Source organism: Novosphingobium resinovorum (assembly GCF_001742225.1).
Lineage (GTDB): Bacteria > Pseudomonadota > Alphaproteobacteria > Sphingomonadales > Sphingomonadaceae > Novosphingobium > Novosphingobium resinovorum_A.
The window spans coordinates 2,210,115-2,432,541 of sequence record NZ_CP017075.1 but is presented as its reverse complement, the minus strand read 5'-3'; the positions used below and the strand labels follow the sequence as shown (position 1 = coordinate 2,432,541).

Below are 222,427 nucleotides of genomic sequence, written 5' to 3'. Positions count from 1 at the left end.
GTTGCTTGGCGTACTTGCCGAGATAGGGCACCGCCTGAACCGAGGTCGCGCCGGTGCCGACGATGGCGACGCGCTTGTCACGCAGCTTTTCCAGCTCGGGTGCGGTCCACGATCCGCCGCTGTAGTCATGCTCCCAGCGGCTGGTGTGGAACATCTTGCCCTTGAAGTCGTGGATGCCGGGGATGCCGGGCAGCTTGGGCATGTTCATCACGCCGCCCGCCATGACCACGAAACGCGCGCGGATGTCGTCGCCGCGATTGGTCCTGACGTGCCAGCGCTTGATGGATTCGTCCCAGACGATCCCTTCCACCAGCGTGTGGAACAGCGCCTTGTCGGCCAGCTCGAAATCCTCGGCCATCTTCTGGCAATAGGCCTGGATTTCCCAGCCGTCGGAGAACTTCTTCGACGGCATGTAGCCCGTCTCTTCGAGCAGCGGCAGGTAGCAGTAGGCGTCGTTGTCGCACTGCACGCCGGGATAGCGGTTCCAGTACCAGACGCCGCCGAAACCGCCCGCATGGTCGATGTTGCGCACGTTGGTCACGCCCTGCTTGCGCAAGTGATAGCCCGCAAGGATGCCGGAGAACCCGGCGCCCAGGATCGCCACGTCGATGTCCTCGACCAGCGGCGCGCGCTCGGCAACGGGCGTGAAGGGATCATGGGCATAGTTGTCCGAGAAGTCCCCGGTCGGGCGCACGTACTGCTCGCCGCCCTCGCGGCGCAGGCGCTTGTCACGCTCGGCGAGGTACTTCGCCTTGAGCGCCGGAATGTCGAGTTCGTCCGGCGCGGGCACGTCGGTTTTAAGGCAGGTCATGTCCAATCCCACTTCGTTCGAGGGCGCTGATCTGTGAGTGGCGGTGGCTCGCACGGCAGTATAAGTCAACAGTGGTGTTGATTATTGCGCCTCGGCGATTTCGGAACGCGCCATGGCGAAGCTGTAGCCGAGGTGTTCGATGTATCCGTGCAGGCCGAGATCGAGCAGGCCGTCCTTGTCGTGCCATGCCTCGGTCGCGCTGCCGACGTCCTCGATCGTCCAGTGCGGGCGGTAGGTGCCGACGGTCTCGGCGATGAACATGCGCGAGATGCGACCCGCCATCGAAGACACCATCTCCCCCGAAACCGAGCAGCTTTCATGGCACAGCCAGCCCACCACCGGGGCGACCAGTTCCGGTCCCATCGGCGGATACTGCGAGATGTCGAGGCCGTCGGCCATGCGGGTGACTGCGCCGGGAGCGATGATGTTGCATTTCACCCCGTGCGCCTCGCCCTCCAGCGCGGCGATGTTGTTGAGGCCGATCATGCCCGACTTCGAAACGCCGTAGTTGACGCAGTTGACGTTGCCGTAGGCGCCGCCGATCGAGCTGGTCAGCACGATGCGCCCGTAGCCCGCGTCGCACATCGGTCCGAACGCCGCCTGCACGACGTGGAAGGCGCCGAGCAGGTGGACGTCCACCACCGCGCGGAAGTCCTCGTAGGGGATGTCGCGGATCGATCCGTAGCGCACGTTGCCCGCATTGTGGATCAGCACGTCGATGCGGCCCCAGGTGTCGAGCGCGGCCTGGACGATGGCGCGGCCGCCTTCCGGCGTAGCGACGGTATCGGCGTTGGCGATCGCCTCGCCGCCCGCCGCGACGATCTCATCCACCACGCTTTGCGCGACGCTTGTATCCGGTCCATCCCCACGGATCGCTCCGCCCAGATCGTTGACGACGACCTTGCAGCCGCGCTCGGCGAGCAGCAGGGCATAGGAGCGGCCGAGGCCACGGCCACCGCCAGTGACTACCGCGACGCGGCCGTCGAAACGCAGTTCAGGGGTAGGCATGGGGACTGTCCTCTCTCGGGGCGAGCGCGTCCGCCGGGAAAACCGGCGGCGTTCGGGGCTCGGCGTTCCGGTCGGGGCGCGTCTCAATGGGTTATTCGGTCTGGTGGACGAATATCTGCACGCAGCCGCGCTTGGCAACGACGGGCACGTCGCTCAGGCGATGCTGTGTCTGAAGCCTGACGGAGACAGGCACATCGCGTTGCGCGCATTCGCGCCCGCCTATACCGTCCGGCCAAAGATCTGGCGACGCGCCAGAGGAGAGGGATGTATACATGCTGGAAGCCGCTGGCCGTAATGCCAATGCGATAACCGCGAAGCCTGGCGAGGGCTGGGGCCTGCACCGCATGACCCCGGCGAGCCGCCTCAACGGCGCCAACGGCATCCGCGCCGGTGGCGATGGGCGCATCTACGTGGCGCAAGTGGCGGGCAGCAAGGTCAGCGCGATCGACGTCGACAGCGGCGCGATCGAGACGATCAGTGCCAATGGTGGCGGCATCGTCGGTCCGGACGACCTCGCCTTCGACGAGGCGGGCAACCTGTATTGCACCGAGATCACCGAGGGCCGCGTCTCGATGATGACGCCCTCGGGGCAATACCGGGTGATCCACGGCGACATGCCGGTGGCGAACCCGATCACGTACCATCAGGGCCGCCTGATCGCGGGCGAACTGCGCATCGGCGGGCGCATCATGGAACTCGACCGCGACGGCGGCGCACCGCGCGTCATCTTCGAGGGGGTGCCGATGGCCAATGCCTTCGAGGTGGGCCCGGACGGCAAGCTCTACTTCCCGGCTCAGGGCGCGAACGAGATCTGGCGCATCGGCCTCGACGGCGGCGAGCCGGAAGTCGTAGCGAGGGACCTCGGCGTGCCGGATTCGGTGAAGTTCCACCCCGACGGCTCCATCATCTCCACGCAGGTCTATTCGGGGCAAGTGCTCAAGATCGACCCGCGCACCGGCACCAAGACGGTGCTGGCCGACATCGGGCCGGGGCTCGACAACGTGGCCTTCGTGAACGGGCGCACGTTCGTCAGCCACATCAACGGCTCGATCACCGAGATCACCGCGCCGGGGCAGACCCGGCCGCTGGTGGAGAAAGGGCTGCAGTGGCCGCTCGGCCTCGCGGTCGATGCCAACGGGCACGTTTTGGTGGCGGACGGCGGGTTCACCTACCTGCTGCGCACCGGCGAGCCGTTGCAACTGGCGGGCATGCTGTTCTCGCCCGGCTTCCCCGGCTGGGTGCGCGACGTCGCGGCGAGCGGCCCCGACGAATGGATCGTCACCACCGCCAACGGCGACGTCGCCCGCTGGAACCCGGCGGCGGCGACCAGCGAGGTGCTGACGAGCGGCCACGACCTGCTGATGGGCGTTGCCGTCACCCCCGGCGGCGTCGTCTTCGCCGAGTTCGGCACCGGCAAGGTCCATGCGATCGAGGGCGGCAACGTCGCCGAACTGGCCAGCGGCCTCGACCGGCCGATGGGCGTCGCGGTGTCCGGCGACAGCACCGTCTACGTCGCCGAAAGCGGCGCGGGCCGCGTGGTGAAGCTGGTCGGCGGGCGCAAGGAAGTGGTGCTCGACGGTCTCGCCCGGCCCGAGGGGCTGGCCATCGCGGGCGGCACGCTGTTTGTCGCCGATCCGGGCGGGAATGCGCTTGTCGCCAGTGATCTGGCGGGCGGCGCGCGCGAGGTCGTCGCCAGTGACTTGCCGATGGGCGGGCCGGGCGGGTTGCAGCCGGTACAGCTTGGCGGCGTGGGCGACATGTGCGGGCCGATGAACACATTTACCGGCGTCGCCGTGGCGCCCGACGGCACCGTCTACCTCTCCGCCGATGCCGAGGGCAGCGTCCTCGCCCTTCGCCGTCTCTAAGGGGGCCTTCCGATGCTCAAGCAGATCTGCTTCTTCCGCAAGCGCTCGGACATGACCATGGACGAATTCATGGACTACTACGAGAACCAGCACTCGCAGCTGGCGAAGAAGTCCGGCGCCAAGCCCGCGATCCCCAATGCGGTGCGCTATGTGCGGCGCTATCTGGTGCCGGAGAAGAACCCCATCACCGGGCAAATCCACGATCCGGGCTACGACTGCATCATGGAAATCTGGTGGAACAGCCGCGAGGATTTCGAGCGCTCGCAGGCGATCATCGCCTCGCCCGAACGCCTGCCGATGACCAGGGCGGATGAGGAAAAGCTCTTCGCGAGCCACGACAACCCGGTCGTGACCTGCATCGAGTACGATTCGCCGATGGGTCCGAACGGCGAGGCGACGCATGTGGACTTGCGCTATGAGGGGTGACCCCGCTCGTCGTCCCGGACTTGATCCAGGACCGGTGGCTGTCTCTAGCCGCGCGCCATCGGCAAGGCGCCCCCACGCGAGGCTGCGCCTCACGACCGGCCCGCGGTCCCGGGTCGAGCCCCGGACGACGTGAGCATGCACGCCCCCACATCTCCAACCGCTCGCGACGAATGGCGCGCGCATCCGCTGCTGCCGGTGGCGGCGGGACTGGGCTATGCCACCAGCGTCATCCACATCTACGGCATCGGCCCGTTCTACGGCCCTGTCGCGACCGAGTTCGGCTGGAGCCGCACCGAAGTCACCTTCGGCCTGACGCTGGCGACGCTGGTGCAGGCGGTGGGCGGTGTGTTCATCGGCCTCGCGGTCGACCGCTTCGGCCCGCGCCGGTTCGGGGTGATCGGGCTGGTGCTGCTGGGCATCGCCTTCGCCCTGCTAGGCACCGCCGACGGATCGCTGCTCAATTGGTATCTGCTATGGGGTCTGGTCGCGCTGGCGGCACTGCCGGTCCAGGCATCGGTATGGACGAGCGCTGTCGCCTCGCGATTCACGGTATCGCGTGGGATGGCCTTTGCGGTGACCTTGTGTGGAGCCTCCATCGCCGCAGGGGTGTTCCCGCCAATGGCGACCTGGCTGATCAGCGCGCTCGGCTGGCGCGGGGCCTTCCCGGTGCAGGCGGCGATCTGGCTGGGCGTTGCGTTTCCTGTGATCTTCGTTTTCTTCCACGGCCGCTATGACAAAGGCCGCAAGCAGAAGGCACAGGACGCTGCGGCTCGCCCCGCAGACCTGCCCGGCGCCAGCTTGCGCGATGGGATGACCTCCAGCGTCTACCACCGCCTGTTCATCGCCTGTCTGCTGTTCACCTTCACGGTGATCGCGCTGGTGGTTCACTTCACCGCGATTCTCGGCGATGCCGGGGCAAGCCCGATGATGGCCGCCGCGATCGCCTCGTTCGTAGGCTGGTTCTCGCTGGCCGGGCGGCTGGGGACCGGAGCGCTGCTCGACCGGCTCCCCGCCTCGCTGGTGGGCGCGGCGGTGTTTATGCTGCCGGTCCTAGGCTGCCTGCTGCTCCTGCTCGGCGGCGGATCGCTGTGGGCGATGGGTGTGGCCTCGGCGCTGATCGGGCTGACGCTGGGGGCGGAGATCGACGTTGTCGTCTACCTGCTCACCCGGCATTTCGGGCTGCGCAACTTCGGGGGGCTCTATGGCGGGCTGCTGGCGGCGCTGTCGATCGGCACGGCCACCGGGCCGCTCGCCGCCGCGCAGTTCTACGACCGGACCGGCAGTTACGCGGGCTTTCTGTGGCTGGCGCTCGCCTTCATGGCCGCGAGCAGCGTGGCGATCGGCACGCTGCCAAGGGGCAAGGCCGCCTATGCCGCACATTGAAGGAACGCCCGGGCGGTTTGCCCCGCCATGCCGATAATGAGATAACGGCCGCAAACCCGAACAAGCAGGAACGAGGATATCCATGGGCGAAATCGGCAAGATCGTTCAGGCGCCCGAAGAACTGGTCGCGCCGGTCAACGTGCCCGCCGAGGCTTACGTCTCCCCCGAATACGCGCGTGCCGAAGTGGACAAGCTGTGGCGCAAGGTCTGGCTGCAGGCCGGGCGGGTGGAGGACATCCCCGAGGTGGGCGACTTCATCACCTTCGATATCGTCCACGACTCGGTCGTCATCGTGCGTGCTTCGGCGGACGACATTCACGCCTTCCACAACGTCTGCCCGCACAGGGGCCGCAGGCTGGTCGATACGCCTCCCGGCCAACGCAACGCGCGCGGCAATCGCAAAACGTTGATCTGCGGCTATCATGGCTGGACCTTCGGCCTCGACGGCGCAAACTCCTATGTCGAGCATCAGGACGACTGGCAGGGACATCTTTGCGCGGGCCGCGCCGATCTGGGCAAAGTGCGGGTGGAGACGTGGGGCGGCTGGCTGTGGATCACGCTCGACCCCGAGGCGATGCCGCTGGCGGAATACCTTAGCCCGGCCGCGACGATGCTCGATCCTTACGGCCTCCAGAACATGCGCCCGCGCTGGCGCAAGTGGGTGGTGTTCGAATGCAACTGGAAGGTGGCGATGGAGGCCTTCTGCGAGACTTACCACGTCTCCACTACACATCCCGAATTCATGGAGTTTGGCCAGTTCCGGGGCTGGGCGCGCAATCAGGGCCTGCATTCCAACATCGGCTACGAGGCGCCGAAAGGTCAGGAGGAGGACTCCGGCAAGCTGCGCCTCGGTGCCGGCGAAGACCCGCGCCTGACCACGGCGGATATGCAGAACTTCACCTGGGCCAATGCCAATACCAACACCACGATGACGCTGGTGGGCGTGGCCAACCGGCTCCGGGACGAGCTGCCCGAAGGCACCCCGGCGGCGGAGGTTTCCAAATACTGGATCCAGACCGCCAAGGCCGAGGACGCGGCGCGCGGCGTCGTCTGGGCGCAGGTCGATCCGCTCCATACCGCACAGGCGGGGACGGCCTGGCAGATTTTCCCGAACTTCCAGATCGGCCATGCGGTCAACAACATGCTGTGCTACCAGGCGCGGCCCTATGGCACCGATCCGGACAAGTGCATTTTCGAGGCGGCCGTTTACGAACTCTGGCCTGAGGGGCAGGCCCCGCAGACCGACTGGGAATACACCGAGCCGGCCGACTGGCCGCCGGTGCTGCAGCAGGACTTTGCCAACATGGCGGCGGTGCAGCAGGGGATGAAGAACGTCGGCTTCCGGGGGGCGCAGCCCAATCCCTACATGGAACGCTCGGTCGCCTCGCTGCACATGAACCTCGCGAAGTTCATGGGGACAGGCGCGCCCAAGACGTACTGAGGTGTAACCCGAGCGGGCTTCGACAAACTCAGGGGAGCGGGGGTAATCTAAAGCCCTCAACCCGCTCAGGCTGAGCTTGTCGAAGCCCGTGCGCGCGAGACGCGGCAAAGGGAGGAAACAGGCCATGCAATTCCCTCTCGTCCACGTCAGCTGGGCGTTGGCCGATAACGCGCAGCGCCCGGCTTGCGACGCCTTCTTCCGCGAGGTGTTCGGCGCGCAGACCGCCTACGAGATTCGCGTCACGCCCGAGACGGAAAAGCTGGGCCTCGACCGCGAGGAATCGCTGCTGATGATCGGCGATACCATGGTCATCCCGATCGCGCCCGCGGGCCGGGGCGCCGAGAAGGGCAACCCGCTGGGCGAAATGCTGCGCCGCTCGGCCGCGCCGGGCCGCTGGATCGGGCTGGCGCTCAAGGTCGGTGATCTGGCGCAGGCGGACGCCTGGTTCGCCGCGCGCGGTTTCAAGCGGTTCTACGATCCGGGAATGGAAGCGCACTATTTCCTCGTGCCCAAGGGGCAGATGCTGGGGATGCGGCTGGAAATCGTGAAGCAGGACATGCCGAACGATCCGCGCCGTGATCCGGCATGGTTTCCGGCGAAGGACGATCCGCTCGGCATCGAGGGCCTGCAGGCGGTGGGCGTCAGCACGCCCACGCTGGCAGAGGCGCAGGCGCTGTTCGCGGATAAGCTGGGATGCAAGGACCTCGGCGGACGCGATCTTCCCGAAGCGCGCTGCGCAGCTTTTGCCATTGGTGACACTGTGCTGGAAACGCTGGAAGGCACACCCGGCTCCGCCGCTGCACACCACGCTGCGGAGGTGAAGGGGATCTGCCACCTTGTGTTCAAGCTGCGCGATGCGGCGGCCGCGGCCGCTAGGCTGCGCGGTCAGGGTCTGCCGCTGATCGGTGAGGTGGAAGACCGCTTCGCCATTCATCCCGACGCCGCGCACGGGCGCCTGATCTGGCTGACCGGAGTGACGCCGCCGGGCTATCCCCCGCCCGGCTCGCGGCTCGGAACGGGTATCGCCTTGCCGCGTTGATGGCCGCAGGCGGCAATGGGCCGTCATGACTCGGAGATGAAGGGCGATGAAGTCCGGAAAGTCAGTCTGCCTGATGGCGGCAGCGGTGCTGGGTGCGGGAGTTATGCCGGTCCCGGCCGAGGCCAGCTTCTATTCCGGCGAGGAGCTTCTCAAAGTCTGCACCGCGCAGCGCGGCAGCGCGGCCTATGTCGAGAACACCTACGAATGCATCGCCTACATCACGGGTAGCGTCGATGCCTTCAACACGTATCGTCGCACCATCAGCATGAAGAGCTGCATCCCCGAGGACGTGACGATCGCCCAGCTTCGCAGGGTGACGGTGGCTTATCTGCAGGATAATCCGGGCAAGCGCGAGGAGGCCGGATCGGCACTGGTCTTCGCCGCGACGCGTCAGGCTTGGCCCTGTGCCAAAAAGGCAAGGTAGCGGGCGCGCCGATCGATTTGCTTCGTCCGGGATCAGCCCCCAGTATTCGCGAAGGACTGCAGGCGGATGCGCGGGAACACCTCTTCCAGCGGCTTCACGTCGGGGGTGACGTAAACGTAGCCGCCTTTCTTGCGGAATAGCGGGCTGATCGTCTTCGTGTAGAACGCGATCGGCACGTTGATGCAGCCGAAGGTGATGCGGTTGTCATCGCTGGTGGGAGAGAGCATCCGTTCGCGGCGCTTTTCCTTGGGCTTGCCGGGGCGGGGAATGGGATGAAGCGCCACCGAGGTGGCGTAATCTACCCACAGGACCCGCGTGTTGCCCGCCGCCACGCCGAACCGAGCAAGAAACCTCCCGGCAGGCGTCGTCTTTTCGGCGGGACCGATTTCCGACAGGTTCTTGCTGCCGATGCCCGGACTCGCATCGTCTCCCGGCGCTATGCCGAGCAGGACGGGAACCTGCCCGAGCTTCTTGCCCTTCGCGTCGAACAGCAGCAGCGCTGCCGCCTTCTTGTCGACGATCGCGTAGGGCAGGGCGTTGTTATCTCCCGACGCGGCGATCCAGTCGGCGACGCGGGTGGCGTCTTGCGGCTGGATCGCCGGGCTCGGTTCGGCAGTTTCTTGCGTCTGCGATGTCTTCGGCCCCGCGGACCGGGAAACCTGTGCCGCCCACGCAGGAGCGGAGCCTGTCAGCGCCGCGCCGGTCAGAAATAGTCCGGCGAGCGCCCTGGAAACCGTGCTCATCGCTGTCAAAGTACTCGAATCAAGCCGGGAAGATCAGGCCAGAAAGCTCGGGCAGTCGGCGTCAGTTGCGGGCGCGCTTGCGCTGGGCTTCGGCCATGCGCTGTTCGACGCTGTCGACGCGGGCGCCGAGCTGGTCGATGCGCTGGCTGTTCTGCTGGGCCTGGCCGGATGCGGCCTGCGCTTCGGAGCGGGCGGCCTGCGCGGTGGCGTCGGTCTGCTGCAGCTTGCTGTCGAGCGCATCGACGCGCTGGTTCACGACGGCGACCTGTTCGCGCACGAAACCCTTGGTGGCGCAGCCGCCGAGACCCATGGAGCCGGCCAGGATGACCACGGCCGGAGCGATTTTCTTGAAGGTGGGCGACATTGTTTTTCTCCTAACGGTCAACAGACCGGAATCGTCCAAGCCCAGCCTTCGGGGTTCGACAATTCGATTCTGGCCGGTCGTGCTTCCGCTCCGATGAACGGAAATCCTTAGGTTAGCGAACGCCTGAGACGGGAAAAGTTCCAAAAGGACCATTGGAATTTTCGCCGACGAGCTCTCCGTCCCGCACCGTTACATCGTATTTCACGGTGATCGGCATGGGCATCGAGGCACGTCCCTGGAACTTCGCGCGGCCGTCCCTGATCCCCCCGGCGACATCGACAGTGCCTTGTTCCGCCGAGACTTTCCCGGTCACGACGCTGCCTTTGACGATGAGGTCCATGACCGCCTTCTGCGGGCCGATCGGCGACTGGATGATCACGTTCCAGCGCCCTGCGAAGTCCTGCGGTTTTGCATTGCTGATTTTCGAGGCCTTCGCCTTTTCTAGCAGCGCCTTTCGTTCGGCCGGAGCGGCCTGGGCGCGGGCGCGCAGATAGAATCGCAGGGTTTCCAGTTCCGCGTCGGTGAACTCCGGGAAGGGCGGCATGCCGTTCAGCTTGAGGCCGCCTTCCTTGACGATCGTGCGGAAGGTCGCCGCGTCGGTGATGACCGGCGAATAGCGCAAGTCCGGCGCCGCTCCGCCCGCAACCGCATTCCATCCGTGGCATACGATGCACGAACGGGTGCCGAACAGCATCGCCCCAGCTTGTGCCCGCGCGAGGTCTGGGCTGAAGTCGAGATCGGAAACCGGCTCCAGCGGCGGCACCGCGAAAGGCGGGATCGTGTCCTTGCCGTCCAGCGCGAACGTCAGCACGCGGCGCGGCAGGCGGTAGTCGGTGCGATAGGCGGCATTGCCCAGCGTCTGCATGCCTGCGCCTTGCCCGCCCGCGCCGGTGAGCACGGTGACGTACTGCCGTCCGTTCACGCGGTAGGAGATCGGTGCGCCGATGATCGGGCTCTCGGTCTTGTACGACCATAGTGCCTTGCCGGTCTTCGCATCGCGGGCGATGAACTTGCCGTCGATCTGGCCCTGCCACACCAGCCCGCCGGCCGAGGCCATGACCCCGCCCGGCCAGGTTCCGGGCAGGTCGATCCGCCATGCCTCGGTCTGCGTGACCGGGTTCCATGCCTTGAGGTAGCTGCGGTGGCCGCCGGGCAGTTCGACTTCGGGGATGAGCGTAACGCCCATGCCTGCGGCGAGTTCGCCGCCGCCCTTCTGGCCGTCGCCGATCAGGGCGGGCATGTCCATCACCGGCACGTAGACGAGGCCGGTCTGCGGGCTGTAGGCCTGCGGCTGCCAGGAATGCGCGCCGGTCGGCCCCGGCCACATCTCGAACAGCCCGGGCTTGCCGTTGTAACGGATGCCGGGATTTTCGACAGGACGTCCGGTCTTCGCATCGATGCGCTCGGCCCAAGTGACCTTGGCGATCTTCTGCGCGGAGATGAACTGGCCGGTCGCGCGGTCGATCACGTAGAAGAAGCCATTCTTGGGCGCCTGCATCAGCACCTTGCGATCCTTGCCGTCGATCGACAGCGTGGCGAGCGTCATGTCGGACGTCGCCGTGCAGTCCCACTGCTCCGCCGGGCATAGCTGGTAGTGCCACTTATATTCGCCGGTATCGACGTTCACCGCCACCACAGAGGCGAGGAACAGGTTGTCTCCGCCGCCGGGGCTGCGCAGCTTCTGGTTGTAGGGAAAGCCGTTGCCGACGCCGAGATAGACCAGCCGCAGCTGCGCATCATAGGCAAAGGCGTTCCACGCCGTTCCGCCGCCACCGCGCCGGGTGCCGTCGGGGTTCTTCCACCCGCCCGGCCATGTCCCCCGCATGACCTCTTCTGCCTTGCGGTTGGCGGGCGTCACCTCGTCGCCGGGCGTGGTGTAGAAGCGCCACGACAGCTTGCCGGTCTTCGCGTCGTAGGCGCTGACGAAGCCGCGCGCCGGGCTGATGTCGCCGCCACCGAAGCCGGTAATCACCTTGCCGCCGAATACGCGCGGCGGACCATTGGCATTGCGCGGGGCATTGTCGGGGAAGTCCATCGTCTTCCAGGTCTCCCGGCCGGTCTTCGCATCGAGCGAGACCACATAGCCGTCCGTCGTGACGAGGAAGACATGTCCCGCATCATAGGCGATGCCCTTGCTGCCCCACGACATCTGCAGCGCCGTCTTCGCCCGCTCGCGCGTGCCGCCGTCGTATTCCCACAGCTGTTTGCCAGTGACGGCGTCGAGTGCGCGGATGTGCGAATGGCCGGTGGTGATGAAGACCTTCCCCTCCGCCATCAGCGGCGTCGTGGGCGTGTAGCCCGGCTCGAGGTCGAAGTGCCAGGCCAGCTTCAGGCCGGAGACATTGCCGGTATCGATCTCCTCGAGCGGCGAATAATGCGTCTCGGTTCCCGTCCGACCCCAACTCGGCCATTCGTCCGGGTCAACGACGGTCTGTTCCTCTATCGGCTGAGCGGGGCGATTGCATGAAGACAGCGCAAATAGCATCGACGTCAACGCTAGTGGTACAGCGATCTTTCCCAGGCCAGAGACCACGCCGTCCTCCCCTTGCATCCGTTTTTTGTTGATGTTCCGACTATCAGCTGTGCCGGAAGCTGGGAAGAGATGCTATTCACTATGGATCATAACGGGCAAGGCATCGCCGAGGGGATGTGCTGCGCCGGATTGTCCGAATAGGAAAACCCCGGCCTTCCGTCAGGAAAGCCGGGGTCTCGCAAGGCAGTGCGCGAGGGGGTACGCACTGCCGGCTCGGTGGTCTTGGATCAGTTGGCGCCGACGCCCATCGGGATCGGCGTACCTTGCTTGAGGTAAACGCGATTATCCTCGATCTTGTCGACGTTCTCGAACGCGATGTAGTGATGTGCACCATCGGAACTGTCCGAACGGGTCAGCTTGATCTGGTCGTCCTTCACCTCGTCGATAGTCCCGACGTGCTGACCGGTGCTGGTCGTAACTTCCATGTGCTCACGCACGCGCAGCTTCTCGAACATGGTGTATCTCCATCATCTCGGGGGGTATGATGGGGAAACGGCGCAAGCTGGAAAGTCGTTCCGGTCGTTCGTCCCGGCCCGGAAACGGCTCGTCAATTCGGGTCGTTCAGGGGGTGGCACCGAGGCCGAAGGTGGCGTCGCCCCGGTCGGACAGGAGCACCGCGTCGGCGCTTATCCCGTCGATCTGCGTGATCGCGACGAAATCGTGAGAGCCGCCCTCCAGCATCAGTTCCTCGCCTTCCAGCGCGGCGACGGTACCTATGACGACCCCGTCCGCTGCGATCACCTTCATGCCCTTGCGGATCGTGCCCTGCTGCGTCGTCCAGGCGGTGTCGGTGGTAGTCATGGCGCGTGCTCCTCTCGCTGCGGGGCGGGGGTCGCCCCGGAGGCATAGACACAAAACCCCGCCTGCCTGAGGGTTCCGGCCGGCAGGGTCTTGGCGAGCGCGAATCGAAGCTCGTTGGTCAGGCGTTCGCAGTCTTGGCGCCGAAGCGACCGTGCTTGCGGAAACGCACCATCCAGCGGTCGAGGAACAGGCCGAGAGGCCGCGGCGTGACGCCGAGTCCGCCGATGCCCGGAGCCGAGCCGCTTGCCACGCTGCCGGCCTGGAGCAGCTTGAACTGGTCGGTGGTGATCGGGGCGCCGGGCAGCCAGCCGGTCGCCGCCGCTATGAGGCCGGACACTGCATCCGGCAACTGGGCGAAGCCTCGCGAGCGGCCCTGTGCCTTGGCGATACGCTCGTTAAGTTCGAGCATGGTGACGACTTCCGGCCCGGCGAGCTCGAACGTCTTGCCCTGTGCGTCCGCGCGGCCCAGCGCATTGGCGATTGCCACGGCCACGTCATCGACGAAAACGGGCTGCAGCTTCGCCTCCGGGGCGAAGACCGGCAGGGCGGGCAACCGCGAGATCAGTTCTCCGAACATGTTGACGAAATTATCGTCCGGCCCGAACATCAGCGAGGGGCGCACGATCGTCGCGGTTGGGAATGCGGCCAGCACGGCGGCTTCGCCTTCGGCCTTGGTACGGGCATATGCGACTTCCGACCCGGCATCCGCGCCTATTGCCGAGACATGCACGAAGGCGGCAGCGCCCGCAGCCTTGGCTGCAGCAGCGATGTCGCCCGCGCCCTTGCCCTGCAGGGCATCGAGGTTCCCCGCAAAAGCACCCACGAGGTTCACCACCGCATCCGACCCGGCAAGTACGGTGGCAACCGTGTCGGCCTTGGTCACATCGACGCCGGCGAACTGCACCTGGCCCAGGTTGCCCAGCGGCTTGATGGCGAAGGCCTTCTTGGGGTGACGGCTGGCGATACGCAGCCGCGCGCCGCGCGCGAGCAGTTCCTGCGCGAGGTGGCGGCCGACGAAGCCGCTGCCCCCCAGAATGGTGACGATCTTGCCGGAGAGAGGGTCGGTGGTCATGGTCTGGCTCGGTCCTTCAGGTCGCGCTGCGCTCGACGTGTCCCGCGCTGCAGCACATGCATCTGCGCCCCTGCCACAAGCCCGGGAACGGGGCAACCGGGCAGTTGGCCTGAGCTGTCCGGCGGCCGCTGTGAATATATAAATTCCCGAAATGAAAAATGTTGCATCGGATGGTGTTGACAAGACTTCGACGGCCCCTTAGAGGCGCCCTCCTACCCAGCGGGGACGGCGCTTCGCCCCCTCGCTAAAGTGCCCAGATGGCGGAATTGGTAGACGCACCAGCTTCAGGTGCTGGCGCTCGCAAGGGCGTGGAGGTTCGAGTCCTCTTCTGGGCACCATTTGTTCTCCTCCGGACGTCCACGGACGTCCGGAGAGGGGCTGAAATCCGCCACTTTTCGTGTTATGATCGTCCGCTCAAATCCGGGCGAATTCGGCACCAATCGGGAACAATTCGGGTATATCCGAGGGTATCGATTTTCGTCCTTTGCTAGGACGATACCTTCATGGCCACCCTTTTTGCCACGACCGTCGCCAGCGCCAAACCGCGCGAGCGGGATTATAAGCTATCCGACGGCGGTGGTCTCTATCTTCTTGTCCGACCCAACGGCACGAAGCTGTGGCGTCTCAATTATCGCTATCTCGAAAAGCATCGCACCCTTGCGTTCGGCGCTTGGCCAGAGGTCAGTCTCGCCGATGCGCGGGATCGGCGAGACGATGCCCGACGCCTGCTCGCGGCCGGGACTGACCCTTCGCATCAGCAGAAGGTCGATGCCGCCCGCGCCCGCGTCGAGGAGAACGACACTTTCAAGCTCGTGGCCGAGGAATGGGTAGCGAAGAACGAGCGCGAAGGGATGGCGGAGATCACGCTCAGCAAGCTTCGCTGGTTGCTCGACAAGGCGTATCCCAAGATCGGCAATCGCCCGGTGGCCAAGGTCACAGCACAGGACGTTTTAGCCGTCCTGCGCGCCATCGAGGCAACAAGTCGGCATGAAAGCGCGCGGCGGATGCGCAGCGTGCTCAGCCGGGTCTTCCGTTATGCTATCGCGACGACGCGCGCCGAGCGCGACCCGGCAAGCGATCTCCGGGGCGCTTTGACGGTTCCAAAGGCCAAGCACCTTGCTGCGATCACCACCGAGGATCGGGCCGGAGACCTCATGCGCGCGATCGAGGGTTATTCCGGCCACACGATCACGCTGTTCGCCTTGAAGCTGTCGGCGCACCTCTTCGTACGCCCTGGTGAACTACGGCAGGCGGAGTGGGCAGAGTTCGACTTTGATCGCAGCGTCTGGAACATCCCGGCTGAGAAAATGAAGATGCGCCGGCCGCATCGCGTGCCTCTCTCGGCACAGGTCGTAGGGCTGTTCGAGGAGCTATGGGACCTCACAGGGAGCGGCCGCTATTGCTTTCCTTCTTTCCGGTCAGGCCAGCGCCCTATGTCTGAGAATACCGTCAACGCGGCACTGAGGGCTCTTGGCTTTGGTCAAGAAGAGATGACCGCACATGGATTTCGGGCGATGGCAGCGACGCTTCTCAATGAGACCGGGCAGTTCAATCCCGATGCGATTGAGCGCCAGCTGGCGCACATGGAGAACAATGGCGTGCGCCGCGCGTATACGCGCGGCGAATACTGGAATGAACGTGTGGCGCTGATGCAGTTTTGGTCCGACGAGCTGGAGCGTTTGCGTGATGGCGCCCGCGTCCTAAAACCCAATTTCGCTAGACGAGCCCATTCGGACGCGGCGTGAGCTTCGTTCGAAGGGTTTTCGAATCAGGACAGCTTAACGCGCCACTATGTTTTGGTTGGCAGTGCGCGTCCGGTAATGCAGCTTTGCGCCCATACAGCCGTTCGACCGAGATCATGGCAAACCAATGAGCCGACATTCTGCTAATGACCGGGGCGTAGGACCTTCCGCTCGGTCCGCTTCGGACCGTTCCGGATCGGATAGCGGACATACCTGAATCAGGGTATTGAAGTCAGTTCCCGCCGAAAAAGCGGCCATCGGGGATCACTTTTTAAAAGTCAGAAAGACCCCATCCGTTCATATGCAATGACGAGGACTTTTGACATCCGTCATTTATGATAACTGCAATGTCGGCTAACGTTTGTAAACCGTCGAAACTGGAGCTACCAAACGCTTCTAGTTGAAGAGGCGAATTGCCTTGTATCTATCTTTGCACGCATCCATCGCAGGTCGGATTGGTCGGCCAGACGTGCGACGAAGGCCCGAACGCGCTCAAATGCGCCTGCTTGCTTGCGCATGCTGCGGCGCATAGTCGGCCCCGTGTCTGGCCGCAACCAGCCGAGCAGTTTGGGCGCCGATCGATGAGGCAAAGGTCTGGCCCGATTACTTGAATTCCTGCGCCGCGCGGTCGTAGCGCTTGTTGTCGAACCACTGCGCCATCGCCTTGATTTCGGTCACGCTGCGCCGGCTGCGCTCCTCGCGCCAATCGGTGTCGATCGTAGCGAAGGCGGCGAGCGGATCGGTCTGCGTCAGGGCCCAGAAGATTGACTGGAGGTTGCTTTGGCCCATGTCGCGGTTCCTCCGTCCATGGTGCTTCACGTCCATCGCGGCCTGGACCAGCGCCATCGCTACGCCGTCGAGACCCTTGGGATAGCGCGGATGCCCCCGTGACAAAACGTATTGATGGACGTCACGCACGGTTCGCTTCGCGCCTTCCACTGCATTGCTCACGCAGACTTCGCGAGCTTGGGGGGAGGCGTTCAGCCACGCCAGCCACCGCGCGGCGGCGTGGAGTTCTTCCTGATCGACCTGACCGCGATGCGGATTGAAAAAGCGCATGAACCGGCCGCGGTACCATTTCTCGGCAGGCAGGCCGTCGCTCGGCGCGGCCTCGACATCGAGGTCGAGCCGCTGCGTGCCGTTGACAGCGTAGATATGGTCGAAGCCTCCTTGCTCGGGCAAGCCGATCTGACTGCCGAGCTTGAGCTCGGGGAAGTAGGTGTCGGCCTCGCCAGGCAAGGTCTTGAGCAAATCGCGGAACAGTGAGGCAAGATGCTCGCCGGTGTGTGCCGCCATCTGGAAAAAGCCGAGCGTCATCGCCGCTGCGTCCCAGGCATTGACCACGAAGAAGCTTCCTTCGCTCTCGCATCGGCCCGTCGGTTGCACGAAAGAAGCCCATTCACCGAACTTTGGGCGATAGGCGAGATGGTCGTAGAACAGGTTTCCGGTCTTAGTCGAGCCGGTGCGCGCCAAGCCTAGATAGGGATCAAAGGCAAATCGGTAGCCGAGATAGAAGTTCGTCTGCCCGTTAAAGTCCAGGAACCACTGCTGCTTGCCAGTGCCGGTCGTGGCCAAGCGAATACGCCAGTCGGGATAGGGCTTGTACGTCAGGTCAAGAAGCCCCGTGTCTGGGCGCACGGTCTGGATCTGCGCGCGTTCGACCGGTTCTTCCTCGCCCATGTAGTCCGGCCAGTCCAACGGCTCGTCGATCCCGGCCGAAGACCCGCGTGCCGGCAGAGGCTTGGCATCGAGCGCATCGGCGGTAATCTCCAAGCCGCGATCGCAGATCCATTCGGCGAAGCGAACCCAATCTGCCACTGAGGCTGTCACGTCGCCTATCCCGAGGCGGTCAAGGGCGTCCCGCAGCGCCGTGGCCGTGTCTTCGCCAAACTCGCCGTCGATCTTGAGCGCGTGGCCTAAAAACGTGTTGAGCGCCTGTTGCACGAACAGGGTGACCGACTGGGTTTCGCGAAACCGCACGGGGCGGCCGGTATCGACGTGCAGGTGGTCGCGATGCTTGGCATTGTAATCGTAACCCAAGACGGTTCCACAGTGCTTGAGGCATAGAGCTTGAACCGCGAGGTATAGCGGCTTTTGGGCCGGTTGGTTCAAGGCAACAAGCGCGGTACGCTCCCAGTGGATGGCGTCGAGATCGAAGGCCCTGCCTTCACCGTGCTGACCGGGCTTGCTGACCCAGGCGCCTGCCGACAGGATCCGCAAAGGGGCTCCGAGCCTCGTGCTGCGTTCGAAGATATCCTGGAACAACAATTCGAGCGTTGCCTGGGTCTCGGCCGTACAGTGGAATTGGTAAGGAATGCCTGTCTTGCCGTAATGATCGTGCAACCGGTCATAAAGCACAGGCTTGCCCGCTAGACTCTCAAAGTAGTTCTTGGGCTGGCCCGACATGCTACCCCCCCTTTTTTGCCAGAAGATTTTTACGCCCCGACAGTCGAGACGAAGCCTAACATAATGATTCTAGTCAATCGAGATTAAATACCTCCATACCCTAAACGGCCAATGGCAAACTAATGCTGGAGATTGGTCTGCGTCTATGGGATGTTTGCAGAAATCGACTCGTTCATTTTAATAGATTCGCGCCATTGGCGCGGATTTTTCATCATGTCTGTTCGTGATGGGGGGATGGCATGGCATTGATCGGGCTTTGTTTTCCTTATTCGACGATAATCTCGAAAATTTTTAATAAAGCCTATTGCAATTGCAGTAGAGTGCGAGGCGCTCGATGAGCCGTCTCCTCATCACGACATTTCAAAACCCGAGCCGCAATCTACTCGAAGCGCAGCTATTCAAGAAAGGCGCCCTTGGCTCCAAGCTGCTGACCGACGATCGCACAAACGAGCTATGGCCGATCCCCGCCGAGCTTGCCAAGACGGCCACACAGAGCGGTATCGGGCAGGTGGGCACCGGCGCGACCGATAGGCTGTTCGCCTTCTTCGATCTCTCAGTCACCCAAGGCGCGGGCTGGGCGCGCGTCACCCAGATCAAGAACGATCCGTTCACCGCCTTCCTCAACAGCCTCTATGCCCAGCCGATCGATTGCTGGATGATCGGCGGGCATCATCACCTGACAGATGCCTATCGTGCGATGTCTTGGGGAACCGAGTACAAGACAGCCGGATATTACCGGCCCTACGTCGGTCTTGGCCTCGATCAGGCCACGAACGTACTCGAATGGTTCAGCTACCGCACCAATGCGAAAGTGCCGCGCGACATAGCGCTGCCCGCGGCGATGGCCGGGCTCAAGGCCGTCTCGTTGATGATGATAATGGGTTGCAATGGCGTGCCCCGGTTGCTGGGCGGCGTGCCGCAATTCGCCGATCTTGCCACGGCCTGGCGAAGCATCACCAAGCCGGCGCTTTTACTCGGCTGGTTCGGGGTCCACGGTCTGCCGCTCGACAATCTGAAGCGGTCTGCGGCCGAGCCCTTCTGGGTCAAGATGGAAGCGCTCAAAGCCAAGTATGGCATCGCCGACGGCGGGTTGGCAAAGTTGGTCGACGATCATGCCGACGATGTGATCCAGGCATGGGGCGAGGCTTGCTACGAAGGGTTCAGCGGCCGGGCGCAATCGGACCTCTGGTTCGCCACGGTGGCCGGCGACGATCAGCGCGGCGCCGGCGCGGTGCGGCCCGACGGCGCCGTGTTTCATGCCGACCCCGCCTATGCCGGCGTCGGCAACGCCTTTAAGAAAATCAAGGGGTTGATCGTGCCATGACCCTGAAATCCATCCATGTCGCCGTCAACGGCGGTGCACAAAAGATCACTCTCGAGGGTCCGAATCTCGACTGGGGCCAGCCCGGCCAGTGGAAATGGAAAGGCTTCGATCGCATCAAGCTGCAGTTTACCAGCGGTGATGTTCTGGTCATCGAGGCGACCCAGCAGCCGGCTATCGTCAAGCCCAGGGATATCAGAACGCCAGAACCCCTGATGTTCGTCGACAATACGAGCTACCTGTCCGGGACCGGCGCGACGCGAACCTTGCGCAATGGCTACGCGCTCACCATCGCATTCCATTGGGCCAACCCTCTTACCCCCGCTGGAGCCGGCATCTGGTTCGAGTTGGTCATCGGCGCGGTTTCCGGTGAATTGCGGGTAATGACCACGACCCGGTTCCATTACGCGGTCCAACGGCGGCGCGACAAGCCCGGCTGGGTCAGCTTCTCGCCCAAAAACGAGCATTCGCTCGACGAATTCGCCGACCGCGAAGAAATCCGCCTGCTGTCGAACAAGGACGTCGATGAGCTTGGACGCCTGCTCGGCGGAGGAACGAAGCAGGCAGAGTCATGGCTCGTCGATATCCTTCAGTTCGATACTCTGCCTCAGCCGCCAGCCTACTATCTGGCGAAGATCGACCGGACGAAGCGCGGCGAGCAGCAGCTTGCCGCCAAACTGTTCATCAATGCCGACTTCCACAATATGGCCCCCGTGAGCTCGCGCGCACTGGGCGGGGCAGGAGACGTGGTTGGCCGATCGCTCCTCGCCGCCGGTGATCTTCACTTGCTGTGCGCCCGGCATGTTCATCCCGATGGCAAAGCCGTACGGCGGACCGACAGTTGGATCGTCGATTGGAAGGACGTGCCGGCAGCGACGCCCAGCGACGAGCGCGACGTCCTCAGCCTACCGACCCTGTATCGGCACATCGCTAGCCATTATCCGCTCGGACTTGCAGCAGCGCGCGCGCGGGGGCGCTTCACCACGGTCCCCACGCGTCTTGAAGGATCGGCCACCGACCGCGTCGATCTTCGCTTCCGCGTAACGGGCGACCTCTATGGCGACGCGAGCGCGGTGATGCTGCAGCAGGTCGTGATCAATCCCTCCGGTGCGCCCGGCGGGACCGAGCTGCGTCACGAGCTTGGCGGCGCCGGGTCGGTCGACGGGCAGGCGACACGGCTGGCTTTCGCCGCCGAAGACGCCTTCTTCTACCGTGACGACAGCGATAATCCGACCTCTCCCGAAAGTGCATGGTCGCTGGCCGAAGCGAGCGGCAAGCGCAACCCGTTCGCGCTGGACTGTCTCTCCTACGCCTTGGTGCCTGGGTCCGCGGCGCCTGTTCTGACCGCGGCCGACTGGCTGCTGGGCGGCGTGCGGACCCAGGCGAAGCGGCTGACCTCGGCACAGTTCCAGTTCAGTCTCGAAAGTCGCGGCGAATTGCTGGAGCGACGGCCGCTGGGCTGCGAAATCATGCTCGAATTCGCCGAAGGCACGCTCGGCGCCGTGGGGCAGGACCCCGAGCCGGGCTTCGAATTCCTGTCCGCTTGGCTGGATCGGCCGCGGCCGATCTCGGTCGATCTGTCGGATCCGTCTTCACGCGTCGACCTGACCTTCACGCTTCGCGAATTCGCCAACGACCGCCAGAGCCGCGTTCTGCGCCTGAGCGCCGATCGCACCAACGGCGCCGGCGACTTCGGCTCCGACGTCGTCGTGATCGACCCGGCGCCGCTGACCATCGCCCGCGTGCGCGACACGCTGGCGTTCGATGGCGATCTCCACGTCGCCGAATACAGCGACGACAGCGAAGCGCCGGCGGGCTGGGAATTCCGCGTCGGCAAGGGCGACATGGAGATCGTCCTGCCGCCGCAGGCGATCGGCGAGGAGATGATCAAGGGACGCCTCGCGCTCCCAGGCACGTCACCTGCGGTGGAAGTGCCGGTCGCGGGCGAGCCGGTCCAGTACCGCTTCAGTCCCAACGCCTTGCTGACCGTCGATCGCACCGACATCGACACCGCGCGTGCGCCGCCGCCCTGGATGCTGCGCCGACTCATGGCGCGGCGAACCGGCGTCACCGGCCTCAAGGTTGAGAGCGCCGAGCTCGAACTCGTCTACGGGCTCACCACGAGTATCGCCGCCGGCGGCCTGCGCGTCGCCGAACTCGACGCCCTGATCGGCCGCGTGCCGTTTGCCGACGCCATGGTCGGGCTGGTCCGCCGCGGCAGGACGCGCGAGCCGGAGACGCTTCACCTCGCCGCCGCAAATGGGGCGCTCGACCAGCTGCGAATTGGTTACGCCACGCAGCGCGCCCAATGGGTTCTGGACCTCCACCATCGACCGAGCTGGTGGCCGCTGTTTCGCAGTGTCGGCGATCGCGGCCTGCTCAAGATCAGCGAAGGCGTAGTGGTCGAGCAACGCGAGACCCGCAACACCGCCCATCCGTTCCGCATTGCCGATTATGCGAACGGGAAGCCCCAGGCCGGGCGCGACCCACTGCGCGGCGGGGTCGACTGGCTGTTCCAGTCGCCGGGCATCTACGAGGAGTTTCTCGAGAAGCCGAAATCGGTGTCGGCCGCGCTCGAAGGCGTTGCTTTTGGTCCCTTCGGGGCCGATGGCAGCCAGGTCGCGAGCTACGCCAACGGCAAGACAGTCATCATCTCCAAGACCAAGCAGGGCCACCTGGAATCCCTGGTCCTGATGCGGATCGGGCGCATCGCCCGCTATTGGAACCAGGCTCGTCACGTCATCGTCTACCAGCGCAGCACCCGGCGCGCGCCGCGCTACGCGAGCGGCGCTCCCGCCTATCCCGGATACGATACCTACGACGAGCAGCGCCCCGACAAGGAAGGGTTCGAGGGCTTCATGGGCCTGCGAAAGGTCCGCGAATATGTCGAAGTGACCCAGCCGCGCCGACAGCTCGACGAGAGCCGCACCGGGATCCCGCTCGCCGGGCCGATCCGTCAAAGCACGTTCGAGACGACGATCATGCCGGTGAAGGCGAACTGGGCGCGCGACGTCACGCAGGGCCAGATGATCTCACTATGGGGACCCTTAAGCGCGGACGAAGAACACTTCTTCCCGCGCCCCCGGATTTTCGTCGAGGGCGCTCGCGCGCCGGAGAAGGGCGGCGGACTCGTGGCCAACGAGGCCGATCCGAGCGGCTATCAGTTCTTCACCTCGACCCGGCGCGAGGACGGCGCCGACACCGACCTCTGGCCGGCGTGGCCGGAAGTGGACGGGCCGTTGTGGCTGCCTGATCCCGAGCCTGAAGGCGACTACCGGCCCAGCTTTCGCGCCGCTCGGCGCCAGCCCGGCGCGCGCCGGGCAACGATCGGGCTCTCCCGGTTCACGACGAACGTCGTGCCGAACGCCGAGGCGGTCGATCTCATGCATGGCCGGCAGCCCAACGCGATCGAGGCCCGCCTGCACACTGTGACGGCCGTTCGCGCGCTGCCGGCGGTGGTGCCGGCCGAGCAATCGCTCGCCCGCGTCGTCGGTAAGCCTCTGGCGAAGGCCGATGCCCTCATCTCCGACAAGCTGGCGGAGTTGCGCGATTATGCCCGCGAGCACGCCGGTCAGTTCGATGATGTCGGATCGGCCGAGCACAAGCAGTTCCTGAAGGACGCCAATGCGCTGATCGGCCGCTTGAAGCAGCCGGTCAAAGATCTCGTCGACGGAATTACTGCAAAGGAGACCAGTCTTGGGGATCTCGCCGGGACCTGGTCGCGGCGCGCCGAGGCCGCGACCGCGAGTTTTATCGACAACGCGCGGCGAGAACTTGCTGATCTTGGCACCATGCTGGGCGATGCGGCTGCCATGCTTGGCGACAAATCTCTCGAAGAAGCGCGGCGCAGCGCTATCGCCGCGCTGCAGACGGCGATGTTGCAGGCGCATCAACGGGTCGGCCAGATCGAATTCCTGGCCGACCAAGCGCTTGCCAACCTGCGCCACACTATCGCCGACTTCGAGCGGCAAGTCGTCGGAGGTTTGCGCGCGATAGGCGCTACGTTCGCGCGCGCCATCGTCGATGTCCGCACGCTGTATGAGGAGAACAGCGAGCGCGCTGAGGATATCGACCGCCAGTTTCGCGCCGAAGCCGACAAAGCCCTGGCGGCGGTGCAGCGGCTCGGTGTCGGTCTGACCGGCCGGGTCTCGGAGCTGCTGGGCGAGCTGTTCGGAGGCCCTGCCGCTGCGGCCGCCGTGACGAAGCTTCCCGATGCGGCGACCGCGCAGCTCAGCGAGACTCTGAGCATCGCGCAGCTCACGCTCGAGGAAGTGCCGCCTTTCGAGTTCGGTGAACCCGACTGGGCGGAGTTGATGGGAATCGCAGCGGGCCTGCTGCCTGCCGAAGACTGGCTTCGCATGCGGCTAGGCACTTGGCTTCCCGATCTCGCGGCCGAGTTGAGCGGGATCAAATGGCGCGAAGAGGTCGACAAGGTCCAGGCCGAGTTGAAGGCGCTGCAATACGCCAAGATCCAGGCGCTACGCGACGCCGGTGACATCGTGGCGCTCGAAGCAACGCTCCAATCCGCGCGCCAGGACATCGAAAGCAAGGCCGCGGGGTGGACCGCTGGCATAGGCATGAGCATCTCCGCGAAGCTGACAGACTTGCAGAAGCTTGGGGACTGGCCGCAGGTCGCGGGCACATTTACCGCGGCGCTCGACTTCAAGAAAGCGGCTGCCGGTCAGATCGCGAAACTGGAAGCCGCGCTCAAACTCGGATCGGTCGAAGATGTCGTCGATGCCTTGGAAGCGGCGGGGGCTGGGCTCGCCGATTCTTTCGATCAGGCTATCAAGCATGCCGAGCAGGCGATCGTTGCCGACATCAAGGCGGACCTCGCGAAAATCCACCGCGACCTTCTGGCCGAGGCGACACCCACCGCCTTCGAAGTGACCCGGCTTCTGGCGAGCGGCATCGAAACCGACACGCTGCAGTGTACCCGCGACACGCTCGGCTACTACTACGAGCGCGGAAAGCAGGTTCTCGACGTCACCCGCGCCAGCGCTCTCATCAACGACTTGGGCGCCGCCTCGCTCAACGCGCTGAGCGCGATGGTGCCGTTCGATCGCTTGCGCGAACGGTTGCTGCCGCAGCTCGCGAACATCGAACTGTCGGACTTGCTTCCCGATCTCGCCGGGATGAAACTCGAATACCTCTTCCCCGAACTGCGCCTCGCGAACGACAGGCTCGAGGAATACGACTGGCTTAAGGTCAAGCACGGGTTCGACAAGGATCGCCTGAGGGCCTGGTCGGACGTCGATATCGACAAGCAGTTCGAAGGTGACATCGATCTCCTGTCTCTGCCGCCGGTGGCGATCGCTCTGCAGCAGGCGCGGCTGCGCGCGCATATCCGAGTCGAGGTCGGTGCGCAGCAGCAGCGCGTCCAAGACGTCTACGCTTCTATCAAGGCGAACTGGAAGCTGGGCCTCGGCGGTACCGCGATCGTCACAATCCGCGGCGGCGAGCTCGTCTTCGGCAACGACGGCCGGTTCGACTTCAAGTTCGAGGCAGAAGACGTCATCCTTGCCGACGAGCTCAGCTTCGTCACCGACGCCCTGAAGGCGTTGCTGCCGCAAGACGAGGGCCTGACGATCATGCCGCTGCTGCCTGCCGGTATCAGCGCAACGCTTTCGCTTCCGCTCCCCGACATCGGCACCGGTGCGTTCACGCTGACCGGTGTCACCTTCCATTACAATCTGGCCCTTGCGGTCACCGACGGGTTCGAGATCCGGACCGGCTTCTGGCTGAGCAAGCCCGATCGCCCGTTCGGGCTTGCAGTGCTCTTTCTCGGCGGCGGCGGCTGGGCCGGTATCGAAATCGCCTATCGCCCACCCGACGTGTTCAGCACTCGCGTCAGCATCGGCATCTCCGCCGGCGCTTTCGCCGCGCTCAACTTCGCTTTCGCGCGTGGCAGCGCCGGTCTCTTGTTCACCGCGGGTGTCGAATTCCGCCGCGTAAGCGGAGCGGGCGGTTCGGGAAGCACCTCGGTCTCGCTCGGTTTGCTGATCTGGGGCGAGTTCTCGATCCTCTCTATCGCTTCGGCCTATCTCCGGCTGACGGCGACGATCACTTACACCAGCCAGGGTGGAATGATTGCGCGCGGGCGGGTCGAAGTCCGCATACGCATCTCGTTTTTCTACACGCTCCGGCTCGATCGTGCCTTCGAGCGCCTCTTCTCGGGAGGCGGCGGATCAACGCTTCGCCTGACCCATGAGCTGACCGAGTTCGAGACGATCCAATTCCACTATCAGACCCTGGACCTGCCATGAGCAATCCCGACCTGCGCCTGGCGCTCGATCTGCATCCGGTGGGCCCGCGCGTGGCGGACAACGCACCCGAGACCTGGGTGGCCCTCAATGCCGCCGCCGCCTACGATGCGCTCGCGCACGGGCCGGGCAGCCTCGTCTCCGCCTTGATGCCGGACACGCTGTTCGATGAGGCGGCGGGCTCGGACAAACACTTCGAACTGTTCCTCTTCTCCGCCGTCATCGACCAGTCGTGGACCATAACTGCCGTTGCCCCCGCGGCCACGGCCTTCTCGGCCCTGCTCGACGCGAGCATCGAGGCCGACGCGGTCGCCATGGCGGATAAGAAACAGCTCGTCTTCGGTTGGGACGGCGATCACATGGCGGAAGAAGGGGACGTCGAAACGCCCGATCCGACGGACCCTGACGCACCTGCGATCCTGCAACCACACCCCTGGTTCGGCATCGCTTCGGCCATGGCTGCGCTGCCGGCCTCGCTCGCGGTCCCACTGCGCGCGCGCTGGTACCTGCAGATCGACCTCGACCCGGTCCGCGCTGCTGCGGCAGCCGATCCGAGGCCTTTGCTGGCCGTGATCGCGCCACATAGAGTCTATGATGCCAATCGGAAGGTGCATTTCGCGCTGGACCTCAAATCGCGCGTCGTTGATCCGGACGGCCGGGTCACGCTTAGCTACGACGCTCCGGGCGAGCCGACGCTTCTTGCTTATAGCTTGCCCTTGGCGGCAAGAGAGCTGTTCAAGGGCGGTGCCGGTGACCTCAAGACCTATTGGCTGGCGGTGGCCGACAGCCGGGCCAACAGCCTCGCCGAAATCGACGAGTTGCTGCGCAAGAACGGCGACCCAAAAGCCCTGGCCGCACTGCCTTCCGTCGATGTCATGCGCGCCGCTCTGCGCCCGGCAAATCCTGGTTCGCCTATTACGGCGGCCATGGCCGACGCCTTTCGGTTGGCAGCCGCCCATGTCGCGGCGCGCCTGAGCGACGACGCGCGCAGGAACCAGGCTTACGAATTTGCCGCCAAGGTGCTCGCCACGCCGAAGATCGTCGGCGTCGACGATCTCTTCGAGCCGGCGGCCCAGGCCATCGCCGAATGGTGGTCGATCAACTGGGCGCAGCTGGAAGCCGCAATCGTCGATGGGCGCGTTGCCTACGCCGATGCGCCGCCAATCGAGATCGGGCACTTCGCGCTCGACAGCGCCGTTCTGGCGACGGCCATGCTGCCGGCGGTTCACGCCTTCCTGAAGCTCGACGGCGAGGCTGGACCGGTAAAGCCTGGCGAGGGCATTGATTTCGTGGTCGGGCCGCCGGAGCACCGGCTCATGGGCTACGATCCCGCGGCGAATCAGACCCGCAGCACCGATACCGAGATGGCGCAGATCGGCCTCTTGGTGCGGCGTTCGAGCGATGGCGATTTCACGAACGCACCCTGGCGGATCGTCACTGCCGGCCAACCGGTGCTTGACGAGAGCCATATCCTGCACAAAACGCCTTGGGGCAGTCCGGCGACCATGGTCCTGCCGGCCGACGATACTATCGCGATCAACGGGATCGCGCTGGCATTCAAGGACGGGGTGTTGCGCAACGACGACACCTATCGCGGCCAACTGATGGTGGGGCCGAGCGCCTTGTCGTTCCTTCACGCCGATCAGGGAACGGGCGCCGACAATCCCATCGGCTGGGTCGATCCTGGCGAGGTCGTATACGCGTCCGCCGGGATCCACAAAATCTCCGGTTGGGAACAAGCCCGTGCACCGGCCTTGCGCTATGCCGATACCTATCAGCTCGCGGCCTTTGTCAAGGATCGCGGCGGCGGGCTGCCGCGCGAGATCGCGCCGGTGCAGCCTTGGCAGCCGGACCTGGCCGGCTTGTCGGCGCCGGCTGCCACCACTGCGACGATCCATTTCAAGCGGCGGGTGCCGCTTGGCGCACTCAATCTCAAGCCCGGCGAACGCGTCAAAGGCTGGCCAGCGCTCGCGGCCGACGTAGTCTTGCTTGCCGGCGAGTGGTGGGAAGCCCAGCACGGCAAAGGGCAAAGCCCGCCGGTCTTGTTGTTCAGCGAACCGACGGCTCCGGGCAGCACGATACCGAGCCTTGATGGCACACTGGCGCGCTACCGGTTTGTCGTCGAGCCGCCACGGATCGATGAGCATACGCTGCAGTGCTGGGCCATGCCGCCGGTAAACTCGGCGACGGCGAACCAAGACATCGCACGGCTCATGACGGAGTACGCGCGCATCGCTCGCGAGCGTGAAGCGCTGCAAGCTGATCCTCAGGCTCTGGCGGACCGGGTCGAGGATCTCCTGCCGCACGATCCCGCCGCGAGTGCGGTCCTGATCGACACCCAGATGTTTGGGCCCGACGGCAATCCCACCGGTCAGGTCGCTCGCAAATTTCACCGGTTCGTGGTCCCGGACATGCAGAAGCCTTTCAGCAAGGCGCCGCTGGAAATCGAGATGGCGGATACGCCGCCGACGGCGGGCCTTCATATAACACCGCCGGCCAAGGGGCACTTCGCTACCGTGACGATCTCGCTGCTGTGCGAAAAGAACGATCACGATCGCTTCGATGCCGATGCGCTCGCCTATAAAGGGATGCCCACCCACGACGAGGGCGGTGTCATCTATGTCGTCCATCCGGGCGAAACGATCCTCGTCGAGACCGCGACCATGGACCTGCCGCGTCCTGCGGACCTCTATGCCGCGCTCAGTCTGGCTCCCGAACCCGATGGCCTAGTCGCCGTTGACTATGCCGGGGCGGTCTCAAATCTCGCCTATGTCGATCGCTTCGAGCTCCGACGGCAGCGCTGGGTCTGGCGCAATCTGCCTTACGTCACCGAAGGCGACCCGGCCGACCTCGAACGCCGGCTCGCCAGCGGCCTGCCCATCGAGCTGGCGGCGACCGACCAGGACACGCGCGACAGTGCGGACGAAGTCATCAAGTTCGATCTCCTGACCGAAATAGATCGCGGGTTCGTCGAGCGGCCGCGTCACCGCGCGCGTTGGCCGCGCGACACGTCGGGTCATTCCTTGGCGACGGCCCGCCTGCTGTCCGATCCACGCGATGCGCAATCCCTCGCCGACTACTTGCGGTATTCGCTGAGCGTCACGTCGCGTTATGCCGGTGTTCTGCCTCTCGATCGCCGGTCGGTCATCGCAGAGCCGCCTAAGACGAATGACGCGGTGGCCGACAGTCGTGGACCCTGGCGGCGTGTGGCGGTTCGCAACAGCAGTGCGTCCGAGCTCAGGCCGGTCAATATCCTTGCCGTGCTGCCGCTGACGGCATCGCTGCTCAAGGATCCCGTTCCGAACTTGCCCGGCATCTCGCCGGACGCGACGCCGCACCTGGTCATCGTCGATGAAATCTGGTTCCGCGAATATGGTCCCGGTGAAGTACTGCGCGCCCGCCTGGCACTCGAAGACATCGAGATCGGCGACGATCTGGCGAACGACAACCCGCGGCCGGTTCGTTATGGGCCGCTCCCACACAAGCATATCGAACCGCGGCTGAAAAGAAAGGACATGACCGACGAGGCGGCCGACAAGGACATGTCGCTGTGCCTGACGCTGTTCGGTCCCTTCGGCTACAGCCTGGATCGCTCGGGCAATCAGGCTCTCGCCAACGCCAGCGCATTCGTGATGTATCTGCCTGCCGATGTCGGACCCTACTGGAGCGCGGCGATCCAGTTTCGGCGCGTACTTCGCGGTATCGGCAGCGATGGATCGCACGAGGAGCGTGTGGGACCGCTCTCGAGCCCGCATCTCGTCTACTCGGTCGCGGACAGTCGCAAGCTTGCCCGATCCCTTGATGGCAATGCCCGTCTCGAGATCACGATCAACGCCGCCCACAAGCCCGCTGGACCCATCGCATTCCATTCCGTCGACGCGGACCTATGCCCGTACCAGCGCGACGGAAAGCCGGCGGACATTCGCGTGCGGAAGCATTACCGCTACGTTCTCATTATTGGCCGTACGATCAGCGACGGCGGCCACGGTATCGACGCCTTCATTCCCGAGCAGGCGCTATGGCTGCGCAACGAAACCTCCTCGAAGCCGATCGGCTCGGTCGTCCTCGATCCCGGCTCACCGTGCGCCGGTTACATTCTCGAGGTCGAACTCGACCACCCCTTCGACGAGTTCGCGAGCCCTCTAGAAGTAGGGGCCACGACACTGGCCGAACTGTTCAGGGGCCTGCTGCAGACCCGGCATGAGCGAGCAGGCCGCTTCGGCATCGACGGGCTCGGCCGGATTGGCCGCGTGTCAGATCCTTTCACGGTGGTTTCGGTCGGGCCCTGAGCGGGAGCCCCGCGGCGGTACTTGACCGGCGGCATGCTCGGCGCAGCGGGCAGACACATCGCGGGCGCGCAGCGCATCTGCTTCGATCCCGTTACGGTCGACCCGCGATTTCGCAATACCGGCGAGATTAGCCCTGGGGTGAAGGCCTGACGTTGATCCCTCCTTTGAAGACGCTCAGCATCCGATCTTCGATCCTCAGGAGCCGAAGGTCCGGTATTCCGGGAGGTGTTGACCAAAGGCCGCCGTTCCCTCGCTTGACCTTTAACGACAGCTTCTCCCGGAAACTGCCATCCACACTGTTATCAGCCTACTGACAGTAACGCGCCCGATAGCGGTCATCTAAAGTAAACGTTATCCACCCTAGAACTCGCCGGCAGTTCATGAACCGCGGCATGGCATCTCATAGAGGCTACCGTTGATCCGCCCATATCGCCATCTCCATTTCCTTCGCCGCCGGTATCGGGAGGCGTCGTCGAAGCGGCTGAAGTTCATGACCTAATCTACAGGCATCGTAATTGCAGCTTGCCTGAACCTAATCCAAGTGTAAGTCTTGGTGCCTTGGGAATAGCTGGTAGGGGGCAGTATGAATTTTCTCAGATATGTATCCGCTGTTGGTCTGCTCACGTTGTGCGCCACCGCCAACGCGCAACAGTGGAATGTTGACGCTCCAGTACCCTCCGTTCTGTCAAAGAGAACTTTTGCAGATCCGACTTCAGTGGCAATTTATAAAGATAAAGCCGAGGAGTTGGTAGGTCGTTGGGGTATACTTCGGCCGGATGGAGTCGTTGAGATCATGGCTGATCGTCCAGCCTCTTTTGGTAGCACAAACGTACCGGTTGTTAAGGTGACGCTGGAAAGCACCAAGCCTGTTTATCGGTCCGTGATTTCGAAGACGTCGGGACTGAAGGCTGTGATACCGATTATCGATCTCAATTTATCAAACGACGAAAAGGCGTCTATTCAGGTCTCGGATGTGGCACAATTCATCGTCTCGACAATGCCTCAGAGTTCTGATTGGGGGAAAAATTCAGAAGATCCGGGAGTAGGAAAGCCTCGCTTGGTTTATATTGGTGCAGCTCTTCTTTCGGTTGCCGAGGTATCGATTCTTAAAAAGAAGAGCGGTGGGATTACAGCGTTTTTCAGCGGAATTAATTTGGGTGCTGCCGGAAGTTTCGATCAAGATACATCGAGCATCACGAATGTGCTTTCAATTGCCATCTACGAACCCACGTGCCGCAAGCTCGCAAATTGCAATGTCCCTTCCGTCGGTAATGCTAACCTCGCCCCCTTAGCCGGAGCCGTGAAGGGTTTCCTGAGCTCGACGAAGACCGCTTCAGAAGGGTTGAAGTGAGTACTGATAGGCGCGCCTTCGGAAGGCGCGCCCACTAATCCGTCGTCGGTACCGCGGGCATTATAATCGTGGGGCAGGTTTCAAGCGCTCCGAATCCGTAAAATGCTAGTCTACTCCCCGCCCAAAATCTGTCACTTACACTCGTAGAAGCAACGACAATATGCTGCCAACAATCACTTGCGCTCAGGACACAAGTCCTGCGTCTGCGATCAGGTAGGTTGAACCGCGTTGGGATTGCCGGAGGCCAGTTTTTGTCAAATTAGGCAGCCAGTGGGACGTCGTCTAGCATGGCATAGTAGCGTTGCTCGGCTTCGACCGGCGGAATGTTTCCGATCGGCTCCGGCAGGTGCCTGTTGTTGAACCAATCAACCCACTCCAAGGTAGCGTATTCGATGGCTTCGAACGAGCGCCAGGGTCCTCGACGATGGATCACCTCGGCGACCGTTTGTCGTTTCGGCCAAAGCGTTCTCGTAGTTGTCGCCGACGCTATCGACGAACGGCTCGATGCTAGCTTCAGCGAGGCGCTCAGTGTATTTGATGGACGCGTATTGTGATCCGCGGTCGCTATGATGTACTAGGCCGCCGCGATGAACGAGCCATCGGTCGTGGATAGCCTGCTCCAGTGCATCCAGCACAAAGCTAGGGTGGGCTATCCGGCTGACACGCCAACCCACGATATAGCGGGCGTATACATCTATCACGAATGCAATGTAGACGAACCCCGCTCAGGTCGCGACATACGTGAAGTCGGAGACCCAAGGCATGTTCGGCGCCGGAGGACGCCCGCCTATCGGCCCAAGTGCAGACTATTCGCGGACGTCGGGCGCTTGCCTGGCTACTCGGCGCAGGGCTGCGAATGCGGTCCTGCCGAAGGTGTCGGGACCAATATCATCTCCGGCGAGCCAAGCCTGAGTTGATAGTTTCAGAATACCGATCGCGGCCGTTGCAGTGACGCGGCAGTCGATGTCGATCTCGGGGAGTCCCTTTCTCTCAGCAAGTGCCTGAGCGAGGACACGCTCGACCTTCTCGTACTTGGCCTGGTCGCCAGCGCTGAGCGCGGGGGTGTCCTGGATGAGCCTGGCAAGGTTGCGCGCCGGTTCCGAGAGGTGACTTTCCGCCAGTTCCAGAAACGCATTCTCGACCATGTCCAACAGAGGCTCTTCGACTGGTCGCCGCCCTATCGCCGCGGCAACGAGCGCCGGAAAATCGGCCTTGGTGGAGAAGACGATCTCCTCCTTAGACCCGAAATAATGGAACAGACTGCGCCGCGAGACGTCTGCAGCTGCAGCGATGTCGTCGAGCGTCGTCGCCTCGAACCCGTGCTCAAGGAAAAGGCGCATGGCTTCCTCCTGGATACGGGCGCGGGTCTGCGACCGCTTGCGCTCACGCAAGCCGACCGGAACAGGTGAGATTGTTTCTTGCACGTCTTGTATATTTGCACTGAGTGCACAATATCGCGCCCAGCGCCCTCCTGTGGCTGATCGATGCGAAGGATAGCAAATATGGCGAGCTGGACCACCAAGGATATTCCCGACCAATCCGGCAGGCTGGCGATCGTCACCGGAGCGACCGGTGGACTGGGCCTGGAGACAGCCCTTGCTCTGGCAGGAGCCGGGGCGGAGGTAATCGTTGCGGCCCGCAACCTTGACAAGGGGCGCGCTGCCGAAACCCTGATCCGCAGCCGCCACCCCGGGGCCCGGGTGCGCTTCGATCTCGTCGATCTCGCCAGCCTTGGTTCGGTTCGCGATTTTGCCGAACGGCAACTGACGAGTGGACGCCCGATCGATATCCTCGTCAACAATGCCGGCATCATGGCGCTGCCGCAGCGCGAAGCCACGATCGACGGCCATGAGATGCAGTTCGCCACTAACTATCTCTCGCATTTCGCGTTGACCGGGCGGCTGCTGCCCATTCTGATCGCGGGCAGGGCGCGCGTGGTCGAGGTCGCCAGCATTGCCCATCGCAGTGGCAGCATCCGGCTCGATGACCTCGAGTATGTGCAAGGTTACAAGCCCTGGCCGGTCTATGCGCAGTCCAAGCTTGCGATGCTGATGTTCGCGCTCGAGCTTGACCGGCGCAGCAAGGCCAAGGGCTGGGGGCTCACCAGCGTCGCGGCGCACCCGGGCGCAGCTGCCACCGACCTCATCGCAAACGGCCCCGGTCCGGGCAGTCGGTTGATGGCTTGGGGCGGCTCGATTGCGCTCAAGCTGATCGGCCATTCTGCCGCTGAAGGCGCATTGCCGCAAGTGATGGCAGCGACCATGCCAAGCATCAGCGGCGGCCAGTATTTCGGGCCTCAGGGTCTGCGCGAACTGAAGGGGCCGCCGGGCCCCGGCAAGATCGAACCGCAGGCGCTGGATGCCGACGTGGCCGCGCAGCTCTGGTCCCGGTCCGAGGCGATGACCGGCGTGACCTTCGGTTGAACCCCAGGCAATGTTCCACCTGATCTTCGCACTACCGTGGGCCTACGTCGTGGCGCGCACGCTGTTGCCGCTGCCCTGGGCGGACGGCATCAAACTGACAGTCGCTTTGGTCCTGCTCATCGGCTCACAGTCCCATCTGTGGAGCCGTCTCTCGTCGGGATCGGTCTTCAGCCCGGAGTTCCCGCGCCCGCTTATCATCCTGCTCAATTGGCTGTTCGGAGGCATCGCCTTGCTGGCTGTCTTCCAGATCGCGCTCGACGCGTTGAGGCTGGCTGCGACGATAGCCGGGATCGGCGGCGCGGCGCCTTGGGTCGAAGCGCGCTATGCCATTGCCGGGGTGGCCTTCGTGCTGGCGGCGATCGGCGTGTGGCAAGCCATCGGCGTGCCGCGCCTGCGTAAAGTCTCGATAGCGATCCGGAACCTTCCGGAAGCCTTCGACGGCTATACCCTCGTTCACCTCACTGACTTGCATATCAGCAGGCTCTTTCCCGCGAGCTGGACCCGCGCCGTGGTCGAGGCGGCCAATCGTCTGGAGCCTGACCTGATCCTGATAACGGGGGACGTGATCGACGGCAGCGTCGAGAACCGGCGTGCAGGCGTCGAAGCCTTGCGCGGACTGAGTGCGCGCGATGGGGTCTGGCTCAGCCCCGGTAATCACGAATACCTCTCCGGTTACGATGCGTGGATGGCGCACCTTGCCTCGCTGGGCATGCGGGTGCTGGCGAATGCTCACGCTGTGATTGAGCGCAGCGATGCCGCGCTGGTCGTCGCCGGCCTCACCGATCCGTCGGCGCGTAGTGTTGGCAAGCCGCTCCCGGACCTCGGGAAGGCGCTCGATGGTTCGCCGTTAGGCGCACCGATCGTCCTGCTCGATCACGAGCCCGGGCAGGCGCGCGAAGCGGCGGAGCGCGGTGTTGCGCTGCAACTATCAGGGCACACTCATGGTGGCATGATCGTCGGGCTCGACCGTCTGGTCGCGCGAGGCAATGGCGGCTTCGTCTCGGGATGCTACGCTGTTGGCGACATGGCCCTCTACGTCAACAACGGCACCGGCATCTGGCCGGGGTTCGCTCTGAGGTTGGGCAAGCCTTCCGAACTGACCTTGATCACCTTGCATCGCGCGATCGGCTGAGCGCGCTGCCACTGAGCGTGTGGTGTGAGGTCGATCGGTTTCCATGCGCTTTGGCAGCTCCGAAGGTTCACGTCTGATCGCGCAGCAGTCCGACTTTCGCTTGGCTGTTGCTGAAGCTAGAGAGCCGGACATGGTGACCGTCTCGCCCGATGCCTATAATCGAGCCGCTTCGCTGCTGGCCGAAAATCCCGAATACCGTGTGCTGCGCAAGCTTCGTCCGGTGGCGGGGTTTCATCGCCCGGTGCCTGGCGCTCGCAATCGGATCGGCGTTGCGATTGATGTCGAGACCACCGGACTGGACTACGAATCCGACCGGATCATCGAACTCGCCCTGCAGCGATTTCGCTACGACGATGCCGGGCGCATCGTGCAGGTCGGTCAGGCCCGCGTGTGGCGTGAAGATCCGGGCGTGCCCCTCGATCCCAGGATAACGAAACTGACCGGCCTGACCGATGAGGTCGTGGCGGACCAGGTGATCGACGATACCCTTGCGCTCGAAATCCTGACCTCCGCCGATCTGATCGTCGCCCACAATGCGCGTTTCGATCGGCCATTCGTCGATCGCAGACTACCCGCGCTTGCCGGCAAGGCCTGGGCCTGCTCGATGTCCGAACTGGACTGGCTCGAACTCGGCTTCGACGGGCGTGCGCTTGCCCATCTCGTCTCGCAGTGCGGCTGGTTCTATGAAGGTCACCGGGCCGAAAACGACATCCTAGCGCTCATATACCTGCTCGCGCATGACTTGCCGGACGGTGAGACCGTGATGGCCAGGCTGATCGCATGTTCGGAGCGGTCGTCTTTCCAGGTGAATGCGGTCGACGCTCCCTTCGATTCCAAGGACCGTCTGAAGGCGCGGGGCTATCGCTGGAATCCTGCGTTGCGTTTCTGGACCACCGAGATCGCGGAAGCGGATCACGACGCGGAGCGAGCCTGGCTGATGAGCGAGGTCTATTACCGGGCATGGTGAGCCGGCATTCATTCCTGTCAGCGCCTGCGAACGGCATTCCCGGGCAGTGTGAATCCGCCAGTCTGAGGAATGCGCTGATCGATGCTTTCCTCGGCATCTTGCGTTTGGGTTGTGGACACGGCCGTCGGATGGGTGAGTTTCTTCCCTGATCCTTTTCGTGTCGCAGAATCGGGGTAGCTTGAAGGGCAGGATAGGTGCTGCCCCGCGCCTTTGGCGCGGCCGCGCTCTATCACCTTTTCGAAGGTGATCGTAAGTAGTCGAAAGCCACGGGAAACCGGGGTTTTTTGCTTTTCTGGTGATCGCGGGTTGCGGCTAGAAGAATCCGCCGTAACCGCATCGAGGCGCTTCTAGGGCTTTCGTTCGGCCAGCTCCCGCCTTGGATGGATCCAGGCGTCCGCTTCGCCAAACCGATATGTTTTTAGACGGGAAGGTCGATCCTGGCGGAATCGCCAAATTCAACGGGGTCAGGCGTGGCGCCGGATCACCTCGACGAACGCGTCGCCATAGGCTTCCAGCTTGCGTGTTCCGACGCCCCCGACCAAGCCGAGTTCCGCCAGTGAGGATGGGCGTGAGCCGGCCATTTCGCGCAAGGTCGAATCGTGGAAGATGACGTAGGGCGGGACGCCTGCCTCCTTTGCCAGCTCGCGGCGCAACTCGCGCAGCGCCTCGAACAAAGGGTCGCCGACGGGATTGGCTCCGGCATCTCCCCCGCGCGAGCGGCGTTTGCGGTCCTGTTTGGGTGGCACGACGATCGCTACAGCAGCCTCCCCCTTCAGGATCGCGCGAGCGTCTCCTCCCAGCGCAAGACCGCCGTGCTCGGTCGCGGTCAGGCTGCCACGCGCCTGCAGAGCGCGGGCAAGCGCTTTCAGCAGCGGCTTTTCGTCTTCGGTGAGGATGCCGAACACCGACAGCCTGTCATGCCCGCGCTGCAGCACGCGGTCATCGGAAACGCCGGTCAGCACCTTTTCCAGATGACCCAGGCCATAGGACTGCCCAGTGCGATAGACGGCCGATAGCAGCTTGCGCGCGACATCGGTGACATCGACCACGCCGACAGGCTGGAGGCAGTTGTCGCAGTTGCCGCAAGTCTGCGCCGGGGTTTCGCCGAAGTGACGCAGCAACACGGCGCGGCGGCATTCGGCGGTTTCGACCAGACCGGCCAGCGAATCGAGGCGCTGGCGTTCGCTCTGCTGGCGGTGAGGCTCGATCTCGGACAGGCGCTGGCGCGCTCGCGCGAAGTCGTCGGCGCCCCAGAACATGATGGCCACCGAAGGATCGCCATCGCGCCCGGCGCGGCCGGTTTCCTGGTAGTAGCCCTCGATCGACTTGGGGATGCCCGCATGGGCGACGAAGCGCACGTCGGGCTTGTCGATGCCCATGCCGAAGGCGACCGTGGCGACCATCACCATGTCCTCGCTCGCCACGAATGCGGCCTGGTTGCGCGCGCGGACTTCGGGCGGGAGGCCTGCGTGATAGGGCAGCACGCGGCGGCCGGTGTCGCGGGCAAGGCTCTCGGCCAGCTGCTCTACGCGTGCGCGGGTGGGGGCGTAGATAATCCCCGGACCGGGATTCTCCTCGACCACCGCCTTGAGCTGACGGCCTACGCTCTCGCGCGGGCGAATGGCATAACGGATGTTCGGCCGGTCGAACCCGGCGACGATCAGCCCCTCGTCGGGAATACCGAGTTGTGCGAGGATATCGCTGCGGGTGTGGTTGTCCGCAGTCGCCGTCAGCGCCAGCCGTGGGACTTGCGGGAACGCATCGAGCAAAGGGCGCAGCAGGCGGTAATCGGGACGGAAATCGTGGCCCCATTCGGAGACGCAGTGCGCCTCGTCGATCGCAAAGAGACCGACCCGGGCCGATAGCAGCAGTTCGCGGAAGTGCGGCTGGCTGGCGCGTTCCGGGGCGATGTAGAGCAGGTCCAGCTCGCCGGCGCGAAAGGCGTCCATGGTCGCCCCGCGATCGGTGTCGGCGCTGGTCAGGGTGGCGGCGCGGATGCCGTTGGCGCGGGCGGAGCGCAACTGGTCGTGCATCAGCGCGATCAGCGGCGAGACGACCACGCACGTGCCCTGCAGCAGCACGGCGGGCAACTGGTAGGTCAACGACTTGCCCGCACCGGTGGGCATGATCGCCAGCGTCGACTGGCCGTGGATAACGCGATCGACCACCAAATCCTGTACGCCGCGAAAGCCCGAGAAACCGAAGACGTCGTGCAGCGCTTTCGACACCGCCTCGCCGGAGGGTGGCGGCGCGGGGGTCCAGTCAACCTCGGGTGCATAAGGGTCGATCATGTCGGCGTCGGGTTCGCCGTAGAAGGTCGTCTCGAAAGGCCAGTCGTCGTCGTTCACGGTGCGCGTTATGGCAGATCAGGACGGCGAGGGGAAACCATCGGCAGGCAAGTTTCCGGTAATTTAACGACGATCGGCCCACAATTGCGGGTGCTTCAGCAGCAACGCCTGCGCGAGGATCAGCGTCTTTGCGTCTGACAGTTCTCCGCAGAGCGCCATGTCGCGCAAGGCGTCGAGCCCGATCTCGTGGACGGTGATGTTCTCATCCTCGTCGTGCGCACCGCCGCCCGCAGCGATGCGGTCTTCGTGTGCATACTGCGCGAGATAGAGCTGTACTCGCTCGGTCGAGGCGGGGCACAGCGACCACATGTTGGTCACCGGTTCGAGATCGGAAATGCGCAGGCCGCCTTCTTCGAAGGCTTCTTCGACGATGCGCGCCTCTGGCGAAGTGCCGTCGAGGTTACCGGCAATGGCCTCCAGCAGTGGCGGTTCGCCCGCATCGAGCACGCCCGCGCGCGGCTGGTCGATCAGCATGCACACCCGGCGCACCGGATCGTATGGCAGCACCGCCACGGCCGAGCCATTGTCAAGCAAATGGCGCTCCACCACGACACCGTCGGGCATTTCCACTTCGAGGCGATAGAACTTGTACCATCCGTCGTAGACGAGCGTTCGACTGATGATGCGGGAAGAAATGGTGCGTGCTGCGGTCATGGGATCAGGGTGGTGGCGCAGTGTTCATGTTGCAAGTGCGAATAAGCCTTTTGGGCAGTTGTGGCATATCCCTAGCCGGGCGGTAGCGATGGCTTTGCCGGGAGCCTGATAATTCTCCGAGTGCTGCAAACGATTGAATGTGAATCGGCCCAAGGGGTGGGAGGCAGCCGTCAGAATCGGGAAGAGACAAAGATGGGTTGCCATGCACACGACGCGTCCGCGAAAAACGAGGATTACCGGCTGTCCTGGTTGAGCGAGATCGAGTTCGCCGAAAAGGCGCATGTGCTCAAGATGCTGGCGCGCGAAGTAGGGCAGGATCATGCGGCGGCAATCGACGAGTTGGCTTGCCGGGGGCTCGACGCTGCCCTGGCGGTGCTCACAGTAGCCGTGGGCGAGAACGTGGCCGATGCCTACCTGCGCCACCGCGCGCTGTGGCGGGCGGGGCAGGCGGGCTGAAAGTGGCGCCGTCCCGCAGCAAGTCGGGGACGGCGCATCGCTTTAATCCAGATTGGGCCGCAGCCAGCGTTCGGCGGTAGGAAGATCCACATCGCGGCGCACGGCGTAGTCCTCCAACTGGTCGCGGCCGATACGGGCGACGCCGAAGTACTGGCTTTCCGGGTGCGCGAAGTAGAAGCCCGAAACCGCCGCCGTCGGCAGCATCGCCTGGCTTTCGGTCAGGACGATGCCGGCGTTGTCCTGCGCCTTGAGCAGATCGAACAGGATGGGCTTGAGCGAATGGTCCGGGCAGGCGGGATAGCCCGGCGCCGGGCGAATGCCGCGATATTCCTCGCGGATCAGCGCTTCGTTGGTGAACTGCTCGTCCGGCGCATAGCCCCACAGGGTCGTACGGACATGGGCGTGGAGGCGTTCGGCGAAGGCTTCGGCGAAGCGGTCGGCCAGGGCCTTGAGCAGGATGTCCGAGTAGTCATCGTGGGCGGCCTTGAAGCGTTCCAGATGCGGCTCGATGCCGTGAATGCCCACCGCGAAACCGCCGAGCCAGTCGCCCGCTGGATCGATGAAGTCCGACAGGCAGAAGTTTGCGCGGCCGCGCGACTTCTTGAACTGCTGGCGCAGCATTGGCAGGCGGGTTGCCCCGGAATCGCCGGCATCGAGGAGAACGTCGTCACCGTCCGAGCGGGCTGGCCAGAAGGCGCAGACGCCGCGCGCAGTCAGCCATTTCTCGTCGATGATCTTTGCCAGCATCGCCTGCGCATCGGCAAAGAGGCTGGTGGCGCTTTCGCCGACGACCTCGTCTGTCAGGATTGCGGGGTAATTGCCCGCCAGCTCCCAGGCGCGGAAGAACGGGGTCCAGTCGAAGGTCTCGACCAGATCCTTGAGGTCCCATTCCTCGAAGACATGCAGACCCGGCTGCGCGGGCGCGGCGGGTTTCTGGGTGAAGTCGGTGGGGAAGGCGTTGGCGCGCGCCTCGGCGAGCGGCAGCAGGTCGCTCTGGCCCTTGTTGGCGCGGGCCTCGCGCACCTTCTCGTAGTCGATCGCGACCGAGGACTTGAAGCCCTCCGCCTGCGTGTCGGACAAGAGCTGCGAGGCGACGCCCACCGCGCGGCTGGCGTCGAGCACGTGGACCACGGTGCCGGTATAGGCCGGGTCGATGCGCAGCGCTGTGTGGACCTTGGACGTCGTCGCGCCGCCGATCAGCAGCGGGATGTTCATCTCGGCGCGCTGCATTTCCTCGGCCACGGTCACCATCTCGTCCAATGAGGGGGTGATGAGGCCGGACAGGCCGATGATGTCGGCCTCGTTCTCGTTCGCCGATTCGAGGATCTTCGACCACGGCACCATGACGCCAAGGTCGATCACTTCGTAGCCGTTGCACTGGAGCACGACGCCGACGATGTTCTTGCCGATATCATGCACGTCACCCTTGACGGTGGCCATGATGATGCGGCCCTTCGCCTTGGACTTGGCGTCCTTCTCCGCCTCGATGAAGGGGATGAGGTGCGCGACCGCCTTCTTCATCACGCGCGCGGATTTCACGACTTGCGGGAGGAACATCTTGCCGCTGCCGAACAAGTCGCCGACCACGTTCATGCCGCCCATCAGCGGGCCTTCGATCACCTCGATCGGGCGGCCACCGGCAGCGGCGATCGCGGCGCGGGCCTCCTCGGTGTCTTCCACCACGTAGGCGTCGATGCCGCGCACCAGGGCGTGTTCGATGCGCTTGGTGACGTCCCAGCCGCGCCATTCCTCGGCGGCCTTTTCGGCGACGGTGTCCTTGCCCTTGTAGCTCTCGGCCAGTTCGATGAGGCGTTCGGTGGAGGTCTTGCCGTCCTCGCCCACGCCGGGGCGGCGCATCATGATGACGTCTTCGCAGGCCTCGCGCAGCGCCGGGTCGATCTGGTCGTAGACGTCGAGCTGCCCCGCGTTGACGATCGCCATGTCCAGCCCCGCCGGGATCGCGTGGTACAGGAATATCGAGTGCATCGCGCGGCGCACCGTCTCGTTGCCGCGGAAGCTGAATGAGAGGTTCGACAGGCCGCCCGAGAAGTGGACGTGCGGGCAGCGCGCGCGGATTTCCGCCACCGCCTCGATGAAGTCGAGCCCGTAGCGGTCATGCTCCTCGATGCCAGTGGCGACGGCGAAGACGTTGGGGTCGAAGATGATGTCCTCCGGCGGGAAACCGATGCCGACGAGCAGCTTGTAGGCGCGCTCGCAGATTTCGATCTTGCGCTCCTTGGTGTCGGCCTGCCCGGTCTCGTCGAAGGCCATGACGACCACGGCGGCGCCATAGGCCATGCACTTGCGCGCATGTTCCAGGAACGGCTCGACGCCTTCCTTCATCGAGATGGAATTGACGATCGGCTTGCCCGACACGCACTTCAGCCCCGCCTCGATCACGTCCCACTTGGAGCTGTCGACCATCACCGGCACGCGGGCGATGTCCGGCTCAGCGGCGATCAGCTTGAGGTAGGTGGTCATCGCCTCGACGGCATCGAGCAGGCCCTCGTCCATGTTGACGTCGATGACCTGCGCGCCGTTCTCCACCTGCTGGCGGGCGACTTCGATGGCAGCGGGATAGTCGCCGGCCATGACCAGCTTCTTGAACTTCGCGGAGCCGGTGACGTTGGTGCGCTCGCCGATGTTGACGAAACGGGAGCCGGAAGGGGTGGCGGTCATGGGTGTTGTTCTCGGTTCAGGAGGTGCGTTTGATCAATGGTGCGTGCTGGCCCACCCCCAGCCCCTCCCGCAAGCGGGAGGGGAGAGGAACAGTAACTTCCCTCCCGCTTGCGGGAGGGGCTGGGGGTGGGCAAAGCGGCATGGCGCTACAGCACCCGCGCCAGCACGAAGTCGTCGTAAGTCTTGCCGCCGACGTCGAACCGGCGGGTGCCGATCGTCTCGAAGCCGTGCTTGGCATAGAAGGAGAATGCGCGGTGGTTATCGTCCTTGACGCCCAGAAGCAGCCGCGAACGGCCTGCCGACTCCGCAACGACCGCCTGCATCAACGAACTGGCGATCGTCGATCCCTGAAAGCGCGAGAGGATGTAGATGCGCTTCAGCTCGATGTCCCCTTGCTGCGGATGCTCGATCTCGGGCTCGCACAGCAGCGCATAGCCCACCGGCGCGCCGCCGGGCTCAATCTCCGCCAGCCACGCCTTCGCGCCCTTGGCGAAATAGGCGCGGTAGGTCTCGGCCGAATGCTGCTTCGCGCAGTGCGCGACGAGACCCACGCCGTCGATCACGCCTGCGAAGCTCTCGAGGAAGGTTGCCGCACCCACTAGAGCGAGCGCGTCGGCATCGTCCGGCCCGGCCGGACGTAGGCGCCAGATCGGCAGCGAATCCATCAGCCGGCCATCGTGAAGGGTTCGAGGCCCGCCAAGCGCGTCACCGGCTGCAGTTCGGGCAGATGGCGCGGCGCCATGCCGGTCACCTTGTCGGCGATGGCCTTGATGTGCGCCGGGGTCGAACCGCAGCAGCCGCCCAGCACGTTGACCTGACCCGCGATCGCCCATTCGCCGACGAAGGCTGCCGTAGTGTCCGGCATCTCGTCGTAGGCGCCCAGTTCGTTGGGAAGCCCGGCGTTGGGGTAGATCATGATGAGTGTGTCGGCGATCTCCGACAGCGTCTTCACGTGCGGACGCAGCTGGGTGGCGCCGAACGAGCAGTTCAGGCCTATGGTCACCGGCTTGGCATGACGAACCGCATGCCAGAACGCCTCGACCGTGTGGCCCGAGAGGTTGCGGCCCGACAAGTCGGTCAACGTCATCGACAGCATGATCGGCACTTCACGGCCGAGTTCCTGTTCGAGATAGCGCACCGCCATCACGCCCGCCTTGGCGTTGAGCGTATCGAACACCGTCTCGATCAGGATGAAGTCCGCTCCGCCTTCGACCAGGGCCGCGGCCTGTTCCTTGTAGACGTCGACCAGCGTGTCCCAGTCGATCTCGCGGTAGCCCGGATCGTTGACGTCGGGGCTGAGCGAGAGCGTCTTGTTGGTCGGCCCGATTGCGCCCGCCACGAAGCGCGGGCGGCCATCCTTCGCCTGATATTCGTCGGCGAGGCGGCGGGCCAGCTTTGCCGATTCAACGTTGATCTCGCGAACCAGATGCTCGGCGCCGTAGTCGGCCTGGCTGATGCGGTTAGCGGAGAAGGTGTTAGTCTCGGCAATGTCCGCGCCGGCTTCGAAGTAGGCACGGTGGATGGACTCCGGCACCTCGGGCTTGGTCAGCGCGAGGATGTCGTTGTTGCCCTTCTGGTCGTGGGACAGGCCGAGGTCGCCCGCGTAGTCGGCTTCCGAGAGCTTCCAGTTCTGGATCTCGGTGCCGAACGCGCCGTCGGTGATGAGGATGCGCTTGGCCGCCTCGGCGAGGAAGGTTTCACGGACGCTCATGCGACAAGTTCCTTGACGGGACGCAGGCCGAGAAGCTGGCAGATCGCGTAAGCCTGCTCGGCACGGTTGAGGGTGTAGAAGTGGAAATCGCGGGACCCGCCTTCATACAGGCGCTTGCAGAGGTCCGCCGCCGCGACGGCGGCAACCAGCGCGCGCGGGCCGGGGCGATCGTCGAGGCCGTCGAACATCGTCTCCAGCCAGCCGGGGATCTCGGTGTTGCCGGACATGCGCCGGATCGCGGCGAAGCTGGTGACCGGCATGATGCCCGGCAGGATCGGTACGGTAATGCCTGCCGCCAGCGCCTTGTCCATGAAGCGGAAGTAGGCGTCGGTCGAGAAGAAGAACTGCGTGATCGCGCGGGTGGCGCCGGCGTCGATCTTGCGCTTCAGGTTGTCGAGGTCGGCCTCGGCGCTCACCGCTTCGGGGTGGACTTCGGGATAGGCCGCGACCGAGACTTCGAAATCGTGGCGCTTGCGGATGCCTTCGACCAGCTGCGCGGCGCTGGCATAGCCTTCGGGATGCGGCACGAAGCGGCCGCCGTCCGCCGGCAGCGGATCGCCGCGGAGCGCGACGATGTGGCGCACGCCCGCTTCCCAGTACTGATCGACCACTTCGTCGATCTCGCCCTTGCTGGCGGCGACGCAGGTAAGGTGCGCGGCGGGAACCAGCGCGGTCTCCTTCACGATCCGTGAGACGGTGGCGTGGGTGCGCTCACGGGTGGAGCCGCCCGCGCCATAGGTTACCGACACGAAGGCCGGGTCGAGCGGGGCAAGCTGGGTGATTGCGTCCCACAGCTGCTCCTCCATCTTCTCCGACTTGGGCGGGAAGAATTCGAAGGAGACGGAAATGTCGCCGGGCAACCCTGCGAAAATCGGGGTTTCTGCGGCGCGTGGGGAAGCGGTCATCAAACGGTCTCTCGGTTTTCAGGGCGCGCGGTTACACCATCGCGCCGCGCAGTCCAGATTTTAACGGTGAGCGGGTCGCCCGGCAGAGCGACGGGCTCGGCCGGGGTGAGGCCCGCGGAAGCGAGATGGGCGAGCATCTGCTCGTCCGAAAAGCCGAGACGGGCGTGCGCATGGCGCTCGCGCATTTCCTCGCGCTCGTGCGCGGCAAGGTCGACGACGGCGATGCGCCCGCCCGGCCGCAGCACGCGCGCGGCTTCGGTCAGCACGACGGAGGGGTCCTGCGCGAAGTGGAGCACCTGATGGAAGAGCACGGTGTCGAAGGCGTCGGGCGCGAAGGGCAGGGCGGTGAAGTCGCCCTGCACCAGATCGACCTTGTCGGCGGGCAGGTCCTGCAATCGGGCGCGGGCGATGCGCAGCATCTCGGGGCTCTTGTCGAGCGCCGTCACCCGTCCCGCGCGCGCGGACAGAAGCTGTGCCATGCGCCCTGTGCCGGTGCCGACATCGAGCAACCCGCCGATCGTCTCCTCGCCCAGCGCGCGAAGCAGCGCGGCCTCGACCGGTTCGTCGGCGCCGTGGAGGCGGCGCAGCGTGTCCCATTCGGCGGCGTGGCGGGCGAAGTAGGCTTCGGCGCTCGCCTCGCGCCCGGCGCGGATCGCGGCGAGGTGGCGGCGGTCCTCGGCGCAGCGGGCGGCGAACTGGCTGTCGTCACGCTCGGCGACGTTGAGGAGATTCGCGGCCGCCGTGCCGAGCGATGATTCGCCCTGTTCGGATACGGCGATTCTCAGGAAGACCCAGCTGCCTTCCTTGCGCCGCTCGGCCAATCCGGCGTCGCACAGAATCTTTATATGGCGCGAAACGCGCGGCTGGCTCTGGCCGAGGACTTGCGCAAGCTCCCCCACGGCAAGCTCCATATGCGCGAGCAGACGCAGCATACGCAGGCGCGTCGGCTCCGAAAGAGCGCGCAGAAGAGGGTCGATCCGCATGCCGGATCATATAAAGATATCTTTATATGTGTGCAAGCCCTAGGAATTCTGCGGATTTCCGCCTGTCGTATTCCTATTTGCGTTGCACCATTGTCTCGTCTAAAGAATGCCACTGCAGGCTTGCCTGCAAGCGTTGGCCTATGCGCCAAACAATGCAAGGGGATTCGCATGAAGAAGATTGCTTTCGCCGCGTTCGCGTCGGTTGCCGCACTGTCGCTCGCTGCTTGCGGTGGTGAGCCCGCCGCCGAAGCTACCACGGATTCGGTCGAGACCGCTCCCGAGGAGCTGATGACCGGTGACGCCACCGACGTTCCGACCGAGGCTGCGTCCGAGGCGATGTAATCGGCTCGGGGGTTCGGCGCTACCTTTCGGTGCACTGACCCCCGCCGCTTTCCGCTTCCGGGTCCAACCGGCTTGTGGAAAGTCCGTCTCACGACGGACAGAAGCCCTCCCCGATGGGAGGGTTTTTTGTTTCTGCATTACGCGTTTACGCGGATGTGGAGCAGCAAGACCCGCTCTTCACTGAAGGGCGGGTTTTTGTTTGCACTGCCTCCGGGGGCGGGGCATCAACCGGGCCATGCCCGATACGCTGAAGATCACGCTCGCGCAGCTCAACCAGTCGGTCGGGGACATTCCCGCCAATGCCGCCGGCATTTTGGCAGCGCGCGAGGCAGCGAAGGGCAGCGACCTTGTCGTCTTCCCGGAACTTCACCTTGTAGGCTATCCGCCAGAAGACCTGATCCTCAAGCCCGCACTGATCGAGCGCGCGGCGGCCCAGCTTCAGCAGCTCGCCGAATCGACTGCCGGCGACGGTCCGGCGATGCTGGTCGGGTCGGCCTTCGTGCTCGATGGTGCGCTGCACAATGGAGTGGCTTTGCTGGATCAGGGCAAAGTCGCGGCAGTTCGCCTGAAGCACGAACTGCCCAATTACGGCACTTTCGACGAGATGCGCCTGTTTCAGCCTGGGCCGTTGCCCGAGCCGATTATCCTGCGCGGCACGATGATCGGGGTGCCGGTGGGCGAGGACATCTGGCGTTACGAGGTCTGCCGACATCTCGCCGATTTCGGAGCGGAAATCCTCATCTCGATCAACGGCAGTCCTTACGAGATCAACAAGGAGGCCCTGCGCATCGAAGGCGTGGCCAAGCGCCGCGCGGTCGATACCGGGCTGCCGCTGGCCTATCTCAACCGCGTCGGCGGGCAGGACGAACTGGTGTTCGACGGGGGCAGCTTCGCGGTGAACGGCGACGGTGCGCTGGCGGTACAGCTGCGCGACTGGGAGGAGCAGGTCGTGGAGACCCGCTGGACCAAGACCGCCAAGGGCTGGCGCTGCGATCGCGGCGCCTTGGAGCCGCTCGCGCAGCATCCGGAGGACATCTATAGTGCGATGGTCCTCGCTTTACGCGACTACGTGAAGCGAAACGGCTTTCCGGGCGTGGTTCTGGGCCTGTCGGGCGGTATCGATTCCGCGACTTGCGCGGCGATAGCCGTCGATGCGCTGGGAGCAGACCGGGTCTGGGGGGTGATGATGCCCTCGCGCTTCACCAGCGGGCAGAGCCTCGACGACGGGGCGGCCTGCGCCGAGGCGCTGGGGATTCGCTATACCGAGATGCCGATCGGCGCTGCCGTCGATGGATTCGATGCCATGCTGGGCGAGGCCTTCGAAGGTACGCAGCGTGATCTTGCGGAAGAAAACCTCCAGTCGCGGGTTCGCGGGGCGGGCTTGATGGCGCTGTCCAACAAGTTCGGCCCCATGCTCATCGCCACCGCCAACAAGAGCGAACTGAGCGTCGGTTATGCGGCGATTTATGGCGCCATGGCGGGTGGCTACGCGCCGCTCAAGGATGCGTACAAGAGCACGGTCTATGCACTGGCGCGCTGGCGGAACGGGCAAGTTCCGCGCATCGGCCTCGGCCCGGGCGGTCCGCTGGTTCCTGACGGCGTGCTGACCCGTGATCCCACCGCCGAACTGTACGACGGCCAGCGCGACTGTGACAGCCTGCCGCCCTACGACGTGCTTGATCCGATCCTCGTGGGTCTGGTGGAGCACGACAAGAGCGTGGCGCAACTGGTCAACGAAGGCTTCGAGCACGGCGTCGTGCGTCACGTGGAGTTCCTGCTCCACCGTGCCGAGTACAAGCGCCGGCAGTCGCCGCCGGGCGTCAAGTTGACCGCGCGCAACTTCGGGCGCGACCGGCGCTATCCGATTACGCACGCGTTTCGGAGCGGGTGAGGGGGCGGGAAGTTTCCCGGCTTTGACACCATCCGTCATTGCGAGCGCAGCGAAGCAATCCAGGGCAGTTCCACGCCGCCCTGGATTGCTTCGCTGCGCTCGCAATGACGAACTGAGGGCGCGAGGCGGGCAAAATAGAGATGCCCGCTTCGCTTTCGCTCTCAGTACTCGACGCTCAGCGTAACCACCGCGCTGCGCGGGGCGCCGTAGAAGGCCTGGCCCCACTTGAGGCTGTTGAGGTACTTCACGTTCGTGACGTTGCGCACGTTGACGCTGGCGCGCACGTGCTCGACCACGCGCACCCCGGCCATGAGATCGAGGATCGCGTAGCCCTTCTGCTTCAGCGTCACGTCGCCTTCGACGCCGCCATAGGCGGACAAGTCGCTGACCACGGCCGTCGTCGCATTCTGCACGCGCAGTTGTGCGCCCAGCTTGAGGTCGTTCAGTTCAGGCACCGAATAGGTGCTCGCCAGCTTGAGGGACTTGGTCGGGATCCAGGTACGGGTATCGTCGCCGTCGGCGTTCTCGATGTCGAGGTACGTGAAGCCGCCCGATAGAGTCCAGTTGTGCGTGACCTGGCCTGAAAGCTCCACCTCGAAGCCGGTCGAGGTGGTGTCCTGCGGGTCGTAGTAGCTGCCGCCCGCCTTGCCGTTGCAGGCGACGCCGTCGACGCCGACGGGGCAGCCGTCCTCATCGAAGTAGCCGGCATATTCGGCGAGGCCCTTCTGCTTGGCCTTGAATACGGCGGCGGTTGCATAGAGCTTGCCGTCCAGCCAGGTGCTCTTGATGCCGCCTTCAAGGCTGGTGCCCTTGGCGGGATCGAGGCGCGCGCCGTCGATGCCGACTTCGACCTGCGGGTTATAGATGTCGGTGTAGCTGGCGTAGAACGAGACGTTCGGCGTCAGTTCATAGACCGCGCCGACATAGGGGCTGACCTTGCTGTCCTTGCGTGCCTGATCCGCGCCGTAGGAAAAGCCGGTCGACTTGATCCACATCGCGCTGGCGCCGACTACGGCCTTGACCCGGTCGGTCAGGACGAGGTGCGCGGCGCCGTATACGCGGGTCAGGCGGTCGCTGTAGTCGGCGGCAAGGTAACTGCCGGGATAGCTGGGCTCGGGGATGCCGGTCTCGCCCCATTCGGAAGGGCTTGGGTAGACGACCGTGTCCTCGGAAAAGTTCTCGTACTCCTTGGCGTCGGACTTCGAGACCGAGACACCGAAGGCCAGCTTGTGCTCGCGTCCGAAAAGCCGGAACGGGCCGGAGACGTAGACGTCGCCAAGGTACTGCTTGTAGTCCGAAGGATAGATACCGGCCATGCCGTAGACGCCCTCGCCGGTCTCACGGTCAGGGTAGCCGTATGCATAGAGCAGCTTGGCGTTCTCCTGGAAACGGCGGTAGGTCGCGATGCCGGTGGCCGACCAGCCTCCGCCGAAATCATAGACCAGTTCGCCGAATACGCTCTGGTCCTTGGTATTCCAGTAGGTCCAGTCGGCCGAGGTCGTAGCCGAGCGCTTGAGGTCGATGCGGGTGCCGTCGGTGTAGACCAGCGGGATCGCGCCCCACAGCACGCCGTCGGCATCGTTTTCCTGCCGCGTGTAGCCCACCGTCGCGCGCAGCGACGGAGTGGCCTGCCAGCGCAGGATGGCGCCGTAGACGTCGCGGTTGACGTGGTTGTACGAAAGGTAGCCGTCGCGGTCCTCATGCGCGTAGATCGCCCGCACGGCCAGCGTGTCGGTGAGAGGAATGTTGGCATCGCCCTCGGCGCGCCAGTAGTCGCGCGTGCCCAGTTGCGCCGATCCGGTGAACTTCAATTCGTCGGTCGGCCGCTTGCGCACATAGTTGACGGTGGCCGAGGGGTTGCCGATTCCGGTCATGATAGCGTTGGCGCCGCGCACGATCTCGACGTTCTCGAACAGAGCGGTGTCGAGGTCGCCGAACTGGATGCCCCAGGCGAGCGGCAGGCCGATGCCGTCGACCTGGAAGTTCGACACGTCGAACCCGCGCGAGGAGAAATAGGTACGGTCGGTCTCGACCCGCTCGACATTCACGCCCACGGCCTGTTCGAGCAGGTCGTTGACGTTGGTGATCGCGAAATCCTCGATGCGCTTGCGGTCGATGATGGTGACCGACTGCGGCGTCTCCTTGACCGGCAGCGCCAGCGCGGTGGCCGAACTGGATTGTTCGAGGCCCGCGGTGACGACGATGGTGTCGGAATTGGTCGCAGTTTCCGCCTCGTTGGCATGAGCCGTGCCATGAAGGGCGGGCGCGATCAGGAGCGTGCTGGCGAGCAGGGAATGCCGGACGGGCAGGCGCATTGGGACCCTCATCATTGTTGCTGGATTTTTGCGCGCACTTATTTGTAGTGCAAATGCGAGTCAATCGCAATAATGTAGCGCTCATGTTTCGGATGGTCGCAGCAGCGGTTGGGAGCGGTTGGCGGCCCCGGGTTTCTTCGGCGAAGAAACATGGCATACGGTCGAAATGCCTTTGCGTTCTTCGATATCCGCCGCTCCGCCGCTCGCAGCCTGGACTTCCGCTTTCATTGCCGCTCTGGTGGGCTTCGGGGGCACGGTCCCGCTTATCGTCCAGGCGATGCGCGGACTGGGCGCGGACGCGGGGCAGGTCGGCTCCGCGGTGACCGCCTTGTGCCTGGGCATCGCCGTATGCGGCGGGCTGCTGTCGCTTCGCCTGCGGATACCGGTCGTGCTGGCATGGTCGACGCCGGGCGCCGCATTGCTGGTGGCCAGCGCCGGAGCGGTAAGCTGGCCCGTCGCGATCGGTGCGTTTCTTGCGGCGGCCGCGATGATGTGCGTGCTGGCGGTAGTACCCGTGCTGGAGCGGGCGGCGCAGCGGATCCCCGCCTCGGTCGCCTCGGCGATGCTGGCGGGCGTGCTGTTGCCGTTCTGCCTGCAGCTGTTCCGGACCTTGGAAAGCGACGCCCTGCTGGTCTGCGTACTGCTGGTGGTTTTCGTCATCGCTCGCCAGCGGCTGCCGCTCTATGCCCTGTTGCTGGTGCTGGGCGCCGGTATCGCGGTCCTGCTGCTGCGCGGCGATCTCGCCGGTCATCACGGCGGGTCCTTGCTGGGGAGCCTGCGGCCGGTCGCTCCCCGGTTCGACTGGCGCGCGGTGACCTCCATCGGGGTGCCGCTGTTCCTGGTGACGCTGGTGTCGCAGAACCTGCCTGGCCTCGTGGTATTGCGTTCGGCCGGCTATGCGCCGGCGCCGCGGCCCTTGCTTCTGAGTACGGGCCTGGCGACGCTCCTGCTGGCACCGTTCGGCGCGCATGGCGTGAACCTTGCGGCGATCACGGCCGCGATCTGTACGGGGTCAGACGCGCATCCCGATGCTGCAGGCCGCTGGGTGGTCGGCGTGATCTATGCCGGTTTCTATCTGCTTCTGGCGCTGTTCTCGACGCCGCTGGTGCTGTTCTTCCTCGCGATGCCCTCATCCGCGATCGCCGCGCTGACCGGGATTGCGCTGATCGCCCCGCTTTCGGGTGCGGTGGAGCAGATGCTGGTCGAGAAGTCCGAGCGCGATGCTGCGATCCTGACGTTCGCAGCCACCGCTTCGGGTGTCTCGCTGCTGGGCGTCGGCTCGGCGTTCTGGGGGCTGCTGGCGGGATTCGCGGCACTGGCGGCAAAGTGGGCGTTTGCGCGCCGAAATTGACCTGACGGCCAGCGCCCCGTAATTGCGGGCGCCATGACCGTTACCCGCTTCGCTCCTTCGCCCACCGGGCACCTTCACGTCGGCAACATCCGCACGGCGCTGCACAACTTCCTGCTGACCAAGCAGGCGGGCGGGCGCTTCCTGCTGCGCATCGACGATACCGACGCGGCGCGTTCGAAAGAGGAATATGTCGAGGCGATCCGTGCCGATCTGGCCTGGCTGGGCCTCCATCCCGAAGGTGAGGAGCGCCAGTCCGCGCGCTTTGCCGTCTACGAGGAAGCCTTCGCGAAGCTGGAAGCAGCGAGCCGCGTCTATCCGTGCTGGGAGACGCCGCAGGAACTGGATTTGCGCCGCAAGGTGCTGCTGGGGCGCGGTCTTCCGCCGATTTACGACCGCGCGGCGCTGAAGCTTTCGGCCGAGGAAAAGGCCGCGAAGATCGCGGCGGGCGACCTGCCGCACTGGCGCTTCCTGCTCGATCATGCCGAGCCGATCGGCTGGGACGACGGCGTGCGCGGGGCGCAGAAATTCGACGCCGCGCAGATGAGCGATCCCGTCGTGCGCCGCGCCGACGGTTCGTGGCTCTATATGCTGCCCTCGGTGATCGACGACATCGCCATGGGCGTGACCAGCATCCTGCGCGGCGAGGACCATGTGTCCAATACGGCGGCGCAGGTGCAGATGTTCACCGCGCTCGGCGCTCCGGTGCCCGCGTTCGCGCATGAGGCGCTACTGGTGGGGACCGAGGGCAAGCTGTCGAAGCGTCTCGGCTCGCTGGGCGTCGCGCATCTGCGGGAAGTCGGGATCGAGCCGCAAGCGCTGGTGGCGCTGCTCGGACGGCTGGGGACGAGCGATCCGGTCGATCCGCTGCTGGGGCTGGAGGAGTTGGCGGGGGCCTTTGATCTTTCGCACTTCGGCCGCGCGCCTGCGCGGTTTGACGAGGCGGAACTGGAGCGCGTGAACGCCGCCGTGGTCCATGCGCTTAGCTTCGATGCCGTGGCCGCGCGGCTGCCCGAGGGGATGGACGCGGCGGCTTGGGAAGCGATTCGCCCGAACCTCGCCAAAGTGGGCGAGGCGGCCGACTGGTGGGCTGTCGTGACGGGGCCGGTGGCGACGGCGGAATTGTCCGACGAGGACCGGGCCTTCTGCACGCAGGCTGCCGAGGTGCTGGCCGGGCTGGAGTGGGGCGAGGGAATTTGGAAGGCGCTGACGGGGGCGCTCAAGGACGCCACCGGGCGCAAGGGCAAGGCGCTGTTTCTGCCTTTGCGTCAGGCGCTTACGGGCATGGAGCATGGGCCGGACATGGGTGCGCTGCTGCCGCTGATCGGGCGCGATGCGGCGTTGGAGCGGCTGCGGGCGGTGGGATAAAACGCGGGGACTTCGACAGGCTCAGCCTGAGCGGAATTCTAAATTGGTCTATCAACCCCGCTCAGGCTGAGCCTGTCGAAGTCCAAGCTGCACGCGCAACATAAATTCCATTTACACCGCCCGCGCTTGCCGCTAGTGGCGCGGTCATGTTCGTGAAGCCGATCATTATTACCACCCCGAAACCGACCGCGTCCGCGCGGTGGGCGTCGGTGTGCTGGTACTGAACGGCACAGAGCGACACTCACCCCGCACTTAACGGCACGCGGGGCTCTCCAAACGAAGACACCAGACCCTCGCGCTGCTCCACTACCAAGTAGGAGACGCATAGGTCATGGCAGCTAAGTTTACCCCCGGTCAGAAGCTCAACGTCGGCGTCGTCGGCGCGACCGGGCTCGTCGGTTCGATGATCCGCGAGATCCTCGCCGAGCGCAATTTCCCCGTCGCCCAGCTTCGCCTCTTCGCCTCGGCCCGTTCGGCGGGCAAGGCAATCGACGGCGTAGTCGTCGAGGATGCGGCGACCGCCGATTTCTCGGGGCTCGACGTCGTGCTGTTCTCGGCCGGTGGCTCGACCGCCAGGGAACTCGCGCCCAAGGCCGCTGCGGCGGGGGCGATCGTGATCGACAATTCCTCGGCCTTCCGTTCGGATCCGGAGGTGCCGCTGGTCGTCGCCGAAGTGAACCCGCATGCGCTGGCGAACCTGCCCAAGGGCATCGTCGCCAACCCGAACTGCACGACCATGGCGGCGATGCCGGTGCTGCGTCCGCTGCATGACGAGGCGGGGCTCAAGCGCCTGATCGTCTCGACCTATCAGGCGGTGTCGGGCGGTGGTCTCGAAGGCATCGAGGTGCTGGCCAGCCAGATCGAGCACGTCGGCGATCGCACCCGCGAACTCGCCGCCGGTGACACCGCGCCGCTGCTGCCCGAGGCGAAGAAGTGGGCGGTGCCGATGGCGCACAACGTCGTCCCGCTGAACTACGTCTATGCCGAGGAGGGCTACACCGAGGAAGAGATCAAGCTGCGCGACGAGAGCCGCAAGATCCTCGAAATCCCGGGCCTGCCGGTTTCGGGTACCTGCGTGCGCGTGCCGGTGTTCACCGGCCACTCGCTGTCGATCAATGCCGAGTTCGAGCGTCCCGTCAGCGTCGAGCGTGCGCTCGAACTGCTGCGCAGCGCGCCGGGCGTAGTGGTGACCGAAGTGCCCAACCCGCTGGAAGCCACCGGCAAGGACCCCGTGTTCGTCGGCCGCGTGCGCAAGGACCCGGGCGTGGAGAACGGCCTCGCGCTGTTCCTATCGAACGACAACTTGCGCAAGGGCGCGGCGCTGAATGCGGTGCAGATCGCCGAAGCGCTGATCGGGTAAAGAGCAGGCCTATCCCCACGCTCGTCACCCGCGAGCGTACCGAAGCAATCCAGGGCGGCCTGAAACGCCCTGGATTGCTTCAGCGGCTTTGCCGCTTCGCAATGACGAAGGTTGGGGGCGAAGGTGTGGGGCCTTCCCTTCACCTCACTCCATGAACCAGCCGTGGCTTGCCACCAGCGACTGGCCGGTCAGCGCGTTGGTCGGGAAGCTTGCGAAGAACAGCGCCACTTGTGCGATGTCGTCCACGGTGGTGAACTCACTGTCCACGGTGCCGCCCAGCATTACCCGGCTGATGACTTCCTCCTCGGAGATGCCCAGTTCCTTCGCCTGCTCCGGGATCTGCTTGTCCACCAGCGGGGTGCGTACGAAGCCGGGGCAGATCACGTTGGTGCGCACGCCCTTCTTGCCGCCTTCCTTGGCGATCACGCGGGAGAGGCCCAGCAGACCGTGCTTGGCGGTGACATAGGCGCTCTTGAGCGGGCTCGCTTCCTTGGAGTGCACCGAACCCATGAAGATCACCGAGCCCGACCCAGCTGCGTACATGTGCGGCAGCACCGCCTTCGAGGTCAGGAAGGCACCGTCGAGGTGGATCGCCAGCATCTTCTTCCAGTCGGAATAGGCGTAGTTCTCGACCGGGTTGACGATCTGGATGCCCGCGTTGGAGACCAGCACGTCCACCGTGCCCCAGGCGGCGATGACTTTGGCGACGCCGTCGTTCACCTGCTCCTCGCTGGTGACGTCCATCGCCACGGCCATGGCCTGCCCGCCGCTGGCGACGATATCGTCGGCGGCCTTCTGCGCGGCTTCGAGGTTGAGGTCGGCGATCACCACCTTGCCGCCTTCACCCGCGTAGATGTCGGCGATGGCCTTGCCGATGCCGCTGGCGGCGCCGGTGACGATGCAGACCTTGTCCTTGAGCTTCATGCTGCTGCTCCATTTGAAGAATTCGAGGCGAGGGGATGTTTCAGGCGGACGCCCGCGCGGTCTCCGGCAAGGTCGAAAGTCACGATTTCATCGGGGTCGATGTCGCGGTTCACCCAGTCCGGATGGCGCAGCGAATGCTCGGCATCGACATGTCCGCAATGCCAGTGCTCGTCGATGGTCAGGCGCGAAAACTCGTAGTCCTTGGAGTTCGTCTCGTAACCGTGCGCGCGGTTGATGAGGTGCATCACCGCGACCGCGCCTGCCGGGCGGCAGTCGAGCAGGCGGGCGAGATCGGGGTCGTCCTGGAATTCCTCGGGCAGTCTGCGGGCGAGGCGCTTAGCGGCGGCGCGCAGTTTCTGGAGGGCTTTCGAGGTGTCGGTATTGAGCCGGGTGCGGCTGGAAAAGCGGATGTCCTTCTCGCGCTGGGCGATGTCGGCCATCGAGGTCGGGATGATCCCGCGCGAGGAGAACAGGTCAACCTGGTAGACGTTCATCTCCTGCATCGAGCGGTTGTCGAGCACGTATTGCAGCGGCGTGTTGGAGACGAGGCCGCCGTCCCAGTACCATTCGCCGTCGATTTCCACCGGCGGGAAGCCGGGGGGCAGGGCGCCGCTGGCCATGATGTGCTCGGGGCCGATGGTGCGCTCGGTATTGTCGAAGTAGGCGAAGTTGCCCTTGAGCATGTTGACGGCGCCGACGCTGAAGCGGGTTTCCGCACTGTTGAGGCGTTCGAAATCGACGAGGTCGAGGAGCGTCTGGCGCAGCGGCGCGGTGTCGTAATAGCTCAGGCGCGAGAGGTGGTTCGGCCACTCGGGCAAGGGCATTGGCCAGCGCGGGGTGAAGAAGCCGGGCAGGCCCATGGTGGCGGCATATTGCGCCGAAGCCTCGTTGAAGGCGCGGCGGGCGAAGCCGATCGGTTCGTCGAGGCGGTACTGCAGTTCGCGCGAGATGCCGTGCCAGAACTTTTTGAGTGCGGGGATGCGGTCCTGAGGGGCGTTTCCGGCGATCAGGGCGGCGTTGATCGCGCCGATGGATATGCCCGCGACCCAGTCGGGAGCGATGTCACGTGTCGCCAGCGCTTCGTAGACGCCGGCCTGATAAGCGCCGAGGGCTCCGCCGCCCTGCAGTACGAGTACGGATTGGGGATCGGGATCAGGTGCGTTCACGGCGCCGTCCTGTTTGAGAGGAACCTGTTGCGGTGCAACATGTGGGGCAGTGTGCGGTTCCTTTCAATGTGCATTTGCGAGAGGTTGTCTCCTCCACACTTCGTCATTGCTTCGCTGCGCTCGCAATGACGATGGAGGATCACGCCACCGCTTCCTCCAGGCTGGGCTCGCTGGTGGCCTCCAGCAGGCGCCGCTCGATCGCCTTGATGCGCGGGGCGGCGGTGATCTTCTCGCCCAGCAGGTCCGTCACGTAGAAGGTGTCCGCCGCGCGTTCGCCATACGTCGCGATATGGGCCGAGTGGACCATCAGCTTGGATTCGAACAGCGCATGCGCCAGCCGGTTGAGCAGCGCCGGGCGGTCGCGCGCGTTGATCTCGACCACGGTGAAGCGGTTCGACGCCTTGTTGTCGAACAGGACGCGCGGGCGCACGTCGAAGGCGTCGGCGCGCGGGCGCGCATCGGGCTTGGCGACCAGCTGCGGCAGAATCTTGATGCGGTTGGCGAGCGCGTTCTCGATGGTGAGTTCGAGGCGGCGTAGCTGCCCGTACTCCATGAACGGGCGGCCGAGCGGGTCCTGCACGAGGAAGTTGTCGACCGCGCGGCCGGTGCGGGTGGTGTGGATGCGCGCGTCGATGATGTTGCCGCCCGCCAGATGGATGCCCCCGGCGATGCGGTAGAACAGGCCGGGGTGGTCCGAGGCGATCACCGTCACCAGCGTCGCCCCGCGGGCCGGGTAGTATTCGGTCGAGATCGACAGCGGTTCGTCGTCCGAAGCATCGAGCTGGATGAGGTTGCGGGCGATGACGTCTTCGGGTTCGGCGATCCAGTAGGCGTCGCCGAGGATCGCGCCGACCTTCTCGACCAGCGCGGCATAGGCGCCGCCCATCGCCTCGACCTGCGCCTTCTTGGCCTCGACCCGCTTAGGACGGCCGAATTCGGCATGGCCCAGACGCAGGCGTTCCTCGGCTGCGCCGTAGAGCGTGGCGATCAGCTGGCGTTTCCACGAATTCCAGGTGCCCGGCCCGACCGCGCGGATGTCGACGATGGTGAGCACCGTCAGCTGGCGCAGGCGATCGACCGACTGCACCACCTCGACGAAGTCGGCGATGGTCTTGCCGTCCGACAGATCGCGCTTCATCGCGGTGGCGGAGAGCAGCAGGTGATGGCGCACCAGCCAGGAGACCAGTTCGGTCTCCTCCTCGTCCAGCCCGAAGCGCGGGCACAGCTTCAGCGCGATCTCGGCGCCCAGCACCGAGTGGTCGCCCTTGCGGCCCTTGGCGATATCGTGGAGCAGCACCGAGACGTAGAGCGCCCGGCGCGAGCGGACCTTGTGGATCACTTCATGCGCGAGGGGGTGGTCGTCCTTCAGCTCGCCCTTCTCGATGCGCGAGACGAGGCCGATGGCGCGGATGGTGTGCTCGTCCACCGTGTAGTGGTGGTACATGTCGAACTGCATCTGCGCGTTGACGCGCCCGAACTCGGTGACGAAGCGGCCGAACACCCCCGCCTCGTTGAAGCTGCGCAGCGCGACTTCGGGGTTCCGGCGGCTGGTGAGCAGTTCCATGAACAGCTCGTTGGCGCGCTTGTCGCTCCGCACGTCGTCCTTGATCAGCGCGGCATCGCGGGAGATCAGGCGCAGTGTTTCGGGGTGGATTTCCAGGCCCTCGCGCTCGGCGAGGACGAAGATCTCGATCATCCGGACGGGGTCGCTCTCGAACCAGTCGTCCGAGGGCGCGCGCAGACGGCCGCCGAACACCTTGTAGCCCTTGAGCAGCCGTTCGCGGGCGCGGAAACCCGCCAGCAGCCCGCGCGGCTGGCGCTTGGCGAACTGCTCGTCGAGCTGCGCGAGGAACACGCCGGTCAGGCTGCCGACCACCTTGGCCTGCAGGAAGAACATCTGCATGAATCGTTCGACCGCGCTCTTGCCGGGCCGGTCGGAGAAGTTCATGCGCGCCGCCACCTCGCGCTGGAGGTCGAAGGTCAGGCGGTCCTCGGCGCGGCGGGTGATGGTGTGAAGGTGGCAGCGCACCGCCCAGAAGAAGTTCTCGGCGCGGCGGAAACTGCGGTATTCCTTGGCCGTCAGCAGCCCCACGTCGACCAGTTCGGCGGGCGAGCGGACCTTGTGGATATACTTGCCGATCCAGTAGAGCGCGTGGAGATCGCGCAAGGAGCCCTTGCCCTCCTTGACGTTAGGCTCGACGACGTAGCGGCTGTCGCCCATGCGCTTGTGGCGTTCTTCGCGCTCGGCCAGCTTCTCGACCACGAACTGGCGCTCTGTGCCCGAGACGACGTCCTTGAAGAAGCGGGCGCGGGCCTCCTCGTAGAGGTCCTGGTCGCCCCAGACGTAGCGGCCCTCCAGCATCGCGGTGCGGATCGTCAGGTCCGACTTCGACATGCGCACCATGTCGTCGAGCGAGCGGCTCGAATGGCCGATCTTCAGCGACAGGTCCCATAAGAAGTATAGCATCGCCTCGATCACCTGCTCGCACCACGGCGTCTGCTTGATCGGGGTGAGGAACGCGATGTCCACGTCGGAATGCGGCGCCATCTCGCCCCGGCCATAGCCGCCGACCGCCATGATCGTCAGCCGCTCGCCCTTGGAGCGGTTTCCGGCCGGGTAGACGTTGGTGACGATGTGATCGTGGATGACGCGGATCAGCTGGTCGGTGAGGAATGCCTGCGCCTCGGCGACCTCGTGCCCGGCCGAGGGCTTGGCGTCGAGGCGGCGGGCGATTTCCTCGCGCCCGTCGGCAAGGGCAGTGCGCAGCGTTTCGACGATGTAGCGCCGTCCCTTGGCGGCGCCATAGGCGTCCACCAGCTTCTCGATCGTCTGCACAAGTTCGCGCCGGTCGATCACGGAACGGGGGGAGGGGATTCGGATCACGCTGCTCATGCGTCCTGACTTAGAGACTGCCTTGGAATTGGGGAAGTATTCGTCGTCCCGGACTTTTGTGCCGGATGGGGCTTCGACAGGCTCAGCCTGAGCGGATTGGAGAGGTTTACCCCAAACGCCGCTCACCCTGAGCTTGTCGAAGGGTCACAGCACAGCCTGTCGAAGCCCCATCCGCATACGGACCTTACCGCGCGAAAGTGAAAAGCCCGCTACCATCGCGCATCGCCCTATGCCAGAAGGCCGCGAAATGAAGCATACGAGGTCCGCCACTTGTCCCTGACACTGCTTGCCGCCGCCGCCCAGGCGCCAAAGCCCATCTACTGGGTCGAACTCGGCCTCACGAACTACCTGTTCCGCATCGGCAGTTTCGAGCTGCGCTGGTACTCGCTAGCCTATCTGGCGGGGATCGTGCTGGGTTACTGGCACCTCAGCCGCATGATCCGCGAGCCCGGCGCCCCGCTGGCGCAGCGCCATGCCGACGATCTGTTCTTCTACTGCACCGTCGGCATCATCCTTGGCGGACGGCTCGGCTATGCAACCTTCTACACCGGCGGCGGCTCCGATATCCCGAGCCTATGGCTGCACCCGGCCGAACTGGTGAAGCTGTGGCACGGCGGCATGAGCTTCCATGGGGGCCTCATCGGCGTGATGCTGGCGATGGCCTGGGTTTCCTGGCGCAACCAGCTGAGCCTGATCCGCGTGGCGGATTTCGTGTCGGTCTGCGTGCCCTTCGGCATGCTGTTCGGCCGCCTCGCCAACTTCGTGAACGGCGAACTGTGGGGCCGCGTCGTCTCCGGGCCGCTGCCCTGGGCGATGGTCTTCCCCGACGCCGGACCGCTGCCGCGCCATCCGAGCCAGCTTTACGAAGCCGGGCTCGAGGGCCTGCTGATGATCATCGTCATGCTCACGCTCTACTGGAAGACCCGCGCGCGCTTCCGGCCCGGCCTGCTGGTCGGCGTCTTCACCACCGGCATCGCCTCGGCCCGGTTCATCGTCGAGTTCTTCCGCGAGCCTGACGCCCAGCTCCAGCGCTTCGCGCAGGTCACCGGCCTGTCGATGGGCCAGTGGCTGACGATCCCGCTGATCCTGCTCGGCCTGTTCCTGATCGCCCGCGCGCTGACCAAGCCCGAACTGTCCACCCGGCGTCCTATCGAGATAACCTGATGAGCGACGAAGCCGGGGGCGAAGACTCTCTGGCAGCCGTCTTCCGGCGGCTGATCGCCAATTACGGGCCGATTTCGCTCCAGCAGTACATGGGCGAATCGAACGCCCGCTATTACTCCGGCAAGGACCCGCTCGGCGGCGCGGGCGATTTCGTCACCGCGCCCGAAATCAGCCAGATGTTCGGCGAACTGATCGGCCTGTGGTTGACCGATATCTGGATGCGCGCGGGCGCTCCGGCGACGGTGCACTACGTCGAGCTGGGCCCCGGTCGTGGCACTCTCGCGCGCGATGCGCTGCGGGTTATGCGCAAGCAGGGACTGAGCCCCGAGGTCCATCTCGTCGAAGGCTCTGGGGCCCTGCGCGCCGAGCAGCGCAAGGCAGTGCCTGATGCGCAGTGGCACGCCGACATGGACAGCCTGCCCACTGACGGCCCGCTGCTGCTGGTCGGCAACGAGTTCCTCGATGCCCTCCCGGTGCGCCAGATGGTGAAGACGGCGGCAGGCTGGCGCGAGCGCATGGTCGGCCTCGAAGGCCACCGCTTCGTGCCGGTCGCCAGCGATCGTCCGATGGACGCCGCCGTGCCCGAGGCATGGCTCGAAGCGTCCGAGCAGACCCTGATCGAGACTTGCCCCGGCGCGGCCGCCGTGATCGACGAGATCGCCCGTCGCCTTCAGGGGCAGGGCGGGGCGGCGCTGCTGATCGACTACGGCTACGCCGAAAAGCGTACCGGTTCGACTCTGCAGGCGATCCGCGCGCATACGAAGGTCGATCCCTTCGCGCATCCGGGCGAAGCGGACCTTACCTGCCTCGTCGATTTCGCGACGATGGCCGAAGTCGCCGTCGCGGGCGGTGCGCGCCATCTCGGCACGGTGACGCAAGGAGCATTCCTGCGCGCGCTCGGCATCGAAACGCGCGCCGCGCAACTTTGCGCTGTTGCACCGCAACAATCTTCTGCCATAAACTCCGACAAGGATCGACTGATCGACGAGGGGCAGATGGGGCAATTGTTCAAGGTCATGGGGCTGGCCGCGCAGAGTTGGCCAAACGGCGCAGGCTTCTGATGAGTATGTCAGAACTGCACGGCGGCGCGAAATTCGCGCTCGAACGGATCGTGTTCTTTTCGGATGCGGTCTTTGCCATCGCCATCACCTTGCTGGTGCTCGAGATCGAGGTGCCGCATCTTCCCCCCGACGCACCGGTTCATGAATATTGGGCGGAATTGGGTAGGCTCATCCCCAATTTCCTGGCGTTCGTGCTCAGTTTCCTGGTGATCGGACGGTTCTGGCTGTCGCATCACCAGATATTCAGCCGGGTGACGCATTTCGACGTGGCGCTGGTCTGGCCGAACCTGCTCTACCTGCTGGCGATCGGCGTGATGCCCTTCACCACCGCATTCGTGGCGGCGGGGCACAATACCTTCGTCCCGGCGCTGTGCTACAACCTGAATCTGCTGCTGACCGGGATTCTGGCCTGGTTCCTGATGTTCTGGATCGAGCACAAGGGGCTGGCGGTGCCCGGTCCCGATAATCGCTACAGCGGTTCGCCCGGCGTGATCGCCGCTGCGGCGCTTGCGGTCGCGCTTGCTTTCGTCATTCCGCAGATCAGCCAGTTCGCGATGGTCACGCTGCCGCTGTGGCGCCTGGTATTTCACCGCAAGGGTGCCGCATGAGCAGTACCGTCAAGTCCATCGCGCCCGATCGGCTGGAGAAGCTGCTAGGGGCACTGGCGCTCGTCATGCTGGGTTTCGTCGGGGTCGCGGTGCTCAAGGGCATGTCCGAATGGGCGAACATTCCCGGCGTCATCTGGCTGCACTTGCTCACGATCGTCGTAGCTCTGGCGCTGACCCCGGTGCTGTTGTGGAAGCGGCGGGGGACGCCCGGCCATCGCGCGCTCGGTTATGCCTGGGCGGGGGCGATGTTCCTCACCGCCGTCGACAGCCTGTTCGTGACGACCAAGCCCGGCCATTTCAGCCTGATCCATATCCTTTCGGTCTTCACCATCGTGATGGTGCCGGTGCTGGTGCTCGCCGCGCGCAAGGGCAACGTCGCCCGCCATCGTCGCACGGTGCGCGGGCTGATCATCGGTGCGCTGCTGATCGCGGGTTTCTTCACCTTCCCGTTCGACCGGCTGCTGGGGCACTGGTTGTTCGGTTGAGGGGGAGCCACCCCGCCAGGGATTGCTCCGGTGAAAATTCTGTAATCGCAAGTCGTTCGTCGATGACGAATGTCGCTTGTCGATTGCAAACCGGCCGCTCACGGATAGTCTGGCATTGCCAAGCGGTTGCGCAGTCGGCTTCTCCTGCCGGGGCGTATCAACAGGGACACATCCGGGAGCACCATCGCCATGAGATTCGGCACCGTTCGTCGCGCCGTTCTGCTAGCCGCCGCCTCGCTGGCGCCGCTTTCCGTTTCGCCCGTGCTGGCGGCTCCCAAGGCCTCCGCTGCTCCGGCGCCCGCGAAGGGGCAAGTGCCGGTCGAATACCACAAGCTCGCCAACGGTCTGAAGGTAGTGATCTCGCCTGATCATTCGGTGCCTACCGCTACCGTCGGCGTGTATTACGGTATCGGCTTCCGTATCGAGCCGAAAGACCGCACCGGCTTCGCGCACCTGTTCGAGCACATGATGTTCCAGGGCTCGAAGAACCTGGGCAAGGCGGAATTCATCGGCCTCGTCAACGCCAACGGCGGCGTGCTCAACGGCTCCACCCGGTTCGATTTCACGAACTACTACGAGGCGATCCCCAGCAACACGACCGAGACGTTCCTGTGGGCCGAGGCAGACCGGATGAAGGGCCTCGACATCACGCAGGACAACCTGACCAACCAGCAGGGCGTGGTGAAGAACGAGGTCAAGGTCAACGTCATCAACCAGCCCTATGGCGGCTTCCCGTGGCTCGACCTGCCGCAGCTGGCGAATACGAACTGGTACAACGCGCATAATTTCTACGGCGATCTCAAGGAGATCGACGCAGCGACGCTGACCGACGTGCAGCAGTTCTTCAAGGATTACTACGCGCCCAACAACGCCGTGCTGGTCGTCGCGGGCGACGTCGATCCGAGGCAGGTCATGGCCTGGACCGAGAAGTATTTCGGGCCGATCCCGGCCTCGGGCGCGCTCAAGTTCCCCGATATTTCCGAGCCGCGCCAGACGGCGGAAAAGCGCTCCGAAAAGACCGACCCGCTCGCGCCGCAACCGGCGCTGGCATGGGCCTATCACGTCCCGCCCAAGAACACACCCGAGTGGGCGGCGATGCGGCTGATCGACCTCATGCTGATCCAGGGTGCGGACAGCCGGCTGACCCGGGTGCTGGTGAACCAGAAGGGCTATGCGGGCAATGTCTCGGGCGGCATCAACTGGCCGCTCGGCAGCGCCTACGACTACAACGGGCCGATGCTGTGGTCGGCGTTCCTGATTCACGGGCCGGAAGTGACTGACGACGCCATTCTCGCCGACATCGACGCGGTGGTGAAGGACTTGCAGGACACCCTCGTCACTCCGGCCGAGCTTGCCCGTGCCAAGACCAAGGCCCGCTCCGAGATCTACGATACCGTGGGCGATGGCTACCGCTTCGGGCTGGTCAACCTGCTCGCCAGCTTCGCGCTGTTCGACGACGATCCGGGGCGGATCAACCGGATGGAGGCGGAGATCGAGAAGGTCACGCCCGAACTGATCCGCAAGACCGCGCGCGAATACCTGCGTTCGACCAACCGTACCGTGATCAGCCTGAAGCCCGGCGCCGTCGCCGCGGCTCCGGCGGCCGCGAAGTGAGGGAGGGCATCATGATCCGGAATCTTCTCCTCTGCACCGCCGCGCTGGCGCTGACCGCCGCTCCTGCTTTGGCAAAGGAAGCGCCGCCCGCCCCGGCCGCGCCCAAACCCTTCGCTCTGCCGCCGCTGACCGAGTTCACGCTTGCCAACGGCATGAAGGTGACCATGGCGCAGCACGGCAACGTGCCGAAGGTCACGATCGTTGCCAGCGTACGCACCGGCAATATCGATGACGGCCAGAACGTTTGGCTCGCCGACCTCACCGGCGCCTTGATGCAGAAGGGCGCAGGGGGGCGCGACGCCTCGCAGTTGGCCGAGGCCGCCGCCGGGATGGGCGGTTCGCTGGCGCTTTCGACCGGCCTCGATTCCAGTTCGGCGATGATCGACGTGCTGGGGGAATCGACGCCTGATGCCGTCGCCCTCGTCGCCGACCTGCTCCAGCGCCCCGACTTCAAGGCCGAGGAACTGGAGAAGGTGCGCGCCGACATGCTGCGCAACCTGATGGTGGCCAAGTCCACCCCCGGCTCCATCGCGTCCGAGGCATTCTCGGCGGCGCTCTATCCCGAGCATCCCTATGGGCGCACGTTCCCGACGCCGCAGCAGCTGTCGGGCTACACGCTGGAGCAGATCAAGGCGTTCCATGCCGGCAACTTCGGCGCGGCGCGCACGCATCTCTATATCGTCGGCCGCTTCGACCCTACCACGGTGCGCGCGGCGGTCGAGAAAGCGTTCGGCGGCTGGGCGGCAGGCGCTGCACCCACCGCATTGCCCGTGCCCGCCGAGCCCGCGCCCAAGGTCGTGCTGATCGACCGGCCGGGCGCGCCGCAGTCGACCGTATGGATCGGCAAGCGGGTTGCCAAGCCCGGCTACGACATGGATTTCCGCGCCACCAACACGCTGCTGGGCGGCTATTTCTCCTCGCGCATTACCCGCAACATCCGCGAGGACAAGGGCTACACCTACTCGCCCAGCGCGTCGCTCTCGCAGCGGGTGCAGGGGGCGTTCTGGGTGGAGGACGCAGATATCACAGCCGAATCGACCGGGCCTGCGATCACCGAGATCTACAAGGAGATCCGGCGCATGCAGGACACTCTCCCCACCGATGCCGAAGTGCAGGGCATCCGCAATTACATGAACGGGACCTTCGTGCTGGGCCTGTCCTCGCGCGATGGGCTGGCGGGATCGCTGGCCAACCTCGATGTGCAAGGGCTGGGGGTGGACTACCTCAATGGCTACGTCGGCCGGGCGAGCGCGCTCAAGGCGGCGGATTTCCAGACCGCCGCGAAGCGCGAACTGTCGGTGGACAAGCTGAGCGTTGTGATCGTCGGACCGCTGGAGAGCGTGCGCCCGCAGCTTGAGAAAGTGCCGGAGATCGCGGCGAAGCTGCCGAAGAAGTAAGCGTCATGGCACACCGTCGTCCCGGGCTTGATCCGGGACCGGTGGCTGTCTTTAGGTGGGCGCTGCTGTGCCGGGCGCCCTGAACCTATGTGGGCTGGTCACGGCCAGCGGTCCCGGATCAAGTCCGGGACGACGTCATCTTGCCTTTTCCTCCAGCAGTGCGGGCGTGAGCACCTGAGGCAGCGTTTCGGCCCGGCCGTCGCGGCCGTACCAGACGTATAGGGGAACCCCCGCCGCGCCCTGTTCGGTGAGGTAGCGGGTGATCGCGGGATCGCGCCGGGTCCAGTCGCCGCGCAGCACCACGACTCCGGCCTTTTCGAAGGCGACGCGGGTGTCCTCGCGCTCGATCGCGGCGGCTTCGTTGACCTTGCAGGTGAGGCACCAGTCAGCGGTCATCCATACGAAGACCGGTTTGCCGCTGGCGCGTGCCTCTGCCAGTGCTTCGGGCGAGAAGGGTCTGGCCTTGATGATCGAGGCTTCCTCCTGCGCCTGCGGGCGCGGCTCGGGCATCGTCAGCACGCCGACCGCCAGTACTGCCAGCGTCGCGAAAGCGGGCATGAGCGCGCGTTTCCCAGAGCGTTGCGCGCGTCCAACGAGGCCGAGCAGGGCGAGCACCAACGCGGCCAGCGCGGCGACGTAGGCGAGCGACGCCGAGCCGCCGAGGCGCCAGATCAGCCACGCCAGCGCCAGTGCGGTCAACCCCATCGGCACTGCCATGACCCGCCGGAACGTCACCATCCATCGGCCCGGCCGGGGCAGGCGCGCGCGCAGGGCGGGCACGAAGGCGACGGCGAGGAACGGCAATGCGATGCCGAGGCCGAGCGCTGCGAACAGCGTCATCGCGGGCACGACCGGCAACAGCAGCGCCGCGCCCATCGCGCTCGCCATGAACGGGCCGGTGCAAGGCGTCGCGACGAATGCGGCGAGCAGGCCGGTCGCGAAGGCTCCCTGCGGAGAGCCTGCCGAGGCGAAGCCCGGGACGGAAAATTCGAACAGACCCAGCAGGTTGGCGGTGATGGCGACCGCCAGCGCGAAGAGCGCGACGACGACGACCGGCTCCTGCAGTTGGAACGCCCAGCCGACCTGCTCGCCGCCAGCCCGCAGCGCCAGCAGCGCCGCGCCGAGGCCGAGGCAGGCGAGGATCACGCCCGCCGCATAAGCCAGTCCCTCGATCCGCGCATGGGCTTCGCTCTCACCCGCGCGGGCGAGGCTGAGGGCTTTGAGCGAAAGGATCGGGAAGACGCAAGGCATCACGTTGAGCAGCAGTCCGCCCGCCAGAGCCGCCAGCAGCAGCCAGGGCAGGGCGGGGAGCTTGGGCGCTTCGCTTCCCGCCAGCATGGTGCCGCCGCTCGGCACCGGGCCGGGTCTGGCGGTGAGGGCGATGCCGTTGCCTGCGGCGTCGAGGCGCAGAACGGCGTCGATTCCTGCGGCATTCTGCGGGGCGAAGCGGGCGCGGGGGATCGTTACCAGCAGCATGTCGCCCTTGCGTGCGAAGGCTTGCGGAGCAGCATAGTCGATCAGTTTGTCCTGGCCGACGAAGAGGTGCGGGGCCTCCAGCGGCACCGACGCCGGGAGCGGGATGGCAAGGCGCAACGTCTTGTCATTCAACGCAAAAGCGGCCGGCGTATCGAGCGGCGCGGGCAGGCGCTGGGTCCACGTGTCGAAGCGCGGATCATGCGGCGCACCGGCCGCGATCTCGGCCGCGAGTTCGGCGCGTTCGGGGACGCAGATCTGTTCGGTGCAGGCCAGCCACTGGGCCTTCACGTGCACGGGAATCCGCCCTTTTCCGGCAGGAACCGTGACTGGGACCAGCACCGCGTACTCGCTTTCGTAGACGTGGTTCATCAGGCCCTGAACCACCAGCGTCTGCGGCACCGGATAGCGCGGCTGCCCCGTCTTCACGCCCTCGGGCACGTCCCACGACAGCTGCATCCCTAGGCCTGCATCGCCCGGATTGAGCCAGTATCCGTGCCACCCCGCCTCGGGCGTCATGCGGATGGCGAGGGTGGCTTTCCCGTCTTTCACCGGCCCGGCGAGCAGCTCCGCCGCGATATGCGTAGGGGCATGGGGGGGCGCCGCGCGGGCGGGCACCGAAGCGGCACCCAACAGGACCATAAAGGCACCCAGCAGCACCATGAGGTGACACAGAACTGTCACAGGCAGTCGGTAGCGGCGCTTTTGCATGGTGCTCCGTGAGGTTAGGCGAGTCTTGCGCCTGATCGACGATCGCGTCATCGCTGCATCTGCATCCAACGCTCGGACATTTCAAGGAACCTCCCCCGATGCGCCTCCCGCTCTCCTCGCTCGTTGTCGCTCTTGCGCTCGGCGCTTCCGCTCCCGTCTTCGCGCAGGAGGCCGCTCCGGCCCCGGCGGCACAGGCCGCTCCGCAGACCCCGCCCAGGCTGATTGTCGCGATCTCGGTCGACCAGTTCTCGGCCGACTTGTTCCAGCAGTATCGCGAGCGCTATTCGCAGGGCCTTAACCGCCTGCTGCAGGGCGCGGTGTTCCCCTCGGGCTTCCAATCGCATGCCGCGACCGAGACCTGCCCCGGCCACTCAACGTTGCTGACCGGTGTGCACCCCAACCGCACCGGCATCGTCGCCAACGACTGGTACGTTCCGGGCATCGCCCGCGCCGACAAGAAGGTCTATTGTTCCGAGGACGAGACCGACCCGAAGAGCAGCTCGGAAGATTCGGTCATCAAGCCGGACCACCTGATGGTGCCGACGCTGGGCGATCTGCTCAAGGCGAAGAACCCCAGGTCCCTCAACGCCGCCGTCTCGTTCAAGGACCGCGCGGTGGTGATGATGGGCGGCCACACCACCGATGCCGCCTACTGGATCAAGGGCAAGGGCTTCGTCACCTACGAGGATCGCAAGGTCTCCCCCGCCGTTGTCGCGGAAAACCAGGCGATCGCCGCCGCGGTCAATGCGGGCGCGCCCGAACTGCCGGTGCCGGGCTGGTGCGGCGGCGTCGACCATGCGATCCAGATGGGCGGCTTCACCATCGGCACGTATCGCTTCCCGCTGAAGGCCGGCGATTTCAAGGGCTTCTTCAACAGCCCGCGCACTGACGAGATGACCACCGACATGGCCATCCGCCTGCTCGACGAGATGCCGCTGGGCAAGGACGATGTGCCCGACGTGCTCTCGGTCAGCTATTCGGCCACCGACAAGGTCGGCCACGCCTACGGCAACGAGGGCGTCGAGATGTGCATCCAGATGAACGTTCTGGACCAGACCATCGGCAAGCTGCTGGGGGCGCTGGATGCGCGCGGGATCGACTATGCGGTCGTGCTCAGCGCTGACCATGGCGGCGCCGACGCGCCCGAGCGCATGAAGCTGCAGGGCGTGCCCGAGGCCAGCCGCCTCGACCCCTCGCTGACCGATGACGCGCTCTCCGCCTCGGTAGGCAAGGCGACCGGGATCACCGTGAAGGAAGGCCCGCTGCTCTACGGTGCGGGCGCTTCGGGCGACATCTGGCTGAACGCCGGGCTCACCGCAAAGCAGCGGCAGAAGGTCATCGCCGAACTGGTGTCGCAGCTGAAGGCCAACCCGCAGATCTCGGGCGTCTATACCGCCGAGGAACTGAAGAAGGTCAAGGTGCCCGCCGGTCACCCGCAGGACTGGACCGAGATCGAGCGCGTCGCCGCCTCGTTCTACCCCGGCCGCTCGGGCGAAGTGCTGATGATGACGAAGCGCGCCGTCGTGCCGGGCACCAAGCCCGTCCCCGGCTACACCGCCACCCACGGCAGCCCGTGGGACTACGACCGCCGCGTGCCGATGCTGTTCTGGCGGGGGGGGATGCCCTCCATGGAGCAGGCGCAGCCGGTCGAGACGGTGGACATCGCCCCGACCCTCGCCGCGCTGGTGGGCCTGAGCGAACCGGCGGGTACATGGGATGGAAGGTGCCTCGACATCTACGCCGGGGAGGCCGATAGCTGCTCGCGATGAGCGACTCGAATACGACTGGCACGGCGCCCGAAAGGCGCGATCTTATCATCCTGGGCGGCGGTCTCGTCGGCATGACGCTGGCGCTTGCCGCCGCCCGGGCGGGCATCACCGCCCACGTGGTCGACCGCGCCGATCCGGCCGATCTGGTGGCCGAGGGCGCGGACGGCCGCGCCTCGGCGATCTCGACCGCGAGCTGGAACCTGTTCACCAACATCGGCCTCGCGCCGGCGCTGGAGAAGCTGGGTTGCCCGATCGCCTCGATCGCGGTGACCGATGGCATGAAGCCCGGCCGCATCGACTTCACGCCCAAGGCCGAGGAAGGCACTTTGGGCCGCATGTTCGCCAACCGCGACTTGCGCATCGCGCTGTTCGATGCGGCGCGGCAGGAACCGAACATCGCCTGGCACGTGCGCACCGAAGCCGTGCGCAAGGATCGCGGCGCTCACGGCGTCGAGGTGGAACTCTCTGACGGCCAGGTTATCCGGGGCTCGCTGCTGATCGCGGCGGAAGGGCGCCAGTCGCCGACGCGCGACGAGGCTGGTTTCGCGCTGGCGAAGTGGGAATACCACCACCGCGCCTTCGTCACCGGGCTGTTCCACGAAAAGCCGCATGACGGCACCGCCTGGGAAATCTTCTACCCGGCCGGGCCGTTCGCGCTGCTGCCGCTGCTCGACGATGCACAGGGCCGCCACCGCAGCGCGCTGGTCTGGACCGTCGCGGAAAAGGATGCGGCGGGCGTCAGCGCCATGCCGGATGCGATGTTCGTGAACGAAGTGTTCGAGCGCATGCACGGCGTGTTCGGCAAGATCGAGCTGTCGGCCCCGCGCATGAGCTATCCCTTGCGCTTCCACCACGCCGGGCGCGTGGTCGAGGAGCGCCTCGCGGTGATCGGCGATGCTGCTCACGGCATGCACCCGATCGCCGGGCAGGGCCTGAACCTGGGCCTGCGCGATGTCGGCGCGCTGGTGGAAGTGCTGACAGACGGCATGCGCCTCGGCCTCGAACCCGGCGACGCGCAGATGCTGGCGCGCTATGAGAAGTGGCGCAGCCTCGACAGCCTGATGGTCATGGCCGCGACCGACGGGCTGACCCGCCTGTTCGGCATTCCCGGCCGCACGGCCAGCGCCGTGCGCCGCCTCGGAATGGGCGCGGTGCAGCGCACGCCGCTGCTCAAGCGCTTCTTCATGGACGAGGCGCGGGGCATGTCGGGCAAGCTGCCGGAGCTGCTGCAGGCGTAAGCGCGGCGATGCGCCACGTGCTGCCGCTCCCTTCATCATCCCCTTGAACCCCTTTCCGTCATTCCCGCCTTCGCGGGAATGACCAAGGTGTGGCGCAGCTCATTTGCGCTCGCACTTCTGCTTTCGCGCGCGGGCGGCGGGTGCGGTGACTTGTTCTCTTAGTCTATTCGGTCTAGTTGATAATCATTCGCAACTGGGAGTGATCATGACGAAACCGGCGGTCTATCAGGTCAGCGACTGGAGCGGCAGCAGCGGTGATCGCTGGGCAAGCAACCAGCGCCGCCTCGATGCGATGCTCGAGGTTTTCGGGGAGGCGGCAATCGCGGCAGCCGATCCTCGGGCTGGCGAGCATGTGCTCGACATCGGGTGCGGAGCGGGGGCGTCCAGCTTCGTATTGGCGAACCGCGTGGGCGCCGATGGCCGGGTGCTGGGCCTCGACATATCGCCGCAACTGATCGAGCGCGCGCGTGAACTGGGTGAGGGCGCGGTGGACTTCGCGCTGGACGACGCGGCCACGGCGGAGCTTGCCGTGCAGGCCTACGACCTGCTGTTTTCGCGCTTCGGAGTGATGTTCTTCGCCGATCCCGCCGCCGCCTTCACGCATATGCGAGCGGCCTTGAAAACCGGCGGAAGGCTGGCTTTCGTGTGCTGGCGCGGCGCGGCCGAGAACGACTGGGTGCGGCTGCCGATGGGCGCCATCCGGGACATTCTGCCGCCGCCGCCCGCGCCCGACCCGGAAGCGCCCGGTCCGTTCTCCTTCGGCGATGCGGCACGGGTGGAGCGTCTGCTGGTCGAGGCAGGCTTCACCGGCATTGCGATAGCCCCCTTCGACGCCGAAATCCCCTTCGGCGAAGGTCCCTCTCGCGAGGCTGCGATCGACGATGCGGTGCAGATGGCCTTCGAGGTCGGCCCGCTTTCGCGCGCGCTGGCCGATCAGGACGAAACCGTGCGCGCCCGCTGCGCATCCGCCGTCCACGCCGCCTTCGCCGCGCGCCCCGGCGAGCGCTCGGTCATGATCGACGGCGCGGCATGGATCGTCACCGCGCGCAATCCGGGCTAGCCTGCGGGAAGTGGATACTGCCGTGGCTGTCCGGGCCGGCGCCGCTTCGCGCGCTCGGCAAGCCGGGAATCCCGCGTCGAACCACGCATTTGGGCCGCCCGGACCCGCAAAGCAGAATCCACCGCGCCGCGATCGCAAAACGGGATAAGTCGCGGTCGTTCCCTACGCAATCGGCCATTATCGCGAACGCCTGCACCTAGAACACAAGGGGTCAAAGCAGGAGAACGCAATGAACATGCAATCGCTGCTGGGGCAGGATGCGCCGCAGGATCTGCTGGGCACGCAAGTCTGCTGCGTCGTCAACTTCGCGGCGCGAAATATCGCGGGCTTCTGCTCCGAAGTGCTGATCCTCGGCGCGCCGGGAGAGGGGCGGGACGTGATCGTCGTCACTCCGCGTTCGGTGGTCGAAAACGGCGCGGCGCTGTTCTGAGGGTATGGGCCGGTGCCGCGAAATTTGCCTCCAGCGAATTTCCAAACGATCTCGGACTGCAAAAAAATGGCCCGGAACGCTGGGGGTTCCGGGCCGAGTGGGAGGGTTTCCGCTGAGGCGGTCTCCCGCCGTCAGAACTCGAAGTTGAGCCGGGCGTAGTAGTAGCCGCCCTGCCAGGGCACGACGCCATCGACGTAAGTGCGGCCGTTGGTGTCGTCGATGCGGTTGACGTCCGGATAGTTGTCGAAGATGTCGCGCGCGCCCAGCGTCAGGGTCAGGCGCTCCATTAGCGGCATCGAGACTTCGGCGTCGAACAGGGTCTCGGTGCCGTACTTCTGGATCGCATGGCTCGCCGCCGTCGTCTGGCGCGACCACGGCCCGAAGAAGTTGGCGCGCAGCATGACGGAGACGGGGCCGATCTGCTGGTTGATCGTGGCATTGGCCCGCCACTTCGGATCGTTGTGCTCGAAGTTGTAGAGCGTCGTGGAATCGAAGCTGACGGTCGAAACCAGAACCTTGTCCACCTTTTAGGAATTGGTGTTGAAGGCCGCCGTCAGGTTGGTGGAGCCGATGTCCAGCCAGTCGGCGCGGTAGGAGGCCACCACGTCGAGGCCCTCGGTCGTGGAATCGATGGCGTTCTGGTAGAACTGGATGCGGTCGATCGAATCCGCGCCGACGATCCCGGCATCGACCATCGCCTGCTTGATCGCGCTCGTCACCACGATCTGCGAGCAGGTGTAGAGCTGGTCGTAGAGCTTGATGCGATAGGCATCGACCGTCAGCGTGAAGTTCGGCGCCGGGGTCAGCGTGAAGCCCACGGAGTGGTTCTTCGACCGCTCGGGCTTCAGGGGATTGGCGCCCAGATACTGCGCCACCGCGTTCGAGGTCGGGTAGAGGCCGACGTTGAGCTGGACGCCGCCGACGGTCTGGATCGAGGTCTGCGTCATGTTGATCTGCCCGGCTGTGGGGGCGCGGAAGCCGGTGCCGATCGACCCGCGCAGGCCCAGCCAGTCAGTCAGGTTGTAGCGCGTCGCCGCCTTCCAAACGAGCTTGCTGCCGAACATCCGGTAGTTCTCGAAGCGGGTGGCGAGGTCGAGGAACCAACGGTCGGTGATGTCACTGGTAACTTCGCCGTAAAGCGACTTGTTGTTCGTCGTCCAGCGTCCGGAAGCGGCGGGCGAGATGCCGGTGATGCCGTTCGAGCCGGGCTGGAGCACGTTATACACCGGGTCGCTGGCGCTGGTGCAGTTGATGCCCTGGTTCGTGGGCGCATTGGCGGTCAGCGTACCTGCGCGCCGCCGTGGCGACATGGGCGAGGTCGGACACGATCTATGACCTACGCGCAAGGGGGCAGCGGCACTCCGCAGTTGGAGTCCTGATGCTGAACCGACCGGGCCGCGCACAGACGAAGAAGCACCGCCCGACGCTCCCCGTTGCGCGCCAGTTCGCGCCCTGGCTCGACGAGGCGATGGAGCGCGAGAACTACCTGCCAGTCTCCACGATCAAGCATGGATGGAACGCCATGCGCCTGCACCTCGGGTTGCCGGGCGATGCCGAGGCTGGCGAGAAGCTGGTGTGTCGCAGCGTCGCGACGATCTGCCGCCGCACCATTGGTGAGGCGAATTGGGTTCAGGGCAAGATGATGCTCGGGCACAACAAGTCTGAGATTTCGGACATCTACGCGGTGCCAGACCCGGCCAACCTCGGCCTAGCGTTGGCAGCGACAGAATCGCTGATAGACGAGATTGAAAAGCGTGTTCCGGGAGCGTTTTACCGCGCCGTTACCGCGCTAAAGAGCTATGCGCCCCGCATTGAAGGTGGTATAAAACGTGAGATTTCTGCCGATTTAAAGGCTGGAGCGGGTGAAGGGAATCGAACCCTCGTATTCAGCTTGGGAAGCTGCTGCTCTACCATTGAGCTACACCCGCAAACCGGCGAAATTCCGTCAGTTCGGTTGATCGGCTGATTCCGGTTTTACAACTAGTCCGTTCAACCGTTTCGCCCCTGCCACAAGCCGCTCGGTCCGGTCAACATAATGATGCCGAATACGTTTGACCGGAACCGGTCGAAGGACCGCCTCTTCACCCAGAGGGCCGAGTGCCAGACGGTTGTGATCGACGCGACCTATCTCAAGGCCCACCGCACGGCTTGCGGCTTGCGGCTTTCGGGTAAAGGGGGATTTGGGCGCCTGATCGGACGGGCCAGGGGGCATGAATATCAAGTTTCACGCCCTTACCGATGCCAATGATCGCTCCTTGAGCTTTCTCATCACGGCCTGCCCGACGACTTGCCGAAGCCTTTACGAAGGTGGTGCGCTTACGTGACGGAAAAAGTGGTGCCGCTTACGTGACTCGAACACGTGACCCCATCATTACGAATGATGTGCTCTACCAACTGAGCTAAAGCGGCATGCCTTGCAGGCAGGCGCGGCGTTTACATGCGGACGGCGCTCCGTGCAATCGCATTTCGCGCATTTTTTTCACCAATCCGGAAACCGCTGATTTGCCGGATAAATGGTGGGCGGTGAGGGGCTCGAACCCCCGACCCTCTCGGTGTAAACGAGAGGAAGCCACTATTTACCCGCGATTTCCGTCCTTTTCTAGAAGAACGGAGCGTGATTCAATGGAGAACGAACGAGCACAGAGTGTCCATTCTGTGTCCACCGCCTCGGCCGGTCAGCTGCATCAGTGCGCCAAGTGCGATGACACTGGGTACAAGGATCACGCGGGCTTCTCTGTAGACCCATGCCCTCACGATGACCAGCCGACGGCGCTGGAGCGGGCGATCATCGACGCCATGGCAGGCAAGCACCTCGTGACCGCTGGTGAGATCGCCGCGGCCATCGTGGCGGCTGAGACGGCTATCGCGGGGGATGGTGGCGCCACCACAGCCGAGCACCCGAACGCGCAGGACTACCGCAACCGGGCCGAGCGCGCCGAGGCTGAGTGCGCGGAGTTGCGGGCGGCACTGGCCACGGTCGACCGGGATGCGCGTCCCGACAACTGGGATGACGAGCCGGGCGCGCATGCCGATGCGTGGCGCTTGCTCGATAAGGCGCTGGGCAAGTGAAGCTCGGCGCCAAGACGGCGGGCATCGTGATCGATGCGTGGAAGCTGGAGATCTTTCGCCGCCATCTCGACGGCGCCAACTTCTCGCACACCCAGCATCCCGGCCTGTCCGAAGGCACGCTCATCCTCAAGGTCAAGGCCGATCGCGTCGCCCGCCTGCAGCGGGTCGTCGAGAGGGCGCAGTTGGAGTGCAGGTCCACCCCACCCACCACCAAACGAGAGGAGAGTTGAGGATGGATGAGAACCCCTACCGCATTCAAGGCCCGGCGGTCATCTCCGTCTCGTTCGGACGCACCTCGGCCTACATGCTCAAGCAGATCATCGACGCGCATGGCGGAAAGCTGCCCGATGACGTACATGTGGTGTTCTGCAACACCGGCGCTGAACTGGAGGAGACGCTTCGCTTCGGCTACGAATGCGGCGTCCGCTGGGGCGTCAATATCCGATGGCTCGAATGGCGAGACCGCCGGAAGCGTACTCCTGTAGAGCAGCGTTTCGAGGAAGTCGGTTTCAACAGTGCGGCCCGTCATGGCGAGCCCTTCGAAGCACTCATCCGCTCCAAGAAATCGGTGCCCAACATGAACTCGCGGTGGTGTACGCAGCACCTCAAAGTTCAGGTGTGCGCGGATTTCATGACGAGCCTCGGTTACACGCACTGGCTTAACGTGATTGGCCTCCGCGCCGACGAACTCCGGCGCGTGGTCAAGAAGGACAGGCAGAACGAGGAGGCGAAAGACCCTTGGGCCAACGTCATGCCCATGGTCCAAGCGCGGGATACCAAGGCGGACGTTCGCCGGTTCTGGTTCGGCAACATGAAGCCGATCGATGCCGTTCAAATTCAGCGTGACTTCGGGCCTACTGCCGCCGCCACGTTGCCGCAGGGTTTCGATCTTGGCTTGGACGAATGGGAGGGCAACTGCACCTTCTGCTTCGCGCTGGGCTACAACGTGCTCTTGCACCGCATCCGCCGCAGGCCGGAAATCACGTTGTGGCCATCGAAGATGGAACGCCTCGTCGGAGGCACCTTCACCACCGAATACAGCTACGCCGACCTCGAGAAAGCGGCGCTGACCAGCCCGCTCCTCGACCTTGGCGACAACTTCAACAGCGACGCCGAGTGCGGCGTCGGCGGGTCGGACAGTTCGATCCGATGCGGAAGGAGGGCGGCATGAACCGCGATGAGTTCGCAGCGAAGATCACTGAACTTGCGGAACAGGCGTACCGTCAAGTGGCTACCGCGCCTCAGGAAAGTGAGGAAAGGGCGGTCTGGTCGCGCGTCTTCATGGCGCTCAACCAAGCTGAGAGGGAGTTATCGGAATGACTGCCGCCACACCGAGCGAGGCGGGCTTCTGGATTTGCCGCCTCGATCCCGCCCTCAACCCCGCCGACGCAGAGGGAGGGAGAGCGACACGCCTCGCATAGAGGCGTAGCATCGGGTTCCGACTCAGGAGCCTGCCATGGACTCGATCGAACACCTCCGCCACGCCACCGAAGAAGACGCCAGCGCGGCTGTTGCTGCTGCTGGTGTTTCCCTCCCGATTGAGCAAGTCGCGACGCTGGCCACAGTGCTTACCGGAATGGTGGGCGGCCCCGTTACCGGTGACGACATTGAGCGGGCACTTGAAGGTTCGTACGTCGCGCTTCCGCTCGATAGTCCCGCCGCGGTGCTCGAAGCGTTGCAGCGCGTCCTCGACATCTGGATGGGCGAGAACGAGGACACCTAGACGGGCGGTGCGGCGGCCTGGCGCAACACCCGCAACGACGCGCGAGCATGGTTGAGCATGATGTTACGCCAATAGGGCGTTGCTTTCTCCCACGGGTCCCATTCAGTGTGCGTGTCGCTGGTTTCGTACGTCTGCCACATCGCCTCGGCCATCTGCTCGATCAGCGCCTCTTCGTCATTCGCAGTGCAGATCCGGCAGGTCATCGTGATCGATCCTGGAATATGCTCCCGACTGCAGCGGGGCTGCGCACCTGCAGATTGTCGAAGCGCGCATGGATGACGGCAACCGCTGCCTCTTGGGCGCGCCGGGCTTTGTCCTGGTCCTTCACGAGCATGTCGCGCTGCACTGATCGCGGGATCTGCTGGACGCCCCGCACGATCTCGAATCGGACCTGATCGGCGCTCAAGATCTGCGGGAACGGATCGCTGGGAGTGCCCATCGCACAAACTCCATATGAGAACAAATATGGAACATGCTATGATCCAGCGATGATGATTCGCACAGAGGATTTTTCGATGACCAGCTTACCCAAGCTCGATGATGTCAGGATCAACGTCCAAGACGCACCGGCGGAGCCAGCGGCGTTCGGACGCTGGGTGCTGGAGCAGACTGAGCGCGGCGGCTTCCTCGGCGCGCTGGCGAAGGCCGCGAAGGCCGATCGCGGGTTTCCGAAGGATGGAGATCCGGAAGCGGTGCGGAAGCGCCTGAGCGCCCAAGGCGCCGACCCTGACATGCATGAGGCGCTCGATGACGCGGAACTGGACTGGGCGGCGCTGTGAGCGCCGAGCTTCACTCCTTCCCTCGCGAGGGCTTCCTACTGGGCTCGAACCATTGCGGCATCCCGAGCGAGGACAAGCGCTCGCTGTGCCTGCGCCCGCGCGGACATGCGGGCGAGCATAAGATGGTACCTTGGGAGGGGTTTAGAGTCCGGTCGCCGTGGAACGATGGCACGAGCATCCCTTTCCGCGGCTTTGCCAGCTGATGCGCGGCTACTGTTTGGCGGGATCGCTTGAGACCGCTCGCGCCTCCGCATCGTGCGCGCGGATCGCTTCGACCTTCGCCGCGCACTTCTCGAATCCATCCTTGTAGGCGTTGCGGCTGGTGACGATGTCGCCGGTCGTGACCAGGTCCACATCCTTCACCGTGCACCGCTCCATCAACCCGGCCGGAATACCATCGTAAGCGAGCGGCGGCGCAGACGCGACTTCACTTCTTGTCGAGCAAGCGGCGCAGGTCAGCAGGGATAGGGCGAGACAGATATTCGCGGACTTCGGCATTTTCATCCCTCAACTTCTGGAGTTGCGCGGCGTTCGCGGCGTTCTGGCCCTCGATCAGCGTCAGCTTGTCCTGCAGCAACAGCGTGTTGCGCTGCTCCGCGTCGCGCAGCTGGTCGCGACGCTTCATGTAGATGACCCACCCTTTGTTCGCATCGGCGAGGGCAGTGATCTGCGTGGCCTGCGTGGAGATCTGGTCGTCCTGCCGCTGGATATGCAGCCAGGCGACGATGAGGGCGCCGACGCCGCAGACAGCGAGCACCCCGATCATCCCGAAGATCTCGGATCGGAACTTTGCGAACAGCACACTCACGGCTGGTCTCCTTGGTTTCCGTTGCCCCCGGTGATGCGCTCCTCGGTATTGGCGCGCAGCTTGATCCCCAGCTTCTCGTACACCAGCCGCTCCAGCAGCCGGATCGACACGTTTGCGCCGAGCCAGCCGAAGATGCCCACGGCCGGAGCCGACCACAGCGGATCGAGCCCGATCGCGCGGCAGATCAGCATGACGATGAACCCGACGAATCCGGACGATGCCGCCTCGACGAAGGCGCGACGCCCGCTCAGCTCGTTGCCCTTGTCGTGCTCGCGCATGGTGTAACCCAGCAGGCCGCCGATAGCCGCCAGCGCCGTATAGCCGAGCGCGGTGAGCCAGTCGGACAGGGAGAAGTTTTCCACCTGGTTACTTGCTCCCGTAGAGCGCAGCCTCGTCGGCGCGCCGGTTCTTGAGGCCGGTCATCGGCTTGCCGTCATTGTAGATCCACTTGCCGAACTGGCCCTGCGCCCCGGCGAAGTCGCCGGCCTTGTGGAGCTTGCCGAGCGTCGAGGACGTGATCTTGCCCGTGTTGTAGTGGAACGAGACGAGCGCATCGAACTGGTTCTGGGTCGTGGGCGAGCTGCCGAGGAAGGCGGCGACCTCATTGACGTAGCTGACGATGTCCACGTCGAATCGGGCGTCGCACTGAGCTTGCGTCCACACGACGCCCTTTTTGACGTCCGTGCCGGTCGAGCCCCAGCCAATCGTCCATGGTTTCCCGTCCGCGCTGCCGGGGTCGGGATAGGCGGCGTAAGTGCCGTCGGCGAGGCGCTTGGCACACCCCTCCCACTTCTTGATGAGGGCGCTGCCGGGCACGCCGAGCTTGCGGGCGGTCGACGGAGCCGCCGGGGCGGGAGCAACGGGCTCCGGCGCCACCTCGCCGCGCAGGCCGCCGGTCGACAGGTCGATCGCCGTGTCGAGCTTATCGACCTCCGCCTGTGTGAAGGATCGGCCGAGCATGATTCGGACGGCGTCGAAGATGGGCTTGCGGATCAGCGTCGACATTTCCCGAGCCTTTCTTTCTGTATTTCGGAGACGAAAGCGCAGGCGATGCCGAGCAGCAGAGGCAGCCATGCTGGAACAGCCATGCACAGGTCAGTGGTCACGCCGCGTACCCCGCGTAACCGGCGACGAGGCAAAAGACCTTGTCTATGCCGAAGCGGTTGCGGTGCAGCCCATCCATGAAGTCGTTGCCAAGGTTGTTCACCTTGTCCGTCACGCCGGGATAGTAGGGCTCAAGGCTCATGTCCGTGGGCAGCATCGCATAAAGGTCGATGAATTCGACCCGGCGGAACCGCGCGACCTCCAGTTCCGCTTGCCGCTTGCGCTCGTGGTTCGCCGGCAGAGAGAAGGCATTGGCCGCGTCAATGCGCTGCTGCTGGTCGCCGCAGAGCATGATGATCTTGGGCACGATCACCGCGCCCATCTTGGCATCGCGCTCGGCCTCCGTTTCGGAGCCGGTGAGGTTTGCCCGCGCGCGGCGATTGTTCCACTGCGCCAGCATCTTCTGAATGACCAGATCGATGTACTGGATATACTTCAAACCCGCTTCCGGCGTTGCCGTGTTTACCGCAAGCGGACTAACGACGGCTTCTCCACCAACCCCGTTAATGCTTCCCGCCGAGAAGGTACCGACCGATCCGGAACCACCCGTGTCGTTGCCGCCGGGGTAAAACCACGCCCCATGCGGAACCGGGCTCAGGGCAAAGAGCGAGGCGAGATCGGCATCACTGGCCAGCTGCTGCGCAGTGTGGCCCGACTTGCCCTGCAGGGACACCGTGCAGCCAAGCCTACTTTCTCCGGCCGCCTTGATGAATGCGTAATCCGAAGACGAACGGCTATCGCCATACGTGGCGAATACGCCTGTCGGCGGGATGATCGCATCAGCTGTGAACGGCAGGCTGATTTCATAGCGGACCGTCGCAGGGTAATTGCGGGCATAGCAGATATGGAACGAAGCGGTGTTCGCCGGCAGCTGGTAGGCACCGCGCATGCGGGCATAGTTGCCCGTCCCATCGACCTTGCCGACCACCACGCCGCTGGCATCGTAAGCGGTGATGACGTTCATGCCCGTGCTGGCGTAAGCGTCATAGATCACGAACCTTCCAGCCACCGCACCGCGAAGGGGCGTGGAGGCGCGATACCAGTTGCTGTCGCTATTAGGGGTCGTTCCCGCCGTGGTCACGAAACCAAAGGTCGTCGCGTAAGGCGTAAGATTGCCCGATGCGAGGTCGGTGTTTGCGGGCGGCGTGACCGCTGCCGGAGACACCACCACGCGACTGCCCGCTGCACGGGCAGCGCTGAATACCCTGGGATTGCCCCCGCTGAACTGGAAGAAGGCTGCAGCAGGCGATGTCATCGGCCCCGAGGCCACCGTCTGGGAAATGCTGATGGTGTAGGTTCCCAGCGCACCAGTCGCGGTCCCGTATGCAGTGACGATCGTACCGGCTGTCACGCCAGAACCCTGAATTTCATCACCGATGGCGAGAGACTGTCCGGCCGCCATGACCGTCACGTTCATTGTCGTGCCACTGATGTCGGCCGTGAACGATGCGCCCGGCGGCACGGTCACCGCGCCAACAACGCGCCCGGCAGCACCCGCGACGCGCTTGCTCTGGATGACATTCAGGTTGGCATCGAGGAAGAACAGGGGCGAGATGGCGGCGGCTGCCCACAGATCGTAATCGACCTTGAGACCACCAACCGAGCCGGGATACACGCGGATCGGCGCGGAATACCGGTAGTTCGCGTCATTATTCAGGACCGGCGCGGTCGCGCTCGTCCAGTATCCGCGCCGGGTATTACCCCAGAACAGATTGCCATCGCTCAAGAGGTCGCCATTCGCGGCGCCACGCAGGTAGCTGGGGTTCTTCTCCGTCGGGATGAAGCGCTGGGCGCCCACTGGAGTACGCGCAGAGTATCGGACCCACGCAGCGTCCGCCGGACGGGCGGGCGCTGCGGTAACCACGCCGCCGGCCGCAGCGGCCGCGACGCTCCCGGCCGGTATCACCGTCCAATCCTCGGTGAAGCATGCCACCGAGTAAGCGCCGGGATCGCCGATCAGGCTGATGTCGGCTGTAAAGAACAGGCTGGCGTCGAGAAAGTCCGTGCAGACCCATCCGGCGTTCGCCATCACCTGCCCGCCTGACGAGGAGATGTAGCCCGAGTTCGTGAAATACGTCCCGATACCGGCAGTCGCGACAGCCGCCGTCGCGGTCTGCGCCGTGGCAGCGGCGGCAACTGCCTGATCGCGAGCAGCGCCGGCCGCAGCGGCATCGACGTCGTAAAGCCGCTGCCAGCCCGCGCTTTCCTTCTTGAACACGCCGCTGTTGTTGACCACACCGCCCACCACCGGATCCGTGTGCGTGCCGGTGTCAGTGATCGGCACTTCGGCGACGGTGCCATACACCGCCGTCGTATTCGCGTTGAGCTGGCTCCAGAGCGAATAGGCGAGGCGGCCGGACGTGATGGTTCCCTCAGCGAGGGAGAGGCGGGCGGCCAGCGGAACGAGATCCGATACAAGCGCGCCGACCTGGCCGCCAGGAGTGACGCCGTCACCGGCGCGCAGCCGACCGGACCCGTCATCAACCGCGATCTCGCCCAGCATGAGCACGGTGGGATCAAGAACAACAGCAGGTGCATGCGGCAGAATACGACGGGTCATCAGCCCCAAACTCCATCAGAAGTGAAAGGACCACCCCACACGCCATCGTCGACCAAATCGGTCGCCTCCTGGAGGATGTTGAAGAGTGGTTGTACGGAAAACTGGCCGCCGAAAATGCCGACGATGCCGCGGTCAGAAGTCGTGAAAGAATGGCCGTCGCTGCCGATTGGAGCTTTCATGGCCCGGTCGACATCGCGCTTGAGCGCCTGATCGCGCTGGGCCGCACGGTCGTAGCCTTCGTTGACCGGCTCAGCGAGCCAAGCCGAACCGTTCTGAAACTGCAAATCCTGCGTGAACGACGGCTCAAGGATGGGTGTAACGGTCAGGCCGTCAGCTGGCGCAACATCGAAGACGACGTTGCCGCGCTTATCCTGCGCCTGCTGGACGGTGTACGACCCGGGATCGACCTCGACCCCGATGCCGTTGCGAACAAGCACGCCCACTTCCGCAGCGCTAGGCGCCTGGAAGGTGAAGGGGAAAACCACCGTCACGCCGTTGGCCAGATACGGCCCCGAAAATGCATTGTCGGTGGAAACAGCCATCGCAACCCTGCCTGAGAAACTCTCAGGGGGTTACGGGACCAGACGCCGCCGTTGAATCGCGCGGGCTATTCCTTGATCTTGCCCGTGGAGAGGCCCTCCAGCCATTCCCCGAAGCCGTCCGGATCTGCGTCACCGCGTCCGACATCGACTAGGAACTGCGTGGCGCTGGCCATCTGGCCAGGCACAAGGCCGGTCAGGTAGCCGGTCGTCTCCAGCACATCCTTGGTCGCATGCTTCGTCTCTTCGCCCCGCGCGATCTTGCCGACGTCGCCCGCGCTGCGCACAAAGCTCTCCAGCGAACGCTGCAGCGGCGAAATCGAGGTGCCGGAGAACCCGCCCCCGCGCGCCGCGTTCCACGCGGGTTCGAACACGTCGCGCACGAGGGGGATGGGGCCTAGCGAGTTGGCGAGAAGTTTGCGCGAGAGCCACTGCGCCCACCACTCATCATCTTCTGGCCCGGTAGGCGCGCCGACAGCGCCGCGCAGGATCTCGGTAAGAAGCGGCGGCAGGACGAGAAGGAAGAACGCGCGCGCTGCCAGCCGCGGCATATTGCGGGGTTTACGCGCATCCTCGCCCATGACGTCGCGGGCGAGTGTGCGCTGGCGCTGGTACTGCGCTGAGAAGTAGCTGTAGAACATTGTCATCAGCTTGAGGGCTTCACCCCACTTGCCGGTGCCGCGCTGGATCGCCGCCAAATCCTTCGCGCCGCCCGCGCCCTGCGACTGGCGCACAGCCTTGTCGCCAGCATAGACGGCATCTTGCTCAGTCATCCCGGCGGCGAGCGCGTTGTCATAGGCCGCCATCCACGTCGGCACGCTGACCATCAGGTCCATGAGTCCGATGCCGTGGAAGAAGAATTTGCGCCCGTCCATCACCAAGGCCCCCGCCTTCGACGCCGGGTTCGTCAGCGACAAGCGGGCGATCTCGGTGCGAATATCACGGTCCAGCGTCCCCATGCGGTGACGTACCTCACCCGATCGCTCCATTACATAAGCAACCATGGGGGGCATCTCGATGCCCTGGAAGGTTACGGCCTTGGCCGCTTTTCCGACGAGCTGCGCCTGAAATCGCGTGATGGCCTTCACCATGGCCGCCTCGCCCACGACCTCGATCGAATTCGAATAGCCTGCGATCTGGGTAATCATCGTGGTCGCGCGCAGGCCCATGCCCACTGCCGTCGCGTTGGCGCGCAGCTTGCCCAGCCACCGGCCGATGCCTTCGTTCCCCGCGCGCTCGAGCGCCCAGCTATTCGCCACGAACTTGACCCACGGGCGGAACTGGTTGCCGATCTCCTGCCCCAGCGCGGCGTCCACGGCGCGGCGAACGCGCTCGCTCGAAAGGAAGCGGTTCGCGGTGATCACGGCCTCGCGGTGCGTGATGTCATGGATCACCTCGCCGAGGTGACGGTTGATCACGCCGAGGTCGAGCAGGATCGGGCGCTTGACCTGCTCGTCGCGCGCCTTGGTGGACGAGGCCCGCGTGGTGGCCTTGGTATAGCCGCCCTCCAGGATGTCGCGCTCCTTGCCCGCATTCTCCTGCGCTCGGTAATCCCGGCTCGTGTCGTAGACGGCAGGGTAGTAACCGCCGCGCATCTGGCCGTTGCTGTTCGTGTCGAACTTGCGGGCGCGCACCTTGTCCGGTGCCACGCCGTTGACCTTCTTCTCGATTTCCTTGATCGACGGCCACAAAGTGTCGATCTCGTCCCAGACCGACTGGACGAACTGCCACTCCTCCTTAGTCAGCGTCTCGTCGAGATATCCGACAAGCGCGCCGCCATTGAGGCGATAGCCGTCGGCAAGGCGCTGCAGGTTACCTTCGTTGCCCACGTTCAGCGCCATCGCAACGAGCTGCTGCCGATTGAGCACCATGTGCCGTCCGGTCTCGAAGTCGATGAACGGCAGCACCATGCGATCCTGCCACCGCGCGGCGATCTCCTTGGGCACCGCCTCGAACAGCTTTTTGATCCGGCCCTGGTAGTCCTTGACCATGTCGGCCTCGCGCGCCTGCGCGTCGGCGATGGGGCGGAACACGATGCGGTTGAAAACGCCGTTGGAATTGCCACCGTCGAGCCAGTCGAACACGGTCTCCATCTTGAGGAGCGAGGCGTCGATACCCGCGATGCGGCGGCCAAGGCTCTCCCACCAGCGCGGCTCCGCCAGATCAGCGGGGAGCTTGCCCTTGATGCTCGCGGCCGCGTCGATGGCCTCCTGCTCGATCGCCTCCCACTCGCGTTCCTGCTGGCCGTCGAGAAGCGACTGCTTCAGGCGGCCGAGGTGCATGATCTGCTTGATGGCCTCGTCGAGCATCAGGATGTCGTCGATCGACATCTTGCTCCAGTTGGTCAGGCCCAGCGTCGCCTCGAAGGTCTCGGGCACGACGACGTCAAACCCCTCCGCTTCGCGCGCGGCGGCCCACGCCGCGAAGCTGCCCTTCCGGCGCTCGTAGATCTGGGACCGGCGCTTGAGGTCCACCGCCTCCAGCAGCATCTGCGCCTGTTCCAGATAGTCCTGGTCAACGGCCTTGCGGGTCTTTGCCTCCGCGATGTCCTGCATGCGCTTGCGCGCCGTCTCCACTTCGTCGGCCGCCGCGTATGCTTCCGCCGCCATGGCGTTGTTGAGCATCTGGAACTGCTTCTGCCGGTACGCCTCGGTATGGTCCCCAGATAGCAGCGCGGCTTCCGCAGCCTTCGCCGCGCGGGAAGCGTTGCGGCCGTGACGCACAAGCGCGCCGGGAGACGCGACATCGATCCACTTCCCAACCCGGACCTTGCCCCGCGCCCAGTCGCGGGCAACCTGGTACGGCAGCGGACCCTGACCTGTGCGCTTACCGAGTGCGCGGATCTCGGAAGAGATGACCTCGCCCAGCATCTCCGACTGGACGGCGGCCAGTGCCTCCTGTTCAATAGAGCCGTCGTTCAGCGGGTCGCCGTACCGGCGGTTCATCTCCACATCGGTGGCGGTCTCGATCGCGCGCTCGCGCATGGACCGCTTGTCGCCGTTCTCGCGCTCCTGCCGGTGGACGCGCTCCGCGCCGATCAGGGCCTCCAGCATTTCGGTGGCCGACGAATAGCCTGCGATCTCGGCGATGCTTTCCGGGTTCACGCCGCCATCGACGTGGAGCGGCGGCACACGGCGAGGCAATAGGTCGAGCGCATCAAGGCCCAGGCGATCAGCGATCCATTCCCGGCTGATGCGGTTTCCGCCCTTCTTCGTGTCCATGGCTGCAATGGCGCGAAACAGCGGGCTGGCGTCGATGCGCTCCTCCTCTTCGGCGCGCACACCCTTGCGGGCCTCGCGGTATCGCTCCGTTTCGCGGCGCCGGATCGTCGACATCACCCGGTCGAGCAGCTTGGCATGCGCCGCGGCATTCGCGTCCAGCGCCTTCTCCTGGTACGCGGCGAACTCAGCCTGCGTCATGCCTGCCTCGGCGGCATCCTTGAACAGATCCTCGATGCCCTGCCGGTCCCGCGCCGCCGCGATCTCCTCGTCGCTGGCGAGCATGCGGTCGAACACCTCGCGGATCTCAGGCGTGATCTCGCTGCGCAGCTGCGACACCGACCGATAGATCGACATCATCCACTGTCGCACGTTCTCGAAGATTCGGTTCAGCGCCGTGGTGGGCGCCTTGCCCTCCATGAAGTAGCGCTCGATTCCGCGCGCGAACAGCTCGTGCGCCTCTACCGGGATCGTGCCGTCCTCGGCGATGGCGTGGCCGGAGTGCGCGAACCAGGAGCGCACCGCGTCCCAGTCGGCGCGCAGCTGGTCAGGGGCATTGTCGAGCGCGGCGTCTGCGGCCAGCTCCTCAAGCCAGACGTGGCCCAGCTCGTGGATCGGCGTCGACAAATCTCGAGACTTGAATAGCTCGATGACGCGGCGGTTCTCCTCGAAGACGGTGCGCCCACGCGCCTCCTGTTCGTACGCTTGACCCTCCTGGCTCGGCTGCGACATGGCCTCGACCGCGTCGCGGATCTCGTCGTCGGTCATGTTCGACGGCGAATAGCCCGCATCCTCCAGCGTCTGGCGCAGGTCGTCGGCCGATGCGCGCACGTCGTCAGTGCGCCACTCAGTATAGGAGGGGTTGCCCGCCAGTTCATCGCCGATCGCATCGAGCAGGCGCTGGGTATCAAGCGTGGATGGCCCCTGTTCGTTCTCGACGTTGGCGAGGTCAGGGAAGTAGCCGGCGGTGATCGCCGCCTGCAGGGTGTTGTCGATGCCGAGATCGCCCATGCCCGAAACGCCGCCGACCATGTCGCCCTGCCGGGGATCATATCCGGTCAGGAAGCGGCTCGGCACCCCCATTGAAGCGAGATCGCCGCCGACGTCATTGATGCCGCCACGCTCGCGAATGAACTCCAGCAGCGTCGGGCCGATGCCATAACGCGGATTGGCGCCAGTGCGCAGCGCGTTGATGACGAGGTCGAGGCGATCGGCGCTGACCGCCTCCGCAACGCCTTCGGGCAGGATCTGGCGCACCTGCAGGTCGCCAAGGTCCTCGGGCGATAGCTCCATACCCAGCCGCTGGGCGCGGGTCTGGGCGCGCTGCACCGCGATCTCCGCGTACTGGCGGGCCACGGGCGACGTGAAACTCTGGCCGAACATCCCCGCTACGCGGTCGACGAGCTGGTCACGGGTCGAGCGAGAGGCGCGGTCCTCGCGGTCCCGGCGAGCCAGTTCGTCGGCGGCATGCGCAACGACGTCGTCCATGGCCTCCTCGAAGGTCTGGGCCTCGCGGGTCGACATGCCGCCCTGCGTCAGGCGCACATCGTCCTTGATGGCTTCCCACGCCGGAGTGCCGACCACATCCGTGAGGAAGTCCTCGATCGGCATGACGACATCGCCGCCACTGACCGCCGCCTCTTCCGCATCGGTGGCGCGCAGCGGGTCGTTGTCCGGGTCGTAGGCTTCCGACTGGTTGTAGGTGCGGATCGCCTCGCCGGGGATGAACACCGACGTCGCGCCCGCGTCGGCCGCCTGTTCGCGCACCAGCGTGCGGAAGGACTCGGGGTCGCGCTGCTTGAGCTTCGATGCGCCAGCCGCCTTGGCCGCCTGGTCAAGGAACGAGCGCTCGCGCTTCGCCTGACGGGCATCGCTGACGCGGCCTGCGACAGAAGCGGTCGCATCGGTGGCGCGGTGCAGGGCGCCGACGATGCTCGCATTGCCCGCGACGCCGCCGATGGTCGCGAGGGTGGTATCGAGCGCAGCTTGCGGCCGCTCTTCCAGATACTGCCCGACCGTCTTGTCGCGGTTTTCCGGCAGGTACTGCCAATCGGCGAGATCCTGTAGGATGGTGGCAACGTTCTCGCCCGCAACTTCCTGACCAAGCTCGCGGATGAACGCTTTGCCCAGCGGCGTCTTGCGGGAGATCATGTCGACGAGAGTGCTGGCAGGCAGGCGCTCGGTCACATATTCCGTGCCGCCCTGCGCAATGCCATACCGGATCGCCGTCGGCGCATCGAGGCCCGCCTTTCGGGCATCGTAGTAGGCAGGGCCGCCCACCGACGTTGCCATCAAGCCCGTGGCGAGAGCGGGACTGCGGGTCAACGCGCCGATGGAGCCAGCACTAAGGGAGGGAACGAGCGATTCCAGACCCTGTCCGATGATGGTCTGCTCGAAATACCCGCTGTACTGCTGTCGGCGGCCTTCGGTCTTCGAGGTGGCGCGCTGCACACCGGTATCCCAGTATCCTGAGCGCGCGGCGGCGCGGCGCTGCATCTCGCCGACCGTGATGTTGCCGGGCTGCGCCAGCGCTTCCAGCTGCTCGTAGGCCGAGTTGAAGGTGTCAGCGATGGCGGCGTTTACCTTTGCGCCTTGGACGCCGAGCGTATCGAAGGACGTGCGCACGGCGCCGGGAACCATGGTGATAGCGTGCCACGCCTTCCCGAGAAGGCTCAGGTTGTCGTAGTCGTCCTGCGCCATGGCGGCGCTACGAGGATTGTTTGCCGCCCATCGCCCCGTCGCAGGGTTTCGCCCAGCAAGGTCAACCATCTTGCGAACCTGTAGGCCGCGCTCCGCGGTGTCCTCATTCCCCTGCACGTCCGCGACGCTGGTACCGGTATCGCGGGCCAGCCGCTCAGTGCGCGCCACCGCATCAGGGGACGGGGCGGAGAGAAGGCCGTCGCGGATCTGCGCATCGCGCTGCCGCTCCATCTCGCGGTCAAGCCAAGTGCTCGACGGCTTCGAAGTGGATGGAAGGCGGGGCTGGCGCGCCCCCGGAAGATAGGATTCCAGTTCGGGGAATGGCGTCGACATAGGACCTCGCTTGACGAGGCGACCCTATGGGCGGCATGCAGCGGGTTGAATCGGGGTCACATGCTCACTTCATTGCTGCATTTCATCGGGGCATACATCGGTGCCGTCATCATCTGGAGCATCGTTGTGGTGGTGCTCAATTTGATGATGCCCGAACATAAAGGCCCAGAACGTCGTGCTGGCTGTTTTCTTTATGGCGTCTTAGCAATCTCGGGGCTCGCCGCACTTTCAGGAAATTATGCGATGGCGGCCCTTGGATGGCTGACGGGCGGCGTTACAATTTGGTATGTTTACCGCGCCATCTTGCGACGCAGGGCGTCGCGATCAACGCGAACACCGTTCGATGAGTAAAATGCGCCCGGAATGGGATGGAAATAGTTATCAGTTCTGGTGCCGGGCTTGCATTGTTTGCGGTACGATCGGGGTATCGTTCTGCATCGATGACTGGAACGTCGCCGCTATTTTCGTTTTATTTTTAATATTGGCGGTGCTTTTAGTTCCAGAAGGCCCGCAACCCCCAAAAAGTCACTGACTACCCGGCTTCCCCATTGCCTCCCAAGCCGTAACGATCTCGTCCTCGCTTGGATCACGCCCGTTCGCACGGCGGAAGCTGGACACGATGACAGACCGGTAGTTCGGCGATAGCGCCTCGCTCGACCGCTTCGTGCCCTTGCTGGTACCGATGCCGAGGAACGTGTTCTGCCAAGCGAAGTCGCGCGTCGCGTCACGGAACAGCCGGTCATAATCGGCATCGCTCAGCGTCTTGCCGCCAACCGCCTCATCGGCCGCACGCGATTCCATGTAGCGCCGGACGCGAAAGCCCTCGGTCGGGTTTTTGTCGACCTCGACGCCCACCCACTTCTTGGCGCGTGTGATTGCGCCGTCAATCTTGCCACGCGTGTCCTGCGCCTTCGGGTTGCGCAGATCCTGCTGCGCCTTGACCTGTGCGGTAGCGATCTCGTCGTACTCGCCCGGCGTCATGTACGCTCGATACTTGGCCAGGTTGAGACCCGCGAACTTGGCCTGATCGCCAAGGCCGCCCGCCGCCATGCGGTGCAACGCGACAACCGCCTCGCCGTTCGCCGTAGGCGCCTCCGCCTTGGTCAGTTGCTTCTCGATGTTCTGGAACTGGATCTTCTGGTCGGGGCTCAGCTGCGACCAGGTGGCTGGCGGGATCATCGAGGTGCGGAACTTGTCTCCCGCACCAGCAAGCAAGGTGGTGGCCGCTTCGTCGGCCGAGCGCCGCTGTTCGGACAGCAAGCCCTCGTCGGTCGACATGCGACGCGCCCAGACGTTGCGCACCCGCTTGGTCTGCTCCGGGGACCATTCTTCCTTGGCTGCATATTCATCAATCTGTGCGAATTTCGCCGCCTTGTCCCACTGCCGGGGCGCGTTGCTGTAGACGCCCGCCCCGCCCAGCCAGCCCTTGGCCTTCTCCTTGTGGGCTCCAAGAATTTCGGTGACGTGGCTGGTCACCGTGCCGTTGCCGTCGCTGGCATTGTACCGGCCGGGCTGGCCCGCGTTGATGGTGGAGTAGAGGTCCATCATGCCCATGCCGCGCTTGAACCCGCGATCCTCCAGGTAATCGCCGACGGCCTTCGTCCACTTGGCCGGGTCGGACGTCTTGTCGATCCCGTACTTCTTGCGTTCCGCCGGGCCGAACTGGATCAGCCCCATGTACTGACCGCCCTTGCCGCCCATGATGGTCGGGGAGAAGGTGCCGCCGGTCTCGTAAGACATGACGGCGGCGACGTCGGAGGGATCGAGACCGAAGCGTTTGGCCACATCGACGGCAACGCCCTGCCATGGCCCCGGGGCGGAACCGGCGGGAGCCGTGCCCTCGACCGGCCCCCCGGGGATTAGATCCGCGCGGTAGTCGTCGACACGCTCCTGCAGCGGCCCCTGCAGGCGGGCGAGCGTCTTGGTGTAGAGATCGCTGGTGATCTCGTCGCGGTAGGCGCCAAGGTACTGACCGACCTCGTCAATATCAGGATCGGCCTGCGCGAACATGCGATCGAGCACGCCCGCGTGCATCTTCGACATCGCCGCCTTCTCCGCGACGGCGTAAGCGTCTGGCATCGCAGCCTCGTCGAAGCCATCGAACTGCAGCTGGCGGCGCACGCTGTCACGCAACTGGAGCCCGGATTGGTCGCGGAACTGCGGGCTATCTGACGAGACCGCTGCATCAATCAGCGAATCCTGCTCGATCTGGAAGCTCGCGGACGTCTCCGCCCGGCTCTCGCCCAGGGCATGGCTGGCCCCCATGCGGCGCGCGGTGCCGTCGATGTCGAGCAAACCCTCCTCGATCATGCGGCGCATGCGGGGAGAGGTGGCAGATTTGAGCGCGCCCTCGCGGATCTGGTCTAGGCCCTTGTCGAAGCCCTCCTGCCCGGCGCGGGCAGCGCCCAGCTTGGTCCCCTTGTATTGGTCGACGGCGCTGGCGTACTGGTTCCGGGCCTGCGCGAGCGCGAGACGCGACTGGGTCTCGTCGTTCTCGGCGTTGATTTGGTCCTGCTGACTGAAGATCCGCGATGCGCCAGCCAGACCCTCCGCGAGGATGCCAGCCGCGCCGGGGCCGCTCGGTGCCTGAAAGCGCTCGCCCGTGGTGCGAACGGGGCCGACCTGCCCAGGCTGATAGTTAGGGACGCGGGGCAATTACTGGCTCCCTGCCTTCATCTTGCTGTACTGGTTGGCGGCGCTGAGAAGCGAGGAGCCCGCGTCGAACGCACCTTTGACCAAGGCCGCCTTACCTGCCTGGCGCGACGCAGCGGCCTGCCCCTTGTAGTTCGAGCCGGCGATGTCATGACCGCGCAGGTTCTCCGCGCCTTGGCGGTAGATACGGCCGACGTCCTCGCGGCTCAGCATCTCGGTATCGGCAACCACGTCGGCGGCCGTCCCGAAATCCACACCGACACCGGCGGCAGCGGCCCGCGCGCGCTGGGCACCCTTGAGCTGGCCGACCTTGCGATAGTGGTCGAGCGCGGCCTCGCGGGTGTTCTGCAGCTCCTGTTGACCCGCCTCGCGTTCCATGGCCGCGTTGCGATCGGCGATCTTCGCCTGAAACCGCGCCTGCGCGTTGGCCGCGAGCGCGCCGGTCGCAGCGCTGGCGGCAGCGAGGCCAGCCGCAATGATTGGTGCTGCGGGCCCGCACATCAGGCGCTCACCTTCTCGAAATGACGGAATGCCACGCCGCGCACGACCACCTCGTTCTCCTCGACCGTGAAACCCCAGCGCTCCAGAAGGCGGATCGCCTGGCGGTTGCGGGCCGACACTAGGTTGCGCAGCGTCGGCGATGAATCGCTCAGTCGCGAGACGAACCCCGGCCCCCACATCAGCAGCTCGCGCCCGTGGCGATAGACCTCGTCGGTGCCGAGAAACCACGGCGTGCCGATTCCGCTGATCAGATCTTCGACGACGACGCCGAACATCGCCTCGGGGCGCCCATCGACGATCGCGGTCCACGCCTTCGCGCTGGTCGTGTGCGCCAGCCGCAAGGCCGCCTTGGCGGTGCGGCCCATGGCAGCGCATTCCTCCTGGTCGATGTCACGCAGGCGGTTGGCGATCGTGGTGATGTGGCGGCGCTCCGCCGGGACCACCGTGACGCGGCTATCCACCGTGGAGCACCACGTCGGGCGCGATACCAAGGACGGTGAGCGGAAGCGGCGCGGTGGAGCGGATCAGCACGTTGATGCCATCCGTCGTGATGTTCTCCATCGTCGCGATGTAGTCCCCAGTCATCAGGTCATCAGGCGCGCCGTATGCCTCGTCGACCCGGCTCTTGATGAGGTTGAGGTGCTGCTCGCTGATCCCGGCCATGACCGATCGGCTATCGCGCAGCGTAAGCACCACGTCGCCGGGCTGCTGGATGCGACCTACGTTCCAGCCGCTGCCCGGCACGTTCATGCGCAGCGGCAGGGTCTGGATATCCGCGGTGAACGGGATGCCGAAGGTGACCTTGCTGGCAGTGGGCTTGATCGACGGCAGCGTGACCGAGCCGTTCGCAACGACCAGGTTGAACACCGCGACGCCGTCGGCGAGCCCGGCGATCGTGCGGCCCTCCAGATGCCACAGACCGGTGAAGGTGGCGCGCGGCTCCTCAAACTGAGCCGAGACGGCGCAGTCGAGAAACACGCAGTCGGACACGTCGGACCACAGGTGCGGCGCCAGCCGCTCGACGAAGCGCTTGGTCGTGCCCTGCACGTCTCGCTCGACGATGAAATACACCCGGTCCTCGCCGTCCTCGGAGATCGAGATGCAGTCGAGGAACTTCCCGTCGGTCTCGCACAGGGTCCAGCCCCACACGTTCTGCTCCTGCTCCCAGGTGAAGCACAGCAGCGCGCCGTCGGAGCGGCAGGCCCAGATCATCGACCGGGGCTCCTGCGCATAGCACCACGACACGATGGAGAAGCCCTCGAAGAAGTGAGGGGAGAAGATCGACACGTCGTTCGACTTCTGGCCGTCAACATCGAACGAGTAGAAGATGGTGCGCACGGTGTTGCCGACCGACGGGCAGTAGAACACCACGTTGTCGACGACGATCGCCGGGAGCCGCGAGGCGCCGCGCCCGATCTGCCGCTTCGGCGACGGCGGCGAGTTGCCGACGAGGATGCCGCCCTGGCCGTCGCCATCGATCGTGAAGATGGAATCGGACGAAAGCGCGAGCAGACCGGTGGTGCTGACCAGCTGGTTGATCGAGTTCACGCGCCCCGCGACGATGGTGAACGAGAGGCTGTCATTCTCGCGCAGCGGCTGCGAGCGATCCATGTTCTCCAGCTCGGCCGATCGCGAGGTGTAGACCGCGTTGGGGGCGTTGCGGGTGCGTGCCCACATCGAGCGCTGCTCGAACAGCGTCACGGTCGAGGGGTAGTCGGACGCGGTCTCGCCGAACGGGTTGTAGGCTTCCGGCGGGGCCTGATCGAGCGCGGGTCCGATGTTGTCGTCGCGGAACGTCAGGCTCTCGGTCGTGCCGATGTATCCGAAGAACTGCGAGTTTTCCGCCTTGTAGACCTTGTAGCGATCCCCGCCGCTGGCAGGCGCGGTGAAGGTGATCGTGTTGTAGTTACGCTTGAGCGTCAGATCGTTGGTCGCGGCGGCCACGTTGGAAGCGCGGCTTTCCAGCCCGTTCTCGTCGATGGTCGTCACGCAGTACCGCGCCGGCTGCGGGAAGTAGTTTTCGCCGTCGTTCTCGTCGTCGACGTTGGGCGTGGTGGCGACGGCCGCGCAGCCAGTCGGCGGGTCCAGCGCCGGGCCGAACGTCACGTCGATGAACTCCCACTGCGTATGACCCTCGCGAACCAGCTTGGCCGGGGCATGATCGATGTGGGCGAGGTACATCGTATCGGCGGTCTGCTCGTAATCGAGATCCGCCAGCTCGCTGCCGTTATAGGCCGAGCCCACCTGATAGACGCGCGCGACACCCATCAGAGCGGATCCGGTTCGGCGTAGTAGTCGCGCTTCCAGCTGCCACCGGGCGCGATGACCGGCGGGGTAGGAGGCGGAACGACCGGCGGAACAACGGGATCGACCGGATCGGGGTCGGGCGCCTCGGTGCGGGTGACGCCACCCTCCGCCGTTGTGAAGGCTGCAAGGCCGGTCGTGTTCGCGTTGATGGTGAAGCTCCCCGCATCGATCACGCTGGTCACCTTCCACACGCGGCCATTGAGGAAATCGCCCAGCGCGCCCGCAATGCCGGTCAGGAAGACGCGGTTGCCGACAGTGTAGCCGTGAAACGCGGCGGAAACCCGGGCCTGCGCCGCGTTTGTGATCGCGGTGATGGTCAGTTCCGTCTCGATGAGGCGGCCGCCGAAGGCGCAGGGGCTCATGTACCCGTGCCCCATCTCAAGGGCATAGGTCTGGGTCAGGGAGAACTGGAACGGGAGGAGGCGGTTCGGCATGCTGTAGTCCAACACCTCCGCAACCAGGTGCGTGCCGGGCCGCTTGGTCAGGCCGCCGTACTTGAGCACCATGACGTTGCGGGCACGCTTGACCGCCGAGGTGTAGGCGTCGACATCGAACCGTCCGTGGAGGTGCGGAGCAAGCTCGCCCTTGCTGAAATTCGGCTGAGCGCTGCGGAAATTCGCCATCAGAGCATGCCCATGCGGGCCAGTTCCGCCTCGGACACATAGGTCACCTGGCGCTGCGGCATCTTGTTCTCTTCGTGGGCGATGGCATTGCCGCGCGATTCGCGGGCGAGCGGGATAAGAGCCTGCTTGACCTTGGGGTCCTTGGTCAGCGGCATGGAAATCCGCACCGACAACTCGTTGACGAATGCCTCCTGCATCAACCCGCCCAGCTCGGATGCCTGCAGGCTGTTCGCCGTGTAGATGAGCGTAGCGGTGGCGACGTTGCTGTAGAGCTTGTCGCCCTCCAGCATGAAGCGCAGGGCCTGACCGTCCTGCAGTGGGAAGTTGTATGGCCCGCCCTCCGGCAGGCACGTGGCCGGGTCGTCCTGTCGGCGGATCGCGAGAGGCGTCTCCATGTCCGACGGCTTGGCGTAGGCGTAAAGCCATTCGGACGGGCGATCGTTCACCAGCTCGGCGAGAACCACGCGGCGGCGGCCGAGTGGCATGTTGTCCGACCACGCGATCATCTCGTTGAGGAGCGGCTGCGCGAAGCGGACGCACTGCTTCGATTCGGGCGTTGCCTCGTTGAGGCTGGCGATCTCGCCCTTGGCGATGTTCGCGAGCGCCCGGTTGCAGAGTTCGATCAGGCTGGCCATGGGGCGGGTGTATGGCGCAGGGCGGGGACGTTGAATCGCGACGCCCATACGAAAAGGGCGGCCATCGCTGACCGCCCTCCCTCAAGCTGTAGGCTGGCCCTCAGGCCAAGCCGGCGCGCCGGGTCTCGAAGATCGAGCGGGGGTGCGAGTTGGCGAAGCGGAATTCATCGCCGGTGGCGAAAGCCGGGACAAGGTCGACCAGAGCGGCGACGGCGCTGAGAACCACTCTCGAGATATCGGATGCGACGACCGCCACGAAATCGATCGAAGCTCTTGCGAGGGCGCAGACCCCGAGGGCGGCGGCGGCGATGTGGGTGAAGATGCGATGCATGACGTTCTCCGGGACCATTGGTGAAAGATGCCAGTGCGGCGGATGTACGGCGATGCCCGCGCCCGTTGAATCGCTCAGGTGGCCGCCACGTCCGAGCGGGCGACGGCAATAACGGATACCGTCGCGCCGACGGCCGGGCCGCCGAAGACGTTGTAGCCGGTCAGGGCGGTAACGATGGAGTTCACGCCGGTGATGACGGCGGTCAGAATTCCGGACACAACCGAGAGCTGGGGCAGCGCGCGGGCGCGCATGCCCTCGACGGTGACGCCGTAGTACTTGCCGTTGGCATCCTGCTGCCAGGTCAGGCCGCGCAACGATAGCGGCTGCGAACCCGCCGCTGCATCGGTCTCGGTGAGGTTGAGCCCCGGCTTGTTGGTGAAGCTGCGCGAGAACAGGGCAAATGCCTGCCCGTTGCTGCCGAGCGTCACATAGGTGGTGCTGGTCAGGCGCGGATGGGCGTGGCCCTCCTGCGAAAAGCGCATGGGCGCGCTACCGGCTGCACCGCCGATCTGCTCCGTCGCCGGGGTCGCGGTCGATGCCTGCGGGATTGCGCTGATGGAGGCGGCATCCGGCTTGAAGGTCATACGATCCACCACGTAGCGCCGTCGCACATCACGGTGAGACTGGCGTACTGCGGGGTGATCGCCTTGGAGGCAGCGCCGTCGATGTTCGCAGCGGCCGCTATCGACACCGTGTTCGCGCTGGCATCGATGCGCTTGACGCACAGCTGCCGACCATTCTGCGGCGCGGGCATGGTGACGGTGACGTTTCCGGCCGTGGCATCGACGAGGATGAGGTAGTCGGTGGCATTGACTGCCGTGTTGGCGGTGACGGCGCGGACACTGAGGGTCAGGTGCCCATCATGCGCGGCCACCATGGCGGCCTGCAGCGCATCGATGTCGGCCTCCGCCGTGTCGAGCCTGCCGTCGAGGGCAACGACCCCGGCTTCAAGCGCATCGGCGCGGCTGTCCAGCGCGGTGATGCTGGCCTCGGCCGCGTCAACTCGCTCCGAGAGTGCGTTAACCTGCTTCACCGATGCCGCTCGAACCGGCCCTGGTGTGACCTGCTCGCGCCGCACCGGCTGGCTGGACTGGTTGAGGGGGTTGCTTTGACGCTGCTGCATAGCGAAGTCGGCCCGGGCGGGAGAGGGTCGCCCGGGCCTTCCCTCGTCAGCCTTCCGCGTCGGCTTCGCGGAGGGCCTTGATGATCGCTTCGTCGTCGAGACCGTCGGCCGCGATCTTGCGCTTCACAGCTTCGGCCTTCAGTTCCTCGGGCTTGAGCTTGCTGTACGCGTCAACCGGTTCCGACGGCGCAGGAGCAGCGGGCGACTTGCCTGCCTTCCCGGACTTTTTCTTGTCCGGAACCGGCTTGCCGTCCTTGTCCAGCTCCTGCATCCATGCGCCCTTGGGGCCGTCGTCGTTGAAGACTTCGCCCGCCTGGCGCCACCGGCCGTCCGAGGACTGGCCACGGGTGATTGCGCGATACTGGGTCATCAGACTGCTCCCGGACGCGAGGCAACGATGCCGGCGAAGACCTTACCGGCCGTCGCGGGGCCACCGGCCACGACATAGTTGAGGCTGGCGTAGCGCTCCAGCGCACCCTCGGGGATCTGGGCGGGCACGCGGAACTTGTAGCCTACCTTCAGGTTGGCGACCGGAACCGGCTGGCTGGTGATGAGCGTCGTGGGCGAGCCGAACGCAACGTCATCGTCGAACTGGATCGCGACCGCGAGCGAGGTCAGCCCCACGAAAGCCTCGGTGACCTGCACCAGGATCTCGATCTCGGACAGCCCAAGGTCGCCGACGACCGGGCCAACGTTGCCGATGGGGGTTTCCGGCGCGCCGAAGTCGATGATGTTGGTCGAGCGCGCCGTTACGGTGATGGCCTGATCTTCGCTGAACAGGCCGGCTTCGTCGAAAAGAGCCATTGTCTTGTCTCCCTAGAGGGCTCCGGGGCGGCGAACCACACCCGGAGTAATCGGCCTGGCTTACGCCGCGGCCAGCGGCGCCTCGGCATTGGTGATGCCGTCGGTGACCCGAATCGGACAGCCGCGGAACATGGTCACTTCCTCGCCCTGGATCTCACGAATGGTGAGCTGCAGGGCAGGGTTGAGCGTCACGTTGCGCGACTGCTTGTCGAGGATCTCGAACATGGTGCTGTTCATGTACCAGCACGCCTTGGAACCAAGGAACGCAGAGTCCTTCACGTCCCAGTTATGCTTGGGCATGCGGGCGCGGTGGTAGGCGCTGACCATGTATTCCATGACGTCAACGGTGCCGTCCATCGCAGCCGACACGTCGATGTTGGCGACGCGCGAATTCGCACGCCAGTCCTTGACCGCGACGCCCGAGTGCAGCGTGAACTGCTCCTCCTGCACGTAGCGGATGCCGCCATCGCCGTCCTCGTCGCGCTGCTGGCCCTTGTCCTCGCGCTGGATGCCCATCGGAATGTTCTTGGGAACGAGCAGCGAGGTCTGCTGTTCGCCGTGACGCACGAGCCAGATCGAAGTGTTGTCAGCGCCGACGCCACCGGCACCGATCACCTGGTTCGAGGCGTTCTTGGTCGCTACCGGCAGCGAGTTGTAATACGCGGCGAGGCCGTCGAAGCCCTTGGGGTTCGTGCCCGTGTTCCCGTTGAAGAACATGAACTCGAATTCCTGGGCCATCGCCTCCAGATGCGTGCTGGCCTCGGAAAGGCGCAGCGCCGCCTCGTCGTCGGCGAGGTCGAGGATATCCTGAGGAACCTGCGACATCGAACGCGCGAAGCCGGTGGCGAACTTCTGCGGACGGGTCGCGCTCTTGGAGGGCGTGACGTAGCCGCCGATCGTCATCCATGCGACGTTGGGCAGGCCGGTGCGCACGAGGGTTTCGTGCTCGGTGCCCTTGTTGCAGGTGACGAAAGCGCCATCGCGCATGATGACGTTGTGCTGGTTGAGCACTTCGGCGACGGGTGCAATCTTGCCGTCGGCGCCCTGCTTGGTCAGCAGGTCCGCCCACGTCAGCGCAGTGGATGCGAGAAGAGCCATAGCTACTTGCTCCTACGGTTGTTGGGGTACATTTGAGTGAGCGGATCGCTCTTGGCTTCTCCCGCACCGGAGCGCGGGAATCCGTCTTCCGACAGCATCTCGCCGACGCCGCGCATGATGCGCACCATCTCGGGATGATTGCCGAAGCCGGTTTCGGTGAGCAGCTTGCGGAAGTCCGACCCGGCCTCGATGCCGAAGTGATCGAACGCCTTCCCCGCAAGGTGCAGCGTCTGTTCGAGGTTCGCCCCGCCGATGTCGGGGTGATCCTTGGTTTCCTTGAGCCAGCCAGCCTTCTGCACCGCGCCCGCGTCGACGAGCTGCTGCAGCGTGGCGGTTTCGACCCGCTCCTTGAACTTCGCGGCGGCGGGCATCAGCTTCACCGCCTCGTCGTTGGTCAGGCCTACTTCCTTGAAGACTTCGCTGGCCTCATCGAGCGCGGCCTGGTCGAGGTCCATGCCCTCGATCGCGATCTCGTACTTCTCGGGCACGATGCGCTCGGCCGGGGCCTCTTCGTCTCCTTTGGCGCCTTCACCGCCCTTATCGCCGCCTTCCGTCAGATCTCCGCCGAGGAGCGAGGTGTCGGTTTCGGTGCCGGTCTTGTCCTGCGCTGCTTCGCCGGGCGCTGCGTCGGTCTGGGCCGGCTGTTCGGTGGTCGCTGCATCGCCGCCATCTCCCTGCGCTTCTCCGCCTTCGCCGCCCGACTGGCCTGCGTCACCGCCGCCGGTGGACGAATCGTGATCGGGTGCGCGGAGCAGGCGGCCGCGAGCACGCTCCATCGCCGTCGGACGGATGCCGCCGAAGGGCGTAGCGAGCGAGGCGGCGCTAGCCATCCTCGTTGAGCTCATCAAATCTGCGAGTGTCGTTGTTGCGTTTGCCACGGGCCTTCTCCTTGGAAATGTTCACAGCTGCGAGGATCGCTGCATTGAGGGTCACGAGCGCACCGGGATCGGAGGCGCGGACCTCTTCAGGCTGGCCGCGATGGGCCAGCTGCAGAATGTCGAACCCCAGGCTGCGACGTCCCTCGGCAAAGCTGAGATCACGCGGTGTGTGCCCATGAGCAGGACCCTCATGGCCGAGGATTCCAGCGCTTTGAATCGCGGCGAAAAGAAAGCGGCGAAACTCAGGGAGCTTGAGCAGGACAGCCATGTCCTCGTGGGTGGCGTCGCTCATTTGCTGTAGGAATTCGGATAGAGCTGCGCAGCAGCGGGGAGGTCTAGCTCGGCGTCAGGCTCGCGCTCCTGGAAGTATCGGGAGAGGCCGTCGACGCCCATGTTCTTCAGGTTCGTCGAGCTGGGCACGAATGCCCACTTGCCGCTTTTCTTCTCAACCCAGCGCCCGCCCTGCAGCTCGTGAGTGCTGTATTTGCTCTCCTGCGAGAACGTGGGGTGGTTCGGCTTCTTGTAGGTGTCGGGAAGGTGGCCGTTAGCTGCCTCCTGAGCATTGTCCTTCCATGCACCTCGCAGGTCATAGTCGAACGTGTCACGCTCGCGGCCGCTGGCCTTCGCCCACGCCTGAAACTTCGCTTCATCTTCGGGTGAAAGCTGGGTGTTATAATCGCCCGATAGATCCTGCGGTTCGCGCAAGTCAGGCTCCAAGCATGGTATCGAGCACCGGCACGCCGCCCGCGCGGGTCTCGGAAAGGAGGCGAGCCGCATCGGCGCCGTCCTTCGCTGCGGGCATCATCGCGGCGGCCTGCTCCATCTGCTGCTGCTGGGCGCGCTGGGCGCGGATCTCGTCGACCGCGTTCTTGTCGCGCAGGGCCTTGCCGGTGACGCCCAGGCGCTCGAAGTATTCGCGGGTGATCTCGTCCTCGTCGATGTTGTCGAGCACCTGCGGCTTGGCGCCCGCGACGTTGCCGACGAACCCGACGGCGCGTTCGAGCTGGCCGATGCCGACGGCGCGCTGCATCTGGGCGAGGATGGGGACGAACTCGACGCCGATCTCGGCGCCAGGCATCTCGGCGAGCGAATCGGGTGCCGGCGGCAGGAGCCGGCCGCGCGACATGATGCCGAAAGTGCGGTCGATCACGACCTGCAGCTTTTCGTTGCTGGCGCGCTCGACTACGGGGCCGAGCTGGGTCAGCTTCTCCTCGTTGCGGCTCGCGATCTCTTCCATGTTGCGCGGCTGGATGCCGCGCATGTTGGTGATGGCGTTGAACAGGTCAGCGAACGAGAGGCCGTCGATCTGCAGGCGGCACTTCTCGATCTCCTGGCTGATGGCATCGACCGCCTGATAAGGCATCTGGTACGCGGGCATCGCCGAGTACTGATCCATCGCCTGACCAACGCTGATGACGTTGCCGGGCTGGCCTGTGAGGCGAACGCCCTGCTTCGCCAGCATCTCCGGCTTCACCAAGCGGTCGATGGCCTCGTTGCGGCGCTTGGCCTGCATCTGCAGCTCGCGCAGCGCGGGCAGGCATTCCATGCCGGGCGACACACCATAGGTATCGCCGCCGACGACGTCCCAGCGCGGCGCCCAAAACGGCTGTTCGTCATAGCCGCGCACGTCGATGATGGCGTCGGCCGCATCGCCGTCCCACCAGTAGACAGATCGCCACGCCTTCGAACCGATTCGCATGGGATTGTGCGACGGGTTCGGCTCGATGAGGTTGAAGTACGTGAACGTCTCGTCGCCGCGATTACCCTTGTAGGCATCCATGATCAGCTGCGGCGTCTTCGACTTGAACGTCTGGACGATCTGCCGCGCCGTCATGGTGCATTCGCGGGCGAGCGTATCCGGCACCAGCGCGTCGGACAGGGCGATCCAGTATTCGCCAGCGGTCAGACTGTGGCACACGGCGCCGTGGAACCAGTGCTCCACCATGACGCACGCCTCAGTGCCGAACAGGCCCATCTCGCCGTAACCGGCTTTGGCCGCGCCGTAGAAGTTTGTGCGAGCGAGGAAGGCGTCGATCGCCTTGTCGCACTCCGCGAGCCAGGTGCGCACGCCGGGGAGCGCATTCAGCTCCTCGTTCGCCATCTTGAGCACCTTCCACGGCCGCGAGGCCGAGGTCAGGCCCGACGTCATGCCGTTGGTCAGCGTGCGGAAAGCCTCGATGCCGTGCGGATCGAACAGCTTGTTGTTGCGGATGCGCCGCTTGGTGCCCTTGTTCTGGTCACTGCCGAGGAAGCGCGAGCGCGCCGGCTGCGCAAAGCGGGCGATGTCGTTCCACTCCGCCACGTAATCGGCGCGGACTGACTTCATCGCCCTCAGGCGTTGGTCGCAATGCTCGCGCAGCTTCTCCATCAGCCGAGCGTCGGCGTCCCGACCGACGGCGAGCCGATGGTGCCCTGCGGCGACGTCATCAGCCCAGCGATGATCGCGCGGCGCTGGCGGCTGTTGTCGGTCGAGCCCTCAGGCGCGCCGTTGTCCGGCAGCTTCATCGCCTGCCGCTCAGGGACAGACGCGATGTCGGGTGTGCTGGTGCACATCAGCGTGCTCCCATGATGAGCCCGGCGAAGCCAAGGGCGAGGATGAAGCAGATGCCGAGGTGGAAGGCCTGGCGCTCGAACTCGATTAGGTCGGCGCGCGAGAGCCTGGCGCGGTCCTGGATCATCACGACGACGATCCAGAGCCACATGCCGCCGCTGTAAAGGGCGGCCAGCAGCAGCGCTGCGATGAGCAGGGCGGCGAACACTAGTCCACCAGCTCCCAGTCTTCCGCGAGCACATCGCTCTGCGACGCGAGCCAGGGCACGACAGTGTCCTGCGCCGTTTTCATGTCGATGTGCGGCTGATAGCTGATGGTCGTGCCCTCGGGGTAGATCCCGAGGAGAGGTGCGCGGTTTACCTGAAACTGCGAACCGGGGACGAGGAAGAGGAACATCCCCTTGCCGTTCCAGCCCTCGCGGGCGACACGGCGGCCCGCCTTGAGGGCCATGATAGCTGCGCCGAAGTCCATGAATGCCTCCTGTGGTCAGGAGGCGGTATGCGTCGGGTCAGCTGGGCGTTGAATCGCCGCGAGAATTGCCGCGCGGAATATACAGGCGCATCTCTTCGCCCATTATCTGAGATAGCCCGGGAAGTTCGTCACGCAACGCATTTGCTAGATTCGCTATCTTCTCCTTTTGTTGATAATACTTCGATGACGGCATCAATCTTTTAGCCTCCGAGCTGGCAAGCTGAAGGAGAATAATCCGTTCTTTTACAATTGCGTCAGCGCGCTTCGAAACTTCTCGTATTTCATTTCTGACATCACCGGCAAACAAGAACTCCGCTTCTTCAAGCCGGTCACTTATTTCCTGAGCGGTCTCGAAAGATGCCTCAAAATCGAATGGCACGGATGTCGTTTCACGAACGTATGCTTGGCACGCCTTAAACACCGCGAGGCGGCGATCATACAAGTCAGCTCGAAGTTTCGCTCGCTCGACTTCCACCTGATGATCCATAATGTCCGCTTGCCTGCCGGTAATTCGCGCCTGCTCCTCCGTGACTTTAACCTGGCGGCGACCGATCACGACCGCTCCTGTCACGGCAGAGACGCCGGTCGTTAGTGTGGCGAACGCTTCCCAAGTGAATGAAGACCATAAAACCGAACAAACCACACGACCCCCGCGTCAAAGCCCCTAGTAAGGTTCATATGCGGGCCGCAAAGGCGCCGGGCAAGGCGGTACCTAAAGCTCCTCATACCGATCACGGATACGCGGCACTGGCGGCATGGGCATGAGCTGCATCTCGATGCCCGCCTCCCAGCGGCGGCGCAGCAGATCCATGTTTCGCCCGATCCACTCGTCGTCGTAGCCCTTGGGCGCGAGCTGGGCGAGCCAGGACTCGAACGGCAGCCTAGTCGAGTTCATCATAGCGTCCGTCGCTTCCGCCTCGTCCGTAGTTCGCAGGATTGAGATAGCCCGGCACGTTGCGGGGTGCGACAGGCTCCGCGAAGGTGCAGGCGATCGCGTCGCCATCGTCCGGGGACGACAGGCCGCGCTTCTTCATGTCCTTCTTGCGCTCCAGCATGATGGAGACGTCATCACCGCCAAAGCTGTAGAGCGGGCCGGTGAGATCGTCCTCAAGCACCTGGTCATCGGGGATGCACCCGGTGCGCAGCCAGTCGCGCAGGTTCGTCCAGATCTCGGTGCGCTTGTTGTAGACGTTGGTGGGCGAGCCGTTGAACATGGCCTGGCGGACTTTCGTGGAGCCGAACCACACCTCGAACACCGGGATGTCGGGCAGTAGCTGGCGCAGGCGGTCGATGATAGCCGCGCCGATGTTGCCAGCATCCACCATGATCGCATCGGGGTGCTCGGACTGTGCTTGGAGCGCGACGTCGGCCGCGATCGTCATGCTGTCCATGTGATGCCACCGCTTCCACGGCCGCGTGCGCGCGTCGCGGCCGCAGCGCTTGGCGAGCACGCTGGTGTCGTCGCCGAAGCGGGCGCAGTCGAGGCCATAGATCAGCGGTTCGGTGCCCAGCATGACCGGGATCGGGCGGCGCTGGGCTTCCTGCACCAGCTCGGAGCCGATGAACTGCATCGAGGACGCGGACGGGAACATGCCGCGCACGCGCACCTTGGCGATGTCGCTGTTCTCGCCGTAGGTGTCGACGATCTCCTGCAGGTACTTCTTGTTCGTGCCCTCGACCGTGCGGCTGTCGATCTGCTTCGTCTTCCAGAGCTTCCGGTTCTTGCCGAAGCACTCGCGGAAGTCGCCGGTGTTCTGGGTCGGGTTCCCGAAGGCGAGCCAGATGATCTCGGTGTTGGCGTCGGTGAGCGCGCCGAGGGCGACCTCCCACACGGCCGGCGGGATACCGGACGCCTCGTCAAAGATCAGGATGATCCGCTTGCCCTCGTTGTGAAGGCCCGCGAATGCTTCGGTGTTGTGCTCCGACCAGGTGGCGAGGTCGAGGCGCCAGCCCTTGTCGTGCCCGACCATGGTGGACGCGATCGACGTCGCGTTGACCTTGAACCAGTCGTTGTTGATGGCGAGGCGGAACCACTTGGCGATTTCCGGCCCCGTCTTGGTGAGGAGCTGGCCTTCGGTGTTGGCCGTCACCACGATGCGCGTATCAACGCAGGTATCCATGCCCCACTTGGCGAGCATGGAGATGAGCGCCGACTTGCCGATACCGTGGCCCGAGGCGATGCCGATGCGCAGGGGATCGAACCGCGTCTCGGGATTGCTCAGGTGGTCGCGGATCTCGCCCATGACCCAGCGCTGCCACTCGCGCGGGCCCTCCTTGTCGGCCAGCTCGGTCCCCGCCTTGCCCCACGGATAGGCGTACATCGCGTGGCCGAGCGGGTCGTGCGTGAACGCGCCGATGTCCTCGGCGACCTGACGCTTGAAATCAGCCTTCTGCAGTTTAGCCGCGGTTGCCAATGGCACGCTCCCGTGCGGCCGCAAGGACGGCGGCAAGGTCGTCGGTTACCTCCAGCTCCAGCTTGTCCTTGAACATGCCGAGGTGGCGCGCGACGTTCTCCAGCGCCTTGTCCTGATTGCGCATCTGGATCTCGAAGCCTGACTGCGTGAGCTTCACCCCGGCGTAGAGCAGGCGCGCAGCACCCTTGAGGTGGCGCGTATCCTTCCCATGCACCTCCGCCTTGCCCTCGCCGAAGCATTGCGGGCAACCGGGATGCGGGTCAGCCTTGTTGTCGTAGCCGAAGCCGCCGTCGTCCTTGGGGATGGCCTTCGGGCCGTCGTCTGCGGCCGTCGACATAGCCAGGCGCACCGAGGCGGTGAACTCCTCGACGTCGATCCATTGGAACTGGTGGCCCTCGCCATGGCAGTACCGGCAGCACGTGCGGCGGAACTGCACCACGTCGTTCGGATCGGCGGTGGCGATCATCCACCACCGTTCCAGCACCATGTCCTGCGTGATCTCGGTGCGTTCGCTCAACGCCTCCCGCGCCGCCGCGATAGCCGCTTGAACCTTGGGATTTCTTAGCAATTTCGAGGCGCTGGCCTCGGCGCTGTTGCCCCGCGCGCGATATCCCGCGCGGATGTAGGCCGCCGTCGCGTTCAGATCGACAAGGAACTCCTCGACGAACCGCTCCTGTTTTGGCTGGAGTTTCACCGAGGAGCGCCCTCCGGTAGCGGCGGGAGATGTCCCGCGTCACGTAGGCGCGCGATCTCAGCCGACACGACTTCGTTCGCCCAGCGCTGCAGATCATAAACGCACCGGCGGTGCCAGTGCTCGATGAGCTCGCCCGTCAGCGGCTCCGGTGCCACGAACGGCTCCATATCAGATCGCCCCTCGGCTCACGCGCACCTTGCCACCCGCGCGAGAGCCCGCGCCGCAGCCGCGCGGCACGTGGGCACTGGTCGTCTTCTGGTTCGGCGCCTTCATGGTCCAATGGCCCGTAGCGCAGATCTTCACCTGCCTGAATCGCTGGAACCGGATCACCGTGATAAGCCCGCGATCCTCAAGCCGCTTCACGATGCTGGGCGACGTCGACGACGACTCGGCGCCGATCAGCTCGTTGAGGTCGAGATAGTTCGGGCACGCCTCGCCCGCCTCTGCCACGCGGCAAAGCTCGTCATAGATGATGGTCTCGTTCGGCGTCATTTCCGTGCCGGTGCGCGGATTGATGGAGCGCATGGTCATTCCCCCTCGTAGTATCTGCTGGATTCGCTGCCCCGACCGTATCGACCAAGGCCATGCCGCCGGATCTGGCGACGGTATTGCTCAACCGGCATCACGGTCACGACGACACCGGCGTTGATCAGGATGCGATGGCCCGTTCCGAGCCGGACATACCGCGCGCCGAACGCGGCAGCGGCCTCGATCAGCGGGGTTGATAGGGCGGCGCGCGCCTCCTCGTAGCTGACCATACGGACCCGCTCGCGATAGCGGTCCAGCGCGTGGGCGCTGACGCGGATCATGCCCGTACCCGCGATGTGTACCGGCCATCCTCTTCCCGCCGAAGGTGCGAGCGCGTCTCAGCGATCTTCAGCCAGCTGACCGGCAGCGTATCGATCTCCGCCTGCTCGACCTCACCGGCCGCGAGGCGAGCCATCATCTCATCGAACCGGGCTTGCCGCTCATGGCGTACGGCGGCCGATGCCTCGCGCCGCACGCGCACCGCCTCGTCACTACGCTCCCAACGCGACAGGATCGCGATGCACTCGGCCGTGCTCGGGTAGAACCGGCAGGTGCGCAGAGCTTCTGCGACCATGAACTCGATGGCGTCCTTGGGGCGCACTCCGATCGCGATCTGGTAGGCGCGGACTCGAAGCTTGCCGCCTAGCTCGTCGTCCCGGCGGCGAGGGAGAACATCCAGCATCAGAAGAGACTGTGCGAGGAACTGGGCATCGGCCTGGGCAATGGCGGGCAACGGCGCGAACGCAACGGCCTGTGCGGTAGCCAGCTGGCTATTTGTGAGCCGGGCGACCAGTGCCGAAGGCGAGTTGCTCAAGCTCGGTTCGAAAACCGTCCGCGGGCGGGGAAGAACGGCTGGCAGAACCTCGCCAAGCGTCCGGGTCTGCGTTGGGTGATTGGCCATGTCTGTCATTGCGGGTTTCCCTCGGGTCGTATGCTCCAGCCCATCCACGGGCGACGATTTCCTGCAGCAGGCGGCCAGGCGGCCACTCGTCGTCGACCAACACCTCGACGGCCTGCACGAATTTGCGGTGCGCCGTCGCGGTGTTGGTCAGGCCCCGCGTCTTCCGGTTCTTGAGCAGATCGGCCCAGACGCTCGGCTCCGCCCAGTCGGGGCACGGAAAATCCTTCGGAAATCGGTGGGCCTTACGCGGGCGCGGAGATTCCCCCTCCGGGTGGGTATGGGTGGGTGGGGTTTGTTGGGGGGTCTGGGGGGAAGAAAGGGGAGGGAGGGAAAGGGAGGTGTTGTCCGGGATGTCCTGTGACGTCCCGTGACAGGGCGTGACGTCACGTGACGTCACGTGACATGCTTCCGAAGCCTTCTCATCGGCGCGCTGCTTTGCCTTACGGCGGCGCTCGCCATCCCGGCGCTGCTCCAGCACCTTCTGTTCGGCGAGCAGCATCGCCACCTCGCCAACGAGGTCGGCGGGCGTTCCTGCATGGATGAGGCGGGCGAGAAGATCGCTCAAAACGAGACCTCCACCCGCCCCGGCTTCACCGGATCGGCGTATTTGTAGACCGGCACAAAGCGACGGTCGTTGACCTTGAGAGCCTCGGCGATCCCGTCGAAGATCGGCTTCATGCGGTTGGCGAAGTTGGTGCGATCACTGCGCCTGTTGGGCGGGTAGAACGTAACGGTGATTACGATATCGCCGTCGGCTGGAAGGCCTGACACCTTGGCAACGAGCGTCGCGGCGAACGCCCATGCGCGCCACTTCTTCGTGAGCTTCGCCTTGCTGGCCCAGTGTACGCCTTCGGCGTGTCCTGAGAGCGACGACGGCGGGAAGGGGAGGGTGATCACCCGCGCACCCCCATGAGCATGTCCAGCTCCTGGGGCGAGCGCGCGAACTTGGTGACACAGGGCGCCTCCGCCATCCAAGCCGTGACGAACGCGGGATCGCGCATGTTCACGAAGAAGGTTGCGCGCACGGCATGGATCACGGTGCTGTGATCCATGTCATTGAGATAGCGGCCAACCTGCGGATAGCTGTTGCCCCGGGCGCGAAGCACTGCCGCCGTGAACTGGCGGACACGAGCGATGGGACGCTTACGTGACCCTCCCAGCAGCGCCTCTGCAGTGAGATCGAACCTCCGCGCGCAGCGCTCAATCACCTCGCGATGGTTGCGCGCCGACGTGTTGATGGGCTCGTCGTCCATGCTCCGGCCGGGCGGAGCGAACTCCGCAGCCGGGGCTGGCGCGGCTGGCACAGGAAGCGTGAACGGATCGACGACGATATGCGCGGCAAGCTGGGCAAAGACCTCGTCAGGATCTTCATCCGGGATGTCGGAGGAAAGGCCCGCCTCTTCCTGAAACTCCTCCGGCGCGCGCATGGATTTGCGATGCTCGACCAGGCGCTCCCAGTCGCTGCGCCACTGGCGGATGTTCTCGATCGGCGGTGCCGAGGAGAACCGATCCATGACGCGGGCGCGCACGGTCGATGGATCTCGAATATACCGGATCAGCCGCTGCGCGTAGCCGTTGGCCGTCGACGGTTCCTCGTCGGTGAACCCGCTGCTCGCGAACCATTCGGTCGTGGTGTAGACCTGCGGAGTGTAAGCTGTAGCCATAGTCGCCTCAGAACATCATCATCTGGGGATCGCGGCTGTTGGCGATCCATTCGGTGCGCGCGGCGACGGCGCGCTCGTGGGCGGCATCGGCGGCGATGATCTCCGCCTCCAGGGCGGCCATCTTCTTGCGCGCGCGGCGGCGACGCTTCTCGGCAAGCGCGACGACCTGCTCCAGCCCCTCCAGCGTCGGGGCCGGCGTCGGAATCTCGGAAAGGCGATCATCCCCCACCATCGTCCTACTCCCCGACGTAGCTTTGAAGCATGGTGATGGTCTCGCGCGCCTCGTCCTTGCTCTCGGCATCGTCGCGGTGACAGAACTCGCCATCCTCAAGGCGCCGCGCCACTCCAGCCGCGAACGTCGCGGTGGCGGCCATGGCCCGCACCGCACATGCGGTCTCCGCTCCATCCCTCTCGACCAGCCGCAAGCTCGTGCCGCCGATCAGGAAGTCAGCATAGTGGCGGGGTAGCTCGTCCAGCAGTGCCACCAGCACGTGACCGGGCAAGGTCGTGCCTCGTGCCCAGCGCCGAATATCCCGAGCCTCTTCATCCACCTTGCGGGCGAGATCGTGGACAGCCTCAGAGCCGCCCGCCCGCTCGATCTTGCGAACGACCTCGGCGAGCCTGTCAGCCAAATTTTGCTGCGATGCAGAAATGCCAGCCATGTTTTTGATGCACCTGCGAAGTAGAGGGAGCCCATGAGGGCGAACGAAACGAAAACCTGTGATCGGCCGGCAGTCAGCCGGAGCGGCGTCGGCGCGCAGCCAGCCGCACCAGCAGCGGCCCCGCGACGACATCGAGCACGAGCCAGAGAAGGATGGCGGCCCCGGCCCACTTCATGCGCCAGCCGCCCAGCGGTATCCGCGCCCACGCACGAAGGTGACGGGGCAGCGCTCGCCGAGCGCCTTGCGGATCATGCGGTAGCGGTACGCCAGCTCACCCTCGCCCACGCCGGGCATATCGTGATGGGTGACGTACTCGCCGTTGCCGCGGGCGATGGCGTAGAGCGCGAGCGAAGGCCCGCCCCGGAGCGGCTGGCACTCGCCGTCGTGGTAGATCATGCCAGGCAGCAGCGCCCAGCGGCCGCGCTCAATCAGGGCACCGTCGCTGATGTCGCGCTTGCAGTGGGGGCAGAGCGCCGTCATGCGCCCATTCCTCGCGATGCGGAGGAAATCCGAAACCGATCCCAGTCAGCCGTGATCCAGCCACGAATACGCTCGCGCATCACTTCGGAAGCGCCGCCTTGCATCACAGCGAAGTCGATGATCTCCTCACGGATCATCTCGCGAATGCGCTGGTCGGACTCCGCGCTCGCCGCCCCCCGGGACGGACGCAGCATCTCGGGCTTCATCATGTCGGCGGCGGCGCCTCTATGATCGACCTCCTCGATTTCCGACGTCTTGCATCCTCGCATCGCAGTAATTGCGTCGAAGAGGGGAGAGACCTGCACGTCAGCGAGCAGCGCGGCCGAAGCGAGCCACCGATCGTGCCTGAGTGCGTCACGTTTCATCGCGCGGCGATCCACGAAAGTCTCGAGACCGGTAGCGCGGCGGGGTTTGCGGCGGCGCGTCACGCGTCTTCCCCTTCGCGCCTGATGCCGAACTCGGGATCGATCACCACGCGCCAGCCGCTCACCGGCCGCTCGATGCGGATCTGCCCGCTCGCTTCCAGGCGCTTGAGGCAGGCCGCACCAGCCGCAGCCCCGCGCGCGCCGATGGCGGCGGCGATAGCGTCGTTCGACGGGCAGGCCGTGCGCCGGAAGATCAGCTGCAGCGCCGCATGGTCCGTCGCGTCTCGGGTGCGAGGTCTCATGCAGTCTGCCTCGGCCGGACCGTGTTCATCAACCAATCGCTGCTGATCGACGAAAGGTCTTTCGCGTGAGCCATCCGAATGATGTCGGGCCAGTATTCAACGGGAATGCGGTTCCCGATCTTCCATTGCCCGACGCGCACTGCTGTGCAGCCCTCGATCCCGTTGGCGACGGCAGTGTTCCCGCCGAGGGCGTCGATAAGCGCCCGGTGAGTGCTAGGTTTCATAGCCACGAACTACCACTCGCTAGTTTTTCTAGCAATAGGATTTCTAGCGTCGAGGTGGGCTATGCCGTGGAAATGACAGACGACGATTTATCGAGCCCTGGCAGGCGCCTCGCATGGGCTCGAACGCAGGCCGGATTTAAGAGCAAGGCGGCGGCAGCCAAAGCCGTTAAAATGAACGAGGTGAGCTATCGGGCGTTGGAGAACGATCAACACGGCTTCACGAAGCACGCGGCCCAGCTCGCCCAAGCCTTCAACGTTCCTGTCTTGTGGCTACTTGAGGGCGGCCATAACCAATCACCTGCAGACAAGTGGGCTCAAAAAGCACAACTCCTCCCGCAAGGAATTGAAAGCGTAGGCGACGAGAACGTCGTCACCCTACGCTCGTTCGACCTCAGCTACGCGATGGGGCCAGGCACCAACATCGACGACTATGTCGAGGAGGGGACGTACAAGTTCGACCCGGACATGCTCTCCCGCCTTACCCGCGCGCCCCACGAGAAGCTTTTCGTGGCCCGGGGCGACGGCGACAGCATGTTCCCGACGCTCATGAACGACGACACCGTAGTCATCGACACGACTCAGCGCGTGGTGAACCTGCGGGATCGTATATGGGCGTGCTCCATCCACGGCGCCGGGGCGATCAAACGTCTTCGTCCAGCCGCCGATGGCAAGGTGGAAATCATTTCCGATAACCCTGCGGTGAAAGATGATTTGGTCGATGCGACGGACATTCACATTGTTGGCCGCGTCATTTGGCTTGGTCGCCGGGTTTAAGGTTTGCTGAAAAATACGGAAACATTCCATTCGGCCAACGTTAACCCTTCGTACGGCATACGATTATCGCAAAGGTGCTTGTGACATAGGCACCGGTAACCTATACCCAGTACGTGCAGAGGGAGATTGACATGCGCATCCGTGAAGGCGTTGGCGGCTAACCCGCTAATGAGCGTAATCACCACCAGTTATCAGTTTTGGCATACCTACGGCTCCGACATTCAAAACGGGGCCGTAGTTTTGTCCGCCATCGCCGCATTTGCGGTGATCAACGATAACCGCGCGCTGGCGAAGCGTCGCGGAACGATGGACCTCATACTTCACCAGGAGTCCGATCGCGAACTCGTTGATGCGCGCACCGAGTTCAACAAGATCAAGGCTGGTGACGTGCGGCCATCAACGTACGGCAAATCGGACCGAATCAACGACAAGGAGGCGCAGTACATCAGGCGCGTCCTGAACGTTCACGAATTGACCGCCGTGGCGATCCAGCAGGGCGTCATCGACGAGTGCGTGTACCGTACCTGGTTCAACACCACGTACATCAAGGACTATGAGGCGATGAAAGATTACATCGTCCAGGCCCGCATAACGTACGGCAACCCCTGCGCATTTTCCGAATTCGAAGCGACCGCAATACGCTGGAAAGAGGATCGCGCATGGGGAGCGCCGCCGTCCATCATCAAGCGGAAATGGAAGGCGCTCAAAGGCATCTTCACTGCCTGATGCCGCCCCAGCAATCCCTCGCCGTCGTCGGCATGGCGTTCCCGAACAAGGGGCGCGGGCCGACGCGGCAGTTTGAGATCGCCATGTGCGATCCAGGCGATCCGGTCGAGCTGCGACCCGAGCCCAAAAACCCCGCCGACGAACGCGCGATCGCCGTCTACTCCGAACGTGGGGTCCAGATGGGATACCTGCGCGCCGAGCACGCCTATCGCATGGGTAAGCACATGGCGGCCGGGCACACGATCACAGCCATTTTCCAGGAGGCGACGAAGTACGGGGCGGCGATCCGCGTCGCCTTCGATGACGAGGAGCCCGCGCTCCCGACACCACGGCGCGAAGTTACTTCCGAATCAGTGGTAGAGAATGACGACGGTTTCTGGCCGGACCCCGTCTGGGACGACTGATAGGTACGATAGAAAAGCTATTGACGCGCTAGAAAACCTAGCGTAGCATTCTCTCCATCAGGGCACACCGCCCTTGTGGAGACAGCCGATGCAGTGCGCATCCTCACTCACCGTCACCCGTGGCACCGCGACCGGCAGCGAGACTGCTGTGTTTGTCGAGCGCCGGGCCGCCGATAACGACCGCGTCGACGCGGCGCGGGTTATCGCGAACCTTCTGAGCGCACTCGAACTGCAGGGCGTGAAGCCCGAGTACGCGCTCGATTACGCCATCATCGCGGCGGAGATGACGCTCGAAGACTGGGGCTTCGACGTTCCCAGCGCGATCAAGGCCCGGATGGCGTCGTGAAGATCCCGCGCCTCCGCACCCGCAACGGCCGGTTCCTGCGCAAGCTGGTTCCGACCCCGGCCGATCAGCACTGCTGGCTCATCTGGTCGATCAAGTGGCACATGTGGCACCGGCGCGGCTCGACGGGTGGCGCCAGCGGATACACCCGCGACATCGCCGAGGCCGGACTGTTCCCGTTCTCGAAGGCCAGCGCCTACCACGACGGCATCGTGAACGAGGCTTTCCACGCCTCGGAGAAGGTCGACCTCGTGTCGATGCGCATGGAAGACGTGCGCCGACTGCTGACCGGCCTCGAACAGAAGCGCGACGCCGCGCAGGCGGTGGCGGCGTGATCCGCCTTACTCTCACCAACGGCCGCACCGAGATCTTCGACAACGCCTTCGACATGATGATGTTCGTGGCTAGCCGGATGGGAGTGCTGTGATGCGCTGGCTTTACGCTCTCGTGCTCACCGTCGGCCTCGCGATGCTGTTCGGTATCGACGCCTGGTCGCATCAGCTGACCGAGGAGAACGAGCGGGCGCGCGCGTTCATCCTGTCGGATGCCTTCTGGCTGACGCTCGGCGGCGGGATCGCTGCGGCCGTCGCGTCGATGGGCTCCCTCTTCCTCCTTTGCCTTTTTGTCCCGAGCCGATCGGGTCGCAACGTGCCGGAGCGCGGCGAATGATCGCGCCCGGCACGCCTCTCTCCCAAAGCGCCGGCCGGAACTCCCCCACCCCCCGCGTTCCGGAAGTCCCCACCTTGCCCGCGGCCTCCGGTGCTGCCGCGGGCACCCTTCATCTGACCCAGGCCGAGGAGGAGCGCGTCGCCGCGCATGTCCGCCGCGTCTGGAAGGGGGTGACCGGCCTGCCGGAGGTGCCCAGCTCCGAACAGCTTGCCGCCCTGATTTCCATCGCTCTGCGCAAGGCCCGCGACGAGATCGCCGGGCGCGCCCACTGACACCCAGCCGAGAGGTATCCCTGTCATGATCCAAGTTGACCGCAAGCAGTTCTCCCGCGCCCTCGATCTGGCGGCGGCCGTCGTTGCCAGCCGCTGGACCATCCCCATCCTTGGCAATCTCAAGGTCAGCGCAAACGGCGTGCTCCGCCTCGAAGGCACCGACCTCGACAACTGGACCTGCGCCGAGATGCCTTACACCGGCGATGCGGGCGACTTCACGTTGCCCCAGCCGCGCCTGGTCCGCAGCGCCATCAATACGGCGGGCGGGGACACCGTGTCGCTCAAGCCTGACGAGGGCGCGGCGGTGCGACTGGAGGCCGGAAAGCTGGCGAGTGATCTGGGCACCTTGCCCGCCGACGACTTCCCGTTCCCCGATCGCGTCGGGATCGAGGAGTTCGGCGCGACGCTGGGTGCGGGCGAACTCAAGCAGCTCAAGCGCGTGATGGCGGCCATCAGCACCGAGGAGACGCGCTACTACCTCAACGGCGTGTGCGTCCGTCACCTGTCGGACTGGACCTATCGCTTCGCCGCGACCGACGGCCACCGCCTGCTCGTCGTCGATATTCCCCTGCCGGATGCAGACGGGGTAATCCCGAACGATACGATCATCCCCCGCGCCTGGCTCAATCTGGTCATGGCCCGGTTCGCCCGCACCAAGGACGGCGTGCGCTTCTCCTACGGCCGCACGATGGTGCCGAACAAGGAAGGCCCCACGCTTCCCCTGCAGGCTGGCGGCACGCGTATCGCCATGCGCGGCGATCTCGACGGCATCGGCTTCTCGGTCACGGGCAAGCTGGTTGACGGCAAGTACCCGGACTATCATCGGATCATCCCCACCGACCTCAAATACTTCGCACGCTTTCGCCGCGCCGACTTGGTGCAGGCCGTCCACGCGGTGGCCGCGCTGAACATCGGCAAGTACCGCGCGGTGAAGCTGACGTTCCCCAAGGGGAAGATCTGCTGCGAGCTAGTCAGTGCCGATCTCGGCAAGAGCGTCTTCGACATCGAGGCCGAGCACGACGTGCCCAAGGACGTCGAGCACATCGGGTTCAACGGCCGCTACCTGATTGACACTCTGCAGGCACTGCAGGGCGAGGAGGTCGTGCTCCAGCTCAATGACAGCGCCGGGCCGGCATTGCTGACCGATCCGACCGACACCGCCTTCAAGGCGGTCCTCATGCCGACGAGGGTTTGAGGCGATGGCCGCCGACACCAAGATCGAATGGTGCGACCACACCTTCAACCCGTGGATCGGGTGCACGAAGGTCTCGCCGGGTTGCGATCACTGCTATGCGCAGACCCTCATGGAAGTGCGCCACAAGCGCGCCGTGTGGGGCCGCCGCCCGGTCCTGACGGGTGATGGCACGTGGTCCCAGCCGCGCAAGTGGCAGCGTCGTGCGGCGGAGTTCCGCGCCAAGCACGGCCGTCACCAGCGCGTGTTCTGCTCGTCGCTTGCCGACGTGTTCGACAACAAGGCGGATGACTCCTGGCGCGGTCGCCTCGCGGCTACCATCCTCCAAGCGCCGGATCTGGAATGGCTGCTGCTGACCAAGCGAATCGGCAACGCCGTCGACATGCTGGCGAACATGTTCTCCTACGACGTGCCCGGCAACGTCCGCATCGGCGCGACGATCGTGAACCAGGACGAGGCCGCGCGCGATCTACGCAAGGTCCGCGACGCGGCGGCGGTCACGAAGCTCAAGCCCTTCCTGTCCATGGAGCCGCTGCTCGGGCCGGTGCGCCTCGCGGATGCGGACCCGGACTGGCACCGGTACGTCGGGTGGGTGATCGTGGGCGGCGAGAGCGGTCCCGGCGCGCGTGCGATGCATCCTGACTGGGTTCGTGCCCTGCGCGATGAATGCGCCGAGGCAGGCGTGCCCTTCCTGTTCAAGCAGTGGGGCGAATTCCTGACGGTCTTCGACCGCGACGTCGAGGACCCGGACTGGCGCAACTGCGGGAGGTGGGGGCGAGCCCACCCCAAGGGGCACTGGTGGAATCTGGCTGGCGGAACTGGCTTCCACGGCGAGCGCGTCGTCTACGTTGATCTGGTCGGCAAGAAGGCCGCTGGTCGCCTGCTCGACGGCATCGAACACAACGGCTTCCCTGAGGCGATGGCCGCATGACCGACATCGAAACCCTCCACCGCTGGACTGCCCACATCACCTATCGCCGGGATGCGGGCGACGAGACGCGGCAGCACTCATTCGAGGAGATCGAACAGCTGCACGACATCGTCGAACGCGGCCCCAATTTCTACGCGATCAAGAGCATCGTCATCGTGCCGAACGGCCGGTGCGAGCCCATGACCATCGAACAGGCAGAACGCGCATGAGCTACGCGACCATGGACCACGCCGGATGGGTCGAGGAGAACAACGGCTACTGGAACGAGGGGAACAAGGCCAAGCGCGGCTTCACGCCTCGCCCCGCGAAGCTGTCGACGTTTCAGGCGAAGGTGATCGACATCTGCGGGATGGTCGGCGACGGGATCTACAACGCGCCGATCAACTGGGATCGTGTGAAATGGGGCAACCCTGACAGCGCTTGGTCCGGAATGTGGGTGCCGTGGCGCGATGGCCGCATGTCGACGTTCGACGGCAACCAGCTGACGAAGCTCGTCTTGCTCGCGCACGAGGCCCGCATCCGCGTCGAGATCCAGGCGCGGGCGAACGGGCATTTCGTTCTGTCGTTCTTCCCGCGTAGCCACGATGGCGGCTGCACGGGGCGGCATCCGAACATCGAAGACGCAGTTGCCGCCTTCCGGCGCTGGCTACCCGACGATCACCGCATTTCCTATCAGCTTCCAGCCGCCGAGGCCGCAGCATGAGCAAGCCCGCATCCTTCTTCATCGTCTGGAACCCGGAGGGCCATCGCCCGCCGCGATACCGCCACGAGGAGTTTGCCCGCGCAGAGCGTGAGGCTAAGCGCCTCGCAGCCGAGCAGCCCGGCCAGCAGTTCTTCGTCATGGAGGCGCGCGTCATGGCGACCCGGCCCGATCCTGTCGTGCTCCAGGAGTTCGAAAACTACGAAGACGGGATTCCCTTCTGATGGATCGCCAGTCCGACGAAGCCCTCCTGCGCCACGCGGTGAAGATCGCCTTGCCCCGCCGCTCGCGCGGATACCAGCCGCGCTGGGTTGCGGTGATGGACACGTTCGCCGTTGGCAGCACCGTCGCGCACGAGCTGTGCGTGCGGTTCGACCTCAACCCTGATGAAATGGTGCGCCAATGACGACCAAGGGTATCATCTTCTCCGCGCCTATGGTGCGAGCTCTGCTCGACGGCCGGAAGACGCAGACGCGACGGCTAATCAAACTGCCGCCTGCGCCTGAGCATCTTGGCGAGTGGCAGGCATCGACCGTTGGCGGGCCTGGCATCCTCGACCGGCATGGAAACGAGACGCCGGAATATCCCTGCGTTTGGCACACCCGCACCGGCGCGACGATCGTGCCGCCCTATGCCGTCGGCGACCGCCTCTATGTGCGCGAAGCATTCCGGGGACCGTATGCTTATGAGGCACACGGCTACAAACTGAAGGACTGGGGAAACAAGCCGTGTTGGTACACCGCCGACGGCGAACCTGCAGGGCGCGGTGCAGCTTTCTACTGGCCCAAGGGGCGCCCCTCCATCCACATGCCGCGCTGGGCCAGCCGCCTCTGGCTTGAGGTGACCGCCGTCCGCGTGCAGCGCCTGCAGGACATCAGCGAGGATGATGCCGAGGCCGAAGGGGCCGAACGCCTCGTGTTCGACGGAGAGGCTTTCTACGCCGGGTCCCCCGAGGGCACATACCGGTGCGGCTTCGCGGGCATCTGGTCCCACCTCCACACCGCTGAGGGGGAGCACTGGGACGATAACCCGTGGATCGTCGCCGTCACCTTCGACGTGCACCGTGGCAACATCGACCAGGTGCAGGCATGAAGCGCGCGAAGTCCGAAAAGCCCATGCTCGCCTATGCCGTTCTGGAAGAGGGCGAGAGCACCGGAGGTGTGATCTACGCGCGCTCGGCCATCGCGGCGCGGCGCGAGGGTGCCAACGAGTATGCGGACGGCGATTTCAGCTATGTCACGTGTCACCGTGCTCCATGGGCTGACGCGTACCACGGCAAAGCGCTCGACGTCGGGCTGATGATCTTGCACGGCTGGCACTTCGAGTGCTCCGGCTGCGGCGGGCGCATCGACGAGGATATGCTCGACGAGAAGCAGATCGAGCCGGACGACGTGATCGGGCACCAGCATAGCGCGGCTTATTGCGATGCCCGCTGCGAGGCAGGCGCCGCGCTGGAGAAGGCGCAAGCAGAGCATGTGCAAAAGCGCTGGCTTCGCCGGTTCGCCAAGATCGTAAAGCGCCGTTTCCCTGACGCCGTGCCCGAACTGAAGCACGCATATGCGATCCTGCGCGATGGGCGACACGTCATCGAGCAGGTGACAGTTTCGTTCGACTTCCCCGGCCGCCAGCATTGGCCCGCCGAACTGACGTGGCGGCGCAGAAGGGACTATGCGGGCGGTTACCGGCGGCGCGCCCCCCAGCCGCACGCATCAAACAAGCCGACCTGGCAGTGCGCCAGCGGCGATCGCGAGGCGTTCGAAGCCTACGCCGCAGCCACGAAGGTCCAGCCGCAGGAGCAGCCTTTATGACCGGGCGCGTCATAGTTCGCGGCGAAACCACTATCGGGGAGGGCGGGACGATCCACCACGATGACCAGCCGCTGACGTGGGGGGAGGCCGACGCCCGCGCGGGCCGTCGGCTGGACCGACGCCGAAACTGGGCATTCGTTGAGGGCAAGCTCTGTGTCACCGTTTCATGGACACAGCCGTGCTCCGGTTGCTCGTGCCCTTACGGTACGAACGAAGGCTGCGACGAGTGCGGCTATCACGGCAAGGTGCGCAGGGCCTGCTGGGCTCCCGCATCGGCTTTGGAGATCGAGGCATGACGCACGAGCGACGCGGCAAGTCAGACGAGTGGTATACTCCAAAGTATGTCTTTGACGCACTCGGGGTAGTGTTCGATCTAGATGTCGCCCATCCGCGCGACCACTCGTACACTAGCGTTCCGGCGCGCCGCTTTCTTTACGAATACGGTCTGGAAGCGGAGTGGTCCGGCTTCATCTGGATGAATCCACCTTTCGGGAACGGCGACCGGGCGAAGTTGCTCTGGATGGAGCGATTCTTCGACAATGGGGACGGTGTCGCACTCACGCCTGATCGCACGTCGGCAGGCTGGTTTCAGCAGTGCTGGCAGCGTGCGGACATGGTGATGTTCGTCTCCCCCAAGATCAAGTTCGTCGCCCCGGACGGCTCCCGCGGCGAGCAGCCCGGCAACGGAACGGTCCTTTGGGCAGCCGGGGAGCGAGGCGTGCAGGCTCTGTGCGCGGCGCACGAGCGAGGATTGGGGCAGATCGCGAGGCCCATCAGAACGGAGGCAGCATGACCGCCCAGACCATCGCCAAGAAATTCCGCAGCGCCCTGCGCACCGGGCGCGGCGCCACCTTTACCCTCACCCAGCTGCAGGAGATGGCCGGATACGGCTTTCTCAAGCGCATTGCCGAGATCGAAGCAGAAGAACTATGTCCCGTGACACCTCCCCCTTCATCGTCGGCGACTACTGGCTCGACAAGCGCCGGGACGGCAAGGCCCCGGACGTCTGGCAAATCGCCGGTCGTGAGCAGGGGCGACTTGTCTATCGAAGCACTAAGTGCCGGGATGTAGCGAAGGCCAAGGAGGCGCTGCGCACCTTCGACGCGAACCTGCGCTCGAAGACAAAGCAGGACGTCGAGGACGCGGAGCTGCTGCCCCACCTGTTCCTCTACCTCAAGGAGCACGGCCCCGACGTCCATCGGCTGGATACGGTGAAGTCGTCGTTCCGCGCGTGGATCGGGTTCTTTCGTCAGGACGAACTGGGCACGGGCGTGAAGGTGGCCGACATCTCCAAGAGCACCGTGGCTCGGTTCCGCCGCTGGCGCATGGGGCCGCACGAGTGGGACGTGCCATGGGGCGGCCGCCAGTTCCGACACATCAGCACGGGCGTGTCGGGCGAGGCGGTGCAGAGGAACATCGACGACCTGCGCGCCGCTCTGCGCCACGCCGAGGACGAGAAGCGAATCGCCGCCGCGCCGCGCATCCCGTCGGTCGACAAGACGCTGCGCTCCAAGCCGCGCAAGCTGACGCTCACCCCGGCGGAGCTGGGCGCGATCGTCGCCTATGCGGATCACGAGCCCGACGTGCAGGCCTGGCTATGGCTGTTGATCGGCACCGGCGTGCGCCCCGACGCGGGCCTCGCCTTCAATCCAGCCGCCCAGTGGCACGGCGCGGTCGCGGATATGCACCCCGTCGGCTGGCCGGAGACGAACAAGCGCAACCCGGTCGTGCCCGTGATCGAGCCCCTGCAGAAGCTGATGGCCGCATGGCCGGGCGGGAAGCCGGTGAAGTCGCGAAAGATCTGGTGGCGCACCATGCGGGCGAAACTGGGCCACCCAGTCAGCGTGATCCCCAAGACGATTCGCCACACCGTCGCGACTCACCTGCGCAGCAGCGGGGTGCCCGGCGAGCAGATCAGCGCCTTGCTCGGTCACAAGGACGAGGGCGACACGTTGGAGACGACGACCACGCGCTACGCCCACGTCGACCCGAACAAGATGAAGGCGGCGATTCGTGCGCTGGGCAAACTGTGGGATCAGGTAGAGCGCGAGGCCACCAAGTGGAGGCGTGTCCACATCGTGTCCATCACCGGAGATAACAACAAGGTGGTGGAGCGCAGGAGCAGTGAAAAACCCAAGGAGGTCGTGGGTTCGAATGGTGGGCGGTGAGGGGCTCGAACCCCCGACCCTCTCGGTGTAAACGAGATGCTCTACCAACTGAGCTAACCGCCCGCGCCTTGCGCTGGAGGCGCTATTGGCGCTTCGCGGGCTCGGCGTCAATGGTGCAACGTGGCCTGGCTGGCACCGAGGCGCTTCCCGCGCATTTCTTCCACGCACTCCCGCCTGCTTCCGAGGCCCGATGACCTTTCAGCAATATCTGTCTATCGCCCTGCTTTGCAGTATGATGGCCCTCTTCATCTGGGGCCGCTTCCGCTACGACGTTACTGCAGTCATCGCCCTGTTGGCCGGCTTGGCTCTGGGGCTCGTCAGCCCCGAGAAGGCGTTCGCCGGTTTTGCCGACGATATCGTCATCATCGTCGGTTCGGCGCTCGTGCTTTCGGCTGCGGTGCAGCGGTCGGGGCTGATCGAGAAAGCCGTGGCATGGGCGGGCCGGTGGCTGGGGCGCACGGGATCGCAACTGCTGGTGCTCACGGCGTCAGTGGGCCTCGCCTCGGGGCTCATCAAGAATATCGGCGCGCTGGCGATGCTGATGCCTGCCGCCGGGCAACTCGGCCGCAAAAGCGGAACCAACCCCTCGCGTTTTCTCATGCCGATGTCGTTCGCCGCCCTGCTGGGCGGGCTGACAACGCTCGTCGGGACCTCGCCCAACATCATCGTCAGCCGGGTACGCGAGCAGATGACAGGCGAGCCGTTCGCGATGTTCGACTACCTGCCGACCGGGCTCGGCCTGCTGGCCATCGGGCTGGTCTTCCTGCGCCTGTGCTACCGCCTGCTCCCGGCCGACCGGCGCGCGGTGGCGACGATGGGCGAGGCGCTCGACATCGCCGACTACACGATCGAGGCCCGGGTCCGCGAGGATGCCCCGGTGGTGGGGAACACTGTTGCGGCTTTCCTGAGAGAGCATGACGGCGAGGTCGATGTGACGGCGGTGCTGCGTCATGGCCTCTCCGGTGAGGTTCGGCCGGACCTCGTGCTGGTGGAGGACGACGTGCTGATCCTTGCAGGCGAGCCCGATGCGCTGGAGCGCGCGGTCGCGGCGGGTGGCCTGGATCCCAGCGGCCGTGACGCGGACGACGACGGGGCCGAGAGCGAGCATACGGCGCGCGCCCGCGACGACGTGGGCGTGATCGAGGGTGTCGTCACCGCGCGCTCCGCGCTGGCGGGAAGTTCGGCAAGCCGGTTGATGCTGCGCGAGCGCATGGGGCTGCGCCTCGTCGCCATCTCGCGAGAGGGGGAGAGCCTGCGCGCCAAGCCGGCCAGCATCCTGATGCAGCCCGGCGACGTGATCGTGCTGCAAGGAGCGCTTTCCGCCATGCCGGGAAGGCTGCGGCAGCTTGGCGTACTGCCGCTGGCGCAGCGTCAGATCGCGCTGGGAGCGACGCGCAAGGGCTGGCTGGCGGTTGGAATTCTTGCCGCCGCGATGCTGGCAACGGCGACCGGGCTGGTGCCGGTGGCCGCAGCCTTTTTCGCCGGAGCGGGCCTCGTGGTCATCACCGGAGCCCTGTCTGTCGACGACGCCTACGAGGCCGTGGAATGGCCGATCCTCATCATGCTGGGGGCGCTGATCCCGGTGAGCGGGACGCTTCAATCGACCGGGGCTTCCGATGTCATGGCGACGGGGCTGGCGGCACTCGCGCGCGACATGCCGCCATGGGGCGCGGTGGCGCTGGTGCTGGCGGCGTCGATGGCGGTGACGCCGTTCCTCAACAATGCCGCGACGGTGCTGGTCATGGCGCCGATCTCGGCCGTGTTCGCCGGCGATCTCGGCTATCGGCCCGATGCGTTTCTGATGGCGACCGCGATCGGCGCGGGATGCGATTTCCTGACGCCGATCGGGCACCAGTGCAATACGCTGGTCATGGGGCCGGGGGGCTATCGTTTCGGCGACTATGCGCGGCTTGGGGCACCGCTCTCGCTGCTGGTGCTGGTGCTGGGCACGCCGCTGATCATTCACTTCTGGCCGCTGCGGTAAGTCCGCAGCGGCAAGGCCCATCGACTTTACCAGTCGAACCAGCGGCGGTTGCGCCAGCCTGTACGGCGCACTTCGGGCACGCCGTCGTGGTTGACGTCGGTGACAACGGTGCGCGGTTCATGCGCCGTCTGTCCCTGCGCCAGCACATCGGCGCGGGCTTCGGCACGGGCGGCACGCAATTCGGCGTCGCGCACGCGCGCATCCGCGTCGCGCGCGGCGATCTCGCCCCGGCGCTCGCGGGCGATGGCGTAGTAGTGGCTCCACATCTGGCTATGCGCGAAGGCCAGCGCGAGGCCGCCGATGATCGCAAGGTTCTTGAGCGCCATGACCCGCTGCATCGGGTCGCCGAACTGCGCGTGGAAGAACAGGATCGTCAGCGCGGTGAATCCGGCCAGCAGCACCGCCACCAGCCGCACCATGAACCCGGCGGCAAGGCACAGCCCCGCCAGCAGTTCGAACAGCCCGGTGGGAATGGCAAGGCCCGAGGGCAGACCGGCGGCGACGATCATCGTCTCGGTCGCGGATATGTCGGCGAGCTTGCCCGCCCCGGAAAATATGAAGATGAGGGCGATCAGAATCCGCCCGATTATCGCGGCAATCTTCGACACGGCTTTTCTCCCGGCCTGTTTTATGCCGGGAGAAGCGGGCGTGCGCGGGGTTTGTTCCCTCTCAGAGCCGGGGCAGCGTCACTCCGCGCTGGCCCATGTACTTGCCCGCGCGGTCGGCATAGCTCGTCTCACACGGTTCGTTGCCCTTGAGGAACAGGAACTGGCAGGCGCCCTCGTTGGCGTAGATCTTCGCGGGCAGGGGGGTGGTGTTCGAGAATTCGAGCGTCACGTGGCCTTCCCAGCCCGGTTCCAGCGGCGTGACGTTCACGATGATGCCGCAGCGCGCATAGGTGCTCTTGCCCAGGCAGATGACCAGAACGTCGCGTGGGACGCGGAAGTATTCGACCGTGCGGGCCAGCGCGAAGGAGTTGGGCGGGATCACGCAGACGTCGGTGGTACGGTCCACGAAGGAGTTCGCCGCAAAGTCCTTGGGATCGACCACCGCCGAATCGACGTTGGTGAAGATCTTGAACTCCGGCGCGACGCGGGCGTCGTAGCCATAGGAAGACAGGCCGTAGGAAATGCACCCGTCGCGGCGCTGCGCCTCCACGAACGGCTCGATCATGCCGTGTTCCTGGGCCTGCTGGCGGATCCACTTGTCGCTGAGGATAGACATGGCGCGGGTGTTACCCAAGCGGTGCGGGCGGGCAAGAGCCTCGTGCGGGGTTGTCCACGTGGAAAGGCGGGGATAGGCTGAGCCCCGTGACGATGCTTCCCCGCCGCTTTGCCCTGACGCTGGTTTCGCTGGCTGCTCCATTGCTCGCTTTGACCGCGTGCAATCCCGAATCGGATGCGAGCGCCGAGCCGCCGGCCGCCGCGAAGATCGACCCGAGCCCGCAGGCCAAAACCAAGGCAGCCGAACTGGCCAAGCGGGAGGACGCGCAACTCGCCTGGCTGAAGACAACACTCGACAAGCCCGAGCATGCGCAGGTCTATTCGGCCGCCATCGGCCAAGCACGCGGCCGCGCCGAACATTGCCAAGACCAGCACTGCATCAACCGCGCCCTGAAGCGCCGCGAAAGCCGTCTGAACTTTGCCGAGGGCAAGCACGCGCGTATCCCTTTCCTGCCGTTCCCGTCGGGGCAATTCGCGCGGGGAGAAGCGGGCTATTCCGGCCCCGTGCGGATCGTCCCGCTGATCGACGGCAAGGCGATGCTGGTCATCTCGCTTGCCTTCAAGGGCCGCCGGTCCTGCACGCTGGACGGCGTCATGAGCCGCGACGACGACAAGCAGACCTGGACCGTCGCCTCACTCGAAGAAGGACTGCCGATGCTGGTCTTCACCCCCAGCGGCAAGGACGCCTTCCAGCTGTCCTATGCCGAAGCCGGGCACCAGCCGCACACGGATGATTATTGCACGGCGGGCACGAGTATCGACGGACGCTATACTCTGGCGAAATGAAACGGCTTTAGTCTCCATTTAACACACGGCTGCTAAGCCCGCCGCATGACCGCACGCATCCTCGTCGTTTTCGGCACGCGCCCGGAAGCCATCAAGCTGTTCCCCGTCGTCCATGCGCTCAAGGACGATCCCCGGTTCGAGTGCGTGGTCTGCGTCTCCGCGCAACACCGCCAGATGCTCGATCAGGTGCTGGAGATCGCCGGGATCGTGCCTGATCACGACCTCGACGTGATGCAGCCCGACCAGACGCTCGACGCGCTGACGGCGAACCTGCTCACCGGGCTGGGCAAGGTGATGGACGAGGTGAAGCCAACCCGCGTGATCGTGCAGGGCGACACCGCCACCGCCATGTCGGGCGCTCTCGCGGCCTATTACCGCAAGCTGCCGGTCGATCACGTCGAGGCAGGGCTGCGCAGCTACAACATCTACCATCCGTGGCCCGAGGAGGTGAATCGCAAGATCATCGGCGCCATGGCGAGCCTGCACTTCGCGCCCACCACCACCAGCGAGGCTGCCCTGCTGCGCGAGAATGTGGCGGCCGACCGCGTCCACGTCACCGGCAATACCGTGATCGACGCGCTGCATTGGGTCACCGCCGAGATTGAGCGTAATCCCGCTCTCGCGTCAGGCCTCGCCGACCTCGAAACCCGCTTCGCAGGAAAGCGCATCATCGGTGTCACCAGCCACCGCCGCGAGAACTTCGGGGAGGGCATGGAGCAGATCGCGCAGGCCATCCGCGAAATCGCATCGCGCCCCGACACGGCGGTGATCTTCCCCGTCCACCTGAACCCCAACGTGCGCAAGGTGATGAACAAGCGTCTTTCCGGCCTCGACAACGTCGCGCTGATCGAGCCGCTCGACTACCCGCACTTCGCCCGGCTGCTGGCGATCAGCGAGATCATGCTCACCGATTCGGGCGGCGTGCAGGAGGAAGCCCCGGCCCTCGGCAAGCCGGTACTGGTGATGCGCGAGACCACCGAGCGGCCCGAAGGCGTCGAGGCGGGCACCGCGAAACTCGTCGGCACCGATGCGCGCCGGATCGTTACCGAATTATCAACCCTGCTCGACGATAAGACCGCCTACGAGGCCATGGCGCGCGCCCACAATCCATTCGGAGACGGGCAGACCTCGCGCCGCATCCTGGAGCTGCTTGCGAATGAAATCTGACAAGAGAGCTTGTCCTGCTCATTACGATGCTCCGGGACGGAGTCGATTTTGGCCCAGCGCAAGGCGCGAGGAGGGCGCAATGCCGGCACATTGTGCCCGACGAGCAACGCAGCGATGGGCCAAAAGCGGCCCGCCCCTTCGGGGTTTTGCTGGGAAGCCTGCTGGCGTCGTCATGACGCTTGCACGGGGCAACCAGCCCGGGCTGCGCGCCATTCCTAGCCAGCAGGCTTCCCAGCAAAATCACGGAGCATCGTAATGAGCAGGACAAGCTCTTCACCCTCGGTCTGCGTCGTCGGCCTCGGCTACATCGGACTTCCCACCGCCGCCGTGATCGCCCGTTCGGGCAGCAAGGTGCTGGGCCTCGACGTGTCGCAGAAGGTGGTCGACACCATCAATCGCGGCGAGATCCATATCGAGGAAGTCGATCTCGACGGTCTCGTGCAGGGTGTGGTTTCGCGCGGGCTGCTGTCGGCCTCGCTGGAGGTGGCGCCCGCCGACGTCTTCGTGATCGCGGTGCCCACGCCCTTCGAGAAGGACGAGAAGGGCGACCACGCTCCTGACATCTCGTATGTCCTTGCGGCGGGCCGCACGATCGCGCCGGTGCTCAAGGCGGGCGACGTGGTGATCCTGGAATCGACCTCGCCGGTCGGCACCACCGAGAAGATGCGCGACATGATCGCGCAGATGCGGCCGGACCTGAAGATTCCGGGCCTCACCCGCGAGACCCCGGACATCTCGATCGCCTATTGCCCCGAGCGCGTCCTGCCCGGCCGCATCCTTGAGGAACTGACCAACAACGACCGGTCGATCGGCGGCATCACCCCGCGCTGCGCGCGCAAGGCGCTGGCGTTCTACAAGCGCTTCGTGCGCGGCGAATGCGTCACCACCGACGCGCGCTCGGCCGAGATGACCAAGCTGGTCGAGAACGCCTACCGCGACGTCAACATCGCCTTCGCCAACGAACTGTCGATCGTCTCGGACCGCATGGGGCTGGACGTGTGGGAGGTGATCCGCCTCGCCAACCGCCACCCGCGCGTCAACATCCTCTCGCCGGGCCCGGGCGTCGGCGGCCACTGCATCGCGGTGGACCCCTGGTTCATCGTCCACGGCGCGCCCGAGGAAACCCCGCTGATCCGCACCGCCCGCGGCGTCAACGACGGCAAGATGCACCACGTCATCGCCAAGGCCGAAGCCCTGATCGAAGCTCATCCGGACGCACGCATCGCCTGCCTCGGCCTCGCCTTCAAGGCCAACATCGACGACTTCCGCGAGAGTCCGGCCCGCTTCGTCGCCAGCCGCATCGCGCGCAAGTTCGGGGAGCGCGTCTCGATCGTCGAGCCCTATGCCGCCGAACTGCCGATCGAGTTCACCGACACCGGCGTCACCCAGATCGACATCGACGAAGCGCTGGAGACTTGCGAGATCCTGATCGTGCTGGTGGACCACGACGTCTTCCGCGTCGTGCCGCTGGCCGAACGCGCGACCAAGCTGGTCTACGATACGCGCGGCATCTGGGCCGACCAGCCCCGCGTCGTGCGCGAGGAAGCGGCGAAGCTGGCTCTGGCGAACTGAGGCGGCCCAACCTGCGTCACCCGCGAACGAAGAAGGCCGGGGCAGCACTACGCTGCCCCGGCCTTCTTCGTTTCGCTGATGGATAAGGCCGATTCGGCGCCACCCGGCAAAATTTGCCTAGCTGTTCCAGAATCTTGCGACCAAACACTTCATCGCATTTCGTCGCTTGTGGACAGTGCGACGAACCGTGCGAGAGGGACGGTGACCGCCTGCCCCCTTCGCTATCGCAGCAAGAGTTGCGCGTTATAACTCCTGTCCATGAAATTCGTTCCCGCACTCGCTCTGGCCGCTGTCGCTCTGTTCACCCAGCCGGCCATGGCCCGTCCGCTCCAGTGCGCACCTTATGCGCGGGAACATTCGGCCATCGATCTGCACGGCAACGCTGCAACGTGGTGGGGTCAGGCCGAAGGCACGTATGCGCGCGGCAAGACCCCGATGACCGGCTCGGTCCTGGTGTTCAAGGCGACCGGCGCGATGCCGGTGGGCCACGTGGCCGTCGTCAGCAAGATCGTCGATGAGCGCCATGTGGTGCTCAACCACGCCAACTGGTCGCGCCCTGGCATGATCGAGAAGTCGGCCATGGCCGAAGACGTCTCGGCCAACGGCGACTGGAGCAGTGTTCGCGTGTGGTACGCCCCGACTCAGTCGCTGGGCCTGCGCACCAGCCCGACCTTCGGCTTCATCTACGCGCCTGGCGCCGCTGCCGCCGATCAGAAGCCCGGCCTGCCCAGCGACACCTTCCAGGCCGCTTTCGCGCAGCTTCCCTCGCAGGGCTGATCTCTATTTATCGCCGCTGTTGCCGTCCCGGACTTGATCCGGGACCGTAGACGCGTGTGCGCCCGATCCTGGGTCAAGCCCGGGACGGTACAGGATGCGAAAGCGGACGCCTCCCCTGCCGAACGCAGGAGGTACTCGGTGGCGGCCCGCTTTCGCAGCCTGATTACTTGCAGACCCTGACCTTCTTGCCGCGCTGCACCTGATAGCGGCAGGTCACCTTCTTCGCGGGCTGCTTCTTGGTAACGCCAGTCTTGCGCACGGTGGTGGTCTTCTTCACCACCGGCCTGGCGGCGGTGTGCGTATCATGCTGCGCCGTCTGCGCACCGGCCACGGACGGTGCGAAAGCGCCCAGCGCAAGGGCGGCGAGGATGGTCATGCTGGTCTTGTTCACGGGTAGTCCCTGTTCTCGGATCGGCCGAATGGGCCAAGGGCGTCGCACCCGCCTTGGGACGGTGAAGACACCTGCGCGCCTGAAGTTCAGGTGAACGGGAGCGGAATTTACAAGAACTTACGTAGCATTACAGGCCGTGCAGGTCGGTCATTTGGCCGGGTCTATAAGCGCCAGCCTGCGGACCGACCGCGCGGTCTGCACCACGAACACGCCGATCAGGATCACGCCCACGCCGCCGACGAACCAGTCGAAAACGGTCATCGCCTCCATGTCGCGCTGCTTGTCGCCGAGGATCAGCATCGCGAACGTCAGGGAGATGAGGATCAGGCGCAGTTCGGTCGGCCCGGCGTTGAGGTACGACAGCCGCAACTCGCCCAGCACCCGCACCGCCAGGAAGGCGTGAATGCACAGCAGCAGGTAGCCGACCATGGCGATCAGCGAGACTTCCAGCCGCACATAGGGGCTCACGCCGATGCCGAGCAGGATCAGGAAAGTCGCGATACCGTCGCAACTGTGGTCGAGGAAATAGCCGTAGCGGGGCCGCTCGATATGGCGAAAGCGGGCGAGGCTGCCGTCCATCGAATCGCCAAACCAGTGCAGCAGGTAACCCGGCATGCACAGCCACAGCCAGTCCTCGTCGAGCAGGCTGGTGGCGTATCCGGCGAAGATCAGGACCGCGCCGACCATGCCCAGCGCCGTCAGCAGGTCGGGCTTCACCCAGGCCGGCATGCGTGCGCAGAGCCAGTTGAGCAGCCGCCGCTCCCCGATGGCAAGGAAGTTGCCCTGAATACGGACGGGGGGCGCAATACGATTTTCCTGCATGGGCCCTTATTGTGACAAGCGGATGGCTTGGCAAGGTAAACCGCCGCCGTGATGGGCCATTCCGTCGCGTCTGACGGTTATTCCCCCATCAAATGCACCGCGATCTCCCGGCAATGCGGTCGGCGCCGGTGTTCGGCCAGATAGATGCCCTGCCAGGTGCCCAGCGCCATGCGTCCGTCGATCACCGGGATCTGCAGGTTCACGCCCGTCAGCGTCGCCTTGAGATGCGCAGGCATGTCGTCCGGCCCCTCGTCGTCATGGGCATAGTGCGCACCCTCGGGCGCCAGCCGGTCGAGCCAAGCGGCGATGTCCACCCGCACCTCGCGCGCGGCGTTCTCCTGGATCAGCAGCGAGGCCGAGGTGTGGCGGCACAGCAGCGTCAACAGACCCTCCTCGATGCCGGTCTGCGCCAGCCACTCGGCCATCGCCCGTGTGATTTCGGTGAACCCGCGGCCCGGCGTATCGATGGAAAGGATGGTCGAGGCTTGTCGCATTGCGCCACGGTGCCCGCTTGCGACGCCGCTTTCAACCACGGCGCGAAAGGAAGAGGACATCCATGGACACGCAGTTCTGCAAGGTGGCGACGGACGGCCGCGTCATGACCATCACCATCGACCGCCCCGAGATGCGCAACGCCCTTCACGCCGAGGCGCATTTCGAACTGTCCGGGGTGTTCGACCGCTTCGAAGCCGACCCGGCACTCTGGGTCGCGATCCTGACGGCCTCGGGCGACAAGGCGTTCTCGGCGGGCGCGGACTTGCGCACGCCGTCGAACAAGGACGATCCGCGTGCCTTCAGGGGCATGCCGGTGCCCGAGACCGGCTTTGCGGGCCTGACCTGGCGCTTCGCCCGGCGCAAGCCGGTGATCGCGGCGGTCAACGGCCTGGCGCTGGGCGGCGGGTTCGAGGCGGCGCTGGCCTGCGACGTGATCGTCGCGGCCGAGAGCGCCGCCTTCGGTCTCACCGAACCCCGGGTGGGGCTGGCGGCGCTGGGCGGCGGCATCCAGCGCATCGTGCAGGAACTCGGCCCCAAGCGCGCCCACGCCATGCTGCTGACCGCAAGGCGCATCACCGCCGCACAGGCGCACGATTGGGGGTTGGTGGCCGAAGTCGTGCCCGCAGAGCAGCTGCTCGAGTGTGCCCGGCGCTGGGCGGAGGAGATCGCCGCCTGCTCGCCCGCGGCGATCGTCGCGACCAGGGCGGTGATCGGGTCCTATTATGCACTCGGCATGGAAGGTTCCAACCGCGAGATGTTCGCATTGCCCGAAGTCCGCGCCATGCTGACGGGGCCGGACGCGCGCGAAGGCGGCAAGGCCTTGTTCGAAAAGCGAACTCCGGCCTGGGCCGAGCCACAGTAATACCCAGGTCGCACGGCAGTAGGAATTAACTTCGATTAAAGGTGCCTGTGGCAAAGATCATCGAAAGAGTGCCCCGCCCGAGGGAATGACATGCGGCACGGATCGAGGATCATCACTGCAGCACTTCCCGTCCTGTTCCTTGCAGGGCACGCCGGCTCGCTCCTGCTAGCCGGAAGCGCGGGCACGTCGGCCTCGTTCGCATGGCTGATCGCCGCTCCGGTCCTCGCGGGTCTGGCCTGCCTGTATCGCGGCTGGAAGGACGGTTTCGAGGGCTGGCTACCCGCAGGCGCGGCGATGCTGTGCTGGGCAGGCGGCATGACATCGACGATGTTCGCCACGCTGTTCCTCGACATCGTGCGCGAAGACCGGCTGAGCATGCTGCTATACGTGCTCTACGGCGTGCCGCTGATCTTCGCGCTGGCCAGCCCTGCGGACGAGAAGTGGCAGGTCCGCCTGGTCGATGCCGCGCTGGCGACGGCGCTGGGTTATCTCTACTACATCCACGTCGGCAAGCTGATCTCGCAGTCCCGCACCCCGTTCGAGACGGTCGATGCGCTGCAGCTGATGTTCGACATCGAGAACCTGTTCATCGCAGCTTTCGCGACGATCCGCTTCCTCGTGCGCACCCGGCAGCGGGCGCCGTTCTTCCGCGCGATGACGGTCTATGCCGTGGTCTACATGCTCTGCGCGGGCTACATCAATCACTACCAGTCCGCGACGGCGTACGGCGGCTGGTCCGACCTCCTCGTCGACCTGCCGTTCATGGTGCTTGCCTGGCATGCCGTCGGCGAGCCCTACCGGCAGGGACTGGGGGCAGCCGGAGGCGCACGCGCGCCCAGGATCGTGCGCGCCGGAGGGCCGCTGCTGATCCCCGCGACACTGCTGACCGTATCGGTGCTGCTGGTATCCTACGACCCGATAATCGCGATCAGCGGCTGCGTCGCGGCTTCGCTCGGCTATGGTCTGCGCACGATGCTGGTGCAACTGCGCAACTTCGAGGAGCAGGACGAACTCGCCCGCCTCTCGCACGTCGATGCGCTGACCGGCATCGCCAACCGCCGCCGCTTCGACGAGGTGCTGGCCCGCGAATGGGCACGGCGCCGGGAAAGCCCCGAGCCGCTGGCCCTGCTGATGGTGGACATCGACCATTTCAAGCAGCTCAACGACCAGTTCGGCCACGCTGTGGGCGACCAGCACTTGCGCACCGTGGCGGCCGTCCTGTCCGGCTGCGCGCGGCGTGACAGCGACCTCGTCGCGCGCTACGGCGGCGAGGAATTCGCCGCGATCCTCACCGGCATCGACCCGCAGGACGCCGGCATGATCGCCGAACGCATGCGGGCATCGGTGGAAGCGCTCGGCCTGCCATCCGGGACGGGCGAGGGCGTCGTCACGATCAGCATCGGCGTCGCCTGCACCCAGGCGCTCGACACCGAGGTCGCCGTATTCGTCTCCGCTGCCGATACGGCGCTCTATGACGCCAAGCACAGCGGTCGCAACCGCGTGGCCCGCCGTAGCGCCGTGCGCCTGCGCGCCGTCGATACGCCTCCGGTCTCCACCACCGGCGGCCGAGCGGCCTGAAGCGCCTTCGCGTCGACGCTCGATAACTTATCCCTGGGGCCAGGCCGGAATCATTGACCCCAAACGCCGATTGCGCCCATCTCCGGCGCGAACGCGGTGTCGACGGAGGACGTGGAATTGGATCGGTGGCAAGCCATGAGGATTTTCGTCCGGGTGGCAGAGACCGCAAGCTTCGCCGAGGCGGCAAGGCAAATGCACCTGAGCCCGCCGGCCGTCACGCGCGCGATATCCTTTCTGGAAGACGAGATCGGCGTGCGGCTGCTTGCCCGCACCACCCGGTCGGTGAAGATGACCGAGGCCGGGCAACGCTATTTCGACGACTGCCGGCGCATCCTGGCCGATATCGCGGAGGCAGAGGCTTCGGCGGCGGGATCGCACGGCAACCCCGCCGGCACGCTCGTCGTCACCGCGCCGGTCATGTTCGGGCAGATGCACGTGCTTCCCGTCCTGCTGGAATATCTCGATCTCTACCCGCGCGTGACCGGCAGAAGCCTGTTCCTCGACCGCAGCGTGAACATCATCGAGGAAGGAATCGATGTGGCGATCAGGATCGGCAATCTGCCGCCGTCGGGCCTGACCGCCACGCGCGTGGGCTGGGTGCGCCGCGTAATCTGCGGCGCGCCGTCCTATTTTGCCGAGCACGGCGTGCCCCGATCCCCCGCCGATCTTGCCGAGCACCGCGTCATCATGCCGACCGGCGCCTGGGTTTCGCCCGAGTGGCATTTCGGCCCGGATTCGCGCACCAGCGTCACCGTTCACCCGCGCCTGCTGTGCAACACCAACCAGGCCGCCATAGCCGCAGCCGAACAGGGCTGGGGCATCACCCGCGTGCTGTCCTACCAGATCGATCCGGCACTGGCGCAGGGCCGTCTCCAGTCCGTGCTCGACGATCATGCGGAAAGCCCGATGCCGATACACGTGGTCCATGGCGAGGGCCGACGCGCGACCGCCAAAGTACGCGCGTTCGTCGATCTCGCCGTTGAAACGCTGCGAAACAATCCCCTTCTTCAATAGCGGCCATCGCGCGATAATTCCATTTATCGGAACAATGACTTTCAAAATTGCCGAATTATCGCTTCGATCAGTAAGAATTATATCTCCCTCCAGAAGCTGACGCAGATCGCTCAGCGGTTTCGACGAGGGTGGAAAAAATGACCAAGCAACTGATCCTGTCCCTGATGCTGGCGGGCGCGGCCATCGCCGCTCCTAGCGGTGCAATGGCGGCAACTACGCAGCAGATCACCGCGTCCAGCACGGCGCCGGCGACCGTTCACTACCGCACCGCGACCATCGAGGGCGTGAAGATGGCCTACCGCGAAGCCGGCCCGGCCGATGGCCCGGTGGTGCTGTTGCTGCACGGCTTTCCCACGTCCTCGCACATGTTCCGCAACCTGATCCCGTCGCTGGCGGATCGCTATCACGTGATCGCCCCTGACTATCCCGGCTTCGGCGAGAGCGATGCGCCCGATCACAAGCAGTTCGCTTACAGCTTCGCGCACTATGCCGACATGGTCGATGCGCTGATGGGCCAGATCGGTGCCCAGCGCTATGCGATGTACGTCATGGATTACGGCGCGCCCGTGGGCTACCGGCTGGCGCTCAAGCACCCCGAGCGGGTGAGCGGGCTGATCGTCCAGAACGGCAACGCCTATGACGAAGGGCTCGGCGCGTTCTGGGACCCGATCAAGACCTACTGGAAGAGCGGATCGGCCAAGGATCGCGCGGCGCAGGCCTGGCTGGTGACGCCGAAGGCGACCAAGTTCCAGTACACCGACGGCGTCCGTGACGTATCGCGGATCAGCCCGGACAACTGGGTCCACGACCAGGCGCTGCTCGACCGGCCGGGCAACAGCGAGATCCAGCTCGACCTGTTCTACGACTATCGCACCAATGTGCCGCTCTACCCGCAGTTCCAGCAGTTCTTCCGCGAGCGCAAGCCGCCGACGATCATCCTGTGGGGCAAGAACGACACGATCTTCCCCGAGCCCGGCGCGCACCCGTATCTGCGGGATCTGCCCGAGGCCGAACTCCACATCCTCGATACCGGGCATTTCGCGCTCGAGGACAAGCTGGACGAGATGGCGCCGCTGATCCGGGATTTCCTCGATCGCAAGGTCGCGCCGCGCTGAACGAGGGCGGGGGCAGTCGCGAACTGCCCCCGCCTCAAATCGGAAGATACGCCATGTCTTACGGATTTCTCGATATCGCCATGACCCCCAGCGTCCGCGCGGCGCAGGCGGAGATGGGCGCGGACAGGCAGTGGGCCGATTTCGAGGGGAACCGCGAATTCGACCGGTTCACCGCGAACGAGGCCGCCTTCATCGCCGCGCGCGACAGCTTCTACATAGGGTCCGTCTCGGAAGACGGCTGACCTTATGTCCAGCACCGCGGCGGCCCCGCCGGGTTCCTCAAGATGGTCGACGAGCGCACGCTGGCCTTCGCCGACTATCGCGGCAACCGCCAGTACATCAGCACCGGCAATCTGGCCGCGAACGACCGGGCCTCGCTGTTCCTGATGGACTATCCGCGCCGCATGCGGCTCAAGATCTATGCCCATGTCGACAAGCTGTCGCTTGACGAGGACCCGGCACTGACCGAACGCGTCATGGACAAGGGCTACAAGGCGCGGCCCGAGCGCATCTTCCGGTTCCGGCTGAAGGCGTTCGACTGGAATTGCCCCCAGCACATCACCCCCCGCTTCACCGAGCGGGAGATCGAACAGGCGGTGCGCCCGCTGCACGAGCGAATGGCCGAACTGGAAACGGAGAACGCAGCCCTGCGCCTCCGGCTCGAAAAACGAGGAGAAGCATGATGGAAAGTCCGCGCCCGCCTTTGCCGCCCTTCACGCTGGAGACGGCGGCCGAGAAGGTCCGCCTTGCCGAGGATGGCTGGAACAGCCGTGATCCCGAAAAGGTCGCGCTGGCTTATACGCCGGACAGCCAGTGGCGCAATCGCGGCGAATTCCTGAACGGCCGCCCCGCCATCATCGCGTTCCTGACGCGCAAGTGGCAGCGGGAGCTGGATTACCGGCTGATCAAGGAGCTGTGGGCCTTTCGGGACAACCGCATCGCCGTGCGCTTCGCATACGAATGGCATGACGACAGCGGCAACTGGTTCCGCTCGTATGGCAACGAGAACTGGGAATTCGACGAAACCGGGCTGATGCAAAGGCGCCTTGCCTGCATCAACGACACGCCGATCGCAGTGGAAGACCGGCGCTTTCACTGGCCCCTGGGCCGGCGTCCCGACGCACATACGGGTCTTGGCGATCTCGGATTTTAGAGGGTGACGGCATCGGGGCCAGTCACCGGATCGTCGGTCCGGATGACGGGACGTCGGTGGCAGGCGGCGGTGTTGGGCTGCAATCCCTTGCCATCATCCGCCCGCGAGCCCGCCGGCGAAGCCCGCGGCTCATCTCGAGGATGCTACGTCCAGAACCGCTTGGCGCCGATCAGGCTGTCATGATGGGCGGCGGCCTGCTCCAGCAGGGCTGCCTTTGCCTTCGGGTCGCCCGCGCGTCCATCCGCATCCCCGCCGGTGATGCCGAGCCGCCGCAGCGTTTCTGACGCCGCGGACAGGTCGTTGAGGTCGCCGAGGCTGTCCTGCAGGTCTTCGAGGGCCGACAGGAAGCGCTTGAACCCCCGGCGATCGCGTTTGCGGTCGTACAATGCAGCGAAGAACTCCGTGGCGTAGCGCAGCTTCTTGGCCGATTTGCGCAGTTCGTGGCGGCTCTCGTCGTCCAGCGCCTCAAGTCCGTGGCCCTGCCGCTTTACCTTCTTGCGCAGTTTGCGCAGGGTCCTCGCCGCGAAGCCGGGCACCGGTGTCGCCGCGACCTCGGCGTTGGTGTCATCGCGCAGCCACTCGCCCATGCTCAGCCATTCTACGAGATCGATCATGAGCCCTCGCGCCCGCGCCGATTGCAGGGCGATGCCCACCGCGTCGTAGGCCGCGGCCCGGGCTTCCAGCAATTGCGTCCTGATCGCACTCTGCCCGGTCCGCTTGAGCAGCACGTCGATGTCGCGTGCCTTCCCGAGTTCGGCCGCCAGCCAGCGCAGTTCCGTGTTCAGCCTCGGCACGGTACGATCGACGAACACGCTCTTGTGGATGGTGAGCGCGGACCGCAGCCGCCGGATCGCCACGCGGGCCTGATGGAGCGCTGAGGCATCCCGGTGATCCAGCACGAGCGGGAGGTTGAGGCGATAGTGGTGCAGGCAGGCGAAGCCGATGGCCTGAAGCGCACTGGCCACCGTCATGCTTTCGTCCAGCGCCACGCGGTGCGCCTTGGTGGCGGTCAGTGCGGGGCCGAGAAGCCGGTAACCGCGTTCCGCCTTGCTCATCACGCCAAGCTGGACCGGAGCCACCGCGTCGATTTTCCGGGCAAGCGCGAAGATCGCGGCCGGATCGCCGCTCTTGTGCTCCAGCTCGACCTCTGCGAACGACGTCTTGCGATCTCCGGCGATCACGCGGCCGTCGTCGAGCGAAATCTCGATGCCGCCGTCCATCCACTGGCGGCGTTCGTTCTCGACGGCGAAAACAGGCGCGATCGCTTCGGTGCCGGTGCCGATCAGGGCGCGGACCGGGCTGGTATGATCGAGCACGGGCTGGTCGTCCGCGACTTCGAATTCCCATTCCGGCCGAACGAACAGGCCCGCGGTGGCGCCGGAAGCCTTGACCGTCTGGACCCGGCGGTCGCCTTCCCGGCGGATGCGCAGCGACAGCGCGCCGCGCAGCAGGCTCTGGTCGGGCGTGTCGAAGTAGATGGCGCGCTGTGACACGGCGCCCGGCGCAGCAGCCAGCAGCTCCGACGCGCCGAGGGCATCCATGCCCGCCGCATCCAGCTCCAGCTTCAGTTCCATTTCCATGCCTCTGGACGGCTTGGGGGTCATCGGTTCGCCTCTTGTCCTGCCTTATCGGTGACCAACGGGCGAGCCGGCAAATCGTGACAGCGCGTACACCGATCGATCGCTTTTCCGGCTCATGCCGGCACGATCTCTATATTGGGATGGTCTGCGAAGACCTGCATCACGACGTCGAAGTAAGTGGTGCCCAAGCCGCTTTCCAGCGCGGCCAGTTGATCGACGATGGGAGAGCCGTTGAACATCGTTCTCGTCTTCAGCCGTTCGCGCAGGAAGGCGCAGGTCGCCTCGCGGCCCAGCGCGGCGCGCGTCGCGGCGATGTCCTTCCAGACGAAGCGGACAGGCTCGCGCCCTGCGATGGCGCCGTAGCCGCCGTAGAGCACGTCGTTCAGGGCATCGAGGCTTTCGGCCAGCGCCCACGATTCTCCGTCCATGAGCAGCCGGTTCATCTGCGCATAGAACGAGGCGATGTCGGTCATGGTGCTGCCGTCGATCTCGAACTGCCTGGGCGCCATCGTGCCGCCGTCATCCCGGTTTCGCGGCGGCTCCGGCGTCAATTCGCCCTCCTTTGCGAGAGGAAGAAGCGCATCATTTCCCGCGATGCGTTCGGCCCCAGCGGATCGGTGTAGGATGCGGAGGCGCTGCCGCCCGACCATTCATGGCCGCTTCCGTGAATGGTCCAGTCCTCGAGCAGCGTGTTCCCGCTCGACGAGCGATAGACCTTGCGCGTGAAATCCCGGCCCTTGTCGGATTTTCCATAATACGTGCGCGAAATCAGCGGGCCGGGCTGCGAGCGTTCCAGGGTGTTGAGGAAACCCGCTGCATTGGACGGATGGACGACGCGGTCCTCGTCGCCGTGGAAGACGATGGTGGGCAGGGGGCGGGTCGCCCTGCCGGTGAATCCGGCCCGCCTGTCCCCGCGCATGGCGGCGAGCGCCGAGGGCAAGGTCCGGATCGTGCCGCGTGCGACCCCGGAATGGACGCCCACCGCGATGAACAGGTCCGGATAGGCCGCCCCGACGATCGCGGCGGCCGAGCCGCCCGCCGAAATGCCCGCGATGAAGACCCGTTCCGAATTGCCCGCGGCAATCGCGAGGACATGGCGGGTCAGGGCCGCGATCAGCGCCGGCTCTCCTTCGCCGCGCGCCTGGTTCCTTGGACGGTGCCAGTTCCAGCACCGCGCCAGGTTCGCCCGCTGCGACTGCTGCGGATAGAGCACGAGGCAACCCAGTTCGTCGGCCAGTTCGTTCATGCCGGTGCCGGTCGCGAAGTCGGATGCGGTCTGCGAACAACCGTGCAGCATGACGACGAGGGGGCGGTTCCGGCGCTTCGGGCCGCGCGGCGTATATAGCCGGAAGTGAATCGCGCCGTGCCGGCAATCGAACTCGTGCGCGCCGAAAGTTCCGGGCGCCGGACGCGGCTGCCGGGCCGCTGCGGGCTTTGCCTGCTTGCGCCGGGGTGCCTTCGGCAACCTGGTTCTGGGCGCCGCCGTCGGCTTGAGCCCGTCCTGCATGGCGATCAGCGCCGACATCGGGCGGCCCTTGCGGACGAGGCGTGCTGCCTTGGAGAGTGTCTTGAACAGGTCGGCCATCACGCCTTGGTGAATCTTCGTTGCTTGCACGCAAGCGCCAGAAGCGACGAACATCGCAGAGCCGGCGCCAACTGTCACCCTCCGGCGAATGGCGCCCGCTCCCCACTCCCCGCGGCCCGCATCATCCGGATGCAGCTTTTTTCCGCCACCCCATCCACAGGTGCAGGCGCGGGGCGATGCGGCCGAGCACCGCCTCCGTAATCGCCGCCAGCCCCAGCGACAGGCCGAACAGCGGCATCGCTGCCGCCAACGCCAGTACCAGCAGGACCAGCGCCCATGAATGATGCAGCGGGGCAAGGCTCTGCGGGGCGCCGAGGCCCCCGCCGGGGCGGCGGCGCCACCACAGGACCGCGCTCGATACGCACAGCAGGACGAGCCCGGCCAGCACCGCGAGGTTGAGCAGCTGATTGGCGAGACCGGCCCAGGCGCCCTCGTGGATCGCCACGCCGTAGCCCACCGCGCGGTCGATCCAGTGGCGGTCGGCGAAGCGCTCCACGCCGACCACGCGGCCGTCGGAGGCGATCTCGGCGCTGTCGCGGCGGGGGCGGTTCTCGGCCTGGCTGCGGACCTGCCACGGGGTGCCGGGCGCTGTCGGCGGGCTGACCTCGACCGGAGCGGCGAAGTGCAGACTTGTGGCCCTCGTGATCACCGCGTTGAGGGCGGCGGGCGGCGGGGCCATGTGCGCCATCGAGCCCATAGTCATTTGGCCGTGATGCTCGGCATGTTCGGATATCATCGCGCGCATCGCGGCGTCTTCGCGGGCGCGGCGGGCGCTTTCGGTGGTGGAGCCGGCGGACCAATCCTGCCGTCCCGACGCTGTGCCGGTCACCACGCGGACCTGCCGGAAATAGTCGCCCCATGCATTCGCCCATGGCAGGCCGGAGACGATCAGGAACAGGGCGCCCAGCGATATCCAAAGGCCCGTCACGGCATGGATATCGCGCCAGAACAGCGCGCGGCCCCGGCGCAGGCGCGGGTAGAGCAGGCCAGCCAGCCTCGCCCCGCCGCGCGGCCACCACAGGAACAGGCCGGTCAGCAGCATCACCAGCGTCCAGCACGCGGCCGTCTCGACCAGCGCGGAGCCCAGGTTCCCGGCCAGCAATTCGCCGTGGAGGCGAAAGACGACCCGCATGAGGCGGTCCTCCTCGGGCACCTGATGAAGCACCGCGCCGGTCTGGGGATCGACCCAGACGCGCACGTCTCCGGCGCCCCTGCCGACGAGGATTTGCACCGCATCACGCGGGCTTTCGGGCAGGACGTACTTGTGCAGCACCGAACCCGGCACCGCCGCGACGGCGCTGGCGGCGATCGCCTCGGGCGCCAGCGACGGTCCGGAGGCGACATTGCGGTAAGGTGCGTAGATCACGGCTTCGATCTGCGGCTTGAACAAGTAGAGGCCGCCCGTCACCGAAAGCCAGAGCACGAAAGGCAGGCAGAACAGCCCCGCGTAGAAATGCCAGCGCCAGACCGCACGATACCAGCGTTCGGTGCGCGGCCCGGCAGGGATCGTCGCGGTGCTCACAGCGTCCATCCCGCTTCGAGGAGGAAGCTGCGCTGCGGGTAGGGGTGGTAGACCCAGGCCCTGTCGTTGGTGATGTTGTCGATGCCGGCGCTGACCCGAAGCTGCTGCGTCACGTCCCAGCTGACGCGGGCGTCGAGCGCGAACAGCTCGGACGTATAGCCGTAGGTATCGCCGCGCTGGAGGCCGAACAGGTCGGTGTTGGGGCGGCTGGCATAGCGCACGCCGATGGAGACGAGCACCGGCTCGGCCACCCGGTAGCGCAGGTTGCCGTTGAGGCGCCAGCGCGGGATGCGGGGGAACTGCACGCCCTCGGCCGCCCTGGCGGCGTCGTTGCGCAGGGTGACGGAATCGATCCAGGCGGCGTTGGCGTCGATGTCGAGTCCGGGGATGAGGACGTCGCGGGCTTCGGCGATCAGTTCGAAGCCGTACTGGCGAGTGACGTCGACGTTCTTGAAGTTCGAGGTGCTCACCCCGTTCTGGTTGAAGCCGTAGAACGCGAAGATCGTGTCCTTCACCCGCTGCCAGAACGCCGAGCCGGTCAGCTTCACATGGCCGAAGTCGTGCGCCACGAGGAGGTTCGCGTCGGTCGAGCGCTCGGGCCTCAGGTTCGGATCGAAGCTGTCTTCGTTGAAGGTGCCGTCGCCGTTCAGGCTGCCCTGGAACAGTTCGCCCACGGTGGGGAAGCGCACTGCTTTCGCGAGGCTCAGCTGGACGCGGGTGTCGGGATCGGCGGCCCATTCCAGCGATGCCTTGGGCTGGAAGCCGGAGGCGTGGCGGCTGGCGTAGCGGTTGGCGACAACGGAGCCTGTGAGGCCGCCGTCGAAGGCGCGCCAGTCCTCGTAGCGCGCGCCGAGGGTGAGCGTCACGGGATCGAAGGGCACGCGCACTTCGCCCCAGGCGGCGAGGTTGCGGGTCTTGCCGAAGGTGCGGGTGGAGAACGCCTTGCCCGCATCGCTGCGCCAGTTGGCCAAAGTGTAGTTGGTGAGGTCGGTCTTGTAGAGGTTGGCGCTGCCGCCGCCCGAGAGTTCGACGCCGCCGAAGTGCGCGGTGGCCGAGAGTTCTCCGGTCCACCAGTAGGTCGGCCCCTGCCGGGCAAGGCGGCCCGCGCCGTCGCTGGCGCCGTTGGTCCAGCTGCTGGAGGTGAAGCCGTCCGAGCGCAGGATCTGGTACGTCGAGATGTTCGCTTGCACCTCCACCGCATCGGACAGCGGCGCGGCCAGCTTGAGGCCCGCCAGCAGTTCGTCCCGTACGGTGCGGGACCAGTTGGCGCCGCTGGCGGTGTATGTCTTGCCGCCGCTTGAGACGAGGCCGTCGCATACCGCGTTGCCATTTGCATCGCGCAAGTAGCAGTCGGGGGCGGTCTGGCTGTCGAGGTTGTGCCAGTAGGCCAGCAGGAACTCGCCGGTCACGCCCGATGCGCCGTCGTAGCCGAGGCGCAGCTTGGCCTGATCCTGCGTGGTTTCGGCCGGGCTCTGCGCGGCGAAGATCGGGTTGGTGCTGGTGCCGGGCGACCCGGCGACGGCCTGCTTCGGATCGAGCATCGCGCCGGTCACTGCGGTCACGGCGGCGGTGCCGGTGGAGGGCGTCAGGCCGTAGAACATCTGCGGATGGCCGGTGTTGCGGAAATGGCGGCCCGAGATGCGCACGGACCACGGGCCTTCTTTCTGCCGAAAACCGAACCCGGCCTCGGCGGAATAGCCGTAGTACGTGTCGTGGGTGCCGTACTGGTCGTAGGGCTGGGCCATGGCCTGCATGGTGGCGAAGGCCTCGGTCTTTTCGGGCGAGCGGGTGGTGATGTTGACCACGCCGCCCATCGCATTGCCCGCATAGCGTGCCGAGTAAGGGCCATAGACGACGTCGAACTGCTCGACCTCGCCGGGGCCGACGACGCCCCACTTGGGCGCATAGGCGAAGGAGTTGCCGAGGAAGTTGGACACGGTGAAGCCGTCCACCATCACCACCGTCCGGGCGCTCTGGGTGGAATGGGTGCCGCGAAAGCCCGGTACGCCATTGGAGTCTCCGGCATAGCGGGTGCGCACGAAGAAGTCGGGCGCGTACTTCATGAGGTCTTCGACGTTGCGGGCGTTGACGCCCTCGAACTGTTCGTCGCCGAGACTGACCGACAACCCGCGCGCGTCGAGGCTGATGTCGCGATCACGCTGGCCGACGACGAGGATGGTGGATTCGTCCGCCTCTTCGGCGAAGGCATGGACGGGAAACAGGGCAAGCGGAGCCGCGCCGAGCGCGAGCAATCTACGGAGCATGGAAAATTCACCTGAACGGCCCGCACTGGAGGCGGGCGAGTAGCTGTAGGCCGCGAAACGGCCGGGCTTTTACGGGTTCAGATGAAGCGCGGCGGCGCCTGACTGGGCGGCCTGATCCGGGCGCCGGTCGCAGGCAGTGCGAGGTCGCGGCGCAGGATCGCGGCGACGAAGACGAAAGCCAGCGCCGCCAGCACCAGCGGCGCGAAGTCGGCGCCGGTCAGTGCCGCGCTCAGCGGGGCGAAGGCGCACGGGTGGTCGGCGGTGGTGGCGCCATTGTCCGGATGGGCGCCCTTGACGGGAATCTCCACGGTCATCGTCGTGCCCGAACAGAGCATGACGACTGTGCCGGTCTCGGACGCGGTGGGCATGTAGCCGGTGGGGACCAGCGCCTTGAGGCACAGCGCGGCGGCCAGCAGCAATGCCGCAAGCGCCGGACGGTGCCGGAAGAAGTGCCTGATGGTGCCCACGGGCGGGTTCTTAGCGGGTCGGAAGGAGGAAGGGAAGAAGTCCTGGGGCCATTGCCCCAGACCCCCATACTGTCGTCGCTGCGCGTGCAGCCACCTCAGCTCCTCATGGCGCCGCAGGCTATTTGTCTTCCGGCTCGAAGTGGGCGCGAAACGCGGCCGCGCGCATATCCTCGACAGTAAAGGGGTCTGGGGCGCCAAAGTGTTCGGGGGCCCCAGGACTTCCTCTTAGTTCCAACCGATGACCGATTTCACTTCCAGATATTCGTGGAACCCGAACTCGCCCCACTCGCGCCCGTTGCCCGAGCGCTTGTAGCCGCCGAACGGCGCGTGGAAGTCGAAGCCGCCGTTCACCCAGATCGCCCCCGTGCGCATCCGGCGCGAGACGGCGCGGCAGGTGTCCAGATCCTCGCCCGAGACGTAGCCGCCGAGGCCGAAGTTCGAATCGTTGGCGATCCGCACCGCGTCGTCGATGTCGTCGTAGGGGATGATCACCAGCACCGGGCCGAAGATTTCCTCGCGCGCGATCACCATGTCGTTGGTGCCGACGAACACGGTCGGTTTCACGTACCAGCCCTTGTCCAGACCCTCGGGTCGGCCGAGCCCCCCGGCGATCAGTTCGGCGCCTTCTTCCAGGCCCTTCTCGATGTACTGCTGGATGATGTTGTACTGGGACTTGGAGACGACCGGCCCCATTGCCACGTCGCTCTGCGGGTCGCCCACGGTGACGCCGTTCGCGGCCTCGGCGGCGGCGCGTTTCACATCGTCGAGGCGGGAGGCGGGGACCAGCAGGCGCGAACCGGCCGAGCAGGTCTGGCCGGAATTGCCCATCATGCCCGCCGTCGCGCCCGCGACGTTCGCCGCGAGAGAGGCATCGTCGAGCACGATCCACGCGCTCTTGCCGCCGAGTTCGAGGCCGACGCGCTTGACGGTGTCGGCGGCGTCCTTCTGGATCTGCACGCCCACGGGTTCCGAGCCGGTGAAGGAGATCATGTCGACGTCCTCATGCCGGGTCAGCGCCGCGCCGATCACCGAGCCCTGGCCCTGGATCATGTTGAACACGCCTGCCGGGACGCCCGCCTTGTCGAGGATCTCGGCGAGGATCTGCGCGGAATAGGGCGCGAGTTGCGGGGGCTTTAGGATCATCGTGCAGCCTGCCGCCAGCGCCGGGAAGATCTTCACGCAGGTCTGGTTCATCGGCCAGTTCCACGGCGTGATGAGGCCGCAGACGCCGATCGGTTCCTTGCGGATCAGGGTGACGCCGCGCTGTTCCTCGAACTTGAACTCCTTCAGCACCTCGATCGCGGTGCCGAGGTGGCCTTTGCCGAGCAGGGTGTGAAAGCCGTTGGCGAGGCCCTTGGGCGCGCCCATCTCGACCATGATCGCTTCGCCGAGTTCAGCTTCGCGGCGGACGTATTCGGCCTGGATCGATTCGAGGAGGTCGAGGCGATCCTTGACGCTGCTCTCGCCATAGGTGGCGAAGGCGCGGCGGGCGGCGGCGACGGCGAGGTCCACGTCGGCGGGGGAGCCCAGCGAAATTTCGCCGGAGACTTCCTCGGTGGCCGGGTTGATGACTTCGGCGGTTTTCGGGGTGACGGGGCTGGTCCAGCGGCCGTCGATGTAGAACTGCGTGTAGCTGCGCATGATGCTCTCTCCCATCCTCCCCGCGGGCGGGGAGGGGGACCGCCGCGCAGCGGGGGTGGAGGGGCACCATCGGATTACGAGACGTCACGTAAGCCGCGCGTGCCCCTCCACCATGCTTCGCATGGTCCCCCTCCCCCGCAGGGGGAGGATCTTGGTTGTTACTGCGTGCCTTCGGCGTACCAGGTGCGGAATTCCGAATAGTTCGGCATTTCCTCCGAGTTCGCCGCCGGGTCGATCGGGACGTGGATCACGGTGCAGCCGCCGCGTGCATAGGCCCGCTCGATGGCGGGGCCGATGTCGGCGGCCTTCTCGACATATTCGCCCGCCGCGCCGAAGCCCTCGGCGATCTTGTCGAAGCGGACCTTGTCGGACCAGTGGACGCCGGTTTCCTTGGTGCCGTGGCCGAAGGTGCGCTTGTAGACGCCCACTTCGAGCCCCCACTGGAAATCGACGCCGACGACGATTACCAGCGGCAGGTTCTTGCGCACTGCCACCTCCAGCTCACCGACGTGGAACAGGAACGAGCTGTCCGAAGTCAGCAGCATGCCGGGGCGCACCTTGCCGGTGGCGGCCTGGTCGGCGAGCATGGCGCCGGTGGCGTAAGGCAGGCCGGTGCCGATGTGGCCATAGTTCTGGTTCCAGATCACGTCATGCGGCTTGGCCTGCGAGTAGGTCCACTGGAAGATCACCGTGGCGCCGCCGTCGCGGATCAGGATGCCGTCCTTGGGGAAGGCCTTGGTCGCTTCGGTGACGAACTGGCTGGTGTGCATCTTGGCGGTGGAGCCATCGGACTTGGAGCCCGCGTCCTCGGCCAGTTCCTCCAGCTGCTGCGCATCGCGCTGGATATATTCGGAGAGCGAGGGCGAAGCGCTGCGGCCCCCGAGCGCCTTCAGGGCGCGCGAAAGCTGCGGCACAACGGCGCGCACGTCGCCGACCAGCGGCACGTCGATCGGACGGTTCACGCCGATCGCGGTGGGGTCCTGCTGGACGTAGATCCACTTGCGGTTGGCCTCGTTGTCGACCCAGTGGCGCCAGCGGCCGTAGTGGCTCGGCTCGCCCAGTTCGGTGGCGAGCGCCACGCAGCAGTCGCTTTCGACCACCGCGTCGATCGAGGCTTCGGAGAAACCGTAAGGAAAAGTGCGGTCCTCAAGCCCTTCGATGAACGAGGTGCCGCCCGAGGTCTGGATCACCGGGCACTGCATCAGTTCGGCCAGTTCGCGCACCGCCGCGCCCGACTTCGAGGTGTGGACGCCGTGGCCGACGAGCAGCACCGGGTTCTTGGCGTTCTTGATGATCTCGGCCGCTTCGGCGATCCGGTCGCCGTCGGCGCCCTGGTCGGTCAGGCGATAGCGGTGCGGCGGCAGCACCGGCGGCAGGTCGAGTTCTTCCAGGATGATGTGCGCGGGGAACTCGATGTAGGCTGGGCCGGGGGTGCCCGACAGGGCGACGCGGATCGCCTCGCGGACGATCTCGTCGGTCTGGTCGGCATATTCGATGGAACTGGAGAACTTCACCGAATCCTCGATCATCGGCTCCTGCCGCACGAACTGGATGCGGCCCCGGCGCACGCGGCGCTCGGTGATGCGGGCGCGCTGGCCGCCCATGATGATGATCGGATCGTTCTCCACCTTGGCGCACTGGATCGCCGGCATCAGGTTGGCCATGCCCGGCCCGAGCGTGCCGATGCACAGCGCCGGCTTGCCGGTGATACGCGCGGCGGCAGCGGCCATGTGGCCTGCGGACGCCTCGTGGTGCGGCGACACGACGGTCCAGCCGCGCGTTTCCGCTTCGAGGAAGAGGTGAACGAAGTTGGGATCGGGAATGCCGAACAGGGTGCGGATTCCCTCGGCCTCGAACAGGTCGAGGATGCGCTTGAAGACGGGCGTGCCCTTCTTCTTCGCACCGGCCGGAGCCTCGGGGGCGAGCGTGTCAGCCGCAGGCTGGTCGTCGTACATCGTGAGTGCCTTTCTTCTCGATCCGCAGGTCGCGCTCTGAGGCGCTTTGAACAGGTGGTTAGCGTAAGGTTCCTAATGCTGTCAGGTGAAATCAACAGGGGTGTTCACTGCGACTCGCCTGCTATCGCCGGGGCGACGCTCGAAGTGACTTTTGTGAGCAGTTCGGAGTTGTCCTGACCGAGCGTAGGAGCGGGGCCGCGCACTTTGCCGGGGGTCTTCGAGAACCACGTCGGCACGCCGGGGAAGCGGACGGGGCCTTGCTCGGTCTCGACTTCCTCGAAAAAGCCGATGGCATTGAGGTGTTCGTTGTCGAACAGTTCGTCGGTCGATTGCAGGCGGGCGCAGGGGATGTGCAGCGCCTGCAGGGTATCGAGCCATTCCTGTGTGGTGCGGGTAAGGAACGTCTCGCCGAGCAGGCCGTAGACGCGGCCGATCTGCTTCGCGCGCTGGGCGAGGGTGGCGAATTCCTCGCTGGCCCAGGGCGGATTCACGGCGGCGACGAAAGCGTTCCAGTGCTTGTCGTTGTAGATGAGTGCGGCGACGTGGCCGTCCTTCGTTTTATACGGCCGCCGGTTGGGCTCGACTGCGCGGTGGTAGTGCGCAGGCGTCGTCGGCGGGGCAAACATCGCGCCGTTGGCATGCTCGACCAGCATGAACGAGGACATCGCCTCGAACATCGTGACTTCGACTTCCTGCCCCTCGCCCGTCCGTTCGCGGTGAAACAGCGCCATCATCGTCGCGTAGAGCGCGTGGAGGCCCGCCACTTTGTCGGCCATGATCGTGGCGACATAGCCGGGCTCGCCGTTCATCAGCCCCTGCACATGGGGGATGCCGCACTCGGCCTGAATGGTGTCGTCGTAGGCGGGCTTGTCGGCCTCGGGCCCCCGGCGCGAATAACCGTAGCAGTTGGTGTAGACGATGTCGGGCCGGATCGCGCGGACCGACTCGTAATCGAAGCCGAGCCTGGCGATCGCCTTGCCGCGCATCGAGTGGATGAAGACGTCGGCGGTGGCGATCAGGCGGCGCAGCGATTCGCGGTCTTCCTCTTGCCGAAGGTCGAGCATGACCCCGCGCTTGCCCCGGTTCACGTTGACATAGATGCCGCCCATGCCGGGTACGGGGCCGGTGGTGATCCAGCGGGTATTGTCGCCCTCGGGCGGCTCCACCTTGATCACTTCGGCGCCCATGTCGGCCATGATCTGCGTGGCGTAGGGTCCGAACACCACGCTGGTCAGGTCGATCACCCTGAGCCCCGCCAGAGGGCCGTTAGGTGCCGTTATGGTATCGTTGAGTGCCATTGTGTCGATCTCCCGCGAGACTTGTATATCTATACGCATTACCGTTCAACGTACGCATATCGGAACAATCAGTTGTCTCGGCGGCGCGGCGCTGCTAGCCTTCTCGCAACGGTAAAATGGGCAAGAGGGCCGGAAAAGCGTGGATTTCTCCCTGAATCAGGACCAGCAGGACATTCGCGAAGCGGTCCTGAAGCACTGCTCGCAGTTCCCGGACGAGTACTGGCTCGAAAAGGATCGCTCTGGCGAATTCCCCTTCGAGTTCCACAAGTCGATGGCCGAGGCCGGCTGGCTCGGCGTCGCCATGCCCGAGGCGGTCGGCGGCGCGGGCCTCGGCATCACCGAGGCGGCGGTGATGATGCAGGCGGTGGCGGAAAGCGGTGGCGGGATGACGGCGGCCTCGGCGATTCACGGGCCGGTGTTCGGGCTTGAGCCGGTCACCCTGTTCGGCACCGAAGAACAGCAAAAGCGCATGATTCCGCCGATCCTGTCGGGCGAGGAGAAGATGTGCTTCGCGGTGACCGAGCCCAACACCGGCCTCGACACCACCAGCCTCAAGACCCGCGCCGAGAAGGTGCCGGGCGGCTACAAGGTCAATGGCGAGAAGATCTGGATCACCAACGCTCACGTCGCCGACCGCATGCTCCTCATCGCCCGCACCACGCCGCTGGAAGAGGTCAAAAAGAAGACCGAGGGGCTGACGCTATTCTATTGCAGGATAGACAGAAAATCGGTCGAGCACCGCCTGATCCCGAAGATGGGGCGGCATGCGGTGGGCTCGAACATGCTGTTCATCACCGACCTCTTCATTCCCGAGGAGGACCGCATCGGCGCGGAAGGGCAGGGGTTCAAGATCCTCCTGCAGGGACTCAATCCCGAGCGCGTCCTGCTGGGCGCCGAGGCCACCGGGCTGGGGCGCGTGGCGATAAAGAAGGCGTCCAAATATGCGCAGGAGCGCGTGGTTTTCGGCCGTCCGATCGGCCAGAATCAGGGCATCCAGCACCCGCTCGCCAAGGCCTGGATGCAGGTGGAAGCCGCCAGCCTCATGGTGTTCAAGGCCGCGACCCTGTTCGACAAGGGCCTCGAATGCGGGACCGAGGCGAACGCCGCCAAATACCTCGCCGCCGAGGCCGGTTACGAGGCGTGCCAGACGGCGGTGATGTCGATGGGCGGCATGGGCTACGCGCAGGAATACCACGTCGAGCGCTACCTGCGGGAAGTCATGATCCCGCGCATCGCTCCGGTGAGCCCACACCAGATCATGAACTACATCGCCGAGAGGGTTTTGGAACTGCCGAGAAGCTATTGAGCGTTACCGTCGTCGTCTCGGACTTGATCCGGGACCGGTGGCTGTCTTTAGATAAGGTCCCATCGGCAAGGCGCCCCGGCGCAAGCAAGGCTGGCCCCGGCCAGCGGTCCCGGCCTTCGCCGGGATGACGAATTTGGAGAGACGATGACTTTGGTTCACGCGCCCGCCACCGCCCGTTCCTGGCTGTTCGCGCCGGGCGACAGCGAAAAGAAGATGACCAAGGCGATGGAAGGCGAGGCCGACATCGTCCTGATCGACCTTGAAGACGCCGTCGCCCCTGACGCCAAGGCCGCCGCGCGTCCGCTGGTGCATGACTTCATCAAGGCCAACCCCGAGCAGCGCGCGCGCCTGTGGGTGCGGATCAACCCCTTCGACGGGCCGCACACGCTGGCGGACCTAGCGGCGGTGATGCCCGCGCATCCCGGCGGCATCATGCTGCCCAAGGTCTACGGCCGGGCGGACGTGGAGAAGCTGGACCACTGCCTCTCAGCGCTGGAAGTGGCGAACGGGATCGAGGAAGGCTCCACCCCCGTCATCGTCCTCATCACCGAGACGGCCGAGGCGATGTTCCACACCGGCAGCTACAAGGGCGCCCCGCGCGTGGTGGCGCTGACCTGGGGCGCGGAGGACCTCGCGGACTCGATCGGCGCCTCGTCCAACCGCAACGATGATGGTTCCTATTCCTTCACCTACGAACTGGCGCGCAGCCTGACGGTGCTTGGTGCGGCGACGGCCGGGGTCACCGCGATCGAGACGATCAGCGCCGACTTCCGCGACCTCGAAGCCCTGAAAGCCCGCGCCGAGAAGGTCCGCCGCGACGGCTTCCGGGGCATGATGGCGATCCACCCGGCGCAAGTGCCCGTCATCAACGCGGCCTTCACCCCCACCGAGGCCGAGATCGCCGAGGCGCAGGAGATCGTCGATGTCTTCGCCGCCAACCCCGGCGTCGGCGCGATCGGCTGGAAGGGGGGCATGCTCGACCGGCCCTATCTTGCGCGGGCCGAAAGGCTGCTGCGACAGGCAGGTAAGCCGTGAGCGCGCCTCGTTGTCCCGGACTTGATCCGGGACCGCTGGCCACGAACAGCCCAGAGCCCAGCAGGGCGTCTTGCCGAGAAGGTCCGGCCAAAGATCGCCACCGGTCCCGGATCAAGTCCGGGACGACGGCATGATCGACCTCACCCCATACTTGCGCCCCGGCGACCACATCGTCTTCGGGCAGGCTTGCGGCGAGCCGACCACGTTGGTCGAGGCACTGGCCGAACAGGGCGCGCGCATCGGCGATCTCCACGCCTTCATTGCCACCAGCTTCTCCGGGCTGTTCACGCCCGAGACCGCTGCCGCCTTCCGCCTCTCGTCGATGGGCGCGATCGGGGCGCTGCGCGTGATGGCAAAAGCGAACGCGCTCGACGTCATTCCGGTCCACGTCAGCCAGGTCGCGCCGCTCATCACCGCAGGCGTGATGCGCTGCGACGTGGCGATGATCCAGGTCAGCCCTGCCAATGCGGCGGGCGAGCACTCCTGCGGCCTCATTTCCGACTACGTGCGCGCCGCCGTGGACAAGGCCCGCGTGGTCATCGCCGAGGTCAACGAGCAGGTGCCCTTCGTTCCCGGCGAGACGATCCCGGCCAGCGCGATCGACGTGGCAGTGCCGGTCTCGCGCATGCCGGTCGAGGTCATGCCCGCAAAGATCAGTCCGACTGATGAGGCGATCGCGCGGCTCTGTGCGGAATTCATCGGCGACGGTTCGGTGATTCAAACCGGCGTGGGCGCGGTGCCCGATGCGATCCTGCGGCTGCTGCATGACCGGCGCGACCTCGGCGTCCATTCGGGGATGCTGGGTAACGGCCTCGTCGATCTGGCCGAGGCGGGGGTGCTGACCAATGCGCGCAAGGAGATCGACCGGGGCGTCTCGATCAACGGCGCGCTGATCGGCACGCGGCGGCTCTACGACTGGGCGCAAGGGAATCCGGCGATCCGCATGACGCCGACCAGTTACACCCACGATGCGGGGGTGCTGGGGCAGCTCTCTCGCCTCGTCACCATCAATTCGGCGCTGGAAGTCGATCTCACCGGGCAGGTCAATGCCGAGCAGTCCGGTGCGGCCTACATGGGAGGCACTGGCGGGCAGGTGGACTTCGTGCGGGCGGGCGCGCGCTCGCCGGGCGGTGCTTCGCTGATGGTGCTGGCGGCCACGGCAAAAGGCGGAACGATCAGCAAGATCGTGCCCGCGCTGTCCGGTCCCGTCACCAGTGCGCGCAGCGAGGTAGACGTAGTGGTCACCGAGTTCGGGGCCGCGCAGCTCAAGGGCCAGACCCTCGCCGAGCGCGCGCGTCGGCTGGTCGCAGTGGCGCATCCGGACTTCCGCGAGGGGCTGGAGCGCGAGGCTTTCGAGATCGCCAGAAGGGGTTTCTGACATGCAGGATGCGGTGCTTTTCGATGCGCGCGACGATGGCATCGCGGTCATCACCATCGATCGCTCCGAGCAGCGCAACGCGCTCACCCGGGAAGTTCGCGAGGGTCTGCGCGGCGCCTGGGAGCGCTTCGAGGCCGATGACGCCCTGCGCATCGCGATCCTTACCGGCAGCGGCGACAAGGCGTTCTGCGCCGGGGGCGATCTCAAGGAGATGGTCGAGACCGGTATGGCCGTGCCTCCGCGTGACATGTACGCATTGCCTTACGACACCATCGAACTGTCGAAGCCGACCATCGCCGCAGTGAACGGCGTCGCTTTCGCGGGCGGTTGGATGATCGCGCAGGCCTGCGACTTGTGCGTGGCCTCCACCGCTGCGAAGTTCGCGATTACCGAGGTCAAGGTCGGGCGCGGCAGTCCATGGGCGGCCCCGCTGATCCACATGATTCCGCAGCGCATTTTTATGGAGATCGTGCTGACCGGCAAGCCGATCAGCGCCCAGCGCGCTTACGAGATCGGCCTCGTCAACCGTCTTGCCGAGCCCGGCGCGGTGCTGGATGCCGCACTGGATCTTGCGCGCGAAGTGCTGGAAGGCGCGCCCCTCTCGGTGAAGGCTGCGCGTGAGACGGTGATGCTCTCGACCGAGATGGGTCGCAGCGCGGCACTGGCGGCGGCGCGGGCGGCGCATGAGCATGCCTACAACTCGCACGACGCGCAGGAAGGGCCGCGCGCCTTTGCGGAAAAGCGCAAGCCCGTTTGGCAGGGGCGCTAGCTCAGGCCGTCTATCGCTGCCCAGCGGGCGATCCGCGCGGTTCGGGCGCGGCGCCGCGTCATTCCGCCCAGTGCGATGACGGGAACCCGCGCCCGTGCGGACAGCAGTTTCAGCCCCACCGCGCCGAGTGTTTGTGCGCCGGGATGCGAAGCGGTTGGAAAGACCGGGGAAACCAGCAGCGCGTCTGCTCCGGTCCGATGCGCGATGGCCAGCTCACGCAGCGAATGGACGGTCGCCAAGCGTAGCATGCCTTGCTTGCGGCCCAGCCTTTCGGGCGAGGCATAAACCCCATCCGCCCGCCAGCGACGGGCCAGCGCAATATCTCCCGCCAGCACCGTGCGATGCCCGTATCGGCGCGCCAGCCTGAGCAGTGCGTCGAACCGCGTCTGCCGCGCCTCGGGCGAAAGATGATAGTGCCGGAACACCAGCCCGGACCCGCGCGGGAGCCGCGCCAGTGCATGCTCCAGCCGCGCATCGTTGCGGGCATCGCTGATAAGCCAGAGCTTGGGAAGGGACGGCTGGCGGTTCTTCACGAGGACGCTATAGCAGCGCGCCATGGATCAGCTACAAGACATCCGCGCCCGCATCGCCAGGTCCGCCGAGATCGCCGGACGCAAGCCCGAGGCGATCGAACTCATCGCCATCTCCAAGACCCACGACGCCGAGGCGATCGAGCCGCTGCTCGCTGCCGGCCAGCGCGTCTTCGGGGAAAACCGCGTGCAGGAAGCCGAGGCGAAGTGGCCAGCCCTGCGCACGGCCTATCCCGAGGTTAAGCTGCACCTTGTCGGCCAGCTTCAGTCGAACAAGGCGGAGGATGCCGTCGCGCTGTTCGACTGCATCCATTCCGTCGATCGCCCCTCGCTGGTCGCGGCGCTGGGCAAGGCGATGGAAAAGGCGGCCCGCAAGGTCCCGTGCTTCATCCAGGTCAACATCGGTGCGGAGGACCAGAAGGGCGGTTGCGCCATCGCCGATGTCCCCGCGCTCCTCGCTTCGGCGCGGGAAGCGGGCATTCCCGTCGTCGGCCTGATGTGCGTCCCCCCCGCCGGGATCGAGGCGGCGCCGTTCTTCGCGCTGCTGGCAAAGATCGCGGCCGACAATAACGCCGATGGGGGGCTCGACCAGCTCTCGATGGGCATGAGCGATGATTTCGAGACCGCCGTGCTGCTCGGCGCTACACAAGTGCGCGTCGGCAGCGCACTGTTCGGCAAGCGCGCGTGACAATGGAGCGCACCGAAAAGCAGAAGATGCTGGCGGGCGAGCCCTACCGAGCATCCTGCCCCGAAATCGTTGCCGACCAGCGCGCGGCAGCCGAATGGATGGCCGCGTACAACCGCACCATCGACCTTGCCGACCGCGATGCACTGCTGCGCGAACGCTTCGCCGCAGTGGGCAAAGGGGCGACCATCCGGCCGCCGTTCCATTGCGACTATGGCTACAATATCAGCCTGGGGCGCGGGGTGTTCCTGAACTTCAACTGCGTCATTCTCGACGTGGTGGAGGTGACCATCGGCGACGGAACGCAGATCGGCTCGGGCGTGCAAATCCTGACGGCGGACCACCCACGCGATCCGGTCGAACGGGCGAGCGGCCTCGAATGGGGCGTGCCCATCCGCATCGGACGCAATGTCTGGATCGGCGCCGGGGCGCTCATCATGCCGGGCGTTACGATCGGAGATGACGCGATTGTCGGTGCAGGGAGCGTAGTGACGCGCGACGTGCCGGTTGGGGCTACGGTCGTGGGAAGTCCGGCCAAAGCCAGAAGGTGAGAGAGACGCAGGGGTTTACCACCCCTGCACCCCGTATACCGTCGAGGTCGCGCGCGTAGCTTCGTTACGCACTTAGGATGCGTCGGAAGACCAAATAGCCTGCGGCGCAATATGTGCCTCACGCCGCTACACGCACGGCGACGACAGTAACGGGGTCTGGGGCGATGGCCCCAGATTCCCCTTTCTTCTTCTTACTTCGGCGTATCCAGCTCGTTGCCGGTCAGCGTCACGATATGCAGCAGGTTGGTGGAGCCCGGCACGCCGAACGGCACGCCAGCCAGCGCCACCAGCCGCGATCCGGCCGCGCCGAAGCCGTGGCGCAGGGCCATGCGCTTGCCTTTGGCGATCATCTCCTCGAAGCTGCCGATGTCGCGGGTGACGACGGCGTGTGCGCCCCACAGCAGTGCGATGCGGCGTGCGGTGGGCTGCGAGGGCGTGAGCACCAGCATCGGCGCGGCGGGGCGTTCGCGGGCCACGCGGCGGGCGGAGCCGCCCGAGCCGGTGAACACCACGATGCCTTCGATCGTCAGGGTATCGGCGATCTGCGCGCAGGCTTCCGACAGGGCGTCGGCGCTGGTCGCGTCGGGCGGGGTACGGGTGAGGTGGATGCGTTCGCGATAGGTCGTGTCGCTTTCGACCTTGGCGGCGATGCGGTCCATGATGGTCACCGCCTCGACCGGCCACTGGCCCGCTGCCGTCTCAGCCGAGAGCATGACCGCGTCGGCGCCGTCGTAGACCGCGTTCGCGACGTCGGAGACTTCGGCGCGGGTGGGCGAGGGGCTGGTGATCATCGATTCCAGCATCTGCGTGGCGACGACGACCGGCTTGCCCAGCGCGCGGGTCTTTTCGATGATGTGCTTCTGGATCGGCGGCACTTCCTCGGGCAGCAGTTCCACGCCGAGGTCGCCGCGTGCGACCATGATGCCGTCCGACAGCTCGATGATCTCGTCGAGGCTTTCGACGGCTGCGGGCTTTTCGATCTTGGCCATGATCGCGCCCTGGCCGCCCGACAGGCGGCGCGCTTCAGCGACGTCCTCGGGGCGCTGGACGAAGGAGAGACCGATCCAGTCCGCCTTCTGCTCGACCGCGAAAGCGAGGTCGCGGCGATCCTTCTCGGTCAGGGCCGGGATCGGGATCAGGGCATCGGGAATATTGACGCCCTTGCGATCGGAGATCGGGCCGCCGACTTCGGCGCTGCACAGTATCGCGTCCGGTTCGGCGCGGATGACGACGAGGCGCAGCTTGCCGTCGTCGATCAGCAGGCGCTGGCCCTTCTGGAGGATGCCGAAGAGTTCGGGATGCGGCAGGCAAACGCGTTCGTCGTTGCCCGGGGTCGGGTCACGGTCGAGCGTGAAGTGGGCGCCGTGGCGCAGGAAGGCCTTGCCGCCCTCGAACTGGCCGACGCGCAGCTTGGGGCCTTGCAGGTCGCACAGGATCGCGACGGGGCGCTCCAGGTCCTTCTCGACCGCGCGGATGTTGGCGATCGTCTCGCGGTGGGTGTCGTGGTCGCCGTGGCTCATGTTGACGCGGAAAGCGTCGGCGCCGGCCTTGAGCAGCTTGGCGATCGTCTCCTTGTCGCGGCTTGCCGGGCCCAGCGTTGCGAGGATCTTTACCTTGCGCTGGCGCTTGATGCCGCGATGGTGGGGAGAACGACGATAGGGCCCATTTGCGTTCAGGGCGCCCGAAGGAATGGTGCTGACCAAGTTTACTGCCTCTTCCGGAAACTGGGCCCCATATGGCAAAGGCGTGATGACAAACCAAGGACGATCGGTGCGATTATGAACGGCAAGGATAACATTGATACGATAGATGACGCCGTGGCCGCTGCCGCGTTCCGTCGCCTTGTGCGCCACCTCCAGCAGCGCCACGATGCCGAGAACATCGACCTGATGGGGTTGGCGGGCTTTTGCCGCAATTGCCTGGCCGACTGGATTCGCGATGCGGGGTACGAAGGCGACAAAGCTGCCGCCCGCGCGGTGATCCACGGGATGCCGTTCGACGAATGGAAGGCAAAGCACCAGAGCGAAGCCACGCCGGAACAGATCGCGCGGATGGAAGAGAGCCTGAAGAAGAACGGCGGGATGCATTGACCTTTACGTCGTCCCGGACCTGATCCGGGACCGCTGGCCGTGAACGGCCCACTTGGCTGCGCGCGCTGCGATCTCTCACCTAAAGACAGCCACCGGTCCCGGATCAGGTCCGGGACGACGAGCCTGCCTGTCAGGGCGTCGCCACCTTCATCAGCACGATCCCGCTGAGGATCAGTCCGGCGGCGAGCAGGCGCATGGCGCTCGCCGATTCGCCCATGAACGCGATCCCCGCCGCGAAAGCGCCCACCGCGCCGATGCCGGTCCACACGGCATAAGCCGTGCCCAGTGGCAGGGACCGCATCGCGGCGGCGAGCAGGCCGAAGCTCGCCAGCATCGCGGCCAGAGTCACGACGCTGGGCCACAGGCGCGTGAAGCCCTCCGACTGTTTCATGGAAAACGCCCAGACCACTTCGAGCAGGCCGGCGATGGCGAGAAGAACCCAGGGCATTCGGCAATCTCCTTATGAGGCGATTCCCGGGCCGTCCCGGACTTGAAGCTCCGTCGAAGGAGACGCACGAACGTGGTCGGCGCACTGGCCAGATAGGAAAGTGCGGCTTTGGGGGCAACCCTTTGCGCGTCCTCCACATGATTTCCACAGGGGGGCGCTTTGCCCGAATCCTGTTGTCTCGCTATCAGCGCCGCCAACCGATTCACCAGCATTTACCGGAGCACGTACCCCCATGGCCGAAACCACCGACGATCGCCTGCGCCTGCTGATCGAGCGCGTCGAGCGCCTGGAAGAGGAAAAGAAGGGCATCTCGGACGACATCCGCGACGTCTACAACGAAGCCAAGGCCGTCGGCTACGACGTCAAAATCATGCGTGCCATCGTGCGCCTGCGCAAGATGAAGCCCGACGACCGCCGCGAAATGGACATGCTGCTCGACACCTACAAGTCGGCCCTTGGCATCGACTGATCCTCATTCCTCCCCGAGCCTGCTCGGGGAGGGGGACCGCCCGCGCAGCGGGTGGTGGAGGGGGCGTCAGCTCCCTAGTTGCACCAGCACCATGGCCGCCGCATTGGCGCAGCCGTGCTGGAGCATCGAGGCCGGAAGGCCGATGCGCTGGCGCGTGAAGCCCAGCAGCACGCCTGCCCACAATTGCGGCAACACCATCGGCAGCGCGAGCGCGGATATGGTCGGGTAGTTCATCAGATGGACGCCTGCGAACAGCAGCGCCGCCAGCCAGAACACCGCCGGATAAGCCGCCGCATAAGTGGAAGACGTCGGACGCTTGCGCAGCCACAGCCACCCTCCGACAGCGGCGACCACGAGCGCCAGCAGCGATCCTGCCAACACCAGCGGCTGCAGTGATTTCGCCATGACGGCCAGCCCCGCGAACAGGCCGAAGCACGGCAGCAGCCATAGCGCGCGGGGGCGTCCGGTCTGCCAGCCGCGGAAGATCATCTCCTCCAGCACCGGTGCGATCACGATGGTGATCGGCAGCAGCCAGCCTGCCGGCAGCTTGTCGAAGGCGTCGGGCAGCGGCTGGCCCATCGTCTTCTGGTAGAGCCCGAGCAGCGGCAGGATCACCAGCAGAAGCCCGCCGATGTGCAGCACCGTCAGCAGCGCCAGCCGGGGCCATGCCTCACGCGACCGCAGGCCGATGGGCGCAAGTATGCGCGGCCGGGCGACGAAGCTCGCCAGTTCGCGCAGCAGGGCAGAGGGTACTGAGGAGCTTGTTTCGATCCGGGTCGCCATGCTTCGTTCTATCCCCGATTTCCTTGCCAATTCGTTGTCTTGCCAGCACCGTGAGACGGTGCAACCTTGGCGGTCCAGCGAAGGAGAGCGCGCCGATGATCGTCACCACCACTCCCACCGTCGAAGGCCAGCCAGTCCGTGACTATCTGGGTATCGTCACTGGCGAAGTCATCGTCGGCGCCAACCTCGTGCGCGATCTCTTCGCCGCCGTCACCGACATCGTCGGAGGTCGCTCCGGCAAGTACGAGGAAGTCCTCCAGCGCGCCCGCCGCGAGGCGTTGAAGGAAATGGAAGCGGAGGCGGAGAAGCTGGGCGGCAACGCCGTGGTCGGCGTGGACATAGACTACGAGGTGATCGGATCGCACGGTTCGATGCTGATGGTAAGCTGTTCCGGAACTGCCGTCGTCGTGTAGCAGGCCGACTCCGGTTGCCCTTTGGGGTGCCCCTGTTGTAAGGCCCGCGCCACTTCATTCATCGCAAAGACCCGTGGACTCATGGGCAGGCAACGAGCGGACCGATGGCAGGCCATTCCAAATTCAAGAACATCATGCATCGCAAGGGTGCGCAGGACAAGAAGCGCTCGGCGCAGTTCTCCAAGCTCAGCCGCGAAATTACCGTCGCGGCGAAGATGGGCATGCCCGACCCGGACATGAACCCGCGCCTGCGCGCCGCCGTCAACGCGGCCAAGGCGCAGTCGATGCCCAAGGACAACATCCAGCGCGCGATCGACAAGGCGAGCAAGGGCGACGCCGAGAACTACGAGGAAGTGCGCTACGAGGGCTACGGCCCCAGCGGCATCGCCATCATCGTCGAGGCGCTGACCGACAACCGCAACCGTACTGCTACCAACGTGCGCACCGCCTTCGCCAAGAACGGCGGCAACCTCGGTGCCTCGGGCGCGGTTTCGCACGGCTTCGAACGCCTCGGCCTGATCGAGTACCCCGGCAGCGTGGGTGACGAGGACAAGGTCCTCGAAGCCGCGATCGAAGCGGGCGCCGAAGACGTGCAGAGCGACATGGGCGACGGCGACGAGAACCCTGGCAGCCACCAGATCTGGGTTTCGGTCGATGCGCTCCACGAAGTCGCGCGCGAGCTGGAAAAGACCCTGGGCGAAGCCGAAGGCGTCAAGCTGGCATGGAAGCCCAACCTCACCGTCGATGTCGACGCGGACACCGTCAGCACGCTGATGAAGCTGGTCGACACTCTCGAAGACGACGACGACGTCCAGACCGTCTGGGGCAACTACGAGATCTCGGACGAGGTCATGGAAACGCTCGGCTGATATGCTGGCACTGATCGCCCGCGCCCTGCTTTCGGGCGTTCTCATCGTGGCGATCGCGGAAATCGGCAAGCGCCTGCCTGCTCTGGGTGCGCTTGTCGCTTCGCTGCCGCTGGTCTCAGTACTGGGCATGATCCTGCTGTGGCAGGCGCGCCCGGATGCCGAGAATATGGCGGTTCATGCCGGGGCGACGTTCTGGTACGTGCTCCCCTCGCTGCCGATGTTCCTGCTGATGCCGGTTCTGTTGCGCAATGGTCTGGGGTTCTGGGCCTCGCTGCTGGCCGGGTGCGTGCTGACCGTGGTGCTCTATTCGCTGATGATGCATTTCGGGCCGCGGCTCGGGCTGAAGGTCTGACACCATGATTATCCTCGGCATCGACCCCGGCCTGACCTGCACGGGCTGGGGCGTCGTCGCCAAGAGCGGCAGCCGCCTCAGCCACGTCGCCAATGGCCAGATCCGTACCAACGCCAAGGCCGGAATGGCCGAGCGGCTGGTCGAACTCGACGCCGCGCTGACCGATGTGATCCTCCAGCACCGGCCCGATACCGGCGCGGTGGAGGAAGTCTTCGTCAACGTGAACCCGCAGTCGACGCTCAAGCTGGGGCAGGCGCGGGGTGTCGCGATGCTGTCCGTGGCGCGCGCCGGGATTCCGGTGGCGGAATATTCGACCAAGCTGGTGAAGAAGGCGATCGTCGGCACCGGCGGAGCGGCGAAAGCGCAGATCCAGGCGATGCTGATGGTGCTGCTGCCGGGCGTGAAGCTGGCAGGTGAAGATGCCGCCGATGCTCTGGCGGTGGCGATTACCCATGCGAATATGCTGGGCAGTCACAGGTAAAAGGGAAGTCCTGGGGCCATCGCCCCAGACCCCCAAACTGTCGTCGTCGCGCGCGCAGCAGCGGCGGCCTCACATTGCGCCGCAGGCTTTTAATGTCTCCCGGCTCACCGTCTGACATGACGAAGCGGCGCGCGTGGCCTCGACAGTTCACGGGGTGCAGGGGTGGTAAACCCCAGCCTTCTTCTCTTTTCCTCTGGCGCCCCGAATCCCTTCCTGCCATAGGAACAAACCATGATCGCCAAGCTGACAGGATTGCTCGACGACACCGGCGCCGACTGGGCCATCATCGACGTCAACGGCGTGGGCTACCTCGTCCATTGTTCGGCGCGGACGCTGGACCATCTCGGTATCCGGGGTGATCGCGTCGTCGTCCATACCGAGATGCAGGTTTCGGAAACCGACCAGCGCCTGATCGGCTTCACGTCCGGGGCGGAGCGCAACTGGTTCCGCCTGCTGACGGCGGTGCAGGGTGTCGGCTCGAAGGTAGCGCTGGCGATCCTCTCCGCTCTGACGACCGAGGAACTCCAGCGCGCCTGTGCGGGCGGCGACAGCGCCATGGTGGCGCGCGCGAACGGCGTCGGGCCGAAGCTGGCGAGCCGCATCGTCAACGAACTCAAGGACAAAGCCGGCGGCATGCCCACCGCGCCGGGGGCGTCCGGCATCGCGGCGGTGGCGCCTGCGGGCTCGGCCAGCGCCGATGCGGTCTCGGCCCTGCAGAACCTCGGTTTCAAGCCTGCGGTGGCGGCGACGGCGGTTGGCAAGGCGGTCGAGGAATTGGGTGACGATGCGCCGTTGGGTGATCTCATGCGGGTGGCGTTGAAGAGGGCAGCGGGATGATTAGCCCTGAGATCGTTGCTGCAGCTATTGGTGCTTTGCTCGTTTGGATATTCCAACTGTTTGATAAACTCCGTGATCGTGGGCGGCGAAGGCAATCCACTCTCGTTGCTGTGGCATCAGAAGTACAAGCAATCTGTTTTCTGATCCGAAAGCAGGGATATCTCGAAGCATTTCATGCTCAAGCGAATGCAATACGTGCAGGTCACTGGGATGGTATGAGCTATGTGATTGACATAAGAGGGGAGTATTCGAAAGTTTTTTCGTCAAATGCAACTCACCTTAGTGACTTGCGGCCTGCTCATGTGTCGAAAATTGTAAGTTTCTATACTTTCTGTCAGTCGCTAATCGATAGCACTAGGCCTGATGGCCCAGGAGCAAATACAGAAGATCGTGATGAAAAGGCGCAGCATGTCATTGGAGTAGAGGCTGGACTGACAACTATTCTAATGCTGGGCGATGAGATTGTGCAATTTCCGAAAATCCGTTTGCCAGTGCTTGCACAATGACCGACAACCCCATTCTTTCCCCCAATCGCCAGGTCGAGGACGCCGATGCCGCGCTTCGGCCCAAGACGCTCGCCGAGTTCGTCGGGCAGGCGGCTGCCAAGGACAACCTCCACGTCTTCATCGAAAGCGCCAAGTCGCGGCGCGAGGCGATGGACCATGTGCTGTTCTTCGGGCCTCCGGGCCTTGGCAAGACGACGCTGGCGCAGATCGTTGCGCGTGAACTGGGCGTGGGTTTCCGAGCTACTTCCGGTCCGATCATCGCCAAGGCGGGCGACCTCGCCGCGCTGCTGACCAATCTGGAGCAGGGCGATGTCCTGTTCATCGACGAGATCCACCGTCTCAATCCCGTGGTCGAGGAAGTACTCTATCCGGCGATGGAGGACCGCGCGCTGGACCTCATCATCGGCGAAGGTCCGTCGGCGCGCTCGGTGCGGATCGACCTGCCGCCTTTCACGCTGATCGGCGCGACGACCCGGCAGGGCCTGCTGCAGACGCCGCTGCGGGACCGTTTCGGCATCCCGGTGCGCCTGCAGTTCTACACCGTCGAGGAACTGGAGAAGGTCGTCAGCCGCGGCGCGGGCCTGCTCGGCATCGGCATCGACAAGGGCGGAGCGACCGAGATTGCCCGCCGCGCACGCGGTACTCCGCGTGTCGCGGGGCGCCTTATGCGGCGGGTGCGCGATTTCGCGCATGTGGCGGGATCGGACACCATTACCCGTGCGATCGCCGACGATTCGCTCACCCGGCTGGAAGTGGACGCCATTGGCCTTGATGCGCAGGATCGCCGGTATCTGCGGATGATCGCGGACATCTACAAGGGCGGCCCGGTGGGCGTGGAGACGCTGGCGGCGGGACTGTCCGAACCACGCGACACGATCGAGGAAGTGATCGAGCCGTACCTCATCCAGTTGGGCCTCGTCGCCCGCACGGCACGGGGGCGCTGCCTCAATGATCGGGGCTGGAGCCACCTTGGCATGACGCCTCCTGCGGGGCCGCAGGGCGGATTGTTCGATTCGGAAGGGTAAGTGCGCCAGGCGGCACATTCGCCGCAAAAGCGTCGGTCTGCTTTACAACCCACCGAACCAACAGTCCCGTTTCGGTACACCCTCTGAGTTAGAATGATAAATTAACCCAGTTTCCCGCATCGGGACGGTGAATTGCGGGTGAATGACGTTGCCGCATTAACGTGTCTCTGCGTTGTTTCTGGCAGATGGATGCACGGTAGCCCGAAAGGGCCTTCGGGCCTCCGGTGCGAAACAAAGAGAGCAACGCGTTATGTCGGTTCGGATGGCCCTTGCTAAACTGTCTGCCTGTGCGGCGGGCTGTGCCGTGATCGGCGGCGGTGCCGTTCACGTCGCCGAGACGCAGTCGGCGAAGACCGAGTACCGCAAGGTGAAGATGGCCAAGGCCGCTCCGGTAAAGAAGCGCCCGGCCCAGCGCCTCGTCCGCAAGGACCAGCCCCGCACCACCAAGCGCGTGCGCAAGATCATCAAGCGGACCTGCTGCGACCAGCCGCAGATGGCGATGGTGCCGATGCCCGCGCCGTACATGCCGCCCGCGCCGGGGCCGTCCTACTCGGGCGGCAGCGGCGGCGCGCCGGTAGTGATCGGCGGCGGCGGTGGCGGCTTCGGCGGCTTTGGCGGCGGGTTCTTCGGCGGCTTCTTCGGAGGCAGCGGCGGTGGTGGCGGCGGCAACGTCGTGATCACCTCGACCAGCAGCGGCGGCGTGACTTCCACGACCGGCGGCGTCACGTCCACCACGGGCGGTGTGACCTCGACCAGCGGCGGCGTGACCTCGACCTCCAGTTCGAGCACCGGTGGCCTGACCTCCACGACGACCACGGGCGGGATCACCTCGACCACGTCGACCAGCTCGGGCAACGTGACCAGCACCAGCAGTTCCAGCTCGTCCTCGTCCTCGTCGTCTTCCAGCTCCAGCTCCAGTTCGTCCTCCAGTTCCTCAAGCGGCGGTGACGATCATTCTTCCGGCGGCGCGACCTCCACGGGATCGTCCAGCGGTTCATCGTCCAGCTCGTCTTCGTCGTCGGGGTCTTCCTCGACTTCGGGCGGTTCGACCGGCTCGACTTCGTCCAGCAGCTCAAGTTCGTCTTCCTCTTCGTCGTCCAGCTCGTCCTCGGGTGGTTCGACCACGAGCACGTCGGGCGGCACCGACGTACCCGCTCCGCCGATGCTGATCCTGTTCGGCGCCGCAGCGGCAGCGATCGTCGGACGGCGCCGGCTGGCGCGCGCGAAGGCGGCCTGACATCTGAACACGGGGAGGGCGACGCCAAAGGCGGTGCCCTATGTGGAAGGGCGAGGTTCGCGGACCTCGCCCTTTTCATATGTTTTGCAAGGCCAGGCGTCTTTTACGGCCGGTTAACCAGAAATGCCCGATACGGCCTCTCGAAGCACAGCCGAGTTTCGCGGGGCCGATTCATGAAGATGGAACCTATCCTGCCGTTCGCCGAACGGACCTGCCCACGCCTCTCGGTGGTGGTGCCATGCTATAACGAGGAGGCCGTTCTCCTCATGCTGGAAGCACGGCTCGCGGCCGCCTGCCGGGAACAAGTGGGCGAGGACTACGAGATCGTTCTCGTCAATGACGGCTCCACTGATCGCACCTGGCCGCTGATCTGCGTGCTGGCCGAGCGCAACCCGCGGGTTCTCGGCGTCGATCTTTCGCGCAACCATGGGCAGCAATTGGCGGTGACCGCCGGGCTTCAGATATGCCGCGGCGAACTGATCATGATGATCGACGCGGACCTGCAGGACCCTCCGGAACTTCTTGGCGCAATGATCGAGCGGATCGAGGCGGGCGCGGACGTCGCATATGGCCAGCGCGTGGCGCGGCACGGTGAAAGCGCTTTCAAGCGGGGAACCGCATCGCTTTTCTACAAGTTGCTCAACCGATTGTCGGAGCAGAACATCCCCGTCGATACCGGCGATTTCCGGCTGATGACCCGGCGCGTGGTCGATCAACTCAACGCCATGCCCGAGCGCTGTCGGTTCATGCGCGGCATGGTCAGCTGGCTGGGGTTCGAGCAGGTTGCCGTGCCCTACGAACGCGATGCGCGCAGGGCGGGTGAAACCAAGTATTCCGTGCGGCGCCTGATGAGCCTTGCCATCGACGCCATCACGAGCTTTTCGACGGTGCCCCTGCGGCTGGCCTCTCATCTCGGCGTCCTGTCGGGATTTGCGGGGTTCGCACTCCTGTTCTGGGCGATCTGGCGCTGGTCCGAGAACGGGGTGATCATCGGCTGGACCAGCACGATCGCGGTCATGCTGATCATGGGTAGTATCCAGCTGATCATCCTCGGCGTTTTCGGCGACTACCTCGGGCGGCTCTATATCGAAAGCAAAGGGCGGCCGCTGTTCATCGTGCGCGAGGTGCGCAGCCAGTCGCGGGCGAGCGAGCGCGGACCTGTGGTGATGCCGCTGACGGTCGGCGCCTTCGATCCGCGGGTCTGACGTCCTGCCGATGACCCTGACAATGGCCGCGTTGCGCTTCGGGCTGGTGGGTGTGCTGAACACGATCGTCGGCTTGGCCGTAATCTGGGCGCTGCTGCGGCTGGGGGTGGGCGACTATCCGGCCAACGCCTGCAGCTACGGAGTGGGTGTGTGCTGCTCCTTCGTGCTCAACCGGACCTGGACATTCGAGGTGCGCGGGCCGGTCGCTTCCACGGAAGTGGCGCGGTTCCTGACCGTCTTCGCGCTGTCCTACGGCGCGAACCTGGGCATGCTGACGCTGATGCGCGGGCTCGGCTTCGCGCAGAGCCTGATCGGGCAGGGCGCGGCGATGGCGGTTTATTCGGCCTGCTTCTTCCTCCTGTCCCGCCATTTCGTCTTCGCTCCGGGGCGCGCCGCGCGATGACGGGGCAGTCGGGAACGATCCCGCTGCGCTGGTGCGCGGCGCTGGTGCTGCTGGCCGCCGTGCCGCTGTTCTGGCCGGTGGTGCCGCCGCTGACCGACCTGCCCGGGCACATGTCGCGCTACATGGTGCAGATGGACGGCGGACGCAGCGCCGATCTGGCGCAGTGGTACAGCTTCCGGTGGGGCCTGCTCCCTAACCTCGGCGCCGATCTGCTCGCCTGGGTGTTCGAGCCGATCGTCGGCCTGAGGCTGGCGGTGAAGGCCATTGCGATCCTGATCGTGATGCTGCAGGTCGCGGGTTACCTTTGGCTGTCGCGCGCGGCGCATGGGCGGGTGGCGGTGACCGCGCTGTTCGCGGTGCCGCTGGCGCTGGGCAATCCGTTCCAGTTCGGGTTCCTCAACTTCACGCTGGGCATGGCGCTCGTCACGCTCGCACTGGCCTGGTGGATCAGTCCGTCGATGGCGGACAACCCGCGGCGGCGCTGGCTGGTGTTCTGCCTGGTCGCCTGCGTCATCTGGGTGTGCCATCTGGCCGCATGGGCGACTTTGTGCGTGCTGGTCGGGTGTTGTGAACTGGCCGGACGTTTCGAGCGATCCGGGCGCCTGTTGCCGGCGCTGTGGGGCGGGTTCCTTGCCAGCACCTGCCTGTTGGTGCCGCAGCTGGCGAGCATGGCGTGGCCGAACCCGGCCGGGCACCTGCCGAACGAGAACTGGTTCCGGCTGGGGCTCAAGATCTATCACTTCGCCAACGTTCTGGCGGATCGATGGGACGCCTGGGATTACCTCTGCGCGGCCGGACTGCTCGCCCTGATCGTGGCTGTCTGGCGCTCGCCGCGCTTTGCCCTGCACAAGGGGTTGGCGCTGGGCACGATCGTGCTGCTGGTGGTGTTCATGGTCATGCCGGGCACGATCTACGGGTCGGCCTATGCCGACATGCGCCTGACGCCCATGATCTATGCGCTGGCGCTGATCTGCGCGCGGCCGCTCGACCTTGGTGCGTGCAGGCAGCGGATGCTTGTGGTCGCCGGGATCGCCTTCGTGGCCTTGCGCCTCGTCGGCAACACGGTGAGCATGGCCGCCTGGGACGAGCAGATCCGCAAGGAGCAGGCCGTGGTCGAGCAAATCCCGCGCGGCTCGCAGCTGCTGACCTTCATCGCGCTGCCTTGCGTCAATTTCATCCGGCAGCAGGCGCGGGTGCGCGATGTCCACGTCGCCAGCTATGCGATGATGCGCCGCCATGCCTTTGCCAACGACCAGTGGGCGATGCCGGGCGGTCAGCTCATGAGCATCGACAACCCTGTCGCCGGTCCCTTCATCGACGCGCAGACCGGGGCGCTGGTCGGCGAGAGTTGCCAGGGGTTCAACCAGCTGCTCACGGCGATCGACCGGGTGCCTGCCGGCATTCCCCGGTTGTGGGTGGTGTGGCACGTGCCCGAACTGCCGCTCGCCGGGTGGCGGCCGGTGGCGCGCTCGGGAGATTCCGTGCTGTACCTTCGTCAGATGCCATAGCGGCGCTTGACCGCACGGTAGCGTTCAAGGCGCATCACCTCGCGCTCGGCCGGATCGACCAGGGCGGTGTCGGCGGGGAGATGCTCGATCAGCCGGTTCCTCGATACGAGCCGGGTCCGGAATCTTGCGGCGTCCTGCGTCAGCAGGTTACGATAGGTCAGGTTGCCCTCCCGGAACCGCTGCGTGTCGAGCCAGTTGTGCACGCCCGGATCGTCATGGGCGAGCACCAGCCGCACCACGCCGTCGCCGTCGACGCGGGTGCGCGCCGGGGTGTAGCTGACCGGCCGGTGCAGGAAGTCCATCGAGCCCATGAAAGCGCCGCCCATGCCGAAGATCCAGAAGCCGGAGTGCGCGTCCATCTCGACGATCAGCGCCTCGTCCGGTTCCAGCCGCCAGACCATGTGCGCCGCCATCCGCCCGCGCTTCGCGTCGGAGGCATCGTTGGCAGTCCGGTCGGGAGGGAAGGCGCCCAGCGCATGCGGGTCGCACACGCCGCGCGAGGTCAGCCACGAATGCTCCGGCCAGTCGTGCATTAGGCCGGTGACGAAGGCACCCGCCCAGTCCATCGCCTCGATCATTTTCGCAGGTGTGGGCAGCGGCTTTGCGCCTGCGGTGTCCAGTGCTTCGATGGTCAGGGAGGTGGGGGTTTCGTCCCAGCCGTCGAAGGCTTCGCGGATGAACAGCTTGCGGCTGCCCGGCGTGGTCGGGAGCCAGTTGCCCGGCCGGGGTTCACCGCCGACGAAGAGTTCGAAATCGCCTCGCGCGTCCGCCTCGATCTGTGTGCCGAGGATATTGCACTCGGGAATGTCGCCGAAGGGCTCGTGCAGGGAGGGCCAGTCGGTGCCGGGGATGGTCTCGGGGCGCGGGCCTTGCACGGTGATGTTCAGCCAGCGCGCGGTGCCCTTGCGGCCGGTCAGGCGGTACGTGCGGTTTCCGTCGATCCAGGCCTGCCGATACGTGAAGTCGGCGACGTCGCCCCCCAGCTTGCGTGTCGGCGTGACGAAGGGGTGTATCTGCGGGAACGCGGTATCGCGCGTCTCCAGCGCGAGGTCGAAGGCCTGCCCCAGATTCTGCGTCAGGAAGCGAAAGGCGTCCGCGCGCTGGAGCGGATTGGCGGGATTAGCGTCCTTGAAGGCACTGTGACCAGCGCTTTTCAGGCGGTCGCAGAATTGCTCCCATGCCATGCGCAATAGGACATCGTCGGGTCCATCGCCAAAGGCCATGTCAGGCTCCCAGTCGGTCTAGCAGGTCGGAAAGATGGCGGGCTGCCCGTATGCAGGCTTCGCGCGGGCCTTCCGCCTCGATGCGCGGGCCTACGAGTTCGAGGTCGAACAGCCCGGTGTAGCCAAGGTCGAGCACATCGCACAGGATCGCCTCGAGCGGGATCGCGCCATCTCCCGGCACCGCGCGGCAGGGCGTGCTGCGATCGCCGAGCACATAGTCGCTGACTTGCACCAGCCCCGCCAGCGGCATCGCGTCGGCCAGCTTTCCGCGCAAGTCGGCCTCGGTCCAGCATGCATGCAGTTCGACGCAGACATCGATCGCGGCCATCCGGGCGAGGCGGACGGCATCGGGCAGGGTGTGGGCCATGTGGATGTCGGCGTTGAGCGGAGAGGCGTTTTCCACCAGCAGGCGAATCCCCGCCCGCTGCGCCGCATCGCGGCAGGGGGCGAGCAGGTCGGCGAAGCGCTGTGCTGCGGCCTCCCAGGACAGTGCACCGCGTCCTCCGGTGAGGAGATAGATTGCGGGCGCGCCCACTTCAGCCGCGACCTCGATAACACCGAGCAGGTTCGCCGCCGCCTTCCCGGTGTCGCGTTCAAGGTCGGGATGGAGGGCGAAGAGGTGGTTGATGCACCCGATCTGCACCGGGCTTTCGCGTGCCGCCGAGCGGGCTTCCTTCGTTTGCAGGCACGGCGCGGCGAGTGTGCAGTGCTGCACGCCGATGCTGCGGCAGAAGTCCAGGAAGTCCGCGGTTGGCTCGGTGATCAGGGCCACCTGATGCAGGCTGACGCGCGGGTGCATCGGCGGTTACCTGCGCACTTCGATCGGCACGCCGAAGCGCTCGCGGAAAGGCGCGAACTCGGCGTTGAGATCGTCGATGCAGTAGCCGGCGTCGATGAGCACCCGCGTCGAGTAATGGAACTTGCCGTGGCGATCGCCGCGATTCTCGGCGAGGTAAGCGCGCATGGCGTCCTCCTGTCGCGGCCCGAATGCGCGGTCGGCGAATCGGTAGTAGCCGCGCACGGTGCCGATGGGATCGGCGACGAAATCGGCATAGCGCACGTGATGGATGCGCGGGTCGTCAACCAGTGGGTCGGTCATGGTATGGCCGATCGACCAGCGCACGCGTTCGACGTGCGCGCGCGCCTCTTTCACGAGGTCGATCTGACCGACGATGCCTTCCATGATGTCGGCCATCATCATCGTCGAACTGGCCGCGACCATCACCGGGTCGCGGTGCAGCCAGACCAGCGTGGCGTCGGGATAGGCGTCGAAGAACGCCGCAAGGCGCGTGGTGTGAAAGCCCTTGAGCACCCAATACTTGCCGGGGCGACGGAACTGGAAGGCCTGCAGCATGGCCTTGTGGATGCGGTACTGTGCGACTGGATCGGTAGGCAGGCCCATCGACAGGTTCTGCATCGGCACCCGCCACCAGGCGGTGGGCGTCATCACGCGAAAGTCGAAAGCCCAGGTCCGCTCGTCTTCGGGCAGGCCGTGGCCGAGCATGTCATTGTAGGGGTGGCAGTGCAGCCACTTGGCCATCTTCGCGTTGATTTCCCGCCATTCCTTGTCGGCGAGACGGTAGCGAGGGTCATCGCCCGTAACGGTCCCGGGCGGCGGCGATGGATGCATGACCTCGGCGAAGCGCAGCGCCCGCGCGTCCGGGTCCACCGACATCAGCGCATGCATCAGCGTGGTGCCAGATCGAGGCTCGCCGCTGGCGAACATCGGCCGTTCGATCACTTCGTCCGCCAAAGGAAACGCGCTGCGATCGTGGAAGAAGCGCAGGCGGTCGGTGAGCAGCCAGTGGATGTTGCGCGCTGCCGACTGCCGGCCCGCCTCGTCCATGGGGATGGTGTCGATATGCGCCACGGCAAGGGCGAAGCGTTCGGGAAAGCCTTCATCCGCCCAGTTTGTCAGACCGGTTTCGTCGATCGCATGCTGCAGCAATTGCTGCGGTTCGAGCGCAGCCATCGGATCAGCCCTCCACCAGCCGGGTGATCTCGTCCTCGGTCTCCCGTACCTTGGCGGCGGAAGTGGCGGCGAACTTCATGCCGCCCATCGCGCCGTATTCCATCAGCTTGTAGACGCGCATTCCGGCATCGGCGAAGGCCTTGATCTTCAGCGCCACTTCCTTCGGTGTGCCCACAGGGAGTATGTCGCGGATGGCCTGCGGGTTCATAGCCTCGCAGAATTTCAGCATCGCCTCGCGGCTGAGCTTGACCGGATCGAAGTCCATGATCCCGCGCCAGTCCGGACCCATCGGGTGGTCATGCCCGAACTGGGCAAGGTCCTTCGCGGTGATCATGAGCACGATCGACTTCACCATCGGCGCGCGCAGCATTTCGTCGATCTCGTCCGGCTCGCCGATCAGCGCCATCTGGGTGATCGCGGGCGTGAAATGGCTCATGTCCCGCCCGGCCGCGTCACCCGCATCGAGGATGACCTTGAGCTTGGCCGCGTAATCCTCGGGCGTCCACGCACCCGCCGGCCACCAGCCGTCCGCCTCGCGTCCGGTGATGCCCAGCATCCTTGGTCCTGCCGAGCCCAGCCAGATCGGCGGGGCCTTGCCGTCGTAAAGCTCGGTGTCCATGCGGGCGTGGTGGAGGTGAAAGAACTCCCCTTCGAAATCGACCGGGCCATCGGCATGCCACAGCAGCTTGATGACCTTGATCGCTTCTTCCAGCCGTCCCACCGGCTTGGCGAAGTCGAAGCCGTAAGGCACCGTGTTCTCCAGTTCGCCCGAGCCGAGACCGAGGATGAAGCGCCCCTTCGACAAGTGGCTGATCGTCAGCGCCGACTGCGCCAGCAGCGAGGGATGCCGCCGCACGGTATCGACCACGGTGGTCGCGAGCGGGGTGTTCTTCGTAAGCACCGCCGCCGCCGCGCTGACCGCCATGCCGTCCAGATGCCGGTGCGGGCTGGGGGAGGAGAGGGCGAGGTCGGTGAACTCCGGCGTCCAGATCGAGTCCGGCCAGAAGCTGACCATGTGGTCGGGCAGCCAGATCGAATGGTAGCGGCCCGAATCGTACTCCCCCACCATGTCGATGCCCAGCGGAAGCGTCGTGCGCAGGAAGGCGGCAGGCTGGACTTTCATCGGCTCATCTCCCTGAGGCGGCGGCTGCAGTGCATCGCAGGCACGATGGGTGCCGGACGCCTCTTTGTTCGGGGGCCATGGGTGGGCTAGGCGCCGGCCGAAGCAAATTCCCATTTGGGGATGAGGCGATGTCCTGTGAGAGCGTGTCTGTCGAAAGTCTGATCGTCCCGTTGATCGCCCCCCTGATCGAGGGTCTGGTCGAAGATCCGCCATGGCGCGGTTTCCTCGACGCTTTGCGCGCTGCGGTTGCGGGTGACTACGCCAGCCTGGTGTTCCGCCCGCTGCCGCTTGGTACGCCCGAGGCCCGCGTGATCCACCTCTATTCGGGGGCGCCGTCGCCGCCGCGGGTGTCGCGGCACTATCGCGAGAACCTCTACTTGCGCGATCCGATGCCCTATCATGAGATGACGGAAGGGCGCACGTATCGGCTAGACCAGCTGCTGCATTTCGGCGAGCCCGCCCACGACGCCTATCTGACGCAATTGCTGGTGCCATCGGGCATGAACCATATGCGGATGATCCGCTTTGCCGAGAAGTCGGGCACGAGCGGCTGGATCACCGTCACCCGGCGCGAGGGCGATTTCGGCCGGCAAGTCGACGGCCTGCTCGAAGCGCTGGTGCCATACATGCGCGTAGCGTTAGGCAGTTTCGTGGCGCTGGAGCGGGAGCGTATGACCGCTGCCGTCGCGCGCGAGGCCGTGCGGCGTCTGAACTTCGGCTGGCTCACGCTCGACGGCGAAGGGCGCGTACTCGACGCAGATGCGCAGGGTTCCCGCATGTTGCAGGCGGGCGATCGCATCGCGCGGGCGAAGGACGGCAGGCTAACCGCCCGCGACACGGCGCTGCGCCGCCAACTGCTTGCTGCGGTGCGAGAACTGGCGATCGATCCACAGGCGCGGCCGCGTGCGATCGTGCTGTCGCGTGAGCCGTGGCTCGACCTGCTGCTGGTGCCTTCGGGCCAGCGGATGGGGACGACACAAGCTGCGCCGGCGATCGTGTGCTACCTGCATGCCGACAACTGGTCGTCCGCCGATCGCTGCGAGCAGCTAGCCCAGCTTTTCGATCTTGCGCCCAGCGAGGCGCGGCTGGCGCTGGCCTTGAGCCGAGGCATGTCGATCAGCGAGGCCGCGCCGGAGCTGGGGCTGACGGTGGAATCGGCGCGCACCTATTCCAAGCGGATCTACGCCAAGACCGGCGCGCGGGGGCAGGCGGACCTCGTGCGGTTCATCCATCGTTCGGTTCTGGTGATCGCGTGATCGGATACATCATTACGGGGCCGCCTGAGCGATTATAACAGGTGTTCAGCATTTTTCGTTGACTGTACGCCCCGCGGGCTTCAGCGAATGCATACGAAACGAATGGGAGAATGCCGCCGATGACCAAGCTCCTTGCAGGAAAAGTCGCGCTCGTGACCGGGGCATCGTCTGGCATCGGCGAAGCGGCGGCGCTTTGCCTGGCAGAGGCAGGTGCGGCCGTCGCCATGTCGGCCCGGCGGGCTGAGCGGCTCTCCGGCCTCGTCGCCAGGATCGAGGCGGACGGCGGTACGGCGCTGGCCATCCCGGGCGACATGACGGTGGAGGACGATGCCCGCCGCGCGGTGGCCGAAACCGTCGAGAAGCTGGGCCGAATCGACATCCTGATCAACTCGGCCGGGATCATGGAAGCCGGGGGAATCGAGAATTGCGATACCGCGATCTACCGCCGGGTCATCGACATCAATCTGATGGGGACCGTCTACACCTGCACTGCCGCCGTGCCCCACATGCTGGAACAGGGTGGCGGTGACATCATCACCATTTCATCGCTCGCGGGCCGTAAGGGCGGTCCGATGACGAGCGCTTATTCCGCCAGCAAGCACGCGGTGAACTTCATGACCGATGCGATGCGGCAGGAACTGGGCGGCCGCAACGTGCGCGTCACCACGCTGATGCCCGGCGCGACCGAGACCGAGGTGGGCGACAACATCTCCGATCCAAACTGGCGCGCCGCGATCCAGGCGCACGTCGCCAAGGAAGGCGCGGTGAAGCCGAGGGACATCGGCGAGGCCATCGTCTTCATCGTGGCGATGCCGCGTCGCACGAACATCTCGGAAATAACGATCCGGCCGACGATCGACACGTCGGCCTGAAGGGAGAGGGAAGATGGCCGGAAGGCTTCAGGACAAGATCTGCATCATTACCGGCGCCGGGTCCGGGATGGGGCGCGCGATGGCGCGGCTGTTCCATACGGAAGGGGCGAAGCTGCTGCTCGCCGACATCTCGGGCAAGGAGGACGAAGTGGCTGCCGATCTCGGCGGCGAGGTCGTATCGATCCATTGCGACGTCTCCAGCGAGGCGCAAGTCAAGACGATGATCGCAAGGGCCGAGGAGAGCTTCGGCAGGCTCGACGTACTGTGCAACAACGCCGGTTTCGGCGGCGGGATGGCGCCGCTCCACACCCAGACGACCGAGCTGTGGGACAAGGTGCACGCCACCAACATCCGGGGCGTGTTCCTCGGCATGAAGTACGGCATCGAGTCCATGCTGAAGACCGGCGGCGGAGCGATCGTCAACACCAGTTCGGCTTCGGCGGTGATCGGGTGGAAGCACCACAGCGTCTACAGTTCCGCCAAGGCGGGCGTGCACCAGCTCACCAAGGTCGCGGCATTGGACTATTCGGACAGCAACATCCGCGTGAACGCCGTGGCGCCGGGGACGATGTGGACGGGGCTGGTCGAGGCATCGAAGACGCATGATGCGCCGCCAGAGGGTTTTCCGACGCTCGCCGGGATACCGATGGGGCGCTGGGGCCGCGCAGAGGATATCGCATTGGCCGCGCTGTTCCTCGCCAGCGACGAGGCGGCCTACATCACCGGGGTGATCCTGCCGGTGGACGGCGGCTATTCGATCGGATTTTCCGGCATGGGGGCGGAGCGGCCCGGGATCGTCAGCGCCAACAGCGACGGGTAGCTGGGCGCCGCCCTAAAGCCAGGGCGCCACCGGTATGCCCGTCAGCGAGGGATCGGCCCACAGATACTCGGTGAAATGGCCGATCCTCCTGCGCGTATCGACGTAGCAGAAGCACAGCTTTGCTTCGTCGGACGGCTTGGCCGGGAACCGCAAGGCAAGCGCCTCCCCGCTGGCGCGCACGTCCTGCAGCAGGGCCTGCCATTCAGCGTAAGGCCCCGGCACCGCGATCCCGATGTGGTGGAAGGCGAGGACCTGCGCCGACAAGTCCGCCGCGTCCGTGTAGATTTCGGTGACGCCCGAGATCGGCTCGATGATCTCGAACTGGCGCAGGCCGCCGGGGCCGCCGATATTGGCGATCGCTGACTTCACGCCCAGCCTGCGCGTTTCGCCGTAGGAGAGGACCTCGATCTCGGATTCGCTGCGGCGCAGGCCGGTGATGCCCAGTTGCGTCTCGGCGTGCATGATCGCCGCGTCCATGTCGCGCGTGGCGTAGCTCATCTGGATGAGCCGCCCGTAGCGCCTGCCGATATGCGTCATGGCGACGCCTCTCCCTGTTCTCATCGTCCCGGCGGTGATGACCGGCGGCCTTGGCGATTGCAAGATAGTGTCCGCTTCTTCAAAATTCCCACAAGGCGGCAAGGCCGCGCTGAGGAGAGGCAAAACCCATGGATTTGAGCGAAGCAGGCCACGCGTTCGTCACCGGCGGCGCAAGCGGCATCGGCCTGGGTATCGTCGATGCGATGGCCCGCAAGGGGCTCAAGGTGACGATCGCCGACATCGATGCCGAGCACCTCGCCGCAGTGCTGGCCGATCGCGGTGGGGCCGTTCGCGGCGTCGTCCTCGACACCCGCGACCGTGAGGGCTGGGCGCGCGCGAAGGCCGAGGCGGAAGGTGTCTTCGGCCCGGTCGATGTGCTGGTCAACAACGCCGGCATCGCTCCCAACGGCCGCGAATTCGCGGACATGGACCCGGCCAGCTTCGACCGCATCGTGGCGATCAACCTCACCGGCATTGCCAACGGCGTCTTCACCTTCGCCGCCGATATGCGGGCAAGGTGCAAGGGGCACGTGGTCAATACCTCCTCGCAGGCCGGTCTCACCGCGAGCGTGCCGGGCGTCGGGGCCTATGCGGTCGCCAAGTTCGGGGTAACTGCGCTCACGGAGGCGTTGAGGCAGGAGATGGCTCCTCATGGCGTGGGTGTGTCGCTGCTTTGTCCGGGTTATGTTGCCACGAACCTGGCCGAGAACACCCGCAAGGTCGGAGGCGAAATCCGCCAGTATGCGGGCGCCATGCCGCCCTCCGGCGTGACGGCCGAACATATCGCCATGATGGTGCTGGCGGGCATCGAGGCCGACGAACCGTGCATCGTCACCCATGCCCGCGTCTGGCGCAGCGTGGAACCGCGTTTCACGGCGATCCGCGCGGCCTGCGAACGCCGCGACGCAGTGCAGGGCGCCGCTGCATGACCGAGGAACGGTTCGCCCGGATCGAGGCGCAGATCGCCATCGCCGACCTCGTCCACGGCTACGCGCGGGCCGTGCGGCGCGAAGCCTATGAGAGCATCCCCGCTCTTTTCGCCCCGACCGGGACCTTCGAAGTCCGATCCGGCGCGCCCGATCGCACCGAATATGCCGTGCGCCAGCGGTTCGAGACACCCGAGGCGCTGGCCGCCTTCCTCCTCGAAGGGAAGGGCCGGCCGCATCCCGTGCCGCTGATCCATAATCTGATGGTCGAGGTCGCCGGAGACACCGCGCGGGCCAACGCCATGATGGTGGCGCCGATCACCGGCACCAACAAGCAGGTGACCGGCGAATATCACGACAGCTTCGTGCGGCTGGACGGCTGCTGGCTCTTCGCCGCGCGCATCTACACCATCTTCGCGGCCTGACGCGCATTGCATGACGCCTGCACGGCGCGTAGCAGGCGTGCATGATCGCGCACGTCGAACCCTTCCACGCCACGACCATCGGCCGTCTTGCCTACGAACTCGCCGCCGAGGGGCGCGACGTGATCCACATGGAATACGGCCAGCCCTCCACGGGCGCTCCGGCCGCGGCCATTGCCGCGGCCCATACGGTGCTCGATGCCGAGGCCGGTGGCTACTGGGAGAGCCCGGCGCTGCGCGAACGGATCGCGCGGCACTACGCCGAGGCTTATGGCGTAGTGGTCACGCCCGAGCAGGTATTCCTGACCTGCGGTGCCTCGCCTGCCTTCGTGCTGGCGCTGTCCTGCTGCTTCCGCCCCGGTGCGCGAGTGGCGCTGGCCCGGCCGGGATACGTCGCTTACCGCAATGCCATGCGCACGCTCTATATCGAGCCGGTCGAGCTGCCCTGCGGCCCGGCCGAGCGCTACCAGGTCACCGCCGCCGCCCTCGACGCGCTCGATCCGGTGCCCGAGGGGCTGATCCTTGCCAGTCCGGCCAACCCCACCGGCACCGTCATCGCGCCGAAGGAACTTGCGGCCATCGCGCAGGTCTGCGCGCGCAAGGGCATCACTGTGATCTCCGACGAGATCTATCACGGCCTGACGTACGGCATGACGGCCGACTCCCTGCTCCAGCACGTGCCCGAGGCACTGGTGGTGAACAGCTTTTCCAAGTGGTTCTCGATGGCCGGCTGGCGGCTGGGCTGGCTGGTGGTTCCTTCGCGTCTGATCGAGGCTGCGCGCGCACGGATCGCCAACCTGTTCCTGACCCCGCCGGTGCTGGCGCAGCACGCGGGGCTGGTCGCCTTCGACTGCACCGAGGAACTGGAGGGGCACCACGCCAATTACGCGCGCAATCGCGAACTGCTGCTGGCCGCGCTCCCCCGTCTCGGCCTGCAGCGCATCGCGCCGCCGGACGGGGCGTTCTACATCTGGGCCGACATCGGCCACCTGACCAACGACAGCTTCGCCTTCTGCCGCCAGCTCCTTGCCGACACCGGCGTCGCCACCGCGCCGGGCATCGACTTCGACCCGGTCGATGGCAACCGTTTCATCCGCCTCAGCTTCGCCGTCTCCACGCTGGAGATCGAGGATGCGATCGAGCGCATGGTGCCTTGGTTCGCTGCGCGCGGGAACACTGCCGGCGTTTGACATTGGTTCGCTGATACGATCCTGCATGGCTCATAGTCGAGAGAAGGGCAGTATGATCGTCACCGGCCGCGGCCTGCGCGCGCGGGGGCGAATCACTTTGCGAGCAAGCCTGCGAGACTGCCGATAGAGCGCGGCAAAGGCTGCACGAGGTCGATGGAGTGCGATTCGCGATGGCGCCGATGCCCGGCATGGCGGCATTTTTCGGAGTGATGGATTCTGTGCCGGTACCACAGTCCGGTGACCGGCCGACCACGTGCCCGCGCCCATGCTTCGCGCAGATGCGGATGCTCACCCGGGCAGCCGTCATGCGCACGATTCCAGAAAGTCATGTGATCTGCACCTGGACAATATCGGGACGCGACATGGAGTTACTGCCCCAACGCTCGCAAGGACGGGTGCGGGGCGTCGATACCGGACACGATCTGGGCCCCGCCGAACCGGCCCGGTTCGCGGATAAAATTGCCGCGACAACCCGTCCCTAGCGGCGGTTTGCCTAAGGAAATTTCCGCAAGGGGTCTGCGCAGCCGTGAATACACGGGTGTTTCACCTAGCCTCTATAAGATGTAACAAGGCGGGACAGCGAATCCGGGCTACAGGGAACTGCGTATTGACGCTGGGCCAAGTCTGGGGACTGTGGCGCACCCTTCGGACGCGAAAGACAACGATAAGGCAATGGCAAGTACTTCGTGTCGGCAGCGATCGCGTTCATGCGCGCCGTCTGCGTGACTTCCTCCACGATTGCGCGGGCAGTGCCGCCTGCGAGGAGATCGACCGTATTCGCGAAGCGCTACACCTGCTGAGCGGCAGTGGCGTCGACGGAGCCGTACCGCTCGACCGCGTACGCATCAACGCCATGCTGGACTGCGGCGCGGGGATGAGCGCCGTGCTGGAGATCATCGGTCCGGACATGCCGTTCATGCTTTCGCGGGGCGGTCACGATACTTGTCTTGCGACCGTGGTGCCTCCGGGCGGCTCCGAGGAAGCTATCGCGGAAGGTTCGACGCTCGCGCTCGCTATGCTGGCGGGCCATGTCGCGGCGGTGCTGGCGAAGGGTGAACGCGGCGCTCATGCCGCAGATGTTCCGCTGGCCTCGGCCTCCATCCGACTGCACTGACACCGCCGGCCCCAAACGATCCCGCGACAGGCCCGGTCGGGAGGGGAATACGACCGGGCCCGCATCGTCGTCCGGAGATCAGGCGACTGCGGATCAGGCGTCGGCGCCTTGGCAACGGGTGGCGCCGACAGCTTTGATGTACCGCGATCGTGGCTAACGGCTCGTTCACGCACGCCTAGGGATATTGCCGGATTGGCGTCAGTTCACGAGGGATGCCTCGATCGCGATGCGGCTCGCGTCGGACGTGTGATTGGCGCCCAGCTTGTTGAGCATGTTGGCGCGGTGGGTTTCAACCGTTCGCGGGCTGATCGAGAGTCTTTCTCCTATCAGGCGGTTGGACAGGCCGCTGGCGACGCTGCCCAGCACTTCGCGTTCCCGCCGGGTCAGGCGATGTAGTCGATCGCGCCATCGAGGATGGCCTGGACGATGCGCTGCGCGCCGGACTCCTCGAAGAAAGCGATGTTCGGAAACCATTCGCCGTGGCTGGCCATGCTTTCGATCAGATCGTCGATCGCGCCCGCCTGGTCGTGGATCTCCGGATTGGCGGCGATCGGGTCTTCTGGGCCGGCCATGGCGGCGAGGATCATCGCCAGCGACGTCTCGTTGACGGGGGCGGCGTAAGTGACGGAGGTGTGGCTCGCGCCTTCGCGCACTATCCCCGGCATGTTCCCACGCGAAAGGCTGACGCGGCGGCGGCGCGGTTTCCCGGGTGTGTGATCGGCCGCATCGCGAAAATCGATTGCAGCGGTGTCGAAAAGAGAGGCGGCAATGGCGCTCGCGCGCTGCATCACCGGGCCGTGTAGGCGGAGCTTGTCGTGGATGCCCGGCAATCCGGTCATATCGCGCTCCTTCTAGAATTAACCGTGTTCTGAAGGTGCTTATGAGGAGCGGACGGCAAAGAGAGCGGTAATTTAGGGGGGGAGATGTGCTTAATAATTACCGTCAGAAGGACGATCTAAATGGGCCGTCGTCCCGGACTTTATCCGGGACCGCTGGGGTTTCTTGGGGCAATCGCAGGCCGCGCGCGGCGATGTGGGCGGTTCACGGCCAGCGGTCCCGGATCAAGTCCGGGACGACGAGTCGAATCGCAAGCGCTTGTTGAACCCCGTACTTAAACTTCCTCGCCCCCTGCCGGTTTAGGGGCTGGCGGCGCTGGAAACCCACCCGCCGGGACCAACGGGACACTTCACGGGAACACGCACAATGTTAGTCATCAACACCAACATCAGCGCGATCCGCGCCTCGAACGCATCGAATTCGGCCAACAAGGCCCTTGGTACCGCAATGGAGCGCCTGTCGACCGGCAAGCGCATCAACTCGGCCAAGGACGACGCGGCGGGCCTCGCCATCTCGACCTCGATGACCTCGCAGATCCGCGGCATGAGCCAAGGCATCCGCAACGCCAACGACGGCATCTCGCTGGCCCAGACCGCCGAAGGCACGCTGTCGGAAGTCGGCAACATGCTGCAGCGCGTGCGCGAACTGGCGATCCAGTCGGCCTCGGGCACTTACCAGACCTCGGACCGCGCGGCGATGCAGCAGGAAGTCTCGGCGCTGACCACGCAGATCAACGACAGCTTCACGCAGGCCAAGTTCAACGGCAACACGCTGATCTCGACCACCGCCGGCGCCGACCTCACCTTCAACATCCAGACCGGTTCGCAGGGCGGCCAGCAGGTCGGGCTGACCTCCAAGGCGATCGACGGCACCAAGGTTTCGGCGACCGCCCTCGACGTGACCGACGCCACGAAGGCGGCGACCACGCTTACCAACGTCGATGCCGCGCTGTCGGACGTCAACGCCACCCGCGCCTCGCTGGGTGCCGGCCAGAACCGCCTCGAATCGGCGATCAACAACCTGACCAACACCACCACCAACTTGTCCGACGCCCGCAGCCGTATCGAGGACGCCGACTACTCGGCCGAAACCACCGCGATGGCCAAGGCGCAGATCCTCAGCCAGGCATCCACCGCGATGCTCGCACAGGCCAACCAGAGCCAGCAGAACGTCCTCTCGCTGCTGCGCTGATAACGGACTGAAATATAGAACCTTCCTATCCCGGAAGGTTCGGAAAGCCCGGTGGTTCCCCATGACCGCCGGGCTTTCTTGCGTGGTAAAAGACCCACCCCCAGCCCCTCCCGCAAGCGGGAGGGGAGCAGAAAGGGATTGCCCTCCCGCAAGCGGGAGGGGGGCGAGACTTGCTCGTTTACGCCCTAGTCGCAGCGGGGTGGGCTGGCCGCCGCCCCCACTTCCACCGTGTCCAGACCGCCCCAGCGGTACACGGCCCAGCTCAGCAACCAGCACACCACGAACAGGCCGACGATCAGGAAGCCCAGCGTGTTGAACTGCTCCGAAAGCGAGGCCGCCCCGGACCACACGCCGCCCTCCAGCCCGAATTTGTCCGACAGCAGCGCGGCGGTCTGGATCGAGCCGATCACCAGCGCCACCATGGCCGAGATCGCGGTGATGACGATGTTGTAGTAGAGCTTGCGGATCGGCTTGACGAAGGCCCATTCGTAGGCCCCCAGCATGATGACGCCGTCGGCGGTGTCGAGCAGGGCCATGCCCGCCGCGAACAGCACCGGGAACACCAGCACCGACCCCAGCGAAACGCCGTCCGCCGCATGCGCGCCCGAGAGGCCGAGGATGGCGACTTCGGTGGCGGTGTCGAAACCGAGGCCGAACAGGAAGCCGAGCGGCGCCATGTGCCAGGCATGGCGCACCAGCCGGAACACGGGGCGCAGGATTCGCGCGATCAGCCCGCGTCCGGCGAGCAGCATGTCGAGGTCTTCCTCGGCATAGGTCCCGCCGCGCCGCACCTCGACGAAGCGTTGCCAGACCCCGCGCAGGATCGCGAGATTCATGATCGCGATCAGGAACAGGAAGCAGGCGGAAATGATCGTCGCGATCACCCCGCCCGAACGGCCGAATGCCTCGAAATCATCGAGAGTGCCTGCTGCCAGCGCGATGGTGGTCGCGGCGATCAGGACGATGGCGGAATGGCCGAGCGCAAACCAAAGGCCCACGGTGATCGGGCGCTGGCCTTCCTGCATCAACTTGCGAGTGACGTTGTCGATGGCGGCGATGTGGTCGGCGTCCACCGCGTGGCGCAGGCCGAGGCTCCAGGCGAGGAGGGCGGTGCCCAGCATCACCGGGCTGGCGTGGAACAGGCTGAACGCCCAGCCCCAGACGACCAGGTTGGCGGCGACGAGCAGAAAAAAGAGCACGGTTATCCGGCTCTTGAGAGAGGTTTTCGCGGGCGACATCGGCGTTCTGATCCGTCTTCGCGTCAGCGACCTGACGGGGGCGTGCCGCGCACTCGGCGCGGTCGGCACGGGAGGCCCCGGACGGACGCGGCAGCGCCCGGCGTCCCTCGCGCCGATGCGGCCCCCGCCGCACGTTGCGTCGCTCAGACGGAAGTTACCGTGCCGCGGCCATCCCCTGGACCAAGGCAAGAGCGACCGGACGCAGGCAGGTCTCCTGGCTCGCGGGTCATCGCTTGATGCATGGCCTTCCCGTGGCCTCGCATGTCGCAGCGTCCGGCCCAGTGGCTGCCGGCGACCACCTTCGGGGCACCGGCCTATGCATCGCGCTCGCCACTTACAGTTGCAGGGACAGCCCCGGATTCGGATGAGAACATCCTCACCGCGTTCCCTTTTAAGCCCCTTGCGGGGCACCGGCGCGATCTTTCGCCGAAATGCTCAAGGTGAACGCTTCGGCGCGGCCTTCCTAATCGCGCGCCTGCTCCGCCGCAAGAGGGGGCTATTCGGCGATGTTCATCGCGTATGTGCGCCGGGCGAAGCGCCAGCGGCCGTCGTGGCGGACGAGGTCGTCGAAGTAGCGGGCGGCGAATTTCATCACCTTGCCCTCGATCCGGGCGATCTCGCGTACGTGGCAGCGGCCCTCGGCGGTGTCGCCCGAAACCTGGATCGCGCCTGGCATGGCGAAAAAGACCATCGCGTCCATCGTGGCGAACAGGTCGTCCCAAGTGCGCGAGAGGGCTTCGTGGTCCGCCGCTTCCTGCCGATGGTCAAGTGGCCGGCTTGGCACGTTCACGGCACCGGGCGTCCGGGGATCGAACTGGAGGATCTGGTGGAGGTCGGCCTCGTCGCGCTCACCGAATGCGCGCAGAAACACGATCTGCCGACCGAGGACGGCTTCGCCGCCTATGCCAAGATGCGGGTGCGGGGGGCGATGGTCGATCTTGTGCGCCGCAACGTGCAGGGCACGCGCGGCACGTCCGAGCGCCGCCGCATGCTGGCGCACAAGGAGACGCAGCTTCGGGGCTGGCTCGGCCGCGATCCCCGGCCTGACGAACTGGCGCAGGCGATGGGCATGGGCGAGGGTGAGTTGGTCTCGCTGCAGGATGCTGCCCGCCCGATGCGTTTCGAGCCGATCGATGAGGTCTATTCCGACCAGTGGATGACTTTCGCGACGGAAACGCCTGACAGCTTCGCGATGCTGGTCGACGCCGAGATGCGCGGCGCGGTCATCGCGGCGATCACCGACCTGCCGGACCGGCTCAAGCTGATCGTGCAGCTCTACTTCGTGGAGGAACTGAACCTCGCCGAGATCGCCGAGGTCTTGCAAGTTTCGATCCCGCGCGTGCATCAGCTGAAAGCGCAGGCGATCGACAAGCCGCGAGAGAGCCTGAAAGGCGTCGCCGAAGTCCTCTGACCGGCACAATCCGGGGATTCATGCGAGGGCGGCGAAATTAATCACACCCACAACCCCTTGGGGCTGCACTTTTTCCTTGCCCCCACATATTCCTGTGGGAAGATGATTCACGCACTCGATTTGCGCGCGATCTTGCCTATCTCTGGCCTTTCCGCCCAAGCGTGAAAGCGTTGTGGGCGAACGCAATTTCAGACGATCCACCGGAGCCGCCCATGTCCCTTCTCGAAGCCCGCAAGACCTACAAGCCCTTCGAATATCCCTGGGCTTACGACTACTGGAAGATCCAGCAGCAGGTCCACTGGCTGCCCGAGGAAGTGCCTCTGGGCGAGGACTGCCGCGACTGGGTGCAGAACATCTCGGATCATGAGCGCAACCTGCTCACCCAGATCTTCCGCTTCTTCACGCAGGCCGACGTGGAAGTGCAGGACTGCTACCATGAGAAGTACGCGCGCGTCTTCAAGCCGACCGAGATCAAGATGATGCTCACCGCCTTCTCCAACATGGAGACGGTGCACATCGCGGCCTATTCGCACCTGCTCGACACCATCGGCATGCCCGAGAGCGAGTACGGCGCGTTCCTTGAGTACTCGGAACTCAAGGACAAGCACGACTACCTGCAGAAATTCGGCGTCGACAACGACGAGGACATCGCCCGCACACTGGCGATGTTCGGCGGCTTCACCGAGGGCGTGCAGCTGTTCGCCAGCTTCGCGATGCTGATGAACTTCCCGCGCTTCAACAAGATGAAGGGCATGGGCCAGATCGTCTCGTGGTCGGTGCGTGACGAATCGCTGCACTGCGAAGGCATCATCAAGCTATTCCACGCCTTCTGCGAAGAGCGTGGCTGCCTCACCAAGGCGGTGAAGGACGATATCGCCGATCAGTGCCAGACCACGATCCGTCTCGAGGACAACTTCATCGACCTGGCGTTCGAGCTGGGCCCGGTGCCGGGCATGACGCCCAAGGATATCAAGAAGTACATCCGCTACATCGCCGATTGGCGCCTTGGCCAGCTGGGCATGAAGCCGATCTACCTGATCGAGGATCACCCGCTGCCCTGGTTGCAGCCGCTGCTCAACGGCGTCGAGCACGCCAACTTCTTCGAGACCCGTTCGACGGAATATTCGAAGGGCGCCACCCGCGGCGACTGGAACACCGTGTGGGCCAACTTCGACTCGCGCAAGAAGGTGCGCGCGAACGACGAGCCGCTGGTGGACGATGGTTCTGAGCCCGGCCTGTTCGGCGAAGTGGCGGCGGAGTAAGTCGTATCGGATCGGGAATGGGGGCAATTTTTCCTCCATTCCCGCCGGATTGGGGCTCATTCCTCGTATTTCGCCGGATGTTTCCGGCCTCCCGCAGCGGGTAGCTCTTGGCAACCGGCTTGCTTCATGCGCATTTCTCCTGAGAATTCTGTCCGGAGAAACGGTCTTGCCCCGTACTATGCTGCTGCTGAGCGCGCTTGCGCTCGCTCCTGCAATCACCGCCCCGCCGGCGCTCGCCCAGACGTCGGCTCCCGTCTCCGCCGACAGCAAGGCGGGCAAGCGCGCCCTGCTTGACGAGAACGCGGTCACCGTGCGCAATGTGTCCCGCGAAGAACTCGTCCACGGACTTCCGCTCGTCGATGACGACGGCTTCGCCATCGGCACCGTTGAACGCCTCGCCGGTAACGAAGTGGTCGTCTCGGACGGGACGGCCGAGTACCGTGTGCCGTTCACGCAAGTCTATGCCTTCAGTAAGGACGGCGCCGATCATTACGCCAGCCGCACCCCGAAATCCCGGCTCAAGCCCGAACCGATCGTCGCCTCCGCTCCGCCTCCGCCGCCGACCGATGCCGACGAGGACTGGGAGAAGCTGGGCCCCGAGGGTGGTCCGCTCCCGGACGAACAGGACGAACCGGAGGCCGCTGCGCCTGCGGACGTAGCGCCGGATAGGGCTGCAACGCCCAGTAACTGACCGGGCGATTCCCGCTCCCTTACGCGGAACCATCATGAAGGAGGCCGCCGCATGTCCCATAACCCGACCCTAATTTTCCTGCCGATGCTGGTGGTGGTCGCGCTGACGTTCGTGGCTTTCGTGCGCATGGCGGTCGCCCGCACCGGTATCATCAAGTCGATGGATCCCGACTACTACCGTGCGCACATCGGCCCGCCCGAGCCCGAAAGCGCCCGCGCGGCGGTGCGGCACTATGACAACCTGTTCGAACTGCCGACGCTGTTCTACGCCGCCTGCCTCACCGCTTTCGTGGTGGCGGTCGTGGGACGCTGGACGCTGATCTTCGCCTGGGGCTACGTCGCCGCGCGGGTGGTGCAGAGCTTGATCCACATGACCTACAATAACCCGGCGCACCGGGGCGGGGCCTTCGTTCTGGGCATGCTGTTCACGCTCGCCTTGTGGATCAACCTTGCGGTGTCGATCTTCGCCCGCCTGTGACCGGCCTGAATTTGACGGACGTTCTGTGGGTGCTGGCGGCGGGGCTCAACCTCGTCGCCTTCGCTGCTTTCGGCATCGACAAGGCCCGCGCGCGGCGGGGAGAACGGCGTATCCCGGAATCGCGGCTGCTGCTTCTCGCGCTCGCGGGCGGGACGCCCGGCGCTTATGCTGGGCGCCGGGCCTTCCGGCACAAGACGCGCAAGCAACCCTTCGTCGCTCAGCTCCACACCATCGCCGCGGTGCAGGCGGCGGGTCTGGCGTACCTTGCGTACGGGGCGTTCTAAACCAGCCAGCTGCCCGGATTGGGCATCGGCACCTGCTTCTGCGCGTTGAGGATACTCATCACGCAGCGCACGATCACCAGAACCGACACCGCGATCAGGATCGGGATGCCGATCAGCACGAGCGTCAGGATCGTGCCTACCACCATGCCGAGGAAGAACAGCCAGAACGTGCGGATCGCATATTCGTAGTGCGACACCTCCCATGCGGCCTTCGCGTCCCCGCGCCAGGCATAGGCGAGCACGACGCCGACGATGCCCGTCACTCCGGTCACGTAGGATGCGAGATAGAGCAGGTTTATGATCGTCGGCTGGTTGAAGTCGAAACCCGACTTGGGCGCCGAACTCGCGGGTCTTGGGTCGAAGTCGGTCATTGGTTCTTCCTCCTGTTTTCCCCTGAAGGGAGGGTGCCTCCATTGGGCCGGGCTGGCAAGTTCACTGCGACTTCTTCCGTTCGCGCGCCTTGACGCGGCGGATCTTGGCGAGGTCGCCTTCAAGGATCGTCAATGCGTCGCGCTCCGCCTCGGAGAGCCGGGCCGTGTCGAAATGGGCGATCAGCACTTCCAGGGCATCGCCGATCCGGCCCAGTTGGCGGCCGTAACTGCCGACTTCATCGAGGATCGCGCGCTCGGTCTCGGGGTACCTGGTTTCGCCGATGTTGACGTTGACCAGCCCGACCTGCGAGCCCTCGAACGTCCAGGTCCAGGGATTGATCGCCTGCCACAGCTTCTCGGGCGCGAGGCTGAAGGTGGGCTGGAGGGACATTTCGGCCATCGCGTTTCTCCGGGAATGGGGACGCGGACAAGAATGCCGCAGGCGGCGGCGCCTGTGCATGACGAATCCCGTCACATCCTTGCGGTAAAAGCGGTGGCGCAGGCGCGCCCGGCCGTTTAGAGGACTGCGCCATGAGCAGCGAAATCAGTGGCCAGGCCGGCCCCGAAACCGGCAGCGAAACCGTTTCCTTCGGCTATGAAGACGTCGCGGCCGAGGACAAGGAAAGCCGCGTCGGCGCCGTCTTCTCCTCCGTCGCGCGCAAATACGACGTGATGAACGATGCCATGTCGGTGGGCATGCACCGCTTGTGGAAGGACAAGTTCGTGCGCCGCGTGCGTCCGCGGCCCGATGAGCAGATCCTCGACATGGCGGGCGGTACGGGCGACATCGCCTTTCGCATGGAAGCCGAGGGCGCGGTGGTCACCGTCTCGGACATCAACCAGGACATGCTCGACGTCGGCATCGAGCGCGCCATGGAGCGCGGCATCGACACGCTGGTGTGGTCGCGCCAGAATGCCGAGGAACTGAGCTTCCCCGCCCACTTCTTCGACGCCTACACGATCGCCTTCGGCATCCGCAACGTCACCCACATCGACAAGGCGCTGGCCGAGGCGCACCGCGTGCTCAAGTTCGGCGGCCGCTTCTTCTGTCTCGAATTCTCGACCACGGAGTGGCCGGGCTTCAAGGAAGTCTACGACGCCTATTCGCACAAGCTGGTCCCGAAGATCGGCTCGATGATCGCCGGGGACGCGGAATCGTACCGCTACCTGATCGAATCGATCCGCCGTTTCCCGCCGATGCCCGAGTTCGAAGGCATGGTGCGCAAGGCCGGGTTCAAGCATACCAAGGTCGAGCCGATCCTCGGCGGCCTCGTCGCGATCCATTCGGGCTGGAAGGTCTGAGATGATTTTCGCAGCTTCCCCCCTCCCGCTTGCGGGAGGGGCAGTGAGACTTGGCAGCTTGCTGCCTAGTCGCAGCGGGGTGGGCGCTGGCGCCGACCTTGCGTTCGGACGCGCCCGCCCCCTCCCGCAAGCGGGAGGGGAGAAGTGACCACCACCCCCGTCCACATCGCGCGTCTCCTCAAGTGGGGCCGCGTCCTCGCGCGCCATGGGGCGCTGCGCGGGATCGAGAACGACCGCAATGCCCCGGCGCCGGTCAAGCGCCTGTGCCGGATCGCGCGCTTCGGCACGCGCCAGCCGGCCGAGCCCGACTATGCCGGCGCCTTCCAGGAGATCGGCCCCGCCGCGATCAAGCTGGGGCAGGCGCTCGCCACCCGGCCCGACCTCGTCGGCGAAGGTCCTGCGCACAACCTGCTGACCTTGCAGGACAGCTTGCCGCCCGTGCCCTTCGCGGCGATCCGCGCGCAGATCGAGAGCACCTTCGGCCGCCCGCTCGAGCGCATCTTCGCCTCGATCGAGGAAACTCCGGTAGGCGCCGCCTCGATCGCGCAGGTCCACCGCGCGGTTACGCCGGACGGGCGCGACGTCGCCGTCAAGGTGCTGCGTCCCGGCATCCGCGAGCAGTTCGCGCACGACGTCGAGACTTATGAATGGGCCGCCGCTCATCTCGAGGCGCTTGGCAACGAGGCGGCGCGGTTGCGTCCGCGTGCCGTGATCGCGAACCTCAAGCGCTGGACCCAGCGCGAGTTCGATCTTCGCCGCGAAGCCGCTTCGGCCTCCGAACTCGCCGATGCGATGAAGGGGATCGAGGATTACCGCGTCCCCGACATCGACTGGGACCGCACCAACGGTTCGGTGCTGACGGTCGAATGGATCGACGGCATCAAGATGAGCAACCTCGCGGCGCTGCGCGAGGCGGGGCACGACATGCCCAAGCTCGCGCGCAGGCTGGTACTGACTTTTCTTACGCAGGCGATCTCCTGCGGGTTTTTCCATGCCGACATGCACCAGGGCAACCTGTTCGTGCAGGGGGCGCCCAATGGCGAGAACGGCCATACCACGATCGTCGCGATCGACTTCGGCATCATGGGCCGGATCAACCGTCAGGCGCGGCTGTGGCTGGCGGAAATCCTCTACGGCCTGACCACCGGCAATTACCGCCGCGTCGCCGAAATCCACTTCGAGGCGCAGTACGTCCCCAGCTATCACACGGTCGAGGAATTCGCGACCGCGCTGCGTGCCGTGGGCGAACCGATGCGCGGCAAGCCGGTGTCGGAGCTGTCGGTCGGGCAGATGCTCGACGGGCTCTTCGCGATCACCCGCGATTTCGACATGGCGGTGCAGCCCCACCTGCTGCTGCTGCAGAAGACCATGGTGATGGTCGAGGGTCTGGCCACCGCGCTCGATCCCGAGATCAACATGTGGGACGTCGCGGCGCCTTTCGTAAAGGACTGGATCCGCGATGAACTCGGCCCCGAGGCGGTGATCGTCGACCGGGTGCGCGAGGATATCGAGACGCTGATGCGCCTGCCCGCGCTGGTTCGCCGGATCGAGGACCGCTTCCCGCCCAAGGGCGGCGCGCCGGAACAGGCCCCGCTGCCGGAGGTGGAGCTGATCTGGGAGCGCCGTAAACGCGAAAGTAACCACTGGGGTGGCTATGCTCTGGCCGCAATCCTAGGGGGCGCGGCGGCGTGGGCACTGACGTACTGGACTCTTCTGAACTGACGGACAGGGGCCGCTTCGCGCGGCTCTCGCCCGGACTTGCCCGGCTGGCGCTGGCGCTGCTGGCGCTGGTGCTGGTCGCCTCGATGATCGCGCCGACCAACAAGCCGGGCAATCGCTCGCCGTGGGAGGGTGCGGTCGAAGGGCCGGTGGACGCGGGGGGCCAGGCCGTCATCACCCCGGACAAGCCCTATGACGAGGACCTCGCGCTGTACGAGGTCGCCATCGCCCGCATCCAGAAAGGCGAGAACTACTACGACTTCATCGTGCCCGAGCAGAGGGCGCGCAATTATCCGGTCAACCCCGGCATCGCGGTGCGCCTGCCGACGCTGGCCTATATCGACGCGATGCTCGGCGAGCGCGGGCAGATGGCTGCGGCGATGGCGCTGATGTTGGCGATCATCGCGGTGTGGTGGCGCCGTCTGGGCGAAGACACGGACGATGGCGGCCGTGTGCAGCGTCTGGGTGCCGCTATGGTATTCGTGGGTGCCTCTCTGCAGCTCAACCGGCACTATTTTCCGTTGCATGAATTGTGGGCGGGGGGACTGATCGCGCTGTCCTTCGGCCTGCACCGGATCGGCCGGGAGGGACAGGGCGGGCGCTGGATCGCGGCCTTCCTCTGCGCCGCGCTGGCGCTGGCGATTCGTGAACTGACGCTGCCTTACGTGCTACTCATGGCCGCTTTCGCGCTGTGGAACCGCAACTGGCGCGAAAGCGCGGCGTGGGCCCTGCTGATCGCGGTATTCTTCGCGGGGCTCGCCTGGCACCTCTCGATCATCGCGAGGGACGTGCTGCCGAGCGACCCGCACGGCCCGGCATGGCTGGTCATGCGCGGCATGGCGGGCTGGCTGGTCAATGTGGTGCAGTCGAGCAATTTGCGCTGGCTTCCGCACTTTCTCGCGGGTCCTGCGGTGGTGCTGATGACTTTCGGCTGGCTCGGCTGGCGCAGTCGCTCGGGGCTGGTCGGGTTCCTGCTTTGCGCCGGATACGGGCTTGCGTTCATGCTCGTCGGGCGGTGGGACAACTTCTACTGGGGGGCGATGATCGCCCCGGTCATGTTCGCCGGGCTGGTCTTTGCTCCGCGCGCGGTGATGCAACTGGTCGCTGCGGCCAAAGGGCCTGTGCCAAACTGATTGCGCCCATGCTCACGCTGTTGCAGAAGCCCCAGTCATGAACGGACCGCGCATTCTGCTGATCGTGGGCGGCGGCATCGCTGCCTACAAGGCCTGCGAACTCGTGCGCATCATCCGCCGCGAAGGCGGCTCGGTGACTTGCGTGCTGACCGAGGGAGGCGCGAAGTTTGTCACTCCGATGACGCTTGCGGCGCTATCGGAAAACCCCGTCCACACGACGCTCTGGGACCTCAAGAACGAGGCCGAGATGGGCCATATCCAGCTCAGCCGCCAGGCCGACCTCGTGGTCGTCTGCCCGGCGACGGCGGACCTGCTCGCGCAGATGGCGGCGGGCCTGGCGGGGGATCTGGCCACCACACTGCTGCTGGCGACCGACAAGCCGGTGCTCGCGGTTCCCGCGATGAACGTGCGCATGTGGCTCCACGCCGCGACACAGCGCAACGTTCAGACCTTGCGCGATTCCGGCGTCGAGGTGATGGAGCCCGACGAGGGCGCGATGGCCTGCGGCGAATACGGCCCAGGCCGCCTGCCCGAACCGGCGGAAATCTGGGAGCACATCGCCCGCTGCCTCGGCCATGGCCCCGAAGGTATCGTCGGTGACGAGCCGGGCGGCCTTTCCGCCACGATGATCCCGCGCGGGCCGCGTGCCATACCCGCCAGCACTTCGCCGCTGGCGGTCAAGGGCAGTGCCCGGGCGGCGCCCGCCACTGATCCCGGCGCGCTCGAACTGATCCCGCTCTCCGACGAGCCGCTGCGGCTTTTCGGCAAGCACGTCCTCGTCACCGCCGGACCTACGCACGAGCCGATCGATCCGGTGCGCTATATCGCCAACCGTTCCTCGGGAAAGCAGGGCTTCGCCATCGCTGCCGCCGCCGCCGAGGCGGGCGCGCGGGTGACGCTGGTGGCAGGGCCAGTCCATCTGCCGACCCCGCCGGGCGTCGATCGCGTCGATGTCGAGAGCGCGCTGGAGATGGCCGAGGCCGTCGACGCCGCGCTTCCGGCTGACGTTGCGGTGATGGTTGCCGCCGTTGCCGACTGGCGGGTGGTGCGCTCGGCCGATCAGAAGCTCAAGAAGGACGGCGGCGCCATCGCGCCGCTCGAACTGACCGAAAACCCCGATATTCTCGCCGGCCTTGCCCATGGCCTGCGCCGCCCGCCGCTGGTCGTCGGCTTCGCGGCGGAGACGCAGGACGTCATCCGCTATGCCCAGGCCAAGCGCGTGCGCAAGGGGGCCGACTGGATCGTCGCCAACGACGTCTCCGGCGACGTCATGGGTGGCGATGCCAATACCGTCCACATCGTCATGGCCGACGAGGTGGTTTCCCTTCCCGAAATGCCCAAGGGGGACGTCGCGCGCGCCCTCGTCGAAAGGATTGCCGATGCACTCGCCGAATGAAGTCCCCGTCATGGTCAAGGTCCTGCCGCACGGGCAGGGGCTGGACCTGCCCGTCTACGCCACCGAAGGCGCGGCGGGCATGGACGTGGTCTCGGCCGAGGACGTGACGATCCCGTCCGGTGGGCGTCATGCGGTGGCCACCGGCCTCTCGGTGGCGATCCCGGTGGGTTACGAAATTCAGGTACGCCCGCGTTCGGGCCTTGCGCTCAAGCACGGCATTTCGGTGCCCAATTCGCCGGGGACGGTGGATTCGGACTACCGGGGCGAGGTCAAGGTCATCCTCATCAACCACGGCGCCGAAGGCTTCGACATTCGCCGCGGCGACCGCGTCGCGCAACTGGTTCTGGCGCCCGTGACGCGCGCCTCGTGGGTGGCCGTCGAGGAACTTGACGAGACGGCGCGGGGTGAGGGCGGTTTCGGCTCCACCGGCGGCGTGGTCGCGCTGGGGAGCTGATTCAGGTGGCGGAGCTGAACACTCCGCTCCACCACAGCAAGGCCCCGATCACCGCGACGAGCGACAGGATCAGCGAGGCGCATCCACCCCAGCCATAACGGTGGTGGATCGCTTCGGCGGTTGCTTCGATAAGACCTTCGAAGATCCATTCAACGAGCCAGGACAAAAGCGTCAGTCCTTGCCCTTGCCGTCCCGCTCACGCCGGGCCTTACGCCACTTCAGGCCATACCAGCCCGCACCGCCGAGGCCGCCCAGCATCATCGCGCCCTTGGCCAGCGTCTCGAACGCAGCGCTCAAGGCGCCGATGGTGACGCCCCAGAACAGCTGCGAGAGGATGGCCATGAAATTATGCATCAACAAATCCTATGGGGCGCCAGATAGCGCCTGAGGCCCCATAGCAAAAGGACGGGCCCGCAATATTTCAGCGGACCCGTCCCTCGGTGTCTCCCACTCTTCGCAGGGGGGAGCCTGTCTGATTTCGTGCTTATTTCTTCTCGGGCGCGACTGTAATGCGCACGGTCTCTCCGGAGTTCCCGGGGAAATTCGTGAACATCGCTTCCACCAGATTGGGCACGACATACTGCAGGCGATTGGAGGTCGAGACGGCTTCCGCCTTGCCTTCGAAGAGGCGCTGGCCGTCTGCGGCGCGGTCGATCTTCAGGTCGATGCCGCTGGTGTAGATGGTGTAGGACTGAATGCCGTTGTCGAAGAACGGGTCGTACCAGCCATAGCGCCACGGGCCGCCCCAGCCGAAGCCGCGACCGTAGAACCCGCGGCCGTAGAAGCCGCCGCCATAGGGACCCCAGCCGCCCCACGGGCCGAACGCGCCTGCGCCCACACCAGTGCTGCGCACGCGCTCACGGCCATTGTCGACGCCGTAGTCGAAGCGCACGATCAGCGTGGCCTTGGCCGGGTCTTCCACCGGGGTGTAGCCCAGCTTGGCCATGCGATCGCCGACCATCGAGGCATACTGGCTGAATTCAAGCCCGCCAGCGAGCTTGGGATTGTCCGCGACTATCGCGAAGCTCTGGCCCTGCGGGGCGGGGAGCTGGGTCGCGAAACGCGAAACGTCGGCCTTGAACGGCGTCGCGCACGCGGCGAGCGCCATGAGCAGCACGGCGGCAGCGGCCATTTTCAGCCTGCCGAGCTGCGATCCGGAATGGTGTGTCATCATCTTTGCTCCACGAACCCGAAGAGATCCAGACGCCCCACTCCGGCGCGGCCTTCGATTCTTTTACGATACTGTCGTGAAATCAACGCCCTGAATAGAGGTTGAATGGACTTGGACGAGCGACGGACCGTTCCGCCGGTTCATCCCGCATCCACCGCCCTCGGGCCGGCTTCACGACTTGATCGCGTTTCGTTCATGTAGGAATAAAGCCCGGTCATGACGAGTCCGTTCCCCATTCTTTCCGTACTTTGCGGCAAGGTCGCTCCGTTCCGCGCGGCCGACGAGCCGAGCGCCATCGCCAAGACGGCGGTGCAAGGTCGGGTGAAGGTCTACCGACTGGGCCTCGAAGGGGACAGCCAGGCCGATCTTTCGGTCCATGGCGGGCCGGACAAGGCCATCCACCACTACCCCCACGACCACTATGACTGGTGGCGCGAAGCGATCGGCGACCATCCGCTGCTGGCCGATTACGGCGCCTTCGGGGAGAATATCGCGACCGATGGGCTGACCGAGGAAGACATCTTCATCGGCGATCGCTGGCGCATGGGCAGCGCGCTCGTCGAGGTGAGCCAGGGGCGCCAGCCGTGCTGGAAGCTCGATCATCGTTTCGACGGGGCGAAGGTCAACGCCGGGTGCGTGAAATCGCGCCGGGCGGGCTGGTACTACCGGGTGATCGAGGACGGCGAGGTCGGTGCGGGCGATGCGCTTGAACTGATCGACCGGCCTTTCCCCGACTGGAGCGTACGCCGCGTCTTCGGCCTGCTCATAGCCGGAGAGCACAAGGGCGACCCGGAAGGCCTGGAAGCGTTGGGCGCAGTCTCCGCGCTCGCCGAACCGTGGGTCCGGCGACGCGCGAAGCTGCTGGGGCTTTAGCGCCTGTCTGCAAATCCGCCGCAGGCGGATTTGGCGGCACCGCCCCACTCCCCCACCTGACCACCCAACGATAGTACCCTATGGGTGGTCGGGTGGGGGAGTGGGCCCGGTGCCGCTACGAAAATGCCCACCGGGCATTTTCCAGACGAATTTTAACCCCGCACGAGTCCGAGGGCGTTGTAGGTCTTTTCCAGCGTCGGGATCGCCAGTTCGCGGGCCTTGGAAGCACCCTTGCACAGGATCGCGTCGAGGCGCTCGCGGTCCTCGCGCAGTTCGAGGAAGCGGGCGTTGATCGGCGCCAGCTTCTCGACCAGCAGTTCGCCGAGCGCGGGCTTGAACTTGCCGAAGCCTTCGCCGCCGAACTCGGCCAGCACCGCCTCGACCGTGGTGCCCGCCATGACCGCGTAGATCGCAACGAGGTTCTTCGCCTCGGCGCGGCCTTCGAGGCCGCCCTTTTCCGAGGGCAGCGGCTCCGGATCGGTCTTGGCCTTCTTCACCTTTTGCATGATGGCATCGGCGGTGTCGGTCATGTTGATGCGGCTCATGTCCGAGGGGTCGGACTTGCTCATCTTGGCGGTGCCGTCACGCAGGGACATGATGCGCGCGGCCTCGGGCGGGATGAACGGTGCGGGCAGGGTGAACAGCGGCGCGTCTTCCGCACAGAAGTCGTTGTTGAATTTCTGTGCGATGTCGCGGGCGAGTTCGAGGTGCTGCTTCTGGTCCTCGCCCACCGGCACGTGAGTCGCCTGGTAGAGCAGCACGTCGGCGGCCTGCAGCACCGGGTAGGTGAACAGTGCGACGCTGGCACCCTCGCGGTTCTTGCCCGCCTTGTCCTTCCACTGCGTCATGCGGTTCAGCCAGCCCATGCGCGCGGTGCCGTTGAGCAGCCACTGCATCTCGGAGTGCTGGGGCACCTGAGCCTGATTGAATAGGATCGAGCGGTCGGGATCGAGCCCGCAGGCCACCAGCGCCGCGACCATCTCGCGCGTGTTCGCGGCGAGGTCGGCGGGGGTGTGCGGCATCGAGATCGCGTGGAGGTCGGCCAGGAAGTAGAGGCACTGGCCACCCTCGGCGGTGACCTCGTCCTGCATCTTCACCCAGTTGCGGATCGCACCGAGGTAATTGCCGAGGTGCAGGTTGCCGGTGGGCTGGATACCGGAGACGATACGCATGGTCGCGTCCTTAAGTCAGTTGTCGATGGATGTGAGGGTTGCGCCCGTACAGGGCACGAATGCAGGTACGGTCAGCGGGTGACCGAACGCCATCGCCATGAACGCGGCGCAAAGGGGCGCAGCGTGGGCGGGAAAAAGATCGCACGATCCTGCATGGCCGGGGCTCATAGCACGTTCGCGCATCGATGGAACCCTTCAGGCGGCGCGCTTGCGGCGGCGCAGGAGGGCGAGGTCGGCGCGGGTGAAGGCGCCGGTCGCCACGGCAGCGATGCCGTAGACCGCGCAGCCCGCCGAAACGAGCACGACCAGCGCCAGCCCGCGTACCAGCCAGGTGCCGTGCACATAAGGCATCATCAGGTCCTGCCCGAACCACAGCGCCGCGCCCATCGCCACGGCGGCGAGCGCCAGCCTCGGTCCGCGCCGTTTCAGCCGCGCATCGACGGTGAAATGTCCGCGCTTCACCAGCGTGCGGTACAGCATCGCCACGTTGAGGGTGGAAGCCAGCGCCGTCGCCAGCGGCGGCCCCATGTGCTGCAGCGGCACGATCAGCACCAGATTGCCGACGAGGTTCGCGACCATCGAGATCGTCGCGTAGCGTACCGGCGTCCTCGTATCCTGCCGCGCATAGTAGCCGGGCGTCAGAACTTTCACGAGGATGTAGCTCGGCAGGCCGATCGAGAAGGCCGCGAGCGCCTCGGCCGTACGGGCGACGTCGCCCGCGTCGAACTTGCCGTAGCCGAACAGGGCGGCGGCGATCGGCTCTCCGCAGACGATCAGCGCGACGGCGGCGGGCAGGGTGAGCAGCAGCGCCAGTTCGAGGCCGCGGTTCTGCGTCTCCATCGCCTCGGCTTCCTGCCCCGCGCCGAGCTGGCGCGAGATCGTCGGCAGCAGGACGGTGCCGAGCCCGATGCCGATGAGGCCGAGCGGCAGCTGGTTCAGCCGGTCCGCCATGTAGATGTAGGTCACCGAGCCGTGCGCCAGCAGATAGGCGGCGAGCGCGGTGGAGATGACGAGGTTGATCTGCACCGCTCCGGCTCCGGCGGCCGCAGGCAGGATCAGGTTGAGCAGCTGCTTCACGTCGACGTTCCACACCGGCATGCGCAGCCGCATCGACACCCCGTTGGCGCGGCAGGCGAGCACCAGCCAGAGCAGCTGGAGCGCGCCGGAAACGGAAACACCGATCGCCTGGTTGCGCGCGGTGATCAGCGGGTCGTCCGAATGGAAGCCGAGGAGCGCCACGATCAGCGTCAGGTTCAGCAGGATCGGCGCGGCGGCGTTGACCCAGAACTTGTTCAGCGAATTGAGGATGCCGCCCAGCAGCGAGACGAGGCTTATCAGCGCGAGATAGGGAATCGTCAGGCGGCTGAGCATGACCGCGAAGGCGAACTGGTCGTGCGTGACGTCGTTGAACCCGCCCGAAAGCAGCAGCGTCACCGGCCAGGCCAGCACTTCGAGCAGCACGGTCATGACGATCAGGACGGGCAGCAGCACCGACAACGCCTCTTCGGCGAAAGTGATGCCGGCCGGGAGGCCGGGGCCGTCCTTGTCCGTGACCTTCTGGTTGAACATCGGGATGAAGGCCGAGGCGAAGGCCCCTTCCGCGAAGAGAGCCCGGAACATGTTGGGCAGGCGAAACGCGATCAGGAAGGCGTCGGAAGCGAAGCCCGCGCCGACGAAGCGGGCGAACAGGCTGTCGCGGGCAAGCCCGAGCACCCGGCTGGCGAGCGTCAGTCCGCCGACGCTGGCGAGGGCTTTTGCGAGGTTCATGCCGCGCTTTCCAAAAGGCAGGCGCCGTGTCTCGCATCCTTCGACAAGCTCAGGATGAGCGGAGTGGAAAACGGGCGGGAAGTGACACCGTCTGGTTTCATCACCCCCGCCCGCTCATGCTGAGCTTGTCGAAGCACCGGCGCGACGCCCCGACCCTCAGCAACTATCTCAGGCGTTGCCGACCGGCTCGCCCATGCCGGTCTCGGCCTGCTGCTGCTGCGCCTGCAGTTGCTGCACGTAGAGGCCGTTGAAGTCGATCGGCTCGAGCATGAGCGGCGCGAAACCGGCGTCGCGCACGGCGTCCGACACGATGCGGCGGGCGTAAGGGAACAGGATGCGCGGCGCCTCGGCGAAGAGGAACGCGTGCGACTGGGCCTCTTCGAGGTTGCGCATGCCGATGAGCGCGCAGTAGCTCAGCTCGACCGCGAAGGCGACGCCCAGGCTGGTGCGCGACGAGCAGGTGATCTTCAGCTCGACTTCGTGGACTTCGCCCTCGATCGCGCGCGCGCCGATGTTGAACTGCACGTCGATCTGCGGCTGTTCCTGCCACGAGAACGCTTCGGGGGCGTTCGGATTCTCGACCGAGAGATCCTTGATGTACTGCGAAATGATGCCTGCGGCGGGGGCGGTGTCTTCGCCGTTGCCGAGGTCGAGGTCGGAAATGATGTTGCCTTCGTCGGCCATCTGATCTGTGTCCCGCAATGGAATCTGAAACGTTCAGCGGGGGCGGGTAAAACATTTTGCGGGCGCGGGGAACACCCGAGCGTCGGGAAAATTGTAGAGGTTGTGTCCCGAAGTTGCGCGCACATCGCTTCGAGGGGCTCGATCCGCCGGGAAAATGCCCCGAACGAGCCACTCACGCGTTGTTCATTTGTAATGCGTACCTATCTGGGGCTATGTTCGAGTGCTAAGCCGAAGGCACGTTCGAGTCTTCGGAACTGCGCCGGAGTGCGATGGGGCTTCAGGCCGGTCTTTGATCGGTTGCGGCCACGGTGCCACAGACGGGGCGCCACAGAAGGATGGAATTAGGGACGTGACACCGGAAATAGTGATCCTGGCCATGATCGCAGCCTTCCTTGGCTTGCGGCTGTACTCCGTGCTCGGCCGCCGCGCCGAGCATGAAGAGGAGCCCATCCAGGGACGCTTCGAAGGTCGCCAGGGCCAGAAGCCGGGCGCTCCGCGCGTTTCCGCGCCGCCGCGTCCCGATCAGCGCAGCGATGACCGCGCCCGCGCCGAACAGCCCCGCCAGCGTGCGATCCCGCTCGCGCCGCCTTCGGTCGAGCGTGGCCTTGCGGAGATTTCGCAGGCTGATCGCCGTTTCGACGCCGCCGCCTTCCTCGACGGCGCGCGCAGTGCTTATCGCATGATCCTCGAAGCCTTCTGGAAGGGCGACAAGGCCGAACTGCGCCAGCTTTGCGATGATGACGTCTATGCCGGTTTCGCCGCCGCCATCGACGCCCGTATCGAGGCCGGCGAGACGCTCGACAACCGCTTGATCCGCATCGAGGAAACCGGCTTCACCGCTGCCGGCGTGGAAAACGGCTATGCCCGCATCACCCTGCGCTTCCGTGCCGATATCGCCGCCGTCACTCGCAACGCCGAGGGTCAGGTGGTCGCCGGTTCGCTCGACGACGCGATCGAGACAATCGACGTCTGGACGTTCGGTCGCGCCGTGAACTCGCCTGATCCCGACTGGGTCCTCGAAGAGACCGACGAAGGTTGATCCGGGGTTGATCCCCCCTTCTTTGGACTGCTAGCCGACAAAGCCTGATCCGCCCCGTGCCACCCCCGGCGCGGGGCGTCTGCTTTGCGGGGAGGGTTTGTTTTGGCGCTGGAGACTATGGCACCTGCGGTGGTGTCCGGGCGGTCGATCCGGGACGCCTGGCGCGCTCTTCTGATCGGCGGTCTGCTGGCCACGCTCGCGGCTTGCGGCGGCGTAATCCCGAAGACCGGCGGCCCGCGCCCCACGCTTCCGCCGACCGGGCCGACGACCCTGCCTTCATCTCCCCAGAACGCGCTGGCTGCCGGTGTGCGCCGTGGTCCTGCGCTGTCGGCGCTGCGGATGGGCGCGGCCGATGCGGCAGGCGCTCTCGCCTCGTTCCGTGAAAGCTGCCCGAAGCTCATCGTCCGCAAGGACGGCAGTGGCCTGACCCGGCCCGAGGACTGGCGGCAGGCTTGCACCGCCGCCGTGAACTGGGGCGCGGGATCGCCCGCGCTGTTCTTCTCCAGTTTTTTCGAGGCCGCCCGCATCGGCGACGGCAGTTCCTACGCTACCGGCTACTACGAACCGGAGATCGCCGGCGGGCGCACGCCGCAGCCCGGTTATACGGTGCCGGTCTACGCCTTCCCGCCCGATCTCGTGCGTGCGAAGCCGGGGGATGCGCCGCCGCTCAGCAGCGGGCGCATGCCGCTTGGCCGCTATGCGCCGGACGGCACCTTCACCAGCTATTTCGACCGCGCACAGATCGATGCCGGGGCGCTGGCGGGCAAGGGGCTGGAGATTGCCTGGGCCGCCGATCCCGTCGAGTTCTTCTTCCTTCAGGTGCAAGGCTCCGGCCGCCTCGTCGCTCCGGACGGCACGGTGACGCGCATCGGCTATGCGGGCCAGAACGGCTTGCCCTATACCGGCATCGGCGGGGTCATGCGCGATCAGGGGCTGGTCGGCTCCGGGCCGGGTCAGTACTCCGGCTCCATGCAGGGCATCATGCAATATGTCCGCGAGCATCCGGTCGAGGGGCGCGCGCTGATGGAGCGCAATCGCTCGTGGGTTTTCTTTAAAGTGTTGAACGGTGATGGACCGCTCGGTGCCCTCAATGTGCCCGTGCGAGCGGGCAATTCTGTGGCCGTAGACCCCCGCTATGTGCCGTTGGGTGCTCCTGTGTACCTCGATATGGACCGCCGCGAGGCCAACGGCCTGTGGATCGCACAGGATACCGGCGGCGCGATCAAGGGTGCGAACCGTTTCGACACCTTCTGGGGCGCCGGGTCCCAGGCCCGCCTGACCGCAGGCGGCATGAGCGGCCGGGGCAATGCCCTGATCCTCTTGCCCAAGGGCGTCCTGACCCGCCTCGGCGCCCGATGAAACGGCCGGGGCGCAGGCTTACGGAAGAGGAGAAGGCGGTCTGGGCGCAAGTCGCCCGCACCGTCAAGCCGCTTGTCGCGCCTCGCAAGCTGGTCGAGCCCGAGGCGCCTGTGATGCCGGTCCCGGTTGCTCCGCCACCACCTGTGAAAAAGGTCAAGGGCCGGGTTCCGCCGCCGTCGCTGCCTAAAGCGGCCCCGCCCAAGCCGCGCGTCGATGTGCCGGTCAATCTCGACGGATCGTGGGAGAAGCGGATCTCCAAAGGCACGTTGCTGCCCGATTTCAGCCTCGACCTGCACGGTTCCAACCTCGATCAGGCCTACATGCGTTTGATGCACGGGCTGGTGCAGGCAAAGGCGATGGGCGCACGAGTAGTGCTCATCGTGACCGGTAAGGCGCGTCCTGTGGATGCCGCAGACCGGGGCAGCGCGCGCGGTGCGATCCGCGCGAAGATCGCCGACTGGCTTGCCGCGAGCGAGCACGCATCGGACATCGTCGCCATTCGCGGCGCCCATCGGCGTCATGGCGGGCAGGGTGCGATCTATCTCGTCCTGAAGAAGCGGCGCTAGGCAAAGCGCGGCCCCGAAGGGGAAATAAGCACCAATTTTCAGAAGGATGTGGAGGCCCGAGCCGGAATCGAACCGGCGTGCAAGGATTTGCAGTCCTCTGCGTCACCACTCCGCCATCGGGCCATCCGTGTGGAGGAATGCGCGCCTAGCAACCGATCGCTGGGAGTGCAACGGGATTCGCGCAAGTGGCCGGATTTTGTTTGTGCCTCATCGCTCTCGATACCCGTTTCGTGCGCTTCTTCCCTTGCCGAAAGCGCGGACGGAGCGCTGTAATAGCCGTTTCCTTGCATGAAGGGGTTTTGGCATGATTCTTGGAGCAGTGCTTGCAGGTGGGCTGTCGAGCCGCTTCGGCAGCGACAAGGCGCTGGCCGAAATCCAAGGGCGCACGCTGATTTCGCTGGCGGTCGATACGCTGTCGGGCTGGTGCGAACATGTTGTCGTCACCGGGCGCGAGACCGCACCCGCCCCGACGCTCCCCGACTGGCCGCGCGCTGGGATGGGGCCGCTTGGCGGGCTGGCGGCTGCCTTGCATCATGCCCTGGACGAGGGTTACGAGGCTGTGTTGAGTTGCGGCGTCGATGCAGGGCCGCTACCGGATGATTTGCCCTTGCTGTTGGGGCGAGCGCCGGCCTGCCTTGCCATGCAGCCGGTCATCGGCTTGTGGCCTGCGTCGGCCGCCCCGCAACTTGAAACCTTGCTGGAGAGCACGGAGCGTCATTCTATGCGCCGGTTCGCGGAAATGATCGGCGCGCGTCTCGTCGAGATCGATACGCCGATCGCCAATATCAATACGCCCGATGACCTCGCCCGGATCGCCGACAGCCCCTTGTCCTGATCGAGGTTCGTGTTTCAGGCGACAGCCTGTTGCGGATGGGAATATGGTCCGCCGTTCGGGACGAACGTCGTCCGCGCCTCGTCCTCGGCAGTTGATCTCAGGCAATAGCCGCCTGCCGAGGCTGTGGCGATGATGCCCGCCATGCCTACGAAGCCCAGCTTGCGGCGCAGGCGGGACATGTGAACGGCAATGCTGTTGGTTTCGGGTACAAAGCCCATCCGCCAGACGTCCTGAATCAGGTCCTGCTTGCTCACCGGCTCTCCGGGCGTGTCCGCCAAGCGCCAGATAAGTGCGAATTCGCGGGGGTTGAGGTTGAGGGACTTGCCCTGCCCATAAGCCTCGCGGGCCAGCAGATCGAGTTCCAGATCGCCGAGGCGACGGTGGCGGGGTAGCCAGCGTGTCAGTTCGGCCAACCTGCAGGCACGGGCCTCGAACTCGCTGGGATCGACAGTATCGGGCACGGCTTCGCCGAAGCCGGCTTGCAAAAGTTCAGCGCGCTCACTTGCGGATGCGGGGCCGATCACCAGCACGAAACGGCGTACGTCGTTGCGGACGGCCAGCAGCCTTTCCCATCCGGCAGGATCGAGATGACCTGCGTGCATGACCCCCATGCTGTCGCTGGAGGGCTCTCCACCAAAGTCGAGTGTCCAGCCGCAAACCCTGAGATCGAAGTCGATCGGGATTCTGTCAGACCCGAGCCATCGAAAATGATACGGCGATTCTCGCCGTGAAAGAAGGTTAGCCATCTGCCCCCCAAATAGCTCAGTATTCCAATGCGAGGGGCGAGATGGCGTAATTTTACCCTCTGTTACAACACGTATATTATTACAGGACTACGCGTGCGTTAACTTCGATATTCCGCAGAAATCCTGAATTTTTGCCGTTACAGGCGCTCAGGATGAAGGGGTATTAACCCCCATCGAGCTGAGGTAACGCTTCACGTTGCGCGCGGCTTGTCGAAGGCGTTGTTCGTTTTCCACCATGGCGATTCTGACGAAGCCTTCTCCGTCTTCACCGTAGCCGACGCCCGGAGCGACGGCGACTTCGGCGTGGGTCAGGAGCTGCTTCGAGAATTCCAGGCTGCCCATGTCCTTGAGGGCCGGTGGCAGGGGCGCCCAGGCGAACATCGAGGCCTTTGGTGCGGGAATGTCCCATCCGGCTCGGCCGAATGCCTCGACCATGACGTCGCGGCGCTTCTGGTAGAGGTCGCGGTTGCGCTGGACGATGTCCTGCGGGCCGTTCAGCGCGGCACAAGCAGCGGCCTGGATCGGCGTGAAGGCGCCGTAGTCGAGGTAGGACTTCACGCGGGTCAGCGCAGAGATCAGCTTCTGGTTGCCCACCGCAAAACCGATGCGCCAGCCTGCCATCGAGTAGGTCTTGCTCATCGAGGTGAATTCCACCGCGACGTCCTTGGCGCCCGGCACCTCGAGGATCGAGCGGGTCGGGTTGCCGTCGTAATAGAGTTCCGAATAGGCAAGGTCGGACAGAATCCAGACCTTGTTCTCCTTGGCCCAGGCGACGAGGCGCTCGTAGAACGCGAGGTCCACGGTTTCGGCTGTCGGGTTCGACGGGTAGTTGACGATCAGGATCGAGGGCCGCGGTACCGTGAAGGCCATCGCGCGGTCGAGCGAGCGCCAGTAGTTCTCGTCAGGCGTGGTCGGAACCGAGCGGATCGTGGCGCCGGCGATGATGAAGCCGAACGTATGGATCGGGTAGCTCGGGTTGGGCGCCAGCACCACGTCGCCGGGCGTCGTGATCGCGGTTGCCAGGCTGGCCAGGCCTTCCTTCGAGCCCATGGTCACCACGACCTCGCGCTCGGGGTCCAGTTCCACGTTGAAACGGTTGGCGTAGTAGTTCGCCTGGGCGCGGCGCAGGCCGGGGATGCCCTTGGACTGCGAATAGCCGTGAGCGTCGGGCTTCTGCGCCACCTCGCACAGCTTGTCGAGCACGTGCTGGGGCGGGGGCAGGTCGGGGTTGCCCATGCCGAGGTCGATGATGTCCTTACCGGCCTGGCGGGCTGCGTGCCTCATCGCGTTCACTTCGGCGATGACATAGGGCGGCAGTCGCTTGATGCGGTAGAACTCGTCTTCCATGACCTCTGGTATCCAGTAGCGTTGGCGGCAGGATCGCCGCCTGGCCCCTGTAAGGGATTCGGGCTGCCGCGCAAATGGGGACTGGCGAAAGATAATTGCAGGAAATGTCACGCTGAAGCGAGCGAAGGGGGCTCGACAGGAGTCCGCAGGGTTGCCAACCTGCGTGCGAATCCCAAGGAGAGCGATTGCCGATGGCTACCGACGCCGACCTCATCAGCGACGTCATGAAGTCCCAGGTTCAGAGCCTGACGACGTTGTTTGGCCAGATGGTCCCGGCGGAGGGCACTCCTGAAGCCGAAGCGACGGTGCAATGGGCCGAGGTGGCCGGCCGGCTGCATTCGATATGGACTGAGTTTCAGGTCGAGCAGCTGAACAAGGCATCGGCAGACAAGCCTCCGCACTACGCCGACCCCATGAAATGGATCGCCACGGTTGAGGGCGTCTTTCGCCAGCTTCCGCTCGCCAATCCCGAGATGCAGCAGAAGCTGTGGAACGAGGGGCTGGCGTTGGTGAATGCCGTGTTCGGGCAATATGGCATCGGACCGCGCGGCGAGGAAATCCGGGAACAGCCGGAGCTGCCGCGCCGCGACCATCGTTTCTCCGATCCGGAGTGGCGCCGCCAGCCGTTCTTCGCGATGCTGCACCAGCTTTATCTGCTCATGAGCGAGCAGGTCACCGGCCTCGCGGAATCGATCGAGGGGCTGGAGCCTGCGCGCAAGGCGCAATTGCTGTTCGCCACCCGGACCGTAGTGGATGCCCTGAGCCCCGCCAACTTTCCGCTGACAAACCCGGTCGCTCTCGCGAAAGCGTCGGAGACGCGCGGCGAAAGCCTGGTGCGCGGGTTCGAGAACCTGCTCGACGACATGCGTAAGGGGCAACTGACGCATACCCGGCCCGGCGCCTTCGTGCTGGGCGAGAACATCGCTGTGACCCCTGGCAAGGTGGTCTTCGAAACCCCGCTCTACCAGCTCATCCAGTACACTCCGACCACCGACAAGGTCCTGAAGACTCCCTTGGTGATCTTCCCACCATGGATAAACCGCTTCTACATCCTCGACCTTAATGCGCGGAAGAGTTTCGTGCGCTGGGCAGTCGAGCAGGGCGTGACAGTGTTCATGGTCTCCTGGAAGTCGGCCGACGCCTCGATGGCCGATCTTCTGTGGGATGATTATATCGCAGCGCAGATCGAGGCCGTGGACTTTGCGCGCAACCGTCTTGGTGTGCCTTCGGCGCACACGATCGGCTATTGCGTCGCCGGCACGACGCTGGCGGCCACGCTCGCCGTGCTGGCTCGCAAGGGCGAGGCGGACAAGATCGCCAGCGCGACCTTCTTTACCGCGCAGGTCGATTTCGAGGATGCGGGCGACCTCAAGAACTTCATCGACGACCAGCAGATCGAGACCGTCGGCCGTCTGTCTCCCGAAGGCTACCTCGACGGGCGCTATCTTGCCGCGACGTTCAATATCCTGCGCGGTAACGACCTCATCTGGAATTACGTCGAGCGTAATTACCTCAAGGGAGAGGACTACCCGGCGTTCGATCTGTTGCACTGGAACGGCGATGTCACCAACCTTCCGGCGCTCTGGCATCGCAACTACTTGCGCGACCTCTATCGTGACAACCGGCTGGCGGTGGCGGATTCGCTATCGGCCTGCGGCGTGCCGATCGACCTCCATCGCATTGCCACGCCCTGCTACATCCAGGCCGGGCGAGAGGATCATATCGCCCCGCCGACGAGCGTATGGAAGCTGACGCGCTATCTGGCCGGGAACTGGGCGTTCCTTCTTGCGGGTTCCGGTCACATCGCGGGGGTCGTCAATCCGCCCTCGACGGGCAAGTACCAATACTGGACCAACGATGGGTCACCAGAATCGCTGGCCGATTTCGTCGAGGGCGCGACCGAGCATCCCGGGTCATGGTGGCCGCATTGGGCCGAGTGGCTGCGCAATCTCGATCCGGCGGAAGTTCCGGCACGGGGCAGGCGCAAGCCTGGCGGGCGCGGTGACAAAATCGTCGAGGACGCTCCGGGGCGCTACGTCTCCGCACGCTAAACAAGGTCCATTCCGGCTGTTTAATCACGTGACCTGCGAGTGCGGGCGTGCTGACACACGGCTGTAATCTGCGACAGACACTCTGCGTGGACCTGAAAAGCAAGGCGAATTTGTGCGGTGCAGCATAAATTGTGCATCGCAGCATAGAAGTGTTGACTTCGCGTCTGCAAAAACCTATTTTGCAACGCAGCAAAGGTTGATGCGACTCGTGTTTCGCATGAATTGCCCGGGGTGACGCCCGGCTCCTACTCGAAGTTTTCAAATAAGGCTGGATGCACAGATGGCCGACAATGAAGACCCGAAGAGCAATATCGCTCCGGTAACGACACCCAAGCCCGTGGAAGCCAAGCCGGCTGCCCAGGTCAAGGCGCCGGAAGCTGCGGTGCCGGAAAAGCCGAAGGCGGAAGTTTCAAAGCCTGCAGTAGCCGCTGTCGTGCCGAAGGTGGCAAAGCCTGAGGTGCCTGCACCGGTAAAGGTGGAAGCGCCCGCGAAAGTTGAGGTCCCCAAGCCGGTTGCGGCAAAGGTGGCTTCGGCTCCCGCTAAGGTGCCGGTCGCCGAAGCGGCTCCGATCAAGGCTCCCGCTTCAAAGGCTCCGGCAGCGAAGGTTGCAGCGCCGAAGCCCAAGATTAAGACCGCCCCGGTCGCACTCGCGAAGCCGAAGCCGGTCTTACCAGTTGTTCCGGCAAAAGTCGCTACGGCCAAGCCGGCCATCAAGGTTGCCAAGGACGTGAAGGAAACGGTTGCTGCCGTTCCGGTTCCGAAGGCGGCCACTCCAACGGCGGCACCAAAGACCGCACCGAAGCCCGTTTCGGGCAAGCCCGTCTTCGCAGGACTGTTCTCCAATTTCATGCTCGAGGAAACGACAATGGACATGAGCGCTAACTTCACCGGATTCCAGGACGCCATCACCGAAGCTCAGGCCAAGGCCAAGGCTGCTTTCGAGAAGAGCACCAGCGTGCTGGGCGAAGTCAGCGACTTCGCCAAGGGCAACGTCGAGGCCGCCGTCGAATCGGGCAAGATCTACGCCGAGGGCGTGCAGGCCATGGGTTCGGAACTCGTCTCGGAGAGCCGCGCCGCGTTCGAGAAGATGTCGGGTGACATCAAGGAACTCGCTGCCGCAAAGTCGCCGACCGACTTCTTCAAGCTGCAGAGCGATCTCGTTCGCAAGAACTTCGACACGGCTGTTGCCTACAGCTCGAAGAACAGCGAAGCGATGCTCAAGCTGATGAGCGACACGTTCGCACCGATCTCGGGCCGCGTGAGCATCGCCGTCGAGAAGGCGCGCTCGGCTGCTCCGTTCTGATCTAAGGCAGGTTCGACCGGTCGGATGACGCAGTTATCCGGCCGATTGAGCCGCTGAACCGAGAATATAGGCCGGGGCATCTTGTTATCGGACGCCTCGGTACGATATTCTGGGCACCATGATTCCCCCGATCGCCGATTCTGACCTGTCGCCCTTTCCGTTCGCGCCGCTTCCGGTTGTGATGGCGGACGATGGCGACACCGATCACGGTACTGGCGACGACCATCAGGTCGGCATAGCCACCAAGACCCGTGCTAAGCCGAAGAAGCCGAGCCAGTTCAAGGTACTGATGCTCAATGACGACTACACCCCGATGGAATTCGTGGTGCTGGTCCTCAAGCGCTTCTTCCATATGGACCTCGAGCAGGCCACGCGCGTCATGCTGCATGTCCATCAGAAGGGCGTAGGCGTCTGTGGCATCTTCCCATACGAGATTGCCGAGACGAAGGTAAACCAGGTGATGGATTTTGCCCGTCAGAACCAGCACCCACTACAATGCACGCTGGAAAAGGCCTGAGCGCATTCTTTCTCCAGCCGGAAACCTTGCCGCTCCAGCGACGTTCAACGGCTCACCCGACACTTTCAGGAAGATGTCGGATCGCCAGCGACAAATCGCTTTGCCCTCCTGGCGTGAGCCGTTAAGGGCGGGGGAGAACGGTTGAGTGACGACGCCTAAGTGAAGTTCATCAGCGCCCTAGACCGCTACATCCTGCGCCTCGTGCTAATGCCGATGCTGGGCATATTCCTGCTCGCCGCATCGCTGCTCGTGCTCGACAAGATGCTCCGGCTTTTCGACTTCGTCGCGACCGAAGGCGGGCCGATCGGCGTCGTCTTCAAGATGCTGGCGAACATGCTGCCCGAATACGCCAGCCTTGCGATCCCGCTTGGGCTGATGCTCGGCATCCTGCTTGCCTTCCGCAAGCTGGCGACCAGCAGCGAACTCGATGTCATGCGCGCGGTGGGGCTCAGCTATACCCGCATGCTGCGCGTGCCCTACATGATCACGATCGCGCTGGTGATCGCCAATTTCGCGATCGTCGGCTATCTTCAGCCGCTGTCCCGCTATTACTACGAAGAGCTGAATTACGAGCTCAAGTCCGGCGCGCTCGGGGCCTCGATCAAGGTTGGCGAGTTTACCGCCCTCAAAGACCGCATCGCCCTGCGCATCGACGAAAGCCGTGACGATGGGCGCAAGCTCATGGGCATCTTCGCGCGCCTTTCGAACGACAAGGGCCAGGTGCTCTCGATCTCCGCGCGGGAGGGGCGTTTTCTTGCGCTCAAGGACAATCCCGACACGATCATCTTCCGACTCGAGCAGGGCCAGATCATTCAGGACGAGCCCGGGCAGCCGTCGCGCGTCCTGACCTTCACGCGCCACGACCTGCCGATCGAGCTTCCCGCAATCGAGAAGTTCCGCCAGCGCGGCGGGCAGGAGCGTGAATACCTTCTGCCCGAACTTCTGAAGCTCGGCTGGGACAAGAATGCGCCAAGCGACGAGCGCGTATCCAGTCAGGCGAATTTCAACTACCGCATGGTCGAAGTCGTGATGATGCTGCTGTTGCCGCTGCTTGGCGTTGCGTTGGCGATCCCGCCCAAGCGCTCCACGTCGGCGCTGGGTCTGTTCGTGTCGATCGTGATGGTCGTGGCCTACCACAAGGTCAATCAGTACGCGAACGACGTCGCCTCGCTGGGCAAGATGAACCCCATCATCGGGCTGTGGGGGCCGTTCTTCGGCTTTGCGGCGATCATCGTCTGGATGTACTGGCGTGTGGCCTACATACCGGGCGGTCAGGCGATCGGCTGGCTCGAGACCGCGTCCGACAAGGTGGTCAAGCGCCTGAAGTCGCTGCTGCGTCGTAACCGGCGCGGGCCTATCCTGCCGACGCCAGCGGACCAGAGCTGATCCATGAACCTCGAATTCTTCCCGTCGCGCACCCTGACACTCTATCTTGCACGGCTGTTCCTGACGCGCATCGTCGCCGTGCTTATCATGCTGGTGCTGGTGCTGCAGGTTCTCGATCTGTTGGGCGAGAGCGGCGATATCCTAGCCTACAAGGGCAACGGGCAGATGCAGTTGCTCTATTATGTCTCTCTGCGCGTGCCGCAACTGGTGGCGCGGTTCCTCCCCTATTCGGTGCTGCTCGCCACGATCATCACGCTGGCGACCCTGAACCAGAACAGCGAGGTCATCTCGATGAAGGCGGCGGGGCTGTCGGCGCATCAGGTGCTGGCGCCGCTGATTCTGACCGCGCTGGTGATCTCCGGCTTCAGCTTCGCTTTCAACGAGCGTGTCGTCACCCGCGCGGCGCGGACGCTCGATTCCTGGCAGGCGGTGGACTACGGGCCGATCCCGAAGAACGCGAGCCCCAAGGCGAACCTCTATCTTGCCGAAGGCAGCGACCTGCTGCTGGCGCAGTCGCTCTCCGGCGAGGGCAATGCCATGATGCTGCACGGCGTCACCTACTATCGCCGCGACGCTAACGACATGATCGTCGAGATGATGCGCGCCGGCACTGCGACTTACGCGAATCCCGGCTGGAAGCTCGACAAGCCGACGAAGTTCCAGGTTTCCGATACGACGACGACAAAGCTGGTCGCGGCCACCGTTGCGCCGGGCATCACGCCGGCCAAGATCTTCATCTCCAAGGTCGATGCCGATGCGGAGGATATCTTCACGCTTACCGGCTCGATCCAGGCTGTGCGCGAGGCTGGGCAGCGGACCAGCGAGCTTGATGCCGCGTGGTGGCACAAGCTGTCGGGGCCGCTGTCCTCGGCGCTGATGCCGCTGCTCGGGGCGGTCGCGGCGTTCGGTCTTGCCCGCTCCGGCGCACTGCTGATTCGCGCGGTGACCGGCATGGCGCTGGGATTTGCCTACTTCGTGTTCGACAACGCGGCATTGGCGATGGGCAATTTCGGCGGCTATCCGCCGCTGATTGCGGCCTGGGCGCCTTTCCTGCTGTTCGCGCTCATCGGCGAGACTGTGTTGATCCGTACCGAGGAGTAAAGGGTTACCTGACCTTCATCGTGCTGCGCGCCAACCTTCCGAGCAGCGGGGCAAGGCCGGGATAGCTGGCCTTGCCGTAAGTCGAACCCTCTTCCAGATGAGCGGTCAGGCGGCGGTGCGCCTCTGCCAGCGAGTGGTAGGGCATCGAAGGCAGCAGATGGTGCAGCGCATGATAGCGCAGACCCACCGGAGCCCACATCGCCGCGACGAAGCCGGGCGGCGGCACGTTCACCGAATCGAGATACTGCGCGGTGACGGTCATCGCTTCGCCGTCGTTCTCCCAAAGGTGGGCGACAAGGGTGCGGACCTGGTTGAGCAGTGCGGTGAACGAGACGACGCACAGCGCGATCAGAAGCGGCCTCCAGCCCCAGGCAAAGCTCGCGGCGACGAGGCCGATCGCCCAGACCGAGCAGGTGAGTTCCTGCCAGAACACCATGCGGGCGAAGTCGCCCTCCGGCTTGCGGCGCTTGTACTGCGGGTTGATGGCGAGCGCCGAGACACGTTCCCACACCAGCGTACGTAGCGGCGGCACGATTGCGCCCAGCGGCACGAGCACCGCCGAGCGGATCAGCAGCGCGGGCGGCAGCAGTATCGCGGTGAGCGCGAAGACCGGCAGGCTCCACGGCTTCATCAGCGCCAGCGGCAGGTATTCCGGGTCCTCGACCGTGCCGTAGCGGGTGCGGGCGTGGTGCTGGGTATGCACGCCCTCGTACATGAACGAGGGGATCAGCATTGGCACGCCGACCAGCAGGTTCCAGCCGAAGCGGAAGCCGGGCAGGGCGTCCTTGTGGATGTGCGTCAGTTCATGGATGAACAGCAGCGCGCGGTAGAGCGCCAGCGATGCGACCACGCCCAGCAGCACCGCGACCACCGGATTGCCTGCCAGAATCGCCCCCGCCAACGCCGCATAGCCGAGCGCGGCGCTGCCCAGCATGTCCGGCCAGTAGATGCCGGGGCGGGCCGCCGCGATGTCGCGCGTCAGTTCGACGGCGGCGCGCAGCATGGCCTTGTCGTCGGGCATCTGCGAGTGCCACGTCGATCCCTGCGCGGAATTACGCGCATCGGCGGGGGGCAGGTCGATCGCATTCTGGGCATTCATCGTGCAAGATTTCCAAAGTGTTTCCGGGCATAAGGCCGCCCGGTCCGCGCTCCACCGCAATTCGCCGTGCGGTCCGACTTGACAACCTGCCGCCATCGGCAGCACGTCGCGCTCATATTCCGTTACGCCAGAACAAAGGCAGCATCGTGGCCGAACTAGTCATCACTCCGATCTCCAGCAAGGCCGACATCGCCGCTTTTGTCGATCTCGCTTATCGACTCAATGCGTCAGATCAAAACTGGGTGCCGAATCTGCGCTCGGAGGAAATCTCTAAGTTCACAGCGGGCAAGAACCCGTTCTTCGAGCATGCCCGCGTCCAGCTTTTCCTGGCGAAGCGGGACGGCCAGATCGTCGGCCGCATATCGGCGCATATCGATGAACAGGCGCTGAAACAGCCGCTTGAGCAGGGGATGGGGCCGGGCACCGGCAACTGGGGCGCGATCGAGGCGGAGGACGCCGAAGTCGCCCACGCGCTCATCGCCCAGGCCGAGCAGTGGCTGCGCGAGCAGGGTATGATCCGTGTGCTGGCGCCCATGAACCTGTCGGTCTGGGAAGAGCCCGGCATCCAGACGGTGGGCCACGATCATGCGCCGATGGTCATGATGGCGCACCACAACGCCGCTTATCAGGGCTGGATCGAGAGCCAGGGCTACACCGCCGTCAAGACGCTGAAGACCTACGAACTCGACGTCACCAAGCAGTTCCCGCCGCTGATCCAGCGCATCGTCTCGTCCGGCGAGAAGAACGCCAAGATCAACGTGCGCGGCGTAGAGCTGAAGCATTTCGACCGCGAAGCCGCGATCATCTGCGAGATCCTGAACGATGCCTGGTCGGACAACTGGGGCTTTGTGCCCTTCACCGACAAGGAAATCGAGTATACCGGAAAGGCGCTGAAGCCGCTGGTGCATCCCGAACTGATCATGATCGCCGAGTACGAGGGCGAGCCGGTGGCGTTCATGATGACGCTGCCGGACCTCAACGGTATCCAGATGAAGGTCAACAAGCGCACCGGCAAGCCGTCCATCCTCGGCTTGCTCAAGCTGCTCCTTTGGTTGCGTAAGCCCCGGCCCGCCGACATGCGCGTGCCGCTGATGGGCGTGCGCAAGAAGCTGCAGTCCTCGCGGCTCGCCAGCCAGTTGGCCTTCATGATGATCGAGTACATCCGCCGCGCCGCCGTCGCCAAATTCGGGGCCAAGCGCGGTGAGATCGGCTGGGTTCTCGAGGACAACCAGGGCATGGTCGCTATCGCCGACGCCATCGACAGCACCGTCAACCGCGAATACGTGATCTACGACAAGGCGCTCTGAGCGCCGGAGGTTTACACGGTTTACACGGTCCAGGGGGATCTGCCAGGCCGCTGCTTGCGAGGGTGAGTGGCGGATTTCCGGGGTTTTCTGGCCGAGGCGCCTGTCACAAGGTGACACCTTTCCATGGGAGAGTGTCACCTTGGGGCGCCATGTGTCACTTTGCGCGCGGAAAGTGTCACCTTGTGCGTGAAAAGTGTAACCTTGCGCGATGAACCGGCTGGACATCGTGCACGGAGAAGGCGGGGCAGGGGGCGCATCGGGCGAGAATACCGCCGTGCTGACGCTGTAGGAAAACGGTTTCGAGCTTCACCTTGAATCGTCATTGCGAGCGCAGCGAAGCAATCCAGGGCCGCGCAAACCGCACTGGATTGCTTCGCTGCGCTTGTAATGACGAAGGGAGGGGCGATCCATTGTCTATACTGCTCAGAGCTGCGGATTCGATCGCTTACCGCCCGGCCTGTTCGAACACCGCCAGTTGCGCGGCGAAAGCCCGCTGGAAGGCGGGGCGGGCCTCGCCGCGTGCGACGTAGGCGCGGATCGTTGGGAAGTCCTCCAGCAGCCCCGAGCTTGCGAGGCGGCGCAGTACAGAGATCGTCATCAGGTCGCCCGCGCTGAAGGCGCCGTCCAGCCATTCCGTATCGCCCAGCCGCGCGGCGAAGTCGCCCAGGCGGGTGCGCACACGGGCGTCGAGCATGGTCAGGCGCTCCTCGTGCCAGGGCTTGTCGCTCTCGAACAGGGCGGCCATCGAGCGTTCGACGATCGGCGGCTCCAGCGTGGAGAGCGCGGCGAACATCCATGTGACCGCGCGGGTGTGAGCTTCCGGGTTCTCCGGCAGCAGCCCGGTATGGCTCTGCGCGAGGTGCAGCACGATGGCGCCCGATTCGAACAGCACGAGGCCGCCTTCCTCATACGTCGGGATCTGGCCGAAAGGGTTGCGGGCGCGGTGTGCGGCCTCCTTCATCGCCGTGAACGAGACGAGGCGTACGGTGTAAGGCTGTGCCACTTCCTCCAGCGCCCAGCGAACCGGCATGTCCCGCGCAAGGCCGCGGCCGCGGTCGGGCGAGGTTTCGAAGACGGTGAGGGTGGGCAGCATCGCGGGTGGCTCCGGTTTGGGAGCGATGATGCGCCTGATGGGGATTGGGGCGCAAGGGGGGCATCCTCCCCGTCGCGAAGCGATGGGGAGGGGGACCGCTCGCGGAGCGAGTGGTGGAGGGGGTAGAAACCCTCCGTCAGCCCTGCGGGCTGCCACCTCCCCATTGCTTCGCAACAGGGAGGATTTTGCCTAAGGCTGCGTCGGCGTCGCGGAAGGTGCCGGAGGCGGCGGGGCTTCGATCACCGTCGCGGGCTCGTCGCCCTCGACCACATCATCCGCCACTTCCGATGGCGGAACCGCAGGGCCGCCCGCGCGCGGAAGGCCGAGCCCGGCGTTCGGGTCGACAAGCGAGGCCTGCGACTTCACCGTATCGTAAGGCAGCATGTCATCGCTGACCGAGCGCGGCAGCAATTCGCCGCCCGCCGCCGCCTTGGGCTGGTCGTCCGCCTTCTTGCTGCAGCCGCCGAGCGCCAGCGCCGTCAGGGCAACGGGCAGGATCAGGTGCGCGGACTTCATTTACGCGGTCTCCGGTGCGGAAGGCGGGCAGGGGCTTTCCAGTGAGGCGAGGAAAGCCGGGGCGCGTGCGATCAGCGCGGCGTCGAAGGCGGCGAGGTTCACGTCCTTGCCGAGTCGCTTGAGGCTGGTGACGCCGAATTCCTCGATGCCGCAAGGCACGATGCCGGTGAAATGCGAAAGGTCGGGCGCGACGTTCACCGAGAAGCCGTGCATCGTCACCCACTTGCGGATGCGAACGCCGATCGCGCCGATCTTCGCCTCGCGCCCATCGACGTCGGTGGTCCAGATGCCGATGCGACCTTCGGAGCGGAAGGTCTCGACGCCGAAATCGCGCAAGGTCTCGATAACCCAGCCTTCGAGGCCGTGGACGAAGCCGCGCGCGTCGCGGGCGCGCTTCTTGAGGTCGAGCAGCACATAGCCGATGCGCTGGCCGGGGCCGTGGTAGGTATAGCGCCCGCCGCGTCCGGCCTCGACCACCTCGAAGCGAGGGTCGAGCAGTTCGGCGACGGCGGCGCTGGTGCCGGCGGTGTAGACCGGCGGATGCTCCAACAGCCAGACCAGTTCGCGCGCCTCTCCGGCGGCGATGGCTGCGTTGCGGGCGGTCATCTCCTCCAGCGCCTCGCGGTAGGGCACCGGATCGGCGGAGATGCGCAGTTCGATATCACCGGGTAGCGAAGTCATGCCGCGTTGCGTGGCGTCATTCCATGCGGTTATCAAGTGCAAACGCGCCAACCGGCGTCTATGGCGAGATCATGGAACCCTTGATGAAGTTCGACAGCAGCCGGGCCTGGAGCCAGGCGTCCCAGGCCGTTTCCGCCAACCGCGAGGTCGTGCTGGCGCTGGCCGGGGTGTTCTTTCTCCTGCCGCAGCTGATGTTCTCGATCTTTTTCCCGCCGCCGGAGACCGGCGCGGGAATGAACGAGACGCAGATGATGACCATGCTGCGCACCTACTATCTCTCGGTCGCGCCGGTGCTGATCCCGATGGCGCTGTTCCAGGCGCTGGGCTCGCTTTCGCTCCTGTGCCTGCTCGACAGCGATCGGCGACCGACCGTGGGCGGTGCGATCCGCGACGGGCTGAAGGGCGTGGTGCCTTATCTGCTCGCGCAGATCCTCACCGGCATGGCGCTGGCGCTGATCGCGCTCGTGGTTGCGGGGCTGCTGGGCGTCGTCGGAGGCGTCGTCGGCGGGGTGATCGGGCTGGCCATCGTGCTGCTCTTCGCCATCGTCATGGGCGTGCGCCTGTCGGTGGCGGCGCCGGTGATCGCGGTGGAGAACGTGTTCAACCCGGTCGCGGCACTGGTGCGCTCGTGGAAGCTGACCAAGGGCAATACCGCGCGGCTGCTGGGCTTCTACGCGCTGCTCGCGGCGGCCATGATCGTGCTGCTGATCTTCGGCAACGTTCTGACAATACCGATCACGCTGCTCGCTCCGGCCGAAGTCGCACGCTTCGTCGCGGCGGCGGTGGAGGCGGTGCTGGCGACGGTAATGGCGGTGTATTTCGTGGCGGTGATCGCGCAGGTGCATCGCCAGCTGGCGGGGCCTTCGGCGGAAGCGCAGGCGGACCTCTTCGGGTAACGCCTTATCCTCCCTGTCGCGCAGCGATGGGGAGGTGGCAGCCCGTCAGGGCTGACGGAGGGGGCTTCTCCCCTCCACCACCGACTGCGTCGGCGGTCCCCCTCCCCATCGCTTCGCGACAGGGAGGATTTTCAGGTCAATCCTCGTCCTTCCAGCCCCACCACATGAAGCAGGGCGGGACGTTGATCGGTTCGATCGCGTCGTCGATGCGCTTGAAGTGCGGGGCCATGTAGCTGCGCGCCTTGGGGCGGAACTGGTAGACCAGGAACGCGCCGCCCTTGCGGATCACGCGGTAGGTGGCCGAGGCGATGGCGGGCGCCACGCCCTTGGGCAGGGTCGAGAACGGCAGGCCCGACAGGACGTAGTCCGCCTTTTCGTGCCCGTGCGCGCGCACGATCTCCTCGACGTCCGCCGCCGAGCCGTTGACCGCGACGAAGCGGCTGTCGCTGATCGTGCGGCGCAGGTAGTCGATGAACATCGGGTTGGTGTCGATGACGATCAGCATGCCGTCGCGCGGCAGGCGGTCGAGCACCGGCTGGCAGAAAGTGCCGACGCCGGGGCCGTACTCGACGAACAGCTTCGTGTTCGCCCAGTCCACCTTCGACAGCATGCGGTTGATGGTGAAGCGCGAGGACGGGACGATCGAGCCGACCATCACGGGGTTGCGGATGAAACCTTCGAGGAACACGCCCCAAGGCCCCATGCCCTGCTTGATCTTCTGCCTGATCCGGTGGGCCAAAGGCTGTCGGGCAAGCTCGGTGCTGGTCATGCTGAGGAAGGCTCTCGCAATATTGTCATGTCACGGATTTGCCATGCGGTGGCAGATTGTCCCTGCCAATGCAAGGCGATGGCGCGTTGCCGGAACGCGCCGGATGGGGAAACCGGGTCAGAGAATCTGGTGAACCGTTTCCTGTGGGCGACAAAGCCGCACGCCCTTGTCGGTCTCGACCAGCGGGCGCTCGATCAGGATCGGGTCGGCGGCCATCGCGGCGAGGACGGCGGCGTCGTCCGCTTGCGGCAGGCCCCGCTCCTCGGCATCGGTGCCGCGGATGCGCAGGCCCTGCTGCGGGCTGATCCCGGCGTCGCGGTAGAGCTGCGCCAGCTTTTCAGCGCTCGGCGGGGTCTTGAGGTATTCGATCACCGTAACCTCGACGCCCGGCGTTTCCTCGAGGATCGCCAGCGTCTTGCGCGAGGTGCCGCACTTGGGGTTGTGCCAGATGGTGGCTCTCATGGGGTCTGTCCTTTCGTGTCCGGGACCATCGCCGGAATTCTGCCAGAGCCGCCGGGGACCGGCGCGGCGTCGATCTTCTCTTCGCGGCGGGCGACGGCGGCGGCGCGCTGGATGGCGCGCACGAGCCGGGGCTGGACGCCGCAGCGGCACAAGTTCGGGATCGCCGCCTTGACCTCGGCCTCGCTTGGGTTGGCGTTGCGGGCGAGGAGGGCGGCGGCGCTCATCACGATACCGGGCGTGCAGAACCCGCACTGAACCGCCTGCTCGGCCACCATCGCCTGCTGCACCGGATGCGAGCGGTCGCGCGACAGGCCCTCGACGGTGACGACGAAGCGGCCCTCGCACTCGGCCAGCGTGATGAGGCACGATCGCAGCGCGGCGCCATCGACCATGACGGTGCAGGCATGGCAATCGCCCACACCGCAGCCGTACTTGGTGCCGGTGAGGTTGGCCGCATCGCGCAGCGCCCACAGCAGCGGCGTGCGCGGGTCCATCTCGAACTGGACGGGGCGGTCGTTGACGGTGAAGCGGGTCATCTCAGGCGTATCCCGTGGCCAGCGCGCGCGCCCAGTCCTCGCGCCCGCCCTCGGCAGCGCGGCGGGCGGCGGCGGTCCAGTCGTAAGCGACGGCGCGCAGCTCCGCTTCCCAGCCATCCGGCCCGCGCTCGATCACGGCATAGCGCGCTTCGGGCGAACCCGATTCGATGACGTAGGGATGCGGTTGGTCGTCGGCGAAGGCGGGCAGGCCGACCGAACCGGGGTTCACCACCAGCCGCCCGTCATCGAGGCGCACCGCCCGCTGCTTGTGCGAGTGGCCGCAGAGCACCAGCGGGGCGTCGATCCCGCCCAGCCGCTCGGCGATCTCTTTTGGGGTGGCGGCGCGGCAGCCGGTGGGCTCGACCGTTTCCAGCAGGAATTCCAGATCGCCGCGCGGGGAGCCGTGGCAGGCGTAGAGGTCGCTCTCCAGCCACATGTCCACCGGCAGCGAGGCCAGCCATTCGCGGTGGCGCGGCTGCAGCACGGCATCGGTGGCGGCGTCGGAAAGGTTCATCTCGGCGCGCGATTGTTCGAGCAGCTGGCGCTCGTGGTTGCCCCGGATCGTCTCAAGCCCGAGTGCCATCAGCCGCTCCGCCGTGCCTACGCTGTCGAGCGGGCCGCTGAGGATGTCGCCGAGGTTCACCACCCGGCGCACCCCGCGCGCGGCCACGTCCGCCAGCACCGCGTCGAGCGCGCCGAGGTTGCCGTGAATGTCGGAGATCACCGCGATGGCCATGCCCTCGCGATGCCCCGCCTTGCCGATCAGCGCAACCCCAGTCAGTTCAGGCCCAGTCAGTTCAGGCCCAGCTTGAACCCCGCCCACAAGGTGCGCGGCTGGCCCAGATCCATCGAGCCGCCCGCATTGCGCGTCACGATCGTCTCGTCGGTCAGGTTCTCGGCGCGCAGGACCAGCGAGGCAAAGCGCGTGATCGGCACTTGCGCGTAAAGGTCCAGCGTCGTCGCGGCGGGCAGGGTGTCGACCTGAAGGTCGTCCTCGTACTGCGCACCGGTGCGGCGCAGGGTAGCAGCAAGGCGCCAGCCGTCGGCGGGTGCCCATGCCACCGTCCCGCTGGCCGCGAGCTTGGGCACCTGCGCCGGGCGCATGCCGTCGAGCGCGATCTGCGCGGCGGTCGCCTTCACCTTGGCGTCGGTCCACGACAGCGAGCCGGACAGATCGACCTTGCCCAGCTTGAGGTCGGCGCTTGCCTCGATCCCGCGCGCATGGATCGAATCGACGTTCTGCCGCTCGCGCACGGTGGAGGACAAAGTGACGTTGGCGATGGCGTCCTTGAGGTAGTTGTCGAAGGCCGTGATCGACAGGTTCAGCGCCTCGGAGGGGTGGAAGTCCACGCCCGCCTCGTAACCGCGCAGGCGTTCAGGCTTGAGGCCGGCATTGGCATTGGTGGTGATCGGGAACACCACGAAGGGCCGGTACAGCTCGTTCAGCGTCGGCAGGCGCAGCCCGGTATAGGCGGCGGCGCGCAGCGACACGGCGGTGCCGGCATTCCACACGATCCCGCCGCGCCCGTTGGCGTTCCAGCCGTCGCGGTCGGCGTAGCGGGTGTCCTGCGTCACCACGCCCGCGGGGTTCACCTGATGGTAGTAGCCGTCGGTGATGGTCCAGCGGTCGAGGCGGCCGCCAGCGGTCAGCACGAACTGGCCGATGGTCCAGTCGTCCTCGATATAGAAGCCGAGGTCGGACTGCCGCCCGCCCGCCTTGCGGAACGCGGTGGCGAGGCCGGTGACGGCGCTATAGGGCGCTTCCACGAGGTTCCCGCGCGAGAGCTTCACGTCGGTGCCGATGCGCAGCACGTGGTTTTCGCCCACCGGCGGGCGCAGTTCGGCCTTGCCGCCGACCGCCAGCGTCGGGGTCTTGGCCTGATCGAGCGTCTTCTTGTAGCTCGTCGAGCTGATGACGATGTTCGAGAAGTCCTGCGCCTGCACGAAGCCCAGCACGTCGAACTGCCAGTCGCCCCGGCCCACGAAACGCAGCGAGCCCTGCTGACCCGAGGACGTCGAATCCGCGCCCTTGAAGCGCAGCGTGCGCGCATCGTCATAGACGAGGCCCGATGCCTGAACCTCGATGTTGTCGGTCAGCGGCGCGACGGCGCGCAGCGAGCCCGACAGGCTTTCATACTTCGCGCGCGCGGTGGCGGCGACGCGCTGGTCCTTCGGCGTGGTCCAGAAGCCCTGGCCGCGATCCCACTGCACGCCCGCCACGACGAAGCCTTCGCCAAGGCGCGGCGCCACCGTGAGCGAGCCTTGCGTCTCGCCCCGGTTGTTGACCAGCGCCTCCGCGCTTACCGGGCCGAGTTCGTCAGGGCTCGCGCTTTCCATCTCGATCGTGCCGGAGACCGCGCCCGTGCCGAACGCGCCCATACCGCCGCCGCGCGTCACCCGCACGGAGCCGAGGCGGTCGGGGGTGAGGGCGCTCAGTGGAATATAGCCGAAGAACGGGTTCGCCACCGGCACGCCGTCCAGCAGCACTTGCGCGCGGCTCGATGCATTGCCGCCCAGTGCACGCAGGGTCACGCCCTGGTTCGAGGGGTTGGACGATCGGCTGTCGGAGCGGCGGAACTGCTGGAATCCGGCGACAGAGGCCAGCACATCCTCGATCCGGCCCGAGGCACTGGAAACCAGCTTGTCGCGGGCGATCGTCTGGACGTCGTAGGCGGGCGTCGCCGGACCTTCCGAAAGCCCGCGCCCGGTGACGACGATGGGCTCGCGCGGGGCGGCGTCATCGTCCTCGGCCAGCGCGGGATGCGCGAGCGCGACGAGGGGCAGGGCGAGCAGCGACCGGCCCACGGATGGCAAAATGCGACGTCGAATCGTTGTCATGTTCTTCCGGCTTTTAGGCATCGTTCTCCGCCCGGGTATGTCCAGCAACGCGCGGCGGCTGACAAGACGGACAAGAAGCAGGCGACCCAAGGGATAATCCCCCCCCGATTGGGGGAAGGAACGTCATTCCGCCTGGGCGATCTCTAGCCGCAGCGGGGTCAGGCCATCGATCGTGCCTTCCAGCACGTCGCCCACCGCCACTGGCCCGACGCCGGCCGGGGTGCCGGTATAGATCAGGTCGCCGGGCGCGAGGTGGTAGAGGCGCGAGAGGTCGGCGATCAGCTCGGGGATCGACCAGATCATGTCCGAGAGCACGCCGTCCTGCCTGACCGCGCCGCCCTGCGTCAGTGCGATGCGCTGGCCTTCAGGCGTGAACGCAGCGGCGGGCGTGATCGGCGCGATAACCGCGCCATTCTCGAAGTCCTTGCCGGTGTCCCAGGGATAACCCTTGGCCTTGGATGCGTTCTGCAGGTCGCGCCGGGTCATGTCGAGGCCGCAGGCATAGCCGTAGACCACCTCCATTGCCCCCTCGGGGGCGATCCGGAACGCGGGGGCGCCGATGGCGACGACCAGTTCCATCTCGTAGTGGCAGCTTTCGGTGCCCGGCGGATAGGGGATCGCCCCGCCGTCGAGGCACAGCGCTGCGGGCGCCTTGTTGAACCAGATCGGCGCCTCGCGGTCGACTGCGTTGCCCAGTTCCAGCGCGTGCGCGGCATAATTGCGCCCGACGCAGAAGATGCGGCGCACCGGATAGGCGGCCGCTTCGCCGACGACGGGCACGGTGGGGGCGACGGGAAGGTCGAAAAGCAGGGTCACGGGGCTGGGTTCTCCTTTGTGCCGGGGCATAGGCCGCTCCGTCGCATCGGGAAAGCGCTCTCTCGGATACGGGGGTTGTAGTCGGCGCAAGGGGGCATAGAGTGGGCGGGTGACGACGCAGCAGTATCTTGCAGGCCGCATCCTATTGGCAATGCCGGGGATGTTCGACCCGCGCTTCGAGCGCTCGGTCAACGTATTATGCGTGCATGACGAGGACGGCGCGCTCGGCGTCGGCATCGGCCATGTGCGTGAAGGCGTGCGTTTCCACGACGTGCTGGAGGAACTGGGCCTCGACCCGGGCGTCTCGCCCAACCGCGAGATCATGCACGGCGGCCCGGTTGAACCGGGGCGCGGCTTCATTCTGCACTCGACCGACTGGGGCGGCAGCGACACTATCGAGGTCGCGCCGCTTTGCGGGCTGTCCGCCTCGATGGACGTGCTGCGCGCGATCGCGGCGGGGCAGGGGCCGTCGCAGTGGATCATGGCGCTGGGCTACGCCGGATGGGGCGCGGGCCAACTGGAGGGCGAGATGCGGCACCACGGATGGTACGCCGCAGAGGGCCACCGCGAAGTCCTGTTCGAAACGCCGCCGGAGGGGCGCTGGTCCGCGACATGGCGGGCGGAAGGGATCGATCCCGCGCTGCTTTCGAACGAGACGGGGCGGGCTTAGGCCCCTTCGAGATCGCCCGGGCGGTCCACGTCGAAGTGGATCGCGGGCGAGGAGACCTCGACTCTCACCACGTCATCGCGGCTGCGCAGCAGGCGTCCCGCGCCCTCGTCTCCGGTGAGCGCGGCGATGGCGGGGAAGGCGGCGGGGGACAGCAGGACCGGATGGCCGGGCTTGCCCCCGTGGCAGGGCATCGCGGCATAGGCATCGCCGATCGCGGAGGCGAGTGTCGGTGCGACTTCTGCGGGAATGCGCGGCATGTCACCGAGGAAAACGAAGGCGGCCTTTGCCTC

Annotated in this window: 230 protein-coding genes, 5 tRNA genes, 3 pseudogenes and 1 riboswitch (2 of these 239 only partly in view); of the genes and pseudogenes, 117 read left to right on the top strand and 121 right to left on the bottom strand. The window is 65.4% G+C overall.

Annotated features, from left to right (window positions below; translation table 11 throughout):
• Together BES08_RS11410 and BES08_RS11405 are read right to left on the bottom strand one after the other, a co-directional pair.
• A protein-coding gene (locus tag BES08_RS11410) for a flavin-containing monooxygenase (RefSeq protein WP_069708343.1) crosses the window boundary here: on the bottom strand, positions 1-811 show its 5' portion. 1,034 nt of this gene lie to the left of the window's left edge; 811 of the gene's 1,845 nt are visible here — the first part of the coding sequence; it begins with the start codon at positions 809-811; its stop codon lies beyond the left edge, outside the window.
• Positions 812-892: 81 nt separating this feature from the next.
• Positions 893-1,819 carry an SDR family NAD(P)-dependent oxidoreductase gene (locus BES08_RS11405; RefSeq protein WP_036526899.1) on the bottom strand — a complete coding sequence of 309 codons (927 nt, stop codon included), beginning with the start codon at positions 1,817-1,819 and terminating at the stop codon, positions 893-895.
• 272 nt (positions 1,820-2,091) lie between these two features.
• On the opposite strand from BES08_RS11405, the gene BES08_RS11400 reads away from it, so the two are divergent.
• From BES08_RS11400 to BES08_RS11375, 6 genes are all read left to right on the top strand, one after another.
• Positions 2,092-3,684, top strand: a complete 1,593-nt coding sequence (locus BES08_RS11400; RefSeq protein WP_069708342.1) for an NHL repeat-containing protein — start codon at positions 2,092-2,094, stop codon at positions 3,682-3,684.
• 12 nt (positions 3,685-3,696) lie between these two features.
• Positions 3,697-4,110: an EthD domain-containing protein gene (locus BES08_RS11395; protein WP_008830810.1), complete on the top strand. Its 414-nt coding sequence runs from the start codon at positions 3,697-3,699 to the stop codon at positions 4,108-4,110.
• A gap of 135 nt (positions 4,111-4,245) precedes the next feature.
• The gene (locus tag BES08_RS11390; protein ID WP_036526901.1) at positions 4,246-5,493 is read left to right on the top strand and encodes an MFS transporter; all 1,248 of its coding nucleotides are present in this window, start codon (positions 4,246-4,248) and stop codon (positions 5,491-5,493) included.
• 82 nt (positions 5,494-5,575) lie between these two features.
• Complete coding sequence (locus BES08_RS11385) at positions 5,576-6,934, top strand: aromatic ring-hydroxylating oxygenase subunit alpha (RefSeq protein WP_008830808.1); 1,359 nt, start codon at positions 5,576-5,578, stop codon at positions 6,932-6,934.
• A 124-nt stretch (positions 6,935-7,058) separates the two neighbouring features.
• A complete protein-coding gene (locus BES08_RS11380; protein ID WP_069709228.1) occupies positions 7,059-7,973 on the top strand; it encodes a glyoxalase in 915 nt (304 codons plus the stop codon).
• A 46-nt stretch (positions 7,974-8,019) separates the two neighbouring features.
• Positions 8,020-8,397 (top strand): Rap1a/Tai family immunity protein, encoded by a 378-nt coding sequence (locus BES08_RS11375; RefSeq protein ID WP_069708341.1) that lies wholly within the window; start codon positions 8,020-8,022, stop codon positions 8,395-8,397.
• 32 nt (positions 8,398-8,429) lie between these two features.
• On the opposite strand, the gene BES08_RS11370 is transcribed toward BES08_RS11375, so the two are convergent.
• The 6 genes from BES08_RS11370 to BES08_RS11345 all read right to left on the bottom strand — a co-directional run bounded on the left by BES08_RS11370 (position 8,430) and on the right by BES08_RS11345 (position 13,910).
• Positions 8,430-9,140: a hypothetical protein gene (locus BES08_RS11370; protein ID WP_069708340.1), complete on the bottom strand. Its 711-nt coding sequence runs from the start codon at positions 9,138-9,140 to the stop codon at positions 8,430-8,432.
• 61 nt (positions 9,141-9,201) lie between these two features.
• Entirely contained in the window at positions 9,202-9,504 is a 303-nt protein-coding gene (locus BES08_RS11365) for a hypothetical protein (RefSeq protein ID WP_008830804.1), read from the bottom strand.
• Between the two features lie 112 nt (positions 9,505-9,616).
• On the bottom strand, positions 9,617-11,989 hold the full coding sequence (locus BES08_RS11360; RefSeq protein ID WP_231957979.1) for an outer membrane protein assembly factor BamB family protein: 2,373 nt from the start codon (positions 11,987-11,989) through the stop codon (positions 9,617-9,619).
• Positions 11,990-12,264: 275 nt separating this feature from the next.
• The gene (locus BES08_RS11355) at positions 12,265-12,492 is read right to left on the bottom strand and encodes a DUF2171 domain-containing protein (RefSeq protein WP_008830802.1); all 228 of its coding nucleotides are present in this window, start codon (positions 12,490-12,492) and stop codon (positions 12,265-12,267) included.
• Between the two features lie 106 nt (positions 12,493-12,598).
• Positions 12,599-12,838 carry a DUF2171 domain-containing protein gene (locus BES08_RS11350; RefSeq protein WP_008830801.1) on the bottom strand — a complete coding sequence of 80 codons (240 nt, stop codon included), beginning with the start codon at positions 12,836-12,838 and terminating at the stop codon, positions 12,599-12,601.
• Positions 12,839-12,956: 118 nt separating this feature from the next.
• On the bottom strand, positions 12,957-13,910 hold the full coding sequence (locus BES08_RS11345) for a complex I NDUFA9 subunit family protein (RefSeq protein WP_069708338.1): 954 nt from the start codon (positions 13,908-13,910) through the stop codon (positions 12,957-12,959).
• 251 nt (positions 13,911-14,161) lie between these two features.
• Between BES08_RS11345 and BES08_RS11340 the strand changes: the two genes are divergently transcribed.
• Both BES08_RS11340 and BES08_RS11335 read left to right on the top strand, forming a co-directional pair.
• Positions 14,162-14,248 (top strand) — tRNA-Leu (locus tag BES08_RS11340).
• Between the two features lie 165 nt (positions 14,249-14,413).
• Positions 14,414-15,655, top strand: coding sequence for a tyrosine-type recombinase/integrase (locus BES08_RS11335; RefSeq protein WP_069708337.1), 1,242 nt, complete (start codon positions 14,414-14,416; stop codon positions 15,653-15,655).
• A gap of 600 nt (positions 15,656-16,255) precedes the next feature.
• Here BES08_RS11335 and BES08_RS11330 read toward each other — a convergent pair.
• Positions 16,256-18,058: an extensin family protein gene (locus BES08_RS11330; protein ID WP_069708336.1), complete on the bottom strand. Its 1,803-nt coding sequence runs from the start codon at positions 18,056-18,058 to the stop codon at positions 16,256-16,258.
• A gap of 334 nt (positions 18,059-18,392) precedes the next feature.
• Between BES08_RS11330 and BES08_RS11325 the strand changes: the two genes are divergently transcribed.
• From BES08_RS11325 to BES08_RS32835, 4 genes are all read left to right on the top strand, one after another.
• Positions 18,393-19,382, top strand: coding sequence for a hypothetical protein (locus tag BES08_RS11325; protein ID WP_069708335.1), 990 nt, complete (start codon positions 18,393-18,395; stop codon positions 19,380-19,382).
• Entirely contained in the window at positions 19,379-25,645 is a 6,267-nt protein-coding gene (locus tag BES08_RS11320; protein WP_069708334.1) for a hypothetical protein, read from the top strand. Before BES08_RS11325 ends, BES08_RS11320 begins: the two co-directional genes overlap by 4 nt.
• On the top strand, positions 25,642-29,931 hold the full coding sequence (locus BES08_RS11315) for a hypothetical protein (protein WP_069708333.1): 4,290 nt from the start codon (positions 25,642-25,644) through the stop codon (positions 29,929-29,931). The genes BES08_RS11320 and BES08_RS11315 overlap by 4 nt, the downstream gene beginning before the upstream one ends.
• Before the next feature lie 583 nt (positions 29,932-30,514).
• Positions 30,515-31,282 (top strand): hypothetical protein, encoded by a 768-nt coding sequence (locus BES08_RS32835; RefSeq protein WP_156799844.1) that lies wholly within the window; start codon positions 30,515-30,517, stop codon positions 31,280-31,282.
• Positions 31,283-31,541: 259 nt separating this feature from the next.
• On the opposite strand, the pseudogene BES08_RS31790 reads toward BES08_RS32835, so the two are convergent.
• Positions 31,542-32,052 (bottom strand): annotated as a pseudogene (locus tag BES08_RS31790) (DDE-type integrase/transposase/recombinase); the annotation flags it as partial.
• A 36-nt stretch (positions 32,053-32,088) separates the two neighbouring features.
• Positions 32,089-32,673, bottom strand: a complete 585-nt coding sequence (locus BES08_RS11305; RefSeq protein WP_231957977.1) for a TetR/AcrR family transcriptional regulator — start codon at positions 32,671-32,673, stop codon at positions 32,089-32,091.
• Positions 32,674-32,784: 111 nt separating this feature from the next.
• On the opposite strand from BES08_RS11305, the gene BES08_RS11300 reads away from it, so the two are divergent.
• From BES08_RS11300 to BES08_RS11290, 3 genes are all read left to right on the top strand, one after another.
• Positions 32,785-33,705 carry an SDR family oxidoreductase gene (locus tag BES08_RS11300; protein ID WP_069708332.1) on the top strand — a complete coding sequence of 307 codons (921 nt, stop codon included), beginning with the start codon at positions 32,785-32,787 and terminating at the stop codon, positions 33,703-33,705.
• A 10-nt stretch (positions 33,706-33,715) separates the two neighbouring features.
• Positions 33,716-34,837: a metallophosphoesterase gene (locus BES08_RS11295; protein ID WP_069708331.1), complete on the top strand. Its 1,122-nt coding sequence runs from the start codon at positions 33,716-33,718 to the stop codon at positions 34,835-34,837.
• Between the two features lie 130 nt (positions 34,838-34,967).
• On the top strand, positions 34,968-35,804 hold the full coding sequence (locus BES08_RS11290; RefSeq protein WP_231957954.1) for a 3'-5' exonuclease: 837 nt from the start codon (positions 34,968-34,970) through the stop codon (positions 35,802-35,804).
• A gap of 464 nt (positions 35,805-36,268) precedes the next feature.
• Here BES08_RS11290 and recQ read toward each other — a convergent pair whose 3' ends face one another.
• Positions 36,269-38,152: a DNA helicase RecQ gene (gene recQ / locus BES08_RS11285; protein ID WP_008833161.1), complete on the bottom strand. Its 1,884-nt coding sequence runs from the start codon at positions 38,150-38,152 to the stop codon at positions 36,269-36,271.
• A gap of 63 nt (positions 38,153-38,215) precedes the next feature.
• Positions 38,216-38,806, bottom strand: a complete 591-nt coding sequence (locus tag BES08_RS11280; protein ID WP_008833160.1) for an NUDIX hydrolase — start codon at positions 38,804-38,806, stop codon at positions 38,216-38,218.
• A gap of 192 nt (positions 38,807-38,998) precedes the next feature.
• Between BES08_RS11280 and BES08_RS11275 the strand changes: the two genes are divergently transcribed.
• The gene (locus BES08_RS11275; protein ID WP_069708330.1) at positions 38,999-39,262 is read left to right on the top strand and encodes a hypothetical protein; all 264 of its coding nucleotides are present in this window, start codon (positions 38,999-39,001) and stop codon (positions 39,260-39,262) included.
• A gap of 42 nt (positions 39,263-39,304) precedes the next feature.
• Here BES08_RS11275 and metH read toward each other — a convergent pair whose 3' ends face one another.
• The 5 genes from metH to BES08_RS11250 form a co-directional block, all read right to left on the bottom strand.
• Entirely contained in the window at positions 39,305-41,941 is a 2,637-nt protein-coding gene (gene metH, locus BES08_RS11270) for a methionine synthase (RefSeq protein WP_008833158.1), read from the bottom strand.
• A 146-nt stretch (positions 41,942-42,087) separates the two neighbouring features.
• Positions 42,088-42,606 carry a GNAT family N-acetyltransferase gene (locus BES08_RS11265; protein ID WP_069708329.1) on the bottom strand — a complete coding sequence of 173 codons (519 nt, stop codon included), beginning with the start codon at positions 42,604-42,606 and terminating at the stop codon, positions 42,088-42,090.
• Positions 42,606-43,652 carry a homocysteine S-methyltransferase family protein gene (locus BES08_RS11260; protein ID WP_069708328.1) on the bottom strand — a complete coding sequence of 349 codons (1,047 nt, stop codon included), beginning with the start codon at positions 43,650-43,652 and terminating at the stop codon, positions 42,606-42,608. The genes BES08_RS11265 and BES08_RS11260 overlap by 1 nt, the downstream gene beginning before the upstream one ends.
• The gene (gene metF, locus BES08_RS11255) at positions 43,649-44,557 is read right to left on the bottom strand and encodes a methylenetetrahydrofolate reductase [NAD(P)H] (protein WP_069709226.1); all 909 of its coding nucleotides are present in this window, start codon (positions 44,555-44,557) and stop codon (positions 43,649-43,651) included. The genes BES08_RS11260 and metF overlap by 4 nt, the downstream gene beginning before the upstream one ends.
• A complete protein-coding gene (locus BES08_RS11250) occupies positions 44,557-45,540 on the bottom strand; it encodes an ArsR/SmtB family transcription factor (RefSeq protein ID WP_069708327.1) in 984 nt (327 codons plus the stop codon). Before BES08_RS11250 ends, metF begins: the two co-directional genes overlap by 1 nt.
• A gap of 168 nt (positions 45,541-45,708) precedes the next feature.
• Between BES08_RS11250 and BES08_RS33605 the strand changes: the two genes are divergently transcribed.
• A complete protein-coding gene (locus BES08_RS33605; protein WP_170065941.1) occupies positions 45,709-45,882 on the top strand; it encodes a hypothetical protein in 174 nt (57 codons plus the stop codon).
• A gap of 235 nt (positions 45,883-46,117) precedes the next feature.
• Positions 46,118-47,773 (top strand): NAD+ synthase, encoded by a 1,656-nt coding sequence (locus BES08_RS11245; protein ID WP_069708326.1) that lies wholly within the window; start codon positions 46,118-46,120, stop codon positions 47,771-47,773.
• Positions 47,774-47,934: 161 nt separating this feature from the next.
• Here BES08_RS11245 and BES08_RS11240 read toward each other — a convergent pair whose 3' ends face one another.
• On the bottom strand, positions 47,935-50,088 hold the full coding sequence (locus BES08_RS11240; RefSeq protein ID WP_069708325.1) for a TonB-dependent siderophore receptor: 2,154 nt from the start codon (positions 50,086-50,088) through the stop codon (positions 47,935-47,937).
• 166 nt (positions 50,089-50,254) lie between these two features.
• On the opposite strand from BES08_RS11240, the gene BES08_RS11235 reads away from it, so the two are divergent.
• From BES08_RS11235 to BES08_RS11225, 3 genes are all read left to right on the top strand, one after another.
• Entirely contained in the window at positions 50,255-51,439 is a 1,185-nt protein-coding gene (locus BES08_RS11235; protein ID WP_036526969.1) for a benzoate/H(+) symporter BenE family transporter, read from the top strand.
• Between the two features lie 33 nt (positions 51,440-51,472).
• On the top strand, positions 51,473-52,804 hold the full coding sequence (locus BES08_RS11230; RefSeq protein ID WP_069708324.1) for a glutamate--tRNA ligase: 1,332 nt from the start codon (positions 51,473-51,475) through the stop codon (positions 52,802-52,804).
• A 331-nt stretch (positions 52,805-53,135) separates the two neighbouring features.
• Positions 53,136-54,164: an aspartate-semialdehyde dehydrogenase gene (locus tag BES08_RS11225; protein WP_069708323.1), complete on the top strand. Its 1,029-nt coding sequence runs from the start codon at positions 53,136-53,138 to the stop codon at positions 54,162-54,164.
• A gap of 144 nt (positions 54,165-54,308) precedes the next feature.
• On the opposite strand, the gene BES08_RS11220 is transcribed toward BES08_RS11225, so the two are convergent.
• The 3 genes from BES08_RS11220 to BES08_RS11210 all read right to left on the bottom strand — a co-directional run bounded on the left by BES08_RS11220 (position 54,309) and on the right by BES08_RS11210 (position 59,147).
• Positions 54,309-55,088, bottom strand: coding sequence for a 3-hydroxybutyrate dehydrogenase (locus BES08_RS11220; RefSeq protein WP_069708322.1), 780 nt, complete (start codon positions 55,086-55,088; stop codon positions 54,309-54,311).
• Positions 55,085-56,254 (bottom strand): DUF3734 domain-containing protein, encoded by a 1,170-nt coding sequence (locus BES08_RS11215; RefSeq protein WP_069708321.1) that lies wholly within the window; start codon positions 56,252-56,254, stop codon positions 55,085-55,087. Before BES08_RS11215 ends, BES08_RS11220 begins: the two co-directional genes overlap by 4 nt.
• A 139-nt stretch (positions 56,255-56,393) precedes the next feature.
• Entirely contained in the window at positions 56,394-59,147 is a 2,754-nt protein-coding gene (locus tag BES08_RS11210) for a [protein-PII] uridylyltransferase (RefSeq protein WP_069708320.1), read from the bottom strand.
• A 270-nt stretch (positions 59,148-59,417) separates the two neighbouring features.
• Here BES08_RS11210 and lgt point away from each other — a divergent pair, with 270 nt between their 5' ends.
• The 6 genes from lgt (at position 59,418) to BES08_RS11180 (ending at position 65,476) form a co-directional block, all read left to right on the top strand.
• Positions 59,418-60,311: a prolipoprotein diacylglyceryl transferase gene (lgt, locus tag BES08_RS11205; RefSeq protein WP_069708319.1), complete on the top strand. Its 894-nt coding sequence runs from the start codon at positions 59,418-59,420 to the stop codon at positions 60,309-60,311.
• Positions 60,311-61,372, top strand: a complete 1,062-nt coding sequence (locus BES08_RS11200) for a class I SAM-dependent methyltransferase (protein WP_069708318.1) — start codon at positions 60,311-60,313, stop codon at positions 61,370-61,372. The genes lgt and BES08_RS11200 overlap by 1 nt, the downstream gene beginning before the upstream one ends.
• The gene (locus BES08_RS11195) at positions 61,348-61,980 is read left to right on the top strand and encodes a TMEM175 family protein (protein ID WP_231957953.1); all 633 of its coding nucleotides are present in this window, start codon (positions 61,348-61,350) and stop codon (positions 61,978-61,980) included. The genes BES08_RS11200 and BES08_RS11195 overlap by 25 nt, the downstream gene beginning before the upstream one ends.
• Positions 61,977-62,465, top strand: a complete 489-nt coding sequence (locus tag BES08_RS11190) for a DUF2306 domain-containing protein (protein ID WP_036526931.1) — start codon at positions 61,977-61,979, stop codon at positions 62,463-62,465. The genes BES08_RS11195 and BES08_RS11190 overlap by 4 nt, the downstream gene beginning before the upstream one ends.
• Positions 62,466-62,654: 189 nt before the next feature.
• On the top strand, positions 62,655-64,079 hold the full coding sequence (locus BES08_RS11185) for a M16 family metallopeptidase (protein WP_069708316.1): 1,425 nt from the start codon (positions 62,655-62,657) through the stop codon (positions 64,077-64,079).
• Positions 64,080-64,090: 11 nt separating this feature from the next.
• Positions 64,091-65,476: a M16 family metallopeptidase gene (locus BES08_RS11180; protein WP_069708315.1), complete on the top strand. Its 1,386-nt coding sequence runs from the start codon at positions 64,091-64,093 to the stop codon at positions 65,474-65,476.
• A gap of 135 nt (positions 65,477-65,611) precedes the next feature.
• Here BES08_RS11180 and BES08_RS11175 read toward each other — a convergent pair whose 3' ends face one another.
• Entirely contained in the window at positions 65,612-67,660 is a 2,049-nt protein-coding gene (locus BES08_RS11175; protein WP_069708314.1) for a protein-disulfide reductase DsbD family protein, read from the bottom strand.
• Between the two features lie 98 nt (positions 67,661-67,758).
• On the opposite strand from BES08_RS11175, the gene BES08_RS11170 reads away from it, so the two are divergent.
• The 4 genes from BES08_RS11170 (at position 67,759) to BES08_RS11155 (ending at position 72,157) form a co-directional block, all read left to right on the top strand.
• Positions 67,759-69,429: an alkaline phosphatase family protein gene (locus BES08_RS11170; RefSeq protein ID WP_008829700.1), complete on the top strand. Its 1,671-nt coding sequence runs from the start codon at positions 67,759-67,761 to the stop codon at positions 69,427-69,429.
• Positions 69,426-70,667 (top strand): FAD-dependent monooxygenase, encoded by a 1,242-nt coding sequence (locus tag BES08_RS11165; protein ID WP_008829699.1) that lies wholly within the window; start codon positions 69,426-69,428, stop codon positions 70,665-70,667. The genes BES08_RS11170 and BES08_RS11165 overlap by 4 nt, the downstream gene beginning before the upstream one ends.
• A gap of 205 nt (positions 70,668-70,872) precedes the next feature.
• Complete coding sequence (locus BES08_RS11160) at positions 70,873-71,727, top strand: class I SAM-dependent methyltransferase (RefSeq protein WP_069708313.1); 855 nt, start codon at positions 70,873-70,875, stop codon at positions 71,725-71,727.
• A gap of 229 nt (positions 71,728-71,956) precedes the next feature.
• A complete protein-coding gene (locus tag BES08_RS11155; protein WP_008829697.1) occupies positions 71,957-72,157 on the top strand; it encodes a secretion chaperone CsaA in 201 nt (66 codons plus the stop codon).
• Between the two features lie 131 nt (positions 72,158-72,288).
• Here the strand turns inward: BES08_RS11155 and BES08_RS11150 are convergent, their stop codons facing one another.
• The 3 genes from BES08_RS11150 to BES08_RS11140 form a co-directional block, all read right to left on the bottom strand.
• On the bottom strand, positions 72,289-72,681 hold the full coding sequence (locus BES08_RS11150) for a TonB-dependent receptor (protein WP_069708312.1): 393 nt from the start codon (positions 72,679-72,681) through the stop codon (positions 72,289-72,291).
• Positions 72,682-72,684: 3 nt separating this feature from the next.
• The gene (locus tag BES08_RS11145) at positions 72,685-73,467 is read right to left on the bottom strand and encodes a TonB-dependent receptor plug domain-containing protein (protein ID WP_069708311.1); all 783 of its coding nucleotides are present in this window, start codon (positions 73,465-73,467) and stop codon (positions 72,685-72,687) included.
• Positions 73,468-74,011: 544 nt separating this feature from the next.
• Positions 74,012-74,085 (bottom strand) — tRNA-Gly (locus BES08_RS11140).
• A 167-nt stretch (positions 74,086-74,252) separates the two neighbouring features.
• Here BES08_RS11140 and BES08_RS33960 point away from each other — a divergent pair.
• Positions 74,253-74,433: pseudogene (locus tag BES08_RS33960) on the top strand (IS5 family transposase); the annotation flags it as partial.
• Positions 74,434-74,490: 57 nt separating this feature from the next.
• On the opposite strand, the gene BES08_RS11135 reads toward BES08_RS33960, so the two are convergent.
• Positions 74,491-74,566 (bottom strand) — tRNA-Thr (locus tag BES08_RS11135).
• Positions 74,567-74,779: 213 nt separating this feature from the next.
• Between BES08_RS11135 and BES08_RS11125 the strand changes: the two genes are divergently transcribed.
• The 5 genes from BES08_RS11125 to BES08_RS11110 all read left to right on the top strand — a co-directional run bounded on the left by BES08_RS11125 (position 74,780) and on the right by BES08_RS11110 (position 76,949).
• Complete coding sequence (locus BES08_RS11125; RefSeq protein WP_069708310.1) at positions 74,780-75,226, top strand: hypothetical protein; 447 nt, start codon at positions 74,780-74,782, stop codon at positions 75,224-75,226.
• Complete coding sequence (locus BES08_RS11120; protein WP_069708309.1) at positions 75,223-75,456, top strand: hypothetical protein; 234 nt, start codon at positions 75,223-75,225, stop codon at positions 75,454-75,456. The genes BES08_RS11125 and BES08_RS11120 overlap by 4 nt, the downstream gene beginning before the upstream one ends.
• Before the next feature lie 2 nt (positions 75,457-75,458).
• A complete protein-coding gene (locus BES08_RS11115; protein ID WP_069708308.1) occupies positions 75,459-76,397 on the top strand; it encodes an adenine nucleotide alpha hydrolase family protein in 939 nt (312 codons plus the stop codon).
• Entirely contained in the window at positions 76,394-76,546 is a 153-nt protein-coding gene (locus BES08_RS32830) for a hypothetical protein (RefSeq protein ID WP_156799843.1), read from the top strand. The genes BES08_RS11115 and BES08_RS32830 overlap by 4 nt, the downstream gene beginning before the upstream one ends.
• Before the next feature lie 136 nt (positions 76,547-76,682).
• Positions 76,683-76,949: a hypothetical protein gene (locus BES08_RS11110; RefSeq protein WP_069708307.1), complete on the top strand. Its 267-nt coding sequence runs from the start codon at positions 76,683-76,685 to the stop codon at positions 76,947-76,949.
• On the opposite strand, the gene BES08_RS11105 is transcribed toward BES08_RS11110, so the two are convergent.
• Together BES08_RS11105 and BES08_RS11100 are read right to left on the bottom strand one after the other, a co-directional pair.
• Positions 76,946-77,152 carry a hypothetical protein gene (locus BES08_RS11105; RefSeq protein WP_069708306.1) on the bottom strand — a complete coding sequence of 69 codons (207 nt, stop codon included), beginning with the start codon at positions 77,150-77,152 and terminating at the stop codon, positions 76,946-76,948. The genes BES08_RS11110 and BES08_RS11105 overlap by 4 nt on opposite strands.
• The gene (locus tag BES08_RS11100) at positions 77,149-77,388 is read right to left on the bottom strand and encodes a hypothetical protein (protein WP_069708305.1); all 240 of its coding nucleotides are present in this window, start codon (positions 77,386-77,388) and stop codon (positions 77,149-77,151) included. The genes BES08_RS11105 and BES08_RS11100 overlap by 4 nt, the downstream gene beginning before the upstream one ends.
• Before the next feature lie 76 nt (positions 77,389-77,464).
• On the opposite strand from BES08_RS11100, the gene BES08_RS11095 reads away from it, so the two are divergent.
• On the top strand, positions 77,465-77,728 hold the full coding sequence (locus BES08_RS11095) for a hypothetical protein (protein WP_083274752.1): 264 nt from the start codon (positions 77,465-77,467) through the stop codon (positions 77,726-77,728).
• Between the two features lie 210 nt (positions 77,729-77,938).
• Here the strand turns inward: BES08_RS11095 and lysC are convergent, their stop codons facing one another.
• The 7 genes from lysC to BES08_RS11065 form a co-directional block, all read right to left on the bottom strand.
• Complete coding sequence (gene lysC / locus BES08_RS33955) at positions 77,939-78,226, bottom strand: Rz1-like lysis system protein LysC (RefSeq protein ID WP_231957952.1); 288 nt, start codon at positions 78,224-78,226, stop codon at positions 77,939-77,941.
• Positions 78,156-78,536: a hypothetical protein gene (locus BES08_RS11090; RefSeq protein WP_069708304.1), complete on the bottom strand. Its 381-nt coding sequence runs from the start codon at positions 78,534-78,536 to the stop codon at positions 78,156-78,158. The genes lysC and BES08_RS11090 overlap by 71 nt, the downstream gene beginning before the upstream one ends.
• Complete coding sequence (locus tag BES08_RS11085) at positions 78,533-78,898, bottom strand: phage holin family protein (protein ID WP_069708303.1); 366 nt, start codon at positions 78,896-78,898, stop codon at positions 78,533-78,535. The genes BES08_RS11090 and BES08_RS11085 overlap by 4 nt, the downstream gene beginning before the upstream one ends.
• A gap of 4 nt (positions 78,899-78,902) precedes the next feature.
• A complete protein-coding gene (locus BES08_RS11080; RefSeq protein WP_231957951.1) occupies positions 78,903-79,541 on the bottom strand; it encodes a lysozyme in 639 nt (212 codons plus the stop codon).
• Positions 79,542-79,638: 97 nt separating this feature from the next.
• The gene (locus tag BES08_RS11075) at positions 79,639-82,200 is read right to left on the bottom strand and encodes a hypothetical protein (protein ID WP_156799841.1); all 2,562 of its coding nucleotides are present in this window, start codon (positions 82,198-82,200) and stop codon (positions 79,639-79,641) included.
• A complete protein-coding gene (locus tag BES08_RS11070) occupies positions 82,200-82,742 on the bottom strand; it encodes a hypothetical protein (RefSeq protein WP_069708301.1) in 543 nt (180 codons plus the stop codon). Before BES08_RS11070 ends, BES08_RS11075 begins: the two co-directional genes overlap by 1 nt.
• Before the next feature lie 65 nt (positions 82,743-82,807).
• Positions 82,808-88,990, bottom strand: coding sequence for an LPD22 domain-containing protein (locus BES08_RS11065; RefSeq protein WP_069708300.1), 6,183 nt, complete (start codon positions 88,988-88,990; stop codon positions 82,808-82,810).
• 60 nt (positions 88,991-89,050) lie between these two features.
• Between BES08_RS11065 and BES08_RS32820 the strand changes: the two genes are divergently transcribed.
• The gene (locus tag BES08_RS32820; protein ID WP_197524359.1) at positions 89,051-89,341 is read left to right on the top strand and encodes a hypothetical protein; all 291 of its coding nucleotides are present in this window, start codon (positions 89,051-89,053) and stop codon (positions 89,339-89,341) included.
• A 174-nt stretch (positions 89,342-89,515) separates the two neighbouring features.
• On the opposite strand, the gene BES08_RS11060 is transcribed toward BES08_RS32820, so the two are convergent.
• From BES08_RS11060 to BES08_RS10900, 34 genes are all read right to left on the bottom strand, one after another.
• Complete coding sequence (locus tag BES08_RS11060) at positions 89,516-91,645, bottom strand: efflux RND transporter permease subunit (protein WP_069708299.1); 2,130 nt, start codon at positions 91,643-91,645, stop codon at positions 89,516-89,518.
• Positions 91,646-92,143 carry a hypothetical protein gene (locus tag BES08_RS11055; protein WP_069708298.1) on the bottom strand — a complete coding sequence of 166 codons (498 nt, stop codon included), beginning with the start codon at positions 92,141-92,143 and terminating at the stop codon, positions 91,646-91,648. It lies immediately after the preceding gene.
• Positions 92,143-92,604, bottom strand: a complete 462-nt coding sequence (locus BES08_RS11050; protein ID WP_069708297.1) for a hypothetical protein — start codon at positions 92,602-92,604, stop codon at positions 92,143-92,145. The genes BES08_RS11055 and BES08_RS11050 overlap by 1 nt, the downstream gene beginning before the upstream one ends.
• Positions 92,597-94,411 carry a phage tail protein gene (locus tag BES08_RS11045; protein WP_069708296.1) on the bottom strand — a complete coding sequence of 605 codons (1,815 nt, stop codon included), beginning with the start codon at positions 94,409-94,411 and terminating at the stop codon, positions 92,597-92,599. Before BES08_RS11045 ends, BES08_RS11050 begins: the two co-directional genes overlap by 8 nt.
• Positions 94,411-95,073, bottom strand: a complete 663-nt coding sequence (locus BES08_RS11040; RefSeq protein WP_069708295.1) for a hypothetical protein — start codon at positions 95,071-95,073, stop codon at positions 94,411-94,413. The genes BES08_RS11045 and BES08_RS11040 overlap by 1 nt, the downstream gene beginning before the upstream one ends.
• Positions 95,073-95,708: a phage connector family protein gene (locus tag BES08_RS11035; RefSeq protein WP_069708294.1), complete on the bottom strand. Its 636-nt coding sequence runs from the start codon at positions 95,706-95,708 to the stop codon at positions 95,073-95,075. The genes BES08_RS11040 and BES08_RS11035 overlap by 1 nt, the downstream gene beginning before the upstream one ends.
• Before the next feature lie 100 nt (positions 95,709-95,808).
• Positions 95,809-96,039 carry a hypothetical protein gene (locus BES08_RS11030; protein ID WP_156799839.1) on the bottom strand — a complete coding sequence of 77 codons (231 nt, stop codon included), beginning with the start codon at positions 96,037-96,039 and terminating at the stop codon, positions 95,809-95,811.
• A 74-nt stretch (positions 96,040-96,113) separates the two neighbouring features.
• Complete coding sequence (locus BES08_RS11025; RefSeq protein ID WP_069708292.1) at positions 96,114-96,623, bottom strand: hypothetical protein; 510 nt, start codon at positions 96,621-96,623, stop codon at positions 96,114-96,116.
• Complete coding sequence (locus tag BES08_RS11020; RefSeq protein WP_069708291.1) at positions 96,620-97,162, bottom strand: hypothetical protein; 543 nt, start codon at positions 97,160-97,162, stop codon at positions 96,620-96,622. Before BES08_RS11020 ends, BES08_RS11025 begins: the two co-directional genes overlap by 4 nt.
• Before the next feature lie 46 nt (positions 97,163-97,208).
• Entirely contained in the window at positions 97,209-97,532 is a 324-nt protein-coding gene (locus BES08_RS11015) for a hypothetical protein (protein WP_069708290.1), read from the bottom strand.
• Entirely contained in the window at positions 97,532-97,966 is a 435-nt protein-coding gene (locus tag BES08_RS11010; protein WP_069708289.1) for a Bbp16 family capsid cement protein, read from the bottom strand. The genes BES08_RS11015 and BES08_RS11010 overlap by 1 nt, the downstream gene beginning before the upstream one ends.
• A gap of 60 nt (positions 97,967-98,026) precedes the next feature.
• Positions 98,027-99,064 carry a major capsid protein gene (locus tag BES08_RS11005; RefSeq protein WP_069708288.1) on the bottom strand — a complete coding sequence of 346 codons (1,038 nt, stop codon included), beginning with the start codon at positions 99,062-99,064 and terminating at the stop codon, positions 98,027-98,029.
• 2 nt (positions 99,065-99,066) lie between these two features.
• On the bottom strand, positions 99,067-99,894 hold the full coding sequence (locus BES08_RS11000) for a hypothetical protein (protein WP_231957950.1): 828 nt from the start codon (positions 99,892-99,894) through the stop codon (positions 99,067-99,069).
• Positions 99,887-100,234 (bottom strand): hypothetical protein, encoded by a 348-nt coding sequence (locus BES08_RS10995; protein ID WP_069708286.1) that lies wholly within the window; start codon positions 100,232-100,234, stop codon positions 99,887-99,889. Before BES08_RS10995 ends, BES08_RS11000 begins: the two co-directional genes overlap by 8 nt.
• The gene (locus BES08_RS10990) at positions 100,231-100,647 is read right to left on the bottom strand and encodes a hypothetical protein (protein WP_069708285.1); all 417 of its coding nucleotides are present in this window, start codon (positions 100,645-100,647) and stop codon (positions 100,231-100,233) included. Before BES08_RS10990 ends, BES08_RS10995 begins: the two co-directional genes overlap by 4 nt.
• Position 100,648: 1 nt before the next feature.
• Positions 100,649-102,310: a portal protein gene (locus BES08_RS10985; RefSeq protein WP_069708284.1), complete on the bottom strand. Its 1,662-nt coding sequence runs from the start codon at positions 102,308-102,310 to the stop codon at positions 100,649-100,651.
• Complete coding sequence (locus tag BES08_RS10980; RefSeq protein ID WP_069708283.1) at positions 102,310-102,495, bottom strand: hypothetical protein; 186 nt, start codon at positions 102,493-102,495, stop codon at positions 102,310-102,312. Before BES08_RS10980 ends, BES08_RS10985 begins: the two co-directional genes overlap by 1 nt.
• Positions 102,495-102,701: a hypothetical protein gene (locus BES08_RS10975; RefSeq protein ID WP_069708282.1), complete on the bottom strand. Its 207-nt coding sequence runs from the start codon at positions 102,699-102,701 to the stop codon at positions 102,495-102,497. Before BES08_RS10975 ends, BES08_RS10980 begins: the two co-directional genes overlap by 1 nt.
• Positions 102,701-102,964, bottom strand: coding sequence for a DUF2829 domain-containing protein (locus BES08_RS10970; RefSeq protein ID WP_069708281.1), 264 nt, complete (start codon positions 102,962-102,964; stop codon positions 102,701-102,703). The genes BES08_RS10975 and BES08_RS10970 overlap by 1 nt, the downstream gene beginning before the upstream one ends.
• 37 nt (positions 102,965-103,001) lie before the next feature.
• Positions 103,002-103,520: a hypothetical protein gene (locus BES08_RS10965; protein WP_156799837.1), complete on the bottom strand. Its 519-nt coding sequence runs from the start codon at positions 103,518-103,520 to the stop codon at positions 103,002-103,004.
• Between the two features lie 156 nt (positions 103,521-103,676).
• A complete protein-coding gene (locus BES08_RS10960) occupies positions 103,677-103,859 on the bottom strand; it encodes a hypothetical protein (protein WP_156799836.1) in 183 nt (60 codons plus the stop codon).
• The gene (locus BES08_RS10955; RefSeq protein WP_231957949.1) at positions 103,846-105,378 is read right to left on the bottom strand and encodes a terminase; all 1,533 of its coding nucleotides are present in this window, start codon (positions 105,376-105,378) and stop codon (positions 103,846-103,848) included. The genes BES08_RS10960 and BES08_RS10955 overlap by 14 nt, the downstream gene beginning before the upstream one ends.
• Positions 105,362-106,072, bottom strand: a complete 711-nt coding sequence (locus tag BES08_RS10950) for a terminase small subunit (RefSeq protein WP_069708278.1) — start codon at positions 106,070-106,072, stop codon at positions 105,362-105,364. The genes BES08_RS10955 and BES08_RS10950 overlap by 17 nt, the downstream gene beginning before the upstream one ends.
• A gap of 168 nt (positions 106,073-106,240) precedes the next feature.
• Positions 106,241-106,597: a hypothetical protein gene (locus tag BES08_RS10945; protein WP_231957948.1), complete on the bottom strand. Its 357-nt coding sequence runs from the start codon at positions 106,595-106,597 to the stop codon at positions 106,241-106,243.
• A gap of 2 nt (positions 106,598-106,599) precedes the next feature.
• Positions 106,600-106,881 (bottom strand): hypothetical protein, encoded by a 282-nt coding sequence (locus BES08_RS10940; protein ID WP_069708276.1) that lies wholly within the window; start codon positions 106,879-106,881, stop codon positions 106,600-106,602.
• Positions 106,878-107,414 carry a hypothetical protein gene (locus BES08_RS10935; protein WP_156799835.1) on the bottom strand — a complete coding sequence of 179 codons (537 nt, stop codon included), beginning with the start codon at positions 107,412-107,414 and terminating at the stop codon, positions 106,878-106,880. The genes BES08_RS10940 and BES08_RS10935 overlap by 4 nt, the downstream gene beginning before the upstream one ends.
• On the bottom strand, positions 107,371-108,066 hold the full coding sequence (locus tag BES08_RS32815; protein ID WP_156799834.1) for a hypothetical protein: 696 nt from the start codon (positions 108,064-108,066) through the stop codon (positions 107,371-107,373). Before BES08_RS32815 ends, BES08_RS10935 begins: the two co-directional genes overlap by 44 nt.
• Complete coding sequence (locus BES08_RS10930) at positions 108,063-108,398, bottom strand: RusA family crossover junction endodeoxyribonuclease (protein ID WP_069708274.1); 336 nt, start codon at positions 108,396-108,398, stop codon at positions 108,063-108,065. The genes BES08_RS32815 and BES08_RS10930 overlap by 4 nt, the downstream gene beginning before the upstream one ends.
• On the bottom strand, positions 108,395-109,165 hold the full coding sequence (locus BES08_RS10925) for a helix-turn-helix domain-containing protein (protein WP_069708273.1): 771 nt from the start codon (positions 109,163-109,165) through the stop codon (positions 108,395-108,397). The genes BES08_RS10930 and BES08_RS10925 overlap by 4 nt, the downstream gene beginning before the upstream one ends.
• A 7-nt stretch (positions 109,166-109,172) precedes the next feature.
• Positions 109,173-109,397: a hypothetical protein gene (locus tag BES08_RS10920; RefSeq protein WP_069708272.1), complete on the bottom strand. Its 225-nt coding sequence runs from the start codon at positions 109,395-109,397 to the stop codon at positions 109,173-109,175.
• 4 nt (positions 109,398-109,401) lie between these two features.
• Positions 109,402-109,797, bottom strand: a complete 396-nt coding sequence (locus BES08_RS10915) for a hypothetical protein (RefSeq protein ID WP_156799833.1) — start codon at positions 109,795-109,797, stop codon at positions 109,402-109,404.
• A gap of 201 nt (positions 109,798-109,998) precedes the next feature.
• Positions 109,999-110,307, bottom strand: a complete 309-nt coding sequence (locus tag BES08_RS10910; RefSeq protein WP_069708270.1) for a winged helix-turn-helix domain-containing protein — start codon at positions 110,305-110,307, stop codon at positions 109,999-110,001.
• Complete coding sequence (locus tag BES08_RS10905; protein WP_156799831.1) at positions 110,304-110,735, bottom strand: hypothetical protein; 432 nt, start codon at positions 110,733-110,735, stop codon at positions 110,304-110,306. Before BES08_RS10905 ends, BES08_RS10910 begins: the two co-directional genes overlap by 4 nt.
• Entirely contained in the window at positions 110,732-110,974 is a 243-nt protein-coding gene (locus tag BES08_RS10900; protein WP_069708268.1) for a hypothetical protein, read from the bottom strand. The genes BES08_RS10905 and BES08_RS10900 overlap by 4 nt, the downstream gene beginning before the upstream one ends.
• A 65-nt stretch (positions 110,975-111,039) precedes the next feature.
• Here BES08_RS10900 and BES08_RS31785 point away from each other — a divergent pair, with 65 nt between their 5' ends.
• The 17 genes from BES08_RS31785 (at position 111,040) to BES08_RS10810 (ending at position 121,185) form a co-directional block, all read left to right on the top strand.
• Positions 111,040-111,972: a S24 family peptidase gene (locus BES08_RS31785; RefSeq protein WP_156799830.1), complete on the top strand. Its 933-nt coding sequence runs from the start codon at positions 111,040-111,042 to the stop codon at positions 111,970-111,972.
• Positions 111,973-112,140: 168 nt separating this feature from the next.
• Positions 112,141-112,698 (top strand): DUF4760 domain-containing protein, encoded by a 558-nt coding sequence (locus tag BES08_RS10885; protein WP_083274650.1) that lies wholly within the window; start codon positions 112,141-112,143, stop codon positions 112,696-112,698.
• Positions 112,698-113,102 carry an HIRAN domain-containing protein gene (locus BES08_RS10880; protein ID WP_069708265.1) on the top strand — a complete coding sequence of 135 codons (405 nt, stop codon included), beginning with the start codon at positions 112,698-112,700 and terminating at the stop codon, positions 113,100-113,102. The genes BES08_RS10885 and BES08_RS10880 overlap by 1 nt, the downstream gene beginning before the upstream one ends.
• 88 nt (positions 113,103-113,190) lie before the next feature.
• Positions 113,191-113,448, top strand: coding sequence for a hypothetical protein (locus BES08_RS10875; protein ID WP_069708264.1), 258 nt, complete (start codon positions 113,191-113,193; stop codon positions 113,446-113,448).
• A complete protein-coding gene (locus tag BES08_RS10870; protein WP_069708263.1) occupies positions 113,445-113,780 on the top strand; it encodes a hypothetical protein in 336 nt (111 codons plus the stop codon). The genes BES08_RS10875 and BES08_RS10870 overlap by 4 nt, the downstream gene beginning before the upstream one ends.
• Before the next feature lie 91 nt (positions 113,781-113,871).
• Positions 113,872-114,114: a hypothetical protein gene (locus tag BES08_RS10865; protein ID WP_069708262.1), complete on the top strand. Its 243-nt coding sequence runs from the start codon at positions 113,872-113,874 to the stop codon at positions 114,112-114,114.
• Positions 114,111-114,386, top strand: coding sequence for a hypothetical protein (locus tag BES08_RS10860; RefSeq protein ID WP_069708261.1), 276 nt, complete (start codon positions 114,111-114,113; stop codon positions 114,384-114,386). The genes BES08_RS10865 and BES08_RS10860 overlap by 4 nt, the downstream gene beginning before the upstream one ends.
• 25 nt (positions 114,387-114,411) lie before the next feature.
• Positions 114,412-115,581, top strand: a complete 1,170-nt coding sequence (gene dnaN, locus BES08_RS10855) for a DNA polymerase III subunit beta (protein WP_069708260.1) — start codon at positions 114,412-114,414, stop codon at positions 115,579-115,581.
• 4 nt (positions 115,582-115,585) lie between these two features.
• On the top strand, positions 115,586-116,509 hold the full coding sequence (locus tag BES08_RS10850; RefSeq protein ID WP_069708259.1) for a phage Gp37/Gp68 family protein: 924 nt from the start codon (positions 115,586-115,588) through the stop codon (positions 116,507-116,509).
• Entirely contained in the window at positions 116,506-116,718 is a 213-nt protein-coding gene (locus tag BES08_RS10845) for a hypothetical protein (RefSeq protein WP_069708258.1), read from the top strand. The genes BES08_RS10850 and BES08_RS10845 overlap by 4 nt, the downstream gene beginning before the upstream one ends.
• Positions 116,715-117,212, top strand: coding sequence for a hypothetical protein (locus tag BES08_RS10840; protein WP_069708257.1), 498 nt, complete (start codon positions 116,715-116,717; stop codon positions 117,210-117,212). Before BES08_RS10845 ends, BES08_RS10840 begins: the two co-directional genes overlap by 4 nt.
• Positions 117,209-117,433, top strand: a complete 225-nt coding sequence (locus tag BES08_RS10835; RefSeq protein ID WP_069708256.1) for a hypothetical protein — start codon at positions 117,209-117,211, stop codon at positions 117,431-117,433. Before BES08_RS10840 ends, BES08_RS10835 begins: the two co-directional genes overlap by 4 nt.
• A complete protein-coding gene (locus tag BES08_RS10830) occupies positions 117,433-117,615 on the top strand; it encodes a hypothetical protein (RefSeq protein WP_069708255.1) in 183 nt (60 codons plus the stop codon). Before BES08_RS10835 ends, BES08_RS10830 begins: the two co-directional genes overlap by 1 nt.
• Complete coding sequence (locus tag BES08_RS10825; protein WP_069708254.1) at positions 117,612-118,301, top strand: hypothetical protein; 690 nt, start codon at positions 117,612-117,614, stop codon at positions 118,299-118,301. Before BES08_RS10830 ends, BES08_RS10825 begins: the two co-directional genes overlap by 4 nt.
• Positions 118,298-119,017 (top strand): hypothetical protein, encoded by a 720-nt coding sequence (locus tag BES08_RS10820; RefSeq protein ID WP_083274648.1) that lies wholly within the window; start codon positions 118,298-118,300, stop codon positions 119,015-119,017. Before BES08_RS10825 ends, BES08_RS10820 begins: the two co-directional genes overlap by 4 nt.
• Before the next feature lie 292 nt (positions 119,018-119,309).
• A complete protein-coding gene (locus BES08_RS10815) occupies positions 119,310-119,810 on the top strand; it encodes a DNA N-6-adenine-methyltransferase (protein WP_069708253.1) in 501 nt (166 codons plus the stop codon).
• A 136-nt stretch (positions 119,811-119,946) separates the two neighbouring features.
• Complete coding sequence (locus BES08_RS10810) at positions 119,947-121,185, top strand: tyrosine-type recombinase/integrase (protein ID WP_069708252.1); 1,239 nt, start codon at positions 119,947-119,949, stop codon at positions 121,183-121,185.
• On the opposite strand, the gene BES08_RS10805 is transcribed toward BES08_RS10810, so the two are convergent.
• Positions 121,173-121,248, bottom strand: a tRNA-Val gene (locus tag BES08_RS10805). The two genes, BES08_RS10810 and BES08_RS10805, sit on opposite strands and share 13 nt — an antisense overlap.
• A gap of 127 nt (positions 121,249-121,375) precedes the next feature.
• Here BES08_RS10805 and BES08_RS10800 point away from each other — a divergent pair.
• Positions 121,376-123,169, top strand: a complete 1,794-nt coding sequence (locus BES08_RS10800) for an SLC13 family permease (protein WP_008829694.1) — start codon at positions 121,376-121,378, stop codon at positions 123,167-123,169.
• Positions 123,170-123,195: 26 nt separating this feature from the next.
• On the opposite strand, the gene BES08_RS10795 is transcribed toward BES08_RS10800, so the two are convergent.
• Both BES08_RS10795 and dcd read right to left on the bottom strand, forming a co-directional pair.
• A complete protein-coding gene (locus tag BES08_RS10795) occupies positions 123,196-123,777 on the bottom strand; it encodes a DoxX family protein (RefSeq protein ID WP_036526938.1) in 582 nt (193 codons plus the stop codon).
• 61 nt (positions 123,778-123,838) lie between these two features.
• Complete coding sequence (gene dcd / locus BES08_RS10790) at positions 123,839-124,393, bottom strand: dCTP deaminase (RefSeq protein WP_008831254.1); 555 nt, start codon at positions 124,391-124,393, stop codon at positions 123,839-123,841.
• 86 nt (positions 124,394-124,479) lie between these two features.
• Between dcd and BES08_RS10785 the strand changes: the two genes are divergently transcribed.
• From BES08_RS10785 to BES08_RS10770, 4 genes are all read left to right on the top strand, one after another.
• Entirely contained in the window at positions 124,480-125,178 is a 699-nt protein-coding gene (locus BES08_RS10785) for a hypothetical protein (protein ID WP_036526939.1), read from the top strand.
• Positions 125,179-125,223: 45 nt separating this feature from the next.
• Complete coding sequence (wecB, locus tag BES08_RS10780; protein ID WP_069708251.1) at positions 125,224-126,345, top strand: non-hydrolyzing UDP-N-acetylglucosamine 2-epimerase; 1,122 nt, start codon at positions 125,224-125,226, stop codon at positions 126,343-126,345.
• Positions 126,346-126,600: 255 nt separating this feature from the next.
• Positions 126,601-127,917 (top strand): UDP-N-acetyl-D-mannosamine dehydrogenase, encoded by a 1,317-nt coding sequence (wecC, locus tag BES08_RS10775; RefSeq protein ID WP_069708250.1) that lies wholly within the window; start codon positions 126,601-126,603, stop codon positions 127,915-127,917.
• Between the two features lie 258 nt (positions 127,918-128,175).
• On the top strand, positions 128,176-128,694 hold the full coding sequence (locus BES08_RS10770) for a CHAP domain-containing protein (RefSeq protein WP_008831250.1): 519 nt from the start codon (positions 128,176-128,178) through the stop codon (positions 128,692-128,694).
• A gap of 163 nt (positions 128,695-128,857) precedes the next feature.
• Here the strand turns inward: BES08_RS10770 and BES08_RS10765 are convergent, their stop codons facing one another.
• The 3 genes from BES08_RS10765 to BES08_RS10755 form a co-directional block, all read right to left on the bottom strand.
• Positions 128,858-129,085 carry a hypothetical protein gene (locus tag BES08_RS10765; protein ID WP_008831249.1) on the bottom strand — a complete coding sequence of 76 codons (228 nt, stop codon included), beginning with the start codon at positions 129,083-129,085 and terminating at the stop codon, positions 128,858-128,860.
• Between the two features lie 147 nt (positions 129,086-129,232).
• Complete coding sequence (locus BES08_RS10760; protein WP_008831248.1) at positions 129,233-129,907, bottom strand: CDP-alcohol phosphatidyltransferase family protein; 675 nt, start codon at positions 129,905-129,907, stop codon at positions 129,233-129,235.
• 77 nt (positions 129,908-129,984) lie between these two features.
• On the bottom strand, positions 129,985-130,401 hold the full coding sequence (locus BES08_RS10755) for a secondary thiamine-phosphate synthase enzyme YjbQ (protein ID WP_036526972.1): 417 nt from the start codon (positions 130,399-130,401) through the stop codon (positions 129,985-129,987).
• A gap of 62 nt (positions 130,402-130,463) precedes the next feature.
• Here BES08_RS10755 and BES08_RS10750 point away from each other — a divergent pair, with 62 nt between their 5' ends.
• The 6 genes and pseudogenes from BES08_RS10750 to BES08_RS10725 all read left to right on the top strand — a co-directional run bounded on the left by BES08_RS10750 (position 130,464) and on the right by BES08_RS10725 (position 136,124).
• Positions 130,464-131,264 carry an enoyl-CoA hydratase-related protein gene (locus BES08_RS10750; protein WP_069708249.1) on the top strand — a complete coding sequence of 267 codons (801 nt, stop codon included), beginning with the start codon at positions 130,464-130,466 and terminating at the stop codon, positions 131,262-131,264.
• Positions 131,265-131,354: 90 nt separating this feature from the next.
• Positions 131,355-132,842 (top strand): GGDEF domain-containing protein, encoded by a 1,488-nt coding sequence (locus tag BES08_RS10745; protein ID WP_069708248.1) that lies wholly within the window; start codon positions 131,355-131,357, stop codon positions 132,840-132,842.
• Between the two features lie 135 nt (positions 132,843-132,977).
• Positions 132,978-133,856, top strand: a complete 879-nt coding sequence (locus tag BES08_RS10740; protein ID WP_338043837.1) for a LysR family transcriptional regulator — start codon at positions 132,978-132,980, stop codon at positions 133,854-133,856.
• 137 nt (positions 133,857-133,993) lie between these two features.
• Entirely contained in the window at positions 133,994-134,971 is a 978-nt protein-coding gene (locus BES08_RS10735) for an alpha/beta fold hydrolase (RefSeq protein ID WP_069708247.1), read from the top strand.
• 53 nt (positions 134,972-135,024) lie between these two features.
• Positions 135,025-135,654 (top strand): annotated as a pseudogene (locus BES08_RS10730) (pyridoxamine 5'-phosphate oxidase family protein).
• On the top strand, positions 135,654-136,124 hold the full coding sequence (locus BES08_RS10725) for a nuclear transport factor 2 family protein (RefSeq protein ID WP_008831034.1): 471 nt from the start codon (positions 135,654-135,656) through the stop codon (positions 136,122-136,124). The pseudogene BES08_RS10730 and the gene BES08_RS10725 overlap by 1 nt, the downstream one beginning before the upstream one ends.
• Before the next feature lie 143 nt (positions 136,125-136,267).
• Here BES08_RS10725 and BES08_RS10720 read toward each other — a convergent pair whose 3' ends face one another.
• The 9 genes from BES08_RS10720 to BES08_RS10680 all read right to left on the bottom strand — a co-directional run bounded on the left by BES08_RS10720 (position 136,268) and on the right by BES08_RS10680 (position 148,436).
• Positions 136,268-137,728: a CYTH and CHAD domain-containing protein gene (locus BES08_RS10720; RefSeq protein ID WP_231957947.1), complete on the bottom strand. Its 1,461-nt coding sequence runs from the start codon at positions 137,726-137,728 to the stop codon at positions 136,268-136,270.
• A gap of 89 nt (positions 137,729-137,817) precedes the next feature.
• Positions 137,818-138,255, bottom strand: a complete 438-nt coding sequence (locus BES08_RS10715) for a barstar family protein (protein WP_081799066.1) — start codon at positions 138,253-138,255, stop codon at positions 137,818-137,820.
• The gene (locus BES08_RS10710) at positions 138,252-139,289 is read right to left on the bottom strand and encodes an extracellular catalytic domain type 1 short-chain-length polyhydroxyalkanoate depolymerase (RefSeq protein WP_069708245.1); all 1,038 of its coding nucleotides are present in this window, start codon (positions 139,287-139,289) and stop codon (positions 138,252-138,254) included. Before BES08_RS10710 ends, BES08_RS10715 begins: the two co-directional genes overlap by 4 nt.
• Before the next feature lie 121 nt (positions 139,290-139,410).
• Positions 139,411-140,820, bottom strand: coding sequence for a PepSY-associated TM helix domain-containing protein (locus BES08_RS10705; RefSeq protein ID WP_069708244.1), 1,410 nt, complete (start codon positions 140,818-140,820; stop codon positions 139,411-139,413).
• Positions 140,808-143,075 carry a TonB-dependent receptor gene (locus tag BES08_RS10700; protein ID WP_069708243.1) on the bottom strand — a complete coding sequence of 756 codons (2,268 nt, stop codon included), beginning with the start codon at positions 143,073-143,075 and terminating at the stop codon, positions 140,808-140,810. Before BES08_RS10700 ends, BES08_RS10705 begins: the two co-directional genes overlap by 13 nt.
• A gap of 77 nt (positions 143,076-143,152) precedes the next feature.
• Positions 143,153-143,542, bottom strand: a complete 390-nt coding sequence (locus BES08_RS10695) for a hypothetical protein (RefSeq protein WP_008831027.1) — start codon at positions 143,540-143,542, stop codon at positions 143,153-143,155.
• A 225-nt stretch (positions 143,543-143,767) separates the two neighbouring features.
• Positions 143,768-145,183: an aldehyde dehydrogenase family protein gene (locus BES08_RS10690; protein WP_069709219.1), complete on the bottom strand. Its 1,416-nt coding sequence runs from the start codon at positions 145,181-145,183 to the stop codon at positions 143,768-143,770.
• Between the two features lie 158 nt (positions 145,184-145,341).
• Positions 145,342-147,138 (bottom strand): thiamine pyrophosphate-binding protein, encoded by a 1,797-nt coding sequence (locus BES08_RS10685; protein ID WP_197524358.1) that lies wholly within the window; start codon positions 147,136-147,138, stop codon positions 145,342-145,344.
• A 104-nt stretch (positions 147,139-147,242) separates the two neighbouring features.
• Positions 147,243-148,436, bottom strand: coding sequence for a CaiB/BaiF CoA transferase family protein (locus BES08_RS10680; RefSeq protein WP_069708242.1), 1,194 nt, complete (start codon positions 148,434-148,436; stop codon positions 147,243-147,245).
• A gap of 139 nt (positions 148,437-148,575) precedes the next feature.
• On the opposite strand from BES08_RS10680, the gene BES08_RS10675 reads away from it, so the two are divergent.
• The 4 genes from BES08_RS10675 to BES08_RS10660 all read left to right on the top strand — a co-directional run bounded on the left by BES08_RS10675 (position 148,576) and on the right by BES08_RS10660 (position 152,924).
• Positions 148,576-149,742 carry an acyl-CoA dehydrogenase family protein gene (locus BES08_RS10675; RefSeq protein ID WP_008828008.1) on the top strand — a complete coding sequence of 389 codons (1,167 nt, stop codon included), beginning with the start codon at positions 148,576-148,578 and terminating at the stop codon, positions 149,740-149,742.
• Positions 149,743-149,886: 144 nt separating this feature from the next.
• On the top strand, positions 149,887-150,777 hold the full coding sequence (locus BES08_RS10670) for an HpcH/HpaI aldolase/citrate lyase family protein (RefSeq protein ID WP_069708241.1): 891 nt from the start codon (positions 149,887-149,889) through the stop codon (positions 150,775-150,777).
• Between the two features lie 130 nt (positions 150,778-150,907).
• A complete protein-coding gene (locus BES08_RS10665; RefSeq protein WP_069708240.1) occupies positions 150,908-152,155 on the top strand; it encodes an acetyl-CoA hydrolase/transferase family protein in 1,248 nt (415 codons plus the stop codon).
• 1 nt (position 152,156) lies between these two features.
• Positions 152,157-152,924 carry an enoyl-CoA hydratase/isomerase family protein gene (locus tag BES08_RS10660; protein WP_069708239.1) on the top strand — a complete coding sequence of 256 codons (768 nt, stop codon included), beginning with the start codon at positions 152,157-152,159 and terminating at the stop codon, positions 152,922-152,924.
• On the opposite strand, the gene BES08_RS10655 is transcribed toward BES08_RS10660, so the two are convergent.
• A complete protein-coding gene (locus tag BES08_RS10655) occupies positions 152,921-153,481 on the bottom strand; it encodes a thiamine phosphate synthase (protein ID WP_069708238.1) in 561 nt (186 codons plus the stop codon). The genes BES08_RS10660 and BES08_RS10655 overlap by 4 nt on opposite strands.
• On the opposite strand from BES08_RS10655, the gene BES08_RS10650 reads away from it, so the two are divergent.
• Both BES08_RS10650 and BES08_RS10645 read left to right on the top strand, forming a co-directional pair.
• On the top strand, positions 153,480-154,142 hold the full coding sequence (locus BES08_RS10650) for a YggS family pyridoxal phosphate-dependent enzyme (RefSeq protein ID WP_069708237.1): 663 nt from the start codon (positions 153,480-153,482) through the stop codon (positions 154,140-154,142). The genes BES08_RS10655 and BES08_RS10650 overlap by 2 nt on opposite strands.
• Before the next feature lie 2 nt (positions 154,143-154,144).
• On the top strand, positions 154,145-154,690 hold the full coding sequence (locus BES08_RS10645) for a sugar O-acetyltransferase (protein ID WP_069708236.1): 546 nt from the start codon (positions 154,145-154,147) through the stop codon (positions 154,688-154,690).
• 191 nt (positions 154,691-154,881) lie between these two features.
• Here the strand turns inward: BES08_RS10645 and pyk are convergent, their stop codons facing one another.
• Positions 154,882-156,366, bottom strand: a complete 1,485-nt coding sequence (gene pyk / locus BES08_RS10640; protein WP_069709217.1) for a pyruvate kinase — start codon at positions 156,364-156,366, stop codon at positions 154,882-154,884.
• Positions 156,367-156,468: 102 nt separating this feature from the next.
• Here pyk and BES08_RS10635 point away from each other — a divergent pair, with 102 nt between their 5' ends.
• The gene (locus BES08_RS10635) at positions 156,469-156,780 is read left to right on the top strand and encodes a DUF1244 domain-containing protein (protein ID WP_036526419.1); all 312 of its coding nucleotides are present in this window, start codon (positions 156,469-156,471) and stop codon (positions 156,778-156,780) included.
• A 130-nt stretch (positions 156,781-156,910) separates the two neighbouring features.
• Here the strand turns inward: BES08_RS10635 and sugE are convergent, their stop codons facing one another.
• Entirely contained in the window at positions 156,911-157,228 is a 318-nt protein-coding gene (sugE, locus tag BES08_RS10630) for a quaternary ammonium compound efflux SMR transporter SugE (protein WP_069708235.1), read from the bottom strand.
• A gap of 232 nt (positions 157,229-157,460) precedes the next feature.
• Here sugE and BES08_RS10625 point away from each other — a divergent pair, with 232 nt between their 5' ends.
• Entirely contained in the window at positions 157,461-157,697 is a 237-nt protein-coding gene (locus tag BES08_RS10625) for a DUF2312 domain-containing protein (protein ID WP_008827998.1), read from the top strand.
• A gap of 66 nt (positions 157,698-157,763) precedes the next feature.
• Here BES08_RS10625 and BES08_RS10620 read toward each other — a convergent pair whose 3' ends face one another.
• The gene (locus BES08_RS10620; protein ID WP_008827997.1) at positions 157,764-158,480 is read right to left on the bottom strand and encodes a CPBP family glutamic-type intramembrane protease; all 717 of its coding nucleotides are present in this window, start codon (positions 158,478-158,480) and stop codon (positions 157,764-157,766) included.
• Between the two features lie 95 nt (positions 158,481-158,575).
• On the opposite strand from BES08_RS10620, the gene BES08_RS10615 reads away from it, so the two are divergent.
• The 11 genes from BES08_RS10615 (at position 158,576) to BES08_RS10560 (ending at position 167,316) form a co-directional block, all read left to right on the top strand.
• Positions 158,576-158,893: a heavy metal-binding domain-containing protein gene (locus tag BES08_RS10615; protein WP_069708234.1), complete on the top strand. Its 318-nt coding sequence runs from the start codon at positions 158,576-158,578 to the stop codon at positions 158,891-158,893.
• Positions 158,894-158,997: 104 nt separating this feature from the next.
• Positions 158,998-159,762 carry a YebC/PmpR family DNA-binding transcriptional regulator gene (locus BES08_RS10610; protein WP_008827995.1) on the top strand — a complete coding sequence of 255 codons (765 nt, stop codon included), beginning with the start codon at positions 158,998-159,000 and terminating at the stop codon, positions 159,760-159,762.
• A 1-nt stretch (position 159,763) separates the two neighbouring features.
• Positions 159,764-160,114, top strand: coding sequence for a DUF3147 family protein (locus BES08_RS10605; protein WP_069708233.1), 351 nt, complete (start codon positions 159,764-159,766; stop codon positions 160,112-160,114).
• A gap of 4 nt (positions 160,115-160,118) precedes the next feature.
• A complete protein-coding gene (gene ruvC, locus BES08_RS10600) occupies positions 160,119-160,595 on the top strand; it encodes a crossover junction endodeoxyribonuclease RuvC (protein WP_008827993.1) in 477 nt (158 codons plus the stop codon).
• Positions 160,596-160,826: 231 nt separating this feature from the next.
• A complete protein-coding gene (gene ruvA, locus BES08_RS10595) occupies positions 160,827-161,432 on the top strand; it encodes a Holliday junction branch migration protein RuvA (RefSeq protein WP_069708232.1) in 606 nt (201 codons plus the stop codon).
• The gene (locus tag BES08_RS32810; RefSeq protein ID WP_156799828.1) at positions 161,429-161,938 is read left to right on the top strand and encodes a hypothetical protein; all 510 of its coding nucleotides are present in this window, start codon (positions 161,429-161,431) and stop codon (positions 161,936-161,938) included. The genes ruvA and BES08_RS32810 overlap by 4 nt, the downstream gene beginning before the upstream one ends.
• Positions 161,935-162,963, top strand: coding sequence for a Holliday junction branch migration DNA helicase RuvB (gene ruvB / locus BES08_RS10590; RefSeq protein WP_069708231.1), 1,029 nt, complete (start codon positions 161,935-161,937; stop codon positions 162,961-162,963). The genes BES08_RS32810 and ruvB overlap by 4 nt, the downstream gene beginning before the upstream one ends.
• A gap of 250 nt (positions 162,964-163,213) precedes the next feature.
• Complete coding sequence (locus BES08_RS32805; protein ID WP_197524357.1) at positions 163,214-164,200, top strand: PEP-CTERM sorting domain-containing protein; 987 nt, start codon at positions 163,214-163,216, stop codon at positions 164,198-164,200.
• Positions 164,201-164,373: 173 nt separating this feature from the next.
• Positions 164,374-165,405: a glycosyltransferase family 2 protein gene (locus BES08_RS10570; protein WP_069708227.1), complete on the top strand. Its 1,032-nt coding sequence runs from the start codon at positions 164,374-164,376 to the stop codon at positions 165,403-165,405.
• A gap of 10 nt (positions 165,406-165,415) precedes the next feature.
• The gene (locus tag BES08_RS10565) at positions 165,416-165,808 is read left to right on the top strand and encodes a GtrA family protein (protein WP_036526416.1); all 393 of its coding nucleotides are present in this window, start codon (positions 165,416-165,418) and stop codon (positions 165,806-165,808) included.
• The gene (locus BES08_RS10560; protein WP_069708226.1) at positions 165,805-167,316 is read left to right on the top strand and encodes a hypothetical protein; all 1,512 of its coding nucleotides are present in this window, start codon (positions 165,805-165,807) and stop codon (positions 167,314-167,316) included. The genes BES08_RS10565 and BES08_RS10560 overlap by 4 nt, the downstream gene beginning before the upstream one ends.
• On the opposite strand, the gene BES08_RS10555 is transcribed toward BES08_RS10560, so the two are convergent.
• Genes BES08_RS10555 through BES08_RS10540 form a run of 4 tightly spaced genes read right to left on the bottom strand, consistent with a single transcriptional unit; the run spans position 167,304 to position 171,634 of the window.
• Positions 167,304-168,539 (bottom strand): DUF1214 domain-containing protein, encoded by a 1,236-nt coding sequence (locus BES08_RS10555; protein WP_069708225.1) that lies wholly within the window; start codon positions 168,537-168,539, stop codon positions 167,304-167,306. The genes BES08_RS10560 and BES08_RS10555 overlap by 13 nt on opposite strands.
• A 1-nt stretch (position 168,540) precedes the next feature.
• Positions 168,541-169,338 (bottom strand): sugar phosphate isomerase/epimerase family protein, encoded by a 798-nt coding sequence (locus tag BES08_RS10550; RefSeq protein ID WP_069708224.1) that lies wholly within the window; start codon positions 169,336-169,338, stop codon positions 168,541-168,543.
• A 6-nt stretch (positions 169,339-169,344) separates the two neighbouring features.
• Positions 169,345-170,511: a sulfotransferase family protein gene (locus tag BES08_RS10545; protein ID WP_069708223.1), complete on the bottom strand. Its 1,167-nt coding sequence runs from the start codon at positions 170,509-170,511 to the stop codon at positions 169,345-169,347.
• Positions 170,512-170,515: 4 nt separating this feature from the next.
• Entirely contained in the window at positions 170,516-171,634 is a 1,119-nt protein-coding gene (locus BES08_RS10540) for an LLM class flavin-dependent oxidoreductase (RefSeq protein ID WP_069708222.1), read from the bottom strand.
• Positions 171,635-171,777: 143 nt separating this feature from the next.
• Here BES08_RS10540 and BES08_RS10535 point away from each other — a divergent pair, with 143 nt between their 5' ends.
• The 3 genes from BES08_RS10535 to BES08_RS10525 all read left to right on the top strand — a co-directional run bounded on the left by BES08_RS10535 (position 171,778) and on the right by BES08_RS10525 (position 174,582).
• Positions 171,778-172,890 (top strand): helix-turn-helix transcriptional regulator, encoded by a 1,113-nt coding sequence (locus BES08_RS10535; RefSeq protein ID WP_051586874.1) that lies wholly within the window; start codon positions 171,778-171,780, stop codon positions 172,888-172,890.
• Positions 172,891-173,009: 119 nt separating this feature from the next.
• Positions 173,010-173,762, top strand: coding sequence for an SDR family oxidoreductase (locus BES08_RS10530; protein WP_051211533.1), 753 nt, complete (start codon positions 173,010-173,012; stop codon positions 173,760-173,762).
• Positions 173,763-173,775: 13 nt separating this feature from the next.
• Positions 173,776-174,582 carry an SDR family NAD(P)-dependent oxidoreductase gene (locus tag BES08_RS10525; RefSeq protein ID WP_008831320.1) on the top strand — a complete coding sequence of 269 codons (807 nt, stop codon included), beginning with the start codon at positions 173,776-173,778 and terminating at the stop codon, positions 174,580-174,582.
• A gap of 12 nt (positions 174,583-174,594) precedes the next feature.
• Here the strand turns inward: BES08_RS10525 and BES08_RS10520 are convergent, their stop codons facing one another.
• Positions 174,595-175,119 (bottom strand): VOC family protein, encoded by a 525-nt coding sequence (locus BES08_RS10520; protein ID WP_008831319.1) that lies wholly within the window; start codon positions 175,117-175,119, stop codon positions 174,595-174,597.
• Between the two features lie 128 nt (positions 175,120-175,247).
• Here BES08_RS10520 and BES08_RS10515 point away from each other — a divergent pair, with 128 nt between their 5' ends.
• The 4 genes from BES08_RS10515 (at position 175,248) to BES08_RS10500 (ending at position 178,771) form a co-directional block, all read left to right on the top strand.
• Positions 175,248-176,048: an SDR family oxidoreductase gene (locus tag BES08_RS10515; protein ID WP_008831318.1), complete on the top strand. Its 801-nt coding sequence runs from the start codon at positions 175,248-175,250 to the stop codon at positions 176,046-176,048.
• Positions 176,045-176,470, top strand: a complete 426-nt coding sequence (locus BES08_RS10510) for a nuclear transport factor 2 family protein (RefSeq protein WP_008831317.1) — start codon at positions 176,045-176,047, stop codon at positions 176,468-176,470. Before BES08_RS10515 ends, BES08_RS10510 begins: the two co-directional genes overlap by 4 nt.
• 41 nt (positions 176,471-176,511) lie before the next feature.
• On the top strand, positions 176,512-177,657 hold the full coding sequence (locus BES08_RS10505) for an aminotransferase class I/II-fold pyridoxal phosphate-dependent enzyme (protein ID WP_008831316.1): 1,146 nt from the start codon (positions 176,512-176,514) through the stop codon (positions 177,655-177,657).
• A gap of 607 nt (positions 177,658-178,264) precedes the next feature.
• The gene (locus BES08_RS10500; protein ID WP_231957946.1) at positions 178,265-178,771 is read left to right on the top strand and encodes a hypothetical protein; all 507 of its coding nucleotides are present in this window, start codon (positions 178,265-178,267) and stop codon (positions 178,769-178,771) included.
• Between the two features lie 198 nt (positions 178,772-178,969).
• Here the strand turns inward: BES08_RS10500 and BES08_RS33950 are convergent, their stop codons facing one another.
• Positions 178,970-179,137, bottom strand: a complete 168-nt coding sequence (locus BES08_RS33950; protein ID WP_008831314.1) for a LuxR C-terminal-related transcriptional regulator — start codon at positions 179,135-179,137, stop codon at positions 178,970-178,972.
• Between the two features lie 17 nt (positions 179,138-179,154).
• Positions 179,155-179,610 (bottom strand): hypothetical protein, encoded by a 456-nt coding sequence (locus tag BES08_RS33945; RefSeq protein ID WP_008831313.1) that lies wholly within the window; start codon positions 179,608-179,610, stop codon positions 179,155-179,157.
• 364 nt (positions 179,611-179,974) lie between these two features.
• On the opposite strand from BES08_RS33945, the gene BES08_RS10490 reads away from it, so the two are divergent.
• The gene (locus tag BES08_RS10490) at positions 179,975-180,799 is read left to right on the top strand and encodes a flagellin N-terminal helical domain-containing protein (RefSeq protein ID WP_069708221.1); all 825 of its coding nucleotides are present in this window, start codon (positions 179,975-179,977) and stop codon (positions 180,797-180,799) included.
• Positions 180,800-180,984: 185 nt separating this feature from the next.
• On the opposite strand, the gene BES08_RS10485 is transcribed toward BES08_RS10490, so the two are convergent.
• On the bottom strand, positions 180,985-182,037 hold the full coding sequence (locus BES08_RS10485) for a HoxN/HupN/NixA family nickel/cobalt transporter (protein WP_069708220.1): 1,053 nt from the start codon (positions 182,035-182,037) through the stop codon (positions 180,985-180,987).
• Between the two features lie 187 nt (positions 182,038-182,224).
• Positions 182,225-182,467, bottom strand: a riboswitch (cobalamin riboswitch).
• 66 nt (positions 182,468-182,533) lie between these two features.
• Positions 182,534-182,728, bottom strand: a complete 195-nt coding sequence (locus BES08_RS31765) for a nuclear transport factor 2 family protein (protein ID WP_037521824.1) — start codon at positions 182,726-182,728, stop codon at positions 182,534-182,536.
• A gap of 48 nt (positions 182,729-182,776) precedes the next feature.
• Between BES08_RS31765 and BES08_RS10480 the strand changes: the two genes are divergently transcribed.
• The 5 genes from BES08_RS10480 to BES08_RS10460 all read left to right on the top strand — a co-directional run bounded on the left by BES08_RS10480 (position 182,777) and on the right by BES08_RS10460 (position 186,162).
• Positions 182,777-183,448, top strand: a complete 672-nt coding sequence (locus BES08_RS10480; RefSeq protein ID WP_008833134.1) for a sigma-70 family RNA polymerase sigma factor — start codon at positions 182,777-182,779, stop codon at positions 183,446-183,448.
• 212 nt (positions 183,449-183,660) lie between these two features.
• The gene (locus BES08_RS10475; protein ID WP_008833133.1) at positions 183,661-184,710 is read left to right on the top strand and encodes a ribonucleotide-diphosphate reductase subunit beta; all 1,050 of its coding nucleotides are present in this window, start codon (positions 183,661-183,663) and stop codon (positions 184,708-184,710) included.
• A 166-nt stretch (positions 184,711-184,876) separates the two neighbouring features.
• Positions 184,877-185,401: a hypothetical protein gene (locus BES08_RS10470; protein ID WP_156799824.1), complete on the top strand. Its 525-nt coding sequence runs from the start codon at positions 184,877-184,879 to the stop codon at positions 185,399-185,401.
• A gap of 51 nt (positions 185,402-185,452) precedes the next feature.
• Complete coding sequence (locus tag BES08_RS10465) at positions 185,453-185,878, top strand: MAPEG family protein (RefSeq protein WP_008833131.1); 426 nt, start codon at positions 185,453-185,455, stop codon at positions 185,876-185,878.
• Positions 185,879-185,889: 11 nt separating this feature from the next.
• Positions 185,890-186,162, top strand: a complete 273-nt coding sequence (locus tag BES08_RS10460) for a DUF1294 domain-containing protein (protein WP_036526469.1) — start codon at positions 185,890-185,892, stop codon at positions 186,160-186,162.
• Here the strand turns inward: BES08_RS10460 and BES08_RS10455 are convergent.
• Both BES08_RS10455 and BES08_RS10450 read right to left on the bottom strand, forming a co-directional pair.
• Positions 186,159-186,533, bottom strand: coding sequence for a DUF4870 family protein (locus BES08_RS10455; protein WP_008833129.1), 375 nt, complete (start codon positions 186,531-186,533; stop codon positions 186,159-186,161). The two genes, BES08_RS10460 and BES08_RS10455, sit on opposite strands and share 4 nt — an antisense overlap.
• A 61-nt stretch (positions 186,534-186,594) precedes the next feature.
• On the bottom strand, positions 186,595-186,933 hold the full coding sequence (locus BES08_RS10450; RefSeq protein WP_008833128.1) for a hypothetical protein: 339 nt from the start codon (positions 186,931-186,933) through the stop codon (positions 186,595-186,597).
• 131 nt (positions 186,934-187,064) lie between these two features.
• On the opposite strand from BES08_RS10450, the gene BES08_RS10445 reads away from it, so the two are divergent.
• The 5 genes from BES08_RS10445 (at position 187,065) to dut (ending at position 192,537) form a co-directional block, all read left to right on the top strand.
• Positions 187,065-187,835, top strand: a complete 771-nt coding sequence (locus BES08_RS10445) for a class I SAM-dependent methyltransferase (RefSeq protein ID WP_008833127.1) — start codon at positions 187,065-187,067, stop codon at positions 187,833-187,835.
• Positions 187,836-187,979: 144 nt separating this feature from the next.
• Entirely contained in the window at positions 187,980-189,557 is a 1,578-nt protein-coding gene (gene ubiB, locus BES08_RS10440) for a 2-polyprenylphenol 6-hydroxylase (RefSeq protein WP_008833126.1), read from the top strand.
• Entirely contained in the window at positions 189,524-190,687 is a 1,164-nt protein-coding gene (locus BES08_RS10435) for a hypothetical protein (protein ID WP_008833125.1), read from the top strand. Before ubiB ends, BES08_RS10435 begins: the two co-directional genes overlap by 34 nt.
• A 37-nt stretch (positions 190,688-190,724) precedes the next feature.
• A complete protein-coding gene (locus tag BES08_RS10430; protein WP_008833124.1) occupies positions 190,725-192,083 on the top strand; it encodes a bifunctional phosphopantothenoylcysteine decarboxylase/phosphopantothenate synthase in 1,359 nt (452 codons plus the stop codon).
• On the top strand, positions 192,067-192,537 hold the full coding sequence (gene dut / locus BES08_RS10425) for a dUTP diphosphatase (protein WP_008833123.1): 471 nt from the start codon (positions 192,067-192,069) through the stop codon (positions 192,535-192,537). Before BES08_RS10430 ends, dut begins: the two co-directional genes overlap by 17 nt.
• Before the next feature lies 1 nt (position 192,538).
• Here the strand turns inward: dut and BES08_RS32795 are convergent, their stop codons facing one another.
• The 3 genes from BES08_RS32795 to BES08_RS10415 form a co-directional block, all read right to left on the bottom strand.
• Positions 192,539-192,703 (bottom strand): hypothetical protein, encoded by a 165-nt coding sequence (locus tag BES08_RS32795; RefSeq protein ID WP_155986275.1) that lies wholly within the window; start codon positions 192,701-192,703, stop codon positions 192,539-192,541.
• A gap of 5 nt (positions 192,704-192,708) precedes the next feature.
• On the bottom strand, positions 192,709-192,891 hold the full coding sequence (locus BES08_RS10420; RefSeq protein WP_008833122.1) for a hypothetical protein: 183 nt from the start codon (positions 192,889-192,891) through the stop codon (positions 192,709-192,711).
• Positions 192,892-193,021: 130 nt separating this feature from the next.
• Positions 193,022-193,708: a DUF4136 domain-containing protein gene (locus tag BES08_RS10415; RefSeq protein WP_036526466.1), complete on the bottom strand. Its 687-nt coding sequence runs from the start codon at positions 193,706-193,708 to the stop codon at positions 193,022-193,024.
• 216 nt (positions 193,709-193,924) lie between these two features.
• Between BES08_RS10415 and BES08_RS10410 the strand changes: the two genes are divergently transcribed.
• The gene (locus BES08_RS10410; protein WP_008833120.1) at positions 193,925-194,581 is read left to right on the top strand and encodes an MOSC domain-containing protein; all 657 of its coding nucleotides are present in this window, start codon (positions 193,925-193,927) and stop codon (positions 194,579-194,581) included.
• A 152-nt stretch (positions 194,582-194,733) separates the two neighbouring features.
• Here the strand turns inward: BES08_RS10410 and trpS are convergent, their stop codons facing one another.
• The 3 genes from trpS to secB all read right to left on the bottom strand — a co-directional run bounded on the left by trpS (position 194,734) and on the right by secB (position 198,204).
• The gene (gene trpS, locus BES08_RS10405) at positions 194,734-195,753 is read right to left on the bottom strand and encodes a tryptophan--tRNA ligase (RefSeq protein ID WP_008833119.1); all 1,020 of its coding nucleotides are present in this window, start codon (positions 195,751-195,753) and stop codon (positions 194,734-194,736) included.
• A 195-nt stretch (positions 195,754-195,948) separates the two neighbouring features.
• Entirely contained in the window at positions 195,949-197,520 is a 1,572-nt protein-coding gene (gene murJ / locus BES08_RS10400; RefSeq protein WP_069708218.1) for a murein biosynthesis integral membrane protein MurJ, read from the bottom strand.
• Between the two features lie 168 nt (positions 197,521-197,688).
• On the bottom strand, positions 197,689-198,204 hold the full coding sequence (gene secB, locus BES08_RS10395) for a protein-export chaperone SecB (RefSeq protein ID WP_008832774.1): 516 nt from the start codon (positions 198,202-198,204) through the stop codon (positions 197,689-197,691).
• Positions 198,205-198,553: 349 nt separating this feature from the next.
• Between secB and BES08_RS10390 the strand changes: the two genes are divergently transcribed.
• From BES08_RS10390 to BES08_RS10380, 3 genes are all read left to right on the top strand, one after another.
• A complete protein-coding gene (locus BES08_RS10390) occupies positions 198,554-199,243 on the top strand; it encodes a Tim44/TimA family putative adaptor protein (RefSeq protein ID WP_008832773.1) in 690 nt (229 codons plus the stop codon).
• Positions 199,244-199,345: 102 nt separating this feature from the next.
• Complete coding sequence (gene mltA / locus BES08_RS10385) at positions 199,346-200,602, top strand: murein transglycosylase A (protein WP_008832772.1); 1,257 nt, start codon at positions 199,346-199,348, stop codon at positions 200,600-200,602.
• Positions 200,599-201,168, top strand: coding sequence for a Smr/MutS family protein (locus BES08_RS10380; protein ID WP_008832771.1), 570 nt, complete (start codon positions 200,599-200,601; stop codon positions 201,166-201,168). Before mltA ends, BES08_RS10380 begins: the two co-directional genes overlap by 4 nt.
• Positions 201,169-201,217: 49 nt before the next feature.
• Here the strand turns inward: BES08_RS10380 and BES08_RS10375 are convergent.
• Positions 201,218-201,291 (bottom strand) — tRNA-Cys (locus BES08_RS10375).
• A gap of 181 nt (positions 201,292-201,472) precedes the next feature.
• On the opposite strand from BES08_RS10375, the gene mobA reads away from it, so the two are divergent.
• On the top strand, positions 201,473-202,003 hold the full coding sequence (gene mobA, locus BES08_RS10370; RefSeq protein WP_008832770.1) for a molybdenum cofactor guanylyltransferase: 531 nt from the start codon (positions 201,473-201,475) through the stop codon (positions 202,001-202,003).
• A 14-nt stretch (positions 202,004-202,017) separates the two neighbouring features.
• Here mobA and BES08_RS10365 read toward each other — a convergent pair whose 3' ends face one another.
• Together BES08_RS10365 and BES08_RS10360 are read right to left on the bottom strand one after the other, a co-directional pair.
• Positions 202,018-202,605, bottom strand: coding sequence for a winged helix-turn-helix domain-containing protein (locus BES08_RS10365; protein ID WP_008832769.1), 588 nt, complete (start codon positions 202,603-202,605; stop codon positions 202,018-202,020).
• Between the two features lie 291 nt (positions 202,606-202,896).
• Positions 202,897-204,096, bottom strand: coding sequence for an LL-diaminopimelate aminotransferase (locus tag BES08_RS10360; protein ID WP_008832768.1), 1,200 nt, complete (start codon positions 204,094-204,096; stop codon positions 202,897-202,899).
• A 191-nt stretch (positions 204,097-204,287) separates the two neighbouring features.
• Between BES08_RS10360 and BES08_RS10355 the strand changes: the two genes are divergently transcribed.
• Positions 204,288-206,147, top strand: a complete 1,860-nt coding sequence (locus BES08_RS10355; protein WP_008832767.1) for a PHA/PHB synthase family protein — start codon at positions 204,288-204,290, stop codon at positions 206,145-206,147.
• A 258-nt stretch (positions 206,148-206,405) separates the two neighbouring features.
• Here the strand turns inward: BES08_RS10355 and BES08_RS33940 are convergent, their stop codons facing one another.
• The gene (locus BES08_RS33940) at positions 206,406-207,020 is read right to left on the bottom strand and encodes a hypothetical protein (RefSeq protein WP_231957945.1); all 615 of its coding nucleotides are present in this window, start codon (positions 207,018-207,020) and stop codon (positions 206,406-206,408) included.
• On the opposite strand from BES08_RS33940, the gene BES08_RS33935 reads away from it, so the two are divergent.
• The 4 genes from BES08_RS33935 to lptG all read left to right on the top strand — a co-directional run bounded on the left by BES08_RS33935 (position 207,019) and on the right by lptG (position 210,454).
• A complete protein-coding gene (locus BES08_RS33935) occupies positions 207,019-207,450 on the top strand; it encodes a phasin family protein (protein ID WP_231957944.1) in 432 nt (143 codons plus the stop codon). The two genes, BES08_RS33940 and BES08_RS33935, sit on opposite strands and share 2 nt — an antisense overlap.
• Positions 207,451-207,631: 181 nt before the next feature.
• Positions 207,632-207,967, top strand: coding sequence for an ATP-dependent Clp protease adapter ClpS (gene clpS / locus BES08_RS10345; protein ID WP_036526453.1), 336 nt, complete (start codon positions 207,632-207,634; stop codon positions 207,965-207,967).
• 159 nt (positions 207,968-208,126) lie between these two features.
• Positions 208,127-209,353 carry an LPS export ABC transporter permease LptF gene (gene lptF, locus BES08_RS10340; protein WP_008832764.1) on the top strand — a complete coding sequence of 409 codons (1,227 nt, stop codon included), beginning with the start codon at positions 208,127-208,129 and terminating at the stop codon, positions 209,351-209,353.
• Between the two features lie 3 nt (positions 209,354-209,356).
• Positions 209,357-210,454: an LPS export ABC transporter permease LptG gene (lptG, locus tag BES08_RS10335; RefSeq protein ID WP_008832763.1), complete on the top strand. Its 1,098-nt coding sequence runs from the start codon at positions 209,357-209,359 to the stop codon at positions 210,452-210,454.
• Between the two features lie 4 nt (positions 210,455-210,458).
• Here lptG and BES08_RS10330 read toward each other — a convergent pair whose 3' ends face one another.
• Complete coding sequence (locus BES08_RS10330; RefSeq protein WP_008832762.1) at positions 210,459-211,553, bottom strand: fatty acid desaturase family protein; 1,095 nt, start codon at positions 211,551-211,553, stop codon at positions 210,459-210,461.
• 146 nt (positions 211,554-211,699) lie between these two features.
• Here BES08_RS10330 and BES08_RS10325 point away from each other — a divergent pair, with 146 nt between their 5' ends.
• Positions 211,700-212,860, top strand: coding sequence for a GNAT family protein (locus BES08_RS10325; RefSeq protein ID WP_008832761.1), 1,161 nt, complete (start codon positions 211,700-211,702; stop codon positions 212,858-212,860).
• Positions 212,861-213,305: 445 nt separating this feature from the next.
• Here the strand turns inward: BES08_RS10325 and BES08_RS10320 are convergent, their stop codons facing one another.
• From BES08_RS10320 to lipB, 3 genes are all read right to left on the bottom strand, one after another.
• Positions 213,306-213,953: a glutathione S-transferase family protein gene (locus tag BES08_RS10320; RefSeq protein WP_008832760.1), complete on the bottom strand. Its 648-nt coding sequence runs from the start codon at positions 213,951-213,953 to the stop codon at positions 213,306-213,308.
• A 189-nt stretch (positions 213,954-214,142) separates the two neighbouring features.
• On the bottom strand, positions 214,143-214,469 hold the full coding sequence (locus BES08_RS10315) for a hypothetical protein (RefSeq protein WP_008832759.1): 327 nt from the start codon (positions 214,467-214,469) through the stop codon (positions 214,143-214,145).
• Positions 214,470-215,150: a lipoyl(octanoyl) transferase LipB gene (gene lipB / locus BES08_RS10310; RefSeq protein WP_008832758.1), complete on the bottom strand. Its 681-nt coding sequence runs from the start codon at positions 215,148-215,150 to the stop codon at positions 214,470-214,472.
• 83 nt (positions 215,151-215,233) lie between these two features.
• Between lipB and BES08_RS10305 the strand changes: the two genes are divergently transcribed.
• Complete coding sequence (locus BES08_RS10305) at positions 215,234-216,046, top strand: hypothetical protein (protein WP_008832757.1); 813 nt, start codon at positions 215,234-215,236, stop codon at positions 216,044-216,046.
• Between the two features lie 136 nt (positions 216,047-216,182).
• Here the strand turns inward: BES08_RS10305 and BES08_RS10300 are convergent, their stop codons facing one another.
• From BES08_RS10300 to BES08_RS10275, 6 genes are all read right to left on the bottom strand, one after another.
• Positions 216,183-216,815, bottom strand: a complete 633-nt coding sequence (locus BES08_RS10300; RefSeq protein WP_008832590.1) for a class I SAM-dependent methyltransferase — start codon at positions 216,813-216,815, stop codon at positions 216,183-216,185.
• A gap of 117 nt (positions 216,816-216,932) precedes the next feature.
• Positions 216,933-217,277 (bottom strand): arsenate reductase (glutaredoxin), encoded by a 345-nt coding sequence (gene arsC, locus BES08_RS10295; protein ID WP_008832591.1) that lies wholly within the window; start codon positions 217,275-217,277, stop codon positions 216,933-216,935.
• Positions 217,274-217,813, bottom strand: coding sequence for a (2Fe-2S)-binding protein (locus BES08_RS10290; RefSeq protein ID WP_008832592.1), 540 nt, complete (start codon positions 217,811-217,813; stop codon positions 217,274-217,276). Before BES08_RS10290 ends, arsC begins: the two co-directional genes overlap by 4 nt.
• 1 nt (position 217,814) lies before the next feature.
• Positions 217,815-218,549, bottom strand: coding sequence for a metallophosphoesterase family protein (locus tag BES08_RS10285; protein WP_008832593.1), 735 nt, complete (start codon positions 218,547-218,549; stop codon positions 217,815-217,817).
• Positions 218,550-218,605: 56 nt separating this feature from the next.
• Positions 218,606-220,651 (bottom strand): TonB-dependent receptor, encoded by a 2,046-nt coding sequence (locus tag BES08_RS10280; protein WP_037521355.1) that lies wholly within the window; start codon positions 220,649-220,651, stop codon positions 218,606-218,608.
• 123 nt (positions 220,652-220,774) lie between these two features.
• Complete coding sequence (locus BES08_RS10275) at positions 220,775-221,467, bottom strand: fumarylacetoacetate hydrolase family protein (RefSeq protein ID WP_008832595.1); 693 nt, start codon at positions 221,465-221,467, stop codon at positions 220,775-220,777.
• Positions 221,468-221,627: 160 nt separating this feature from the next.
• Between BES08_RS10275 and BES08_RS10270 the strand changes: the two genes are divergently transcribed.
• Positions 221,628-222,137 (top strand): YqgE/AlgH family protein, encoded by a 510-nt coding sequence (locus tag BES08_RS10270; protein WP_008832596.1) that lies wholly within the window; start codon positions 221,628-221,630, stop codon positions 222,135-222,137.
• On the opposite strand, the gene BES08_RS10265 is transcribed toward BES08_RS10270, so the two are convergent.
• On the bottom strand, positions 222,134-222,427 hold the 3' portion of the coding sequence (locus BES08_RS10265; RefSeq protein WP_008832597.1) for a nucleotidyltransferase family protein. It continues 261 nt past the right edge of the window; only the last 294 of its 555 coding nucleotides appear in the window; its start codon lies off the right edge, out of view — the gene reads right to left on this strand; it ends in the stop codon at positions 222,134-222,136. The two genes, BES08_RS10270 and BES08_RS10265, sit on opposite strands and share 4 nt — an antisense overlap.

Bases quoted from the DNA above. Each gene is read 5' to 3' on its own strand.
- BES08_RS11405 (WP_036526899.1), bottom strand. From the start codon at position 1,819: ATGCCTACCCCTGAACTGCGTTTCGACGGCCGCGTCGCGGTAGTCACT.
- BES08_RS11400 (WP_069708342.1), top strand. From the start codon at position 2,092: ATGCTGGAAGCCGCTGGCCGTAATGCCAATGCGATAACCGCGAAGCCT.
- BES08_RS11395 (WP_008830810.1), top strand. From the start codon at position 3,697: ATGCTCAAGCAGATCTGCTTCTTCCGCAAGCGCTCGGACATGACCATG.
- BES08_RS11390 (WP_036526901.1), top strand. From the start codon at position 4,246: ATGCACGCCCCCACATCTCCAACCGCTCGCGACGAATGGCGCGCGCAT.
- BES08_RS11385 (WP_008830808.1), top strand. From the start codon at position 5,576: ATGGGCGAAATCGGCAAGATCGTTCAGGCGCCCGAAGAACTGGTCGCG.
- BES08_RS11380 (WP_069709228.1), top strand. From the start codon at position 7,059: ATGCAATTCCCTCTCGTCCACGTCAGCTGGGCGTTGGCCGATAACGCG.
- BES08_RS11375 (WP_069708341.1), top strand. From the start codon at position 8,020: ATGAAGTCCGGAAAGTCAGTCTGCCTGATGGCGGCAGCGGTGCTGGGT.
- BES08_RS11370 (WP_069708340.1), bottom strand. From the start codon at position 9,140: ATGAGCACGGTTTCCAGGGCGCTCGCCGGACTATTTCTGACCGGCGCG.
- BES08_RS11365 (WP_008830804.1), bottom strand. From the start codon at position 9,504: ATGTCGCCCACCTTCAAGAAAATCGCTCCGGCCGTGGTCATCCTGGCC.
- BES08_RS11360 (WP_231957979.1), bottom strand. From the start codon at position 11,989: ATGCTATTTGCGCTGTCTTCATGCAATCGCCCCGCTCAGCCGATAGAG.
- BES08_RS11355 (WP_008830802.1), bottom strand. From the start codon at position 12,492: ATGTTCGAGAAGCTGCGCGTGCGTGAGCACATGGAAGTTACGACCAGC.
- BES08_RS11350 (WP_008830801.1), bottom strand. From the start codon at position 12,838: ATGACTACCACCGACACCGCCTGGACGACGCAGCAGGGCACGATCCGC.
- BES08_RS11345 (WP_069708338.1), bottom strand. From the start codon at position 13,910: ATGACCACCGACCCTCTCTCCGGCAAGATCGTCACCATTCTGGGGGGC.
- BES08_RS11335 (WP_069708337.1), top strand. From the start codon at position 14,414: ATGGCCACCCTTTTTGCCACGACCGTCGCCAGCGCCAAACCGCGCGAG.
- BES08_RS11330 (WP_069708336.1), bottom strand. From the start codon at position 18,058: ATGTCGGGCCAGCCCAAGAACTACTTTGAGAGTCTAGCGGGCAAGCCT.
- BES08_RS11325 (WP_069708335.1), top strand. From the start codon at position 18,393: ATGAGCCGTCTCCTCATCACGACATTTCAAAACCCGAGCCGCAATCTA.
- BES08_RS11320 (WP_069708334.1), top strand. From the start codon at position 19,379: ATGACCCTGAAATCCATCCATGTCGCCGTCAACGGCGGTGCACAAAAG.
- BES08_RS11315 (WP_069708333.1), top strand. From the start codon at position 25,642: ATGAGCAATCCCGACCTGCGCCTGGCGCTCGATCTGCATCCGGTGGGC.
- BES08_RS32835 (WP_156799844.1), top strand. From the start codon at position 30,515: ATGAATTTTCTCAGATATGTATCCGCTGTTGGTCTGCTCACGTTGTGC.
- BES08_RS11300 (WP_069708332.1), top strand. From the start codon at position 32,785: ATGGCGAGCTGGACCACCAAGGATATTCCCGACCAATCCGGCAGGCTG.
- BES08_RS11295 (WP_069708331.1), top strand. From the start codon at position 33,716: ATGTTCCACCTGATCTTCGCACTACCGTGGGCCTACGTCGTGGCGCGC.
- BES08_RS11290 (WP_231957954.1), top strand. From the start codon at position 34,968: ATGGTGACCGTCTCGCCCGATGCCTATAATCGAGCCGCTTCGCTGCTG.
- BES08_RS11280 (WP_008833160.1), bottom strand. From the start codon at position 38,806: ATGACCGCAGCACGCACCATTTCTTCCCGCATCATCAGTCGAACGCTC.
- BES08_RS11275 (WP_069708330.1), top strand. From the start codon at position 38,999: ATGGGTTGCCATGCACACGACGCGTCCGCGAAAAACGAGGATTACCGG.
- metH (WP_008833158.1), bottom strand. From the start codon at position 41,941: ATGACCGCCACCCCTTCCGGCTCCCGTTTCGTCAACATCGGCGAGCGC.
- BES08_RS11265 (WP_069708329.1), bottom strand. From the start codon at position 42,606: ATGGATTCGCTGCCGATCTGGCGCCTACGTCCGGCCGGGCCGGACGAT.
- BES08_RS11260 (WP_069708328.1), bottom strand. From the start codon at position 43,652: ATGAGCGTCCGTGAAACCTTCCTCGCCGAGGCGGCCAAGCGCATCCTC.
- metF (WP_069709226.1), bottom strand. From the start codon at position 44,557: ATGACCGCTTCCCCACGCGCCGCAGAAACCCCGATTTTCGCAGGGTTG.
- BES08_RS11250 (WP_069708327.1), bottom strand. From the start codon at position 45,540: ATGCGGATCGACCCTCTTCTGCGCGCTCTTTCGGAGCCGACGCGCCTG.
- BES08_RS33605 (WP_170065941.1), top strand. From the start codon at position 45,709: ATGAAGAAGATTGCTTTCGCCGCGTTCGCGTCGGTTGCCGCACTGTCG.
- BES08_RS11245 (WP_069708326.1), top strand. From the start codon at position 46,118: ATGCCCGATACGCTGAAGATCACGCTCGCGCAGCTCAACCAGTCGGTC.
- BES08_RS11240 (WP_069708325.1), bottom strand. From the start codon at position 50,088: ATGCGCCTGCCCGTCCGGCATTCCCTGCTCGCCAGCACGCTCCTGATC.
- BES08_RS11235 (WP_036526969.1), top strand. From the start codon at position 50,255: ATGCCTTTGCGTTCTTCGATATCCGCCGCTCCGCCGCTCGCAGCCTGG.
- BES08_RS11230 (WP_069708324.1), top strand. From the start codon at position 51,473: ATGACCGTTACCCGCTTCGCTCCTTCGCCCACCGGGCACCTTCACGTC.
- BES08_RS11225 (WP_069708323.1), top strand. From the start codon at position 53,136: ATGGCAGCTAAGTTTACCCCCGGTCAGAAGCTCAACGTCGGCGTCGTC.
- BES08_RS11220 (WP_069708322.1), bottom strand. From the start codon at position 55,088: ATGAAGCTCAAGGACAAGGTCTGCATCGTCACCGGCGCCGCCAGCGGC.
- BES08_RS11210 (WP_069708320.1), bottom strand. From the start codon at position 59,147: ATGAGCAGCGTGATCCGAATCCCCTCCCCCCGTTCCGTGATCGACCGG.
- BES08_RS11200 (WP_069708318.1), top strand. From the start codon at position 60,311: ATGAGCGACGAAGCCGGGGGCGAAGACTCTCTGGCAGCCGTCTTCCGG.
- BES08_RS11190 (WP_036526931.1), top strand. From the start codon at position 61,977: ATGAGCAGTACCGTCAAGTCCATCGCGCCCGATCGGCTGGAGAAGCTG.
- BES08_RS11185 (WP_069708316.1), top strand. From the start codon at position 62,655: ATGAGATTCGGCACCGTTCGTCGCGCCGTTCTGCTAGCCGCCGCCTCG.
- BES08_RS11180 (WP_069708315.1), top strand. From the start codon at position 64,091: ATGATCCGGAATCTTCTCCTCTGCACCGCCGCGCTGGCGCTGACCGCC.
- BES08_RS11175 (WP_069708314.1), bottom strand. From the start codon at position 67,660: ATGCAAAAGCGCCGCTACCGACTGCCTGTGACAGTTCTGTGTCACCTC.
- BES08_RS11170 (WP_008829700.1), top strand. From the start codon at position 67,759: ATGCGCCTCCCGCTCTCCTCGCTCGTTGTCGCTCTTGCGCTCGGCGCT.
- BES08_RS11165 (WP_008829699.1), top strand. From the start codon at position 69,426: ATGAGCGACTCGAATACGACTGGCACGGCGCCCGAAAGGCGCGATCTT.
- BES08_RS11160 (WP_069708313.1), top strand. From the start codon at position 70,873: ATGACGAAACCGGCGGTCTATCAGGTCAGCGACTGGAGCGGCAGCAGC.
- BES08_RS11155 (WP_008829697.1), top strand. From the start codon at position 71,957: ATGAACATGCAATCGCTGCTGGGGCAGGATGCGCCGCAGGATCTGCTG.
- BES08_RS11145 (WP_069708311.1), bottom strand. From the start codon at position 73,467: ATGTCGCCACGGCGGCGCGCAGGTACGCTGACCGCCAATGCGCCCACG.
- BES08_RS11125 (WP_069708310.1), top strand. From the start codon at position 74,780: ATGGAGAACGAACGAGCACAGAGTGTCCATTCTGTGTCCACCGCCTCG.
- BES08_RS11115 (WP_069708308.1), top strand. From the start codon at position 75,459: ATGGATGAGAACCCCTACCGCATTCAAGGCCCGGCGGTCATCTCCGTC.
- BES08_RS32830 (WP_156799843.1), top strand. From the start codon at position 76,394: ATGAACCGCGATGAGTTCGCAGCGAAGATCACTGAACTTGCGGAACAG.
- BES08_RS11110 (WP_069708307.1), top strand. From the start codon at position 76,683: ATGGACTCGATCGAACACCTCCGCCACGCCACCGAAGAAGACGCCAGC.
- BES08_RS11105 (WP_069708306.1), bottom strand. From the start codon at position 77,152: ATGACCTGCCGGATCTGCACTGCGAATGACGAAGAGGCGCTGATCGAG.
- BES08_RS11100 (WP_069708305.1), bottom strand. From the start codon at position 77,388: ATGGGCACTCCCAGCGATCCGTTCCCGCAGATCTTGAGCGCCGATCAG.
- BES08_RS11095 (WP_083274752.1), top strand. From the start codon at position 77,465: ATGACCAGCTTACCCAAGCTCGATGATGTCAGGATCAACGTCCAAGAC.
- lysC (WP_231957952.1), bottom strand. From the start codon at position 78,226: ATGCCGAAGTCCGCGAATATCTGTCTCGCCCTATCCCTGCTGACCTGC.
- BES08_RS11080 (WP_231957951.1), bottom strand. From the start codon at position 79,541: ATGTCGACGCTGATCCGCAAGCCCATCTTCGACGCCGTCCGAATCATG.
- BES08_RS11075 (WP_156799841.1), bottom strand. From the start codon at position 82,200: ATGACCCGTCGTATTCTGCCGCATGCACCTGCTGTTGTTCTTGATCCC.
- BES08_RS11070 (WP_069708301.1), bottom strand. From the start codon at position 82,742: ATGGCTGTTTCCACCGACAATGCATTTTCGGGGCCGTATCTGGCCAAC.
- BES08_RS11065 (WP_069708300.1), bottom strand. From the start codon at position 88,990: ATGTCGACGCCATTCCCCGAACTGGAATCCTATCTTCCGGGGGCGCGC.
- BES08_RS32820 (WP_197524359.1), top strand. From the start codon at position 89,051: ATGCTCACTTCATTGCTGCATTTCATCGGGGCATACATCGGTGCCGTC.
- BES08_RS11055 (WP_069708298.1), bottom strand. From the start codon at position 92,143: ATGTGCGGGCCCGCAGCACCAATCATTGCGGCTGGCCTCGCTGCCGCC.
- BES08_RS11045 (WP_069708296.1), bottom strand. From the start codon at position 94,411: ATGGGTGTCGCGCGCGTCTATCAGGTGGGCTCGGCCTATAACGGCAGC.
- BES08_RS11040 (WP_069708295.1), bottom strand. From the start codon at position 95,073: ATGGCGAATTTCCGCAGCGCTCAGCCGAATTTCAGCAAGGGCGAGCTT.
- BES08_RS11035 (WP_069708294.1), bottom strand. From the start codon at position 95,708: ATGGCCAGCCTGATCGAACTCTGCAACCGGGCGCTCGCGAACATCGCC.
- BES08_RS11030 (WP_156799839.1), bottom strand. From the start codon at position 96,039: ATGCATCGCATCTTCACCCACATCGCCGCCGCCGCCCTCGGGGTCTGC.
- BES08_RS11025 (WP_069708292.1), bottom strand. From the start codon at position 96,623: ATGACCTTCAAGCCGGATGCCGCCTCCATCAGCGCAATCCCGCAGGCA.
- BES08_RS11020 (WP_069708291.1), bottom strand. From the start codon at position 97,162: ATGCAGCAGCGTCAAAGCAACCCCCTCAACCAGTCCAGCCAGCCGGTG.
- BES08_RS11015 (WP_069708290.1), bottom strand. From the start codon at position 97,532: ATGACCCAGTATCGCGCAATCACCCGTGGCCAGTCCTCGGACGGCCGG.
- BES08_RS11010 (WP_069708289.1), bottom strand. From the start codon at position 97,966: ATGGCTCTTTTCGACGAAGCCGGCCTGTTCAGCGAAGATCAGGCCATC.
- BES08_RS11005 (WP_069708288.1), bottom strand. From the start codon at position 99,064: ATGGCTCTTCTCGCATCCACTGCGCTGACGTGGGCGGACCTGCTGACC.
- BES08_RS11000 (WP_231957950.1), bottom strand. From the start codon at position 99,894: ATGGCTAGCGCCGCCTCGCTCGCTACGCCCTTCGGCGGCATCCGTCCG.
- BES08_RS10995 (WP_069708286.1), bottom strand. From the start codon at position 100,234: ATGAGCGACGCCACCCACGAGGACATGGCTGTCCTGCTCAAGCTCCCT.
- BES08_RS10985 (WP_069708284.1), bottom strand. From the start codon at position 102,310: ATGGAGAAGCTGCGCGAGCATTGCGACCAACGCCTGAGGGCGATGAAG.
- BES08_RS10980 (WP_069708283.1), bottom strand. From the start codon at position 102,495: ATGTGCACCAGCACACCCGACATCGCGTCTGTCCCTGAGCGGCAGGCG.
- BES08_RS10970 (WP_069708281.1), bottom strand. From the start codon at position 102,964: ATGGACTTCGGCGCAGCTATCATGGCCCTCAAGGCGGGCCGCCGTGTC.
- BES08_RS10960 (WP_156799836.1), bottom strand. From the start codon at position 103,859: ATGAACTCGACTAGGCTGCCGTTCGAGTCCTGGCTCGCCCAGCTCGCG.
- BES08_RS10945 (WP_231957948.1), bottom strand. From the start codon at position 106,597: ATGCGCTCCATCAATCCGCGCACCGGCACGGAAATGACGCCGAACGAG.
- BES08_RS10940 (WP_069708276.1), bottom strand. From the start codon at position 106,881: ATGATCCGCGTCAGCGCCCACGCGCTGGACCGCTATCGCGAGCGGGTC.
- BES08_RS10925 (WP_069708273.1), bottom strand. From the start codon at position 109,165: ATGGCTACAGCTTACACTCCGCAGGTCTACACCACGACCGAATGGTTC.
- BES08_RS10920 (WP_069708272.1), bottom strand. From the start codon at position 109,397: ATGGTGGGGGATGATCGCCTTTCCGAGATTCCGACGCCGGCCCCGACG.
- BES08_RS10910 (WP_069708270.1), bottom strand. From the start codon at position 110,307: ATGACGGCGCTCTGCCCCCACTGCAAGCGCGACATCAGCGACGGTGCC.
- BES08_RS10900 (WP_069708268.1), bottom strand. From the start codon at position 110,974: ATGAGACCTCGCACCCGAGACGCGACGGACCATGCGGCGCTGCAGCTG.
- BES08_RS10885 (WP_083274650.1), top strand. From the start codon at position 112,141: ATGAGCGTAATCACCACCAGTTATCAGTTTTGGCATACCTACGGCTCC.
- BES08_RS10880 (WP_069708265.1), top strand. From the start codon at position 112,698: ATGCCGCCCCAGCAATCCCTCGCCGTCGTCGGCATGGCGTTCCCGAAC.
- BES08_RS10875 (WP_069708264.1), top strand. From the start codon at position 113,191: ATGCAGTGCGCATCCTCACTCACCGTCACCCGTGGCACCGCGACCGGC.
- BES08_RS10865 (WP_069708262.1), top strand. From the start codon at position 113,872: ATGCGCTGGCTTTACGCTCTCGTGCTCACCGTCGGCCTCGCGATGCTG.
- BES08_RS10860 (WP_069708261.1), top strand. From the start codon at position 114,111: ATGATCGCGCCCGGCACGCCTCTCTCCCAAAGCGCCGGCCGGAACTCC.
- dnaN (WP_069708260.1), top strand. From the start codon at position 114,412: ATGATCCAAGTTGACCGCAAGCAGTTCTCCCGCGCCCTCGATCTGGCG.
- BES08_RS10850 (WP_069708259.1), top strand. From the start codon at position 115,586: ATGGCCGCCGACACCAAGATCGAATGGTGCGACCACACCTTCAACCCG.
- BES08_RS10845 (WP_069708258.1), top strand. From the start codon at position 116,506: ATGACCGACATCGAAACCCTCCACCGCTGGACTGCCCACATCACCTAT.
- BES08_RS10840 (WP_069708257.1), top strand. From the start codon at position 116,715: ATGAGCTACGCGACCATGGACCACGCCGGATGGGTCGAGGAGAACAAC.
- BES08_RS10835 (WP_069708256.1), top strand. From the start codon at position 117,209: ATGAGCAAGCCCGCATCCTTCTTCATCGTCTGGAACCCGGAGGGCCAT.
- BES08_RS10830 (WP_069708255.1), top strand. From the start codon at position 117,433: ATGGATCGCCAGTCCGACGAAGCCCTCCTGCGCCACGCGGTGAAGATC.
- BES08_RS10825 (WP_069708254.1), top strand. From the start codon at position 117,612: ATGACGACCAAGGGTATCATCTTCTCCGCGCCTATGGTGCGAGCTCTG.
- BES08_RS10820 (WP_083274648.1), top strand. From the start codon at position 118,298: ATGAAGCGCGCGAAGTCCGAAAAGCCCATGCTCGCCTATGCCGTTCTG.
- BES08_RS10815 (WP_069708253.1), top strand. From the start codon at position 119,310: ATGACGCACGAGCGACGCGGCAAGTCAGACGAGTGGTATACTCCAAAG.
- BES08_RS10810 (WP_069708252.1), top strand. From the start codon at position 119,947: ATGTCCCGTGACACCTCCCCCTTCATCGTCGGCGACTACTGGCTCGAC.
- BES08_RS10800 (WP_008829694.1), top strand. From the start codon at position 121,376: ATGACCTTTCAGCAATATCTGTCTATCGCCCTGCTTTGCAGTATGATG.
- dcd (WP_008831254.1), bottom strand. From the start codon at position 124,393: ATGTCTATCCTCAGCGACAAGTGGATCCGCCAGCAGGCCCAGGAACAC.
- wecB (WP_069708251.1), top strand. From the start codon at position 125,224: ATGACCGCACGCATCCTCGTCGTTTTCGGCACGCGCCCGGAAGCCATC.
- wecC (WP_069708250.1), top strand. From the start codon at position 126,601: ATGAGCAGGACAAGCTCTTCACCCTCGGTCTGCGTCGTCGGCCTCGGC.
- BES08_RS10770 (WP_008831250.1), top strand. From the start codon at position 128,176: ATGAAATTCGTTCCCGCACTCGCTCTGGCCGCTGTCGCTCTGTTCACC.
- BES08_RS10760 (WP_008831248.1), bottom strand. From the start codon at position 129,907: ATGCAGGAAAATCGTATTGCGCCCCCCGTCCGTATTCAGGGCAACTTC.
- BES08_RS10755 (WP_036526972.1), bottom strand. From the start codon at position 130,401: ATGCGACAAGCCTCGACCATCCTTTCCATCGATACGCCGGGCCGCGGG.
- BES08_RS10750 (WP_069708249.1), top strand. From the start codon at position 130,464: ATGGACACGCAGTTCTGCAAGGTGGCGACGGACGGCCGCGTCATGACC.
- BES08_RS10745 (WP_069708248.1), top strand. From the start codon at position 131,355: ATGCGGCACGGATCGAGGATCATCACTGCAGCACTTCCCGTCCTGTTC.
- BES08_RS10740 (WP_338043837.1), top strand. From the start codon at position 132,978: ATGAGGATTTTCGTCCGGGTGGCAGAGACCGCAAGCTTCGCCGAGGCG.
- BES08_RS10735 (WP_069708247.1), top strand. From the start codon at position 133,994: ATGACCAAGCAACTGATCCTGTCCCTGATGCTGGCGGGCGCGGCCATC.
- BES08_RS10725 (WP_008831034.1), top strand. From the start codon at position 135,654: ATGGAAAGTCCGCGCCCGCCTTTGCCGCCCTTCACGCTGGAGACGGCG.
- BES08_RS10720 (WP_231957947.1), bottom strand. From the start codon at position 137,728: ATGACCCCCAAGCCGTCCAGAGGCATGGAAATGGAACTGAAGCTGGAG.
- BES08_RS10710 (WP_069708245.1), bottom strand. From the start codon at position 139,289: ATGGCCGACCTGTTCAAGACACTCTCCAAGGCAGCACGCCTCGTCCGC.
- BES08_RS10705 (WP_069708244.1), bottom strand. From the start codon at position 140,820: ATGGACGCTGTGAGCACCGCGACGATCCCTGCCGGGCCGCGCACCGAA.
- BES08_RS10700 (WP_069708243.1), bottom strand. From the start codon at position 143,075: ATGCTCCGTAGATTGCTCGCGCTCGGCGCGGCTCCGCTTGCCCTGTTT.
- BES08_RS10690 (WP_069709219.1), bottom strand. From the start codon at position 145,183: ATGCGCAGCTACACGCAGTTCTACATCGACGGCCGCTGGACCAGCCCC.
- BES08_RS10685 (WP_197524358.1), bottom strand. From the start codon at position 147,138: ATGTACGACGACCAGCCTGCGGCTGACACGCTCGCCCCCGAGGCTCCG.
- BES08_RS10680 (WP_069708242.1), bottom strand. From the start codon at position 148,436: ATGGCACTCAACGATACCATAACGGCACCTAACGGCCCTCTGGCGGGG.
- BES08_RS10670 (WP_069708241.1), top strand. From the start codon at position 149,887: ATGACTTTGGTTCACGCGCCCGCCACCGCCCGTTCCTGGCTGTTCGCG.
- BES08_RS10665 (WP_069708240.1), top strand. From the start codon at position 150,908: ATGATCGACCTCACCCCATACTTGCGCCCCGGCGACCACATCGTCTTC.
- BES08_RS10660 (WP_069708239.1), top strand. From the start codon at position 152,157: ATGCAGGATGCGGTGCTTTTCGATGCGCGCGACGATGGCATCGCGGTC.
- BES08_RS10650 (WP_069708237.1), top strand. From the start codon at position 153,480: ATGGATCAGCTACAAGACATCCGCGCCCGCATCGCCAGGTCCGCCGAG.
- BES08_RS10655 (WP_069708238.1), bottom strand. From the start codon at position 153,481: ATGGCGCGCTGCTATAGCGTCCTCGTGAAGAACCGCCAGCCGTCCCTT.
- BES08_RS10645 (WP_069708236.1), top strand. From the start codon at position 154,145: ATGGAGCGCACCGAAAAGCAGAAGATGCTGGCGGGCGAGCCCTACCGA.
- BES08_RS10635 (WP_036526419.1), top strand. From the start codon at position 156,469: ATGAACGGCAAGGATAACATTGATACGATAGATGACGCCGTGGCCGCT.
- sugE (WP_069708235.1), bottom strand. From the start codon at position 157,228: ATGCCCTGGGTTCTTCTCGCCATCGCCGGCCTGCTCGAAGTGGTCTGG.
- BES08_RS10625 (WP_008827998.1), top strand. From the start codon at position 157,461: ATGGCCGAAACCACCGACGATCGCCTGCGCCTGCTGATCGAGCGCGTC.
- BES08_RS10620 (WP_008827997.1), bottom strand. From the start codon at position 158,480: ATGGCGACCCGGATCGAAACAAGCTCCTCAGTACCCTCTGCCCTGCTG.
- BES08_RS10615 (WP_069708234.1), top strand. From the start codon at position 158,576: ATGATCGTCACCACCACTCCCACCGTCGAAGGCCAGCCAGTCCGTGAC.
- BES08_RS10610 (WP_008827995.1), top strand. From the start codon at position 158,998: ATGGCAGGCCATTCCAAATTCAAGAACATCATGCATCGCAAGGGTGCG.
- BES08_RS10605 (WP_069708233.1), top strand. From the start codon at position 159,764: ATGCTGGCACTGATCGCCCGCGCCCTGCTTTCGGGCGTTCTCATCGTG.
- ruvC (WP_008827993.1), top strand. From the start codon at position 160,119: ATGATTATCCTCGGCATCGACCCCGGCCTGACCTGCACGGGCTGGGGC.
- ruvA (WP_069708232.1), top strand. From the start codon at position 160,827: ATGATCGCCAAGCTGACAGGATTGCTCGACGACACCGGCGCCGACTGG.
- BES08_RS32810 (WP_156799828.1), top strand. From the start codon at position 161,429: ATGATTAGCCCTGAGATCGTTGCTGCAGCTATTGGTGCTTTGCTCGTT.
- ruvB (WP_069708231.1), top strand. From the start codon at position 161,935: ATGACCGACAACCCCATTCTTTCCCCCAATCGCCAGGTCGAGGACGCC.
- BES08_RS32805 (WP_197524357.1), top strand. From the start codon at position 163,214: ATGTCGGTTCGGATGGCCCTTGCTAAACTGTCTGCCTGTGCGGCGGGC.
- BES08_RS10570 (WP_069708227.1), top strand. From the start codon at position 164,374: ATGAAGATGGAACCTATCCTGCCGTTCGCCGAACGGACCTGCCCACGC.
- BES08_RS10565 (WP_036526416.1), top strand. From the start codon at position 165,416: ATGACCCTGACAATGGCCGCGTTGCGCTTCGGGCTGGTGGGTGTGCTG.
- BES08_RS10560 (WP_069708226.1), top strand. From the start codon at position 165,805: ATGACGGGGCAGTCGGGAACGATCCCGCTGCGCTGGTGCGCGGCGCTG.
- BES08_RS10555 (WP_069708225.1), bottom strand. From the start codon at position 168,539: ATGGCCTTTGGCGATGGACCCGACGATGTCCTATTGCGCATGGCATGG.
- BES08_RS10550 (WP_069708224.1), bottom strand. From the start codon at position 169,338: ATGCACCCGCGCGTCAGCCTGCATCAGGTGGCCCTGATCACCGAGCCA.
- BES08_RS10545 (WP_069708223.1), bottom strand. From the start codon at position 170,511: ATGGCTGCGCTCGAACCGCAGCAATTGCTGCAGCATGCGATCGACGAA.
- BES08_RS10540 (WP_069708222.1), bottom strand. From the start codon at position 171,634: ATGAAAGTCCAGCCTGCCGCCTTCCTGCGCACGACGCTTCCGCTGGGC.
- BES08_RS10530 (WP_051211533.1), top strand. From the start codon at position 173,010: ATGACCAAGCTCCTTGCAGGAAAAGTCGCGCTCGTGACCGGGGCATCG.
- BES08_RS10525 (WP_008831320.1), top strand. From the start codon at position 173,776: ATGGCCGGAAGGCTTCAGGACAAGATCTGCATCATTACCGGCGCCGGG.
- BES08_RS10520 (WP_008831319.1), bottom strand. From the start codon at position 175,119: ATGACGCATATCGGCAGGCGCTACGGGCGGCTCATCCAGATGAGCTAC.
- BES08_RS10515 (WP_008831318.1), top strand. From the start codon at position 175,248: ATGGATTTGAGCGAAGCAGGCCACGCGTTCGTCACCGGCGGCGCAAGC.
- BES08_RS10510 (WP_008831317.1), top strand. From the start codon at position 176,045: ATGACCGAGGAACGGTTCGCCCGGATCGAGGCGCAGATCGCCATCGCC.
- BES08_RS10505 (WP_008831316.1), top strand. From the start codon at position 176,512: ATGATCGCGCACGTCGAACCCTTCCACGCCACGACCATCGGCCGTCTT.
- BES08_RS33945 (WP_008831313.1), bottom strand. From the start codon at position 179,610: ATGACCGGATTGCCGGGCATCCACGACAAGCTCCGCCTACACGGCCCG.
- BES08_RS10490 (WP_069708221.1), top strand. From the start codon at position 179,975: ATGTTAGTCATCAACACCAACATCAGCGCGATCCGCGCCTCGAACGCA.
- BES08_RS10485 (WP_069708220.1), bottom strand. From the start codon at position 182,037: ATGTCGCCCGCGAAAACCTCTCTCAAGAGCCGGATAACCGTGCTCTTT.
- BES08_RS31765 (WP_037521824.1), bottom strand. From the start codon at position 182,728: ATGGTCTTTTTCGCCATGCCAGGCGCGATCCAGGTTTCGGGCGACACC.
- BES08_RS10475 (WP_008833133.1), top strand. From the start codon at position 183,661: ATGTCCCTTCTCGAAGCCCGCAAGACCTACAAGCCCTTCGAATATCCC.
- BES08_RS10465 (WP_008833131.1), top strand. From the start codon at position 185,453: ATGTCCCATAACCCGACCCTAATTTTCCTGCCGATGCTGGTGGTGGTC.
- BES08_RS10455 (WP_008833129.1), bottom strand. From the start codon at position 186,533: ATGACCGACTTCGACCCAAGACCCGCGAGTTCGGCGCCCAAGTCGGGT.
- BES08_RS10450 (WP_008833128.1), bottom strand. From the start codon at position 186,933: ATGGCCGAAATGTCCCTCCAGCCCACCTTCAGCCTCGCGCCCGAGAAG.
- BES08_RS10445 (WP_008833127.1), top strand. From the start codon at position 187,065: ATGAGCAGCGAAATCAGTGGCCAGGCCGGCCCCGAAACCGGCAGCGAA.
- BES08_RS10430 (WP_008833124.1), top strand. From the start codon at position 190,725: ATGAACGGACCGCGCATTCTGCTGATCGTGGGCGGCGGCATCGCTGCC.
- dut (WP_008833123.1), top strand. From the start codon at position 192,067: ATGCACTCGCCGAATGAAGTCCCCGTCATGGTCAAGGTCCTGCCGCAC.
- BES08_RS10420 (WP_008833122.1), bottom strand. From the start codon at position 192,891: ATGCATAATTTCATGGCCATCCTCTCGCAGCTGTTCTGGGGCGTCACC.
- BES08_RS10415 (WP_036526466.1), bottom strand. From the start codon at position 193,708: ATGACACACCATTCCGGATCGCAGCTCGGCAGGCTGAAAATGGCCGCT.
- BES08_RS10410 (WP_008833120.1), top strand. From the start codon at position 193,925: ATGACGAGTCCGTTCCCCATTCTTTCCGTACTTTGCGGCAAGGTCGCT.
- trpS (WP_008833119.1), bottom strand. From the start codon at position 195,753: ATGCGTATCGTCTCCGGTATCCAGCCCACCGGCAACCTGCACCTCGGC.
- murJ (WP_069708218.1), bottom strand. From the start codon at position 197,520: ATGAACCTCGCAAAAGCCCTCGCCAGCGTCGGCGGACTGACGCTCGCC.
- secB (WP_008832774.1), bottom strand. From the start codon at position 198,204: ATGGCCGACGAAGGCAACATCATTTCCGACCTCGACCTCGGCAACGGC.
- BES08_RS10380 (WP_008832771.1), top strand. From the start codon at position 200,599: ATGAAACGGCCGGGGCGCAGGCTTACGGAAGAGGAGAAGGCGGTCTGG.
- mobA (WP_008832770.1), top strand. From the start codon at position 201,473: ATGATTCTTGGAGCAGTGCTTGCAGGTGGGCTGTCGAGCCGCTTCGGC.
- BES08_RS10365 (WP_008832769.1), bottom strand. From the start codon at position 202,605: ATGCACGCAGGTCATCTCGATCCTGCCGGATGGGAAAGGCTGCTGGCC.
- BES08_RS10360 (WP_008832768.1), bottom strand. From the start codon at position 204,096: ATGGAAGACGAGTTCTACCGCATCAAGCGACTGCCGCCCTATGTCATC.
- BES08_RS10355 (WP_008832767.1), top strand. From the start codon at position 204,288: ATGGCTACCGACGCCGACCTCATCAGCGACGTCATGAAGTCCCAGGTT.
- BES08_RS33935 (WP_231957944.1), top strand. From the start codon at position 207,019: ATGAGCGCTAACTTCACCGGATTCCAGGACGCCATCACCGAAGCTCAG.
- BES08_RS33940 (WP_231957945.1), bottom strand. From the start codon at position 207,020: ATGTCCATTGTCGTTTCCTCGAGCATGAAATTGGAGAACAGTCCTGCG.
- clpS (WP_036526453.1), top strand. From the start codon at position 207,632: ATGGCGGACGATGGCGACACCGATCACGGTACTGGCGACGACCATCAG.
- lptG (WP_008832763.1), top strand. From the start codon at position 209,357: ATGAACCTCGAATTCTTCCCGTCGCGCACCCTGACACTCTATCTTGCA.
- BES08_RS10330 (WP_008832762.1), bottom strand. From the start codon at position 211,553: ATGAATGCCCAGAATGCGATCGACCTGCCCCCCGCCGATGCGCGTAAT.
- BES08_RS10320 (WP_008832760.1), bottom strand. From the start codon at position 213,953: ATGCTGCCCACCCTCACCGTCTTCGAAACCTCGCCCGACCGCGGCCGC.
- BES08_RS10315 (WP_008832759.1), bottom strand. From the start codon at position 214,469: ATGAAGTCCGCGCACCTGATCCTGCCCGTTGCCCTGACGGCGCTGGCG.
- lipB (WP_008832758.1), bottom strand. From the start codon at position 215,150: ATGACTTCGCTACCCGGTGATATCGAACTGCGCATCTCCGCCGATCCG.
- BES08_RS10305 (WP_008832757.1), top strand. From the start codon at position 215,234: ATGAAGTTCGACAGCAGCCGGGCCTGGAGCCAGGCGTCCCAGGCCGTT.
- BES08_RS10300 (WP_008832590.1), bottom strand. From the start codon at position 216,815: ATGACCAGCACCGAGCTTGCCCGACAGCCTTTGGCCCACCGGATCAGG.
- arsC (WP_008832591.1), bottom strand. From the start codon at position 217,277: ATGAGAGCCACCATCTGGCACAACCCCAAGTGCGGCACCTCGCGCAAG.
- BES08_RS10290 (WP_008832592.1), bottom strand. From the start codon at position 217,813: ATGACCCGCTTCACCGTCAACGACCGCCCCGTCCAGTTCGAGATGGAC.
- BES08_RS10285 (WP_008832593.1), bottom strand. From the start codon at position 218,549: ATGGCCATCGCGGTGATCTCCGACATTCACGGCAACCTCGGCGCGCTC.
- BES08_RS10280 (WP_037521355.1), bottom strand. From the start codon at position 220,651: ATGACAACGATTCGACGTCGCATTTTGCCATCCGTGGGCCGGTCGCTG.
- BES08_RS10270 (WP_008832596.1), top strand. From the start codon at position 221,628: ATGTTCGACCCGCGCTTCGAGCGCTCGGTCAACGTATTATGCGTGCAT.